Consider the following 230,686-nt stretch of genomic DNA (forward strand, 5'->3'; position numbering starts at 1 on the left):
ATTTCATGGTCACCGCACCGGGCTACCGGCGGGTGATCACCCATCTTTTCGTTTCAGGTGATCCCTATCTGGAAAGCGATGCCGTGTTCGGCGTCAAGGCCTCGCTCATCACGCCTTTCGAACGGGTCGACCGGGACAGCGAGACATGGCACGCAACCTATGACTTCGTGCTGCAGGCGGAGTGAGGCGGGGAAGAGCATCCCCCAAAAAGCTGAAGCCCCGGCGGTGACCGGGGCTTCAACTCGTACTGCAGGTGCCGGAAGGAGCAGCCCGCTCAGGGCCGCATCAGCACGGACTTTGACGGATAGTCCGAGGCCCAGGTGGACGGAAGCGGGGCAACGAAGACGTTTTCCGTGCGGGTGCGGGTGATCTTCCAGACCCCGTCCGGCTCCTTGCGGAAGGTGTTGTTGAGGCGCGAGGAGCGCAGGAGCGCCTTGCCGTCGGAGAACAGCCACGGCTGCATGTGCACCCACTGCCCGTCTGCCGTTGTCCCACCCTCATGCACGTGGATCTGCTCCGAGGTGAGATAGTGGCAGTTGAGGATCAGCGCCGGATCGGTCTTGCCGCCCCAGAACCCCTCGAAATGCTTGCGGATGGCCCCCGCCCCGACAGCGCGGCCGAACTGGTTGTCGTAATATTCGCCAACGCCTTCCCACACCGCATCTTCCGTGTAGAGCGCCATGATCAGGTCGATGCGCTCCGCATCGCTGGTCACGCCGAACTCCGGCATGGGTGTGTCGCACAGGAACATGTAACGGGCCTGAAGGCGCCGGATATCGGCTTCCGCTTCCAGCACCTCGATCCGCCGCACCAGTGCGTCCAGCCTTGTGGTCTCAGTCATGACTTCCCCTCTTTTCGTTGCAGATGAACAGGTGCATGAGCCGTCAGATGAACCGGCACACGCCTGCGCGCTGGCGCAAGGCTTGCGCCGTCCGCCCTCAGGGTCAAGCGGTAATATTCACGTAATACGGTACAAAAGATGAGTTTCCAATACAGGATTACTGACTACCGCGTGCAAAACACCTTCAAAACCAAGAACCCTTGCAAAGGCCGCAAGGGCAAGCGGTGCAGCAGACATCACCGGCGCAAAACAGACTTTCAGAATACGCAACAATTCACGTGATTTTACATGTTACGCTCTGGCCGTCTGTATTTCGTTTGACATTGCGCCGAGTGTTGATTCCGCGCCTGAAGGGAACGGCACAGCCGATAGGGCTGGTGCCGCATTTTTCGTTCATCTAATTGATTTCAAGCAATTTTTTTGATCCTCATCAACGATTTTACGTTGACGGCTTTTCGATTTGCGGTAATTTTACCGTATCCAGAGGGAACGGAGCCGCAAGCGCTCCGCATAGAAAAAATGACAAATGACTCTTCAGCCCTGACCGGCGGCTCGCCGGTCTTTACGGCCACGCTTGCGCTTGGCCAGACGGGTCCGCGTGTTGCGGTCAAGGACTGCATCGACATCGCGGGCACCGTAACGCGCTGCGGCTCGGCGGCCTTCGACACGGCCCCTGCCGCCACAGTGCATGCCGATGTGGTAGCGGCCCTGCTTGATGCCGGATGCCGCATCACCGCCAAGACCAACATGCACGAGCTTGCCTACGGCATGACGGGCGTGAACGCCCGCTTCGGCACCCCGGTCAATCCGCGCTGGCCGGACATCATTCCCGGCGGCTCGTCCTCGGGCTCTGCCGCCGCCGTGGCTGGCGGGCTCGTCGACTTTGCCATCGGCACCGACACCGGCGGCTCCATCCGCCAGCCTGCGGTCTGCTGCGGCGTCATCGGCTTCAAGCCCACCTTCGGGCGGATCAGCCGCAAGGGCGCAAGCCCGGCGCAAAGCTCGCTCGACTGCATCGGCCCCTTTGCCAGAAGCATGGACCGGATCGAGCAGGCGATGGCCGCACTCGACGGCAGCTTCACGCCAACACGCCTGACGGCAGCGCCGAAACTTGCCATCACCGGCATGGATGCCGAGCCCGCCATCCTGGCAGCACTCGCCCCGGTGATCACACCCCAGGCAGGAGCGCTGACCGCTGTGAACCTGCCCTCACTGGAAGCCGCCTTCAAGGCGGGCATGACGGTGATCGGCCGTGAAACAGCAGCAGCCTTCGGCCATCTGGTCACGGAAGGCGCGCCGCTCGGCGCCGATGTCAGGGCGCGCATCGCAGCAGCCATGGCCATCACGGATGAGGATCTGGCCGCTGCCGAAGAGGTGCGCGCCCGGTTCACGGCCGAAGTGGATGCCGCCCTTGCCAGCCATGACGCGATCCTGACCCCGGCCCTGCCGGTGGTGCCGCCGCGCCTTTCGCAAGCGGATGATCCGCAGCGGGTTCTCCCCCTCACACGCTATCTGCGGCCGTTCAACCTGTCGGGTCATCCGGCGCTGGTTCTGCCGCTCCTCACGCCGGACGGGCTGCCCGCCGGACTTCAGATCATTGGCCGCAAGCAGGGAGATGAGCAGGTCTGCGCCATCGCCCGCTGGCTTTGCGAGACCTTCAAAGACTTCCAGGTGGAGGAATGACCATGGATGCCCTTTCCCAGTCCCCAGCGGACGTGACACTCGAAAGCCTGAAGGCGGAGATCCGGTCCCGCAGGCATGAATTTCATCAGCTGCGCCATATCCCGATCGATATCGTGCGCCAGTTTCAGGCCATCGGCATCTACCGTGCCTTCGTGCCGGAGCGTTTTGGCGGCGACGCCCTGTCTCCGGCGGCCTTCTGCCGGCTGATCGAGGACATCGCCAGCGCCGATGCCTCGGCCGGCTGGGTTGCCAGCTTTGGCGTCTCGGCCACCTATCTGGCGGCCCTGCCGAAGGAAACCTACGCCTCCATCTACAGCAAGGACCCCAACACAGTCTTTGCAGGCGGCTTGTTCCCGCCCCAGCTTGCCAAGCGCGTGCCCGGCGGGCTGGAAGTCACCGGCCGCTGGCCCTGGGGCTCCGGCGTCATGGGCGCCTCGCTGGTCGGTGCCGGCATCAGGATCGAGGGCGAGGACAGCCCGCTGCCCCGCACCGCCGTCATGCCCCGCCATGCCGTTACCGTGGACGAAACCTGGGACACGGTCGGCCTGCGTGCCACCGGCAGTCACGACATCGTCGCGAACAAGGTCGTGGTGCCGGAAGAATGGACCTTCATCCGGGGCGGCAAGCCGGAAATGGACGACCCGATCTTCCACTATCCGGCGATGGCGCTCGCAGCACAGGTGCTGGCCGTCGTCGCCCTTGGCACCGCACGTGCGGCTCTCGACTGGCTGAGCGAGGACGCCACCAAGCGCGCCTCCATCACCGGCGCACCGAGCCCTGCGGCACGCGGCTATATCCAGACCGGCTTTGCCCGTGCGGAGGGCCTCCTGTCCGGTGCAAGGGCCGGTTTCTACGACGCCATCGAGGAAGGCTGGCAGCAGATGCTCGAAAAGGGCGAGGTTGACCGCGCCACGCACATCCGCCTGCGCCACGCCGCCTCCAAGGCCGCTGAAGACGGGGCCGAGGCCGCCCGCCTTGCCTTCGTCATGGGCGGCTCGGACGCGATGATGAGCGGCCATCCGCTCGGCCGCTGCATGATCGATGCGGCCTGCGTTGCCCAGCACGCCTTCATCGGCGCAGGCAGCTGGCAGGCGGCGGGCGCCGCCCTGCTCGGTCAGCCCGTGCCCCCCGGATATCCGTGATCTCAAATTTCATTTCCAGCGAAAGGATGCCAGCATGGCTGAAGCCAAACAGATCCGCACCCTGCTCTGCATTGCCGTGCACCAGAACTTCTTCGATCTGCCCTTCGACAAGATCGGCAGCGTCTGGACGGGCTTTGCCACGTTCATGTCGAGCGTTGCCAAGATGGACGGCGTGACCGTCCTGGGCACCATCGATGACGACGAGACCATGGTCGGTACCTCGCCCACGGGCTTCCCGTGGACCTGCTACATGCTCTGCGACTTCCCGGACCGGGATGCCGTGGTCGCGGCCTGCAACCTGTTCCGCACCATTCAGGTCGGCGACGAGAACCACCGCCTGTGGCGCTACATGCGCATCGAGGCGCGCATGGGCCGTGCGCTGCAGATCCCGGATCTGTGAGACGCCGCCATCAGGGTCAAAGCAACAAACCAGAGGAAAGAGCTCAAATGACGATCGCCGCAACACAACCGCAACCCGGTGATCTGGTCGAATTCGACCGGGTCAAGACGCCGATGTACGAAGACGAGGCGCTTTTCGAGGAAGAGCTGGAGCGCATCTTCGGCCGCACCTGGGTGTGGGTCGCCCACACCTCCGAAATCCCGGACAAGGGCTCCTTCGTCCGCTCCTGGGTTGGCCGCCAGCCGGTCATCGTGGTGCGGGACCGCAAGAACGAGATCCACGTGATGGTCAACCGCTGCCGCCACCGGGCCGCAACGGTGTGCGAGGTGAAGAAGGGCAAGACCTCCTCCTTCCAGTGCCCCTATCACGGCTGGGGCTACGGCCTCGACGGCTCCCTGCGCGGGTTGCCCTATCCGGAGCAGTATGGCGAGGACTTCGACAAGGAAGCTCACGGCCTGAAGAAGCTGCGGGTGGAAAGCTATCAGGGCATGATCTTCGCCACCTTCAACGAGGAGATCGAGCCGCTGGAAAGCTTCCTTGCCGGAGCGAAGAAGTGGATCGACCTGTTCATGAAGCAGGGCGGCGGCTTCCCCATCAAGGTACTGGGCGAACATCAGTTCACCTTCCCGGGCAACTGGAAGATCCAGTTGGAGAACACCACCGACGCCTACCACTTCCCCGTGGTGCACAAGTCCTTCCTGCAGTCGCTGGACAAGGAAGCCGAAGCCACCTTCACCTTCCTTGAGGGCGAAGGCTTCGTGGAAGACCTCGGCAACGGCCATTCGGTGATGGTGATGATGCCGGAACTCGTCGACCTCGACGACAACCTCGACGCCGCCATTCCGCAGCGCTTTGAAGCGCTGGCGCAGGAACTGCGGGACGAAGGCTATCCGGAAGATCAGGTGCGCAAGATCGTGCGTGCGGTGGGCGGTGCAGGCTTCAACCTGAATCTCTTCCCGAACGTCTCCTTCTCCCTGTCCTTCTTCCGCGTGCTGCGCCCGATCAACGTGCGTGAAACCGGCATCCGCCACATCGCGCTCGGCATGGACGGCGGCCCGGTGGCGGCCAACCGCATGCGCCTGCGTCTGCACGAGCATTTCCAGGGACCGCTCGGCTTCGGCTCGCCCGATGATGCGGAAGTTTGGGAACGCGTCCAGCGCGGCACGCTGGGCGGTGAGGATCTGCCGATCCTCGTCAATCGCGGCCTTGTTGACGAAGTGCCCGGCGAACACGGCCCGCGCGGCCATGTGAGCGCGGAAACCGGCATGCGCGCCGCCTACAAGATGTGGAAGAGGATGATGGACCAATGAACTCGATGAGCACCATCACATCCGCAGTGACCCTGCAGGAAATCGCCGAATTCGTCTGGAACGAGGCCGAGCTGCTGGACCGCAAGGACTATGACGCCTGGCTCGCCCTGTGGGCTGGCGACGGCCATTACATCATGCCGATCAATCCGGACGGCAATTACGAGGACGAACTGAACCTGTGCTACGACGACGCCAAGATGCGCAAGATGCGGATCGAGCGTTTTCAGGCCGGTTTCTCCATCTCCTCCGCACCCCCGGCCCAGACCATCCGCACCGTCTCGCGCTTCGTCATAGAGGCACAGGACGGGGAGACGGTGACGCTGCGCTGCGCCCAGCACCTGATCGAGGACAAGTTCGGCCGCCAGCGCGTCTTTGGCGCGAACCTGCGCTATGTGCTGCTGCGCACCGAAAACGGCCTGCGCATCCGTGACAAGGTGGCAACGCTGCTCAACTCTGACGGGGAGCTGACTGCGCTCAGCTATCTGTTCTGATGGCAGCGCCGCTTCCTGAAAAGATCCAGACAGCCGTCGTGACGGGCGGGGCCACCGGTTTCGGTGCCCTGGCCGTCAGGGCCCTGCACAAGGCCGGTTTCCGCGTCGTCATCACCGACGTGGATCCCGGCCCCGCCGAAGCGCTGGCGCAGGAGCTTGACCTGGCCGGGGAGACGGCGGTCATCGGCACGCTGGATGTGACGAAGCCGGATGACTTCCAGACCATCCTCGACCGCAGCGTCGAGCGCTGGGGCTCGGTCGAGGTGCTGGTGAACAACGCCGCCCGCACCGCCGTCCAGCCCGTGCTGGAGATCGATCCGGCCGACTTCAACGCCATCATGGCGGTGAATGCGGGCGGCACCTTCACCGGCTGCCAGATCTTCGGCCGCCATTTCCGCGACCGCGGCTATGGCCGGATCATCAACATGGCCTCGCTCGCAGGCCAGAACGGCGGCACCGCCACCGGCGCGCATTATGCCGCCTCCAAGGGCGCGATTCTGACGCTGACGAAGATCTTCGCCCGTGATCTCGCCCCCTTCGGCGTCACCTGCAACGCCATCGCCCCCGGTCCCATGGACACGCCGATGGTGCGCTCGGTGATCACCCCGGAAAAGATGGCCGGTGCGCTGGCCAATATCCCGGTGGGGAAACTGGGGGATCCGGATTTCGTGGCCGGGCTGGTCGCCCTTCTGGCCGGACCTGAGGCAGCATTCGTCACCGGCGCCTGCTGGGACGTCAACGGCGGGATCTACATGCGATGAACGCGATCAGTCCGAAACAGACGCTTGAGCTGACCGTCACCGAGCGGATCGAGGAACCGGGCAACATCATCCGCCTGCGGCTGGCAAGTCCGGACGGTGCGCCCCTGCCCCCGTTCACCGCCGGTGCCCATCTCGACATCCACCTTCAGGACGGCGGCCTCGACCTGTGGCGGCAGTACTCGCTCTGCTCGGACCCTGCCACGAATACGGCTTACGAAATCGGCGTGCTGAAGGACCCGAAGAGCCGTGGCGGCTCGGAGGCGGTCCACCGGCTGGCAACACCCGGCGCACGCTTCCGGATCGAGGGCCCGCGCAATCACTTTCCGCTGGAGGAAAGCGCCACCCGCACGGTGCTTTTCGGCGGCGGCATCGGCATCACGCCGATGCTGGCCATGGCCCAGCGCCTCCATGCCCTCGGCCGGGACTTCACCCTGCATTACTGCACCCGTTCGGCCGGCATCACGGCGTTCCGCAGCATGATCGCGGCCTCTGCCTGGGCGGACCGGGTGGTCTTCCATCATGACGATGAAGACGAGGCCCAGCGCCTGCAGCTGCCGCGCGACCTGCCGGAGCCGGACGCAGGCACCCATCTTTATGTCTGCGGGCCGCAGGGCTTCATGGACTGGGTGATTTCCAGCGCCGAGGCGATGGGCCATGCCCCGTCGCACGTGCACCGGGAGTATTTCTCCGCCGATGTGGACACCACCGGCGAAAGCTTCGAGGTGGAGGCGCGCCTGTCCGGCGTCACGGTGACGGTTGGCCCGGAGGACACCATCGCCAAGGCACTGGCCCGTGCGGGCGTGAAAATCGAGGTAAAGTGCGAGGAAGGTGTCTGCGGCACCTGCGTGACGGATGTGCTGGAGGGCACGCCCGATCACCGCGACCAGTTCCTGACGGACGGCGAGAAGGAAGAAGGCTTGATGATCTGCGCTTGCTGCTCACGCGCCTGCACCTCCCGCCTCGTGCTCGACATCTGAGGAGGAGAGCCATGACCGAGACCCCAATTCCCCCGGAAATCACAGCCTTCCGCGAAGGCATGAGCCGCCTGGGGGCCGCCGTCAATCTGGTGACGACCGATGGCCCCGCCGGGCGCCATGGCATGATCGTCTCGGCTGTCTGTTCGGTGACCGATAGCCCGCCGATGCTGCTGGCCTGCATCAACCAGAACGCCTATGCCCATGACGCCTTTCTGGCCAATGGCACGCTCTGCGTGAATGTGCTGCGGCCCGGGCACCGGGATCTGTCACGCACCTTTACCAAATGGACGGGCGAAGACCGCTTCTCGCAGGCCGGCTGGGACACGCTGGAGACGGGCGCCCCCGTTCTTCAGGGCGCAGCCGCCGCCTTCGACTGCCGGATCATCGACCGTCAGCAGAAGGGCACCCATTCCGTGCTCTTCTGTGAGGTGGCCGCAACCCGGCTGTGGTCCGGCACGCCGGAAGGGCTGATCTGGTTCAGCCGCGCCTTCCACCAGCTTGAAGCAGCGGCGGGGTAAGCGATGGCAGGACCGGCAGCGCGCTCAGATCTCTCCCAGACGGTCGAAGACCTTCTCCAGAAGGCCGTTGAGTGCTGCCAGCTCCTCGCTGGAGATATTGATGAAGGACGCGGCGAGGATCTTGTCCGCTTCCATCAGGGCGCGGCGGCGCATCTCGTCGCCCCTGGGTGTCAGGGTCACTTCGGTGACGCGGCCATCCGTCGGACGGACACGGGTGGTGACCAGACCATCGGCCAGCATACGCTGCACGATCTTCGTGGCGGTGTTGAGCTTGAGCACGCTGTAGTCGGCAATCTCGGAGACACTGAGGTAGCCGTCCTCGTGCAGCGACATCAGCACGCGCCAGCGCGGCATGTCGAGATCGATGGGCTTCAGGCGGCGCTCCAGCACCTGCACGTAACGCCCGTTCACACGGGAAATCCAATAAAACGGCCAGTTCCGCTTCATCCGCTTCACAGCCTGCTCGCCCTCGTCGAGGGCGGCCTCTGCGGCCTGAGAGACGTGAGCGGTGTCGGATGCAGTCATGGCCAGTCTTTCCAAGGTTTCGAGGGGCGCAAAGCCTCCGAACAGCGGCGGTCGCAATGAGCCGATTGCCGGTTGCATGCACAACAATACACCAGAGGGGAATTAGATGAAAATGAACGTGATCACAAGTTTTGCTCTTGCCGGCGCTACGGCACTTGGCCTGATGACGGGCGCAGCTTCTGCCCAGACCGTGCTGACCCTGAACAGCTGGCTGCCGCCCAGCCACCCGCAGGTCACCCAGCTCATGCAGCCGATGGCAGAAGACATCGAGCGCGTCACGGAAGGCCGCGTCAAGGTACAGATCCTGCCGGCTCCGCTCGCTCCCCCGCCTGCCTCCTTCGACCTTGCCAAGAATGGCATTGCCGACATCACCTACGCCGTCAACGGCTACACCCCGGGCCGCTTCAAGACCGCCGTTCTGGGCGAGATGCCGTTCCTGGGCGACAGCGCGGAAGCCGTGTCGATCGGCTACTGGCGCACCTACGAGAAGATGCTGAAGGACGCCAACGAGTACGAGGGCGTCAAGGTTCTTGCTTTGTTCACGCATGGTCCCGGCGCCATCTTCATGAAGGGCGGCGAACTCACCACGCCGGAAGCCATTGCAGGCAAGAAGGTGCGCGTCGGCAGCACGCTGGCCCATGACCTTGCCACCGGCCTTGGCGCCGTACCCGTGGAAGGCCCCTCCTCCAAGGCCTATGAGCTTCTGTCCCAGGGCATTGCCGACGGCATTCTCTTCCCCTTCGAATCCGTCAGCTTCTTCAACCTGATCCCGCTGCTGGATCAGGGTCTGGAGTTCCCCGGCGGGCTCTACAACACCACCATGTTCATCGTCATGAACCAGGCGAAGTTCGACAGCCTGGACCCGAAGGACCGTGAAGCCATCGAAACCGTCATCGGCGAGCCGCTGGTCCGCCGCGCCGGCAAGATGTGGGATACCGTCGACGCCGCCGGCCGCAGCGCCATGGAAGGCAAGATCACCCTGCACAAGGCAACGGCGGAAGAAGTCGAGGCCCTCAAGGTCAAGTTCCAGCCGCTGATCGACAAGCGCATCGCGGAAGTCTCCACCAGCGGCGTCGATGGCGCTGCTGCCTATGAGATGCTGCAGGCGGAAATCGCCAAGGCCGCCGCTGAATGAGCACCTGCGTCCAGAAGACGCCCATCATCGGGGAAAGGCCTGCGCGCAGCGCGGGCCTGACCTGGTTCCGGATGGGCCTTGCCGGCATCTGTGCGGTCATGCTGACCGCCATGATGCTGCTCACCGTGGCCGATGTGGTCGGCCGCTATTTTCTCGCATCCCCGGTTCAGGGCGCCACCGAACTGACCGAAATGCTGCTTGCGGCGGTGATCTTCATCGGCCTGCCCGCCGCAACGCTGGATGATGACCATGTGACCGTGGACATGCTGACCGCCCGCCTGCCCTGGGCGGTGGAGAGACTGCGCAGGCCCGTGGTTGCCTTTGCCTCCGCCGCCATCCTGTGTGTCATCGGCTGGCGCCTTTGGGCCGCGGCCGCGCAGGTCGGCTCCTATGGCGGCACCACCATCAGCCTGCAGATCCCGCTGGCCCCGCTCGGCTACCTCGTTTCGATCTTCACCGGGCTTGCCGCCCTCATCCTTGTCGCCAAAGCCATTGCCTGCCTCCTTCCGGTGCAGGCTGGGAGGCCCGAATGAACCATTGGGAAGTCGGCATCCTCATCCTCTTCGCCCTTCTGGCCGCCGGACTCCCGATCAGCTTTGCGCTGGCCGCCGTCGGCACCGCCGGAACGGTCGCCATCATCGGCCTCAACCCGGCCCTGTCCCTGCTGGGCCAGACCTTCTTTGACAACAGCCGCAGCTACTCTCTGTCGATCCTTCCCCTCTTCCTGATGATGGGCAACTTCGTCGTGCAGTCGGGCATCGCGCAGGATCTCTACAACGCCGCCTATGCCTGGCTGAGGCACCGGCGCGGCGGACTGGCGGTGGCGACCGTCTTTGCCTGCGGCGGCTTCTCTTCCGTCTGCGGCTCGTCCCTTGCCACAGCCTCGACCATGGCCAAGATCGCCCTGCCCTCCATGCGCAAGTATGGTTATCCGGACGGGCTCTCCACCGCCTCCATCGCGGCGGGCGGCACGCTGGGCATCCTCATCCCGCCGTCGGTGATCCTCGTCTTCTACGGGATCATGACCCAGCAGGACATCGGCAAGCTGTTCCTGGCCGGCATCGTTCCGGGCATCATCGGCATTCTCGGCTATGCGCTTGCGGTGATCATCTCCGTGCGCATCGGCAAGCTGGATCTGCCGGTGGAACCGAAGCTGCCGCTGATGGACCGCATCCGGGCGCTGAAGGGCATCAGCGGCGCCATGCTGCTCTTCGTCTTCGTCATGGGCGGTATTTACCTCGGCGTCTTCACCCCCACCGAAAGCGCCGGCATGGGCGCGGCAGGCGCCTTCCTGCTCGTCATCATCCAGCGGCGGCTCAACCTGCGCCAGACGATCATGACGCTTTACGAGACCGCCAAGACCACGGCCGTGATGTTCTTCATCCTGTTCGGTGCCCTCACCTTCACCAACTACGTCAACCTCTCCGGCATGACGCAGGACATTCAGACGATGCTCAATTCGGTGGGCAACCATCCGATGCTGATCATCCTGATGATCACGGCCATCTACCTGCTGCTTGGCTGCGTGCTGGAAGGCCTGTCCATGATCACGCTGACCATTCCGGTGTTTTACCCGATTGTCGCGGCCTCCGGCTTCGACCTCATCTGGTTCGGCATCTATGTGGTGATCGTGACCGAGGTCAGCTACATCACCCCGCCCGTCGGCCTCAATGCCTTCGTGCTGCGGTCGGTGGTGCGCGATGTCAGCCTTGGCACCATCTTCCGGGGCCTTGGCGTCTTCGTTGCGGTGGATGTGGGCCGCATCGCCCTGATCCTCGCCTTCCCGGCCATAGTTCTCTTCGTGCCGCGGATGATGTGAGACCAACTCCCGATGAGACTTACTCATCGGGAGTTGGTTAAGCCCGTGCGGCGCCTGAGCCATTTCAAGGCGTGATGCGTCAGCATCGTAAGCCTTGGCATGACAGGCCGCAGGTGTGAAGAAAAGGCCCCGCCGGATTGATCCGGCGGGGCCTTTCCATTTGCAGGATCAGAGTTCCGTCTCGACCTTGGCAAAGGCCTTGCCGAGCGCCGCGACGAGGATGGAGATTTCCTCCTCGCCGATGACCAGCGGGGGCGAGAGGATGATGGTGGAGCCGGCCGGGCGGACAATTGCGCCTTCCTGACGGGCGTAGAAGGCCACCTTCTCGGCAATGCCGTTGGACGGATCAAGCGGTGCACGGGTCTTCTTGTCGCCGACGAGATCGATGCCGACCATCAGGCCCTTGCCGCGCACTTCGCCGATGATCGAGGAGACGCCTTCCAGCGGCTTCAAGCCATCGAGCAGCACCTTGCCCATGCGGGCGGCGTTGCCCGGCAGGTCTTCCCGCTCCACGATGTCGAGCGCCGCCAGAGCTGCGGCACAGGCGAGCGGGTGGCCGGTGGAGGTGTAACCGTGCATCAGGAAGCCACCGGGCGTCACGTCCTTGTACCAGGCCGAGGCCACGCGGCGGTTCAGCACGGTGGCGCCCAGCGGCACATAACCGGCAGAGATTCCCTTGGCGAGGCACATGATATCCGGCTTCACGCCCCAGCCGCGCGAGCCGAACATGGAGCCCGACCGGCCGAAGCCGGTGACGACCTCGTCGGCGATCAAGAGCACGCCGTAGCGGTCGCAGATCTCGCGCACCTTCGGCCAGAAGGAGGCCGGCGGCACGATCACCCCGCCCGCGCCCTGCACCGGCTCGGCGATGAAGGCAGCCACCGTCTGCGGCCCCTGATGATAGATCTCGCGCTCCAGCAGGCGGGCGATGATTTCGGAGAGCTCTTCCGGGTCTTCCGTATAGGGGTTGCGGTAGGTCCAGGGCGTGTCGATCTGGGTGCAGCCCGGCAGCAGCGGTTCGTAGGCGCCGCGGTAATAGGGCGAGCCGTTGACGGAAACACCACCGAAATGCACGCCGTGATAGCCGTTCTTCATGGAGATGAACTTGTAGCGGCCCGGCTCTCCGGCAAGCTGCCAGTACTGGCGCGCGAGCTTCAGCGCGGTCTCCACCGCATCCGACCCGTTGGCGCTGAAGAACACCTTGTCCATGTCCTCTTCGGCGGCCATCTCACAGACTTTGGCCGAGAGTTCGATGGAGGGCGGTGTGGTGGTGCCGGCGAAGGACGAGTAATAGGAAATGCGGTCCATCTGGGCGATGATCGCTTCCTTCACCTCACGCCGGTTGTGACCGACATTGACATTCCACAGGCCGCCGAAGCCGTCCACATAGCGCTTGCCGTCAATGTCGGTGACATAGCAGCCGTCACCGGAGACGATGATCTGCGGCGGATTGGCCTGCGAGATCAGCGGATGGATCATCGGGTGGAACTGATGCCGCGTGTTGTTCTCGCGGATGAAGTTGGACGTTTTGTCGAGCATTGACTGCTCCTCCTTTGGATGGATTTCGTGTTCTTGCTTGTTGGAATGATGCTGCCGGGCGGACAGGCTCTGTGGCAGAACCGCCCGGCAGGAAGGGATCACTCGAAGACAGCGCCGAGGTTTTTGTAGAGGTCCGGCTGGCGGCTCTTGATCCGCATGGCGAAGAGGAACCCGGCGAGGCCGCAAAGGGCGATGAGAACCGGGAAGGACTGCACCAGCGCACTGTCACTGCCCGACAGAAGCTCCAGATTGCTGCTGACCAGCAGGATGGCGCCGCCAAGACCCACGACCGACAGGGCCGGCAGGATGAGCGTCACAAGGATGCTGTGCTCATGGCCATGCTGGCGGCGGAAGTAGGCGATGATGGCCAGCGACACGAGGAACTGCACCATCAGGATGCCAAGCACGGCAAGGGCCGACATCCAGGAGAACACCACCGCATAGGCATCCGCGCCGCCGATGATGAAGGCGATGAGAATGCTTGCGGCAATCGCCGACTGAAGCCAGCCGGCGGCGGCCGGAGACCCATGCGCGGCACTGACCTTGCCAAAGATCTTCGCAATCAGCCCCTCACGGCCAAGGGCGAAGAAATAGCGGTTCAGCGTGTTGTGGAAGGACAGGACGCAGGCAAACAGCGACACGATCAGCAGGATCTCCATGGCCGTGACCGACCAGGGGCCCAGCACATCAGCGGCGGCATTGAAATACAGCGTCTCAAGGCCGGCTTCTGCCGTCTGCTGGATCACGGACGAGCCATAATGCTGCGCGATGGCCCAGGTGGAGAAGGCATAGAAACCGGTGATCAGCAGCACCGCAGCATAGGTTGCACGCGGAATGGTCCGGTCCGGATCGCGGGCTTCCTCACCGAAGATGGCGGTTGATTCAAATCCAATGAAAGAACCGATCACGAAGACCAGCGCCACGCCCAGCCCCGGCGAAAACACGACGGACGGCGCGAAATTCTCAAGGCTGAGGCCCTCCGGGCCGCCGCCGCGCAGCAGGATGCCGACATCCAGCATCAGGAGGATGGCGATTTCCAGCACCATGGCGACGCCAAGGATCTTGCCGGAGAAGGAAATGTTGCGCTGGCCGCAGAGATGGACCACCGCAAGGGCCGCCAGCGACCATGCCCACCAGGGCGCTTCCAGCCCGAGCCCGGCCATGGCGCCTGCCGTGAAGACGCCGAAGAGCGCGTAGACGGCAATCTGCACCGAACTGTAGGTCACCAGCGCCATGACGGCCCCGGCGACGCCCATCGGCTTTCCAAGTCCTTGCGAGATATAGGTGTAGAAGGCACCGGCACCGCCGACATGGCGGCTCATGGCCGTGAACCCGGCCGAGAAGATGATGTAGAGAAGGCCCGCTAGCACGAAGGCACCGGGAACACCGGCCCCGTTGCCGAAGGCGAAAGCCACAGGCGAAGCCCCCGCCACAGCCGTCAAAGGCGCGGCTGCTGCAACCACAAAGAAGACAATATGCGCCAGCCCGACCGAGTTGCGGGCAAGCCGCACCTCTCCGCCGGCGCGAGTATTCGCGTCGATCGTCATGTTTTTACCCCTGGAAGTTCATTTTTATTCTTTGAGTATGACCGCGCGCGGCGCCAGTCCCATTGCACTATGCGTCAAACTTCCGATAATATGCGCCACATTCCCGTAATTCTGCGTAAGGGAAATTCCTGCATGGGACGAACGCCTAAAATAAAGTCAGTGCGTGCCTCTGTCTTGACCCCACTGCTGAAGCACATCGCAGATCAGGGCAGCAATATACAGGAGTTCATCGCCAAATATGGCATCACCCGGACGCAGCTTTCCGACCCCTATTCGGTGCTGCCGCTGGGCCGCTATGTGACCCTGTTCGAGGCGGCTGCCGTCCATCTAAAGGATCCGGATCTGGGGCTGAAACTGGCCATGCGGGTGCAGCCGGCGGACATGGGGCCGATGGGCGTCCTGTTTTCCCTGTCACCCAGCATTGCGGCCGGATTCCAGCGGCTGGCGAGCCACGTGATGGCCCTGCAGAGCGGCACCCAGTCCAACATGTTCGAGGTCAATGGCGATCTGGTCTGGACCTACCGGCTGCAGGATCCGGTCATGTGGCCGCGGCGGCAGGATGCGGAATACACGCTGGCCGCCTGCGCCCAGCTGGTGCGCTCCTGCTTCTCGCCGGAGTGGAAGCCGCTGGAAGTGCATTTCGAGCATGCTGAGAGCGCCAATCCGCAGCTTTTACAGCGGATTTTCCGCGCGCCCGTGCTCTACCGCCAGGCCAGCAACCGGATCATCATGGGCCGGGATGATGCGACGCGGATCTACCGCAGCGAGGACCGGGAGCTTGTCACCATTCTGGAGCATCACCTTGCCGACCTGATCGGCGACGAAAGCGATGAAAGCCAGACGATGACGGACCGCATCCGCAACCGGATCAGCCTCTATCTTGGCCAGAAGCCGGTGACGCTGACCGCCCTTGCGGCCGAGCTCAACATGTCAGCGCGCAGCCTGCAGCGGCGTCTGGCAGAAGAAGGCACCTCGCTGCGCGATCTCGTCAGGGAGCACCGCATCCAGCTGGCAGCCAATCAGCTGACCCAGAAGGATGCCCGCGTCACCCAGATCGCCCATAGTCTGGGCTATGCCGACGGCACGGTCTTCTGGCGCGCCTACCGGGGCTGGAAAGGCGAACCGCCCAGCGCGGCCAAGGGGCAGCGCCGGGCGGCACAGGACGCAAGCGGCGATGACGGGGAGGAGTGGATCACCGGCGGCGCGTAGGCTTATACCAAGGCTTTCGATGCTGACGCATCACGCCTTGAATTTGCTCATGCGCCGCACGGGCTTGACCAACTCTCGATGAGACAAGCTCATCGAGAGTTGGTATCAGCCCCCTCCCGGTGTCACTTCATGCCCGCAAGCCCCAGCACCAGTTGCGGCCAGATGAGGCAGGCGGCAAGCACCGCCATCTGCAGCAGCACGAAAGGCACCGCCGCCCGGTAGATGGTGCCGATGGCGGCATCGGGAACCGTGTTCTTGAGATAGAACAGTGCCATGCCGACCGGCGGCGTCAGGAAGGACGTCTGCAGGCAGACAGCCATCAGGATCGCCACCCAGGCCGGATTGTGGCCCATGGCCGTCAGCACCGGCATCACCAGCGGCGCGATGATGAGGATGATCTCCATCCAGTCGAGGAAGAAACCCAGCAGGAACAGGATGAAGAGGATCAGCAGCAGCGTGCCTTCCGGCGGCAGCGGAATGGCATGAAGGGCATCGGCAATCACCTCGTCCCCGCCATAGCCGCGCAGCACCACCGAAAAGCAGGAGGCACCGAAGATCAGCGCGAAGAGAAAGGCCGTCGTCAGCCCGCTTGCCTCGCAGACTTCGACGAACCCCTTCCAGCCCAGCCGTCCGGAAGCGATGGCGAGCAGCGTTGCCCCCGCCGCACCGATACCGGAGGCTTCCGTCGGCGAGGCAATGCCGAAGACGATAGACCCAAGCACGGCCACAACCAGCAGCAGCGGCGCCACAAGAACCCGGGCCAGCTCGCCAAAGGTCACCTTTGCCGCATCACCGGTATGACCTTTGGGGGCCCTGTCCGGCCAGATCAGAGCCACGGTGACGATATAGACCACATAGGCACCGGCGAGCAGCAGGCCCGGTACGATGGCGCCCTTGAACAGGTCCCCCACCGGGATCTGCAGCTGATCGCCCATGACCACCAGCATGATCGACGGCGGAATGAGAATGCCGAGGCATCCGGTCGCACCAATGGTGCCAAGGCTCAACCGGTCGTCATAGCCTGCCGCCCGCATGGCCGGCATGGCGATGGTGGCGAGCAGCACCACGGAAGCACCAATGATGCCGGTCGAGGCCGCCAGCACGACGCCGATCAGCACGACCGACACCGCCAGCCCGCCCGGCACCTGCCGCAACAGCCCGTGCATGGAAGTGAGTAGCTTTTCGGCAATGCCCGAGCGGTCGAGCATCAGGCCCATGAAGATGAACATGCTCATGGGAATGAGCGAATAGCTGGACAGCGTGTCGAAGGTCCGGTTGGCGACAAAGCCCAGCATGCGGATGGAGGCCATGTCCGCATCAAAGGCAAAGGCATCCAGCACACTGCCGAGCACGGCAAAGAGCACGCCGACCCCGCCCAGCACGAATGCAACCGGATAGCCGGAGAACATCACCACCATGAAGGTGGAGAACAGCAGGAAGACGAAAACCGCATCAACGCCCATCGGCGGACCTCCCGGGGCGGATCAGGACGGCAAGGGATTTCAGGAGCACGGAAAGCCCCTGCAGGAAAAGAAGGGCAAAGCCTGCGGCCATGACGCCCTTGATGATGTAGCGGGCCGGCAGGCCGGAGGGCATGGGCGAGCCTTCCTTGAGGCGCCAGGAATATTCGAAGATCTTCCAGGAATTCAGGGTGAGGAACCCGGCGAAGGGCAGCAGCAGGAAGAGAACGCCGAGCACTTCGGCCAGCGCCCTGCCCCGCTCTCCCATGCGCCCGTGCAGCGCATCGACCCGCACATGCATGTCGCGCTGGTACGCCCAGGCAAGACAGCACATGACCACGACGGCATTCATGTGCCACTGCAGTTCCTCAAGCTCGATCATGCCGAGATTGAACACATAGCGCAGCAGCACATTGACCAGAATGGTGAGCATCAGCAGCGGCTGCACCAGCGCCCCTGCAAGCCCCACCGACCGGCTGAGCCGGTCCACCAGTTCGACGACATGCATGAGGACAGCCCCGTTGCAGTGAAGGCGGACGGGCGGCAGGCCGTCTCCAGCCCGCCACCCGCGCAATCCTCGTGTTACTGACGGGCTGCCCAGGCTTCGGTCGAGGCGCGATAGGCCGACACGGACTCCCAGACGCGCTTGAAGTCGGCGTCCTTTTCGCTCTGCTCCTTCATCACCTCATCCACCTTGGCCTTGATGGCCTCCAGCACCTCCGGCGGGAACTGGCGCACCTGCACGCCCTTGGCCTCAAAGCCCTTCACCGCTTCCGCATTGGCGGTCTGGGTGGACATGACGGAGCGCAGGTTCGTCGCCTTGCAGGCCTCCTCGATGGCCGTCTTCTGGGCCTCGTCCATGCTGTCCCACTTGGCCTGATTGATGATCAGCTCATTCATGGCCGCAGGCTGGTGCCAGCCCGGCAGGTAGTAGTTCTTGGCCACGTTATCGAGCCCGACGGTGACGTCGATGGCGGGCATGGACAGCTCCGCGCCGTCGATCACGCCCTTCTCCATGCCCGGATAGATCTCGCCGGTCGGCAGCAGCACGATGGAAGCGCCAAGTTTGACCATGGTCTCGCCCGCAAGCCCGGCAAAGCGCAGCTTCTTGCCGCTGAAATCAGCAACAGAATTGATCTCGAAAGAGTACCAGCCGCCCGCCTCCCGCTCCATCAGGCCGCAGGGAATGGTGACGACGCCCTGCTTGGCATAGATCTCCGACCAGATCTCCCGGCCGCCGCCGTTATAGATCCAGGCCGCGTGGGTCAGCACATCCGGACCGAAGGGGATGCCGCCGAACAGCTGCACGGCCGGGAAGCGCCCGGCCACATAGAGCGGCGAGGTGTAGCCCGCATCCAGCGAGCCCTGCTGCACGGCATCGAAAATCTGCAGCGGCGGCACCAGCTTGCCGGCCGAATAGACCTTCACCTTGAGGCTGCCACCCGACAGGGCATTCAGCTTCTCCGCCAGATATTCGGCATTCTGGCCGCTGGCCGGCATGGTCAGGGGCCAGGCGCTCTGCAGATCCAGAGAAACGGTATCCGCCTGCGCTGGCGCGGCTGCCACAAGTGCCGTTGTCAATGCGAGGGCCGCCAGACGCGGCAGAGAACGGGTGAATTTCATGATGAACCTCTGGGCATGGGCCAGCATCGGGAGAAAATTACTTTTTTCCCGCGTGGATCTTGTTGTTTATCGATGGGATCACCTGCCGGTGAAACATGCTGCAGGGTCAGGCTTGCACTTTGATCTTCCGGAATAAATCGCGCATTCCGGAAAACTCTGTTGCAGCCAGCGCAAGAAAGCAGCGCCAGCCCCGCATCCCGCGCGCAAAGATAAGCCGGACGGCGGAAGCGGACGCCCAAGCCAAACGCAGAAGGCCGCCTTCACGCGCATGAAGACGGCCTCAGGATTTCATCTCATATCCAACGAAATAAATGCTTCCTCACGCCATCCGCAGGACAGGCTTGATGGCGGAGCCCGTTTCGGAGGCATGGATGGCGGCGTTGATTTCGTCGAACTCATAGAAGGTGATGAGCTTGTCGAAGGGGAACAGCCCCTTCTTGTAGAGTTCGACCAGATGCGGAATGAACTCATCCGGATCGCTCTCGCCTTCCACGATGCCCATCAGCCGCCGGCCGCCGCTCATGAAATGCATCTCGTTGATCTGCAGCTCCGCCTCCGGCCCCGAGGCGCCGAGAATGCCGCAGGTTCCGGCATTGGCAAGCGCCATCACGGCCGAGCGGATGACCGGCGGCAGGCCCGTGGTGTCGAGCGCATAATGCACGCCCGTGCCCGTGAGGGCGAGGATCGCCGCCGTGGCATCTTCCGCCTTGGGGTTGATGACATGGGTCGCGCCCAGCTCCTTCGCCAGTTCCAACCTGTCCGGATTGAGATCCACGGCAATGATGGTCCGTGCTCCGGCCACCTTGGCTGCCATCACGGCGGACAGGCCAACGGACCCGGCACCGAAGACGGCAAAGCTCTTGCCCTCGCGCACCTTCAGTGCATTGAGCACCGCGCCTGCTCCGGTCTGGATGCCGCAGGCAAGCGGCCCCAGAAGCTCCAGCGGCGCGCCCTCCGGCACCTTCACCACATTTCTTTCATTGCAGATGGCATGGCTTGCAAAGGAGGACTGGCCAAAGAAATTGCCATGCACGCGCTCGCCGTCCTTCGACAGGGCCGTCGAGCCGTCGGGCCGCGTTGCAAAGAAGTTGCGGGGGAAGAACTCGTAGCAATAGGACGGCTGATGCTCCTTGCAGGTTTCGCAATGGCCGCAGGAGTTGAACGTCATAACCACCCGGTCGCCCGGCTTCACCTTGGTGACGGCACTGCCCGTGCTGCGCACGATGCCTGCCCCCTCGTGCCCCAGAACCACCGGCAAGGGCGTCGGTAGCATGCCGTCCCGCACCACGACGTCGGTGTGGCACACGCCCGTGGCCACCACCTCCACCAGAATTTCATCTGCCCTCGGCTCTTCCAGATCCAGCGTTTCCAGAACGAGTTCCGCACGCGTCTCGCGCGCAACGGCTGCCTTGATTTTCATGATTGCCTCCAGCAACGGAAAGGGCCGGATGCTGGCGGGCACAAGGCCAGCCAGCGTCCGGCGGAAGGGATGTCAGAACGGATAAGGCTGGGCCTGATCGCGGACAGTCACCCATTGCCACTGGGTGAATTCCTCGATGTCGGCAGGCCCGCCGATGCGGGTGCCGTTGCCCGACTTGCCGAAGCCGCCGAAGGGCGCAAAGGGCCCGCCGTTCACCGTCTGGTCGTTGATATGCAGCATGCCGGTCCTGAGCTGATTGCCGATGGCCATGGCGCGCGAGGTGCTGGCCGAGAGAATGCCGGCGGACAGGCCGTAGTCATTGTCCTGCGCAATGCGGACAGCCTCCGCATCGCCGGCAAAGCTCATGATGCAGGCCACAGGCCCGAACAGCTCCTCGCGGAAGGCCAGCATGTCCGGCGTGATGCCCGCCAGAACGGTTGCCGGATAAAACAGGCCATCCGCCTTGCCGCCCGCCAGAAGCCTTGCGCCCTTGGCAACCGCATCATCGACGATGTGCTGGATCGTCTCCACCTGATTGGGGGAAATGACCGGCCCCAGCGCCACACGGCCGGAGGCTGGATCGCCCACCGGAAGATGCTGCGCCTTGGCCGCGATCTTTTCCGCCAGCGCCTCCACAATGCTTTCATGTGCAAGGACAAGACCTGTCGCCATGCAGATCTGCCCCTGATGCAGGAAGGCACCCCAGGCGCAGTTGGAGGCAGCCACATCCACATCCGCATCATCCAGAACGATCAGCACGTTCTTGCCGCCAAGCTCCAGCTGCACCTTCTTGAGGTGGCGGCCGCAGACTTCGCCCACCTTCGAGCCGCCTGCCGCCGAGCCGGTGAAGGAGATCATGGCAATGTTCGGGTCCTTGCACATGGCCTCGCCCGCATCCGCACCGCCCGGCAGCACATGCAGGACACCGGCGGGAAGGCCAGCTTCCTCGAACAGCCGGGCGATGATGATGCCGCCGGAAATGGGCGTGCGCGGATCGGGCTTGTGCACCACTGCATTGCCCACCGCCAGCGCCGCGGCGATGGCACGCACCGACAGAACGAGCGGGAAATTGTAGGGCGAGATGACACCCACAACCCCATGCGGCAGGCGCCGGGCGTGGCTGGTGCGGCCATCCATCGTCGGCAGAACCAGCCCCATCGGCATGGTGGCCAGCGAGGCCGCATGGCGCAGGAACTGGGCGCCGTGCTCGATCTCGATCCCGGCCTTGGCCTCGATCGAGCCGCTTTCGCGCATGATCCAGGGGATCAGCTCCTGCCCGTTCTGCTCCAGAAGATCCGCCGCCCGGTTCAGGATCGCGGCACGCGCCTGCGGCAGCACGGCGGCCCAGGCCTTCTGGGCCGCAGCGGCGGCCTTTGCTGCGGCGGCAACCTCCTGCGGCCCGGCAAGGCCCGTTTCGGCAAGCACGTCTCCGGTCGCAGGTTCGCGCACGGTCAGCGTACCGGCGGCAGATGCCGACCAGCTGCCGTCAAAGATGCGCCCGCTCCAGCTTCCCGGCTTCAGAAATCCGGCATGCAGCATGTTCATGATCAGGTCCTCCCTTTGGCCGGAGGCGCCGCAGTTTGCCCTGCCGCACCGCCCGTGCCGTCCTCCTCTTGGCAGCTTCCGCCGCCAGACCATCTCCTCAAATGGCCGTAGTTTCCCTTAGGCAAGCGCCGTGCCACAACGGGCCTGCGCCGGACATGTGGGGCAAGCCACTGAAGAACATGGACTTTTCCGCGAGGAACAACGGACGGGCAGCCATGCCGCATTCCGCAGGGTTTCAGAATTTCATTGAACAGCTCATCAGTTTCATGAAAACATGAAATTCATGAACACACCCGGCACCCCTGACCATCTGATTTCCCTGGCCGAAGCCTCGGCCCGCACGGGCCGGATGATCCGGCGCGGGGCCTTCAGCGAACTGCCCACCGCCGCCCCGCCAACGCTGGATGATCTGGCGCATTCGCTGCTCTTTGCCCTCGGCGACGGACGCATCTGGCTCAACGACCAGCGCATGGTGCTGATCCAGTCGCAGGTGCTGGGCGCGCTTCGCGCCGAGCTGATCGACACGCTGGGCATGGAGCGGGCCAAGGCGCTGCTGATGCGCATCGGCTATCTGCAGGGCGTAAGGGCGGCGGAACTGGTGCTGGACCGCTTTGCCGGAGCCAGCATCACCCAGCTTCTGGCCGCAGGTCCGCGCGTTCACACGCTGGAGGGCTTCGTCAAGGTGACGACCCGCCACTTCGAGTTTGATGCGGACAAGGGCACCTATCACGGCGAATTCGTCTGGGAGGACTCCTCGGAAGCCGCAGAGCATCACGCCAGCCATGGCCTTGCGCAGGAGCCCGTATGCTGGATGCAGACCGGCGTGCCCTCCGGCTACACCAGCCGCATTCTCGGCCATCCGGTGTTCTTCCGCGAGATCGAATGCGCCGGCATGGGCGCACCGCACTGCCTTGTGGTGGGACGCGATGCTGCGGCCTGGGGCAAGGACGCGCCGGAGCAGGAATATTTCGGCCTGTCCTGGCGCGGGCGCAGCGCCGCCGCCAGCACCAAAGGCCCGTCAGCGGAAACGGCCGCAGCAGAGCCTGCTGCCCAGGGCCCGAGCGGCATGGTCGGCGTCTCCGCCAGCTTTCAGCGCGCCAGCCACCTTCTGGAGAAGGTCGCCGCAACCGATGCGACCGTGCTGTTCATCGGCGAATCCGGTGTGGGCAAGGAGCTGTTTTCCAGCCAGTTGCACCAGCTGGGCCGGCGCAGCAAGGCGCCCTTCATCGCCATCAACTGCGCCGCCATTCCGGACAATCTGGTGGAATCAGAACTCTTCGGCGTCGAAAAAGGCGCCTACACCGGGGCAGTTGCGGCCCGTCCCGGCTATTTCGAGCGGGCTGAGGGCGGCACGCTGTTTCTGGACGAGATCGCCTCCCTCACCTTCTCCGCACAGGGCAAGCTGCTGCGCGCCATTCAGGAGCGCACCATCGAGCGGCTGGGCGGCACCCGTTCCATTCCGGTGAATGTGCGCATCGTTGCGGCCAGCAATGTGGATCTGGCGCAGGAAGTCTCTGCCGGGCGCTTCCGGCGCGACCTTTATTACCGCCTCAACGTCTGCCCCATCCACATTCCCCCGCTGCGGGAGCGGCGCGATGACATCCCCCTGCTCTGCGCCCATTTTCTGGCCCAGTTCCGGGAGAAGCACGGCAAGGCCATCACTGGCTTCAGCCGCAGCACCATGGACGCGCTGCTGGCCTATGACTTTCCCGGCAACATCCGCGAATTGCAGAACCTTGTGGAGCGCGGCGTGGTCTTTGCCGATGACAACGGCCTGATCGGCCTGCACCACGTGTTTCAGGGCAGCGAACGGCCGACAGGCCCTGTGCCGGTGCTGCGCACGACGCCCGGCACCGCCCCGCTTCCAGCCCGCAGCGAAGGGCTTGGACAGATCGAGGCACAGGAACAGGCGCTCTACCGCGATGCGCTGGCGCAGGAAAAAGGCAACATCTCCGCCGCCGCCCGCCGCCTCGGCCTGACGCGGGCACGGCTGGAATACCGTCTGCGCAAGCACGGGCTGATCTGAGGGCACTTAATACCAAGACTTTAAGAGATGCCTTGAAAAGGCCCGGATGCCGCTCGGGGTCTGGAGTTACAGGCTCGGCATCAGGTCAAGCAGGTGCCGGGCATAGGGGCTGGCGGGGGCGGTAAAGAGCTGTTCGGTCTCAGCTTCCTCGACAATCAGCCCCTCCTTCATCACGATCACCCGGTCGCACATCTGGCGCACCACCGGCAGATCGTGGCTGATGAAAAGCACAGTGAGATCCAGCGCATCGCGCAAATCCTTCAGGAGGTTGAGGATCTGCGCCTGAATGGACACGTCCAGCGCCGAGGTCGGCTCGTCACAGATGAGGAACCGTGGCCGCGTCGCCAGCGCCCGGGCAATGGCGATGCGCTGGCGCTGGCCGCCGGAAAACTCATGCGGATACTTGTCCGCCGCCGCTGCTCCCAGCCCGACCGCCTCCAAGAGGTTCGCCACGATCCTGCGCCGCTCGGCCGATGAGGTGGCAAGGCCGTGATGGGTCAGCGGCTCGGCAATGATCCGGCCCGTGCTCATGCGCGGATTGAGCGAGGAATACGGGTCCTGGAAGATCATCTGCACCTGCTGGCGCAGAGCCCTGTCTTCCGCCCGGCTCGCCGCCCCGCCCACGGTCTTGCCATCAAAGGTGATGCTCCCGGAGGTAGGCCGGTAGATCTGCACAAGCATGCGGGCAAGCGAGGACTTGCCGCAGCCGGATTCGCCCACAAGCCCCAGCACCTCGCCCTGCCGGATATCAAGGCTGACGCCGCGCACGGCTTCGAAGTAACGGCGGTTGGACGGCAGCAGCGCCGCCTTCGTCTGGAAACGCAGGCGCACATCGCGCACTTCGATGAGGGGCCTGGCGTCAGCCGCCTTCACGCCGGTCTCCCGCCCTTCGGTGAGCCACTGCAGCGCCGGGCTGCGGTCTGTGCTGAGCGGAGCGTCCTCCGCCTGCGGCGGATAGGTCAGGCGCGGAAAGCGGTCCAGCTTGCGGTCGCCGCGCGGCACCGCGCCGATGAGGCTGCGGGTGTAGGGATGGGTGGGCGCATCGATGATCTGCCGCACCGGACCGCTCTCCACCACCTCGCCCCGGTACATCACCACCACCCGGTCTGCCGTGCCGGAGATGACGCCCATGTCGTGGGTGACGAGAATGACGCCGATGCCCCGCTCCTTCACCAGCTTGCGGATGAGATCGAGGATCTGCGCCTGAACGGACACGTCCAACGCCGTCGTCGGTTCATCTGCGATGATCAGGTCAGGGTCTGAACACAGCGCCAGCGCAATCACCACACGCTGGCGCATGCCGCCGGAAAACTGATGCGGATAGGCCGCAATGCGCTCTGCCGGACTGGCAATGCCAACCTGCGCCAAGAGGCCGATGGCCTTCTCCCGCGCTTCTGCCTCGCTCATGGGCTGGTGAATGCGGATGGTCTCGATCAGCTGCGCCCCCACCGTCATCAGCGGATTGAGGCTGGTCAGCGGGTCCTGAAAGATCATCGAGATACGCTTGCCGCGCAGGCGGCGCATGGTCTTTTCGCTGGCCGGATCGATGGCCTCGCCGTCAAAGCGGATTTCACCCGCCGTCACCCGGCCCGGCGCTTCCAGCAGGCCCATCACGGCGCTGCCGATGGTGGACTTGCCCGCACCGGACTCGCCGACGATGCCGACGATCTCGCCGCGCCCAACCTCAAGGCTGACATTCTGCACGGCCACAAACGTGCCGAGGGGCTGCGGGTATTCCACCCTCATGCCGGAAATGGAAAGCAGGGACATGGCAGGCCTCCGGTCAGCGCAGCTTGGGGTCGAGGACATCGCGCAGCCAGTCCCCCACGAGGTTCACCGACAGCACCAGCAGCGCCAGCGTCATGCCCGGAAACACCACCAGCCAGCGCTCGCCGGAGAACAGGAAGTTGTTGCCGATGCGGATCAGCGTGCCGAGCGAGGGTTCTGAGGCCGGAATGCCAACGCCGAGGAAGCTCAGCGTCGCCTCACCCAGCACGGCAACGCCGAGGTTGATGGTGGCAATCACCAGCACCGGCCCCATGACATTGGGCAGGATGTGGCGGACAAGGATCAGCGGCGCGGAAATGCCGGTCACCTGCGCGGCCAGCACATAGTCCTTGTTGCGCTGAACCAGCGTCGAGGCCCGCACAGTGCGGGCCACCTGCGGCCAGATCGACAGGCTGAGCGCGAAGATGATGACGAAGACGGCGAGCCGGTCATGCTGATCCGGCGGCAGGATGCCCCGGCTGACGCCATCCACCAGCAGCGCCACCATGATGGCCGGAAAGGTCATCTGGATATCGACGACGCGCATGACGATGGCATCCGTCAGCCCGCCAAAATAGCCGGCGAGCAGCCCGAATACGAGACCGAAGAGAACAGCCGCCAGAACCGACACCCCGCCCACCATCAGCGAGGTGCGGGTGCCGTAAAGCAGCGCGGAAAAGAGGTCGCGGCCCTGATCATCGGTTCCCAGCAGAAACTCCGGCGAACCGCCCTCATGCCAGACCGGCGGCAGCAGCGAGTTGAGGAGATCGAGCGAGGCAATATCGAAGGGATTGTGCGGGGCAATTAGCGGCGCGGCGATGGCCGCAAGGATCATCACCCCGCCAATCAGCGCAGCCAGAACCGTCAGCGGCGACGCGAGGAACCGGTAGAGCACCGGGCGCCGGGCGATCCACAGGCGCAGACCGGATGGCGTGGCAGAAGCAGGCATCCGTTCCCCCTCAGGTGGCGCTGGCGCGCAGGCGCGGATCAACCGCGTAGTAAAGCAGGTCCACCACCAGGTTGACCGTCACGAAAATCACCGCCACCAGCAGCAGGTAGGTGGAGATGACCGGGATATCGACGCTCGAAATCGCCTGCAGGAACAGAAGGCCGATGCCCGGCCACTGGAACACGCTTTCGGTGATGATGCCGAAGGCGATGATCGAACCGAACTGCAGCCCGGCAATGGTCATCACGGGCACCAGCGTGTTCTTCAGCGCATGGCGGAAGTGGATGCGCCGCGCCGGCAGGCCGCGCGCCTTGGCAAAGCGGATGAAATCCATGCGCATCACCTCCAGCATTTCCGCCCGCACGAGGCGCATGATGAAGGTGAGCTGGAACAGGCCCAGCGTGAAGGCCGGAAGGATGATGGAGAGCCAGCCGGAGCGGGTCACAAGCCCCGTTGTCCAGAACCCGAGATCCACCGTTTCGCCCCGGCCAAAGGTCGGCAACAGGTTCAGCTCCACGCCGAAATAGACCATCAGCATCAACCCGACAAAGAACGTGGGCATGGAAATCCCGGCGAGCGAGAAGATCATGATCGCCCGCGCAAGCCAGCTGTCCGGCTTCAGCCCTGCCAGCACGCCGAGCGGAATGCCCAGCGCCAGCGCCAGCGAGAAGGCAATGACGCTGAGTTCGATGGAGGCCGGAAGCCGGTCGGCAATGAGCCGGCCCACCGGCTGGCCCATCTGATAGGACAGGCCGAACTCGCCCTGCACCACCCGGCCAATGAAATGGCCGAACTGCACCAGCACCGGATCATTCAGCCCCAGCGCCTCGCGCAGCGCCGCCCGGTCGGCAAGGCTCGTTTCCTCACTGACCAGCTGCGACACCGGATCGCCCAGATAGCGGAACATGAAGAAGGCCACCAGCGCCACCACCAGCAGCACGATACCCGCCTGAAACAGGCGGCGGAGCATGTAGAAGATCATTGCGCTGAGGATCCCGGTTGCGCCACGGCATCCGGAGCCCGGATGCCGCAGCTTTTAACGGCAAGCTTACTGCCCGATGGTCACGTGGCGCCAGTCAAAGACGTTGTCGGCGCGGCGTTCCAGCTTCACGGTCTTGCCCGTGCCCCACGCGGCCCAGGTCTGGTGCAGCGGCACATAGGCCACGTCATTGGTGGTGATGGTCCAGGCCTCGCGGATCAGTGCGTTGCGCTTGTCCTGATCGGCTTCCTTCAGGATCTCGCCCGCCAGCCGGTCCACTTCCGGATTGCAGTAGCCCGCAAAATTGGACTTGCCCGCGACGATCTTCGTCAGATCATCCTTGTCCCACAGCGGCCGGTCTTCTGCCGCGCGCGGGCACATGTGCAGGGAATAAAGCGCGATGTGGCTGTCCAGGCTGGACGGCGTGGTGCCCAGCATCGCAAGGCCGAAGTCCATGTTCGGCGCAGTGATGGATTCCAGATACTTGGCCCGCGGCTGCACGTTCGGCTTGGCCTTGATGCCCACCTTCGCCAGCATGGAGGAAATGGCAAGGCAGGTCGCCTCGTCATTCACATACATGTCGTTGGAGCACTGGTAGGTCATGGTGAAGCCGTCCGGGTAACCGGCTTCCGCCAGCAGCGCCTTGGCCTTTTCCGGATCATAGTCGAGCCGCTTGATCTCGTCCGTGTAGCCGTTGACGCCCGGCGCCACCATCAGGGCGGCAGGCGTGGTCTGGCCGCGCATGATCTTGTCGCGGATGGTGTTGACGTCGATGGCCCGGTAGATGGCCTCGCGCACGCGCACATCCTTCAGCGGATTGACGCCCTCAAGGCCGGAGCCCGGCAGCGTGTCCTTCCACTGGTTCATGGACAGGTACATGGTGCGCACCTCCGGCCCGGCAGCCACATCCGTATTCGGTGCAGCCTCAAGGCGCGGGATGTCCTGCACGGGAATGGGGAACACCACATCCAACTGACCGGCCAGAAGCCCGGCCACACGGGTCGCCGGGTTCGGCACTGGTGTATAGGTCACCTTGTCGACGTTGCCCGTCTTCGCGGCAGCACCCCACCACTGCGGATAAGCTTCAAGCACGGTGCGCACGCCCGGCTCGCGCGCTGCCAGCTTGTAGGGGCCGGTGCCGTTCTCGTGCAGGGTCGCGTAGTTTTCCGTGTCACCGCCCTTCTGCGGCGGTGCCACCTTGTTCGCCTCGGACCAGGACTTGGACATGATGTACCAGTTGGCCCAGGTGTAGTTCAGGATCGGGTTCGGTTCCTTTGTCAGAAAATCAACCGTGTGATCATCCACCTTGACGATCTCGACACCCGCCGGAAGCCGGTTCTTGAAGTCGGAGGAACCGGAGCGCACGCGCTCGGCGGAGTAGATCACGTCATCTGCGGTAAAGGGGCTGCCGTCATGGAAGGTCACGCCCTTGCGCAGATGGAAGCGCCACTGGGTGGGCGACAGCATTTCCCAGCTTTCGGCCAGCGCCGGTTCAAGCTTCAGGTCCGGCGTGCGGCGCACGAGACCTTCATAGACGTTGCCGAGAAAGCCGGAGGTGAAGACCTCTTCGACCGCATAGGGGTCCATGGACACCAGATCGCCCTGCGAGGCAAAGCGAAGCTCCGTCGCCTGCGCGTTCGCCACAAAGGCAAATAAAACGGAAGAGGAAAGCAGCAGTGCTGCGCGTTTCGCCTGTATCATGGCCGAACCCGTATGATTGAGATGCCCTGAGGCAACAAAGGAAGGAGCGCTATCAGTCCCAGAGGCTCCAAGGCCTGTCAAGGCAACCGGCCACCGGAAATGTCCGCAATCCGGACAAGGCAGTGAACTTGGCTCATGCTTCAAGCTGGCCCAGCAGCCGCTGTGCGGTCAGTTCATCCGTGATGACAACGTCCATGTCCAGCGCCTTCAGGGTGGCGCGCATCATCTGGGTCTTCTCGCGCCCGCCGGAAATCAGCACCTTGGACTTCACCCGGTCGAGCCGGTCGAGCGGGATGGAGATGGAGCGCTCGTTCACCGGATGCGGCACGGTGCGCCCTTCTGCGTCGAGGAAATGGTAGAGCACGTCACCCACAGCTCCCGCCGCCACAAGGGACTGGCGCTCGGCTTCAGACACCTGCCCCAGCCTGTAGGAGGTGGTGAGCGTCGAGATGCCACCGCAGGAGAGCAGCGCCACATCGCAGGTCTCGGCCATCTGCAGCACCTGATCAAGGCCGCAATGCTCCAGCAGCGCGTGGCGGGTCTGGACGGAATCCACCAGCGCCGGCGCGGGCACGAGGAAACCTTCGGCGTCAAAGAGTTCGGCAAACTGCCAGGCGAATTCCGCCGGGTTGAAGCGCTTGGCCTGCGAAATACCGCCCAGAAGCGAGATGACGCGCACGCCTTCCAGCTGCCGCCCCTCGATGAAGGGCAGCATCTGATGCAGCGTGCGGCCCCAGCCCACGCCCACGGTCATGCGATTGGCCATGATGCCGGAGACATAGGTGCCTGCCGCCGAGGCAATCGCCCGGGTCGGATCGCCGTCAGGATCGGAGAAAGGCGCGACGATGGCTTGGCGCAGGCCGAAGCGCTCTTCCAGCTGGCGCTGCAGCTCCACCAGTGGGGCAATGTCCGACTTGATGCGGATGATCACCTCGCCCCGCTTGCGGGCATCGGACAGGAGCCGCGTGATGAGAATGCGGTTCACGTCCAGCTTCTTGGCAACTTCCGACTGGGTCAGCCCCTCGACATAATAGAGCCAGGCAGCCCGGATGCGGAGCTGGCCGTGCTGGTCGGCAGGGCCGCGCTCCCGCGCTCCGTTCGTCTGGCTGCTCTGGCTGTCGGACATGGGCATTTCCTGTTATCGATGAGGAATCCGTGATCCCTCATCATAGGTGCTGCCGCAGGATTTTGCCAATCTGATCCGGGACTTCCACCTGCGGCATATGCCCGGCGCCCTCGATGAGGTGCAAGGCCACCTGACCGCTGGCGCGCAGGGCATGCTGCCAGGGGATGATCCCGTCCTGCCGGCCCCAGATGATCCGCGCCGGAACATCGAGACGGCCCAGCGCCGCGCGCAGATCGAAACCCTGCGTGCCATCGGGGAACAGCACATCGGCCAGCGCCGTTTGTGCCGCCCTGAGGGCCGCATCCTTGCGCCCGGCCATAGCGGCCTTGGCGTAGCCATCGGTGATCATGTCCGGATCGGCAACGAGGCAGCGCAACCAGGGCGCAAGGCTTTCGGGCCGCTGCGCCCGGCAGATACCGGAGAGAACCTGACCGTTGATGTCCGGCCCGAGGCCAGCAGGCGCGATCAGCGTCAGGCTTTCCACCTGCCGGGGCCGCGTATCGGCCAGCGCCAGCGCCAGAGCGCCGCCGAGGCTGTGGCCGATCAGATGCACCTTCTCCTCGCCCGTCTGCTCCAGCGCCCGGCGCAGCTCAGCTGCAAGCGAAGCAAAGTCGGGAATGCGCAGGCGCGGCGACTTGCCATGCGAGGGCAGTTCGATGCGGATCAGCGGACGGTGCTTGAGATAGGCCTCCAGCGGCGCCCAGCTTGCCCCGTCGCTGGCAAAGCCATGGATGAGCACAACGGGAAGCCCGGTGCCGCCCTTGCTGCGGGTGATGGAGAGCGGGCCCGTCTGCCATTCGGGAGACAACGGCAATGCAGAAGCCGGAAGGACCGCTTCCGCTGTCACATCCGCCCTGCCCGCCTCAAGCGCCTTGCGCACATCCTCCCCCTGCACGCGGCCCTGAGGGCCGGTGCCGGAGATGGCACCAAGATCAACGCCGCCCTCACGGGCAAGGCTTCGGGCCAGCGGCGTGGCACGCAGGCCCTTGCCCACGCCTGCTGTTTCACCTGCAGGCACGGCAACGGGTGCAGCGGCGGGAGCAACCGCTGCAGGTTCCGGCAAGGCTTCAGGCGTTTCAACAGCAGGCGCGGCGGATTGATTAGGCGGCTCACCAACGGCTTCGTCCGTGCCATAGAGCCAGGCCACCGTTGCACCAATCGGCACATCCGTTCCTTCTGCAATGACATGATGCAGGAAGCCGGAAGCCGGCGCCTCCACCTCCATGGCGGCCTTGTCGGTTTCGATGTCGAAGAGCGGCGCGCCCTTCTCCACCCAGTCACCGGGTGCAACATGCCAGGTGGCGAGCTTGCCGCTCGCCATGTCCATGTCCACCTTCGGCATGATCACTTCATTGGGCATCACACACGCCCCTTCGCCAGCTTGCGGGCCGCATCCAGAATGTCCGGCACCTGCGGCACAACGGCCTTTTCCAGCTCGGGATTATAGGGGATCGGGCTTTCGGCCCCGCCCAGGCGGATGATCGGCGCGTCGAGGAAGTCGAACGCATCGCTTTCGGCCACCATGGCGCTGACTTCAGCGCCAACGCCCAGCGTCTTCACGCCCTCATAGACGCAGACAAGCCGGCCCGTCTTGCGCACGGAAGCCAGAACGGTCTCCCGGTCCATCGGCCGCACGGTGCGCAGGTCGATCACTTCAGCGCTGATGCCTTCGGCTTCCAGCGTGGCCGCAGCCTCCAGCGCCTTGTGCACCATGATGGCGGTGGCGACGATGGTGAGGTCCTTGCCCGGACGGCGGATCGCGGCCTTGCCGATCGGCGTGGTGTAATGGCCCTCCGGCACATGCCCCTTCATCTTGTAGAGGATCTTGTGCTCGAAGATCATCACCGGGTCCGGATCTTCCAGCGCCGCCAGCAGCAGGCCCTTGGCATCTTCCGGCGTCGAGGGCTGCACCACCTTCAGGCCCGGCACGTGCCCCAGCCAGGCTTCAAGGCTCTGGGAGTGCTGCGCGGCTGCGCCCGTGCCGGAGCCAGCCGGAAAGCGCATGACCAGCGGCACGGAAACGGCGCCGCCCAGCATGTAGCGCAGCTTGGCCGCCTGATTGACGATCTGCTCCATGGCAAGGGCGGCAAAGTCGGAGAACTGGAACTCGAAGATGGGCCGCAGGCCGGTCAGCGCCGCGCCAACGGCGACACCGGCACCGCCCAGTTCCGAGATGGGCGTGTCCATCACCCGGTCGGTGCCGTATTTGTGCACGAGATCGCCGGTCACCTGAAAGGCGCCGCCATAGACGCCGATGTCCTCGCCCATGAGAACGACGCGGGGATCTGAGCCCAGCGCCAGATCCATGGCCTCGCGGATGGCCTCGGCATAGGAGAGTTCGCGGAGGGGGCTCGCCGGATGCGCGTTCATGCTGCGGTCTCTTCAGTGTAAACGAAACGGGTGGCCTCGGAGGACTGCGGCGAGGGGCTCGCGGCGGCAAAGGCGATGGCATCGGCAATCTGCTGTGCCACACTGGCCTCCAGTGCCTCGATGCCTTCTTGGTTCAGGATGCCGTGATCAACCAGCATCGCGGCCATGCGCTTGATCGGGTCGCGGTCCATCCACTCGGCGATTTCTTCCTTGGTGCGGTAGCGGTTGCGGTCGGACTTGGAATGGCCGCGCCAGCGGTAGGTGACGTTCTCGACCAGGCTCGGCCCCTCGCCTGCCCGCGCACGGGCCACCGCCGCATCCACGGCTTCGGCAACGGCGGAGAAGTCGTTCCCGTCCACGGTCACGCCCGGCATGCTGTAGGCGGCGGCGCGCTCGGAAATGTGCTTCACCGCCGTGGAGCGCTCCACCGAAGTGGACATGCCGTATTTGTTGTTCTCGCAGACGAACACCACCGGCAGCTTCCAGACGGCGGCCATGTTCAGCGCCTCATGGAAAGCACCCTCATTGTTGGCGCCGTCGCCGAAGAAGCAGACCGTCACAGCGCCCGTGCCCAGCCGCTTGGCGGCAAGGGCGGCCCCCACGGCAATCGGCAGGCCGCCGCCGACGATGCCATTGGCGCCGAGGTTGCCCTTGGCCACATCGGCGATGTGCATGGAGCCGCCCCGGCCCCGGCAGTAGCCGGTTTCCTTGCCGAAGAACTCGGCAAACATCCGCCCCAGATCCGCGCCCTTGGCAACACAGTGGCCGTGGCCGCGGTGGTTGGAGGTGATCTTGTCCTCATCCGTAAGCGACATGGACGAGCCCACGGCAGAGGCTTCCTGGCCGATGGACAGGTGCATGGTGCCGTGGATGAGGCCCCGCATGTAGCTGTCTTCCGCACCTTCCTCAAACTTGCGGATCAGCATCATCTTGCGCAGCGCTTCCGTCAGCGCCTCGGGCGAGTAGGTGCGCAGCGCATAGGGGAGATTGGCGTCGGCTGCGGGCGCAGCGCCCTTTGCCTTTTCAGCGGTGTTGGCCATGGCTTTGTCCTCAGGCATGCGCCAGCTCTTGCCCGTACACCATCGCATCCTGGCGGCGGCGCAGTTCGGCAATGCGGGAGTTGGCGGGAAGCGCGGTGTTGTCGCTGGTGATCAGTTCGCCCTTGCGGATCGGCTGGGTGACCTTGGCCCCCGTCAGCAGACCGGCTGGAATGCCCTTGGCGGCACGGGCGCGGGAGACTTCCATGATCCAGGCGCGGTAGGTGTATTCGCCGATCTGGTCCAGCGTCTCGCCCGGCTGCAGGTCTCGCTTGGCCACCGCGCAGACTTCCGCCACCGGCTTGTCGAGCGGGATCATGTCGGCCTTGCCGTAAAGCACGGCGCGGGCGCAGGTCAGCGGCACTTCCAGCGAGGTCAGGTGATAGGGCCGGATGAAGCTGAAATACGGGCCGTCGCCCATCTTCAGGTCCTTCATCCGCTCCCAGACGCGCGGATGCTCGGCTTCGGCAACAACGAAAACGCCCGGCGCCAGCCCCTTGCCGACGGAAAAGTCCACACGGCCAATGCCGGACAGCACGCCGCCATCCTTCTGCGGAATGAGGGTGGTTGCCAGTTCCTTCGGCCCGGCAGCGGGCCCATGCATGCCGTCACAGTCCGGGATCAGGCCCGTGGCATTGGCGATGGCGGCCATTTCCACCATGGTCTTGGAGCCATCGACGAATTCCACAAGCATGCGCGCATTCATGTGGCGCGCCCTGGCTTCCGCCGCATAGGCATCCGGCGTTGCGTCGATGTTGAGCGGGTTGTTCTTGCCCTTGCCCGCACAGACGATGCGGTGGCCCATGGCGGAGACGAACTCGATCAGTTCCATGCAGGAAGACGGCTCATCGCCCGCCCCGAGGCTGTAGACGACGCCCAGCCGGTCCGCCTCGCGCCGCAGATAGGCGCCGATGGTCACGTCTGCCTCGACATTCATCATGATGAGATGCTTGCCGCGCTCCATGGCGTTGAGGCCGATTTCCGCGCCGACAGCCGGAACGCCCGTGGCGTCGATCACCACGTCGATGAGGCCCGATTCGAGAATGATGTCCGAAGACGCGGCAATCGCCGTGCGGCCGGATTCGATGGCGGCATTCAGCTTGTCCACCGTGCCAGCATCCTGGCTGTGGCCCTGCTCCTGACGGGCAATCTCCACGGCCTTGTGCGCGGCCGCCGGGTTGATATCGGCAATCGCAGCCACTTCGACGCCATCCATCATGGAGGCGCGGGTAACGATATCCGTGCCCATTTCGCCGGACCCGATCAGTCCGATGCGGACCGGACGGCCCGCCTGCGCCCTGGCGGCCAGATCGCGGGCGAGACCTGTAAGCGCGACGTTTGAAGCCATTTCATATGCCTTGGTGGGGTTGAGTTGCCGCAAGCATTGTGAACTTTCGTTCTTGTGTCAACTAACTTGTTCAATCATTCGTCACTGCAATCGCTCACAGACCCCATCGCACCGCACAACGCCTCAGATCCAACTTTGCATCAAATCCGATTGACAAGTGCGAAATTGCGAACAATTGTTTTATAGAACATTCAAATGTTCCGGCCCATCTCCGCAGGCAACGAACCGCCTGCCCGGCGCAACCTCTGCGCAACCGGGGCCGCGGAAATGCCATCGGCAAATCATGGCCATCGTCATCTGGGAGGAGACTTGATGGGTATCACCGGAAAACTTTCGCGCCGTTCGTTCCTGAAGGCAGGCACTGCCGCCGCCGGCGCATCACTGATCGGCACCACATGGAGCGGCCGCCTTCTGGCGCAGGGCGCCCTGCCCGATCCGCAGAGCGTGCTGGACGATATTTCCATCTCGAAATACGTCCGCGCCGACTATCAGAAGCTCTATGGCCTGTCCGACAGCAAGCCACTGTGGGACCCGGCAAAGGACTGGATCCGAACCTGCGACTGGGAGGCGGTGCGCAAGGAATTCGCCGGCACGACCGTGCGCTTTGCCATTGGCGCTGCCGATCAGGAATCAGCCGCCGAGGGGCTCGACCCGTTCGAGGCCCTTTCCGGCATCAAGGTGGAGCTGGTGCCGATCCCCGATGACAGCTTCTATGACAAGGCCGTCGCCGAGTTCATCTCCGGCAATGCGTCCTTCGATGCGCTGCAGTTCTTCTCGCCCTGGCTGGGCGATTTCGCAGCTCCCGGCTTCCTCGCCCCGCTTGGCGACTATGCCGAGAAGTGGAAACTGCCGCTCGACGACTTCTACGACACCTACCGCCTGAACTACGGCTATTTCAACGGGACCATGTACGGCATCCCGTTCGACTGCGACATCCAGATGGTGCATCTGCGCAAGAAGATGGTCGAGGAGGTTCTGGGTGGCCCGATCGACAGATGGACCTCCGTCCCGACCTATGACGAGCTGATCCGCCTGTCGGCAGAACTGAACAACAAGACCCGGGGCGTTGCCGGTATCGGCATGCTGGGCGCGCGCGGTTTCTGGTCCACCTACACATGGGAGCATGTGGCGGCGCAGGCCGGCATGATGCTCTTTGACGACAAGTGGGAACCCATCTTCAACGGCGACGCGGGCAACAAGGGTATGGATATCATCCTTGCGCTGTCCAAGAACGCCATCGAAGGCTTTGCCGGTGCAGGCTGGGGCGAAAACCGCGCCGCATGGCTCGGCGGACAGGTCGCCACCAACATCAGCTGGCAGGATTCGGGCACGCAGGCCATGCGCCCCGACCAGTCGCAGATCGTCGATGATTTCGTCACCATCTACGAGCCGCGCATTGCCGGCGGTCATTTCGCACCGCCCAATATCGCAGGCTCGACCTCCTGCGTGGCGGCAAACAGCCAGAATGCGGAAGGCGCATTCCTGATGCTCGCCTTCCTCACCACCGCCTCGATCATGGCCATGAACGAGGCCAACGCCAATGGCGTGGCGCCGGGCTACCGGTCGGTTCTCACCAACCCGAACCTTCAGGTGGCCTCACAGCCGGCGGAAGTGTGGAGCAAGTCGCTCGACTATGCCTGGTGCGCCCCGCGCCTGCCCGGCATGTTCGAGATGGAACAGGCCATGGGCAACGAGATCAACCGCGCCCTGACCGGCCAGATCTCCGGCAAACAGGCTCTGGACAATGCGGCGGCCGCCGTCCGCAAGATCATGGACCGCAACGGCTTCTATGGCAGCAAGCCGCCGGTCGACTATGCCGCCGCCGCACCCGGCCTCTGGGTGGGCAAGGACAAGGCTCTGCCCTTCTGAGGACCTGCAATGACCGGCACCCACCTGCCGGCAGCCGGGGCGGCTTCTGCCGCTCCGGCTCTGCCCGGCCGTACCTTCAGGCGCCGCAATCCGCGCATGCGCCAGCTTTTCCCCTACCTGCTGGTGGCTCCGGCCGTCTGCTTCCTGCTGACGATCACGCTCTATCCGGGCGCCTATGCGATCTATCAGTCTCTCTTCTATGTGAAGTTCAACACCTGGAATTTCGTCGGGCTGGAGAACTATCAGGATCTCCTGAGCGACCGGGAGTTCTGGGCAGCGCTCGCCAATACCGCGATCATCGGCGGCATCGCCCTCATCGCCGAATGCCTGCTGGCGCTGCTGCTGGCCTTCCACGCCTACCGTGACCCGTGGATCAAGGGCTGGCGCATCATCTTCCTGGTGCCGATGCTGTTCATGCCCTCGGCCGTCGCCTTCATCTGGAAGCTCGCCTTCATGGATGGCCGCGTCATTGCGGACCTCCTCATGCGCATCGGCCTCATCGACGGGCACATCGCCTGGACATCCTCGATCTGGTTGTCCCGCCTGACGCTGATCGTCGCCGATATCTGGCAGTGGACACCATTCCTCTTCATCATCTTCGTGGCCGCGCTTCAGGGGCAGGACGAGGAAGTGGAAGAGGCCGCCCGCCTCGATGGCGCAAGCTGGGGCGCGATCTTCTGGAACATTTCACTGCCAATGATGCGGCCCGTGATCGCCGTGGCGGTGATCCTGCGCGGCATCGACATCACCACCATGTTCGCCAACGTCTTCATCATGACGCAAGGCACGCCCGGCGGCGCGACGGAGACGATCAGCTATTTCATCTACCGGATCGGCTTCAAGACCTTCAACTTCGGCTACGCCTCGGCAGCCTCGGTGGTCATGCTGGTTCTCACCGTCATCATCGCGCAGCTTGCCGTCAAGCGCGCCTTCCGCTCCGGGAGGGACTAGGCCATGGCCTCGCAGCGCCGCAACAAGGGCGAAAAGCTCTTCCTGCGTTATCTCATCCTCGGGGCCTGGGCTCTGTTCTGCCTCGCCCCCGTGCTCTGGTTCCTGTCCATCGGCTTCCGCCCGCGGACCGAGATCATCACGCCCCAGCCGATCTACCTGCCGAGCTTCAGCCTCGATGCCTGGCACATGATCTGGCGCGACTGGCCGATGGGCCATTACCTGCGCAACTCGCTGCTGGCGATTGCCGGGTCCGTCGTCATCGATCTGGTGCTGGCCGTGCCGGCCGCCTTCTCCCTCGCCCGCTACCGCTACAAGGGCCGGGAGGACATCGGCTTCTATATCCTCTCCACCCGCATGATGGCTCCGGCCATCGTGGCGATCCCGATCTTCTTCCTCTTCAAGACGATGGGCCTGCTCAACACGGTCTGGGCGCTGATGCTGATCTATGCGGCGGTCAACCTGTCGGTCGTCACCTGGATCATCCGCTCCTACATGCTCGACATCCCGAAAGAGCTGGAGGATGCGGCGCGCACGGACGGAGCCTCGGACCTGCGCATCCTGTGGGAGATCATCATCCCGGCCATCCTGCCAGGCATCATCACCGCAGGCGTCATCGCGGCCATTTTCGCGATCAACGAATTCCTCTTCACCCTTCTTATCGCCTCCACCAAGGATGCCTATACGCTCTCGGTGGCGCTCGCCAACTTCACCGGCGGATCAGACGGGGTCATCTACAACGCAATTGCCCTCGTCGCCTTCCTCGCGTTCGTTCCGGTGTTCCTGGTGGTCGCAGCCATCCAGAAGCATCTCTCGCGCGGGCTGACGATGGGCGCGGTCAAGGGATAAGCACCATGGCACGTATCGAACTCTCCGGTATCCAGAAGTCCTGGGGCAGCTTCTGGGGCGTGCGCGATGTGAACATCGACATCGCCGACAAGGAATTCATCGTCTTCCTCGGCCCCTCGGGCTGCGGCAAGACCACCACCATGCGCATGATCGCCGGGCTGGAGGACCCCAGCGAAGGCGAGATCCGCATGGATGGCGAGGTGATGAATGCCGTGGACGCCCGCGACCGGGACGTGGCCATGGTGTTCCAGGGCTATGCGCTCTACCCCAACATGAGCATCTACGAGAACATCCGCTTTCCCTTGCGCATGCGCGGCGTGCCGAAGGCCGAACATGACCGGCGCGTGCGGGAAGCCGCCGCCCTCGTGGAGCTGTCGGACTATCTCGACCGCAAGCCGGGCGCGCTCTCCGGCGGCCAGCGCCAGCGCGCAGCTCTTGCCCGTGCCATCGTGCGCCAGCCGCAAGTGTTCCTGATGGATGAGCCGCTGTCGAACCTCGACGCCAAGCTGCGGCAGGCGATGCGCGTGCAGATCAAGCACATCCAGAGCCAGCTGGCCATCACCACCGTCTACGTCACCCATGACCAGATCGAAGCCATGACGCTGGCCGACCGGATCGTCATCATGCAGAACGGCGCAATCCAGCAGACCGGCACGCCGGACGAGATCTACAACGACCCGGCCAACACCTTCGTTGCAGGGTTCATCGGCTCTCCCCCGATGAACCTGGTGCCGGGGCGGCTGGAGAACGGAACGTTCTCCGCCCCCGGCATCTCCATCCCGGACGTGCGCCTTGCCCACAGCGGGGACGTCACCCTCGGCGTGCGCCCGGAAGACTGCCACGTCACCGACAGCGGCGGCCACATGAGCGCGCCGGTCTATGGCGTGGAGCCGACCGGCGACCTCACCTATCTGACGCTGAAGCCCGGCAGCCTGCTGTTCGAGGTGAAGGCCGACCGCAGCTACCGCTCGGATCTCGACCGGACACAGGCTATCGCCTTCGATCTGTCGCGGCTGTATTTCTTTGACACGGCCAGCGGTCAGCGGCTGCGGTGAGGTGGGCCATGCGGGCAGATTACACATCCATGGGCTTCTACACATTTGACGCCCTCTGCCGCCCGGTGAACGAGCTTCCGGCGGGCGGCGGCACCCTGTTTGTCGAGGACTTCACGCTGGCCGTTTCCGGCGCGGCCGGCAGCGCCGCCATCGTTGCGGCCAAGCACGGGCTGAAGGTGCGGGCCGTGGGCGGTGTCGGCCAGGACGACATGGGCGACTGGGTGCTGATGAAACTCGGCCGCTTCGGCGTCGACACCAGCCTGATGCAGCGCTGCGAGGGCTTTTCCACCTCAGCCTCCATCGTCACCACGAGGCCAGATGGCGCCCGCCCCGCCCTGCACAAGCGCGGGGCCACGGCGGGCTTCTATGTGGACGACGCGCAGGCGGAAACCGTGCTCGACACGAAGATCCTGCATGTGGGCGGCGTCGGCCTGATGGACCGGATGGACAAGGGCCGCAATGCGGAGCTGATGGCGGAAGCCAGGCGCCGCGGCGTCACCACCACGCTCGACGTTTTCGCCTCCACCCGCGACGACCTGCCGCTGGTCAGGCCGCTGCTGGAGCACACGGATTATTTCATGCCCTCCGAAGAGGAGGCCCGCGCCCTGTCCGGACTGGAGGATTTCGAGGACATTGCCAAGTTCCTGCTCGATCAGGGCACCGGGGCCGTCATCCTGACCCTCGGCGCGCTGGGCGCCATGTACCGGGACCGCAAGGGCCTCGCCTTCGATCTTCCGGCCTACGCGATCGACGTTGTGTGCACCTGCGGCTGCGGCGACTGTTTCAATGCCGGCTTTGCCACCGGACTGCATCTCGGCCTGCCCATCGAGGACTGCGTGCGCATGGGACAGGCAAGCTCGGCCCAGAATGCCATGGGCCTCGGCTCGCAGGCTGTTGTGAAAGATCTCGATGCGACCTTGAGGTTTATGGCAAACACGGCGCTGCGCCCCTATACTTGGGCGGAAGATCAGGAGTTGCGCCATGAAGCACCCGCCCGTTCCGGGGCCTGAGGAACTTGCCCTGCCGCTCAGGGACATCCTGCGCGGCCTGCGCCAGAAGGCACCGGTGCCGAAGTCGCTCATCGAACCGGCCCTCAGCCTGCTGCCGCGCGAGATCCGCGCCTCGCTGAACCGCATTGTCGAGGACGTTGCCGGTGAAAAGATCGGCCGCCTGCGTGTGCGCACGCCGGATGCTGTTTCCCTGCAGCGGGCCAGCCTTGCGCTGCAAGGCGGCCCTGCCGCTCCCGCCGATGTGGCCGGCGCGCTCGCCTGGGGTGGCGCGGTCTTCCTCGCCGAGGCCGGTCTTTCCACCCTTCTCGTCAGCGAGACGGTGGCCGCGCTCTGCTGGCACGAGGCGCTGGATGAAAGTTTCGACAGCCCGGCCCGTGCCGCAGCGCTTGTGCAGGGGCTCGACCGGCACAGTTTCATCAGCCCCGCTCCCGGCATCGTCTCCGCGGCCGTGCCGGACAGCGGCATGGAACCGGCGCGCCTGCGCCTTGCCATGACCGCGCTTGTGGTCTGGCTGCTGGCAGAGCGCTCCGGAACGCCGGGCAGTCTCTCGGGCGAGCATGAACTGCTGCGCATCGCCCTGCTGCTCTGCGACAGCAGCAAGGACGCAATTGCGGGCGCCTTCCGCGACCGCGAGGCGCTGGGCAGCCTGCTGCAACAACTGGCCGAGAGGATCTGACATGAGCGGCCCGCTTGCCAGCTTCGAGAACTCCCGCATGCCGGTGCGCAAGGCAATCCGCCGCCTGCGCTGGTTCATCGCTTCCTTCCACGAGCATGCCTCCGGCCTGACGGTCGAGACCGGCCAGCCCTTCACCGTGGATGACGGCAAGCTGACCACCGCCTTCATGAGCTGGTACCGCGCCTTTGAAGCGCAGAAGCACAAGGCAGATGCAGACCGGCGCGGTTATGTCACCTTCGCCGCCGGCCTGATGCTGCGCGAGCTTCTGCATTTTGGCCCGCTGACGGCCCGGCGCGGCGGGACGGCACCGGACGCACCTGCCCCGTCGGGCGGCGGTGCCCCGGCCGTCTTCTGGCCGGAAGGCCACGCCTATGTCACCTATTGCCTAGCCGTGCGGGCTGCCGTTCTGGCGCAGGAGTTCCACACCGAGCCGCATGAAGTGCCGGAGCTTTCGGACCTGCGCACCTGGTGGTCCTTCCGGGAAAACATCCTCGAAGACCCGGATCTTGCCATCAGCTTCCTGGAGCTTTTCAGCGGCGAGCAGCCGCACTGGACCGCCTCCGCCATCTTCTCCCCGCACGCGGACAAAGCCGCTCTGCCCCGGCAGCAGTGAGGCCAGCCCACTTGCTTTCCTCTCCATCGTCATCCCGGGCCGAAGCGAAGCGGAAGTCTGGGGTACGCTCATTCGCAGAGCTTTGGGACTGAAGCCGCACAGAGGCTGGCGAAAGAGAAAACCCTGCCTCACGGCTCAAGACAAAGCACCTCTCTGCGAGCGAGTAGGCCCCGGCTCGCGCTGCGCTTGGCCGGGGTGACACGGTACCTGACGACAAAGCCGTCATCAGCGGCTGCGGCCTTCACGAGGCCGAGGCAAAAGCACAGATCTGCTACACGCTCCGCGTCGTCCCGGACGCAGCAAAGCGGAGATCCGGGAACCACTCGCTTGCAGAGCGTTGAGATTGAAGCGCAGTGCTGAAGCTGGCCACTGTCCCGGATCCTCTCTTCGTTCGTCCCAGGATGAAGCTTGAGAGAAAAGCACGTGGACGCTCCCCCCTCACGGCACCCCGTGCCACGGGCGGGTGCGGACGGGGCGGGCCCATTGCAGGTGCGTGATCACCACCCTGCCCTCCACCACTTCCAGCCAGAGGGCGAGCGCGCCTTTCTCCGTGCGCTCCGGCCCGCCGATGGCCAGCGCCTTTGCGCAAGGACTCGGCAGGGTGAAGCTGCTGATGACCATATCCGCAAGACGGCAATCCTCCTCCAGCGCTTCCAAGCTGCGGCTGAGAGCCACGCGAAGTGGAGCCACCCCAGCCCCTTCTTCCGAAGGCAGCGGATAGGCCTCGACCACGCAGCCGGACGGATCACAGGCCATGTCCCGCGGCAGCAGGCGGCGGGCCTCGAAGGCCATCGGCGGCACCCCATCGCCCCGCAGCCAGGTCTCCGCAACAAAGCCGACCTTGGAGGCCGTGACACGCAAATCTCCTGAGGCATCGCGCAGGGCCACCAGCATGCCCCGGTCAGCGACAAGCACATCCGGCGGGCGGAAGAGCATCAGTGAGACAATGCCAATCCCGAGCGGCACCGCCGCAAGGACCCGCCAGCGCCCGCTCGCCAGCAGCAGCATGAAGACAGAGGCCGTGAGCATCACTGCCGCAAGGGCTGGCATCTGCCCGGTCACCCCGTCCGTATCACTGAGCGAGGCGGTGAAACTGGCCGAGGCCAGCATCAGGTCGATACCCCAGGCCATCACCGCCAGCGGCAGATCCGCAAGGCCAAAGGGCAGCAGCAGGAAGGCCAGCACTCCGGCAGGCATGACGATGAAGGAGACGGCAGGCATGGCCAGCAGGTTGCCGAGCAGCCCGTAGGGCGAGACCCGGTCAAAGTGATAGGCACCAATCACACCCGTCGCCACACCAGCCACAAGCGAGGTCACCGCCAGCCCGCCAGCCCATAACGCTACAGATGAAAGGATGCGGCGGAAGGGCGAGAGGCCCGCCCGCCGTGCCGCATTCATCTTCGTGGCCGGACGGCGGGACCAGTCGTCATAGACGGCGACAAGACACAGCACGGCGGCAAAGGACATCTGGAAACCGGGGTTATAGAGGTCCTCCGGCGCGATGATCAGCAGTGCCAGCGCCACCAGCGACAGGCTGCGCAGGCTGAGGCCGCGCCGCCCGGTCAGAAGCCCCAGAAACACCAGCGCGATCATCAGATAGGAGCGCTGCGTCGGCACACTGGCGCCCGACAGCAGCAGATAGGCCGTGGCCGTGGCCAGCGCCACACAGGCGGCGATCTTGTGGATGGGCAGGCGCAGGGCAACCGGCGGAAAAGCGGCCAGCAGCGCCAGCGCCGCCGCATAGACGCCGCCTGCAAAGAGCGCCATGTGCAGGCCGGAAATCGACAGCACATGCGCCAGCCCGGCCTCGCGCAGATCCTCAACCGTTTCATCGGGAATAAGGCTTCGATCACCCACCAGCAGTGCCGCCGCCAATGCTGCACGGTCACCCTCGCCAAGGGCGGTGCGAATGCCTTCGACAAGGCCCGCCCGCACGGCCTCGATCTGCCGAAGCGCCATGAGCCGGAGCCCCGGCGGCGGCAGGCCGATCATCTCCGGCGCGCCCAGCACAAAGCCGGTGGCGCCGATCCGGTCATAATAGGCGCGGAAGGCAAAGTCATAGCCGCCCGGCCTCACCGGGCCCGAGGGCGGCACCAGCCGGGCCCTCACCTTGATGGCATCGCCGATGGCAAGCTTCTGCGCCTGCCGCAGCACCAGCCGAACCCGCGCAGGCGGTTCACCCCGGCGCGACCAGTGCGCCACATCAACCGTCACCTGCCGGGATGCGCCTGCTCCGGCGATGCCTGAAACGTGGCCGGAAATCTCTGCTGAAACCGGCCCCATCAGCACGGGCGCAGCAATGCTGACCGTGCGCATGGCCCCTGCCGCTGCCCCAGCCAGCGCCAAGGCCAGAACCAGCGCTACGGCATGAAGCCGCCCGCGCCAATGCGCCCAGAGGGCGAAGCCCAGGGAGACAACCGCAAGCGCCATCAGCACCCAGGCATTGGGCTCACGCGGGAGGGAAAAATAAAGTGCAACGCCACCGCAGAAGGCAAAGGCCTGCAGCACGGGGGCAAGATCACGCGGGGCCTTGCGGCTGACCGCTGCAGCCGGTTTCAGCAGTCCGGCATCCGGCGTATGCGGCCGCTTGCGCCACAGGCGCTCACCATGCCGGTAAAACCAGTCAGGAATGGAAAACGAGCGGCGCGGCGGCGGCGCCCTGTCATCTGTTGCAGAGCCTGTCAGCCCTGCATCGGCCATGGCCCTGCGGCCCCTGCTTCATACGCCAAACGCCAACCCGCCCCACACTGCCGGTGCGCCTCACCGGCCTTGCTCATACCCTTTGTCCATTCGCTGCACCCCGGACATTTGCCGGGCCGCGCGCCTGTGCTAAAGAGCCAGCAACCGGATTCCGGTTCTGACCGGCATCATCTCACTCTGACAGAGAAACAACATCCTGACCATGGCTGACCAGATCGTCACGCGCTTTGCGCCTTCCCCGACCGGCTACCTTCATATTGGCGGCGCCCGCACGGCTCTCTTCAACTGGCTCTTTGCCAAGCGCCACGGCGGCAAGATGCTGCTGCGCATCGAGGACACCGACCGCGCCCGTTCCACCAAGGAAGCCGTGGACGCGCTGCTCGACGGCCTGACCTGGCTCGGCCTCGACTGGGACGGCGAGCCCGTGTCCCAGTTCGGCCGCGTCAAGCGCCATCAGGAAGTGGTGGAAGAAATGCTGGCCCGCGGCACCGCCTACCGCTGCTATTGCTCGCCGCAGGAACTGGAAGAGATGCGCGAGAAGGCCCGCGCCGAAGGCCGCCCGCCGCGCTATGACGGCACATGGCGCGACCGCGACGCCTCAGAGGCACCGGCTGGCGTTGCCCCGGCCATCCGCCTGCGCGCACCGCTTGAGGGCGAGACCATCGTCGACGATCAGGTGCAGGGCCGCATCACCTTCCCGAACAAGGATCTCGATGATCTCGTGCTGATGCGCTCGGACGGCGTGCCGACCTACATGCTGGCCGTGGTGGTGGACGACCACGACATGGGCATCACCCATATCATTCGTGGTGACGACCACCTCACCAATGCCGCCCGCCAGACCCTGATCTATCAGGCCATGGGCTGGGACGTGCCCAGCATGTCGCATATCCCGCTGATTCATGGTCCGGATGGCGCCAAGCTCTCCAAGCGCCACGGCGCGCTGGGGGCGGAAGCCTACCGCGCCATGGGCTATCTGCCCGCCGCCATGCGCAACTATCTCGCCCGCCTCGGCTGGAGCCATGGCGACGACGAGATCATGTCCACCGAAGACATGATTTCCTGGTTCGGCCTTGAGTCCATCGGCCGTTCGCCGGCCCGCTTCGACTTCAAGAAGCTGGAAAACCTCAACGGCCATTACATGCGCGCCACCGCCGATGCGGACCTGCTGGTGCACTGGAAGGCCTGCATTGCCCATAACGAGGGCGGCGCTGCCATTCTCGACTGGATGGCCGCTCCCGGCAACGAAGCCAAGGTGCTGGCGGCCCTGCCCGGCCTCAAGGAACGCGCCAAAACGCTGGTGGAACTCACCGAAAGCGCATCATACCTTTGGCGGGTGCGGCCAATTGACCTCGACGAGAAAGCCGGCACCATTCTGGACGCTGAAGGCAAGTCGATCCTCGCCCGCCTTCTGCCGCAGCTCGAGGCCGACGGCACCTGGTCACTGGAGAGCACGGAGGCCATCGTCAAGGCCTTTGCGGAAGCCGAAAACCTCAAGCTTGGCAAGGTGGCGCAGCCCTTGCGCGCCGCTCTGACGGGCCGTGGCACCTCGCCCGGCATCTATGATGTGCTGGTGGTTCTGGGCAAGGACGAATCCCTTGGCCGCATCGCCGACCAGGCTGCTTGATGCCTGATCAGGCAGGTATTTAAAGAATAACGTTCAGCGTTATTCAGTGGAACAAGGCTCATGGCGCAGGCGTTTTCGCGCCATGGGCAGCGCAGCATGCAGCTTGCGGCCCCCGCTCAAATGGGCTACGCAATCCGGGGCTATTTCAACCGCCGCGCAAGCATCAGGCAGACCGGTCAAGGTCTGCGGCGCTCCCAACGCCAGAATGCACCGGCAGTTCCAGACGAAGGGGTTACCTGAATGGGCGACACGAAAGCCAACCTGACTGTTGACGGCAAGGCCAGCGATTTCAAGATTCTCGATGGCTCCATCGGACCGTCGGTCGTGGACATCTCCACTCTCTACAAAGAGACGGGCATGTTCACCTACGATCCGGGTTTCACTTCGACCGCATCGTGCGAATCCAAGATTACCTACATCGATGGCGACGAAGGTGTGCTTCTGCACCGCGGTTACCCGATCGAGCAGCTGGCCGAGAAGGGTGACTTCCTGGAAGTCTGCTACCTGCTTCTCTATGGCGAGCTGCCGACAGCCGCCCAGAAGAAGGACTTCGACTACCGCGTCACGCACCACACCATGGTGCATGAGCAGATGAACCGGTTCTTCACCGGCTACCGCCGCGACGCCCATCCGATGGCCGTCATGGTCGGCACCGTGGGTGCCCTCTCCGCCTTCTATCACGACTCGACCGACATCACCGATCCGCACCAGCGCATGGTCGCTTCGCTGCGCATGATCGCCAAAATGCCGACGATCGCCGCGATGGCCTACAAGTACCACGTCGGCCAGCCCTTCGTTTACCCGAAGAACGACCTCGACTACGCCTCCAACTTCCTGCGCATGTGCTTTGCCGTGCCTTGTGAGGAGTACAAGGTCAACCCGGTCCTGTCCCGCGCCATGGACCGCATCTTCATCCTGCACGCCGACCACGAGCAGAACGCCTCGACCTCGACCGTGCGTCTTGCCGGTTCGTCGGGCGCCAACCCCTTCGCCTGCATCGCGGCCGGCATTGCCTGCCTCTGGGGCCCGGCACACGGCGGCGCCAACGAGGCCGCGCTCAACATGCTGATGGAAATCGGCTCGGTTGACCGCATCCCCGAATATATCGAGCGCGCCAAGGACAAGAACGATCCGTTCCGTCTGATGGGCTTCGGCCACCGGGTCTACAAGAACTACGACCCGCGCGCCAAGATCATGCAGAAGACCATGTACGAAGTGCTGGAGGCCACCGGCCATGCGGATGACCCGCTGATGCAGGTTGCCCTCGAGCTGGAAAAGATCGCCCTCAACGATCCGTACTTCATCGAGAAGAAGCTCTACCCGAACGTCGACTTCTACTCGGGCATCACGCTGCGTGCGCTCGGCTTCCCGACCACCATGTTCACCGTGCTCTTCGCCCTCGCCCGCACCGTGGGCTGGATCGCACAGTGGAACGAGATGATCGAAGATCCGTCCCAGCGCATCGGCCGTCCGCGCCAGCTCTACACCGGCGCTCCGCAGCGCGACTACGTGCCGCTCGGCAACCGCAGCTGAGATCTTCTGATCTGATAAATACGGAAAGGGCGCCAGACGGCGCCCTTTTTACTATGTGCCTCAAGATCGGGAGAAGGCAGGCTTGAGCATTCTCAAGGCGTGATGCGTCAGCATCGAAAGCCTTGGTGTTACGACTTGAGGAGATCCAGCACGATCCGGGCCGCGGCCTCGCTCTGGGAGCGGCCATCCGGCAGGCGCATCATGCCATCGAGCGCCGTGAAAGCGTCCACCTGCGTGCGCCGCTCGGGCGTATCGCTCAACAGCTTCGAGATGACGGGCACAAGGCGCTCCGGATTGACCTCCTCATCGAGGAATTCCGGCACCACGTTGCGCTCCAGAATGATGTTGGGCAGCACCATGGAAGAGACGCTGGCAATCGGCATGATCTTGTGCAGCTGCTTCAGGCGGCGGTAGAACCAGTCGAGCCGGTAGCAGATCGCCATGGGAACGCCGGAGGCTGCCAGTTCCAGCGACACGGTGCCGGAGGCTGCCAGTGCCGCATGCGCACGCCGGAAGGCTGCAAATTTCTCAGCTTCGCCCCGGATGATCTGCGGCGGCAACGGCCAGCCGGCAACCCGCTCCGTGATGCGGTCCGCCAGATGCGGCACCGCCGGCAGCAGCACTTCCAGCCCCGGGTGAAGCGGGGCAAGCTGCAACAGGATCTGGCCGAAGTCATCCAGCAGTGCGTCCACCTCGCTGCGGCGGCTGCCGGGCAGCAGCAGCAGCACGGGAGCGCCCTCGCCCACCGGCTTGCGCTCACCTGCAGCCGGACGCAGCAGAGCCGCCTTCTCGATCAGCGGATGACCGACGTAGAAGGTGGGCGGCCCGCCGAGGCGCTTGTGGGCCGCCGGTTCGAACGGCAGCAGCGCCAGAAGCCGGTCCACATAGACGCTCATCTTCTTCGCCCGGCCCGGACGCCAGGCCCAGACGGAGGGCGACACATAATCGACAATGGGAATATGCGGCGCGCGCTTGCGCACCCGCTTGGCGACATTATGCGTGAAATCCGGGCTGTCGATGATGATCAGCACATCCGGATTGGCCGCAATCGCCGCATCGACAGCCTGATAGACGCGCCGGACGATGGTGGGCAGACGCTTCAAGACCGCCGTCAGTCCCATCACTGCAATGTCGGACAGCGGAAAGAGGCTCTCCAGCCCCTGATGCGCCATCCGCTCGCCGCCGACGCCCTCAAAGACAATTGCGCCGCCGTGCAGCTGCTTCAGCGAGGCCATGAGATTGGCACCAAGAGAATCGCCCGATTCCTCGCCAGCCACCAGAAACACCTTCAGCGGACGCGCCGGATTGCCGGCCATCACCTCAGTGTTCATGCTGCATCGCTCCCGTTTCGCGTCAGGCCGAAGAGGAACAGTCCGCCCGCTTTGGCGGCCGCTGCGGTCTCAGCTTCATCGGCCACCAGCGCATGGCCCGCTTCCACCGCAATGCCGGCAAGCCCTGCCGCCTTGGCAAGCTCGACCGTGCGCGGGCCTATTGTGGGAAGATCCACGCGCAGATCCTGCCCGGGCTTTGCCGCCTTCACCAAGACGCCTGCCGCGCCTTTGGTCTTGACCCGGCCGATGCGCCGCAGCTCGGCGCAGCGCGCCAGCATGGCATCGGTGCCCTCGGCCCCTTCCAGCGCGATCACACGCCCGCCAATGGCGACAGCGGCCTGGCCGATATCCAGTTCACCCAGCCTTTGCACCGCCTTGTAGGCCAGTGCCATATCGACCTGAGCTTCGCTTTCAGGCATCCTGCCTGCCAGCAGCCCTTCCCGCGCCAGCAGCGCAGGGGCCACATCGCGCACGCCGACAGCCTTGAGGCCTTCCGCTTCAAAGATGCCGATCACACGGGTCAGAAGACTGTCATCGCCGCCAATCATCGCCTTCAGGATGGCCGGCAGGCGGCGCATGGTGCCAAGATCGCCCATGACGGAGGTGAAATCCGGCCTCTTGGTGATGCCGCCAATCAGCAGCACCCGGTCGCAGTGTGCCTGTTTGAGGCTCTTGAACAGCTGTCCGATCTGGCCCCAGCCCAGCTCGATATCGGCCTGGGCAGCAAGCTCCGGCTCGGCCTCGCCTTTGATGGCGACAAGATGCACGGGCTCGCCCCGGGCCTGCAGGTCGGCCAGAATAAGCCCCGGCAGACGGCCGCCACCCGCGATGATGCCGAGACATCCTGTGGAGGCCCCGGTCTTTCCGGCATCGCTGGCGGCAGTCATGTCAGGCATCGCCCGCAGGGCCACGCGGCGTGCAGAACCGGCGCTCACCCTCGACGAGGATGAAATCCGTCACCTGCTTCACCAGCGGCTGGTCCGTCATACTGGCGGCAATCTTCTGCGCCCGGTCACGCAGCGTGCCTTCCTCGCTCTCGAACAGCTCGCGGTAGGCGGCTCGCAGGGCGTGGATCTGCTCACGCGGGAAGTTGCGCCGCTTCAGGCCGACAAGATTGAGACCGCCAAGCCGCGCCCGGTTGCCGGTGACCATGCCATAGGGAATGAGATCATTCTCGAGGCCCGCCAAGCCACCGACAAAGGCGTGGTCGCCAATGCGGGTGAACTGGATGACGGCCGATCCACCGCCGAAAATGACGTGGCTGCCCACTTCGACGTGGCCGGCAATCATCACATTGTTGGACAGCACGCAGCCATCCCCCAGATGGCTGTCATGGCCGACGTGAGAGTTCGCAAGGAAAGCGCAACGGTTGCCGATGGTGGTGGAAGAACCGCCCCCTTCCGTTCCGGCGTTCATCGTCACGCCTTCCCGGATGATGCAGTCCTCACCGACGCTCAGCGTCGCGTGTTCGCCCTTGAACTTGAGATCCTGGGCCTGATGGCCGATGGAGGCAAAGGGGAAGATGACCGTGCGCGCACCGATCCGGGTGGATCCGGCAACGGCCACATGCGACTTCAGCTCGACACCATCGCCCAGCACCACATCCTTGCCCACGTGGCAGAAAGGCCCGATGCGAACCCCGTCACCGAGAGACGCACCGTCTTCAATGATTGCGGAGGGATGAATGTGGGACATGATTTCCTCAGGCGTCGACGATCATGGCGCTGATTTCAGCTTCAGCGACCTTAGCGCCATCCACCTTGGCAATCGCCTCAAATTTCCAGATGTTCAGGCGGTTACGGATCTTCTTCACATGGAATTCGACCTGATCGCCCGGCATCACCGGCTTGCGGAACTTGGCCTTGTCGACGGTCATGAGATAGACGAGCTGCGGCGTGTCGTCGGTGCTCAGGGAGTTGACGCACAGGGCACCGGCCGTCTGCGCCATCGCCTCGATCAGCAGAACGCCCGGCATCACCGGATGAGCCGGAAAATGCCCCTGGAAATGCGGCTCGTTGATCGTGACATTCTTGATGCCGATGCAGGATTCATCACCGTTCATCTCGATGATCCTGTCGATCATCAGGAACGGATAGCGGTGCGGCAGGAGCTCCATCACGCGCATGATGTCGGCAGCGTTGAGCGTTGTCTTCTGTTCTTCCATATCCATCGCCCTCTTGCAGGGAAACTGTCATTTGCTGCTGTTTATCGCAGTAGAACGCGCCTGTCAGGCGTCAGATCCACGTTCTGCCAGTTTTTTCAGTGCCGTGATTTCACGGAACCACTGTTTCACCGGTTTGGCGGGCACGCCGCCATAGCGCCCGCCTGCCGGAACCGCGTCATTGACGACGCTGACCGCAGCGATCTGCGCGCCCATGCCGATTTCCACGTGGCCGGCCACACCGGACTGTCCGCCAATGGCCACATAGTCGGCCAGGGTCGAACTTCCGGAAAGCCCGACCTGCGAAACGATCACGCAGTGGCGGCCGATAACGACGTTGTGGCCAACCTGGACCTGATTGTCGATCTTGGTGCCCTCACCAATCACCGTGTCACGGTTGGCACCGCGGTCAATTGTGGTGTTTGCCCCGATCTCCACGTCGTCCTGAATGATGACACGGCCGATCTGCGGCACCTTCAGATGCCCGCCAAGACCCATGGCATAACCGAAACCATCCTGCCCGACACAGACGCCGGGATGAAGGATGACCCGGTTGCCAAGCAGGGCGTGCTGCAGCACGGCATTGGCACCGATACGGCAATCGCGGCCGACACGCACATTGCAGCCGATGACGGCATTGGGGCCAATATGGGAGCCCGCACCAACTTCGGCGCCTTCTCCGATGACGGCGCCCGGCTCGATGACGGCGCCCTCTTCAATGACGGCTGCCGGATGCACGGTCGCCCGCTCTGAAATGCGTGTCTCGCCGTAAAAGGGCTCAGGCTTCATGGCCGCAGGAAACAGGCCCGCCAGCACAAGCGCCCAGGCTCTGTACGGATCCTTGCAGACGATGACAGCCACCTCCTCCGGCACTTTGGCGACATGCTTCGGCGCAACGATGCAGGCACTTGCCCGTGTGCTGCCGAGCTCAGCGAGGTACTTCACATTGTCGAAGAAAACCAGCGCACCCGGCTCCGCATCCTCAAGCGGTGCCACCTTGCTGATCAGAAGAGCCGGGTCACCGCGCTGAAGCTCGCCGCCGGACAGGGCCACGATCCGCTCAAGCGGCAGCTCGGCCATGGGCGGGAAGAAGATGGGATCGGACATGAACTGTCTCCCGCAAGATGTTCTGACTACAAAAGAAAACGGCCGCCGTTTGATGCGGCGGCCGTTGAATTCCTGCTTCTCCGGCTCAGAACCGGGTGCCGCCACCGAGACGGAACACCTGGGTCTTGTCGCCTGTTTCCTTGACGACCGGCACGGCAAAGTCCATGCGCAGCGGGCCGAACGGCGACTGCCAGCGGATACCGGCACCCACCGAAGCGCGCACCTTGAAGCTGTTGCTGTTCACACCGTTGGTGCCCACAGCCTGAACCAGCTTGTTGTCCGCATCCCACAGCGAACCGGCGTCGGCAAAGACGGCACCGCTCAAGCCGAACTCTTCCGGAATGACCGGGAACGGGAAGGTCGCTTCCACAGTACCAGCCACGTAGAAGCGGCCACCGATGGCATCGCCCGTCGTCGCATCACGCGGACCGATGCCCTGGCTTTCGAAGCCGCGCACCAGCTCACCACCCATCATGAACTGATCGGAGATACGCAGACGCTTGCTGCCGAAGCCCTGGATATGACCGGCACGCAGCGTGACGTTACCGACGATCCCGGCATCCGGGAAGATCTCCCGGTAAGCGCGGCCTTCAACGGTCGAGCGCATGAACTGCGTGTCACCGCCGATACCTGCGAATTCCTGCTGGAACTTGCCGTAAAGGCCGTTCGACGGGTTCAGGTTGTTATCGAGCGTGTTGTAGATCAGCGCGTAACCAGCCAGCGACGTCAGATAAGTACCAAGGGCATCGCAAACCGCAGGAGACAGGTTCGAGTTGTTCGAACAGGTCGCCAGATTGGTGGCAAGGTTCTTCGGATCCTTAATCTTGGTCTGGTAAATGTTGTAGAACAGCTTCAGAGAAAGCTCATCCTCACGCAGCGGCAGGGTGAAGCCAAAACCACCACCGGTGATCTCTTCATCATAGCTGCGGTAGTCATTGTTCTTCGAAACACGGCGATAGGCTTCGAGATCCAGAGCAATACGGCGGCCCAGGAAGAACGGCTCCTGGAAAGCAAACTCGTAGGACTGGGTGCTCTCACCACCGCCAACGCCAAGCTTGATATACTGACCGCGGCCGAGGAAGTTCTTTTCGCTGATGGAGATATCGCCGATCACGCCATCGGTGGTCGAGTAACCAACACCGAACGACACTTCACCGGTTGCCTGCTCTTCCACATCCACGTTGATGACAACGCGGTCGGGCGAGCTGCCACGCTCGGTGGTGATGCGCACTTCCTTGAAGAAACCAAGGTTCTTCAGGCGGCGCTCGGCCTTGTCCATGAGAACACGGTTGAAGGCATCGCCTTCCGCCAGATCGAATTCGCGGCGGATGACATATTCACGCGTCCGGTCGTTGCCGCGGATGTTGATCCGCTCGACATAGGCGCGCGGGCCTTCCTCGATGTTGTAGACGAGATCAATCGTCTTGGTCTCGTAGTTGCGCAGGGCGCGCGGACGCACCTCGGCAAAGGCATAGCCTTCCCTGGACACCTGCATCGTCAGGTCTTCCAGAGACTGCTCGACACGGCGGGAGTTATAGGTGTCGCCAGAGCTTGTACGCACGTAGGACTTCAGGCTCTCGGGGTCGATCGACGACAGGGAGCTCTGAACTTCCACATTCCCGATCTGGTACTTCTCGCCTTCATCAATCGTGAAGGTCACATAGAAGACGTTCTGCTCGCGATCGAGATCGGCACTGGCAGCAATGATCCGGAAATCGGCATAACCATTCTGATAATAGTACTGACGCAGCAGCTCCTGATCCGCGGCAAGACGGTCCGGATCATAGGTGTCGGAGCTGCGCAGCCAGCTCAGCAGACCGCTTTCGCGCGTGCGGATCACATCGCGCAGGCGGCGGTCACTGAAGTTCTTGTTACCAACGAAGCTGATGCGCTCGACGCCGGTCTTTTCGCCTTCATTGATCTCGAACACCAGATCGACGCGGCCATTGCCACGGTCGATGGTCTTGGGATCAACCGAGGCGCGGTAACGGCCCGAGCGGCGGTATGCTTCCAGAATGTTCTGAACGTCGCTCTGCACCCTGCTGCGGCTCAGCATGGAGCGCTCGGTGGTGCGCACGACGCCCTTGAGGGTCTCCGCGCTCAGACGCTTGTTGCCCTCGAAGGACACACGCGAGATGACCGGGTTTTCCACAACCGTGACGACCACAGTGCCGCCCTGCTGCGTGATGCGGACATCTTCGAACAGCCCCGTCGCAAACAGCGCCTTGAGCGATTCGTCGATATCGGCCGCAGAATACTGCTGCCCCCGCTTGATGGTCATGTAGCTCGCGACGGTTTCGGCCTCGATGCGCGTGTTGCCACGCACGACGATGGAACCCGCAACGGCTGCCTCCGCAGTGGAAACGAACGACCCGAACGGGTCAGGCAGCATCCCGCCGGTGACAAGGAGCGGCGCCGACAAAATCACGGCGCGGGAGATTTTCCGCAGTCGCTGCATATTCGAGCTATGCCTTTTTTACAAAACTGATCCCGAAGGATCATAGTCAGATTCTCAGCATCCGGCCTTGGTTTTACATCCTTTTGCCGAATACGCAACCGCACGATTCACACGAAACAGATTTCATTTGAATGCGTTGCGGGCATGTCACGCAGGCAGCCAGCGGCCAACAAGACGTGACAGGTCATTCCAGGTCGCAAAAACCATGAGCATCAGCACCAGCGTGAGGCCGATGCGGAAGCCGAATTCCTGCGCTTTCTCACTGAGCGGCCGCCCTCTGACAGCTTCCGCAGCATAATAAACCAGATGTCCCCCATCCAGCATCGGCACCGGCATCAGATTGAGCAGGCCAATGCTGACCGAAAGCACTGCGGCAAGCTGCAGCAGCGGAATGAAGCCAAGCGTCGCCACCTGACCGGCCACTTCCGCGATGCGGATCGGGCCGCCAAGCTGGTCAGCCGGTTCGCGTCCGCGCACGACCTTGCCGATATACTCCACGGTCCGCACCATAACGAACCATGTTTCGTTAACACCCTCTTTCACTGCAGCTGCAGGACCATAAGTTTTCTGGATCCGGTCGCCTTCCTGCACGGTCCGCGACACCCCCAGAAGGCCGATACGCTGCACATTGCCGAAGTCGTCCTTCAGCTCGCGCAACTGCGGCGTCACGGTCAGGTCCGTCAATTGCCCCTGCCGCTCGACCTCCAGCCGCAGCGGCACACCGGCACTGACGCTGACGATGCGCTGCAACTCGGCAAAGGTCTCGATCGGAGTGCCGTTGACCGCGGTGATCAGATCTCCGGGCTGAAGCCCTGCCTCCGCAGCCGCACTTTCCGGCTGCACTTCGCCAACCAGCGGCGTTGAAACCACACGGCCAAAAGCGCCGAAAATGAAGGCGAAGATGACGATGGCGAGGATGAAATTGGCGACCGGGCCGGCGGCAACCACGGCCGCACGCTGCCAGACAGGCTTGGCCATGAAAGCCCCTACCCGCTGCTCCTCGCTCATGGCCGCCACCTTTTCGTGATCAGGCACACTGGCCGCATTCTCATCGCCGGAGAATTTCACATAACCGCCCAGCGGTATGAGGCAGAGTTTCCAGCGTGTGCCCTTGCGGTCATTGAAGCCGATCAGCTCACGGCCAAAGCCGATGGAGAAGGCCTCCACGTCCACGCCACACCAGCGGGCCACCGCAAAATGGCCAAGCTCATGAAAGAAAACGACAACCGTCAGCACGAACAGGAAGGCTGGCAGGGTGAGCACCGGCTGGGACGACAGGGCTGCGAGAAGATCCATTCACCTATCCTGAACTTGCGCAAGACGCGGGTAGCGGGGCGGTCATGTTTCGCCCCTTTCCTGCCCGGAAGATAGCCATCCAGCCAAGGTGATGCCAGATGTATGGCGGAAATTAGTCCCGAGCGCCAAATGCGGCGGGGAAAACCTCCCTCCTGGCGGCGGTCAGGTCAATGCAAAGCGGTTCAGCAATTCGTGAGCCACCGCCCGCGCCTGCATATCAAGCGCCAGGATGGAATCGATGTCTGCGGCCGGAGCCAGATCCTGCCCAGCCGCCAGCCTGTCGAGCACCGCCCCAACCAGCCCGGCAATGCCCGTAAAGCCGATCTGCCCGGACAGGAATGCGGCAACCGCCACTTCGTCCGCCGCGTTCAGCGCAGCCGGTGCGCAGCCCCCTGCCCGCATGGCATCCAGTGCAAGACCGAGCGCCGGAAACCGCTTGATATCCGGAGCTTCGAAGGTCAGCGAGCCGAGCTTTGCAAGGTCGAGCCGTGCCCCCGGCACGGGCATGCGAGCGGGCCAGGCAAGGCAGTGAGCGATGGGCGTGCGCATGTCGGCCGGTCCCAGCTGCGCCAGCAGCGAGCCATCGGTATATTGAACCATTCCGTGGATAGCCGATTGCGGATGCACCAGAACCTCGATCTGATCGTGGCGCAGCGGGAAGAGATGTGAGGCCTCGATAACCTCCAGTCCCTTGTTCATCAGGGTGGCGCTATCGATAGTGATGCGGCTGCCCATGCTCCAGTTGGGATGTTTCAATGCCTGTTGAGGCGAAACATGCGCCATTTCGGAGAGGGAGAGGGTGCGGAACGGCCCGCCCGAAGCGGTGAGGATGATCTTTTCCACTTCCGCCAGATTGCGGCTCTCCAGCACCTGGAAGATGGCATTATGCTCCGAATCGACCGGCAGCACCGTTGCCCCTGCCCGCCCTGCGGCGGCCATGAAGAGGTCCCCGGCGCAAACGAGGCATTCCTTGTTGGCCAGCGCGATGGTGCGGCCCGCTTCAAGCGCTGCAAAGGTAGGCCGCAAGCCGGCAGCACCGACGATGGCCGCCATCACCATGTCTGCGGGCCGAAGCGCCGCCTCAATGACCCCAGCTTCACCGGCACCGCAGGCAATCCCAGTTCCCGCAAGATACGCGGCCAGCTCTTCGCCTTTTGAAGGATCGGCCAGAGCGGCAAAACCGGCTCCGGTCTGACGGGCGAGTTCCGCAAGCCCGGCCGCATCCTGACCGGCCACGAGTGCCGCCACTTCAAAATGCTGCGGATAGCGGGCAACGAGATCGAGCGTGTTGCGGCCGATGGAGCCGGTGGCCCCGAGAATGACCAGCCGCAGCGGCGCAGTCCGCCCTGCCAGCATTGCCTCAAGCCCTGCCGAAGCGTCTCGGCCCTTCTCTGCCTCACTCACCACAGCCAACCACCCAGGCTCTTGAACTTACTGAAAACCGATGCCGGACATCGGATCGGCCAGACTGCCGCCGAAGAGCAGCCCGCACAGCACGGCGAAGATGGCAGCCGCCACCAGCCCGTCGATCCGGTCCATGATACCGCCATGGCCGGGAATGAGACGCCCGGAATCCTTGACACCAAAGCGCCGCTTGATCGCCGATTCCAGCAGGTCGCCTCCCTGCGATACGGCCGAAACCGCAAGACCGAAGGCAAACCAGGAAAGCGTGCCGCCCTGCCCCAGAACCGCAATAACGCCGAGGCCGCCAAGCGCACCGAAGACAAGGCCGCCGATGGCGCCTGACCAGGTCTTCTTCGGCGAAACGCGCGGCCAGAGCTTCGGGCCCCCCAGCTTGCGCCCGGTGAAATAGGCCGCAACATCGGTCACCCAGACAACCGCCAGCAGGAAGAAGATGTGCAGCTCGCCCTCGCTGCCGCGGCGCAGCAGCATCAGCGCCCCGAGAGCGAGACTGGAATAGAGAATGCCCTCAGCCGTCCAGAAACCAGTCTTCCCGGCCCGGGCCGACAAGATGCTAAGCCCCGCACCAGCGGCCAGCGCAGCAAGGGCCCACAGCTCATGCCCTGTGTAGATCAGCCCCGCGACGGCCAGAAGCGTAGCAAAGCCCGCCAGTGCAGGCAGTCCGGCCGGCCGCGCCCCGACAATCGCCAGCCACTCCTTCAGGAACAGCGCGCAGCCAAGCAGCGCCAGCGCAAAGAATGCCTCGCCGCCCCGCCAGGCAATGAGAAGCACAAGCGGCCCCAGAATCAGCGCGGAAATGAACCGCAGCTTCAGGTCCGCCATCGGCCCGGCCGGACCGCCGGTTCCGCTGTTGCCATTTGCCCCCCCGGCCATGATCAGGATCCCGTAGCGGTCACGCCGCCAAAGCGCCGCTCACGCTCGCAGAAGGAAGCAAGCGCCGCGTCAAACTCCTCAGGCCCGAAATCGGGCCACAGAACCGGCGTGAAATAGAACTCGGCATAGGCCGCCTGCCACATCAGGAAGTTGGACAGGCGCAGCTCGCCGCTGGTGCGGATGATGAGATCAGGGTCAGGGATACCGGCCGTATCGAGATTGGCCGAAATATCCGCATCGGTAATGGCCGAAGGATCACGCCCCTCCGCCAGATATCGCTGCGTGAGCTTGCGCACCGCACGGGTGATTTCATCGCGCGAGCCATAATTGAAGGCGATGACAACGGTCATGCCGGTGTTGGCTGCCGTCACCCGCTCGCTCTCTTCAAGCAGGCTGCGGATGCCCGGATCCAGCCCTTCACGCTCGCCGATGATGCGCACCCGGCAATTGGCCTTGTGCAGTTCGCTCAGATCGCGCTGTACGAAACGGCGCAGCAGCGACATGAGAAAGCTGACTTCGGTGGGTGGACGGCGCCAGTTTTCGGAGGAGAAACTGTAGAGCGTGATGAAATCGACGCCGCGCGACGACGCATGGCGGATGATCTTGCGCAGCGCTTCCAGCCCATGGCGGTGCCCTTCGGTGCGGGGCAGCCCGCGTGCCTGAGCCCAGCGGCCATTGCCATCCATGATGATGGCGACATGGCGCGGCGCGGCGGCACCGCCGGGAGCGGGGCCTGTCACGCTGGAGCCAGTTTCAGGTCGGCTGGTCATCAAGTCCCCCGGGGCACACTTCCAGGCTGGCGGGGGCAGGCACAGAACCAGCCCCCTTTCAGATCCTCAGACCTGGGAGATTTCCTGCTGCTTCTTTTCCAGCATGCTGTCGGCCTCGGCAATGCGGGCGTCGGTCAGCTTCTGCACGTCATCGGAAGCAACACGGGCGTCATCCTGGCTGATGCCGCCATCCTTCTCCAGCTTCTTGATGATGTCCATGCCGTCGCGGCGCACGTGACGGATGGCGACCTTGGCGGCCTCGGCATATTTGTGCGCGACCTTGATCAGCTCCTGGCGGCGCTCGGCGTTCAGCTCCGGGATCGGCAGGCGCAGCAGCTGGCCATCGATCACCGGGTTGAGGCCAAGGCTCGACTCGCGAATCGCCTTTTCGACGGCGCTGACCATGCCCTTGTCCCAGACCTGGATCGCGACCATGCGCGGCTCCGGCACGGAGACGGTGCCAACCTGGTTGATCGGCATGGACTGGCCATAGGCGTTGACGACGATGGCATCGAGCATGCTGGAGGAAGCACGGCCGGTGCGAAGGCCCGCAAGTTCGGTCTTCAGAACACCAAGTGCGCCCTGCATACGACGCTCGAGATCTTTGAGATCGACACCTTCAACCGGCATAACTTCCTCGCTTTGTTTTTCGTTGGCTCACGCTTTGCTGGCGCGGCGCAAACATGGCACAGTCTCGCCGAAAGACAAGACCAACTCAGGCAGAGCCCCTGAATAAGCAGGAGACAGGCGGATGCGCAAGCCGCATTCCGCCACTCTGCTTTTCCTGATACCGGGAAGGCCGGAAAAGCCCCCCGTCCTTCGGAAAATCAGCTGACGACCGTGTAGAGGCCGCGCTCTTCCAGAACGCTCACCAGAGCGCCGGGGGTGTGGATCGAGAACACGATCACGGGGATCTTGTTGTCACGGGCGAGCGCAATGGCCGTCGTGTCCATGACCTTGAGGTTGCGGGTGATCACGTCCTCATAGGTCAGTTCGGTGTAGCGCTCCGCATCCGGATTGATCTTCGGATCTTCCGAATAGATGCCGTTCACCTGCGTGCCCTTCAGGAAGGCATCGCACTTCATTTCGGCAGCACGCAGCGCCGCGCCGGAATCGGTGGTGAAGAACGGGTTGCCCGTGCCGCCGGCGAAGACGATCACGTCGCCGTCTTCCATGTAGCGCTCGGCACCGCGCTGGGTGAAGGTTTCGCAGATGGAGGGCACCGGCACGGCCGAAAGCACGCGGGCCGGAATGTCGTGGCGGCGCAGGGCGTCGGCCACGGTCAGGCTGTTCATGACCGTCGCCAGCATGCCCATGTGGTCGCCCGTGACGCGGTTGCCGCCCTTGGCCGCAACAGCAACGCCGCGGAAGATGTTGCCGCCGCCGATCACCACACCCACCTGCGCACCCAGCTTCACCGCACTGGCAATCTCAAGCGCGATCCGCTCGACCACTGCCGGATCGATGCCGAAGGACTGGCTGCCCATCAGGGCCTCGCCCGAGAGTTTCAGAAGCACACGGCGCCAGCGCAGCGGTTTGGACATGGGCATACCTTCCGGTTCAATGATCGTGAAAAAAAGGGCTGTCAAAAAAAAGGCGCCGGTTTGATCCGGCGCCCTCTGGGCTTAGTGGCCGGCCGCCGCGGCGACCTCTGCCGCGAAGTCCGTCTCTTCCTTCTCGATCCCCTCGCCGAGAGCGAAGCGGACGAAGCCGGAGAGCGTGACTGCGGTGCCAAGTTCCTTGCCGAGAGCCTCAACAGCCTGCTCGACGGTCTTGTCCGGGTCGATGACGAAAGCCTGCTTCACGAGGGTGACTTCCTCGTAGAACTTGCGGATACGGCCTTCGACCATCTTCTCGATGATGTTGTCCGGCTTGCCGGATTCGCGGGCCTGCTCGATGAACACGGCGCGCTCACGCTCCACAACGGCCGGGTCCAGCTGGTCGACGTTCAGCGACAGCGGGCTGGTGGCGGCAATGTGCATGGCGATCTGGCGGCCCAGAGCGTTCAGCTTGTCCTTGTCGCCGGCCGACTCGAGCGCGACGAGCACGCCGATCTTGCCGAGGCCATCGGAAATGGCGCTGTGGACATAGGTGGAGACAACGCCGTCGTTGACGGACAGGACGGCTGCGCGGCGCAGGGTCATGTTCTCGCCGATGGTGGCGATGGCATCCTTGATGGACGCGTCAACGGACTTGTCGGAGCCCGGGTAGCCGGCAGCGGAAATCGCCTCGACATCACCGCCTGCGGTCAGGGCAACGGCGGCGACATCGCGCACCAGAGCCTGGAAGCCGTCGTTACGGGCCACGAAGTCGGTTTCGGAGTTCAGCTCGATGACGGCAGCGGTCGTGCCCTTGGATGCAACACCAACCAGGCCTTCAGCAGCCACGCGGCCGGCCTTCTTGGCAGCCTTGGCGAGACCCTTGGCACGCAGCCAGTCGATCGCTGCTTCCATGTCACCGTTGGTTTCGGTCAGAGCAGCCTTGCAGTCCATCATGCCTGCGCCGGTCTTCTCGCGCAGATCCTTCACCATTCCTGCGGTAATGCTCATGGTAGCCTCGTGAATCGGAGTTAAAGCTTCGCACGGTTTAGCCCATGGCCAACCGCGCCTTTATGACGGTTCCCGCAAGAGGGGCCTCCGTCAGCGGCATTGCCGCGCCTGACCTCAAAACGGCGCAGCCATGCGGCCGCTGCCAGGGTCAGAACAGGTGCGGCGCCGGGCGCCGCACCTGCAACAGAATCAGGCGTCAGCCGATTCTTCTTCAGCGTCGAGAGCCGGCTCGACCGGAGCGGACTCGGAAGCACCGACGTCGATGCCCATGCCACCCTGGGCGCGGGAGATGCCGTCGAGAGCTGCACGGGCGATCAGGTCGCAGTAAAGCGCAATCGCACGGCCGGCGTCGTCGTTGCCCGGAACCGGATAGGTGATGCCTTCCGGCGAGCAGTTCGAGTCGAGGATAGCGGCGACCGGGATGCCCAGACGGCGGGCTTCCTGGATGGCGATGGCTTCACGGTTGGTGTCGATCACGAAAATCAGATCCGGCAGGCCGCCCATGTCCTTGATGCCGCCCAGGTTCCGCTCGAGCTTCTCGCGCTCGCGGTCCATGAACAGCTTTTCCTTCTTGGTCAGGCCCGAGGTGTCCGTGGACAGGGTCTCTTCGAGCTTGCGCAGGCGCTGGATCGAACCGGAAATGGTCTTCCAGTTGGTCAGCATGCCGCCGAGCCAGCGGGCGTTGACGAAGTACTGCGCGCAGTTGCGTGCGGATTCGGCAACAGCTTCCTGAGCCTGACGCTTTGTGCCGACGATCAGCACGCGGCCGCCCTTGGCAACGGTGTCGCTGACGGCCTTGAGAGCCTGGTGCAGCAGCGGAACGGTCTGGCCGAGATCCATGATGTGGATGTCGTTGCGAACGCCGAAGATGTACGGCGCCATGCGCGGGTTCCAGCGGTGCTTCTGGTGACCAAAGTGAACACCAGCTTCGAGCAGCTGACGCATGGTGAAATCGGGCAATGCCATGGCCCTGAACTCCATATTTTTCCGGTTGAACCTCCACGGGGAGCGTGCAGCAGCAGCCTGAGGCTGAAGCAGACACCGGAACGGCAAATGGACAAGCCAAAGCCTTCCCCCGTGTGTGGAATGGGCGCCTTATATGCGCGCATCCGCGCCATGACAAGCGTAAATGACAGGATTTAACAGCCTCGCCCGCCGTTTTCCGGTGCAGGATCAGGCCAGTTGCACGTCCGTGACGCCCGGCACGGCCTTCAGCGCACCGGCGATTTCCGGCGACAGGCGGTAGCGGCCCGGAAGACGGACTTCCACCTCGCGCTTGCCCTCGTCCAGCAGCACGACCACGTTCACCTCCCCCTCGCCCTTGACGCCGAGGTGGCGCGACAGGCTCTTGAGCGGGCGCGGGTCGCGCAGGAAGACGCGCAGGCTCTTCTGCACGCGGGCAGCCATCACCTCCACCGGATCCACCTGCTCGATGCGGATGGAGGGCTCGTCGTCGCGCATGTCGGCGTTGACCAGCACCACCATCGACTTGCCGACTTCCAGCACATCGCGGAACTGGGCGAGCTTTTCGGAGAAGAGCAGTGCCTCGAACTGGCCGGTGGGATCAGAGAAGCGCACGATGCCCATGCGATTGCCGGACTTGGTCTTGCGCTCCTGCTTGGAGATCACGGTTCCGGCAAGGCGCCCCGCCGACGCACCGCGCTTCACGGCCTCGGAGAACTGCGCCCACATCTGCACCCGCATGCGCTCCAGCAGCGGCGCATATTCATCGAGCGGATGAGACGACAGATAGAAGCCGATGGCCGCATGCTCGCGCTGCAGCCGCTCGCCCGGCAGCCAGCCGTTCACCTCCGGCAGCTGCAACTCCTCCTCCACCCCTGCCCCGCCGAACATGTCGTTCTGGCCAAGGGTTGCGTTGGACTCGGTGCGCTGCGCCAGCCCCATGATGCGGTCGAGGCCCTCGAACACGCGGGCGCGGTTCGGCTCGATACAGTCAAACGCCCCTGCGTTGACAAGGCTTTCCAGCGTTCTCTTGTTGAGGAACTTCGGCGAAATGCGGCTGGCAAAGTCGCTGAGATTGCGGAATGGCCGGTCGCCGCGTGCGTCCACGATATGCTGCACCGCCTGCTCACCCACCCCCTTGATGGCGCCCATGGCATAGACGATGCGGCCCTCGTCCACGTCGAAATGCACCATGGAGCGGTTGATCGACGGCGGCATCACCTCGATCCGCATGCGCCGGGCTTCCTGCCGGAAGTCGCCCAGCTTGTCCGTGTTGCCCAGATCCAGCGTCATGGACGCGGCCATGAACTCCACCGGGTGGTTCGCCTTGAGCCAGGCCGTATGATAGGAGACGAGCGCATAGGCTGCCGCGTGCGACTTGTTGAAGCCGTAGTTGGCGAACTTGGCCACAAGGTCGAAGATCGTGCCGGCCTGATCCTTGTCGACGCCGCGCTCCACCGCACCATCGACGAAGCGGGCGCGCTGCACCTCCATCTCGGCAGCAATCTTCTTGCCCATGGCGCGGCGCAGAAGGTCAGCTTCGCCGAGCGAGTAGCCGGAGAGCACCTGGGCGATCTGCATCACCTGCTCCTGATAGACGATGATGCCGTTCGTCTCTTTCAGGATGGGTTCCAGCAGCGGATGCAGGTAATCGGGCTCCAGCTCGCCGTGCTTGACCGAGTTATAGACCGGGATGTTCTCCATCGGGCCTGGACGGTACAGCGCCACCAGCGCAATGATGTCCTCGAAACGGTCCGGCTTCATGCCCGCAATGGCGCGGCGCATGCCCTGGCTTTCCAGCTGGAACACGCCCACCGTTTCGCCGGCGGCCAGAAGACGGTAGGTCTTCTCGTCATCCAGCGGCACTTCCTCGATCTTGATATGGATGCCCTTGCGCGCGATCAGTTTCAGCGCCGTGTCGATGACGGTCAGCGTCTTGAGGCCGAGGAAGTCGAACTTCACCAGCCCGGCTTCTTCCACCATCTTCATGTTGAACTGCGCCACCGGCATGTCGGAGCGCGGATCGCGGTAGAGCGGGACGAGCTGTTCCAGCGGACGGTCGCCGATCACCACACCGGCGGCGTGGGTGGAGGCGTGGCGGTACAGCCCTTCCAGCTTCTGCGCCATTTCCAGAAGGCGCTCGACCACCTCTTCCTCGCGCGCCGCTTCGCGCAGGCGCGGCTCGTCGGCGATGGCCTGCGCCAGCGTTACCGGGTTCGCCGGATTGGCAGGCACCAGCTTGCACAGCCGGTCCACCTGGCCATAGGGCATCTGCAAGACGCGCCCGACGTCACGCAGCACGGCGCGGGCCTGCAGCGAACCGAAGGTGATGATCTGCGCCACCTGGCTGCGGCCATATTTCTCCTGCACATAGCGGATCACTTCTTCGCGCCGGTTCTGGCAGAAGTCGATGTCGAAGTCCGGCATCGACACACGTTCCGGGTTGAGGAAGCGCTCGAACAGCAGCGAGAAGCGCATGGGGTCGAGGTCGGTGATGGTCAGCGCCCAGGCCACCAGCGAGCCTGCACCCGAACCACGGCCCGGCCCCACCGGAATGTCATGCGCCTTGGCCCATTTGATGAAGTCGGCCACGATGAGGAAGTAGCCGGGGAACTTCATCCGCTCGATGATCGACAGCTCGAATTCGAGCCGGTCCCAGTAGTCCTTTTCCGTCAGCCCATCAGCAAGGCCATGGACGCGCAGGCGCTCGGCAAGGCCTTCGCGGGACTGGCGCTTCAATTCGGCCGACTCGGCCTGTTCGGCCTCCTCCGGGTCTGCATCAGCCCCGGCAAAGCGTGGCAGGATGGGGTTGCGCTTCAGCGGCCGGTAATGGCAGCGCAGCGCAATCTCGACGGTGTTCTCCACCGCCTCCGGCAGATCGGCAAACAGCTCGATCATCTCCTGCCGGGACTTGAAATAATGCTCCGGCGTCAGGCGGCGGCGTTCCTCGTCCGAGATCACCCGGCCTTCGGAAATGGCGATCAGCGCGTCATGGGCTTCATAGTCCTCGCGCTTGGGGAAGAATGCCTCGTTGGTGGCGACCAGCGGCAGGCCCATGTCATAGGCCAGATCGATGAAGCCGGCTTCCGTGCGCCGTTCGTCGGCCATGCCGTGGCGCTGAAGCTCCACGTAGCAGCGCCCGTCGAAGGATTTCGCCAGCCGGGAAAGCCGCGCCTGCGCCAGCGTGCGGTTGCCGGTCAGCAGCGCCTTGCCGATGGGGCCTCTCGCGCCGCCGGTCAGGAGAATGATCCCTTCCGCATGCGATTCGAGATAGGCCTGCGGCACATGCGGCAGCTGGCCCGTGGGCGTGTCGAGGAAGGCCCGGCTCGTCAGCTCCATCAGGTTGCCGTAGCCGCGTTCGCTCATCGCCAGCAGAACGACGTCAAACAGCGCCGGATCACCCCGGCGGTCATCGCCGCCCTCCTCGTCAAAGGCGACGGAAATCTGGCAGCCGATGATGGGCTGAATACCGGAGCCCCAGGCCTTGCCGGCGAACTCCTGCGCACCGAACAGGTTGCCCGTGTCGGTGATCGCCAGCGCCGGCTGCGCGTCGGCCTTGGCCAGGTCGAGCAGCTTCTTGATCGGCAGCGCGCCTTCCAGCAGCGACAGGGCCGAATGGACGCGCAGGTGAACGAAACCGGGATTTACAGACATGGGACTTCACTTTCAGGCAACCGGAAACCGGCCTGCCGGCAGCCGGCACCCGCAAGCGCCAGCCCTTGAAACTGTGTCCCCTACCATGAACGCTCAGCCCTTGCCCTGTCGAGCCCTGCTGGCTGCAGGAAGCGGCAAATGCGCCATGGCAGCGCCTGTTTTCTTTGGATGACCGCAGAAGTCCGCGGCCATGTCTTTCCCTCACTGCCGATGCCGGAGCAACGCTTTGCCAGCATCAGATGGCAGGATCAGTGCACGGCGAACAGCACCTCGCCCCAGACGGCGATGGTGGCAACGAAAATGACCAGCGAACCGAAGGCTGCGACGTCTCTTGCGAAAAAGGTCATGGATACCTCCTCTTGGATCAAGTCATCTGAGCGGGAAGCTCAATATGTATCTATTTTGTTCTCTTCCCGTTCACCTTTCAAGACCAAAAAAGCCCGCTCCGGAGGGAGCGGGCGAAAAGCATCAGCCATAGTGAACAGACTGTGAACAGGGATCTCTTAGGGAGCCAGGCATGCAGATGCTGGTACAGGAGGGGCACTACACTCTGCAACGGGTGGTGTTTGAAACCGACAGCCAGTCAGGCTGCAGTTCCTCTCCCCCCTTGAGGGGGAGAGGGGGAGGAAACGCCGTGCCGAAGTGATTAAGCTGCCGGCACTCCCCTTGAGCGAGTGTCAGAGATCCACCACCTTGCCGTCGCGCAAGGTGATGACCCGGTCCATGCGCCCGGCCAGTTCCATGTTGTGGGTGGCAAAGAGCGCGGCGACGCCGGAAGCCCGGACCAGCGCATAGAGCGCATCGAACACATAGGCAGCCGTTTCCGGATCGAGGTTGCCGGTCGGCTCGTCCAGCAGCAGCAGACGCGGCGCGTTGGCGACCGCACGGGCGATGGCAACACGCTGCTGCTCACCGCCGGAAAGCTCGGACGGGTGATGGCTGCCGCGCTCGCCAAGGCGCATGTAGTCGAGCAGCTGCGCCGCCCGCTCCGCCGCAACCTTCTTCGGCAGCGTGCGGATCATCTGCGGCATCATCACATTCTCCAGCGCCGTGAACTCGGGCAGGAGATGGTGGAACTGGTAGACGAAGCCGATGTCATTGCGCCGGATCGCCGTGCGCTCATCATCGCTCATGGCGCTGCAGGCCTTGCCGCCCACATAGACCTCGCCCTCATCGGGACGCTCCAGCAGGCCGGCCAGATGCAGCAGCGTGGACTTGCCGGTGCCGGAGGGCGCGACAAGCGCCACCATCTGCCCGCCATCCAGCGTCAGGTCGGCGCCTTTCAGGATTTCAAGCTTGCGGTCGGCTTCGTGGAAGACACGGGAGACACCGGAAAGGCGCAGCGCCGGAACGGACATGGGCGGGCTCTTGGCTGGTCTTGCGGAGGGTGCGGGGGCAGTGCCGGTCGTGCTGCTCATTCGTAACGCAGCGCCTCCACCGGGTCGAGCCGCGCTGCCCGCCAGGCGGGATAGAGCGTTGCCAGCAGCGACAGCACCAGCGCCATGATGAGGATCATGATGGTTTCGCCCGTATCCATTTCCGCCGGCATCTTGGACAGGAAATAGAGCGTCGGGTCGAAGAGCTGGGTTTGGGTCAGCCAGGAAATGCCCTGACGGATGCTCTCGATGTTGAGGCACACGAGCAGGCCCAGCAGGAAGCCGGAGATGGTGCCGACCACGCCGATGCTGGCCCCCGTGATGACGAAGATGCGCAGGATCGAGCCGCGCGTCGCCCCCATGGTGCGCAGGATGGCGATATCCTTGCCCTTGTCCTTCACCAGCATGGTGAGACCGGAAATGATGTTGAGCGCGGCCACGACAACAATCAGCGTCAGGATCAGGAACATCACGTTCCGCTCCACCTCAAGCGCGGAGAAGAAGGTGATGTTGCGCTGGCGCCAGTCGGTGACGAAAGCCGGGCGCCCTGCCCCGTCCTCGACGGCAGCACGCATGCGGCCGACGCTGTCCGGGTCCTTCACGTAGACTTCAACGCCCGTCGCCCGGTCATCCATATTGAAGTAGCTCTGCGCTTCCTTCAGCGGCATGAAGACGATGGTGCCGTCATATTCCGACATGCCGATCTCGAAGATCGCCGTGATCGGATAGGACTTGCGCCGCGGAGTCACGCCCATCGGGGTCACCGTTCCGCGCGGCGAGATGATGGCAAGATTGTCGCCGATGGTGAGGCCGAGCTGCGCGGCGAGCCGTGTGCCGATGGCAACGCCCTCGCCCGTGTCAAAGCCTTCCAGCGTACCCATGCGGATGTTGCCGGCCACCAGCGGCAGGCGCTTCAGATCCTGCTCATAAAGACCGCGCACCAGGGCGCCGAGGCTGTTGGCGGGCCCGGTGACCAGCGCCTGGCCTTCGACGAAAGGCACGGCCGCCACCACGCCCTCCACGCCCTGCAGACGTGAAGCGACCGCATCGAAATCCGTCAGCGGCTGATCGATGGGCTGCACCAGCATGTGGCCGTTGATGCCAAGGATCTTCGACAGAAGCTCGGAGCGGAAGCCGTTCATCACCGCCATGACGATCACCAGCGTGGCAACGCCAAGGGTGATTCCGGCAAAGGAAAAGCCGGCGATGACGGAAATGAAGGAATCACGCCGCCGCGAACGCAGATAGCGCCCGGCCAGCATCCACTCGAAAGGGGCAAAGGCCTTGCCCGGCGCGCGGGAATCCTGCGCTGCCTTGGTGTTCTTGCCCTTGCCGGAAACGTCCTTGGGTCCGCTCATGCTCTGCCTTGCGTCCGGAGCCGCTGGCCAAAAGGCCACAAGCGGCAGATCGGTGGTCACTGCGGATAGTACAAGACCGGGCGGAGGAAATCCTGTGCGCCCGGTCCCTTATCCCCCAGATGCGGGAGCCGGAAAGCGGCCGGCTCAGAGAGCCAGTGCTTCCCGGACCTTGTTGAAGGCCGCGTCGATGGTGAGTGTTTCGCGGGCTCCCGTGGCCCGCTCCTTCACTTCAATCACGCCATCCTTGAGGCCGCGCGGTCCGGCGATCAGCTGGAACGGCAGGCCAATGAGATCCATGGTGGCGAACTTGGCACCGGCGCGGGTGTCGACATCGTCATACAGGACTTCGATCCCGGCATTTTCAAGACGCTGATACAGCGCCTCACAGGCCGCATCGGTGTCAGCGTCACCCGGCTTGAGGTTGACGAGGCCCACATGGAACGGCGCGACGGAGGCCGGCCAGATGATGCCTTCCTCGTCGTGGCTCGCTTCGATGAGCGCGCCCATCAGGCGCGACACGCCAACGCCGTAGGAGCCCATGTGCACCGGCACTTCCGTGCCTTCCTTGGTCATGACCTTCGCGCCCATGGCTTCGGAATACTTGGTGCCGAAATAGAAGATGTGCCCCACTTCGATGCCGCGGGCCGACACCTGCGCATCGGCAGGCAGCGCGGCGAAGGCGGCTTCGTCGTGCATCTCTTCCGTCGCCGCATAAGGCGTCGTCCACTGGTCCACCAGCGGCGTCAGATCCGAGGCAAAGTCCGTGTTGGCGGCGGGAGTCGGCATGTCCAGCAGGCTCTTGTCGCAGAACACGGCGCTTTCGCCGGTCGAGGCCAGGATGATGAACTCGTGGCTCATGTCGCCGCCGATCGGGCCGGTGTCGGCGCGCATCGGAATGGCCTTCAGCCCCATGCGGGCGAAGGTGCGCAGATAGGCAACGAACATGCGGTTATAGGCGTGGCGCGCGGCTTCCTTGTCGATGTCGAAGGAATAGGCATCCTTCATCAGGAACTCACGGCCGCGCATGATGCCGAAGCGCGGGCGCACTTCGTCACGGAACTTCCACTGGATGTGGTAGAGGTTCAGCGGCAGATCCTTGTAGGAGCGCACATAGCCGCGGAAGATGTCGGTGATCATCTCCTCGTTGGTCGGGCCGAACAGCATCTCGCGCTCGTGGCGGTCCTCGATGCGCAGCATCTCCTTGCCATAGGCATCATAACGCCCGCTTTCGCGCCACAGGTCGGCGGACTGAATCGTCGGCATCAAGAGCTGGATGGCGCCGGCGCGATTCTGTTCTTCCTCGACGATCTTCTCGATCTTGCGCAGCACGCGGAAACCAAGCGGCAGCCAGGAATAGATGCCTGCAGACTGCTGGCGGATCATGCCGGCACGCAACATCAGGCGGTGCGAAACGATTTCCGCTTCCTTGGGGGTTTCCTTCAGGATCGGCAGAAAAAAGCGGGACAGGCGCATGGTCTCTCTCTGGTCTTGCTTGGCCCGCAAGCCGGGCCCATATGCGGGACGGCCTGAGAGAAACCGCAGGTGCGGCAAAAACTCAAGCCCCTTGCCGCCAAATGCGCGGTTATCCGCCGTTTCCCGCACTCCGGCGCCGCTCAGGCCGCCATTTTCCGAAGCCGGCAAACCGCATCATAAAGCGGCATGCAAAAAGTTTGTGCTTATGCGCTCAAAATAGTGACAAGTTTGTGTCGATGCGCTAGTTTCCACTTTCATAAGAACAGGACGTTGATTTTCAACGTTCGGAGCCACTGAAAAGAGGCATCGCGGTCTGAGTCTTGGGAGGAAGATCCCCCAGGCGCACCTTCGGGTTCGCAGCCGGCACCAGAAGCTTAAAAGAGCACTGGTGTAAAACGGGGGAGTTTAGACGCGGAACTTAAAGAGGCAGGACGCAAGTCCTGCTTTTTTTTCGTCCGGATTTTGGGGCGGGATTTTTGGATATGAGCGGTTGCGGCTTTTTTAGCAGCCCCCGCCTTCAGCCAAGCAAAACCCTACTCCGTCATGCCATGACTTGATCATGGCATCCATACCCTTGCGTATAACGGAAAAGGAAGAAGAAAATACCCCTCCTGAAAACACTGAAAGATCACGGGGTGGATGCCATAATCAAGTCATGGCATGACGAATACGGAAGAGTTGATGCGCTATACCTACCGCCATTTCGATCAATGAGGCAGGAATAGTCTTCCTGACCAGACAAGACAGAAACAGGCAGTCAAGCCGGTTCCCGCCTCAATCACCACGACGCAAAGCCGTCCCGCATAACTGACTCTGCGGCAGCCACCTCAACCGGCATATCATCCCACTTCACAGGAAGTTCAGGACTCCATTCCAAGGGATTCCAGACGCTGCGTCAGATTACACAATCCGGCAGGACAGGTGTCTTCACCTCGGACCCGGCAGCGGAATGTCGTCCAGCGAGAGGCCGGACTGGCGCAGCCAGAGGAAGCCGGCGAAGACGATGGTCGTCACCACCGTGTTCCACATGGCCACCCGCCACATGCGGTGGCGCGCCGGGGCACTCTCCACCGTGCCGGGGACGACCTTGCCCTCCTCCTCCTGCGTGCGCACGCCGAAGGGCAGCGCAGCGAAGAGGAGGATCCACCACATCATGAAATAGACAGCCAGGCCGTAGGCAATCGACATTGCAGATCCTTCAGGCTTGTTCGAGTTCGGTCAGGGTGCCGAGAAAATCCTTCGGGTGGAGGAACAGCACCGGCTTGCCATGGGCGCCGATCTTCGGCTCGCCATCGCCCAGCACGCGCGCGCCTTTGGCCAGAAGCTGGTCACGGGCGGCCAGAATGTCATCAACCTCGTAGCAGACATGATGAATGCCACCGGACGGATTCTTTTCAAGAAACTTCAGGATGGGCGAGTTTTCACCTAGCGGCTCCAGCAGCTCGATCTTGGTGTTGGGCAGGTTGATGAAAACCGTCGACACCCCATGGTCCGGCTGCGGCACCTTGGCCGAGACATCCGCCCCCAGCGTGTCGCGGTAGACGGCGGCGGCCGCGTCAATGTCACTGACGGCAATGGCCACGTGGTTCAGTCGTCCGATCATCTTTCCTCCTCGCCCGGCGGGCCTGTTGTCACATGGCCCGCCACGCGCCAGCGCGTGCCTGCGGCCCCTCTCCCAAGGGGCCGTTCCGGATCATCATACCCGGGAGACGAGCACCTTGCAGAGCGTCTTCTTGCCCCAGACGTCGTTGACGCTGGAGCGCACGGAACGGCGCACCGCCTCGCTCACCAGATCAGGGTCCTTGCGGCGGGCCTTCGGAATGCTGCCGAAGGCACCGTGCACGGCCTTGATGACGATCTCCTCCATCTCGTCGCCTTCGCCATCCACTTCCGGGATGCCGAAGAGCGCGACGGCCGGATCATCCAGAAGATCGCCGGTCTTGTTGATCACGAGCGACACCACCAGAGCCCCTGCGAAGGACAGCTTGCGCCGCTCCTTCACGCCGGTCTCCTCCGGATCCCCCATGATCCTGCCATCCACCACCGTGATGCCGAACGGCGCTTCATCGATGACTTCGGCACGGCCCGGCGCCAGGCGGATGATGTCGCCGTTGCCAGCCACCACCACTGACTTGATCTTCTGCGAGCGGGCGAACTCGCCGTGAGCAGCAAGATGGAACGGTTCGCCGTGGACGGGAACCACCACCTTTGGCTGAAGCAGCTTGTAGAGTTCGGCGAGTTCTCCCTGACGGGGATGGCCGGAGACATGCACAAGCCCGTCCCGGTCGGTGACGATCTCGACGCCGGACTTGGCCAGATTATTGACGATGGCGCCCACTTCCTTTTCGTTGCCCGGAATGGTGCGGGCCGAGAAGATCACCACATCACCCTTCGACAGGGCAATGTTGCGGTGCTCCCCTGCCGCGATGCGGGCAAGGGCGGCGCGGACTTCGCCTTGCGATCCGGTGCAAAGCAGCACCGTCTTCTCGCGCGGCAGGAAGCCGTAGCTGTCCTCATCAAGGAACGGCGGCAGATCATCGAGATAGCCCAGTTCCCCGGCCACCTCGATCACTCGGCGCATGGAGCGGCCGACGACGACAAGGTTGCGGTCCGAAGCAGCTGCGGCTTCGGCAATGGCGCGGATGCGGGCGACGTTGGACGAGAAGGTGGTCACGGCGACACGATGCTTCGACCGCTTCATGATCTTCGTCAGTTCACCGGCCACATCGCCTTCGGAGGGGCTGAAGCCTTCCCGGTAGGCGTTGGTGCTGTCGCAGATGAGGGCGGTCACCCCTTCCCGGCCAAGCTCGGCCAGGCGGTCAAGGTCGATCGGCTTGCCGACGCCGGGCGTGCGGTCGATCTTCCAGTCGCCCGTATGCACCACCATGCCTTCCGGAAAGCGCAGTGCCAGGGCGCAGGGCTCGGGGATGGAGTGAGACATGGCGACGAATTCGACGTCGAAGGCGCCGATCTTCAGCCGGTCGCCCTGCTTCACAAGCGTCACCGGAACCTCTTCGGCACCCGGCTCGCTCTCGATCTTTGCTTCCAGCAGACCGGCGGTGAAGGCAGTGGCATAGACCGGCACCCGCAGATGCGGCCACAGGTGCATGATGCCGCCGTAGTGATCTTCATGCGCGTGGGTGATCACCATGCCGGCAATGCGGTTGCGTTCGCTTTCCAGAAAGCGGATGTCCGGCAGCACCAGATCGATGCCCGGCAGGTCGGGGCCTGCAAAAGTGACGCCGCAATCCACGATCAGCCACGTACGGTCGCCGTCCGGGCCATAGCCATAGAGGCCCAGGTTCATTCCGATTTCGCCAACGCCGCCAAGCGGCAGGAAGACGATTTCGTTGGCATCCGCCATACGGTGTGCTCCTTGCATATTCATGTCCGCACAGTCTGTTGCGTGCGGTCAGCCTGTGGTTCCGAAGAAAACATCTCCGGCCGAAATTGTTTTTTTGCTGCCGTTGTCAAGCACGAGAACCATCTGCCCGCGCGTATCGATTTCGGCAAAGCGGCCTTCTATCAGCTCTTCCCCCATGCGCACGGCAATCTTCTCGCCCAGCCGCAGCGCCCGTTTCATCCAGGCGTCCCGCACCGGATCAAAACCATCGCGCTGCCAATGGCCGAGCCAGAGGGCGAACTGTTCTGCCAGCCGCTCGAACATCACTTGCGCCGAAACGCGGAAGCCAAGCGCGGTCAGATCCGTCGTGGCATAGGCCTCGATCTGCGGATGAGCCGCCACATTGACACCGAAACCGCAGACGACCCCGGTGCGGCCGCCACTGAGCGGCTGAGCCTCCAGAAGGATGCCGGAAAGTTTGCCGCCATCCACCAGAAGGTCATTCGGCCACTTCAGCCGTGCAAGGCCGATGGAGCCGACCGCCCGGTCCACGGCCTCGGCCAGTGCAACGGCGGCCACCATGGGCAGCTCACCCAGCCGGTCACGCGGGCCCGGATCAATCAGCAGCACCGAGGCGAAGAGGTTGCCCTTCGGCGACACCCAGGCCCGGCCGCGCCGGCCGCGTCCGCCGGTCTGCACATCCGCCAGCACCCACAGGCCGCCCACCTCCCCTGCCCGGCCCAGTTCCATGGCACGGGTGTTGGTCGACTCCAGCGCGGAGTGCCTTTCAAAACGGAAGCCCGGTGCGCAAGGCACCGGGCCAAATTCTTGCAATGTCCTGCTCATAAGGCTCAGAACAGGCTCTTGGCCGCCGCCGTGGCGATCGGAATGAAGCTGGACGCACCGGCGAAGAAGAACAGCACGCCGATGCTGGACAGGCCCAGCACGACCCGCAGTTCCACCGGCATCGGCTCGAACTTCTCGGCCGGCTCATCAAAGAACATCACCTTGATGACACGCAGGTAGTAGTAGGCCCCCACCACCGAAGCGACAACACCGATGATCGCCAGCGGATAGAGCCCTGCCTCGACAGCGGCCGAGAACACGTACCACTTGGCGAAGAAGCCGATGAAGGGCGGCAGACCGGCCAGCGACCACATGATGCAGGCGAGCAGGATCGCCATCGGCAGGTTGGACTTCCACAGGCCGGACAACTCGCTGATCTCTTCCACCATGCCCGACTTGCGGCGCATGGAGAGGATGCAGGCGAAGGCGCCGAGGGTCATGACCAGATAGGCGGTCATGTAGACGATGACGCCCATCACACCCTGTTCCGTGCCGGAGGCAAGACCGACGAGCGCATAGCCCATGTGGCCGATGGAGGAATAGGCCATCAGGCGCTTGATGTTGGTCTGGCCGATGGCGGCAAAGGCACCCAGCACCATGGAGGCGATGGAGACGAAGACCACGATCTGCTGCCAGTCATGGGCAACCGGCTGGAACACGTCGATGACGACGCGCACCAGAAGGCCCATGGCCGCGATCTTGGGAGCGGCCGCAAAGAAGGCGGTGACCGGCGTCGGCGCGCCTTCATAGACGTCCGGCGTCCACATGTGGAACGGCACGGCCGAAATCTTGAAGGCAAGGCCAGCAAGCATGAAGACGAGGCCGAAGACGAGACCGATGGACGCGCCCTCCTTCGTCAGCACGGCTGCAATTTCCGGGAAGCCGACATGGCCGGTGAAGCCATAGACCAGCGAGATACCGTAGAGCAGCATGCCCGAGGACAGGGCACCCAGCACGAAGTACTTGAGGCCGGCTTCCGTGGAGCGCACGGAGTCCCGGTTGATCGCAGCCACCACGTAGAGCGACAGGCTCTGCAGCTCGAGGCCAAGGTAAAGGGCGATCATGTCATTGGCCGAGAGCATCAGCATCATGCCGACGGTGGCCAGGAGGATCAGCACCGGATACTCGAAGCGGTCGAAGGACTGGCTCTTGGCATAGGCCCAGGACATGGCGATGGCGAAGAACGAGCCGATCAGCACCAGCTGCTTCATGTAGAAGGCAAAGCCGTCCAGAATGAAGGCGCCGTGGAAGGTCGTCCCGAGCTGGGCGCCGTAGGGCAGCACGAAGAGCGCTGCCGCCGCGACGAGGCCCATGGCCATACCATTGACGAGGAAGCTGATCTTCTTGCCGCCAAAGGCGCCAATCATCAGCAGCACGAGGGCACCCGCAGAGAGGAAGATCTCCGGCAGTACGGGCAGAAGGTCGGGCAATTGAGTGGTTTCAGACATTGCGCGCGTCTTTCGTCCAGTCGGGATCAGTGGCTGGCATGGGCGGCAGCGGGAACATGTGCCTGCTGCGCCGGGCCAGCCGCCTCGATGGCTGCATTGTAATTGGTGATCAGGGCTTCCACCGAGGCCGCCGTCACATCAAGTACCGGCGACGGATAGAAGCCGAAGAAGATGGTCAGCACGACGAGCGGCACCAGAAGCACCTTCTCGCGGAGGTCGAGATCGAGGATCGACTTCAGGCTCTCCTTGTCCAGCGCGCCGAAGACAACGCGGCGGTAGAGGTAGAGCGCATAGGCCGCCGAGAGGATCACGCCGGTGGCTGCGAAGAAGGCAACCCAGGTGTTGGCCTCGAAGGCACCCATCAGCGTCAGGATTTCACCGACGAAGCCGCTGGTGCCCGGCAGGCCGACATTGGCCATGGTCAGGATCAGGAAGATCACCGCATAGACCGGCATCCGGTTGACGAGGCCGCCATAGGCCGAGATCTCACGGGTGTGCATCCGGTCATAGATCACGCCGACGCAGAGGAAGAGCGCGCCGGAGACGATACCATGCGACAGCATCTGGAAGATCGCGCCCTGCAGTCCCTGCATGTTCATCGCGAAGATGCCCATGGTGACGTAGCCCATGTGGGCGACGGAGGAATAGGCGATGAGCTTCTTGATGTCCTCCTGCGCCAGCGCCACCAGCGAGGTGTAGATGATGGCGACGACAGAGAGGGTGAACACGAGCGGGGCGAACATTTCGCTCGCCAGCGGGAACATCGGCAGCGAGAAGCGCAGGAAGCCGTAGCCGCCCATCTTCAGCAGCACGCCGGCCAGGATCACGGAACCGGCGGTCGGCGCTTCCACGTGGGCGTCCGGCAGCCAGGTATGCACCGGCCACATCGGCATCTTTACCGCGAAGCTGGCGAAGAAGGCGAGCCATAGCCACGTCTGCGCATTCTCCGCGAAGGGATGGCGCATCAGGGCTGCGATGTCTGTGGTGCCGGCCGTCCAGTACATGGACATGATGGCCACCAGCATCAGCACGGAGCCGAGCAGCGTGTAGAGGAAGAACTTGTAGCTGGCATAGACGCGGCGCTTGCCGCCCCACACGCCGATGATGAGGAACATCGGCAGCAGGCTCGCCTCGAAGAAGACGTAGAAGAGCACCAGATCCAGCGCGCAGAACACGCCGATCATCATCGTTTCCAGAATGAGGAACGCGATCATGTACTCCTTCACGCGCTTCTGCACGCTCTCCCAGGAGGCAAGGATGCAGAAGGGCATGAGGAACGTCGTCAGGATGACGAAGAGCATCGAGATGCCATCGACGCCCATGCGGTAGCCGATGTTGTCGCCGAGCCATTCCTTGCTTTCGACAAGCTGGAAGCCCGGGTTGGCGTAGTCGAAGGCGCCCCAGATGAACAGCGACAGGATGAAGGTGAAGATGGTGGTGACCAGCGCAACCATGCGGATGTTGCGCTTTGCCCCGTCATCGTCTCCCGGCACCAGGAGAATGGCCAGCACACCTGCCAGCGGCAGGAATGTGGTCAGTGTCAGGATCGGCCAATCGATCATCAGTGCGCTCCCCCGCCGGTCGAAACGCCGGTGAACATCGACCAGGTGACGAGCGCCGCCACACCGATCAGCATCGCAAAAGCATAGTGGTAGAGATATCCGGTCTGCAGGCGCACGACCCAGGACGTGACATTCTGGACACGGGCGGCAACGCCATCGGGGCCGTAGCCATCGATGATCTTGCCATCACCCTTCTTCCAGAGCTGGCGGCCGATCCACATGGCCGGACGCACGAAGATGAGGTTGTAGAGCTCGTCGAAGTACCACTTGTTCAGCAGGAACTTGTAGAGGCCCTCATGCTCGGCAGCCAGGCGCTTGGGCGTCTCGGGCGAGCGGATGTAGAAGTACCAGGCGGTCGCGAGGCCAAGCACCATCATGACGAAGGGCGAAACCTTGACCCACTTCGGCACGTCATGGATGGCGTGCAGGATGTGATTCTCGGTACTGGTGAACAGCGCCCCCTTCCAGAAGGCATCGTAGCCCTCGCCGGCAAACTGGCTGTAGAACAGCATGCCCGCCAGAACGGCACCGATGGACAGGATGAACAGCGGCGCCAGCATCACCATCGGGGATTCATGCACGTGCTTCATCACATCCACCGGAGCGCGCGGCTTGCCGTGGAAGGTCATGAAGGTCAGGCGCCAGGAGTAGAAGGAGGTCAGGCCTGCGGCCACCACCGTCATCCAGAAGCCGTAGAGCGCGAAGGCATTGGCATGCGCACCCGACGAAGCGGCATAAGCGGCTTCGATCACCAGATCCTTGGACAGGAAACCGGCCAGACCAATGTGCGTGAGCGGAATGCCGACACCCGTGAGGGCGAGCGTGCCGATGAACATGGTCCAGTAGGTGAACGGGATATGCTTGCGCAGGCCGCCCATCTTGCGCATGTCCTGCTCGTCCGAGACGGCATGGATGACCGAACCGGCGCAGAGGAACAGCAGCGCCTTGAAGAAGGCGTGCGTGAACAGGTGGAATACGGCGATCGAATAGGCTCCGACGCCGAGCGCCACGAACATGTAGCCGAGCTGCGAACAGGTCGAATAGGCGATCACGCGCTTGATGTCGTTCTGCACGAGGCCGACCGTTGCCGCGAAGAAGGCGGTCGTGGCACCGAAGAAGGTCACAACCATCAGCGCCGTATGGGACAGCTCGAACAGCGGCGACAGACGGGCGACCATGAACACACCCGCGGTCACCATCGTGGCGGCGTGGATGAGGGCCGACACCGGGGTCGGGCCTTCCATCGCGTCCGGCAGCCAGGTGTGCAGCAGGAACTGCGCCGACTTGCCCATGGCACCCATGAACAGCAGCAGGCAGACAACCGTCATCGCCGTATGGGCATCGAGCGGATGGCCGAGGAAGTTCAGCACGGCCGCGCCGTGGTCAGCGCCCTCTGCCCCGTGGCCGCCAACGACGGCCTGTGCGTTGGCGAAGATCTCCGGCAGGTTGATGGTGCCGAACATCATGAAGACGCCGAAGATGCCAAGGGCAAAGCCGAAGTCACCGACGCGGTTGACGACGAAGGCCTTCATGGCCGCCGCATTGGCCGAGGGCTTCTTGTACCAGAAGCCGATGAGCAGATAGGAGGCAACGCCCACGCCTTCCCAGCCGAAGAACATCTGCAGCAGGTTGTTCGACGTCACCAGCGACAGCATGGCGAAGGTGAAGAGCGACAGATAGGCAAAGAAGCGCGAGCGGTGCGGGTCGTGGTGCATATAGCCGATGGAATAGACATGCACGAGAGCCGACACCGTGTTCACCACCACCAGCATCACCACGGTGAGCGTGTCGATGCGCAGCGACCAGGCGACATCAAGCGCGCCGGAGGAGATCCAGCGCAGGATCTCCACTTCGACAAGCGCGGTTTCGCCGTAGCCGATGGTGAAGAAGGCAATCCAGGACAGCACGGCCGAGACGATCACCAGACCGCTGGTGATGTACTCGCTGGCCGTATGCCCGATCACACGCCCGAAGAGACCGGCAATCAGGAAGCCAATCAGGGGCAGGAAGACGATCGCTGAATACAACATCCGTCCGTTACCCCTTCATCGCATTGATGTCTTCCACGGCAATGGAGCCGCGGTTGCGGTGGAACACGACCAGAATGGCGAGGCCGATGGCAGCCTCGGCGGCCGCCACGGTCAGAACCAGCATGGTGAAAATCTGGCCCATGAGATCGCCCAAGTGTGTGGAGAAGGCGACAAAGTTGATGTTGACGGCGAGGAGCAGCAGCTCCACCGACATCAGGATGACAATCACGTTTTTCCTGTTCAGAAAGATCCCGAAGATCCCGATCGTGAACAGGATGGCCGCGACCGACAGATAGTGCGACAGACCGATTTCCATGGGCGCCTCGCAGTGCTCCCTCGTTTACCCCGATCCGGGCAGAAGAGCATCAGATGCCCCTGCCCGGGTTTAAAACCGCGGTTTCCCGCGTCAAATGCCCTTGCCCGGCTCGACCTTGCGGATCTCGATGGCCGTTTCCTTGTTGCGCGCAACCTGAGCCGGAACGCTCTGGCGCTTGATGCCCTCACGGTGGCGCAGCGTCAGGACGATGGCCCCGATCATCGCCACCAGCAGCACAAGCCCGGCAACCTGGAAGAAGAAGATGTACTTGGTGTAGAGCACCTGGCCGATGGCCTCGATGTTGGACACCTGATCCAGCGGCGGGATCGGCTGTGAGCCATGGCCCAGCAGGTCCGGCGCGATCACCCAGGCGCCAACGCCCATCAGCAGTTCGACCAGCAGGATGAGCCCGACCAGCGCACCGACCGGCATGTACTGCAGGAAGCCCTGCCGCAGCTCGACGAAGTCGACGTCCAGCATCATCACCACGAAGAGGAAGAGCACCGCCACCGCGCCGACATAGACGACGATCAGCAGCATGGCGAGATACTCGGCCCCCAGAAGGATGAACAGACCAGCCGAGTTGACGAAGGCCAGAATGAGGAACAGCACCGAGTGCACCGGATTGCGCGACGAGATGACCATGAAGGCAGATGCCACGGTCACTCCGGCAAACAGATAGAAGAAGAGGGCTTTCAGGATCATGTCAGGACCTGCCTGTCTCGGGCTCTTGCCTTAATGGCTCATTCTTGCGTCCCCTGCCGGCCGGCCGGTTCCGCGCATCCCCTGCCCGCTTCATGCAGCGGCCAGGGGTCTTGTTTCTTGTGCCTGCCGCATCAGCGGTAGGGCGCATCCATTGCGATGTTGCGGGCAATTTCCCGCTCCCACCGGTCGCCATTCGCGAGCAGCTTTTCCTTGGAATAGTAAAGCTCTTCGCGCGTCTCGGTGGCGAACTCGAAGTTCGGGCCCTCGACGATGGCATCCACCGGGCAGGCTTCCTGGCAGAAGCCGCAATAGATGCACTTGACCATGTCAATGTCATAACGGGTGGTGCGGCGGGTGCCATCGTTGCGGCGCGGGCCGGCCTCGATGGTAATTGCCTGCGCCGGGCAGATGGCTTCGCACAGCTTGCAGGCGATGCAGCGCTCTTCCCCGTTGGGATAGCGCCGCAGGGCATGCTCGCCGCGGAAACGCGGGCTCACCGGCCCCTTCTCGAAGGGGTAGTTCACAGTCGGCTTCGGCTTGAAGAAATAGCGCATGGCGAGAAAGAACGCCGATACGAACTCCTTCAAGAACAGCGACTTTATGGCCTGATCAAGTCCCATCGCCAGAGCCTCTTTGCCTTCCTGCCGCTCAGCCTACAAGCTGAAACGCGGCCAGATACCCGATCACCGGAAAGAGGGTGACCGGAAGGATGAAAACCAGTTTGCGCAGGACTGGCTCGAACCGTACGGCCCATCCGCCGCCCTTGCGCTTGTTCTTTTCGACCATCGCCGACAGCAGCCCGTTCAGGATGCCGTAGTCGAGCCAGCCGATGTACAACCCGATGGCTGCGCCAATCAACCCGGCGACGGAAATATCCATGGCCTTACGGGGCCCAGCCCATCACCTGCAGAACGCCGGCGACAACCACAACCATGATCAGCGACAGCGGCAGGAAGATCTTCCAGCCCAGACGCATCAGCTGGTCGTAGCGGTAGCGCGGGACCATTGCCTTCACCATGGCGAACATGAAGAAGACAAGCAGCGACTTCAGCAGGAACCAGACGAAGCCCGGCACCCAGGTGAAGGGAGCCGCATCCACCGGCGGCAGCCAGCCGCCCATGAACAGGATGGTCATCATCGCGCACATCAGCGCAATCGACACATACTCGCCGAGCATGAACATCATGTATGGGGTGGAGCCATATTCCACCATGAAGCCGGCCACGAGTTCCGACTCTGCTTCCGCCAGATCGAAGGGCGGGCGGTTCGTCTCGGCCAGGGCCGAAATGAAGAACACCACGAACATCGGCAGCAGCGGCAGCCAGTACCAGTTCAGGATCGACAGCCAGGGCAGACCAACGGCCGTCGCCAGACCCGTCTTCTGAGAATTGACGATCTCGGTCAGGTTCAGCGAACCGGCGCAGAGCAGGACGGTGACGATGACGAGGCCGATGGAGACTTCATAGGACACCATCTGCGCGGCAGAGCGCAGGGCCGACAGGAAGGGATACTTCGAGTTGGAGGCCCAGCCGCCGATGATGATGCCGTAGACGCCGAGCGAGGAGATGGCGAAGATATAAAGAATGCCCACATTGATGTCGGCAATCACCCAGCCATCGGCCACCGGCACCACGGCCCAGGCGCTGAGCGCCAGAAGCACGGTGAGGAGCGGTGCCAGCAGGAACAGGCCCTTGTTGGAGCCCGCCGGAATGACCGGCTCCTTCAGCACGAACTTCAGAAGGTCGGCGAAGGACTGCAGCAGGCCCCAGGGGCCGACCACGTTCGGGCCCCGGCGGATCTGCACGGCAGCCCAGATCTTGCGGTCGGCATAGAGGATGTAGGCGATGATCACGAGGAGCACCACCATCAGCAGCACGCTCTGGAACGCCATCCAGAGGAACGGCCAGCCGTAGGTCGTCATAAACTCCGACATCGTTGTCCCCTGCCCCTTATTCCGCAGCCGCCGCCAGGCGCGACTTGGCCAGTGCGGAACATTCCGCCATGACCTTCGACGCGCGGGCGATCGGGTTCGTCAGATAGAAGTCGCTGATCACGTTGGTGAAGGCGACGGAGTTGGTCTTGCCGCCAAGGCCGGCCAGAGCCTCCACGTCAGCCGGGCTGCCGGCTGCGATGGTGTCGATGGCCGCCATGTGCGGGAATGCCTCGAAGAGCTTGGCGCGCAGCTGCGCCAGGCTGTCGAACGGCAGAGCCTTGCCGAGAACCGCAGACAGGGCACGCAGGATGGCCCAGTCTTCACGCGCTTCACCCGGGGGGAAGCCGGCACGGTCGCCCAGCTGGACGCGGCCTTCAAGGTTCACGTAAAGGCCGGACTTCTCGGTATAGGCAGCGCCCGGCAGGATGACGTCGGCGCGGTGGGCACCCTTGTCCCCATGGGTGCCCTGATAGACCACGAAAGCCCCGGCCGGGATCTCGATCTCGTCGACGCCCAGCAGGAACAGCACGTCGAGGCTGTTTTCAGCCAGGATCTGGCCGGTCGACAGGCCGCCCTCGCCCGGCACGAAGCCGATGTCGAGCGCGCCGACCTGAGCGGCTTCCGTGTGCAGGACGCTGAAGCCGTTCCAGTCTTCCCGGACCGCGCCGCGCGACTGGGCCAGCTTGGCCGCCAGCGACAGAACAGCGGCCCCGTCCGGACGGTTGATCGCGCCCTGACCCACGATGATGAGCGGCTTCTTTGCACCGGCAAGGAAGGACGCATCGTCGATGAGCGAAGCCAGCGTGTCGGGGCCAGCACCCTTGTAGGTGGCCGGATAGGTGAGATCGGCGTTCTGGCCGATCACGGAAATCTCGACATTGCCCTTGACCCAGCGCTTGCGCAGACGGGCGTTGAGCACCGGAGCTTCGAGGCGCGGGTTGGTGCCGATCAGAACGATGGCATCGGCCTCGTCGATCCCGGCAACCGTGGCGTTGAACAGATAGCTGGCGCGGCCATTCTTGGGATGCAGCGGCGAGCCGGGGAAGCGGCTGTCGATGTTCTTCACACCGAGGCTGTCCATCAGGCTCTTCAGCGCAAACAGCTCTTCGACGCTGGACAGCTGGCCGGCGAGCGCGCCGGTCTTGTCAGCAGTGGTGGCCTTCACCTTGTCCGCGATGACCTGGAAGGCTTCGCTCCAGCTCACCGGAACCAGCTTGCCGTCCTTGCGGGCGTAGGGCCGGTCGAGGCGCTGGGTCTTGAGGCCGTCCCAGATGTAGCGGGACTTGTCCGAGATCCACTCCTCGTTCACCTCGTCGTTGAGGCGCGGCATGATGCGCATCACTTCGCGGCCACGGGTGTCGACGCGGATGGCAGAGCCGAGCGCGTCCATGACGTCGACGCTTTCCGTCTTCACCAGTTCCCAGGGACGGGCATTGAATTCGTAAGGCTTGTGCGTCAGCGCGCCCACCGGGCACAGGTCGGCCACGTTGCCCTGCATTTCGGAGGACAGCGCGGCTTCCAGATAGGTGGTGATCTCCGCATCCTCGCCGCGGCCGATCAGGCCCATGTCGGCAACGCCGCAGACTTCCGTGGTGAAACGGACGCAGCGCGTGCAGTGGATGCAGCGGGTCATGATGGTCTTGACCAGCGGGCCGAGGTGCTTGTTCTCGACAGCGCGCTTGTTTTCGGCAAAGCGCGAGCTGTCCACACCATAGGCCATGGCCTGGTCCTGAAGGTCGCACTCGCCGCCCTGGTCACAGATCGGGCAGTCCAGCGGGTGGTTGATGAGCAGGAACTCCATCACCCCTTCGCGGGCCTTCTTGACCATCGGGCTCTTGGTCAGCACCACCGGCGGCTCGCCGTTCGGGCCGGGCCTGAGGTCCCGCACGCCCATGGCGCAGGAGGCGGTCGGCTTCGGGGGCCCGCCCTTCACTTCCACAAGGCACATGCGGCAGTTGCCGGCAATCGACAGCCGGTCGTGGTAGCAGAAACGCGGCACTTCCGCGCCTGCTTCCTCGCAGGCCTGCAGCAGCGTGTAATCCGCCGGGACGTCAACTTCCTTGCCGTCGATGATCAGCTTTGTCATCGCCTGTCTCCGAATTCCGTTCCCGGTTACTCTGCCGCAGCCAAGGCCTTGGGAGCCTTGGTCTTGGCCACGTAGTCGTCAATGCGGGCCTCGATCACAGGCCGGAAGTTCTTGATCAGGCCCTGGATCGGCCAGGCTGCCGCATCGCCAAGGGCGCAGATCGTGTGACCTTCCACCTGCTTGGTGACGTTGAACAGCATGTCGATTTCCTCACGCGAGGACTGGCCCTTGACCATGCGCTCCATGACGCGCCACATCCAGCCGGTGCCTTCACGGCACGGCGTGCACTGGCCGCAGCTCTCGTGCTTGTAGAAGTAGCTGAGGCGCGCAATCGCCTTGATGATGTCGGTGGACTTGTCCATGACGATCACCGCCGCCGTGCCGAGGCCGGAGCCGAGGCCGCGCAGGGTGTCGAAGTCCATGGCCGTGTCCTTGATTTGCTCGCCGGTGAGGCAGGGAACGGACGAGCCGCCCGGGATCACCGCCAGCAGATTGTCCCAGCCACCGCGAATGCCGCCGCAGTGCTTCTCGATGAGTTCGCTGAACGGAATGCCCAGCTCCTCCTCGACCGTGCAGGGACGGTTGACGTGGCCGGACACGCAGAACAGCTTCGTGCCCGCATTGTTCGGTTTGCCGAGACCGGAGAACCAGACCGCGCCACGGCGCAGGATCGTCGGGGAAACGGCGATCGATTCCACGTTGTTCACGGTGGTCGGGCAGCCATAGAGGCCGACGTTCGCCGGGAACGGCGGCTTCAGGCGCGGCTGGCCCTTCTTGCCCTCAAGGCTTTCGAGCAGCGCGGTCTCTTCACCGCAGATATAGGCACCTGCGCCGTGATGGACGTAGATGTCGAAGTCGTAGCCGTTCTTGTTGTTCTTGCCGATCAGCCCGGCGTCATAGGCCTGATCGATGGCAGCCTGCAGGCGCTCGCGCTCACGGATGAACTCGCCGCGCACATAGATGTAGGCGGCAATGGCGCCCATGGCGAAACCGGCGATCAGGCAGCCCTCGACCAGCGTGTGCGGGTCGTGGCGCAGGATCTCGCGGTCCTTGCAGGTACCCGGCTCGGACTCGTCCGCATTGACCACCAGATAGGACGGGCGGCCGTCGCTGGCCTTGGGCATGAAGGACCACTTGAGGCCGGTCGGGAAGCCGGCGCCACCGCGCCCGCGCAGACCCGAACTCTTCATCTCCTCGATGATCCAGTCGCGGCCCTTTTCGATCAGCCCCTTGGTGTTGTCCCAATGGCCACGCTTGCGGGCGCCCTCAAGGCCCCAGTCGTGCAAGCCGTAGATATTGGTGAAGATCCGATCCTGATCCTTCAGCATCTTGCCTCTCTCACCCCTCGTTCTTGGCTGCGGCTTCAGCAGCCTTGCGGGCGGCCACTTCGGCCTTCACACGTGCAACTGACACTTCAGCCGAATCCGGTACGCCGTTGAAATCCTTGCCGCCACCGTTGATCGACGGACCGGCGAAGGCGTGCGAAGCCTTCTCGGCGCCATCCACCACATGCGGTACGGGAAGAACGCCCTGCGTGTCGTCGGCAATGTCCGTCAGCGACGTCGGGCCGCCTTCGGGAGCACCGAAACGGCGGTCGATCTGCGGGCCGGGCGTCACTTCGCGGCCGGCGGAAATGTCGTCGATGAGCTTTTCAAGGCTCTCGGGCGTCAGGTCCTCGTAGGTGTCCTTGAAGATCTGCACCATGGGCGCGTTCACGCAGGCACCAAGGCACTCGACCTCTTCCCAGGAGAAATTGCCGTCAGCCGACAGATCATGCGCATGAGCGGCGATCTTCGACTTGCACACGCGGATCAGGTCTTCCGCGCCGCGCAGCTGGCAGGGCGTGGTGCCGCACACCTGGATATGCGCCTTCTTGCCCACCGGCTGCAGCTGGAACATGGTGTAGAACGTCGCCACTTCCAGCACGCGGATGTGCGGCATGCCCAGCATTTCCGCGATGTAGCGGATCGCCGGCTCGCTCACCCAGCCTTCGTTCTGTTCCTGCGCGCGCCACAAAAGCGGGATCACGGCCGAGGCCTGACGGCCAGCCGGGTAACGGTCGATCACCTTCTTCGCCCAAGCGAGATTTTCCGCCGTGAAAGCAAAGCTTTCAGGTTGTTCAGCGGCAAGTCTGCGAACCGCCATGGTCCTTTTCCCCGTTCCGTGCCCTGTGGGCCGCTGCCACTCCGGTCCTGCCCGGCGCCCCTACCCTCTTGCGAGGGATTCGAGACGGTCGAGCCAGAAGCGGCTGCGTGTGGCGAAGAAGTCGTAACCTCTGCGCCGGTTGGTCTTGATACGGTCCAGCTCACCGAGCGGGCCGAGTTCAAAAAAGTCGTGTCCGGCATGGCCGAACAACCGCATTCCGCAGTCCTCGCGCAAGTAGCGCGAAACGGCATGGCTGCGGTCGCTGCCATGCTCCTCGTAGATCACGAGCACATCGCGCATCAGAAGCGCCACACCACCGCGCAGCGCCTCGATCTCGATGCCCTCCACATCCAGCTTCAGGACCAGCGGCCCCTCCTGCGGAATGTGTCCATCGTCCACGAGGCGGTCCAGCGTGACCGAAAGAACCTCGCCCTTCGGCTCCACACCAGCCTGAGGCACAACGGATCGCGCCTCATGCTTGGCCCCGTAGAAACGGAGCACATCGTCATCCCGTCCGGCCACCGCCCGGTTGAGGCAGGTGACCCTGCCGCCGTTCGCCGCCACATTCGCCTCAAGCAGCGCGAAACTGGCGGGATCCAGCTCGATTGCGGCCGCCTTGTGCCGGCCAAACCGCTCACTGGTCACCTTCAGCGACCAGTATCCGTAATTGGCACCGCAATCGATGAAGGCGTACTCACAATCCTTCACCGCCAGCAGCAGCGCCTCCACCTCTTCCTCGTAGGTATCGCGAGGATCCAGCAGAAGCCCCCAATAGCCGTCGCCATAAGGGAAGCAGAACGTCATGTCCTGCGTGAACCTGACAGCCACCTTGCGGCGGCTTGGCAGCAGGCAGCGGATCAGCCGCGCCGCATGCGAGAACCCCAGATCGTCCAGCGGCCGCAGCGCCTTGGCTGCCATCCGTGTCAGAACCAGTCCCGCGTGCTCCACCGGCGTCGCATCCGAGATGGCGCCGCTGGCCTTGTCCACGCAGATCGGGGCTCCTGTCAGATCCATTCCCTAGCGGTCGACCTCCCCGAACACGATATCGAGCGAGCCGAGCACTGCGGAAATGTCGGCCAGCTGATGCCCGCGGCAGAGGAAATCCATCGCCTGGAGATGGCTGTAACCCGGCGCCTTGATCTTGCAGCGGTACGGTTTGTTGGTGCCATCCGCCACGAGATAGACGCCGAACTCACCCTTCGGCGCTTCCACGGCGGCGTAAACTTCGCCAGCCGGCACGTGGTAGCCTTCCGTGTAGAGCTTGAAGTGGTGGATGAGCGCTTCCATCGACCGCTTCATCTCGCCCCGCTTCGGCGGCACGATCTTGCCATCGGTGGACGAGACCGGACCGGTCTCCTTGGTCAGGCGCTCAAGGCACTGCTTCATGATGCGGATCGACTGGCGCATCTCTTCCATGCGGATGAGATAACGGTCGTAGCAGTCACCGTTCTTGCCGATCGGAATGTCGAAGTCGAGGTCGCCGTAGCACTCATAGGGCTGCGACTTGCGCAGGTCCCAGGCAGCGCCCGAGCCGCGCACCATGACGCCCGAGAAGCCCCAGGCCCAGGCCTCTTCCAGCGTCACAACGCCGATATCGACGTTACGCTGCTTGAAGATGCGGTTGTCGGTGAGAAGGCCGTCGATATCGTCCAGCGTCTGCAGGAACGGATCGCAGAAGTCCCAGATATCATCCAGCAGCTGGCGCGGCAGATCCTGATGGATGCCGCCCGGCCGGACGAAGGCAGCGTGCATGCGCGCGCCGCAGGCCCGCTCATAGAACACCATCAGCTCTTCACGCGGCTCGAAACCCCAGAGCGGCGGCGTCAGCGCGCCAACGTCCATGGCCTGCGTCGTCACGTTGAGCAGATGCGACAGGATACGGCCGATTTCCGAGTAGAGCACACGGATCAGCTGCCCGCGCATCGGCACGGTGATGCCGAGCAGACGCTCCACCGCCAGGGCAAAGGCATGCTCCTGGTTCATCGGCGCCACGTAGTCGAGGCGGTCGAAATAGGGAACCGCCTGCAGATAGGTCTTCTGCTCGATCAGCTTCTCGGTGCCGCGGTGCAGCAGGCCGATATGCGGATCAACGCGCGTCACCACTTCGCCGTCCAGTTCCAGCACAAGACGCAGCACGCCATGCGCCGCCGGATGCTGCGGACCGAAGTTGATGTTGAAATTGCGAACCTGAGCCTCAGCCATGCCGCCCGCCCTTAATTCGTCGTTGCCTTCTCATCGCCGGGAAGCACGTAGTCCGTGCCTTCCCAGGGCGAGAGAAAGTCGAAGTTGCGGAATTCCTGTGTCAGCCGGACCGGCTCATAGACGACGCGCTTCTTGTCGTCGTCATAGCGCACTTCCACGTAACCGGTTACGGGGAAGTCCTTGCGCAGCGGATGGCCGTCGAAGCCGTAGTCCGTCAGGATGCGGCGCAGATCCGGGTGGCCGGAGAAGAGAATGCCGTACATGTCGTAGGCTTCGCGCTCGAACCACTCGGCACCGGGGAAGACCGGCGTCAGCGACGGAACCGGCGTGTCCTCGTCGGTCGCCACCTTCACGCGGATGCGCTGGTTCTGCACCGGCGACAGGAAGTGGTAGACGACATCGAAGCGCTTGTCGCGGAAGGGATAATCCACACCGCAAATGTCCGTCAGATTGACGAACTTGCAGCTCGCGTCATCACGCAGGAAACGCACCACATCGATGATGTCCTGGGCCGGAACGGTCAGCGTCAGCTCGCCATAGGCAACCTGCCACGACAACAACCGGTCCTTCAGCGCCAGCCCGATATGCTCGCCGAGTTCCTTCAGCGTCTCGTCCATCGTTTTGTTCCCGACCCTTCCGGACCTGACGGCGCGGATCCCTCAACCCGCACCCTTGCATTCTACACGGTGCTGCCCGGGCCTTGCGCCCGGACGGCTTTAGCGTTCGATCGTGCCTGTGCGGCGGATCTTCTTCTGCAGCATCAGCACGCCGTAAAGCAGCGCCTCTGCTGTCGGCGGGCAGCCCGGGACATAAATGTCAACCGGCACGATGCGGTCGCAACCGCGCACCACCGAATAGGAATAGTGATAATAGCCGCCGCCATTGGCGCAGGAGCCCATGGAGATGACGTAGCGCGGCTCCGGCATCTGGTCGTAGACCTTGCGAAGCGCGGGCGCCATCTTGTTGGTCAGCGTGCCGGCGACGATCATCACGTCGGACTGGCGCGGGCTGGCGCGCGGAGCAAAGCCGAAACGCTCCGCGTCATAGCGCGGCATCGACATCTGCATCATTTCCACGGCGCAGCAGGCCAGACCGAAGGTCATCCACATCAGCGAGCCGGTGCGGGCCCACTGGATGAGGCTCTCGGTCGAGGTGACCAGAAAGCCCTTGTCGGCCAGTTCGTCATTGACCTGCATGAAGAAGGCATCGGAAGCCCCGGCGGGCTTGCCGGTGGCCGGATCGATCACACCCTTCGGAGCGGGTGCGACCAGCGTGCCCGAAGACGTGGTCAGTCCCATTCCAGAGCCCCCTTCTTCCATTCATAGATAAAGCCGATGGTCAGCACACCAAGGAAGGTCATCATCGACCAGAAGCCGAGCCAGCCCAGATCCCCGAACACAACCGCCCAGGGGAAGAGGAAAGCAACTTCCAGATCAAAGATGATGAACAGGATGGACACCAGATAGAAGCGCACATCAAACTTCATGCGCGCATCGTCAAAGGCGTTGAATCCGCACTCGTAGGCCGACAGTTTTTCAGGATCCGGCTTGGAATAGGCCAGCAAAAACGGCGACACCAGCAGCGCCAGGCCAATGACCAGCGCAATACCGATGAAGACGGCAATCGGGAGATAATCCCGCAACAGATCTTCCATGTCTTTCGCGTCCTTGCACTTGGCGGGCCGGATCGGGAGGAGATCCGGTGGTTCCGGCACGTGCCCCACTCATAGGAGTACGACTCGAGCCTGTCAAACGCCCCGATTTTACCAACATGCGAGCGCACGCTTAGCTCACGCGCATGGGCAACGCAAGAGCCGAAAGCAGACAGCGCAATCGCCTGCAGAAGCCAGCTGCCGCCGCCATCACCGGAAAACCATGCCTCCGCTACGGCAGAAGAGCACTACGCATATCCTCTTACAGACAAGCTAGAGCGCAAACCGCATTGGGAAAGCCCCTGCGAGCCTCCGAAACGCCCCAGTCCACCATCCGGGCCAGCCTCCAGCGCCGCGGCCAACCGCCGCAGCCCCTGTCCGCCGCCCCGCCCCGCCGGGCGGACATTTCATAAACGTGGAAAGTTTTTACCGGACATGAAAAAAGCCCCGCAAAGGGGGCTTCATCAAGTTCCGTAAGTGGCGCGAGTGACGGGGCTCGAACCCGCGACCTCCGGCGTGACAGGCCGGCACTCTAACCAACTGAGCTACACCCGCTTCGTTTCCCCCGCAGCAACCTTCCGGCGCCGCGAAGTGGTGCCGATGTACGGCGGCCCCGGACGGAAGTCAAGCACCCCTGAACCGGCGAATGACCTGTTTTTCAAAAAAGGCAGAAAACCGCCATCCCGCATCGGCGGATCGGCTGCAGCTCTGTGGATAAATTCTCACCGCGCGCAAAAAGCTGCAGACTTATCCAGAAAACCATCAGCCACCACACATCCGGAGATTCACATTCGCAGACGAATGCAACCAGGACAATACATAAAACTAACGTAGCGTTTTTCTGAATTATTAAGCGATAGACCGCATAGTTCCGCTGGGACGGACCCTGCATCTGAGGAATTTTAAAAATGAAATTCGGAACACCCAAGACTGTCAGCGGCAAACTCTATGCCCTGGTCGGATTGTTCAGTCTGTGTTTCGCGGCTGCCTTTGCGTACCAGCTCTATGCACTTGGCGAAAACCTGAACGCCTTCAAGCGTACGGAAATCAAGAGTGTTGTTGAGGCGGCGCAGAATGTGGCTCTCACCTATCAGGCCCGCGCGGCCAAGGGCGAGATGAGCGAATCCGACGCACAGCTTGCTGCCCGCAACGCCCTGCGCGGCATGCTCTATAATTCCGGCAAGGATTATGTCTTCGTCTATGACGCTGCCGGCACCAGCCTCGTCCATCCGGCCAAGCCTGACAATGAAGGCAAGAACCTGATCAACTCCACCGATGGAGATGGCAAGCAGCACATCCGCGAGTTCGTGACGGAGGCGAAGGCGAAGGGCAGTGCCTATGTCGCCTATTCCTGGAAGGATCCGAACAACGTGGTGCTGCCGAAGGTGAGCTATGTCTCCTATTTCCAGCCCTGGGACTGGGTGCTGGGCTCCGGCGTGCTTCTGGAAGACATCAACGCGGCCTACTGGCGCACGGCCATCAGCAGCGCCGGCCTCATGGCTGTGCTGGTTCTGGCCTGTGTGACGCTCGCCGTTCTCGTCGCCCGCTCCATCGCCCGCCCGCTGCGCAGCCTGTCGCTGCGCATGCTGGAGATCGCTGACGGCAACTTCGGCTCGCAGATTGATGGCACGGGCCGCGAGGATGAAATCGGTGACATGATCCGGTCCGTCAACGTGTTCCGCGACAATGGCCTTACCCGGCAGCAGCTGGAAAGCCAGAGCGAAGCCGACCGTCTGCGCGAGCATCAGCGCCAGGAGGCGATTGCCCGCCTGATCGAGAATTTCCAGGTCGAGTCGCAGCAGGCACTCAGTGTCGTCGCCGAAAACACCGGCCGCCTCAATGAGGCAGCTGTTGCCCTGAAGCAGATCGCAACACGCACGGAAGAAACCTCCGGCAGCGCAGCGGCCGCCTCCGAACAGGCCACCGCCAATGTGCAGACCGTCGCCTCGGCCGCAGAGGAGCTCTCCGCCTCCATCGGCGAGATCAACCGTCAGGTCAGCCAGAGCAGCATCATCGTCGGCAAAGCCACCACCAGTGCCGCCCAGTCGAACCAGAAGGTCGCCAGCCTTGACGCTGCCGCTCAGAAGATCGGCGAGGTCGTCAGCCTTATCCAGGCGATTGCCGAACAGACCAACCTGCTCGCCCTCAACGCCACGATCGAGGCGGCCCGCGCCGGTGAGGCCGGCAAGGGCTTTGCTGTCGTCGCCGCGGAAGTGAAGGAACTGGCCAACCAGACCTCAAAGGCAACGGAAGAAATCTCCTCGCAGATCTCCGCCATCCAGGCCTCGACCCGTGAAACGGTTGCCGTGATCGAAGAGATCACCGACATCATGGAAGAGGTGAATGGCTACACCGGCGCCATTGCCGGGGCCGTGGACGAGCAGGGCAAGGCGACGCGGGAAATCTCCGCCAACGTTCAGGAAGCCGCTCAGGGAACCCGTATGGCCACGGAAAACATGCATCACGTCGCCGACGGGGCAACCCGCACCGCGCAGACAGCGGAAGACGTGCTGCAGAACTCCGGCCAGACCGCCAAGAGCACCGAGGACCTGCGCAACCGCATCGAAACCTTCCTGCGCGCTGTCGCTGCCGCTTGACATCAGACCCGGCGGGTAGTCCCCTGCCCTCCACATACAGAAACCGGCGGATCACTCCGCCGGTTTTTTGCTGGGCAGGCGTCTGCTGCAGTCCCTGGCCGGACCGTCAGATGTCCGCTCCCGCCTCAAGACGGAACATGGCGAACTGATTCTTGCCGTTTTTCTTGGCCGCATACATTGCGCAATCAGCCGCGTGCAGAAGCAGATCGCTTTCGCATCCGTCGGACGGATAGTGCGCAATGCCGATGGATGCGCTCACGCAGACCGCCTCCTTCCCGATATCGATCGGACGGGCGATATCCGTCAGCAGATGCTGGGCCAGCGCTCTCACCGCATCAACTCCGGAGTTGGCGTCAACAATCAGCGCGAATTCATCGCCGCCAAGACGAAAGCTGCCTGCGCTGGCACACAGGCTGATGCGGCGGCTTACTTCCTTGAGAACATCGTCCCCGGCGCGGTGGCCATAGGTGTCATTGACGGCCTTGAAGCCATCAAGATCAATGATCAGCAGAAAGAACTCAGCCGCTTTGCCCTTGGGCTCCGTCCGGCCCGACAGTTCTGCATTGAAATGATAGCGGTTGCCCAGGCTGGTGATCTGGTCGAAATGGGCTGCGCGCCACAGGTCGAGCTGACTGTTATAGGCGTCCGTGATGTCCTGCAGAACGCCCTGAATCACCGGCTCGCCGAGCTGGTTGACGCTGCCATGGCCTGCAATCTTGAAACGGCGGACCAGACCTGACGGATGGCTGAACTCCACTTCATGGGACACGGGCGCCAGGCTCGGCAGATCCGGCTGCGCCAGCATATCCTCGATCATCCTGCGGACGGCCGGTGCAAAGGGCCGCAGAGCCGTTTCAAGATCGATATCCGTGCCGCTGCTGATTCCGTAAAGTTCATAGGTCCGGCCGGACCAGAGCATCCGTCCCGTCCGGATCTCGTAGGTCCATGCTCCGATGCCTGAAAGAGCCTCAAGCTGGGCAAGCCAGGCGGCGCGCCGCTCGGCATCGCTCTTGAGGCTGAGCAGTTGCTCTTCAAAGGAGCGCCGCTCCGGCGCCGGAAAAACGGCAACATCGTAGAGCCGCGGCGAGACCCCGGTCCGGACCGTCATGTTGACCAGAACGGGCGTGGACGAAGACGCAGCCTGCAGGCTGAGCGCGACTTCAAAACAGGCGCCTTCGATGTGCAGCAGCGGCGCCAGAACACTTTCGAAATAGATCTGGCTTGGCCTGCTCAGGAAGCTGCTGAAGCGCTTGCCTTCAGCTTCACTTTCGCCGGTTCCGGCAAGGCGGCAGAACAGCCTGTTGGCACGGGTGACGCGGAAGGAGGCATCCGTGACCGCAAGCGCGCAAGGAGCATCATACCATGCGTCAAGAAGCCCGGAGACGTCAGCTGAGGGGGATGGGGAGCCCGGCATAGCACCTGATCTCTTCAATGACTTCGGCAGGATGGCTCACATGCGGGCAATGGCCCGTAACCTTGAGCTCGACGAACTGCGCATTGGGCATCTGCGTGGCCACATAGCGGCCGGCACTCTGCGGCGCGATGACATCATCGGAGCACTGGATGACCAGAGCCGGCGTGGTGACAGACGCCAGATCGTTGCGGTTGTCACTCCAGAACGTCAGGGCTGCAAAATGCTGTGCGACATCAGGATCCGTCCGGCAGAAGCTCTCCTCCAGAACCGCCGTCAGTTCCGGGCGTTCCGGATTGCCCATGATCAGCGGCGCAATCCCTTTCGTCCAGCCGAGATAGTTCGACCGCATTGCCTCGATCAGGCCTTCAATATCCGCCGCATTGAAGCCTCCCTGATACGCGCCATCATTCACATAACACGGGGACGGACCGATCAGCACCAGCTGCCTGAACAGATCCGGCCGCTTCCCGGCCGCCAGAACACCAATCATGGCGCTGACGGAATGGCCAACGAATATGACCGGCTCGGAACAGACATGCTCAATCAGCTCGATACAGTCATCCGCATAATCGGCAAGCGACTGATACCGTTCATAGCTGAAACAGCTGTGATCCGAATTGCCGAACCCGATCAGGTCAAACAGAATCACCTGGCTGGACGCTTCAAAGGCGGGAGCCACATCCTTCCACATGGTCTGATCACACCCGAGGCCATGGGCAAAGACGATCGGAACGCCGCCCTTGCCGCGCAGCGTCACCGCATATTTCCTTGAAACGTCCTGCACGCTCATACAGCAATCCTCACAGCCCACACCCTGCAGTTTAAGGACTTGCAATTAGGCAGGAGTAAAAATTTATCTGCAAACTGCACAATGTTCTACAATAAGGTTATAAAACAAGGGCTTGGCAGGCAAGGCAACCCAATAACACTGACACGCCGAAGCCGCACGGAAACAGCACGCCTTGACGCTATGAAGCCGCTGCACCAACGCAGCAAAGGCCAGATCGGCTGATTGTCAGGGATTTGCTCAAGCCCGTGCGTCGCTTGAGCCTTTTCAAGGCGTGATGCGTCAGCAGCTCGGCGGCTTGGTACAAGATGGTGGGCGGTGAGAGACTCGAACTCCCGACATCCTCGGTGTAAACGAGGCGCTCTACCAACTGAGCTAACCGCCCGGCACTGATGGCCAGCCGGATCAGGGCGATCCGGAAGCCCGTCTTTTAGGGGCAATGATCCGGCTTGGCAAGGGCCAAGCGGCCTTCATGCGCTTTTCCTGAGGGCTCTGGATAACCTGTTGATGGCGGTGCGGCAGACGCGCTGCCGGTGGCGGAAAACCGCGGTTTCTCACCTTCCCGCAATCAACTTCCCTCATTGCACCCAGCTCAAGCCCTTGCGGCGTTGGAGCATTTTCAGGGCGGGATACGCCGGCATCGCAAGACCTGGCTTTACAGCCACCGGTGCCAGCCGCAGGTGCCCGCCTCTCCCCTGCCCGCCTCCCTCTTGCCCGCCTCCCTCTTGCCCGCCTCCCTCTTGCCCGGCGGAACGGAAAAACCCGCGCATGGAGACCATACGCGGGTTTTCGGGCGGGTTGAGCACCAGGCTCCGGATGCAGATGCTGCCGGGACGCGGCGGCTCAGCGCCGCACGGGCTTTACCGTGCCGCCCGAAGGCGGCCCGGTAAAGGCTCCGGAACTGCCTCAGGCGTTCACGGCGTCCTTGAGGCCCTTGCCGGCCTTGAACTTCGGCGTCTTGGAAGCCGGGATCTGGATCGTTTCGCCAGTGCGCGGGTTGCGGCCTTCGGTGGCTGCACGCTCGGAAACCGAGAAGTTGCCAAAGCCGATGATGCGGACTTCGTCACCGCCCTTGAGCGCCTGGGTCACGGCGTCGAACGTGGCGTCGACGGCTTCACCGGCCTGAGCCTTGGTCAGGCCAGTCTTCTCAGCCACGGCCGCGATCAGATCGTTCTTGTTCATAGCAGTCCCTTTCTACAAAACGGCGGAAAGCAGGCGATTCTCGCCAAAGCCGCTGGCCGGAAATTCGTGCGAAACAGACGGCAAAGCAAGCCATTTTTTCGCAGAAAACCGCCGTTTTCACCCGATTCTCCAAGAAAAAAGCCCCGGCACAGGCCGGGGCTCCCATTATTTCATGCATTGACGCTTCAATGGGCAATCAAACCGGATGCATCATCGTCGCTGGAACGCTGATCAGAAGTTGCAGCCGCCTGGGCCGCCTCATCCCATTCGATCGCCTCCGGCATGCGCAACAGGGCCGTCTTCAGGACCTGCTCCATGCTGGAAACCGGGATGATTTCCATCCCGTTCTTCACGCTGTCCGGAATATCCGCCAGATCCTTGGCGTTGTCTTCCGGGATCATCACGGTCTTGATGCCGCCGCGAAGCGCGGCCAGCAGCTTCTCCTTCAGCCCGCCAATCGGCAGAATGCGGCCACGCAGGGTGATCTCGCCCGTCATCGCCACATCCCGGTGGACCGGAATGCCGGTCATGACCGAGATGACGGCGGTGGCCATGGCGATGCCCGCAGACGGGCCATCCTTCGGCGTCGCGCCTTCCGGCACGTGCACGTGGATGTCGCGCTTGTCGAACAGCGGCGGCTGAATGCCGAAGTCGACGGCACGCGAGCGCACATAGGACGCAGCGGCGGAGATGGATTCCTTCATCACGTCGCGCAGGTTGCCCGTCACCGTCATCTTGCCCTTGCCGGGCATCATGACGCCTTCGATGGTGAGCAGTTCGCCGCCGACTTCCGTCCAGGCAAGACCGGTGACGACGCCGACCTGATCCTCGAGCTCTGCCTGGCCATAGCGGTAGCGCGGCACGCCGAGATACTTCTCGACCAGTTCCTCATCCACGGCGACCGTCTTCACGCCGGTCATGAGGATGTCCTTCACCGCCTTACGGGCCAGCGTTGCCAGTTCGCGCTCAAGATTACGCACGCCCGCCTCACGGGTGTAGCGGCGAATCACGAAACGCAGGGCCTCTTCGCTGACGGAGAACTCGCCGTCCTTCAGGCCGTGGTCCTTTTCGGACTTCGGCAGCAGGTGGCGGCGGGCGATCTCCAGCTTCTCATCTTCCGTGTAACCGGCGATGCGGATGATCTCCATACGGTCCATCAGCGGGCCGGGGATGTTCAGCGTGTTGGCCGTCGTCACGAACATCACGTCCGAAAGGTCATATTCGACCTCCAGATAGTGGTCCATGAAGGTGCTGTTCTGCTCCGGATCCAGCACTTCCAGCAGCGCCGAAGACGGGTCGCCACGGAAGTCCATGCCCATCTTGTCGATCTCGTCGAGCAGGAAGAGCGGGTTGGAGCGCTTGGCCTTCTTCATCGACTGGATGACCTTGCCGGGCATCGAGCCGATGTAGGTGCGGCGGTGGCCGCGAATCTCGGCTTCGTCACGCACGCCGCCCAGCGAGATGCGCACGAATTCGCGTCCCGTTGCTTTGGCGATGGACTTGCCAAGCGAGGTCTTGCCGACGCCCGGAGGGCCGACGAGGCAGAGGATCGGCCCCTTCAGCTTGTTGGCGCGGGCCTGCACGGCGAGATACTCGACGATGCGCTCCTTGACTTTGTCGAGGCCGAAGTGATCGGTGTCCAGCACCTTTTCAGCCAGTGACAGGTCGTGCTTGACCTTGCTCTTCTTGCCCCAGGGAATGCCGAGAATCCAGTCCAGATAGTTGCGCACCACGGTGGCTTCCGCCGACATGGGGCTCATCTGCTTCAGCTTCTTGACTTCGGCCTGGGCGCGCTCGCGCGCTTCCTTGCTGAGCTTGGTCTTCTTGATGCGCTCTTCCAGTTCGGCCAGCTCGTCACGGCCATCCTCGCCGTCGCCAAGCTCCTTCTGGATCGCCTTCATCTGCTCGTTGAGATAGTACTCGCGCTGGGTTTTTTCCATCTGGCGCTTGACGCGCGAGCGAATGCGCTTTTCCACCTGCAGGACGGAGATTTCGCTCTCCATCAGCCCCAGAACGCGCTCCAGACGCTCGGCCACCGAAACGATGGCGAGAATGTCCTGCTTCTCCGGGATCTTGATGGCCAGATGCGAGGCAATGGTATCAGCCAGCTTCGAGTAGTCCTCGATCTGGTTGATGGTACCCAGAACCTCCGGCGAGACCTTCTTGTTCAGCTTCACATAGTTCTCGAACTCGGCAACAACGGAGCGCGCCAGAGCTTCGATCTCGATGTTCTCGCCGTCCTTCTCGGGCAGCACGACAGCCTCGGCCTCGTAGAAGTCCTCGCGGCCGGTGTAATTGGTGATCTTGGCGCGGGCACCGCCTTCGACCAGCACCTTGACGGTGTTGTCGGGCAGCTTCAGCAGCTGCAGCACCGTCGCCAGCGTGCCGACCTCATAGATCTGGTCCGTGGCCGGATCATCATCCGCCGCGTTGATCTGGGTGGCCAGAAGAATGTGCTTGTCGGACGTCATGACCTCTTCGAGGGCGCGGATCGATTTTTCCCGGCCGACAAACAGGGGCACGATCATGTGCGGAAACACGACAATGTCGCGCAGCGGCAGCACGGGATAAACCGTCTTTTCCGCCTCGTTGAGGGAGCGCGTTTCAGATTCGCTCATGTCCATTCCTTTCTTGCCGCACGCCTGTGTCCCGGGAGGGGGGACCGCATGCAGCGCTTTTGGGATGGCCCTCCGGTCCCGGGGTGGTCCGGATGAGGGCCGGCTGATCCCGCCTCACATGAGCACGAATGTCAGCCGCCAAACCATCGTCATGGTCTATTAGGTGGACACCCGCACCATGGGTGTCAAGGCAAGGCAGCAATATCCCTTCAGCTTGCCTGTTGACGACCGGGCCGCAATCCGCCCTCCCCCGCCAGACGCCGGGAAAAACCGTCATTCTGCGCCCCTGGTGAAACAGAAATGCCGCCCGGAGGCGGCATTTCAGAACTGCGTGAACGCAAGGCCGGAAGGTTCAGGCGCTCGTTGCCGTGGTCTCGGCGCGGTCCTCGTAGATGTAGAGCGGACGGGCCTTGCCATCCACCACTTCCGGCGAGATGACAACTTCCTTGACGCCCTTGAGGCCGGGCAGCTCGTACATGGTGTCGAGCAGGATGGCCTCCAGGATGGAGCGCAGGCCGCGGGCACCCGTCTTGCGCTCGATGGCGCGGCGGGAAATCGCCTTGAGGGCCTCGTCGTGGAAGGTCAGTTCCACGTTCTCCATCTCGAACAGGCGCTGGTACTGCTTGACCAGAGCGTTCTTCGGCTCGGTCAGGATCGTCACCAGCGCTTCCTCATCGAGGTCTTCCAGCGTGGCGATGACCGGCAGACGGCCGACGAATTCCGGGATCAGGCCGAACTTCAGCAGATCCTCGGGCTCCAGCTCGGAGAACAGCTCGCCGATGCGGCGGTCTTCCGGGCCCACCACATTGGCCTTGAAGCCGATGGTGGACTTGCGGCCCCGGTCGGAGATGATCTTGTCGAGACCGGCGAAGGCGCCGCCGCAGATGAACAGGATGTTGGTCGTGTCCACCTGCAGGAATTCCTGCTGCGGATGCTTGCGCCCGCCCTGCGGCGGAACAGAAGCCACGGTGCCTTCCATGATCTTCAGCAGGGCCTGCTGCACGCCTTCGCCCGACACGTCGCGGGTGATGGACGGGTTGTCGGCCTTGCGGCTGATCTTGTCCACCTCGTCGATGTAGACGATGCCGCGCTGCGCCCGCTCGACATTGTAGTCGGCGGCCTGAAGCAGCTTGAGGATAATGTTCTCCACGTCCTCGCCCACGTAGCCGGCTTCCGTCAGCGTGGTGGCATCGGCCATGGTGAAGGGCACATCCAGGATGCGCGCGAGCGTCTGGGCCAGCAGCGTCTTGCCGCAGCCGGTGGGGCCGCAAAGCAGGATGTTGGACTTGGCCAGTTCGACGTCGTTGTTCTTGCTGGCGTGATTCAGGCGCTTGTAGTGGTTGTGAACCGCCACGGACAGCACCTTCTTGGCGCTGTTCTGCCCGATCACGTAGTCATCGAGGACACGGCGAATCTCTTGCGGCGTCGGAATCCCGTCGCGCGATTTCACCAGCGAGGACTTGTTCTCCTCGCGTATGATGTCCATGCACAGCTCGACACATTCATCGCAGATGAAAACAGTCGGACCGGCGATCAGCTTGCGAACTTCATGCTGGCTCTTGCCGCAGAACGAGCAGTAGAGCGTATTCTTGGAGTCGCTGCCGCTGGCCTTCGTCATCTATTCAACCCCGCAGGTTCCGGAAGGGGCACGCCCCTTCCTTTCTGTCTCCCGAAGCTGGCCCGTCCAGCCGCTCCGGTTCCGGTCCGAGACCGCATTTCCGGCCTTTACGAACAAACATGCTCCATGCTTCGCCCGTAAAGATCAACATTCGTTTAAGCCGGTCATCCAAACAATGACCTGTTGAAGGAAGAGGAGCCGGCAAAGCTCCCTTCCCTCATACCCCTCAGGCGCTTTCGCCGCCAGAGAGGCTGTTGCGGTCGGCAATCACATTGTCGATGATGCCGAATTCCTTTGCCGTTTCCGCCGTCATGAAGTTGTCGCGCTCAAGAGCCTCTTCCACCTGGTCGAGGGTCTGGCCCGTGTGCTTCACGTAGATTTCATTCAGGCGGCGCTTCAGGCTCAGGATTTCCTTCGCATGCAGCATGATGTCGGACGCCTGGCCACGGAACCCGCCGGACGGCTGGTGCACCATGACGCGCGCGTTCGGCAGCGCAAAGCGGGAACCCTTGTGGCCGGCTGCCAGCAGCAGCGAGCCCATCGAGGCGGCCTGGCCGATGCAGAGCGTCGACACTTCCGGCCGGATGAACTGCATGGTGTCATAGATCGCAAGGCCGGCCGTCACGAGGCCGCCGGGCGAATTGATGTAGATCGAGATTTCCTTCGTCGGGTTTTCCGACTCAAGGAACAGCAGCTGCGCGCAGATCAGCGTCGCCATATGATCCTCGACCGGGCCGGTGAGGAAAATGATGCGTTCCTTCAGGAGGCGCGAGTAGATGTCGAAGGCCCGTTCGCCGCGGCTGGTCTGCTCGACGACCATCGGCACGAGCGTGTTCGTGTAGAATTCGACAGGATCCTGCATACCTCATCCATCTTCTGGCTTTGCCGCCCGCAGGCCACCGGGGCGCGGGCAGACAGCGTTGAAACGCATCTTCGTCAGTCAGGCACCGCACCGTTGCGCGGCCCTTTGAGTCGAAAAAAGCGACACCCATACATAGGGGATGCCGCCAGCAACTCAAGACTGTTGCAGATGCGGCGTGAAGGCAAGGTTAAAGCCCCCACGCCGCATCGCCAAGTCCCTATGGGATCAGTTCGAGGCAGCCTCGTCCTCGTCCTCGGCGACGAGCTTCTCCAGCTCTTCCTTGGTGACGGTCTTGTCGGTCACCTTGGCGAGGGAGAGGATGAAGTCGACGACCTTTTCCTCATAGATCGGAGCGCGCAGCGAGGCGAGAGCCTGCGGATTGCTCTTGTAGAACTCGAACACCTGACGCTCCTGGCCGGGGAACTGGCGCACGCGGTCATAGAGCGCGCGCTGGACTTCCTCGTCCGTCACTTCGATCTTGTTCTTCTCGCCGATCTCGGAGAGCACCAGACCCAGGCGCACGCGGCGCTCGGCAATCTTGCGGTAGTCAGCCTTGGCGGCCTCTTCCGTGGTGCCTTCCTCTTCGAAGGTCTTGCCGTTGCGCTTCATGTCGGCCTCGACCTGATTCCAGATGTTCTGGAATTCGGTCTCGAGCAGCTTGGACGGCAGTTCGAACGAATAGGCTTCGTCCATCTTGTCCAGCAGCTGGCGCTTGATGCGCTGACGGGTCATGGCGCCGAACTGGCTCTCGATCTGGCCGCGGATGATGCCCTTCAGGCTGTCCAGCGACTCAAGGCCGAGGCTCTTGGCGAAGTCTTCGTCGATCTTCACGTCACCGGGAGCGGCAACGTCCTTCAGGACGATGTCGAAGGTGACTTCCTTGCCGGCGAGCTGCGCGGCCGGGTAGTCTTCCGGGAAGGTCACGGAGATGACCTTTTCCTCACCCTGCTTCATGCCGAGGACGCCTTCCTCGAAGCCGGGGATGAACTGGCCGGAGCCAAGCACCAGCTGGCCGTTCTCGTCAGCGCCGCCGTCGAAGGGAACGCCGTCGAGCTTGCCGAGGTAGGACATGGTGACGCGGTCGCCGTTTTCGGCAACGGCGCCTTCGCCCTTGCTTTCGAACGGACGGTTGCTCTCGGCGATCGAGGAGACCTGCTCCATCACGCCTTCTTCGGAGATCTCGACGACCGGACGCTCGATCTCGATGCCGGAGAAGTCGATGATGTCGAACTGCGGCAGCAGGTCGTAGCTCATCTTGAAGGCGAGGTCGGCATTGCCTTCCAGGATCGCCTCTGCCTCGTTGTCCGGCAGATCGATCTCGGGCTGCAGGGCCGGGCGCTCGTTGCGCTCTTCAATGGCCTTCTGGCTGGTTTCCTGAATCGTGTTGCTCAGGATCTCTGCCATGGCCTGACGGCCGTACATGCGCTTCAGATGCGCGGCCGGGACCTTGCCCGGACGGAAGCCGTTGATGCGCACCTTGGACTTCAGTTCGTCGAGGTACGTGTCAAGCTTGGCCGCCAGTTCGGTCGCCGGAATAACGACTTTCAGTTCGCGCTTGAGGCCCTCGGAAAGGGTTTCGGTCACCTGCATGGTAGTATGCTTCGTCCTCGGTATGGAACCAGCGTTCCATCTTCGTGTTTTCGATCAGCCCATGACGGGCCTCTTTGAAAGGGGGGCCGCTACGCTCTGGACCAGTTCATCTCTGGACCGGTTGCCCAGATCGGCTGCCTGCGGCCGGCACTCCTCAAGACCCATGACTTGGTGCGGGCGGAGGGACTTGAACCCCCACGGCTTACGCCACCAGAACCTAAATCTGGCGTGTCTACCAGTTCCACCACGCCCGCGACGGCCCTGAACATGATGCAGTCAGGCCTTGCGAGCCGGAACGGCAGGATCATGCCCGGGGCATTGAGTCTGGAACGCTTTCCGGACGGCAGGTCACTTCCCGCCGCAAAAAAACGCTCAACAGCGCCCGTAGCCAAGGCGGGGCCTCTATAGCACCCGTCCCTGCCGCATCAAAGCAAAAATGGCGGCAGCGGCCATTTCTACGCGGAAAGCTCCTGCACCACATCCTTCAGAGCCGGCAAAAGGTCGTCGGCGATCAGCCCGGCCCCGGCAATCTCCGCCGCGCGGCCGTGCATCCACACCCCCATGGCAGCCGCCTCGAAGGCAGGCAGGCCTTGCGCCAGGAGCCCGGTCACGATCCCGGCCAGCACATCGCCGGAGCCCGCCGTCGCCAGCCAGGGCGTGCCGTTGGCATTGATGACCGCCCGCCCGTCCGGCGCGGCAATCACCGTATCGGCACCCTTGTATATAATGACAGAGCGGCTGCGCTGCGCCGCGGCACGGGCCGCATCCAGCTTGCCGAGGCCGGACACGGGCGGCGGCAAATCCGGGAAAAGCCGTCCGAATTCGCCCGCATGCGGCGTCAGCACCGGGGGCTGCGCACCGCCGCGCACCCTTTTTTCAATGGTAACGAAAAGAGGCGTTTCCGTTCCTGCAAAACTCGAAAGCGCATCGGCATCCAGCACCAGCCCCTTGCCGGAGGCCACAAGATCCAGCACCAGCGCCTGCGTCTCCGCCCCCAGCCCTGCGCCGGGACCATAGACAAGCGCCGTGATGCGGCTGTCCGACAGAAGTCCGGTCAGCGCCTCTTCCCCGCGCAAGGGGTGCAGCATGACGGTGGTCAGATGGTTCGCCAGAACCATCGTGGCGGAAGGCTCGCAAGCAACCGTCACCAGCCCCGCCCCGCTGCGCAGCGCCGCCATGGCCGACAGGCGTATGGCGCCGGTGGCATGAGCCGGACCGGAGAGGGCCACCGCATGGCCACGGGAGAACTTGTGCCCATCCACCCGCGGCCTTGGCACAAGAGCACCCCACACCTGCGGCCCGTTGCGCCAGCACCCCGGCCCGCCTGCCGTCAGAACCGTTTCATTGGCAATGCCGATATCGCAAACCTCGACCTCACCACACAGAACACGGCCCGGCAGCAGCAGATGCCCGGGCTTCATCCGGCAGAAGGTGACAGTGCGCGCGGCCTTGACGGCAACGCCCCTCACCTCCCCCGTCGCGCCATCAAGTCCGCTCGGCACATCAACGCTCAGCACCGGCAGACCCGAGGCATTGAGGCCGTTGACCAGTTCCAGTTCATATCCACTGACAGGACGGGAAAGCCCTGCGCCAAAGAGCGCATCGATCACCAGCGGAGCGCCTGTTCCTGCACTCTCATGAAAGGGATTGGCACCTGCCTCCAGAAACCGGATGCCATCGGCCGCCTCTTCGCCCATGCGGCGCCATGCACTCCAGGCATCGCCCGAAAGCTGCTCCGGCTGCCCGCACAGAAGCAGCATCACCGGCACACCCTCAAGCGCCAGAAGCCGGGCGGCAACGAAGCCGTCGCCGCCATTGTTGCCAGGCCCGCAGAGCACCAGCACGCCCTGCCCCGGTGCCAGCATGGCCCGTGCCGCATCGGCCACACCGCGCCCGGCGCGCTCCATCAGTTCGATCCCCGGCGTTCCCGCCTCGATCGTCAGCGCGTCTGCGCGGCGCATTTCCTGCGGAGTGAGCAATTCAACACCCGGCACCATGACATATCCCCATCCGCCTTCCCTGACGGGCGCCAGAGTTGCCAATAGAAGCCGCACACGCAAGCCCCTTTGCCACGCACCAATCCGCCCTTTCCAGCCCGGCACCAGCACAAGAAATGGCTGACTGCACAATAAGGCATCAACTTGAGCAAAAAACGGGCAGCAAATCCGCTTGGCGGAACCATCAGGATCGGCCACAGTGTCCGCAATGCCCCTTTTTTTGGCGCTTTCGGGTGGTGAGAAAAGTTGGCACGCGTCGTGCAAGAGAGGGGGCAACAACGGGCCTCCCCGATCGCGCGATCCGGACCCCGCCGCAGAAACGTGCCAGCCAATGGCCACCGAAACGGAGAGAGACGCAAGACGATGAAAAAGATCGAGGCGATCATCAAACCCTTCAAGCTCGACGAGGTGAAGGAAGCGCTGCAGGAAGTGGGTCTTCAGGGCATCACCGTGACCGAGGCCAAGGGCTTCGGCCGCCAGAAGGGCCACACCGAACTGTACCGCGGCGCAGAATATGTCGTCGACTTCCTGCCGAAGGTGAAGGTCGAAATCGTCCTCGCCGACGAGATGGTGGAAAAGGCCGTTGACGCGATTCGCAATGCAGCCCAGACCGGGCGCATCGGCGACGGCAAGATCTTCGTCTCCAACATCGAGGAAGCCGTCCGCATCCGCACCGGCGAGTCCGGCGTGGACGCCATCTGAAGCCTCTCAATCCGTTTCGCGGGGATACCCCGCTCCCGAGTTTCGCATCCGCAAAGCCGCTGCGCCCGTGGCGCAGGCCCTCAGGTTGCGAGAATAGCCCACGTGAAAACAGAACACATAGGGAAGTGAATAATGACCACCGCTGCTGATATCCTTAAGGAAATCAAGGACAAGGACATCAAGTTCGTCGACCTGCGCTTCACCGACCCGCGCGGCAAGCTGCAGCACGTCACCATGGACGTTGGCCTCGTTGACGAAGACATGTTCGCTGAAGGCGTTGCCTTCGACGGCTCTTCCATCGCCGGCTGGAAGGCGATCGACGCCTCCGACATGACCCTGGTGCTGGACCCGTCCTCGGCGCACATCGACCCGTTCTTCGCGCAGCCGACCCTTGTCATCCTGTGTGACATCGTCGACCCGCGCACCGGCGAGACCTACAACCGCGATCCGCGCTCCATCGCCAAGAAGGCAGAAGCCTACGTCAAGACCGGCGGCTTCGGCGACACCATCTTCTTTGGCCCGGAAGCTGAATTCTTCATCTTCGACGACGTGCGTTTCGCCTCCGAGCCGTACAACACGGGCTTCAAGCTGGACAGCAACGAGCTGCCGAGCAACCTCGACACCGAATATGAAGCCGGCAACCTCGGCCACCGTCCGCGCGTCAAGGGCGGCTACTTCCCGGTCCCGCCGATCGACAGCTGCCAGGACATGCGTTCCGAGATGCTGACCGTCATGGCCGAGATGGGCGTGTCCGTTGAAAAGCACCACCACGAAGTGGCTGCTGCACAGCACGAGCTGGGCGTGAAGTTCAACACCATGACCACCTGCGCCGACCACATGCAGATCTACAAGTATGTGGTTCACCAGGTCGCCAACGCTTACGGCAAGACCGCAACCTTCATGCCGAAGCCGATCTTCGGTGACAACGGTTCGGGCATGCACTGCCACCAGTCCATCTGGCGCGATGGCAAGCCGCTGTTCGCCGGCAACCTCTATGCCGACCTCAGCGAAATGTGCCTGTACTACATCGGCGGCATCCTGAAGCACGCCAAGGCCCTGAACGCCTTCACCAACCCGTCGACCAACTCCTACAAGCGTCTGGTCCCGGGCTACGAAGCGCCGGTTCTGCTCGCCTATTCCTCGGGCAACCGTTCGGCCTCCTGCCGCATCCCGTACACCTCTTCGCCGAAGGCAAAGCGCATCGAAGTCCGCTTCCCGGACCCGACCGCGAACCCCTACCTCGCCTTCGCTGCGCAGCTGATGGCCGGTCTCGATGGCATCAAGAACAAGATCCATCCGGGCGACGCCATGGACAAGAACCTGTACGATCTGCCGCCGGAAGAGCTGGCCGAGATCCCGACCGTCTGCGGCTCGCTGCGTGAAGCCCTGCAGTCGCTGGATGCCGACCGTGAGTTCCTCAAGGCGGGCGGCGTGTTCGACGACGACTTCATCGACAGCTACATCGAGCTGAAGATGGAAGAGAACATGCGCTACGAAATGACCCCGCATCCGGTCGAGTTCGACATGTACTACTCTGCATAAGCCTTTCAGGCAGCAGATGCGGAAAGCCGGGCCTCGCGCCCGGCTTTCTCGTTTCAGGCCCTTCGGCACCCGTCAGGCCGCGCCCGGCAACCTGATACGATTTACAACGGCTGCCTGCCGGTATAGAGCCAGACACACCAAGTCACCTCCCGAACATCCAGCGCGTGGAAACGTTACATGAGCGAGTACAAGTCCGGTTTTCTGAAGGTCCTCAACGAGCGCGGCTTCATTCACCAGATGTCCGACGCAGAGGGCCTCGACAAGCTGCTCTCGACCGAGACCGTGACCGCCTATATCGGCTTTGACTGCACGGCGCCGAGCCTCCATGCCGGTTCGCTCGTCACCATCATGATGCTCTACTGGCTGCAGCAGACCGGTCACCGGCCGATCGCGCTGATGGGGTCTGGCACCACCCGCGTCGGTGACCCGACCGGCAAGGACGAAAGCCGCAAGATCCTGTCCGACGACGACATCGAGACCAACAAGGCCGGCATCCGCAAGATCTTCGACAAGCTGCTCACCTTCGGTGACGGCCCGAAGGATGCCATCATGCTGGACAATGCCGACTGGCTGATGAAACTGAACTATGTGGAGTTCCTGCGCGATATCGGGCGCCATTTCTCGGTCAACCAGATGATCCAGCGCGACAGCGTGCGCCTGCGGCTGGAGCGCGAGCAGCACCTGTCCTTCCTGGAATTCAACTACATGCTGCTGCAGGGCTACGACTATCTGGAGATCTACCAGCAGACTGGCTGCCGCCTGCAGATGGGCGGTTCCGACCAGTGGTCCAACATCCTCTCCGGCGTGGACCTGGTGCGCCGCAAGGCAGGCGTGGAGGCCTTCGCCCTCACCGCCCCGCTGCTGACCACCGCCTCCGGCGCCAAGATGGGCAAGACCGCCGCAGGCGCTGTCTGGCTCAATGCCGACCAACTGTCGCCCTATGATTACTGGCAGTACTGGCGCAACACCGAGGACGCGGATGTGGAGCGCTTCATGAAGCTCTTCACCGTGCTGCCGCTTGACGAAATCGCCCGTCTTGCAGCGCTGCAGGGTGCGGAGATCAACGAAGCCAAGAAGATCCTCGCCACCGAAGCCACCGCCATGATCCATGGCCGCGAAGCTGCAGAGGCCGCTGCCGAAACCGCCCGCCGCGCCTTTGAGGAAGGCCAGACGGCCGAGGGCCTGCCGACCGTCGAACTGCCGCAGGCCGAGCTGGAGGCCGGCCTCGGTGTTCTTGCCGCCTTCGTGCGTGCAGGCCTTTGTGCCTCCAACGGCGAAGCCCGCCGCAACATCACCGGCGGCGCGCTGAAGGTGAATGACGAGGCCGTCACCGACGACAAGCGCAGCTTGTCCATGGCCGACATCACCGGCGAAGGCGTGATCAAGCTCTCCATGGGCAAGAAGAAGCACGTGCTGCTGCGCCCGGCCTGATCTGCTACCGCATGGCAATCCAGCAAGGCCCGGCCCGCAAGGTCCGGGCCTTCTGTTTATGCGCAGCCGCTGTGCCGGAACCTGCCTGGCGTCTGGCTCTCATACCAAGGCTTTCGATGCTGACGCATCACGCCTTGAAAATGCTCAAGCGCCGCACGGGCTTAACCAATGCTCGAGAAGTCAAGCTCATCGAGCATTGGTATCAGCGGAACTCGAACATCTTGCGGAAGATGCCCGGCGCAATGGCCGAGACCGGATTGACTGACAGCTGGGGCGCGCTGATGGGGCCGGCAAGGCGGTAGGTCACTCCGAAGAGCCCTTCGTCCGAACCGCCACCGAGGGCGAAGCCGAGCAGCGGGATCTTGCTGAACAGGTTGTTGAGCGCAAAGACCGGCACATAGGTTCCCGTCAGCGCCAGTGTCCGCTGGCCGAGATCGACCTCGCCCGTCACCGTGCCGCCGACGACTGCGCCCTGCATCAGGCCTTCCTCGACTGTGATGATTTCACCCTTACGCGAAAACCGCAGGTCCAGCCGGTCAAACGAGGCTTCTCCGGCACGCACCGACTGGGTGACCACCACAGCCCCGGAGTCACTGCGCGCGGCGACGGGCAGTTCGGCCAGTTTCCGGATCGCCGGATCTTCCGTGATCGACAGGTTGCGCACGCCGAATGTGCCGAACCACTGGGTCTCCTCCGGCATGGAAATCAGCAAGGTACCGGTTCCCCCGCGCATGCGCGGATAAACGTCGAGGAAGCGCAGAATGGCGCCCGTATCGGCGAAGTCGCCGCTGGCGGCGCGCGTGTCGCCCTTGCCGCTGATCTCGAAACGAAAGGCACCGCGGTTGTTGGTGGCGCCCTTCAGCGCCAGGGTTCCGATGCCCTCCGGGCCGCCGGTCACCTTGCCGTCCACATCCGTCGCCACAACGCCATTGAAGCCCTGCAGCCGGCCGGCCTTGATGGCTATGTCATAGACGGTCTTGTCCTTGGCCCCCGCCCCGCCCTTCTTGTCGAGCAAGGTCTTGATCAGTCCGCGCGCGTCGAACTGGGCTCCGTTGAAAACCACCTTGTACTGGTTGCGTCGCTGCTGGGTGATCTTGAGCGAGGCAGAATCACCGGGCCTGATCTGGAAGCCGGCGAAATCAGCCTCACGGAAGCCGCCATCCTTGCCAAGAACCACCTCGCCGCCGATAGCCACACCGTCGGAGGTCAGCTGAAACTCCTTCAGCCGCCGGGTGTCGCCCTGTTCACTCAAGATGAACCTGGCTTTGGCCGGCACACCCGGTCCCTTCTCCCAGCCAATCTGCTCCAGCTTGACCGAGGTATCCGTCAGGTCGATGTCAAAGGACTGGCCACCCGGTGTTTCGGCCAGCTTCAGCACCATCTGCCCGCTGACCAGAGAGCCCAGATCAATGCCGCGTTTGCCGAGTTCTTCCGCGGAGACTTTCAGCTCCACGTCCTGACGGCGCTCGCCCTGGCCTTCCTCCACCGGAACCAGCAGATCAATGTTGGCTTCCAGCCCGTCGATACGGCCCTTGCCCTTGACCGCCACCTCCCTTGGATCGGCTTCAATGGCAACGTCCGCGCCGGAAATCTTGTGCCCGCGCACCGGCTGGGTGGAGGAAAATCCGCTCAGCCGGGCCGCAGCCGTCCAGTCCACATCGGCAACCGCAATGGACAGGCGCAGCGGGAAACGGGCCATCACATCAAGCTCTCCGGTGCCCCCGAATGTTCCGCCGCCCATCTGCGCCTTGTCGAGCGCGCGGAACGGCGGCCGGTTGATCAGGGTTCCGAGATCCTGCGCCTCACCAGCAAATTTCAGCGAAATATCTGCCGGTTTGATGCCACGCAGCGCCAGTTGACGGATCGTGAAAGTCCCTTCCTGCACGGCAACAGGCTTGGTGACGCCCTCGACAATCCTGCCATTCCGGCCGGAGACGGTCAGGACCTCGTTCTCGATGGTGATCTTCCCATCAAGCCCGGTGATCGGCGGCAAGGTGTCGAGCGGGGCCACATCCACGTCTTCGAACGTCAGGTCGAGCCGCACATCGTCAGCCCCCCAACCCGGATCCGGATGGTGCTCGTCAAAGGCAGGGGGACGAATCGAAACGTCGATGCTGGCCTCGCGGATGAGGCCAGACAGCATGTGCTTGCTGATCCAGGCCCGCGCAGGGGGCGTCAGGGTGATCGGCCAGATCTGTTTCAGCAGGGCAACCGGCATGGCGTTGACCTCGACCGCCAGCGCCAGATAGGGGCCATCATCCTTCAGGTCCACAGTGCCAACCGCGCTGAGGCTTGCCGGTCCGGATTGCACCTGCGCCCTGTCGATATAGAGGCTCTGTGCGGACGGATCATAATGCGCCTTCAGGTGCACCCGCTCGGCCATGATCGGGTCTTCCTGCACATCGGCAGAACCGAACACCGGATTGTCCGCGCCGATCAGGATCTTCCAGTCAGGCTGCCCGGCAGCAGGCGGTGTCACCACGCCGTCAAAGCTGATGCGTGTATTGCCCCGCACCACATGGGACGGCATCACCTGAATGCGCGGGTCCTCGCCCTCCCAGGCAAGGCCAACCGCCACTTCATCATAGCGGATCGTCGTCGTGCCGATCTGGAACCACCCGTCCACGGCACGGCCCACAAGGGTTGCCCGGTCAAACACCCCGTCCTTGTCCAGCCTTGCCGCGAACTGCAACTCCAGCGGCAGGCCAAGGCCACGGCCGGAGCGCACCTGCTCGTTCAGCGGAAAGAGTTCGGCCAGCGACACATCCTTGATGTAGAGCCCGAGTTCCCGGGCGCCGGTTGCCGCATCCGTGCCGCGCCGCAGGGCCAGCTGCCAGGTGCCCATACGCCCCTCGACCGTGCTTTCGGCATAGACGGCACCCGTTGCATCCCGTCCCAGCGAAGCGTCGATGTTGTCGATAAGGCGCGGGGTCGGCCCGGAAATCTCCAGACGACCGTCGCGGACGCGGATCACGTCAAGATTGCGGCGGCTCAGTTCCTCGTCGACCAGAAGCGCAATCCGGTCAACGGCTTCCATCAGGCTGTTCATTTCCGGCATCAAGGCGGGCCCGTCTCCGCCTTCCAGCGTGATACGCGGGCGCTCGATATCGAGGCTGCGGAATTTCACCTCGCCGGTGAGCAGCGGCGCAAACTGCAGAACGGCTTCGGTGCGCGGCAGGAGAATGCGGCTTTCGACATCCCCTCCGACCGTAACACCGGCATCATCAATGACCACCTGCGGGCCGCTGGCTGCAAACAGGTCCAGCCGCACCGAGCCCACGGACACATCGGCATTGACCACCCGGACGCGGGCTTCCACCAGTTCCCGGGCAAAAGGAATTGTAACGGGCCCCCAATAGAGCCGCCCGGTCAGCCCGGCAACGGCCACCAGCACCAGAATGCAGAGGAAGCCGCAGACGCGCGTGAGCTTCCGGCCCAATCCAGACCGGCGCTCTTTCCGTATGACAGGAGCTTTCTGCGGTTCTTGCGGCGGAGACAGCGTTCAGAGCCTTTTCATTTTTTCGTCCCGGGACTGCGAATCCCCCGATCCGCTGTGATACTTCATTATGCAACAAAGCCAGCCGCGAGGCGCGCCTCAAGCACGGACAACTGAATACCGTTCCGGATAAATCCACCGACTATGACAAGAGGAAGGCAGCATGACCGATTTGACAATTTCAGCCCCCGCACCGGACGTGGACCTGCTGCTCGGCGATGATGAGAAAGTGAAGCTTTCCAGCCTGCAGGGCAGCCCCGTGGTGATCTATTTCTACCCCAAGGCCGACACGCCCGCCTGCACCGAAGAGTGCATCGCCTTCAGCCAGGCCAAAGCTCAGTTCGAAGCGCTTGGCGCAAAGGTCATCGGAATTTCGCCGGACCCGGTTGCCAAGAACGCCAGGTTCAAGGGCAAGCACGGCCTCACCGTCGACATCGCCTCCGATCCGGACACAGCCGTCTGCCAGGCCTTTGGCGTGTGGGTGGAAAAGTCCATGTATGGCAAGACCTACATGGGTGTGGAGCGCAGCACCTTCCTTGTTGCAGCCGACGGCAAGATCGCCCAGATCTGGCGCAAGGTGAAGGTCAAGGGCCACGTCGACGCCGTGCTTGAGGCAGTGCGCGGGCTCTGAACGCAAGGCGCGGGGGCGGCACGTCCGGCGCCCCCGCCTCTTGCGGATGCTGAAAGGGCTTTTTCGGGCATGAGCGGCATATTTCCATCCTCCGCGCTGGACACGCTGGCCGGGCGCGCCAATGCCATCGTGCGCACGCCGGATCTTTCCGAAAAGGTCCGCCTTGCCTATGAGACCGCCAAGCTCTGGTATGCGCGCAGCCTTGCCCTCGGCTCGCCATCTGCGTCCGCCCAGATGCCGGACCGGCCCGGCCGGCCGGAGCGTCCGGTGCTTCTGGCCCCGCGCGACATGCCCAAGCGCAGCATTGGCGGCGAAGCAGGCAGGATCGCCCTGCTTCACTCGCTGGCCCATATCGAACTCAATGCGGTGGACCTGACCTGGGACATCATCGGCCGCTTCGTGCATGTGCCGATGCCGCGCTCCTACTATGACGACTGGGTGCGCGTCGGGCTTGAGGAGGCCAAGCACTTCAACATGCTGGAGGAGCGGCTGCAGGAACTCGGCGCTGCCTATGGCAGCCTGCCCGCCCATGACGGGCTGTGGCAGGCCGCACAGGCCACCGGGCACGACCTGACCGCACGGCTTGCCGTCATTCCGCTGGTGCTGGAGGCGCGCGGCCTCGACATCACCCCACCGATGATCGAGAAGGCTGCCGCCCTTGGCGATCATGCAACCGCCCGCATCCTCGGAATCATCTACCGGGATGAAAAGAATCACGTGGCCTTCGGTGCCAAGTGGTTCCGCTTCCTGTGCGACCGCCACGGCGAACGGCCCGAACCCCGTTTCCATGAACTGGTGCGCACCCATTTCAGAGGCCCGCTGAAGCCGCCTTTCAACGACCGGGCCCGCTCCGAAGCTGGCCTGACGCCGGGCTTTTACCGCCCTCTCGTCAAGCTCGCGCCTTGAGGAAAACTGTCCTGACGGCAAAGTATGAACGGCAGGAAAGGTGTTTGTTAACCTTAACCGTTTCTAATGATTCCTGACCGGGGCAGAACTCGCCCCTTCCGGATGCATGGAAAACGGCATGTCAGACTTTCCTTCAAGAGCCCGTCAGGGGTTCGGCAAGCGCAAGGCACTGCATCACGTCACCATCAGCAATGGCGAGCGCACCAGGACTTTCACCATCCGCCCCTGGCTCGCCGCAGGCACCTGCCTGACCCTCGGCCTATTCATCACCGGCTATATGGCCGCCGCCGCCTATTTCGTAATGCGCGACGACCTGATCGAAAGCCGCCTGACCCAGCGCACCCAGGAAGCTGCCGTCTACGAGAACCGCATCGCCTATCTCCGTGCCGAAATCGACCGCCTGACCAGCAGCCAGATGTATGAGCGCCGCTCCGTCGAAGGCATGATCGACACATTGCTGCAGCGGCAGAACGAGCTTCTGGATCAGCATGGCAAGGTCGCTGCCATTCTCGACAAGGCCGCCCGCAGCGGGCTTGATGTGGTTTCCGGCCCGGCCATTCCTGCGGCCAAGCCGGAGCAGTTCTCGGATGCCGGCGCCTCCAGCAGCCTCCTGGCCATCGGCGGCCCGGAAGCCCCGCTGGACAATCCCTTCGCGGCTCTCGGCCTGCGCGGCAGCAGCGAAAACGTCCTGATGGACAGCCCTCTTTCCGCCTTTGCCCCCCTGCCCGCAACACAGGACAGCCTGACGGCCAAGCCTCTGCCGGAGCCGGAAGCCCCGCGTGACGACCTGCTGGGCATCGGCGCCGCATTGGACAAGATCAGCGAAGAAAGCAATGCCGCGCTGGATGCCGTGACGCTTGCGGCCGAACATGAAACCAGCCAGCTGGCCTCTGCCGTCCGCCCTTTGGGCTACCGCGTCAGCGATCTTGCAGGCAGCATGGAAGCCACCGGTGGCCCCTATGTGCCGCTTGCCACGGCCACCCTGGACGACAAGATCGAGCGCGCCGAAGCAGCTCTTGATCTGCGCAACAAGGTCCGCAAGTCTGTCGGCGCCATCCCCCTCGCCCGCCCGATCGCCGCAGCGCAGATCACCAGTGATTTCGGCCCCCGCATCGATCCGTTCCTGGGCGGCCTTGCCATGCACACCGGCATCGATTTCCGCGCCCCTTACGGCACGCCCGTGCGCGCCACGGCGCCGGGCACGGTGATCACCGCCTCCTATCAGGGCGGCTATGGCCGTCTGGTGGAAATCGAGCATCCGGACGGGCACCTGACCCGCTACGCCCACATGAGTGCCATCACCGTCGCCGTGGGGGATGAGGTGCGCGCCGGCGATCAGGTCGGCCGCCTCGGCAACACCGGCCGCTCCACCGGTCCGCATCTCCATTACGAAGTGCGGCGGGACGATGAGGCACTGGACCCCATGACCTTCGTCCGCACCGGAGACAGGGTCTCCAAGCTGCTGAAGCGTTAGTCTCCACCTCCTCGCGATATCAACAAAAACCCCGCCGGGACCATTCCGGCGGGGTTTTGCAGTCTTGCAGTCCGCACGGATCGGCTCAGTCGATGTCCGAGACCTCGGCATCCTTGCCGCCGAAGACGCGCTGCGCGAGAGCGGCTTCGATGAAGTCATCGATCTTGCCGTCGAGCACGTCCTGCGGCGAGGAGCTTTCCACGCCCGTGCGCAGGTCCTTGACCATCTGGTAGGGCTGCAGAACGTAGGAGCGGATCTGGTGGCCCCAGCCAATCGAGGTCTTGGAAGACGCCTCGGCGTTGGCCGCCTCTTCGCGCTTCTGCAACTCGGCCTCATAGAGGCGCGCCTTCAGCATCGACCAGGCGGTTGCGCGGTTCTTGTGCTGAGAGCGGTCGTTCTGGCACTGCACGACGATGCCGGTCGGGATATGCGTGATGCGCACGGCCGAGTCGGTGGTGTTGACGTGCTGGCCACCGGCACCGGAGGCGCGGTAGGTGTCGATGCGGCAGTCGCTTTCGTTGACCTCGATATCGATCGAGTCATCGATCACCGGATAGACCCAGGCGCTGGCAAAGCTGGTGTGGCGGCGCGCCTGACTGTCATAGGGCGAAATGCGCACCAGACGGTGCACGCCCGATTCGGTCTTCAGCTTGCCATAGGCATTCTCGCCCTTGATGAGCAGCGTCGCTGACTTGATGCCGGCTTCTTCGCCATCATGGTATTCGAGAAGCTCGACCTTGAAGCCGCTGCGTTCCGCCCAGCGGCGGTACATGCGCAGGAGCATGCTGGCCCAGTCCTGGCTTTCCGTGCCGCCCGCGCCCGAGTTGATTTCCATGTAGGTGTCGTTGCCATCGGCTTCACCGGACAGCAGCGATGCCATCTGCAGCTTCATCACCTCGGCCTTGAGGCCGCGCATTGCCGCTTCGGCTTCCTCGACCACGTCCTTGTCGCCATCGGCACTGCCAAGCTCGATCAGCTCGATGTTGTCGGCAAGTTCCGATTCGAGGCGGCGCACGCCGGTAATGCCATCTTCCAGCTGCTGACGCTCACGCATGAGCTTCTGCGCCTTGGACGGATCATTCCACATCGCGGGGTCTTCAGACAGGGCGTTCAGTTCATCCAGACGGACCAGAGCGTGATCCCAGTCAAAGATGCCTCCTCAGCAGGCTTATGGCCTGCTTGATTTCGTCGACGATGCCTTCCATCTCGGCGCGCATCGGATACCTCTCAAAGCTGGTTCAGGAATGTCGCGGCCACCGCCTCGTTGCCGGGGCAGTGGCCGCAAATCGGGGCGGAGACTAACGGCGCAGGCAGGCCATGTAAACAGCTAGCCGCGCAGGCAGATCTCCGGAAGGGTCAATAAAGCCCGCCAGTGCCGGTCATCACGGCAGCACCTGCCTCCGGCGAAACGGTGCGCGGCACGCCCATCTCGTCCTCGAAGCCGATGACCGAGTAAGTGTCCGGCGGGGCGGTGCCCGGCTTGAAGGACTCCAGAATGGTGCCTTCAGCCCCGGCAACCGCACGCATGCCGGTGTGCCGGTTGATCGGGATCAGCTGCAGACCCTTCGGAACACGGAATTCGACCGGCGGGCTGCCCGCCAGCGCTTCCTTCATGAACTCGGTGAAGATCGGCGCAGCGACAAGGCCGCCCGTCGCACCGCGTCCCATCGGCCGCGGCTGGTCGTAGCCGATGAAGACGCCGACCGCGAGATCCGGCGTATAGCCAACGAACCAGGCGTCCTTCTCCTCGTTGGTGGTACCGGTCTTGCCGGCAACCGGGCGGCCGACCGCACGCACGCTGGTGGCGGTGCCGCGCTGAACCACGCCTTCCATCATCGAGGTGATCTGATAGGCCGTCATCGGGTCGAGCACCTGCTCGCGCTCGTCGATCAGTTCAGGCTCGGCCTGACCGGTCCAGTCATTGGCATCACAGGTTTCGCAAATGCGGCTGTCATGCTTGTAGATGGTGCGGCCGTAACGGTCCTGGATGCGGTCGATCAGCGTCGGCGTCACCTTGCGGCCGCCATTGGCGAGGATCGAATAGGCCGTGACCATGCGCAGCACGGTGGTCTCGCCAGCACCCAGCGACATGGAGAGAACCGGCATCATGTTGTCGTAGATGCCGAAACGCTTGGCATATTCGGCCACCAGCGGCATGCCCATGTCCTGCGCAAGGCGGATGGTCATGAGGTTACGCGACAGCTCGATACCCGTGCGCAGGGTCGAGGGGCCATAGAACTTGCCGCCATAGTTCTGCGGGCGCCAGGTTGCCTGCCCGGCCTGCGCCAGCTCGATGGGCGCATCCAGAACCACGCTGGATGGGGTGTAGCCATTGTCGAGTGCGGCGGCATAGACGAAGGGCTTGAAGGACGAGCCGGGCTGGCGCCAGGCCTGTGTCGCGCGGTTGAACTCGCTCTGGGCAAAGCTGAAGCCGCCAACCAGCGCCAGCACGCGGCCCGTGAACGGGTCCATCGCGACCAGCGCCCCCGAAACGCGCGGAACCTGACGCAGTTGATAGCGGCCGCCGTTCTTCGGGGCCTCGACATAGACCACGTCACCCGGGTTGAGCACGTCATTGGCCGAGTTGGGGGCACGGCCGGACACGCGTGCCCATTTCATGTCGTCCAGCTGCAGCGTTGCCGTCTCGCGCTCCGGCTCAAGGGCGCCGCTGACAAGCCTGCGCGGCTGCAGGCCAACCTGCGCCGTGTTCTGACCAGCCTCCAGCACAACAGCAAGACGCCACTCCGGCAGATCCGAAAGGGCTTCCACCTTGCCAAGCTCAACGCCCCAGTCGCCTGCGACGGGGATCGTCGTCACCGGCCCGCGCCAGCCGCCGCCGCGCTTCTGGTCGAAATCCAGAAGGCCGTTCATCAGCACCTTGCGGGCTGTCGCCTGCATCTTCGGGTCCAGCGAGGAGCGGACCGAGAGACCGCCTTCGTAGAGGCTGTTCTCGCCGTAGATCGATGCGACCTGGCGCCGGACCTCTTCCGTGAAGTATTCGGCAGCAAACAGCTGGGAACCGGTTTCACGCGGCTTCACCGTCAGGGGCTTTGCCTTGGCAGCCTCGGCATCGGCCGCGCTCACATAGCCGTTCTCGACCATACGGTCGATCACCCAGTTGCGGCGCTCGATGGCGCGCTCGCGGCCACGGAAGGGATGGTAATTGTTCGGCGCCTTCGGCAGCGCCGCCAGATAGGCGACTTCCTCAAGGCTCAGTTCATGCACCGACTTGTCGAAATAGACGAGCGAAGCCGCCGCCACACCATAAGCGCCGAGGCCAAGGTAGATCTCGTTGAGATAGAGCTCAAGGATCTCGTCCTTGGTGTAGGCCTGCTCGATGCGCAGCGACAGGATCGCTTCCTTGATCTTGCGGTCGACCGACAGTTCGTTGGTCAGCAGGAAGTTCTTGGCAACCTGCTGCGTGATCGTCGAGGCGCCTTCAGGGCGGCGGCCGGAGCCGAAATTCTGCACGAAACGCACCACGGCACGGGCTATGCCCTCCGGGTCGATACCCACGTGGCTGTAGAAATTCTTGTCTTCCGCCGAGATGTAGGCTTCCTTCAGGATGTCCGGCATGGCTTGGATCGGCAGGAAGAGGCGCCTCTGCTTGGCATATTCGGCCATCAGGCTGCCGTCGGCGGCATGCACGCGGGTCATCACCGGCGGCTCATAGTTCTTCAGCGCCGTATAGTCCGGCAGGTCTTCGCCCAGCTTCTCCAGATAGATCCAGACGCCGGCCGCGACCAGCAGTCCCAGCACCGTACCGATGCCGAACAGATAACCGAAGAACTTGATCAGAAATTTCATGCCTTGGGCTCGCTTCTTCCCGGCCAGAGTGCTGCTGCCGGTCCCCTACCACATTCCGGGCGGGCTGGACACAGGAGCAGACAGAAATCCGGGTTTACCTCGGGACCTTAGTCGTCGAGCAATATGGCGATGCTGAGGCACCGGCAAGCGCAGGCAGGCCCTGCGGCGCAATTACTTGACCTTTGTCCCCGCCGCAGTCTCTCCAGCCGCCCCCTTGTCCATCGCAAAGCGCGGCTGGAAGAAGGCCTCGATCGCGTCCGCAACAGCGGTTGCCGTGCGCTCACGCCACTCCGGCGAAATCAGCAGCTTCTCGTCCTGCTCGTTGGAGAGATAGCCAAGCTCCACCAGCACGGACGGCACGTCATGGGCCCTGAGCACCATGAAACCGGCGGAACGCTGCGGATTGTTGATCAGCTTCACCGCGCTTCTCAGCTCTTCCACGAGGATCTTCGAGAAATGGCTTGAAAAGATCTTGGTCTCCCGCCGGGCGAGATCGACCAGAATATCGGCGACTTCAGCGGGCTCCTCGCTCAGTTCCACCCCGGCCAGTACATCCGAATGGTTTTCCGAGGCGGCAATCTGGGCAGCGAGCGTATCCGACGCCTTTTCGGAGAGCGTGTAGACCGTGGCGCCGCGCACCTCTTCCTTGTAACTGCGCACCGAGTCCGCATGGATCGAGACGAAGAGGTCGGCGTTGTGGCCGCGGGCAAACTGCACCCGCTTGCGCAGCGGCACGAAAGTGTCGTCCTCACGGGTCATGAAGACCGTGTAATGGCCCGTGTCTTCCAGTTTCTTTTTCAGAACCTGCGCAAAACTCAGAACCACTGCCTTTTCCAGCGTGCCATGCACGCCGATGGCGCCCGTATCAATGCCGCCATGGCCAGGGTCCAGCACAACGACAGGCTTGGTCTTGCCCGCCGACGAAGTCAGCTTGTTTGCCTTGGGCGCGGCCTGCTGGCCATCCGTCACCAGGGCGCTGAGCGGCTGATGGGTGCGCTCGGCCTCGGCGAGAAATTCCTCACGGCTGGTCTTCACAAGGTCGACAACAAGCCGGGCCGGCTGGTCTTCGATGGCTTCCAGAACGAAGCTCTTGTCCACCTTGGCCGGCTCGGTGAGGTCCAGCACGATCCGTGCGTTTCCCCTGGCGAACAACAGGCCATAGCGCCAGCTCCGGATCAGACCGCGCCCATCCGTGCCCGAACCTTCGGGCAGCTTGAACTCCATGGAAGGCAGATCAATGATGACCCGGTAGGGATCGGCGAGATTTGAAACGATGAAAGGCACCTGCCCCTGCAGGTCCAGAACGAATCGTGTCCGTGTTTCGTCCCCGGCAATCCGGGCATCCGTGGCAGCAGAAGACAGGTCCGAGGCAACCGGCAAGGTTTCCGCCCGAACCGGAGCGCTTGCGGCCACGGCAGGCACCGCCAGAGCGGCCGCAAGCATCACCCTCGCCACGACACGGCGCAGCGCAGGCAATACAAAATCGCGCAAACCTATGCGGGCCACGGGCGCGTTCCGCTCGCGGCCTGGCAGAAATACAGACAAACTCTGCTGCAATCTGACTGGCAATCCTCTACTCCGGTCCTGTTTGCGGGCTCGGATGCGGCACCTGCCGCGCTCTTTAATCCCTCCGGTGGCGTGCCGTCAAAGGACGGATCCTGATGCAATGACCCTGCCGGTGGATGGTTAACTCCGTGCTAACGGGCCTTGCCGCCGCTTGCAAGCTGGCAGAGATGATTTCCATTGCTTGCCAAGGCGCTTGCTGACCCGTAAAAGAAGAATACGGATTTCGGTTTGCAGCCGATACTGCCTCAGATGATGGGAAGAACAGTCTTTCCACATGTCTTGGCGGCTTTGCCGGACGCGCGGAGCGGAGTGGAGGCCATTTGCCCCGGCCGCGGCGCCCGGCGTTAAGAGACGGCGAAGCATTGGGCGGTATTAGGTGTGACGGGTGCGGGCTGTCCCTGGACAGTCTGGAATTGGCCGGACCAGAAGGCAGTGAGCAGGCTTCAATCCTGCGCGCTCCGCCCGAAGGGTGACCAGAGTGACCTGTCATGGTGTCAGGCCCCAAGGCCGGGCTGCATGCCCCATCCGTGAAAACAGAAGCGCCTCGCAGGCGGCCATCGGGCCTCTTGCGGCAGCACTTCGCGGTGACAACAGTTTAATCAAGGGCAGGCGTTGCCTTGAAGCACAGCGCGATGCAGGCGGAAATGACACAAACGGTGTCCCCGATTTTGCGGGACAGCCGGTCCGCAGGCATAGACGCGCGCACGCCAGCTCTTTCGTCTTTCCATCCAAGTGACAAGAAAACGGTCTGCCGGACCTTCAGCCACGGAGCGCGTCAGCCGCGCCCCGGGCGTCCGGCTGCCGTGGAGACCTTCATCAATGGCAAACAAGATGCTGATCGACGCGGCGCACCCGGAGGAAACCCGGGTCGTCGTGGTGCGCGGCAATCGAGTTGAAGAATTCGACTTCGAGGCAGCTAACCGGAAGCAACTGCGCGGCAATATCTATCTGGCGAAGGTGACGCGGGTCGAACCCTCCCTCCAGGCCGCATTCGTGGAATACGGCGGAAACCGGCATGGTTTCCTCGCTTTCAGCGAAATCCATCCTGACTATTACCAGATCCCCGCCGCTGACAGGCTGGCGCTGATCGAAGACGAGCGTCACGAGGAAGAGCGGCGCGAAGCTGCTGAAAACGCCCGTCATGCCGCCCGCGAGGCTGCGGCCTCCGAAGCGGCCAAGGACGGAGACGACAGCGACGACGACGACGACGATCACGAGGATTCGGACAAGTCGTCCTCCGACGGCGACGATGATGCCGACCACGTTGAATCGGTCGGCGCCGAAGATGCCATGGAAGAGGTGCCGGAACGCCGCACCCGCCAGCGCAAGCAGTACAAGATCCAGGAAGTCATCAAGCGCCGCCAGGTGCTGCTGGTTCAGGTCGTCAAGGAAGAGCGCGGCAACAAGGGCGCAGCCCTGACCACCTATCTGTCGCTCGCCGGCCGTTACTCGGTGCTGATGCCGAACACGGGCCGTGGCGGCGGCATTTCCCGCAAGATCACCCAGCCTGCCGACCGCAAGCGCCTGAAGAAGATCGCCTCCGAGCTGGAGGTGCCGGAGGGCATGGGCGTCATCCTGCGCACCGCAGGTGCCAGCCGCACCAAGGCCGAGATCAAGCGCGATTTCGAATATCTGATGCGCCTGTGGGAGAACGTGCGTGACCTGACGCTGAAGTCCAGCGCGCCCTGCCTCGTCTATGAGGAAGGCAGCCTGATCAAGCGTTCGATCCGCGATCTCTACAACAAGGACATCGACGAGGTTCTCGTCGCTGGCGAAGACGGCTACCGCGAGGCCAAGGACTTCATGCGCATGCTCATGCCGAGCCATGCCAAGAACGTCCAGCCCTACCGCGAGGCCTCGCCGATCTTCACCCGCTTCGGGGTGGAGCCGCAGCTCGATGCCATGTTCTCCCCGCAGGTCACCCTGCGCTCGGGTGGCTACATCGTCATCAACCAGACGGAAGCTCTGGTCTCCATCGACGTGAACTCGGGCAAATCCACCCGCGAGCACAATATCGAGGACACCGCCCTCCAGACGAACCTTGAAGCCGCCGAGGAAGTTTCGCGCCAGCTGCGCCTGCGCGATCTGGCCGGCCTCATCGTCATCGACTTCATCGATATGGAGGAGAACAAGAACAACCGGACGGTGGAGCGCAAGCTCAAGGATTGCCTGAAGAACGACCGCGCACGCATCCAGGTTGGCCGGATCTCGCATTTCGGCCTCATGGAAATGTCGCGCCAGCGCATCCGCACCGGTGTTCTGGAAAGCTCCACCACGCCCTGCCCGCATTGCCATGGCTCGGGCATGATCCGCTCGGTCGAATCGGTTGCCCTGCATGTGCTGCGCTCGCTGGAGGACTTCCTGCTGAAGGGCGTCACCCACAATCTGATCGTGCGCACGAACACGTCAGTGGCGCTTTACATCCTCAACCAGAAGCGCCGCAACCTGGGTGACCTTGAGGCCCGTTTCGGCCTCGAGATTGCCGTGGTGGCAGATGAGGTGGGCCATGGCCAGCATTACGTGCTGGAGCGCTCGTCCCTGATTGACCGCGACAAGATCCCCCTCCCCGCCCCGCCGCAGATCCAGCCGCATATGGTCGAGATCGAAGAGATCGACGATATCGTCGAGCCGGAGGAAGAGGACGAGGATGACGTCGAGGAGGAACTGGAAGCAGCCTCGGCACGACCCTCTGCCCGCGAGCAGTCCGAAGACAGCGACCGCCGCAAGCGCCGCCGCCGCAAGCGCCGCCGCAGCCCGGAAGCAGGTGGTGACCGTCAGGCCGGCCCGCGCCAGAACGAAGACGGCTCGGACGCTGATGCTGGCGATGACGCGGAAGGCAGCGAAGGCGAAGACGGTGAAGCGTCTCAGGGTGAAGGCGCCCAGGGCGATGGTTCCGACGAGCCCAAGCGCAAGCGCCGCCGTGGCCGCCGTGGCGGCCGCCGCGGCCGCCGCAATGGCGAGCGCGAGGACGGTGAAGAGGGCAGCGACGGCGATGAAGATGCGTCCGGTGAGGATGCAGACGCAGCTGCTGCTTCGGAAGATCTGACCGGCGCCGTTGAAGGGGACGAAGCCGCAAATGGCGGCTCCTTTCCCGAAGCAGCCGAAGCCCCCGCTGCTGCAGAGGCTGACGCAGACGCTCCTGCCCGGGTGGAAGCAGCTCCGGCAGTGGCCGAAACGGCTGAGGAAGCCGTAACGGCCGCTCCCGAGGCACCGCAGGAAGCCCCGGCGGCTGAAACTCCGGCAGCAGAGGCCCCGGTTCTGGAAACCGTTGCCGCTGAAGCTCCGGCCGAAGCCGCCGCAGAGGTTGCCCCGGCGGCTGAAGTCGAAGCGCCCGCAGAACCGGCAGCCCCGGCCCGCCCGAAGGCACCGGCAACGCCGGTCGTCACCAGCCAGACCGCCGGTGACGGCGAAGGCCCGGATGACGAAGGCAAGCCCAAGCGCTCCGGCTGGTGGCAGCGCCGCTCCTTCTTCTGATCCCCTGATCAGAGACTAAAAAAGAACCCCTCCGGAAGGATGCTTCCGGAGGGGTTTTGTTTTCTCTCTCTTCGGCGAAGCCCTGCGCCCTCAGCGCCCTTTCAGCCATCCGTCCAGACGGCGCACGGCCTCTGCAATATCCTCACCGGCCCCGGCGAAAGAAAAGCGGGTGTAGCTGGCGCCATGCACCGGATCGAAGTCTGCGCCCGGCGTCGCCGCAACACCGGCTTCATTCAGCATGGCGCGGGTGAAATCGAGGGAGCTTTCGGCGAAACGGCTGGTGTCGGCATAGACGTAGAAGGCACCATCCACCGGCAGCAGCCGGTCGAAACCGATCTTCGGCAGGGCCTCCAGCAGCAGCGCCCGGTTGGCGGCATATCCGGCCTTGATCCCTTCCAGCTCTTCTGTGGCGTCAAAAGCAGCGGCAGCGGCGATCTGTGACAGTTCCGGCGCGGAAATGTAGAGGCTCTGGGCGATGCGCTCGGCCGGACGCACAAGGCTTTCCGGCAGCACCATCCATCCGATGCGCCAGCCGGTCATGCAATAATATTTGGAGAAGCTGTTGATGATGATGGCGTTGTGGGAGGTCTCCAGCGCGCAGGCCTGCTGCCCGTCATAAACGAGCCCGTGATAGATCTCGTCGGAGATAAACCAGATGCCGGCATCGTCACAAAAACGGGCAAGATCCGCGAGGGCTGCGGGCGTCATCATCGTGCCGGTCGGGTTGGCGGGGCTCGCCACCAGAACGCCCTTGACCGGGCCATCCTTCAGCGCCGCTGCAATGTGATCCGGCGTCAGGCTCCAGCGGGTGTCCGGCCCCACCTCGATTTCCACCGGCACCAGCCCCAGCGCCTTGATGATGTTGCGGTAGGCCGGATAACCGGGCGCCGTCAGAACGATCCGGTCACCCGGATCGAAGGCGGCAAGGAACGACAGGTTGAAGCCAGCCGAAGACCCGGTCGTCACCATGATCCGGCTTTCGGGCACCTCGACGCCATAGGCATCGCGGTAGTGGCGGGCGATGCGCTGGCGCAAGGGCGCGATGCCGCGCGCCTCCGTATAACCGAGGCGCCCGCCCTCCAGCGCCTGCCGGGCGGCGGCAAGAACGGTGGATGGGGCCGGTGCGCCGGGCTGGCCCACTTCCATGTGGATGAGATGCCGCCCCTCCGCTTCCAGCGCACGCGCCGCCGACAGAACATCCATGGCCAGGAACGGGTCCACGGCACTGCGGGCGGAAGGGATGGTCTTCTGGCTGGTCACGGCGCAAATCCTCACGATGGCTGTTGCCACGCGGTTTACAGCGTTGCCCTGTCATATGCCAGCCGCCGCTTTGGCGGGCTAAGAACGCACAGCACACCAGAGCGTGACCGGATGCGGCGGCCGGGCCTGTTGACCTGCCCCGGATGCCTCCCCTACTTTCTCCAGCAACACGCAGAAGAGGAAGCACCCGTGCGACACATTTCCACCGTTCAGGAACCCGGCGGCGGCAAGGCAGCCGCCCCTGTCCTTGGCCGGATTCTGCGCAAGGCCGGCACCCTGTTCATGGCAGCGGCGATTGCCCTGCCCTCGCTGACCGCACCATCGGCGGCCCAGGGGCGGAAGATTCCGGTCGTGCGCGATGCAGAGACCGAAGAGCTCTTGCGCGATTATGCGGCACCGATCTTCAAGGCTGCCGGGCTGCCGCAGGGACAGGTGGAAATCATCCTCGTCAACGAGAACACCTTCAACGCTTTCGTTCCCGATGCGCGCCGCATGTTCATCAATGTGGGCGTGCTGATGGAAGCCGAGACACCGGGCGAGGTCATCGGCGTGATCGCCCATGAGGCCGGCCATATCGCGGGCCGCCATCTGGTGCGCCTGCGCACCGCCCTTGCCAATGCGCAGATCATGACCGTTGTCGGCATGGTGCTGGGTGCAGGTGCCATGGCGGCAGGCGTCTCCAGCAATTCCTCCGGAGCCACAGGGGGCGGTGCGGCCATTGCCATGGGCGCGCCGGGCATCGGCCAGCGCTCGCTGCTGGCCTATCAGCGCGGCGAAGAGGCCGCTGCCGACAAGGCGGCCCTGCGCTATCTGGAAATGACCGGCCAGAGCGCCAAAGGCATGCTGCGCACCTTCGAGCGCTTTGCCGACCAGCAGCTGTTCTCGGCCAAATACACCGATCCTTATGCCCAGAGCCATCCGATGGCGCGCGAGCGTTACAATGCGCTTGAGGAGCAGGCCCGCAAGAGCAAGTATTTCGACAAGCCCGCCCCGCCTGCCCTTCAGGCACGCCATGACATGGTGCGGGCCAAGCTGACCGCCTTCACCAGTCATCCCAACGCGGTCGCCCGGCTCTATCCGCGCTCCGACACCAGCATGCCGGCTCAATATGCCCGCGCGGTTGCGGCCATGCGCAGCAGCGGCCGGGCTGCTGTGAAGGACATTGACGCGCTGATCGCCAAGCAGCCGGACAATCCGCATTTCCATGAGCTGAAGGGCCAGGCCCTGCTGGAATCAGGAAACCCGAAGGCAGCCATCCCCTCCTTCCAGCGCGCCGTGCAGTTGCGGCCCAATGAGGGCCAGTTCCTGATCTGGCTTGGTTATGCCATGGTCGGCGCCAATGAGCCCTCGCTCCTGGCTGAGGCGGAACGCATCCTGAAGAACGGCATCCAGCGCGACCCGAATTCCGGCATCGCCTTCAGCCAGCTGGCCATTGCGCAGGGGCGCCAGGGCAAGCAGGCAGAGGCGGATGTCTCCACAGCCCAGGGCATGATGATGGCGGGTGACTTCCAGGCGGCGAAACGATATGCCGCACGTGCTCAAAAGAATTTGAAGCCCGGAACGCCTGCATGGATCCTGGCAGATGATATCCTGACCTACACGCCGCCGGCCCTGAATCGCTGAGCTGCAGCAATCCGTTTCCGCACCACGCGCGGCATGCGCGCAGGAGTTCTATGAATGAACCGCTTTTTCCGCTGTCTCGCTGCGCCCGTGCTGGCGCTTGCCCTTGGTACCCTGGCTCCCGTGACGGCTTCGGCCCAGTCCCCCGCCCTCGACAAGGCGCAGGTCGAGCAGATTGTGCGGGACTATCTGCTGCAGAACCCCGAAGTCATCCGCGACGCTCTTGTCGAACTGGACCGCCGCGACAAGGAAGCCGAAGCCACCCGCGTCAGCGCAATGCTGGCGGACAAGGACGGCGCCCTGCTCAATTCCCGCCATCAGGTGGTGCTGGGCAATCCGGATGGCGATGTCACCATGGTCGAATTCTTCGACTACAACTGCGGCTACTGCAAGCGCGCCATGGCCGACATGGAACGCCTGCTGGATGAGGATCCGAACCTGCGCGTCGTGCTGAAGGAATATCCGGTTCTGGGCCAGCCCTCCTTCGAAGCCGCACAGATTGCCATCGCCGTGAATGCGCTGGCGCCGGACAGATACCGCGAATTCCACGTCGCCATGCTGACCATGCGCGGCAAGGCCGATCAGGCCAGCACGCTGAAGGTCGCAGAGGCGATGGGCCTTGCCCGTGACGATCTCGCCCGCGCGGTCACCAAGGACGATGTGCGCGCCAATGTGGAAGAAGTATATGATCTGGCCGACCAGCTCGGCATTTCCGGCACGCCGTCCTATGTGATCGGCGATGCGGTGATCAAGGGCGCCTATGGCTACGACACGCTGAAAGCCGCCATTCAATCCGTGCGCAAATGCGGCAAGGCGAACTGCTGACCGGATCCGGCATGCCACGGGCATTTCCGTAAATTTCACAAAGACCCTGGGGGCGGCCACGGCGCTGCCCCAATCAGGGCTTTTCCTCCCGCGCGCAAATCCCTATAAGGATGCGGAAATCGCGGCGACGGAGAAGGAATGCCCGCCACCTTTTTCATTTTGAACGGCCCCAATCTCAACCGGCTCGGCAAGCGCGAGCCGGAGACCTATGGCCGTACGACCCTCGCCGATATCGAGGCCCAGGCACGCGCAACTGCCGCGCGGCTCGGCTACGACATCGTCTTCCGCCAGTCCAACAGCGAAGGGACGCTGGTGGACTGGATTCACGAAGCCGCCGACACCGGCGCTGTGGGGATCATCATCAATCCTGCCGCCTACACGCACACATCCGTCGCCATTCATGACGCGATCCGTGCCGTGGCGCTCCCTACGGTGGAAGTCCATCTGTCCAACGTCCATGCACGTGAGGCCTTCCGCCACCACTCCTATGTCTCACCGGTTGCGGCCGGCGTGATCTGCGGCTTCGGCGCCAAGGGCTATGACCTGGCGATCGAGGCCCTGGCCCACAAGCTCGGCGCCTGAACGACTACAGAAAGCACTTTGAGATGACCAAAGAAAACAACGGTTTCGACAAAAACCTGATCCGTGAGCTGGCGCTCCTGCTCGATGAGACCAACCTGTCCGAGATCGAGCTGGAGCAGAAGGATTTCCGCATCCGCGTTGCCCGCGAGCTGACGATCCAGGCTTCCGTTGCCTCTCATTATGCTCCGGCTCCGGCCGCCGCCCCCGTGGCAGCAGCTGCCCCTGCCGCAGCACCGGCAGAGCCCGCAAAGCATCCGGGCATGGTGCCCTCGCCGATGGTCGGCACGGCCTACCTCTCGCCCGAGCCGGGTGCCCGCGCCTTCGTAGAAGTCGGCGCCGCCGTGAAGGAAGGCCAGACGGTTCTGATCGTCGAGGCCATGAAGACCATGAACCAGATCCCCGCTCCGCGCAGCGGCGTGCTGAAGCAGGTGCTGGTCACCGACGCGCAGCCGGTGGAATACGGCGAACCGCTCTTCATCATCGAATAAGGGGCGCCCCCATGTTCACCAAGATCCTGATCGCAAACCGCGGCGAAATTGCCCTCCGGGTGCTGCGGGCCTGCAAGGAGCTCGGCATTTCCACCGTGGCGGTGCATTCCACCGCCGACGCGGATGCCATGCACGTGCGCCTTGCCGATGAAAGCGTCTGCATCGGCCCGGCTCCGGCCCGTGACAGCTACCTCAACATCCCGGCCCTCATGGCTGCCTGTGAAATCACCGGCGCCGATGCAGTGCATCCGGGCTACGGCTTCCTGTCCGAGAACGCCCGCTTTGCGGAAATTCTCGAGGCTCACAACATCACCTTCATCGGCCCCACGTCGGAACATATCCGCATCATGGGTGACAAGATCGAGGCCAAGCAGACGGCCAAGCGCCTCGGCATTCCGGTGGTGCCGGGTTCTGACGGTGCCGTGACACCGAAGGACGATGCCCACGCCATTGCCCGCGAGATCGGTTATCCGGTGCTCGTCAAGGCGGCAGCGGGCGGCGGCGGACGCGGCATGAAGGTGGCGCTGACCGAGGCTGACCTCGACAACGCACTCTCAACGGCCCGTTCCGAAGCCAAGGCCGCCTTCGGGGATGATGCTCTCTACATGGAGAAGTATCTCGCCAAGCCGCGCCACATCGAAATCCAGGTTCTGGGTGACGGTCAGGGCAACGCCATCCATCTGGGCGAGCGCGACTGCTCGCTGCAGCGCCGTCACCAGAAGGTGCTGGAAGAGGCTCCCTCCCCGGCGCTCAACGCCAGCCAGCGTGCGGAAATCGGCGAGATCGTTGCCGATGCCATGCGCAAGCTGAAGTACCGCGGCGTCGGCACGGTCGAGTTCCTGTATGAAGACGGCCAGTTCTATTTCATCGAAATGAACACCCGCCTGCAGGTGGAGCATCCGGTGACGGAAATGGTCACCGGCATCGACCTCGTGAACGAGCAGATCCGCATTGCGGCGGGCGGCACGCTCGGCCTCAAGCAGGAAGACGTGCTGTTCGAAGGCCATGCCATCGAGTGCCGCATCAACGCGGAAAACCCGCGTAGCTTTGCGCCTTCGCCCGGCACGATCACCTATTACCACCCGCCCGGTGGCCTTGGTGTGCGCGTCGATTCCGGTGTGTATCAAGGCTACAAGATCCCGCCGCACTACGACAGCCTCATCGGCAAGCTCATCGTCCATGGCCGCAACCGCGTGGAATGCATGATGCGCCTGCGCCGTTGCCTGGACGAATTCGTCGTCGACGGCATCCAGTCCACCATTCCGCTGTTCCGCGATCTGGTGGACAATCAGGACATTGCCAACGGCCAGTATGACATTCACTGGCTGGAGAAGTATCTGGCTGCAAAAGATCAGTAAGATACGGGACAAGGCGTCTCCGCCCGCATGGCCGGGCGGAGACTGCATCTGATCAGATCCGGCGCAAGACCGGACGGTACAGGCCTCGGGATGGCACGCAAGAACAACGACGACGCCGTTCTGGAAATCACGCCGCAGCTTCTGCTGAAGGCCTATGCCTGCGGCATCTTCCCCATGTCGGAATCAGCGGACGACCCGCATCTGTTCTGGATCGAGCCGGAACAGCGCGGCATCCTGCCCCTCGACGGCTTCCACCTGCCCCGCCGCCTTGCCCGCACCGTGCGCTCGGACCATTTCGAAATCCGCGTGGACAGCGACTTTGAAGGCGTCATCAGCGGCTGCGCCGAGCCGGCACCGGGCCGGGACAACACCTGGATCAACACGGAAATCCGCCGCCTCTACGGCGAACTCTTCGAGCTTGGCCACTGCCACACGGTAGAAGCCTGGCGCGAGGGCAAGCTGGTGGGCGGGCTCTACGGGGTGAGCATTGGCGGCGCCTTCTTCGGCGAAAGCATGTTCGCCCGCGAGCGCGACGCCTCCAAAGTGTGCCTCACCCATCTGGTCGCCCGGCTGGTTGCGGGCGGCTACCGCCTGCTCGACACCCAGTTCACCACCAGCCATCTGGAACGCTTCGGCACCATCGAAGTGCCCAAGGCGGACTACAGCCTGCTTCTCGAAGACGCCATGCGCTGCGACGCCAGCTACTTCACCCTCCCCCCCGATGCCACCGGCGAAATGGCGCTGGCGGTGCTGGACGGGCCGGAAGGGCCAGAGAAGCAGAAGGCGTGAGGCGGCGCGGCTTTGCGAGCGCTCGGGCGCCGGGATTGCGAAAGACTATCCACCTTCGTAAAGACGTTCTACCGTCGCAAAGTCTCTCCACCTTCGTCATGCCATGACTTGATCATGGCATCCATGCCGATCCTGCACAAAGCTTGAGGCGGTTAATATCACTCAAGCAAATCAACGCCCTGAGCGAACGGAGAAGCAATGGAGTGGATGCCATGATCAAGTCATGGCATGACGGAGATTAGATGTTTTCGTAGAAATAATCAGCTCAACAACGCTTTCGCAGTTTCACGAAATGAAAAAGCCGGAAACTGATCCTCAGTTCCCGGCTTCTTTCTTTCAACGCTCCAGACCCCTCACCCGCGCAGGGCGCGGTCGAGGTGGGTGTAGCCGCCGTCAGGGAAGACCCACTGGCCGGTCGTGTGGGACGAGCGGGCTGACAGCAGGAAGACCACCGTGTCCGCCAGCTCCCGCGGCGTCGTCATGCGGGCGCCGAAGGGAATGCGCCCCTCGATCTCCGCAAGCCGCTCCTCCGGATCCGGGAAGGACTTGAGCCAGTTTTCGTAGAGCGGTGTCATCACCTCGGCCGGCAGCACGGCATTGACCCGCACCCCGTCCTTGGCAAGCTCCGCCGCCCATTCCCGCGTCAGGCCCAGCTGCGCCGCCTTGGCCGCCACATAGGCCGAGGTGTTGCCCTGCCCCGTCACCGCCGTCTTGGACGAGACATTGACCACGGCCCCTTTCGAGGCCTTCAGGTCGGCCAGCGCATGATGCATCAGCGCATAGTAATGCATCAGATTGCGGTCGAGCGAGGCGCGGAAGGCTTCCGGCCCGGCATCAAGGCCGACGCTGTCATTGGCGCCGGCATTGTTGACCAGCCCGTCGATGCGGCCATAGCGCGCCCGGCAGGTGGAGATCACCGCCGCGCAATCCTCATCGCGCGACAGTTCCGCCTGAATGAAGGAGGCTTCAGGCGACAGGGCGGTGATCCGCGCCATGAACGCCGCCTCCGGTTCCCGCCGCGTGGCGATGACCGGAATGGCCCCCTCTTCGGCGAGAATTTCGGTGACGGCAGCCCCGATGCCCGAAGCGCCGCCCGTGACGATGATGACCTTGCCCTTGAGCCCCAGATCCATCAGTTTGCTCCGAACCGGTAGGCCGCGATGGACGCCGGTTTCATCTCGATGGAGAAGCCCGGCAGCTGCGGCGGCATGTAGGCTGCATCACGGATGAGGCAGGGCTCGACGAAGTGCTCATGCAGGTGATCCACATATTCGATCACCCGGCCCTCATAGGTGCCTGCGATGCACAGATAGTCGATCATCGACAGATGCTGCACATATTCGCAGAGCCCGACGCCGCCCGCATGCGGGCAGACCTTGAGGCCGTGCTTGGCCGCCATCAGCATCACGGCGAGGATCTCGTTGACGCCGCCAAGGCGGCAGCTGTCGATCTGCACCACGTCGATGGCACCGCGCATGATCAGCTGCTTGAAGATGATGCGGTTCTGGCACATCTCGCCCGTGGCCACCTGAATGGGGGCGACGGCTTCGCGGATCTTGCGGTGGCCCTCGATATCATCGGGGCTGGTCGGCTCCTCGATGAACCACGGACGGGCAAAGGCAAGCTGCTTCACCCAGCCGATCGCCTGATCGACTTCCCACACCTGATTGGCATCGATCATCAGATTGATGTCCGGGCCGACCGTTTCGCGGGCAATCGTCAGACGGCGGATGTCGTCGGCCAGATCGCGGCCCACCTTCATCTTGATGTGGCGGAATCCGGCATCGACCGCCTCGCGGCACAGGCGCCGCAGCTTGTCGTCGTCATAGCCGAGCCAGCCGGCCGAGGTGGTGTAGCAGGGATAGCCAGTGGCTTCGAGCTTCGCCCGCCGCTCCGCCTTGCCTTCCGCCTGTTTCGTCAGGAACTCCAGCGCCCATTCCGGTGTGATGCAATCCGTGAGGTAGCGGAAGTCGATGCAGCGCACCAGCTCTTCCGGGCTCATGTCAGCGACGAGCGCCCAGACCGGCTTGCCCTCGATCTTGGCCCACAGGTCCCAGACCGCGTTGACGATGGCACCGGTTGCCAGATGGATGGCGCCCTTATCGGGGCCGATCCAGCGCAGCTGGCTGTCGGAGGTGATGTGCCGCCAGAAGCGGCCCATGTCTTCGGCAACCCAGGCCATGTCGAGGCCCACGACCAGCGGACGCAGGGCCTCGATGGCGGCAACGCAGATCTCGTTGCCGCGCCCGATGGTGAAGGTCAGACCGTGGCCCTCGTGAGGGCCATCGGTCTCCAGCACCACATAGGCTGCCGAGTAGTCCGGATCCGGGTTCATCGCATCCGAACCATCGAGATGCTGGCTCGTGGGGAAACGCAGGTCCGCCGTGCGCAGACCGGTGATCCTGGTCATGCCCGCACCACCTTCTGGGTCTGCTCGCCGAGGCCCGCGATGCCGAGGCGGATGGTCTCGCCGCCCTTGAGGAACACCGGCGGCTTCTGGCCGAGGCCAACGCCCGGAGGCGTGCCGGTGGAGATGACGTCACCCGGCTGCAGCGACATGAAGCGGCTGAGGTAGGACACGATATGGGCGACGCCGAAGATCATCGTTGCGGTGGAGCCGTCCTGATAGCGCTTGCCATCGACTTCCAGCCACATGTGCAGGTTGCCCGTATCGGCGATCTCGTCGCGGGTCACCAGCCAGGGGCCGATCGGGCCGAAGGTATCGCAGCCCTTGCCCTTATCCCAGGTGCCGCCGCGCTCGATCTGGAATTCGCGTTCGGACACATCGTTGATGACGCAATAGCCGGCCACATGGTCCAGCGCGTCCTTTTCCTCGATGTACTTGCCGCCCTTGCCGATGACGATGCCGAGTTCGACTTCCCAGTCGGTCTTCTGCGAGCCGCGCGGGATTTCGATGGCATCATCCGGGCCGCAGATGGCCGAGGTCCACTTGTTGAAGACGATCGGCTCTTTCGGGATGTCGGCCCCGGTTTCAGCCGCATGGTCGGCGTAGTTGAGACCGATGCAGATGAATTTGCCGACGCGGCCCACGCAGGCGCCAAGGCGCAGGTCCTGCTGCGGGGTGCCCGGCACCACCGGCAGCGAAGCCGGATCGATGGCGGCAAGACGCGCCAGGCCTTCCGGCGTCAGGTGGCTGCCGGCAACGTCATCAATGACGCCGGACAGATCACGCACCTTGCCATCCTTGTCAAGAAGGCCCGGCTTTTCCTGGCCATTCGGGCCGTAACGCAGCAACTTCATGTCAGTCTCCGTGGGTAAGAACGGGACCGGGCAATCCGCCCGGCCCCAGATTGTCAAAGCTGAGCCTCAAACCAGATCCTGACGAGCTTGCCTCATCAGGTTCTTCTCAAGCCCGTGCGGCGCTTGAGAGCTTCCAAGGCGTGATGCGCAAGCATCTCAGCGCCTTGAAATCAGTCGTAGAGAACGGCAGTGATTTCCGGCGCATCGATGTTCGACTTGTCGTAGTAGTAGAAGCCGGTGTCGATGTTCGGCACCACCGGCTCGCCCTTGGCAGCGGCAACAGCGGCCTTGACGGTTTCATAGCCGATGCCGACCGGGTTCTGGGTGATGGCACCCGCCATCAGGCCGTCGCGGATCGCCTGCTTCTGGGCAGTGCCCGAGTCATAACCGATGATGACCACCTGACGGCCCATCTCGCGCGCGCCGTTGACGACACCGATGGCCGAGCCTTCATTGGCCCCGAAGATGCCCTTGAGGTTCGGATTGCCCTGCAGGATGGCCTTGGTGATTTCGGTCGACTTGAGCTGGTCACCGCCGCCGTATTCGATGGCAACGACCTGGATCTTCGGCTTGTTCATGGCCAGCCACTCAACGAAGCCGTCGCGGCGGTCGATGCCGGTACGGCTCGTCTGGTCATGCACGACCAGGGCCACGTCGCCTTCATCGCCGATCAGTTCGGCCATCTTCTCGGCCGCCAGTGCGGCTGCGGCCTTGTTGTCGGTGGCAGCGGTGGTCACCGGAATGGAGCTGTCCACGCCGCTGTCGAAGGCGATAACCGGGATACCGGCTCCTTCTGCCTGCTTCAACAGCGGAATGGCGGCCTGGCTGTCCAGCGCAGCAAAACCGATTGCAGAGGGCTTCTTGGCAAGGGCTGCGGAAAGCATGTCGATCTGCCGGTCGACCATGGTCTCGTTGTCCGGGCCTTCGAAGGTCACTTCCACGTTGAACTCGGCGGCCGCCTTGTCGGCGCCTGCCTTCACGGCCTGCCAGAACTGGTGCTGGAAGCCCTTGGAAATCAGCGGGATATACATCTTCTCCTGTGCCATCGGCATGGAAGCCGAGGCAACGAGGACGGCGGCACTGAGCGTGCCCAGCAGCATACGGCGTGTAATCATTTCCATTCCTCCACTTTCAAGGTTTCAAAGATACCGGGGCATTTGCGCCCTCTTCTTTCCTGACCTCAGCTGCGCTCCCTCCGCAGTTGATCGGCATAGACGGCAAGGATGATGATCCCGCCGGTCACAACGGTCTGCCACTCGGGCGCGACCGAAAGAATGCGCAAGCCATTGGTGAGCACGGCCATGATCAGCGCGCCGATCAGCGTGCCAAGCACCGTGCCTCTACCTCCGGCCAGCGACGTGCCGCCAATGACAACGGCGGCAATGGCGTCCAGCTCATAGCCGAGGCCGAGGGCCGGCTGGGCCGAGTTGAGACGCGAGGAAATGAGAATGCCCGCGATGCCGCAGATGCCGCCGGCCAGCGCATAGACGGCCATCTTCCAGGCGCGGGTGTTGACACCGGACAGGCGCACCGCTTCCTCATTGGAGCCGAGCGCATAGGTGTAGCGGCCGAGCACGGTGCGCGACAGCACCCAGGCCATGCCGCCGGCCACGGCAAAGAGCACGAGCACGCCGTTGGGGATCGGCAATCCGGGGATCACCATGCCGATCAGCGAGCCCTGCGAAATGTCGGTATAGCCCGGCGTATCGTTGAAATAGATCGGGCGGGCACCGGTGATGATCAGCGACAGGCCCTTGAGCATCAGCATCATGCCCAGAGTGGCAATGAAGGGCGGGATCTTCATCTGCGCCACGAAGGTGCCCGAGGCGAGGCCGCAGAGCGCGCCCGTGCCGATGGCCGCCAGAATGCCCAGCGGCAGCGGCATGCCGCCCCATGTCAGCACCACGCCGGTGATCACGGCGCAGAAGGTCATCAGCATGCCGATGGACAGGTCGATCCCCCCCGTCAGGATGATGATCGTCGCCGCCACGGCCAGCACGCCATTGACGGACGTGGCCTGCAGGATGGCCATGATGTTGCTCACCTGAAAGAAATTCGGTGAGGCAAGGCTGAAGCCGATGACGAGAATGATCAGACTGGCAAAGGCCAGAAGCTTCTGCTGGGCAGATGCGGATTGCTGCACGAAGCTTGCGCCCGCTGCGGCCTTGGACTTGTCTTGTGCTGTCACGCGGGTTCCTCCTGACGCGTGGCTTGCCGGGCTGTGGCAAGGTGCATGATGTCTTCCTGGGTGGTGCCGGCCCCGCCGGGCAGCGTGCCGGTCAGCCGGCCTTCGCACATGACGGCGATGCGGTGTGACACACGCAGGATTTCCGGCAGTTCCGAACTGATGACGATGATGGCCTTGCCCTCCGCAGCAAGGTCCGCCAGCAGCTTGTAGATTTCCGACTTGGCGCCAATGTCGATGCCGCGCGTCGGCTCATCGAAGATGAGAATATCGCAGTTGCGCAACAGCCATTTGGCAATGACGACCTTCTGCTGGTTGCCGCCGGACAGAAGCCGCACTTCCTGCCGCTCGGACGGGGTGCGGATGCCGAGGCTCCTGATGAAATCCCGCGCCGTCTTGCGCATGGCTTCATCCCTGACCTGCCCGAGACCGCCGGTGAAGCGGTGCATGCTGGCCAGCGCCACGTTGTCGGCCACGTCCATGCCGAGGGCGAGGCCGAAATGCTTGCGGTCCTCCGACAGATAGCCGATCCCGGCCCGCACCGCGTCCACCGGCGAGCGGATCTCCACCTTGCGGCCATGCACGGTGATCTCGCCGCTGTCACGCGGATCGGCACCGAAGATGGCCCGGGCGACTTCCGTGCGCCCGGCCCCCATCAGACCGGCAAAGCCAAGCACTTCGCCCTTCTTCAGCGAGAAGCTGACATCACGGATTTCGCGCCCCCGGTTCAGGCCCTTCACTTCGAGGGCAACTTCTGCGCCGGTCAGATCGGGGATCGAGACCACCTCATCCGTCAGCGTGCGCCCGACCATCATGGAGATGATCTGCGAGATTGGCGTTTCCTTCGCCCCCACCGTGCCGACATATTCGCCGTCACGCATCACGGTCACCCGGTCGGAAATGCGGCGGATCTCGTCCATCTTGTGGCTGATGTAGACGATGCCCACGCCATCGGCCTTCAGCCGGGCGATCATGGCAAAAAGCTCGTTGATCTCGCTGTCGGTGAGCGCCGCCGTCGGTTCGTCCATGATCAGCACGTGCGAGCGCGCCGACAGGGCCTTGGCGATTTCCACCATCTGCTGGCGGGCGATGGACAGGCCATCCACCTTGCGGCGCGGATCGATGTTGATGTTGAGGACACGGAACAGCGCCTCCGCATCGCGGATCATCTTTGCATCATCGACGCGGCCGAAGGACAGGCGCGGCTCGCGGCCGATGAAGATGTTCTGCGCGACCGTCAGATCCTTCATCAGGGCGAGTTCCTGATGGATGATGCCGATGCCCTGATCCTGTGCGGCGCGCGGGCTGGGCAGGGTCACTTCCCGGCCCTCCACCAGAATACGGCCCGAATCCGGCTGATAGACGCCGGAGAGGATCTTCATGAGGGTCGATTTGCCTGCGCCATTCTCCCCCATCAGCGCATGAACCTCGCCCTCCTGAAGGTCGAAGCTCACGGCCTTCAGCGCATGGACGCCGGGAAAGCGCTTGTCGATGCGGTGCATTTCCACGAGGATCCTCATGCGCCAGCCTCCTCCAGACCGTAGAAGCGGATGGCGGTGCCACCCAAAAGGGCCGCGCGGTCATCAGCCGAAAGGCCGCCGGTCAGCCGCTCCGTCACCTCTTCCCAGAAGCCGTGCGAGCCCGCCAGCGTCAGCACCGGCCAGTCCGATCCCCACATCAGCCGCTCAGGACCGAACCACTCAAGCAGATGATCCATCACCGGCTGCACCAGGGCGGCGGCAGCCTCCACATCCTGCGGGCAGGACGGGCGGATCTCGGTCAGCAGGCCGGACAGCTTGCAGACGATGCGCGTATCCGCCGCCAGCGCCTTCATGTAGTGCTTCCAGTGGGCGCTCAGGCCTTCCGCCACCGCCGGCTTGGCGGCATGGTCGATCACCAGCGGCAGGTCCGGGTAGGCTGCGGCGAAGCGGGTGATGGCGGCAAGCTGCGGTTCCTTCACCAGCGCATCGAAGCGCAGGCCAAGGCGCACCATGGCTGCGATCACGCAAGTCTCGGGCGCGGTGAGGATCCAGTCCGGATCGGCAATATCCTGCAGCATCGGGCGGATGCCCTTGAGACGCTTGTCCGCCGCCAAGCGCGCAAGCCGGTCTTCCGCCAGCGGATCGGTCAGATCCACCCAGCCGATCACACCGGCGATCTGCGGCGCGTCTTTGGCAAGCTCCAGCAGGAACAGGGTTTCCGCCTCGGACGGGGCAGCCTGCACCACGACAACGCGGCGGTTGCCGTTGAGGCTGGCGAGATCGGCAGGCAGGAAGTCACGGCGCAGCGGATCAAGGGCGGGACCGCCCTCCTCCAGCCAGCCATAATCTCCGCGCGCCGGGCGCCAGAAATGGCAATGAGCATCAATTCGTTCCATCCGGCGGCCTCCCGTCCGCGTGTGATGGCTGCGGGCCTCGACCGGCCCGCAAGGCTCAGATCGTGACGCCGCCGTCCACCAGAACGGCTTGGCCGGTCATGAAGCGGCTTTCGTCGCTCAGAAGATAGAGCACCAGCGGCGTGATATCGTCCACGGTTGCCAGACGGCCCATGGGCTGGCGGGCAATGAAGTCCTTCTCCGCCTGCACAGGATCAGCAGCAGAGGCGATACGGCCGCGCAGCGAGGGCGTATCCACCGTGCCGGGGCACAGGGCGTTGCAGCGGATGCCCTGCTTCACATAATCGGCCGCCACGGCCTTGGTCAGGCCGATCACCGCCGCCTTGGTGGTGCCATAGGCGGTGCGGTTGACAAATCCCTTGATGGAAGAGGCCATCGAAGCCATGTTGAGAATGGATGCAGAGCCGGTCTTGCCGGCCCGTTCCAGCATCCCCGGCAGGAAAGCCCGGATCATGCGCATCATGGAGGTTACATTGACCGCCAGTGCCTGTTCCCAGTCCTCGTCAGTGATGTTGAGCACCGCGCCGTTGTGCACCATGCCCGCGCAGTTGAACAGACCATCCAGCGGCCCAACCTCCCGCGCCAGCGCATCGATGGCGGCCCGGTCCGTCACATCCAGCTTCAGCGTTTCAAGGCCAGTGAGACCGGCCAGCAGAGTGGCATCCCGGTCCGTTGCAATCACACGCGCGCCTTCTGCGGCCAGTGCCAGAGCTGAAGCGCGGCCCATGCCCTGACCGGCTGCCGTCACGAGAATAGTCTTGCCTGCAAGGCGCATCGCAGTCCTCCCAGATACCGGCTCCGCCTGACGGCCGCCAGCTTTTCCTCCACCAGCCGCTCTTTGTGGCGACCGTTCATATACGAACACCCTATTCACAAATGAACTGATATGCAAGACTGTAGATCAAGAGAACAGAATATCCCTGCGTCAGATACCGCGCAGGACCGGGAGGACTGAAAGATGAGCGACACGGAGACTGGCTCTGAGCGCTACCGCGCCCCTGCGCTGGACAAGGGACTCGATATTCTCGAATTGCTGTCGGAGCAGTCCGCCGGCATGACGCGGGCGGAAATCGTCAAGGCCATGGGCCGCAGCCCCTCGGAAATCTACCGCATGCTGGAGCGGCTGGTGGCGCGCGACTATGTGGTGCGCTCCTTTGGCGGCGACCGCTACGCCCTGTCGATGAAGCTGTTCGTGCTGGCCAACCGGCACCCGCCGGTGCGCCGCCTTGTGGCACAGGCGACGCCAAAGCTGGATCTGTTCGCCCGCGACAGCCGCCAGTCCTGCCATCTCGCCGTGCCGGAACGGGCTGCCGCCGTGGTCGTGGCGCAGGCAAGCCCGATGGACAGCTGGGAATTCCGTGTGCGCATCGGCGCAAGGCTGGATCTTCTGGACACCGGCTCAGGCATCGCCCTGCTTGCCTTCCAGAACCCGGAGCGGCGTGCCGAAACGCTCGCCACCTGGGGCAGCAGCACCCAGACCGCCCGCCTGCATGAGGTGGAAGAGGAACTCGAACGGGTGCGGTCTGCCGGTTACCGCATTGCCGAAAGCGGCCAGCTTCTCGGCGTGCAGGATATTTCCGTGCCCGTGCTGGCCCCGGACGGCGACGCCATCGCCGTCCTCACCTGCCCTTACCTCGGCCGCCCCGCCAGCGACCCTTGCGCCAGCATCAGCGAGGTTCTGGACCGGTTGAAGGTTCTGGCGGGGGAACTCTCCCTCGCCTGATCCTCACTTCACATCACCCGAAGATCACGCCCTTGCGGATGATGAAGTTGCCATAGGCGCGCAGTTCGGTGGTGAGGACCACGGCATAGCATTCCTTGGCACGGGCGTAGAAATCATAACGCTCCAGCGAGGCCATGGACGCTTTTTCCGCGTCGAACAGGGGCTTGGCCTCGGCCACGACCGGCGGAATGGCCGCAGCATCGCCCACCACCTGCATGGTGAAGACCGGATCGCCGTCGAATGTATCGACCGGCAGCAGGGTGAGAATGGCTTCCACCGCTTTCACTGCCGGGCAATCCATGCGCAGCGGCACGCCATGCACCGTATGGCGGGCGGTCGATTCGGCCGGAAAATTGGCATCGACGATGGCAATCTCGTCGCCATGCCCCATGGCGGCCAGAACCATCAGCAGTTCCGGGCTGATGAGCGGATGAATGCCCTTGAGCATGACGAAAACCCTCCCTGCCCGCAGAATTGGAATCTCTGAACAGCTGCGCGGGCGCGCGGCAGATTAGCGGGATGCGGGATGAGGTCAACGGGGGAGCGGATTGGATCGCGCCGGTGGGGCAGAACGCTGCCCCACTCACAGCCGTCACCCCGGGCGAAGCGTAGCGCAGACCCGGGGGCCACTCACTTGCAGAGAGAGAAATTACTGTCCGGAGCGGCGCGGCAAATTCTGGGCGGCATGCCTGACCAATGTACATCAACCTTACTGCTCTACAAACGAGTAGGCCCCGGCGCGAAGGCCGGGGCGACCACCGGGAAAACCGCAAGACCCTGCGTCCCTCACAGGTCCCCGCACGAGGCGGGGACGGCGCGGTGTGAGTGTCTTCCTACCGGGCAGCGCTGTATCGTCTCTGCATTCCAGAAACAAAGCACCGCACACCCTCTCACCCCGGCGTATAGGCCAGGCTTGCAATGTCCACGGCCTTGCCGGTCATGGCGGATTGCTGGGCGGCGAGGCCCATGGCGACCGCCCACCAGCCATCCTTCAGCGCCACTTCAACCGGCGCACCGGCGGTGACGGCCCTCTGGAAGCGCTGGTGCTGGTAGAAGGTGGAGCCGTTGTGGTCGCCCGCATCCAGCAGCTGCGGATCGACCGGCACTTCCAGCACCACGGGCCCCTGCGGCTGGCGCGGCGAGACGATGACCTGCGGCACCGGCGGCTCGCCCAGATGCTCCGGCCAGAAGCGGCCCGGCCCGGGAACGAGGCATTCGATCTTGCCCTTCGGCCCGACAGCGGAAATCTCCTCCTGATAGCGCGAGCCTTCTGCAAACATGCAAAGCTCCAGCATGGCGCGGGCACCGGAGGCGAAATCCACGATCACATAGGCATGGTCCCAGATGTCGGACCGCTCGCCCGCATAGATCTCGTCCAGATGGTTAACCGCCTGCCCACCGGAGGCCATCACCCGCACCGGATCGGACTTCAGGATGTGCCGCATGAGATCGAAGAAGTGGCAGCACTTTTCCACCAGCGTGCCGCCGGTGTTGCGGTTGAAGCGGTTCCAGTCGCCGACCTTTTCAAGGAACGGAAAGCGGTGCTCGCGGATCGTCAGCATGCGGATGCCGCCGGTCACCTTGTCCGCTTCCTCGATCATCCTGGCGACCGGGGGCATGTAGCGGTACTCCATCGCCACCCAGATGGGCGCGGGATAGGCAGCGCGCAGGGCGGCAAGACGCGGGGCATCTTCCGGTGCGGTGAACAGCGGCTTTTCCACGATCACCGGCAGTGGCCGCACGGAGGCGATTTCCTCGAGCTGGCTGAGATGCAGGAAATTGGGGCTGGCGATCAGCAGGCAGTTGATCTGCGGCACCTCCAGAAGATCGGCGACCGAGTCCACCATCCGGGCGCCGGGCACAGCTGCGGCGGCACGGGCGCGCATGTCTGCATCGGGCTCGTAGATTGCGGCAACAGACGCCCCCTCCAGCAGGGCAATGTTGCGCAGATGCTCCTGCCCCATCATGCCGCAGCCGATGATTCCATACGTCAGGCTCAAGGTATTTCCCCCTATTTCAGACGCGCCACGTAGCGCGCCACGTTATGATCGAACCAGGTGCGGGAAACCTCCGCCCGCTGCCCGTCCTGTCCATGACTGATGCGAAGGATGTGCGGCACCGGCGCACCCGGCGCATGGCCGAAATTGGCAGGCGCCCAGTCCGGCACATGATCCAGCCCCACCTGATCCTCGGCCTTGACGATCCACAGGCCGAGCCGGGTGCGATAGAAGAGATAGAGCGACTCCGACAGCTCTTCTGCCGTCACGTGCTGCACATAGGAGCCGTCGAGCCAGATCTCCTCGACAGCTGCAATCTGCCCCGAAAGGCGGCGCAGGCGGCGGATGCGGTGGCCTTCACTGCCCTGCCCGAAAGGCGGCAGGTAATCCGGCTTGGCCTGCCGGGTGACGGACAACACCTCCGCCGTCGGCAGGCCGCCGCCCTTGATCAGTTCCAGCCGGAACATGGCGTAAAGGCTCTTCGGGTCACTCACCGCCCGGATGTAGTTTCCCGAGCCCTGAACGCGCTCCAGCAGCCCACGATTCTGCAATTCTGCCAAGGCCTTGCGCAGGGTTCCGACAGCAATGCCCATCTCTGCTGCCATGTCCCGTTCCGGCGGCAGGCGCATGCCGTCGATCAGCCGTCCGGCAGCAATATCGCGCACCAGCAATTCGGCGATCTGCATGTAGATCGGAAGGCTGCCCTTGCTCTGTGTCATCACGCTCCGGCCGTGGAATGAGGTGTTCGAGGAGTGGTCACAAGAAAATTGATACACTATTGATTTACATCAATGCAGGTGTTACGCAAGTGGAAACTGCGGCTCAAAAGGGGAGTATGATGACCGTTGTTCCCGTGACCTCCGCCGATCTCGACGCATCCGAAGTGTCCTGGTTTGCGGCTCTGTGCTCCGATGATTACGCCTATCTCGGCGTGCCGGACGGCAGCCTGCGCTCCAGCTGGGAGCACTGCTCCTCCATCGTGCAGAAGGCGGAAAGCCTCGGCTTCCGCAACATCCTGTGCCCCTCGTCCTATCAGGTGGGGCAGGACACGCTGAGCTTCGTGGCCGGCTGCGCACCCATCACGGAGCGCATCAACATGCTGGCGGCCATCCGCTGCGGCGAGATGCAGCCCATCATGCTGGCGCGCACGGTGGCAACGCTCGACCACATGCTGAAGGGCCGCCTGACGCTCAACGTCATCAGCTCCGACTTCCCCGGCGAAGTCGCCGACAGCGCCTACCGCTACAAGCGCAGCCACGAGGTGGTTCAGATCCTGCGGCAGGCCTGGACGCGCGAGACCATCGATCATGAGGGCGAGGTCTATCAGTTCAAGGGCGTTTCGACGGAACCGGCGCGGCCCTATCAGCAGAACGGCGGCCCCCTGCTCTATTTCGGCGGTTACTCGCCGGATGCGCTGGAACTGTGCGGCGCCCAGTGCGACGTCTATCTGATGTGGCCCGAGACGAAGGACCAGTTGGCGGAGCGGATGAAGGCCGTGCATGAACGCGCCGCCGCCCATGGCCGCACGCTCGACTATGGCCTGCGCGTCCACATGATCGTCCGCGACACGGAAGCCGAAGCGCGCGAATACGCCGAGCATCTTGTCTCGAAGCTCGATGATGAATACGGCAAGCTGATCCGCGACCGCGCCCACGATTCCATCTCGCTGGGCGTTGCCCATCAGGCCCGCGCCCGCGAACTGGCGGACAAGTTCGGCTACATCGAGCCGCATCTGTGGACCGGCATTGGCCGGGCCCGCTCCGGCTGCGGTGCGGCACTCGTCGGCTCCACCGATCAGGTGCTGTCGGAAATTGAATCCTACCGGAAGATGGGCATCCGTGCCTTTATCTTCTCCGGCTATCCGCATCTCGAGGAAGCCGGTCACTTCGGAACCAAGGTCCTGCCGCAGCTCAAGACCTGTTCCCTGCCCCATGAATATGGCCGTGTGCCAAGCGAAACGCCCGCCACTCCGCTGGGCGCCGGAGAACGCCGCTGATGAACCGCATTGACCTCACAAAGGAACTGAGCCTCAGCCGCATCGTCTATGGCATGTGGCGCATCGGCGACGACAGCAACACCAGCCCGGCGCATGTGCAGGCCAAGATCGAAAGCTGCCTGGCGCAGGGCATCACCACGCTGGATCAGGCCGACATTTACGGCGGCTACACCGCCGAGGCGATCCTGGGCGGTGCGCTGAAGGCGTCCCCGCAGCTGCGCGACAAGGTGGAACTCGTCAGCAAATGCGGCATTGTCGCGCCGGTTGGCCGCTATGCAGACCGCCGGGTGAAGTACTACGACACCACCGAAGGCCACATCACCGCCTCGGTCGAAGCCTCCTTGCGCGACATGGGCACGGACTGGATCGACCTCCTGCTGATCCACCGCCCCGACCCGCTGATCGATCACGAGGAAACCGGCAAGGCGCTGGATGGCCTTATCGCATCAGGCAAGGTGCGCAGCGTCGGCGTCTCCAACTTCCGCCCCTGGGATTTCTCGCTGCTGCAGTCGGCGATGAGCAGCAAGCTCGTCACCAACCAGATCGAGATCAGCCTTGTGGCGCCTGAGTGTTTCATCAACGGCGATCTGGCCTATCTGCAGGAACGCTCGATTGCGCCCATGGCCTGGTCACCGCTGGGCGGCGGCTCGCTCTTCGGCGAGGACAACCGCCAGCTTCTGGCAGCACTGGAGCGGATCGGCGCGGCGCAGGGCGTTGATGCCACCGCCGTTGCGGTCGCCTGGCTGCTGCGCCATCCGGCGCGGATCATCCCGGTGATGGGCACCAACAACATCGAGCGGATCAGCAAGATCGGCGAGGCAGCCAAGGTGGAGATGGACCGGCAGACCTGGTTCGAGCTCTACACCCTCGCCATCGGCAGGAATGTTCCGTGATGATGGCGGCAAACGGACACCTCTCCGGACGGGATGAGCGGCTGTTCGTGCCGGGCGCGGAGACATCGCGCGAGTTCCGCACTGCGCTGAGCACCTTTGCCACGGGCGTCACCGTGGTGACGGCGATGGGCGATCAGGGCCCCATGGGCATGACGGCCAACAGCTTCACCTCGCTGTCGCTGGACCCGCCGCTGGTGCTCTGGTCGCCGGCAAAAAGCTCATCCAAGCACGGCGGCTTCACCACCACCGCGCATTTCGCCATCCATGTGCTGGGTGAGGAGCAGGACGGGCTCAGCGCCAGCTTCACCCGGGGCGGCACCGCCTTCGACGGGCTGGCATGGCAGTTCAATGCGGAAGGCGCGCCGGTCATCCCCGGCACCCTCGCCCGCTTCGAGTGTGCCCTGCACGCCGTGCACGATGGCGGGGACCATTCAATTGTCATCGGGCGGGTGCTACGCGTGGCACAGCGCGATGGCGCACCGCTTTGCTTCTCGCAGGGCGCTTTCGGACGGTTTGCCAGAATAACCTGAGAGATCAGGCCATTCGGGTGCGGCAGCCGCGCCGGGAGACCGCGGCTGGTGGGAGGAAAATGATGGCGTTCATTCTGGCACTTGCCAGATACCTCAGCCTTGTCAACGGCGCGGCGCTGGCCGCAGGCCGCTGGATCGGGGCAGGCTGCGTCGGGCTGATGGTCATCATCATCCTGATCCAGGTGTTTTTCCGTTACGTGCTCAACGACGCCCCCGCATGGACGGAAGAGGCGGCACGTTTCCTTATGCTCTGGATGACCGGCCTGATGGTGCCCACGGCCTTCCGCCGGGGCGGCTTCGTCGGCATCGACATGCTGGTGATCCTGCTGCCGCGCCTCGTGGCCGGAGTGCTCAATCTCGTTCTGCTCCTCCTGATTGCCGGCCTCCTGTTCTACGCCACACGGCTGGGCTGGAAGGAAGTCACCGGCATCGGCGGACGCTTTGCAATGGCGGCGATTTCCGTGCCCGTGACGCTGGACCTCTCCGTGTGGATGAAGGTGCCCCGCGCGTGGATGATGGCCTCGCTCGCGGTTGGCTGCACAGCGATGCTTGCCGTCTGCATCGAGCTGATCCTGCGCAGCCTCATCACGCTCATGGGCGGTGAACGCCAGCTTGCACCGATTACCGAAACTCAGTCTCTGGGAGCGGAGTGATGCTCAGCCTTTTCCTGCCGCTCTTCCTCCTGCTGCTGTTCCTCGGCCTGCCCGTGGTCTTCGGCCTCATCATGGCGCCCGCCGCCCTGCTCTGGGCCAATGGCCAGGAGCGTGAGATCGCCCTGCTCTACCGCAATGTCTACAACGGCATGGACAGCTTCCCGCTGATGGCGATCCCCTTCTTCATGCTCGCGGGCGAGCTGATGAACCGGGCCGGCATCACCATGCGCCTCGTGGAATTTGCGCAGGCCATGATCGGCCATCTGCGCGGCGGGCTGGCGCATGTGAACATCATGTCCTCCATGCTCTTTTCCGGGCTTTCCGGCTCGGCGGTGGCGGATGTCTCGGCGCTGGGCTCCATGCTGATCCCGGCCATGGAAAAGCAGGGCTACACCCGGCGCTTTGCCGCCGCCGTCACAGCCGCCTCCTCCATCATAGGCCCGATCATTCCGCCCTCCGGCATCATGATCATCTATGCCTATGTGATGAACCAAAGCGTTGCCGCCCTGTTCCTTGCGGGCATCGTGCCGGGCATTCTCATTGGCCTCAGTCTGATGGTCATCGTCTGGCTGCAGGCGGACCGGGAAAACCTGCCCGCCGCCACCGCCCGCGCCTCATGGGGAGATAGAGGCAAAGCCAGTCTCGCGGCCTTCTGGCCGCTGCTGACGCCGGTGATCATCCTCGGCGGTATTCTGGGCGGCGTCTTCACGCCGACGGAAGCCTCGGCCGTAGCGGTGGGCTATGCCTTTTTCATCGGCCTCTTCGTCATGCGCACGCTGAAGCTGCGCGAGATCCCGGACGTGCTGACCCGCGCCGGCATGACCTCCGCCGTGGTATTGCTGCTGGTGGGCGCCGCCATGGCCTTCAAGACCGTGGCGAGCCTTGCCCACACGCCGGAACTGCTGGCCGATATCATCCTCGGCCTCAGCAACAACCCGCTGGTGCTGCTGTTCCTGATCAACGTGCTGCTGTTCATCGTCGGCATGTTCCTCGATGCGGGGCCCGCCATCATCATCCTCGGGCCGATCCTAGGACCCATCTTCACCTCGATGGGCGTGGACCCGATCCATTTTGCCATCATCATGGCGGTGAACCTCACCGTTGGCCTGCTCACCCCGCCCATGGGCCTCGTACTCTTCGTCACCTCGTCCGTCTCGGGCCTGAGGGTGGAGACCATTGCCCGGGCAACGCTGCCGTTCCTGGCGGCGGAAGTGGCCGTGATCTTCCTGATCACCTACTTCCCCGCCATCTGCCTCACCGTCCCCCGCCTTCTGGGGTTCGTGAACTGACTTGAGTGAAAGGGAGGAACTGAATGCTCAAGGCACTTCTGAAGACCGTGCTGCTGGCCAGCACGCTGTCCATGGCCACCATGGCGCAGGCCGCAGACATCACCCTGCGCGCCACCGCCAATTCCAACACGGATGACGAGGACTATGACGGCCTCGTCGTCTTCAAGAACTACGTCGAGAATGCCTCGAACGGCGCGATTGCCGTGGAGCTGTTCATCGGCACCCAGCTCTGCGCCACCGGCGAGGAATGCCTTCAGGGCGTCGCCGACGGCAACATCGACATCTACATCTCCACCTCCGGCGGTGCGGCGGGTCTCTTCCCCTATATCCAGGTGCTGGACCTGCCCTATCTGATGAGCGATGACCGGGTGGCCGAAACCGTGCTGACCGGCCCCTTCACCCGCGAGCTGCGCGCCAAGGCACTGGCCGACAGCGGCAACACCATCCGCCTGATGACCATCGGCAACACCGGCGGCTGGCGCAACTATGCCAACACCAGGGGCACGGTGAAGACCCCGGCAGACCTCAAGGGCCTGAAGATGCGCACCGTGCCGGCCGACCTGCCGCAGCAGGTGGCCACGGCCGTCGGCGCCTCTCCCACGCCCGTTCCGTGGCCGGAACTCTTCACCGCCCTGCAGACCGGCGTTGTCGAAGGCACGGCCAACGGCATCACCGACATCATGAACATGAAGTTCACCGATGCGGGCGTGAAATACATCACCCTGGATGGTCACTCCTACATGGGCGCCTTCTGGTGGATGTCGAACGAGCGCTTCCTGTCGCTGACACCGGAACAGCGCACGATTGTGGCCGATGGCTTCGCCGCCCTGCAGCAGGCCACCTTCGCCAGCCCGAAGCGCAAGGAAATCGCCGCCTATCAGGACTTCCTGAAAGCCGGCGGCGAGATCTACGTGCCGACGGCTGAAGAAAAGGCCGCTTTCAAGGAAGCCGTTGCCCCGGTGTTCGACTGGTTCAAGACCAAGGTCACGGGCGGCGAGGAAGTCTTCGCCATGTTCACCACCGCCGTGGCCGAGGCCGAAGAACAGGTCAACGCCGAGCGTGCCGCCGAAACGGCCGACTGATAGTGGATCCTGCAGGACGGGGTCCGCTCCGTCCTGCTTTTGGGGCCTCGGATATGGCCGGAGCGGCCTTTCTCTGAAATGCGCCGGTTTAAAATATCAGTTGCAGAGAGAACCCCACAGAGCTGCATCTGGTTTATGGCAGTGCGCGTCCGCCCCCCTCCCCCTCGTGGGGAGGGGGCCTGAAACGCCTTGCAGGAATGACCAGAACGCAGCCTTTCCTCAAACCGTAACCGGGGAGCCTGACTGGCTGTCCGTTGTAAACAGTGCCCCACAAGAGGGAGGGGTGCTGAAGGGTCGATCCGCAGAGACCAGTCCGCCACAAACCGCAACCGCAAACAGGCCCGGATAAGATATCCTTTCACCTGCCCTGAAACGAAATTTCTGCCCCGCAAAACGACGGCTCTCAAGACAGGCACCGGAACATCCGATGCGTCTCTTTTGCGCCCAATCCTGAAGGTTCACATCATGGCCACTCCAGATCAGGCCTTTCCAGCCGAAAAAGACGGAGAGACGTCGCTTGCGGCGCGCATGCGCCTGCGCTTCCCCGGCCTTTCCATCGCCGTGCTGATCGCGCTCGCCTCCGCCTTCCTGTCGGAGCATTACGGCGCACCGGCCATGCTGCTGGCGATCCTCATCGGCCTGGCGCTGCATTTCCTCTCCGATGACCCGCGCATGCTGCCGGGGCTGGAATTTGCAGCGAAAACCCTCCTGCGCGCCGGGATCACGCTGCTCGGCCTCAGGATCAGCCTCGGCATGTTTGCCGATCTCGGACTGCCCATGCTGCTGGTGCTGGCCGCAGCCGTTGCCCTGACCATCGGCTTCGGCATGACCGTCTCGCGCCTCTTCGGACAGGCAAGCCGCTTCGGCCTGCTCACGGGCGGTGCCGTCGCCATCTGCGGGGCGTCCGCCGCCATGGCCATCGCCGCCGTGCTGCCGCGCAAGTCTGCCAGCGACGCCGAGCGCGACATGGTGTTCGCCGTCTTCGGCGTCACCATGCTGTCCACACTCGCCATGATCGGCTACCCCATCCTGGCTGCGGCTCTCGGCATGAGCGATCCGGTCACCGGCGTCTTCCTCGGCGCAACGATCCACGATGTGGCGCAGGTGGTGGGTGCGGGCTTCTCCGTGTCCGACACGGCGGGTGACATGGCCGTGCTGGTGAAGCTGATCCGCGTCACCATGCTGGCGCCCGTGGTGCTGCTGATCGCCCTCGCCTTCCGCCGCTCCGTGCCCTCCGATGCCAAGCGCCCGCCGCTGGTGCCGCTGTTCGTCCTCGGCTTTCTGGCGCTGGCCATCCTCAATTCCCTCATCGAAATCCCGGCCTTCGTCGCAGAAGGCGCCAATGCGGCCTCCCGCTGGGCGCTGCTGGCGGCCATCGGCGCGGTCGGCGTCAAGACCTCCCTGCCCAACATCATGAGCGTCGGCCGCCGCGCCATTGCACTGCTGGTGGCCGAAACCGTGTTCCTCGCAGGCTTCATCCTGATCTGCGTCGAGTTCCTGCCGCTCGACCGGCTGCATTAAGGCTCTCCGCCCTTGCCCTTCCCTGCCAGTTTTGCGAGGGTCGGACACTGCTGCTTCATGGGGTGCGAACAAGACGCCGCAAGCAGGCAGCATGGGAGGGGAGAATGAACACCAGCACGGCACTGGCCAGCGCTGCGCCGAAGACGGGCTTTGATCAGGCGCTGAGGGAAGCCTCGATCCTCGTCATCGATGACGAGCCGGGCATGCGCAACTTCCTTGACCGGACCCTGCGCCCGCGCTGCCGCCATCTGGATCTGGCCGCCAGCGTCGAAGAGGCCACAGGCCTGCTGGATGCAGCGCATTTCGATATCGTCATCCTCGACAATATCATGGGTGGCCAGCGCGGCGTGGACTGGCTGGCCGAGCAGCGCGACACCGGCTTTCTGCCCGCCGCCATCCTGATCACCGCCTATGCCGACCTCGAGACGGCCATTCAGGCGCTGCAGGCGGGCGCGGCGGATTTCGTGCTGAAGCCTTTCCGCTCCAACCAGATCCTCAATGCGGTGGCCCGCTGCCTCGACCGGATGCAGCTGCAGCGGGAAAACACGGTGCTGCGCCATGAGCTGAAGGCCAGCTCCGACCTCATTCTCCTGCGCGACAAGCTGATCGGCGAATCTCCCGCCATCGAGGACATCTGCGCCACCATCGCCCGCGTTGCCCCGCTCCCCTCCTCCGTGCTGCTGACCGGCCAGTCCGGCACGGGCAAGGAAGTGGCGGCGCGCATGATCCATGAGCTGTCCGACCGGGCGGCCAAACCCTTCGTGCCGGTCAACTGCGCGGCCATGCCCTCCGACATGGTGGAAAGCGAGCTTTTCGGCCATGTGAAGGGCGCCTTCACGGGCGCGCAGAATGGCCGTGAGGGGCTGTTCCTGCATGCCCGCGGCGGCACGCTGTTTCTGGACGAGATCGGCGACCTGCCCCTTCAGACTCAGGGCAAGCTGCTGCGCGTTCTGGAAGACCGCAAGGTGCGCCCCGTCGGCGCCGAGCGCGAGCTGCCGGTCGATCTGCGTTTCGTCTTTGCCACCAATGTGGATCTGGAGAAAGCGGTGGCGGAAGGGCGCTTCCGGGCCGATCTCTTCTTCCGCATCAACATCGTCAGCCTGCATATGCCGCCGCTGAAGGAGCGCGGACGCGATGCGCTCGATCTGGCGGACTTGTTCATGCAGAAGCTGTCGCTGCAGCTTGGCACCCCGCCGCTGCCGCTCACCGAAGAGGTGCGCCGGGCGATTGCCGCCTATGACTGGCCGGGCAATGTGCGCGAGTTGCGCAATTTCATCGAGCGCAGCCTGATCCTTGGCCGCTTTCCGCCGGATTTCCTGCGCACAGCGCCAACGCCCGCTACTGGCGGGCAAGCCAATGCGGCACCGCAGGCCGATGGCACACTGACGCTGGCGGACATGGAGCGCAGCCACATTCTGGGCACGCTGGAGCGCTGCGGCGGCGACCGGGACGCGGCGGCAAGCCTTCTCGGCATTTCCCGCAAGACCATCGACCGGCGGCTCAGGGACTGGAATGTCTGAGCCAGCCGCGCCTCTGGAGCGCGTCCGCCCGTCCCGCTCCGTCCGCTTCCGCCTGCTGGCGATTGCGCTTCTGCCCATGCTGGTGATCGTGCCGCTGGTGGCCGGCGGCATCATGCTGCGCTGGAACACCAAGTTCAGCGAAGTCTTGATCAACAAGGTGAGCGCCGACCTCACCATCGCCCGGCAGTATCTCGCAAGGCTGATGGAAACCAACGGCGAGCGGCTGACCGCCATCGCCCAGTCCGCCCGCTTCCAGAGCGCCGCCTCTGGTCCTGCACTGGCGGATCTGCTGGCGCAGGAAAAGACCGCGCTCGGCCTCGACTATCTCTATCTCACCGACGCCTCGGGCGCGCTGATTGCCGCCAGCAGCCCGGAACTCCGGCTGCCGCAACAACCGTCCCCGGTCATCGCCAGCGCGCTGGAAGGCACCGCCCGCACCGGCATCACCATCCTCTCCGGCCCTGATCTTGAACGGCTGTCGCCGGAGCTTGCGGCGCGTGCCAGGCTCGACATCGTGCCCACCGCCAACGCCGCCCCCAGCCCGCGCAAGACCGAAGACCGGGGCATGGTCATTCTGGCGGCCACCCCGGTCACGCTTGCCGATGGCCGCAAGGCTGCGCTCACCGGAGGCCTGCTCCTCAACCAGAACCTCGTCTTCATCGACACGATCAACGATCTCGTCTACCGGCAGGGCAGCCTGCCGGAGGGCAGCGAGGGCACGGCGACGCTGTTTCTCGATGATGTGCGCATCAGCACCAATGTGCGCCTGTTCGAGGGCAAGCGCGCGCTGGGCACGCGGGTGTCCGATGCCGTGCGCAAGACTGTGCTGGATGACGGCATCACCTGGCGGGCCAGCGCCTTCGTCGTCAACGACTGGTACATCTCCGCCTATGAGCCGATCCTCGACAGCGAGGGCCAGCGCGCCGGCATGCTCTATGTCGGCTTTCTGGAGACGCCCTTCACGCAGGCCCGTCAGCAGACGGTGCTGCTGGTCGTCCTTGCGCTTCTGGCCATCGGCACCATCACCGTGCCCATCTTCCTGCGCTGGGCGCGGGCGATCTTTCGGCCGCTGGAGAAGATGGCCGGCACCATTTCCCGTGTCGAGGCAGGCGACATGGGCGCCCGCACCCACGCCCCCCAGCCGCAGGGCGGCGGGGCCGGTCAGGACGAGATCACCCGCGTGGCGCATCTGCTCGACCACCTGCTGGATCTCGTGCAGGAGCGGGACGCGGCCCTGCGCCAATGGAACGAACAGCTCAACGCCCGCGTCGCCGAGCGCACCCGCGAGCTGGAACAGTCCAACCTGCAGCTGGAAGCCGCCACCCGCCAGCTCATCGTTTCGGAAAAACTCGCCGCCATCGGCGAGATCACCGCAGGCGTCGCCCATGAGATCAACAATCCTGTAGCCGTCATCCAGGGCAATCTCGATGTGCTGCGCCAGGTGATGGGTGACCGGGCGGTGGAAGCTGCCACCGAGTTCCGCCTGCTGGACGAGCAGGTCCACCGCATCCACCTCATCGTCACCCGCCTCCTGCAGTTTGCACGGCCGGAGGAATTCGCCGGCTGGACCGAGCGCACCGACCCCGCCGAAGCCCTCGAAGGCTGCCTGCCGCTGGTGCAGCACCTTCTGAAAAAGGCAGATGTCAGCGTCACGCTGGAGCCCTTCTCCACCCGGCAGGTGCTGATCAACCGCACCGAGCTTCAGCAGGTGCTGATCAATCTCATCGTCAATGCCGTGCACGCCATGCCAGATGGCGGACGTCTGCGGCTCGCCTGCGAGGACGCGGAAGAAACCGGCCACTCCGGCGTGCGCTTCACGGTGGCAGATACAGGCACCGGCATGAGCGCCGAAGTGCAGGCCCGCATCTTCGAACCCTTCTTCACCACCCGCCCCGCTCCCGGCACTGCCCCCGGCAGCAGTTCCGGCTCCAGTGCCACCGGCTCCGGCCTTGGCCTGTCCATCTGCCAGAAACTGGTCGAACGCCAGAACGGCCGCATCACCGTCCAGAGCACCCCCGGTGAAGGAACGACGTTCACGATCTTCTTGCCGGAGGCGGTGTGAGGGGAGAAAGATGGGAAGGTAAAGGTAGGAATGCGCCCTCCTTTTGCCGCAGCGCCCCTCTCCCCCCTTGAGGGGGAGATGTCAGCGCCAGCAGACAGAGGGGGGTAACAGCGCTTCGGCACAGCACTACTTCTCTCACAAACGGACAGTCCGTTACCCCCCTCTGCCCCCTGCCGGGGGCATCTCCCCCTCAAGGGGGGAGAGGAGTTGGCGCCTGCCTGGCGGCCTGTTGTAAACACTGCCCCAAAAAAGCGAAAAGGGGTTTGTAAGCTCTCCCCAAGACCCTCTGTCCGGACAAGCTGTCCTTGGGCCTCCCAAGTTGTCCGGCATGACGGGCGGAAGCTGGAGGTAGACGCTGCGGCAGGGGCTGGAGAGCAAGGTGCGCGCCCCCCGTACCGGCACATTCTGACGAATAGCTCCCCAACATCACCCGATGCCAATTAGTCATATTTTTTCAGATGGATAGCCGGAATTCCCTGTGTCCCGCCGGCGCAGCCGCGCCTGATGCACGCCCCGCCTGCCCTTCAATTCCCTCCCGGCTCCGGCAACTGGCACGCTTCTGGCTAAGTACTTCTGCGGGGAGAGGCGGCCTTCGGGGAGGAACCGGGGCTGGGGTCCGGAAAACGGCTTGCAAAAGCTGCCGGTCCGCCATGCGAAGGCGCCCTCCAAGGTCCCCCTGTGCAAGGGGCTCTCGGGAGGAGACAGGAATGACCACAACCACCGGCGTCGAGGGCGGATACTCCGAAGGAGGACTGCTCGACCGGGAACGCATCATTGCAAAACCCGGCTTCAACCGCTGGCTCGTGCCGCCAGCAGCCCTTGCCATCCATCTGTGCATCGGCATGGCCTATGGCTTCAGCGTGTTCTGGCTGCCGCTGTCGCGCGCCATCGGCATCCAGCAATCCGTCACCTGCGAGGGCATGAGCCTCGTCACCGCGCTCTTCACCGCCTCCTGCGACTGGCGCGTGGCGGATCTGGGCTGGATCTACACCCTCTTCTTCGTCTTCCTCGGCTGCTCGGCGGCCATCTGGGGCGGCTGGCTGGAAAAGGCCGGGCCGCGCAAGGCGGGCGTCGTCTCCACCTTCTGCTGGTGCGGCGGCATTGCCGTGGCGGCGGTGGGCGTGATGACCCATCAGCTCTGGCTGATGTGGCTGGGCGCGGGCGTCATCGGCGGCATCGGCCTTGGGCTTGGCTATATTTCGCCCGTCTCCACCCTCATCAAGTGGTTCCCGGACCGGCGCGGCATGGCGACCGGCATGGCCATCATGGGCTTTGGCGGCGGCGCCATGATCGGCGCACCGCTGGCAGACCGGCTGATGAGCTACTTCGCAACGCCCACCAGCGTCGGCGTGTGGGAGACCTTCCTCGTCATGGCGGCGATCTACTTCGTCTTCATGCTGGGCGGCGCCTTCGGCTACCGTCTGCCGCCGGCCGGCTGGCGTCCGGAGGGCTGGACTCCGCCGCAGTCGAAGGCCACCACCATGATCACCCAGCACCATGTGCACCTGAACAATGCGCACAAGACGCCGCAGTTCTGGATGATCTGGATCGTGCTCTGCATGAACGTCTCTGCCGGCATCGGCGTGATCGGCATGGCCTCGCCCATGCTGCAGGAAATCTTCTCCGGCAAGCTGATCGGCCTGCCCGAACTCACCTTCAACGACCTGTCGGGCGAACAGAAGGCCGCCATCGCGGCGATTGCCGCAGGCTTCACCGGGCTCCTGTCCCTGTTCAACATCGCGGGCCGCTTCTTCTGGGCCTCCCTGTCGGACCGGATCGGGCGGAAGAACACCTATTACACCTTCTTCCTGCTCGGCATCGTGCTCTATGCCCTGGCCCCGACGGCGGCGCAGCTTGGCAACCAGCTGCTGTTCGTCGCCATCTTCGCGGTGATCCTGTCCATGTATGGCGGCGGCTTTGCCACTGTGCCGGCCTATCTCGCCGACATCTTCGGCACCCAGTTCGTCGGGGCGATCCATGGCCGCCTGCTGACGGCCTGGGCAACCGCCGGCATCCTCGGCCCCGTGGTGGTGAACTACATCCGTGAAGCGCAGATCAGCGCGGGCATCCCCCGCGCGCAGGTCTATGACTTCACCATGTACATCCTCTGCGGCATGCTGCTCATCGGCCTCATTGCCAATGCGCTCGTCCGGCCGCTGGACAAGAAATGGTACATGTCCGAGGCGGAAGTTGCGGCCCTGCAGGCCAAGGCCCGCACGGCGGATTCCAGCATTACCCATGGCTCCTTCGGCATCGGCAAGGGCGGGCTGGACGCCAAGGCGGCGCTCGCCTGGGCCGTGATGATCATCCCGATCCTCTGGGGTGTCTGGATCACGCTGGAAAAGACCGCCGCCCTCTTCGGTTGAGGCTTTTTCCTGCTAGAACAGGCTGGCCGGGCGTTCTCTGCCCGGCCGGTTCCCGGAAATGGAACTGCAGTGACCCTGCCGGTAGCGGACCCATGATCGACAAGCTGGAAATGTTCATCGCCCTTGCCAACGAGCAGCACTTTGGCCGCGCCGCCGAAGTGATCGGCGTGACGCAGCCAACCCTTTCATCTGCCATGAAGCAGCTGGAAGATCAGCTGGGCGTTCAGCTTATCCATCGTGGTTCCCGGTATCAGGGACTGACGCCGGAAGGCGAAAAGGCGCTGGAATGGGCGCTGCGCATCGTCGCCGATGCCAGGGCGCTGAAGGCGGACATGCGGCAGGCGCGATCGGTCCTGTCGGGCAATCTGCGCATCGGCGTCATCCCCACGGCCCTGCCGATGGTGACGGACCTGTCCGTGCCCTTCACCGAGCGCCATCCCAATGTGCGCGTCTCCATCCTGTCGCGCACCTCTGCCGAAATCCTCGAACAGCTGGAGCGGCTGGAACTGGATGCCGGCATCACCTATCTCGACCCGCCGCCCGCCCGCCGCCTGACGGTGACGCCGCTCTACCGGGAGACTTACCGGCTGTTGTGCCGCGCCAGTTCGCAGGTTGCGCGCCGGGGCTCGCTGACCTGGGCGGAGGTCGGCACCCTGCCCCTCTGCCTTCTGTCCGGCGACATGCAGAACCGGCGCATCGTGGACCGTTACCTGCAGGAGGCCGGTATCAGCTCCATGCCGATGGTGGAATCCAATTCCATTATCGTGCTCGCCTCGCATGTGATGACCGGACGCTGGGTTTCCGTGGTGCCGGAAAAGCTGGCGGTGCATTTTCTGGACCGCAAGGACCTTGCCGCCGTGCCCATCACGGGAGACCTGCCGGAAGACACGATGCCGGGGCAGGATGTGGGTCTCGTCATCGCGCACCGCGAGCCGCTGACGCCGATGCTGGCGGCTCTGCTCGATCTTGCCCGCAAGTACAACGCGGCCCTGGGAGAAGGCCGCAACGATAGAAGGTTTCAATCAGCTGACGAATAGCCGGAATTGAAGTGGGAGAAATTCCGCCTAACATGCGGAATTGAGAGGAAAAACACATGACGGCACATCTGTCTGCCGCCACGATTCGCTCCCTGACGCAGGAGATCGTGACGGCCCATTCGGCTCTTGAAGGGCCGCTTTTACCCATTCTCCATGCTGTGCAGGAGGCCTTCGGCTACGTGCCGCAGGACGCCCTGCCCGTGATTGCAGACGGTCTCAACCTGTCGCGCGCGGAAGTTCACGGCGTGATGAGCTTCTATCACGACTTCCGCCCGGAACCTGCGGGCCGCCACGTGCTGAAGGTCTGCCGGGCCGAAGCCTGCCAGTCCATGGGCACCGATGCGCTGGCCGAAAAGCTGAAACAAAGGCTCGGTATCGACTGGCACGGCACCACGAAGGACGGCGATGTGACGCTGGAGCCGGTCTACTGCCTCGGCCTTTGCGCCCAGAGCCCGGCAGCCATGCTAGACGGCGAGCTGTTTGCCCGGCTCGATGACGAAAGCATCGACGAAATGCTGGGAGGGATCGGCAAATGAGCGTGACCGTTTTCGTCCCCCGCGATGCGGCAGCACTGGCTGTTGGCGCGGACAAGGTCGCCACCGCCATTGAACGGGAAGCCGCTGCCCGCAATCTCGATGTGACCATCATCCGCAACGGCTCGCGCGGCATGCTGTGGCTGGAAGTGCTGGTCGAGGTGCGAACAGAAAAGGGCCGTGTGGCCTATGGTCCGGTGAAGGCCTCGGATGTGCCGTCCCTGTTCGATGCCGGGTTCCTGACCGGCGGCGCGCACCGGTTCGCCCATGGCCTCACCTCGGAAATCCCCTTCCTCAAGGGCCAGACACGCCTCACCTTCGCCCGCTGCGGCGTCACCGATCCGCTGTCGCTGGAGGACTACCGCCACTACAAGGGCCTCAAGGGCCTTGAAGCGGCCGTTGCCATGTCGCCAGCCGATATCGTGAAGCAGGTCACCGATAGCGGCCTGCGCGGACGCGGCGGCGCAGGCTTTCCGACCGGCATCAAGTGGAAGACCGTTGCGGACGCAAGGGCAGACCAGAAATACATCGTCTGCAACGCCGACGAAGGCGACAGCGGCACGTTCGCTGACCGGATGATCATGGAGGGGGATCCCTTCGTGCTGATCGAGGGCATGGCCATCGCTGCCATCGCCGTGGGCGCCACCAAGGGCTATATCTACACCCGCTCGGAATATCCGCATGCCATCGCGGTGATGCAGGAGGCGATCGAAATTGCCCGGCGCGAGGGCATTCTCGGCGGATCTGTGCTGGGCTCGCCGCATGCCTTCGACATGGAAGTGCGCGTTGGTGCGGGCGCCTATGTCTGCGGCGAGGAAACCTCGCTCCTCAACAGCCTCGAAGGCAAGCGCGGCATCGTCCGCGCCAAGCCGCCGCTGCCTGCGCTGGAAGGGTTGTTCGGCAAGCCGACGGTCGTCAACAACGTCATGTCGCTCGCCTCCATCCCGGTCATCATGGACCGCGGCGCCCAGTTCTACCGCGACTTCGGCGTCGGCCGCTCCCATGGCACCATCCCGATCCAGCTCGCCGGCAACCTGAAGCATGGCGGCCTTTACGAGACCGCCTTCGGCCTGACGCTGGGCGAGCTGGTGAATGACATCGGCGGCGGCACGATCTCCGGCCGCCCGGTGAAGGCGGTGCAGGTGGGCGGCCCGCTTGGCGCCTATTTCCCGCAGGATCTCTTCGACACCATCTTCGACTACGAGGCCTTTGCCGCTGCCGGCGGGCTCATCGGCCATGCGGGCATCGTCGTCTTCGATGACACGGTGGACATGCTGGCGCAGGCGCGCTTTGCCATGGAATTCTGCGCCATCGAATCCTGCGGCAAATGCACCCCCTGCCGCATCGGCGCGGTGCGCGGCGTGGAGACGGTGGACCGGATCGCCCGGGGCGATGCCGCCGCCATTCCGCTGCTCGAAAGCCTGTGCAGCACCATGAAGGCCGGATCGCTCTGCGCCCTGGGCGGCTTCACGCCCTACCCCGTCATGAGCGCCCTGACCCATTTCCCCGCAGATTTTGACAGGATGAAGGAGGCCGCGGAATGAGCCACCCCTCCTTTGAGATAGCTGTCGCAGATTCCGCATCTTCCTTTGTGAAGATGGCTCAGGCTGGCCTGTACCAATTGGTGACTGGTCCAGGATCTGAAGAAATTCTTCAGAGTCTGGAAAAGCAAGACATCAACGCAGCGCTCAGGAACTGTGTGCTGTCGTCTTCGATTGGACAAAATGCAAGGGCCCTAGAAGACATGCTGGATGATCTCATCGTTGACAGTGGTGAGGTCTTTTTCCCGACGGTTTCTGATGTAGCCCTGGATGAGATCACACCAATCATCTGGTCCTATCAAGACACCACCAAACGATTGATCATTTTGAGCCAACATGAAGCTCTTGGCCTCGAGATCAATGGCTTGCTGGCATCGCACCAGACGAAAGAAACGCCCCTGTCCCCCGGAGATCAAATCAGGTGAAAGGCGCGGCACACGGCTGCGACATTCAATCACTGAAAATGATACGTCCGTAAGTGGTGGAGAAACGACAATGTTTCAGATCAAGGAAATCGACTTCGGCACCCCCGCCGCCCGGTCCGAAAAGATGATCACCCTGACCGTCGATGGCTTCGAGGTCAGCGTGCCGGAAGGCACCTCCGTCATGCGCGCCGCATCCGAAGCGGGCATTTCCGTGCCCAAGCTCTGCGCCACCGACATGCTGGATGCCTTTGGCTCCTGCCGCCTCTGCCTTGTCGAGATCGAGGGCCGCGCCGGAACGCCGGCCTCCTGCACCACGCCGGTGGCGCCGGGCATGGTGGTCCACACACAGACCGGCAAGCTCAAGGACCTGCGCAAGGGGGTGATGGAGCTTTACATCTCCGACCACCCGCTCGACTGCCTGACCTGCGCTGCCAATGGCGACTGCGAGCTGCAGGACATGGCCGGTGCCGTGGGCCTGCGCGATGTGCGCTATGAGGCCGTAGACACCCATTTCCGCGCCCGCAATGCCGGGGGCGATGTCAATCCGCAGTGGCTGGCCAAGGACGAGAGCAACCCCTATTTCACCTATGATCCGTCCAAATGCATCGTCTGCTCCCGCTGCGTGCGGGCCTGCGAGGAAGTTCAGGGCACTTTCGCGCTGACCATCGAGGGCCGTGGCTTTGACAGCCGCGTCTCGGCCGGCATGATGAGCGACACGTTCCTCTCTTCCGACTGCGTCTCCTGCGGTGCCTGCGTGCAGGCCTGCCCGACGGCGACGCTGCAGGAAAAGAGCGTGATCGAGATCGGCACGCCCGAGCGGGCCGTGGTCACCACCTGCGCCTATTGCGGCGTCGGCTGCTCCTTCAAGGCGGAAATGCGCGGCGACGAGCTGGTGCGCATGGTGCCCTACAAGGACGGCAAGGCCAACCGGGGCCACAGCTGCGTCAAGGGCCGCTTCGCCTGGGGCTATGCCCAGCATCAGGACCGCATCCTGAAGCCGATGATCCGCGAGGCAATCACCGATCCCTGGCGCGAAGTCTCCTGGGACGAGGCGCTGAACTTTGCCGCCACCCGCATGAAGGCGATCCAGGCCAAGCATGGCCGCCAGTCGGTCGGCGTCATCACCTCCTCCCGCTGCACCAATGAGGAAACCTATCTGGTGCAGAAGCTGACGCGCGCGGTGTTCCTCAACAACAACACGGACACCTGCGCCCGCGTCTGCCATTCGCCGACCGGCTATGGCCTCGGCCAGACGTTCGGAACCTCGGCCGGCACGCAGGACTTCGACAGCGTCGAGGACACGGATGTGGTCATCGTCATGGGAGCCAACCCGACGGATGGACACCCGGTCTTCGCCAGCCGCCTGAAGAAGCGCCTGCGCAAAGGGGCAAAGCTGATCGTCATCGATCCGCGCCGCATCGATCTGGTGAAGTCGCCGCATATCAAGGCCGCGCATCACCTGCAGCTGAAGCCCGGCACCAATGTGGCCGTGGTTTCGGCCATCGCCCACACCATCGTCACCGAAGGCCTGTTCGACGAGGCCTTCATCCGCGAGCGCTGCGACTGGGACGAGTTCCAGGACTATGCCGAGTTCATCTCCGATCCGCGCCACAGCCCGGAGGCGACAGCGGCCCTGACCGGCGTTCCGGCGGAAGAGCTGCGCGCTGCCGCAAGGCTTTATGCCCGCGGCGGCAACGGGGCGATCTATTATGGCCTCGGCGTCACCGAACACTCGCAGGGCTCCACCACGGTCATCGGCATCGCCAACCTTGCGATGATGACCGGCAACATCGGCCGCAAAGGCGTGGGCGTGAACCCGCTGCGCGGGCAGAACAATGTGCAGGGCTCCTGCGACATGGGCTCCTTCCCGCATGAGCTGCCCGGCTACCGCCATGTGAAGAACGACCATGTGCGCGAAATCTTCGAAAGCCTGTGGGGCGTGGAGCTGGACAAGGAACCGGGCCTGCGCATTCCCAACATGCTGGATGCCGCCGTCGACGGCACCTTCAAGGGCCTCTACTGCCAGGGCGAGGACATTCTCCAGTCCGATCCAGACACCAAACACGTGGCCGCCGGCCTTGCCGCCATGGACTGCGTCATCGTGCATGACCTGTTCCTCAACGAAACGGCCAATTACGCCCACGTGTTCCTGCCCGGCTCGACCTTCCTGGAAAAGGACGGCACCTTCACCAATGCCGAGCGCCGCATCAACCGCGTGCGCAAGGTGATGGCCCCGAAGAACGGCTACGCCGACTGGGAGATCACCCAGATGCTGGCCAATGCCATGGGCGCCAACTGGACCTACACCCACCCCTCGCAGATCATGGCGGAAATCTCGCTGACGACGCCGTCCTTCGCAGGCGTCACCTACGAGAAGCTGGAGGAACTTGGCTCGGTGCAGTGGCCCTGCAACGAGAAGGCCCCGGAAGGCACGCCCTTGATGCATATCGACGGCTTCGTGCGCGGCAAGGGCAAGTTCATCCGCACCGAATATGTGGCAACGGACGAGCGCACCGGTCCGCGCTTCCCGCTGCTGCTGACCACGGGCCGCATTCTCAGCCAGTATAACGTGGGTGCCCAGACCCGCCGCACCGCCAACACGGTCTGGCATGCGGAGGATCTCCTGGAGATCCACCCGCATGATGCGGAAAACCGGGGCCTCAAGGATGGCGACTGGGTGCGCCTTGCCAGCCGCTCGGGCGAGACGACCCTGCGCGCCAAGGTGACGGACCGGGTGTCGCCGGGTGTGGTCTACACCACGTTCCACCATCCGGACACGCAGGCCAACGTCATCACCACCGACTTCTCGGACTGGGCGACAAACTGCCCCGAGTACAAGGTGACGGCGGTGCAGATCAGCCCGTCCAACGGCCCCTCCACCTGGCAGGAGGACTATGCCGCGCAGGCTGCCCAGTCCCGCCGCATTCTTCCGGCGGCCGAATGAGCAGGACCAGTGCCAGCATCCCGCGGCTGCGCATTTCGCGCGGCCGCAGCGGCCAGGGGGAGCGCAGGCTGCCGGCGGAAGTGCCGGTGGCCCTGTCCTACAATGGCTCCACCCATGCCGTGATGATGGCAACCCCGGCGGATCTGGAAGACTTCGCCTACGGCTTTTCGCTGAATGAAGGCATCGCGGAACCGGACGAAATCCGCGAGCTTGAGATTGCGGAAACGGAAGACGGCATCGACCTGCGCATCTGGCTGAGCGAAAGCGCAGGCACCCGCCACAATGACCGGCGGCGCACGGTCACCGGGCCGGTGGGTTGCGGGCTCTGCGGGCTCGACAGCCTGAAGGCCGCCCGCCGCCCCCTGCCCCCGGTGCCAGACACCGGCTTTGCCATGAGCGAAGCGGAGGTGCTTGCCGCCGCCGCCGGCCTCACCGCCCATCAGCCGCTGCAGGACGAGACCCGCGCCGTCCACGCGGCCGCCTTCTGGCAGGGTGGACAGATCATCGCTGCGCGTGAGGACGTTGGCCGCCACAATGCCCTCGACAAGCTGACCGGCGCGCTGCTGCGGCAGGACCCCGGCCAGAGCCGCGCCGGAGCCTTCATCATCACCTCGCGCATTTCCATCGACATGGTGCAGAAATGCGCGAGCTTCGGCGCGCCCGTGCTCATCGCCGTCTCCGCCCCGACGCTGGCCGCCGTGGACCTCGCGGAAGGCTGCGGCATCACGCTGGTGGGGCTGGTGCGGGCGGACAGTTTCGAGATTTTCACCCATCCCGACCGGATCAAGCTGCAAGAGGACGCCCATGTCGCCTGACAAGCTCGTCTACATGGCCAACCAGATCGCCAAATTCATGGAAACCAAGCCCCACGCCGAAGGCGTCGAGGGCGTTGCGTCGCATATCAATGACTTCTGGGAACCGCGCATGCGCCGCCAGTTCTTCGAAATCATCGACACCGGCGGCGAAGGCCTGCGCCCGCTGGTGCTGGAAGCTTCAGAAAAGATCAAAAGGCCGCAGTAACACCAACTCCCGATGAGCCTGACTGCGGGAGCTGGTCAAGTCCGCGCGGCGCACGAGCAATGTCGAGGCATGATGCGTCAGCATCGAAAGCCTTGGTATAAGGAAACTGCAGTTCCTGACGAGGCAGGCTGACCGGGAGATCAACTGCCTGATCCCCCTTCCATCGTCATACCGGACGAAGCGAAGCGGAGATCCGGTACCGGTGAGTCACAGTCTATAAGTTGGAATTCATTAAACCAACACCCAACCCGGCTCACCGGTCCCGGCTCGCGCTGCGCTTGGCCGGGATGACGAGAGTGAGGTTACCGGTTGGTCACCAGTTCGCTCCGGTACCACGCCCAGCTAAAGGAGGCTGATGCGCTCCGCCGAAAGACAGCAAGACATCAACCTCCGCCCCTCTCACCTCACCCGCGACGATACATCAATCTCCCGCTGCCATTCGCGCCACATGGCGACCAGCAGGGCCATGAGCACCGGGCCGACGAAAAGGCCGACGATGCCCATGGTCTTCACCCCGCCGATGAGGCCGAAGAAGGTGGGCAGGAAGGGCAGTTTCACCGGACCGCCGACGAGCAGCGGGCGGATGGTCTTGTCGACGATGAAAAGCTCCGTCGTGCCCCAGATGAACAGGGCAACGCCGGCAACCGTGGATCCGCTGGCCACCAGATAGACGGAGACCAGTGAGAAGGCCAAAGGCGCGCCGCCGGGAATAAGCGCCATGAAGCCGGTGATGACGCCAAGCGTCACCGGTGACGGCACCCCGGCGATGGCATAGGCAATGCCGAGAACGATGCCCTCGCCGATGGCGATCAGCGTCATGCCGGTGACGGTGGAACTGATGGTGGCGGGCACAACGCGGGACAGCCGGTCCCAGCGCTCCGGCAGGATGCGCTGGCCCACCCGGTCGATCTGCGCGGCGATCTTCTCCCCGTCCCGGTAGAGAATGAAGAGGGCGATCAGCATGAAAACCAGCGTCAGCGCCAGATGAAACGCCATGGTGCCGGCAGTCAGAATGCCCCGGTAGATGGTGCCGATATTGGCGCCGCTGACGAGCTGGATGAGTTCACCGATGGCGCCCGGATGACCGATATACTTGTCCCACTGGATGGTGAGCCAGGGCCCCACCTGCGGCAGGTTGGCAATCCAGCCCGGCACCGCCTCCCCCTGCTGGTTCACCGCGATGGCCCAGCTGATCCAGGACTGGGATTCGCCCACCGCATAGACCATGGCATAGGTGACCGGCGCGACGATGAAGCCGATGATCATCAGCACCATCAGGCTGGCGGCCAGTATGCGCCCGCAGGCCAGGCGCCGCTCGATCAGCCGCAGCAGCGGCCAGCTGGCAAAGGCAATCACGGTCGCCGCCAGCACCGGCACGATGAAGCCGTGGAAGAACCAGATGGAGGCCCCGAGCACGAACAGCAGCAGCCACCGTGCGGCGGCCATGTCTGTAATCAACGGGCGGCGCACACGGACAGTCACATCCTGTGTGACTGGCACGTTTTCCTTCACTGAATGATCCATGACGGAATCGGGTCCGATCTCTTCCTGCTCCGGCGTCCCGGCCGCCCATTGCGGGCCTCGCTGCGGGCCGTTTTCCCCGCCTGCGCAATCTGCCGCCGCCTCGTGCCGGAAAGATGGCAAATCGCGGTGCCGATTGCCACCGCCATCACCCGATCGGGCCAAAAAAATCCATGGAGTGCAAATGACTGGTCAACGTGCCGCAGACAGACCCGCCGCATAGGCCGCTCCAGCCCGTCCTTCCGCTGGGCAGCCTGCCGCCTTTTTGCGCTGAACCAGCCTTTGAATGAGGCGCCGGGGGCTCGCCAGCCTTCAGCTTTCCGGTCTAAGGTGGCGCGAAAGGCCCGCCAGGGGCCCGCCTGTCTTCACACAGAGTTTTCAAACGGACTGGACAATCGCATGCTCACACAGGATCGAATGAAGAACCCCGAGTATTGCCGCAGCGTCCCTCTCCCCCCTTGAGGGGGAGATGTCTGCGCTAGCAGACAGAGGGGGTGGCAGCGCTTCGGAGCAGAGCCACCTCTCTTATGGCCGGACAGGCCGCATACCCCCCCTCTGCCGCCTGCCGGGGGCATCTCCCCCTCAAGGGGGGAGAGGGTTTTGCGCCCCACCGGTAACCCGTAAAGAACAGTGCTTCACCTTCGAGAGACATCATGTCCGGTTATCATGTGCCCCAGGGCGGTCTTCCGTCCCAGACGACCCTTCACACGGGCCGCGCCCTTTTCACGCCTGCCTATGCCGTCATTCCCAAAGGCGTATTTTCCGACATCGTCACGTCCTATCTGCCCGGCTGGACGGGCTTGCGCTGCTGGATCATTGCCCGGCCGATGAGCGGCTTTTCCGAAACCTTCAGCCAGTATGTGATGGAACTGCAGCCCACCGGCGGCTCTTCCGCGCCGGAGCCGGACGCGCAGGCGCAAGGCGTGCTGTTCGTCACCGAAGGCACGCTCAGCCTCACCGTCGATGGCACCACCCACATCATGGAGCCGGGCGGCTTTGCCTATCTGCCACCGGAAAGCGGCTGGACACTGACCAACCCCGGCAGCACGGCGGCCCATTTCCACTGGGTGCGCAAGGCCTATGAGGATGCCCCCGGCATTGCCCGGCCCAGGGCTTTCGTCACCAATGAAAAGCTGATCGAGCCCGTCGCCATGCCCGGCACCAATGGCGCCTGGGCGACCACCCGCTTTGTCGATCCGTCAGACCTTTCCCACGACATGCATGTCAATGTGGTCACCTTCCAGCCGGGCGGGCTGATCCCCTTTGAAGAGACCCATGTCATGGAACACGGGCTCTACGTGCTGGAGGGCAAGGCCGTCTACAAGCTCAATCAGGACTGGGTGGAGGTGGAAGCGGGCGACTTCATGTGGCTGCGCGCCTTCTGCCCGCAGGCCTGCTATGCGGGCGGACCCGGCCGCTTCCGCTATCTGCTCTACAAGGACGTGAACCGCCACGCCAAGCTCTCCGGAGTGCTTGGCCGATGACACGGGCCATGGAAACGGCATCCGGGGCCACCCTGCCCCGGATCGTCACCGAGCCGCTGACGGCAGAATCCTTCCGCCCCTTCGGCGATGTGCTGGAGGCAGAGGGCGCGCCGGACCGGCTGATCAATCAGGGCCTGTGCGGCCGCTTTCACGACCGGGCGCGGCTAGATTTCGGACCGGACGGGCGGGCGGGACTTTCCCTCTTCAAGGCCGAGCCGCGCACCCTGCCCTACCGGCTGGAGATGCTGGAGCGCCATCCGGACGGCAGCCAGGCCTTTGTGCCGATGAGCCTCACGTCCTTCCTCGTCATCACCGCAGAGGACGAGAATGGCCGCCCCGGTACGCCCCGTGCCTTCCTCACCCGGCCCGGTCAGGCCATCAACCTTTTGCGCGGCACATGGCACGGGGTGCTGACACCGCTGGAGGCCCCGGGCCTCTTTGCCGTCATCGACCGCATCGGCAGCAGCGCCAATCTGGAGGAGCACTGGCTCGACACGCCTTTCGAGGTCACGCGCGGCTGAGCGGATACCGTCCGGCCGCATATCTGCCCCAAGCGTTTTCCAGTCTTTTCATGTCTTTCCCCGCTGCCTTCTTCCACCGTGGTGAATAAAGCGTCACCACGGTTCGGAGAAGTGCAAGCAATGGAAGCTGATTCCAAACTGCTTTCAGCCGATTCCTGCTTAAGCGGATGTAAATTTTACATCTGGTTAGAGTCTTGTTTGAATTGCATTAAGTTAAAGTTTTAACGGCCCTTTCAGCCCGCCCGGGCAGTATTTCCCTCAAGGACGCAGGCAATCTCCGCAAAGACGGAGCCGCTTCCAGACCAAGGCACACAGAAGCCTCAAAGAGCGCCGGGCCGAAGTCATCAACAGGAACGACGACAAAACACTGCAAGGGCAGGACCTCCGCAAGACGGGGCTTGAAGACAGGGACCGCAAATGGCACGTTTTGAAATGCATCAGGCCGACATGGCCATCATGGGCGGCACCGCCGCCTGCACCCCGGCCAGCATCCTCTTCCAGATGGGCCTTGATTGCGCCGCCGGCCGCACCGGCACCGCTGATCTCGTCAGCGCCCACAAGTGGTTCAATCTCGCCGCCATGAAAGGCAACACGGAAGCTGCCCGCTACCGCAAGGAAATCTCCGGCGAAATGACGGCCGCAGACATCGCCACGGCCCAGCGCCTCGCCCGCGAATGGCTGCGCCTGCAGTGACACAGCGCACCGGACAGCACCCTCCGGCCAAAGCGACCGGCGCACCGGCAAAGCATGATCACTCAGGTTCAAGGTGACGGGCTGACCGCCAGTTCCGCGTCAGCCCGCCCTTTTCCGCCGCTCTTGCCCCCGCAAGACACGAGTTTTCCCCAACCCGCTGAACCGCCTTCCAGAATCCACAGCCCCTTGCGCAAATCACTTGCATTCAGCGCAAGATCCTTTATCAGGGTCTCCACCGGAGAGGTGGCCGAGTGGTCGAAGGCGCTCCCCTGCTAAGGGAGTAGGCGTCAAAAGCGTCTCGTGGGTTCGAATCCCATCCTCTCCGCCACTCCCCCTATTTTGCAATCCAATCTTACTGTTCGCCGAGGCCCGGTTTCTCCACTCAGCAGCGAATGGCCTATGCCGGCTTCTGAAGCTCACGGTCGGGTCTGCATTTTCATGTCCAACGGCGGGAGCTTTCCCGGATGGCTCAACACGGTCTGATCTTGAGAGGCTGGCGCGGCAGCGTTCATGATCAGGCCTGCGATCCGCATCGCATCACCCGGCTTGCCGAAGCGGTTCAGATTGCGGGCCATGGAGGTGTGACAGAAGGCTGTCTGCCACTTGCCCCCGGGATTATTGCGCCGGTTCGAACATGGGCAGACCGGAGGCGGTCTCCAGCACTTCTTCCTGGCCAACATCCCAGTGTTCGGCAATCTTGCCATTCTCCACGCGATAGATGTCGACCACGATCAGCGGCTTCGGCCCCCAGCCGGTGTAACGGCCATGAATGGCCACCAAGTCGCCTTCGGCAATCACCATGCCGATCTCATAGGTCATGCTGGCGGGCATATCCTTCAACGCTTCCTTCAGAACGGCGCTGGTCGAGGCCAAACCAGGGTTGCGCTGCATGTAGCTTTCGGCCCAGTAGCGGTCGATCGCCGTCAGATCCTTGTTTGAAAACAGTTCCGTGACCGCCTTCACGACGAAGTCCTTGTTGGACTCTTGCGCCATGGCCGGGGCGGCGAAAGGCGAAAGGGTCAACGCAACTGTCAAGGCAGTGATCCTGAGAATTGACATGAGAAATTCCTATCGATTTCGGGTTTGACGAGAGGGATCGGTTCGAGAGGTTGCTGGGCGCAGGAGCAAAGTCTCATCGCCAATCAGGTTTCCTTTCGATACCAAACACCTAATCAGAGTTTTACGGTTTCGAAAGGAGGCACTTTTTGGTAACCATCGGGCAACCCATCATAAACTTGTGAGGCCGCCGTGATTTTGAAAGACCTGTCCGGGACACCCGGAATCTCGCTTGATCCCGAGACCTGCCCCGTGCGCCATGTGCTGGACGGGATCAGCGACAAATGGTCGATCCTCGTGATGGCGGCCCTGCATCAGTCGTCGCGGCGTTTTTCGGAATTGCGCCGCGACATTCCAGATGTGTCGCAGAAGGTGATGACCCAGACCCTGCGCAAGCTGGAGCGGAACGGGCTGGTCGAACGGATCGTCACGCCGACTGCGCCGCCGCGCGTGGACTACCGGCTACGCCCGTTGGGACAAAGCCTGTTCATGCGGTTTTCCCACCTGGCCTCGTGGGCTTTGGAGCACCGGGCAGAGATCGAGGCCGCCCGCCTGGAATTCGATGCGCGGAAATAACCGGTCAGTTGTACCGTTTGGGCTGCCATGCCCCTCTTTCAGAATCGATCATATCCATCTGTTAGATCTAAACACAGACATGAGATCTTGAACTCATCCTTCTGATGACAATGGCCTTTTGGTTCTGTAGCCTGGCATCATGGCTGGCGCAAACTGGACAGATGACGAGAACAGGCTGATCGTCGCGGACTATTTCGCGATGCTGGCCGACGATTGTGCCGGGCGCCCCTACAGCAAGGCTGAACACCGGCGTGGGCTGCTGCCGTTTTTGAACGGACGCACCGAAGGCTCAGTCGAATTCAAGCATCAAAACATCAGCGCCGTCCTGAAGGGATTCGGAGAAACCTGGATCTCAGGCTACAAACCGGCGTTCAACTTTCAGGCCTCGCTTGAAGACGCTGTGGCCGAGTGGCTTGCCAGAAATCCACACTGGACAGAGCGCAGGCAAGACGGTTCAGTTGCAACCAGCGGCCTGCATGAGCCCTCCGCGCTCTGGATCGGCCCCGCCCCGACCCGGAGCAATCAGCCGCCCCCGCAGGAACTGGAACAGATGCTGCGCATCGCCCGCAAGTTTGACGTGGCCGGACGGGACGAGCGGAACCGGGCACTCGGCAAGGCAGGGGAAGAATTCGTTCTGGACTACGAACGCTTCACGCTGCGCGCCGCCGGGCGTAACGATCTGGCACGGAAAGTACGCTGGACCTCTCAGGAGGATGGCGACGGCGCAGGCTATGATATCGGCAGTTTCCAGCCGGATGGCCGCCTGCGGCTGATCGAGGTGAAGACCACCAACGGCTGGGAGCGCACGCCCTTCCACATCTCCCGCAACGAACTGGACGTTGCCAATGAGCGGCGGGACGAGTGGTGCCTGATGCGGCTTTGGAATTTCTCACGCGAGCCGAAAGCCTTTGAACTCCATCCGCCCCTTGAGGCCCATGTCTCTCTGACCGCAACCGCCTTTCAGGCGAGCTTTCAGTGAGACTGCAGACAGGCTTACGGAGCCTCACCGCCGCGACCGTCCCTCACAAATCCCGATTTCAGGAGCCTGCGCAAATCAGGTGACAGCCTCTCCTTTGCTCTGGATCAACGTCCGGTCAGACAACATGGGCTATCTTGTTCGAACCAGAGCCGGATCGTCCCGCGCAGAAGCGAAACCTGAACGTCACTGCAGAGCGGGAGGGCGGATTGCTCATTGTCCCCGTGGATGGCTTCCTGATGACCGATAGGCCTGTACCAACACCACCGGCATCCCTGGCACCGATGCCGCCATACCCTGCCCCGGCAGCCCATGTTGCTGCCCCTGCCGTTGCCCGTGCCGCTGCCCCTGCCCTGCGGCATGGCGCCGGGACGCCAGAGCACCCGCATCAGAACCTGGACCGGGGGGTGCGGGCCGCACTTGCCCGGTTGAGCGCAGGCGTTTCACTGCATGCCTTCATCGAGGCCAGCACCGACTGGGCGTTTCACATGAGCGAGTCGCCGGGCCGGCAGCTGGAACTGGCCGAACGTGCCATGCAGAACGCCATGAAGCTCATGACCCTTGCATCCAAGGCGGGTCTTGGCAGCCCGCACCCCTTTGTGCCGAAACCTTACGATCACCGCTTCAGGCATCCCGGATGGCAGGCTCCGCCGTTCCTTCTCTGGCAGCAGGGTTTCCTTGCCATTCAGGACTGGTGGGACCACGCGACGGATCATCTGCGCGGCCTCCGGCCCGAAAATGCCGACCGCACCCGGTTCATGGCGCGTCAGATACTGGACACAATGTCCCCGTCGAATTTTCCGGCCCTGAACCCGGAGATCATCGAGGCCTTTCTGGCCAGCGGAGGACGCAACCTGACCGATGGCGCCGGGCATTTCTTGCGGGACATGGTGAAGACCCTGACACAAACACATGATCCAGCGCCGGAAGGTTTCCGGATCGGAGAGGATCTGGCCTGCACCCCGGGCAAGGTGGTGTTCCGCAATGATCTGTTCGAACTGATCCAGTATGACGCGCAGACGGCAGAAACAATGGCCGAGCCTATCCTGATCGTGCCGGCCTGGATCATGAAATATTACATCCTCGATCTGTCGCCCCACAATTCGATGGTAAACTATCTTGTCCGGCAGGGCTTTACCGTCTTCATCATCTCGTGGTGCAACCCGACCGCAGAACAGGCCGGTCTTTCGCTTGAGGATTACCGGACGGCGGGTGTCATGGCGGCGCTGGATGCCGTGGGCCGGATCGTGCCCGGCAGCAGGATCCATGCAGCCGGCTACTGCCTGGGCGGAACGATGCTGGCCATCGCCGCAGCAACGATGGCCCGCAATGGCGATGACCGGCTGGCAAGCATCACACTGATGGCCGCACAGGTCGACTTCGCCGAGGCAGGCGAGCTGCTGCTTTTCGCGGATGAAAGTCAGGTGGCTTTCCTTGAGGACATGATGTGGGATCAGGGCTATCTCGACCGGCCGCAGATGGCCCGGACCTTTTCCACCATCCGCTCCGAGGACCTGATCTGGTCGAGAGCCGTGCGGCGCTACTTCCTGGGTCAGGAGGAACTGCCCACCGACATGGGCGTCTGGGTGGCCGACACGACAAGGATGCCTGCGAAAATGCACGGGCAGTATCTGCGTGGCCTGTTTCTGGAGAACCGGCTGACGGCCGGGCGCTTTGCTGTCGAGGGCCGGGTGATCGCCCTGAAGGACATTTCCACCCCGATGTTTGCCGTCGCGACAGAGACCGACCACATCGCCCCCTGGAAGTCCGTTTACAAGACGAAGCTGTTCACCGATTGCGACCTGGTCTTCGTACTGGCCAGCGGCGGCCACAACAGCGGCATTGTCAACGAGCCCAGTGACCGCCGCAGCCACTACCGCCTGACCCACCGCCCGGCCGGGGGCCTTTACACCGGGCCTGACGACTGGATCGCCGATGCCTCCCCTGAGGATGGCTCATGGTGGCCGGCATGGAAGGACTGGCTGCGGGAAAAGAGCAGCGGTTCACGGCAGGCGCCTGCCACCGGCGCACCGGCACATGGCCTGCCACCGCTTGACCCGGCACCGGGCCGGTATGTCTTGCAGATGTGACAGTGCCCGCAGGAGCAGGAAAGGAACGTCCGATGAACCCTCCCCGCCTGACCTTCCACGGTGCCGCCGGGAGTGTCACCGGATCGTGCTTCCGGCTTGAAACGGACCACGGCCAGATCCTGATCGACTGTGGCATGTTTCAGGGATCGAAAACGGAAAAGGAGCTCAACTACCGCCCCTTCCCCTTCGCTCCGGACCGCATTGCAGCCGTGATCCTCAGCCATGCCCATATCGACCATTCGGGCCTGCTGCCGAAACTGGTGCGCCATGGCTTCACCGGTTCCATCCACGCAACACCTGCAACGATCGGCCTCGCCGGTGTCATGCTGCCTGACAGTGCGCATATCCAGGAGATGGAGGTCGAGCAGTTCAATCGCAGGGCCGCACGCCGGAACCGGGGCCGGATCAAGCCGATTTACGACAACAGTGATGCCGAGGCATGCCTCCGCCTGTTTCAGCCGCATCGATTGAACGAATGGTTCCCGGTCATCTCCGGCCTGCGTGCGAGACTATGGAATGCGGGGCATCTTCTCGGCTCGGCATCGGTGGAGGTCGAAATCGGCGGGGACAATGGCAGTCCGCCGCTGAAAATTCTGATCTCGGGCGATATCGGGCCGGATTGCAAGCTGATGCATGCCGACCCGGAGGGACCAGCTGGCGTGGATTACCTGATCTGCGAATCCACCTATGGCGATGAAGACCGGCCCGAAGCCACACCTGCGTCCCGGCGCCTCCTGCTGCGGGACGAGGTGCGTGCCGCAATGCATCCGGATGGGGTACTGCTGATCCCCTCCTTCGCCGTGGAGCGCACGCAGGAACTCATCAGCGACATCGGGCGGCTGATCGCCGAAGGCGAGCTTCCGGACATTCCGGTCTTTGTGGACAGCCCTCTTGCAAGCAAGGCAACACGGATATTTGCCAATCATCACCGGGAGCTCGAAGAGGGAGCGGACCTGATGCGCGGCCTGAGGGCCGCCAACCTGCATTTCACGGAAACCCGCGAAGAAAGCATGGCGCTGGATGGTGTCCGGGGCTTTCACATCATCATCGCCGCCTCCGGCATGTGCGAGGCCGGGCGCATCCGCCACCGGCTGAAGAACTGGCTCTGGCGAAGCACCGCAACAGTCCTGTTTACCGGCTATCAGGCGGAAGGCACGCTGGGGCGCATTCTCCAGAGCGGGGCACAGGTGGTTCGCATCCAGGGCGAGGAATTCAGTGTACATGCCCGCATCCGGTCGCTCGACCTCTACTCCGGGCACGCAGACCGCACGGAACTGGTGGACTGGATCAAGGCGCGGCTGCCGCTGACCCATGACCTGTTTCTTGTCCATGGCGAGCCGGAGGCCCGCGAAAGCCTCGCAGCGGGCCTGAGCGGGATCGTCAGCCCCGGCAGAATCCTGCAGCCCGAACTGGACGAAGCCTTCGACCTGACGGGCACGGGCGCACACCGGGCCGCAAGCCCCGGCCATCCGCGGCTGCCGGCCGGAAAGGTGGCAAGGCTGGACTGGCACAATGATGTCTCGCGCCTGATCCTTGATATCAACGATGCATTGGCCGCAAGCCCGAGCGAGAAGCAGAGAGCCGTCATGATCCGGCGGCTGCGCTCCGCACTCGAGGGCCCGGACGAAAAACCGCACACCGGAGCGTGAAGGCGCATCATGTCCGGGCGGCGGACGGAAGTACGGCCCCATCGTTCGCTCCGGAAAACGTGCCATCCGGCTCGGGCCTGGCTTCGACAGGCGCATCCTGCGTCATGGCCAGCGCATTCCCGGGAAGAGTGCGGAACAGGATCACAAAAGCGTCTCGCGGGTTCGAATCCCATCCCTTCCGCCAAACACCGCCGTTTGCCGCACAAACTGGCCATCTATCTCTTTAATTATCAAATGGATAGCGTCTTCCGTGCCGTTGCCCTGCGCGCAGGGGTTCTCACATGCCCTACCAGTTAGCATAGCCCCTCGCTACAACCGCCGATTACACGCTATGGCGCGAACGGCGGCGCGTTCATCCGATTCTGGTCCAGCACGATAACCATGCAATGCTTCTGCGCGCGCGTGATGCCGCTGTAGAGCAGCCTGCGCAGAGGTTCTGCGCCGCCTGTGACTGCCCTTGACTCCGGCGCGCCAATCACTCATATCTCACGTAGCACACGTGAGGAGTATGACATTGCGAATTGACTTTCAGAAGTTGGGCGGCGGCACGGTATTGGCGGGCGCGCTTCACGGTCGGAAGGTTCTGAATGAATTGCTATCCGCCACGGCTACCGATCCGGTGGTTCCGGAGCCGGTATTTCTCGATTTCGGAAAAGTAGTTGTCGCAACGGCAAGTTTCTTGCGGGAAAGCGCAGTTGTTTTCCGAGAGCATGTGCGGCAACGTCGATCCACCCTTTATCCCGTGATTGCCAACGTCAACGACGATATCCGCGATGAGCTGTTAGAATTGGCGAAAAATCGGGGCGAGGCTTTTCTCGTGTGTACGCTTGACGATAACAATTGCGTGGAAGGATCGACGCTGCTCGGCGAATTGAATCCGAAGCAAAAAGTCACGTTTGATCTCGTTCGCGCGCATAATGAAACTGATGCCGCTGAACTAATGCGCATTTATGGGGACCGCGAAGGCGTTACCCAGACAACAGCTTGGAACAATCGCCTCGCCGCCTTGGCCGCTCTCGGTCTGATTGTCGAGGTCAGTCAAGGCCGCAACAAGCGGTATCGCCCCCTTTTATAAGAAGGAACACGGCCATGGGCGCGGATTTCATTCGGAAGGCCGCGAAGAGTTTTGAGAAAAGCTGGGACCGACGCCGCGTTGAGCTTGCGACGGCCGACCTCTTCACTCGACAACCGAGTTGTGCGGCGCGGACCGCAGAAGCCGATATCCTCAATAATGCCCACCTCCAGCCCGGCGAGGCCGTCACCGTCCAAGCCGCAGACAATGGCTTGATAGCCATGCGCGGCCTGAGTGTCGTAGCGCGTTTTCATAATCCTTCGACCGATCTTGTGGCGGCGGTGCGTTCCTCCTGCGGGGTCGCTAAGGGCACGGTCGAGCAGGTGTATTCCCTCTCGGGAGTCGCGGAAATCGCAATATGCTGACGCCCCCCTCCTCTACAATCGACCCGCAATCGCCGCGCAATCCACGCCGCGAGCGCCGTCTCTGGCACGATAGCGAACGGTACGCTCCCTCTCTCGGGTGTCATGGTTGCCCCGAAAAGACCCTCTGCGGGGGCCTTTCGATCCGGCGCAACATGTTCTCATGCTTGGACTTCTGCTGCGGGAAACCGGAGCAGTGCGATGTGGTCTGCCGCCAGCATCCCGATTTTGCCCTGCGTGTACGGGAAGTCGGCGGCTTCGATCTGAATACGGTTCCACGGACCGTCCCCATATCATCGTCCGACTTGCCCGCGGTCGTTCCGATGGTCTTCCACCGCACGTCCCGGGCCTGCGCTTTCGATTCGCCGGCGACCGCTCTCTCGCTCTATCAGTTATTCCATCGCCGAACCGGCCAACTCCGGTTCAGCAGCCGGAATGAGCTTATTGAAACGTTCGGACTGGCGCCCAACACTCGCCTTGTGCTGACGGGCACGGCCCAGGACCCGCCTATCGAGGGATGGTGGAAGCTCAGTGAGGGACGCCGCCGGATCATCCGCGTGTTGCGTGAGCTTGGCATCGAGCTCGCGACGACGCCCAACTACAGTCTCTTTATCGACCAACCCCGCTGGGATGACCTTCATGCGATGAAGCGTATCGGCTTGGTCCACGAGGAGTTTCAGTCGGAAGGCCTTTCCACTGCGCTCCACGTGAACGCCCGGACAGAAACGGACATGCAGCGCTGGACCGAATATATCGGCAGTCGGCCGGAAATCACTCACATCGCCTATGAATTCGCCACCGGTACCGGCTGGGCGGGGCGTCAAGGAATCCATGCGCGATGGCTGGCTGGGATGGCGGGTGCGATCGGGCGGCCGCTTCATCTCGTCATTCGAGGGGGCATTGATGTTCTCCCAATGCTGGCCAACGCCTTTACCGGGGTGAGCCTGGTCGAGACGTCCATCTTCATGAAGACCATGAAGCGACGACGCGCGGTCTTAGACGAAACGGGTACATTGAGGTGGGAACCGGCGTTGACACCAGCCGGTGCACTGCTCGATGCGCTGCTTGCCGAAAATTATGTAACCGTCGAGAGATGGCTGCGCCCAATCGCTACCCTCTCAAGTATCGAGAGGCGCGAGGCTTTCGGATGACAGCGTCTTCGTCTGCTCTTCTTACCTTTGCCCAAGTTGACGATCTTGCCTTCGCGGCGGAGCGAGGGCGACTGGAGGGAGGCGTGCCTGACGGCATCTGCTGGACGACCAGCGATCTTGGCCCTCTCATGGAGCTCAGTCACTTGGCTGCGGCTGGCTTTCTACCAACTCCCGAGTCGGGGAGTTGGCTGAACCTTGATGGCATGGCTGATTTCTATCGCGCTATGATCGATGGTAAGCAGCAGTGGCTACGTGCGGAAAGCCGCGATTTTGGTTTTCTTCGGACTGAGGCTCGACCACCAGCCGAGACCACCACATGGACCGCCTTTGGCGTGGCCGCCCAGAAGGCCGCTATGGCAGCGGGCTTTGAGAACAAGGTCGCAGGACAGTTGGTTGGCGCGATCCTGGAAATGCAGAGCAACATTTACGAGCATTCCGAGGCGTCGCAGACCGGGATGCTGATCTTCCGTTCCGCGCCCGGCGTGTTTGAATTCGTTGCGGCTGATCGAGGGATTGGGGTGCTGGAAAGCCTTCGCAGCGGCACCGCGCACGCGAGCCTCGCGGACAACGGAACAGCCCTGCAAATGACGCTGACGGAAGGCTGCTCACGCTTTGGCGATGGTATCGGCCGAGGCATGGGCTTCCGGCCCTTATTCATCGGGCTGGCAAATCTTCGCGGTTCCCTTCGGTTCCGCTCGGGAGACCACGCCCTGATCATCGACGGTGACCATCCCACCTTGGTCATGGCACGCCTCGCCCAGAAGCCGTCCCTACGCGGATTCCTCACCTCGATCCGCTGCACCATTGACGCAGAATCTCAGCGATTGCGCGAGGCTTCCCAAAGGATAAGCGCCTAATATGACTGCGGAACCACTCAAATCAGCCGTACGCGAGGAAGATATCTCACTTTCCCTCGACGCTTTCGTCCGATCTATTGGCGTCAGGCGAGCGACTCCACATGCGCTCTTTCTAGGGGCAGGCGCATCGGTCAGTTCCGGCATCCCATCGGCGCAAGCCTGCATATGGGAGTGGAAACGAGACCTGTTCCTCACCAACAACCCCGGTCTTGAAGAGCAGTTAGCCGAGCTATCGCTGCCCAGCGTGCAGCGCCGCATCCAGCGTTGGTTGGACGCGCAGGGCATGTATCCACAGCACGGGGCGGCCGAGGAGTACGGCTTCTATATCCGCGCCTGCTTTCCCATCGCCGACGACCGCCGCGCCTTCTTTCAAGAAAAAGTGCGCGGTGCGCAGCCGCATATCGGCTACCGGCTTTTGTGCCATCTCGCGAAGGCCGATCTTGTCCGCTCCGTCTGGTCTACGAATTTCGATGGGCTGCCGGCGCGCGCCGCCGCGAATTTCAGCCTCACGCCTTTCGAGGTCGGGATAGACACGCAGGGTCGCGTCGCTCGTCCAGCGAACGCAGGCGAGTTGCTGTGCGTCTCGCTGCATGGCGACTACCGATACGATGAACTCAAGAACACGCCCGAGGAACTCCAGCGCCAGGAAAAGGCCTTGCGCCGCGCTCTGATTGACGAGTTGCGCCAGCGCACCCTGATCGTCTGCGGTTATAGTGGGCGCGACGACTCCATCATGGAGGCCCTTCATGCTGCCTGCGCAGAGCAGGGTACAGGCGCACTGTATTGGTGCGGCTACGGCGACGGTGATGTCCCAGAGCCGATTGCCCGCCTGATCGCTCACGCCAGAGCACACGGCAGGCAGTCCTTCTACGTTCCCGCGCTCGGCTTCGACAATTTAATGGCCCGCGTTGCACTGCATTGCCTTGAGGGCGAGCGGCGCGAGGCGGCGCGCAAGGACATTGCCGCGCTTGCCCCAGCCGACCTTCTCGCGCGAGCACCGTTTCAGGTGGCGGAGCATCGCGCGAACACCCTCATCAAGAGCAACGCCTTCGAGATCGATTGTCCGGCGGAGGTGCTTTCCTTCAATCTCATCTCCTGGCCATCAGAGAAGGTCTGGTCATGGGTGCGGGAGCAGACCGGAGCGCGCCCGGTCGTCGCAGTACCTTTCAAGGGGAAGATTCTCGCGCTCGGCACGGTGGACGAAATCAAGGACTGCTTCGGCGAGAACATCAAAGGACCGATCGAGAGAACACCGGTTAGTCCCGACGAGTTGCGCTACGAGGATGGCGCGATTGTCAATCTAATGCGCGAAGCGTTCGTGCGCTCAATGGCGCAGGCCGTCGAGGTCGAGACAGACGGCCAGTCTGAGCTTTGGCTGAAAACGCCGCTCAAGAAAGTGCGGCAGGACAATGTGCAGTACCATGCGCATGAATCGGTCATCGTGTTTCTGCGCCGCGTTGGTGGCACGCAGTACGTTGTCCTCAAGCCGTCAATCAAGGTGCTGGACCAGAACGGAGCGGAAGTGCCTCACGAGGTCGCCGGACCGGTCAAGCTCGGCATTCTCGGCTACCAGCACAACAAGCCGTTCAACAGTGCCATGAACAAGTGGCGCGGTCTGCTCTTCCCGAGGGAAAAGCCATCCTCTTTCGAGTTTCCGAGCGGCGTGGGATCGAGCTTCAAGTTTCGCGTCCGCCGCTCCCCGGTCTTCGCACAGATCGGCCTGCCGTACGGCGGGCGGGCCACCAATATCACGCAAAACCTTCACCCCCTCATCAAATACAAGGGCCTTGAACTGACCGAGCCGACCCTTTTGTTCTGTGACAAGCGTGGAACTGGTACAAATACTGACACGCATCCGGTACGGGGTCTCGCAGCGAACCGCCCCTTCGATTATCCGCTCACGCTCAAGGGGCTTGTGCCGTCGCTGCGCATCGGCGTGATCTGCCCGCGCTCCGAAGCGCCGCACGTACGCGGCTATCTTCAAAAGGCCAATCAGGGACACCGTCCCGCCGACTCGGAGCGTGACTACCTCGTCGACTATCCCGGCTTCCAGCAGGCCTATGGCCTGCCCATCGAGATTCCCGAGCCTGGCGCGCCAGGCTGGGCTTATTGCGCGGAGCCTTCGAGCACCGGCGCGCAGACGGGCGCGCTATCGGTCGCACAGCAGATCACGGGCGCTCTTGAGACGCTGCGCTCCTCCTATGCGCCACACGTCGTGCTTATTTTCTTCCCGCGCCGTTGGGATCACTTGCGCGGCTACCGCAACGAGCACGAGCGATTCGACGTGCACGATTTCGTTAAGGCCTACGCCGTCCAGCGCGGAGTCGCGACGCAGTTCCTGACCGAGGATACGCTCTCGGATACCCAGCAGTGCCGCGTGTGGTGGTGGCTGTCGCTCGCGCTCTATGTCAAGGGGATGCGCACGCCGTGGGTACTTGGTGGCCTTGACGAAGACGCGGCCTATGTTGGGCTCGGGTTCAGTATTGATCGGAACGCCGCGAAGGGCAGTCACATCGTTCTAGGGTGCAGCCACATCTACAGCGCGCGGGGCGAGGGTCTGCAATACCGGCTGAGTAAGGTTGAGAACCCCATCGTAAGGGGTAAGAACCCCTTTATGTCGCGGGACGACGCCCGCCGCACCGGGGAAACCATTCGTCAACTTTTCTTCGACGCTCGCATGAAGCTCCCCCGGCGCATCGTGTTGCACAAGCGCACACCGTTTCTGAAGGAGGAGCGCGAAGGGTTGCTCGACGGGCTCAGCGGCATCGCCGCCATCGACATGCTGGAAATCGTCGAAGATCTCGCCCTTCGTTACGTCGCGTCGATGCCGCGCCGTGACGGCACCATCGATGAGGATAATTACCCGGTACGGCGGGGCACAGTCATGAAGCTCGACAACTTTACAGCCTTGCTGTGGGTCCATGGGGCGACCGCCTCGGTCAATCCGAACCTGAAGTACTTTCAAGGCAAGAGGCGTATTCCCGCACCGCTTACGGTCCGGCGTCATGCAGGCATTACACCTCTCGACCAATTATCTGCGGAGATACTCGGGCTTTCCAAGATGAACTGGAACACGTTCGACCTTTACACCAAATTGCCGGCGACGCTTCAGTCCTCCAGTGAAATTGCCCGTATCGGCTCGCTACTCCAGCGGTTTGGCGCGGCGTCATACGATTATCGCCTCTTCATCTAATAATCAGGAGCATCGAACGTTTTCCCCATCTCCACCTAAAAGTTATTCAGCGAGCCAATCGTTCAGCATCTCTATCCGGATAGCGAAGTCCCGACCTTCACCAGGGCCACCTTTATGAATGATTCCCGCGACCGCATCGTTATCGTCGAGGAGAGGGCCGCCGGACATTCCTTGCGACAGCTTCTGTGTGACCTCGATCAGCTTGACACCATGTTTGACAGGTAGCGAACTCACCTTCCCATCCCGGACATTTAGCCTGTCGCCTGGGCCAAAGCTTGGATAGCCGACAGCAACCAGCCCTTCACCGACCACAACGGAATGGTTCGACTGCTCAAGTTCGAAATACTCGGTAGCCGGGATTGCATGTTCGAGAATAGCAAGGTCACGAGGCTCGTCGCGCTTGAGTACTTTCGCCTTGAAGGCGTTAGACGGCTTGGTCGGATGGTAGACCTCGACTTCTTCCACGCCCGCGACACAATGGGCAGCAGTGACCAAGCCGACGTCCCTGAGGAAAAAGGCGCTGCCCTGCGCCATTTCGCCCTCGAAATGCTCGACAACCCATACAGCCCTGTCGCGAACCTCAGCCGCGGTCGGTGTCACCTCGATCTTACGCTCCGGGAAACTAGCGTTGAATCGAACCGCAATCGATCGAAATACGGGGTCAGATTGGCCCCGGATGTGTCTGAGCCAAGTGATTTTTCCCTCAAGATGTTTACCTAGATCGGATGCACCGCCGTGACTGCTCTCAAATTTCTCCTGCGCAGCTTTCTTTCCCAGAGTCTCCACTGAATAAATTGCTGCACGAATATTCCTGACATAGCGGCGATCAACATTTAGCAGCTCGTTAATCTTGAGCCCCGTAACTGTTCGACGTGAGTGCCGGTCGGCATAGTGTGCTTTGTCCGGGTTTATCGCAAATCCGTTGCTAACGATGATATTGCGGAAGGCTGGCGCAAGCAGATCGGGGGCGAAATGCCCCGAGGGTGGGACCGCCTCGAACAGCGTCGTCATTGGCTGGTGACTCGAAAGGGTGATGTCGTCCGCGTAGCGCGTATAGATACACCGTGAAACCTTCGCGAAGGCAAGTAGCTCCTTATCTAAGCGAAAGCAGATCATGTTGGAGAGGACGGGACTCGTCGGCGCACCTTGCGGTAGGTGAGCGTTGTGACAGCACAGTCGGCCAATGATGCTCGCCACTCGACTGTCGATGCCAAGTGACTCGAGGACGCCGGTGATCCGATTTTCGGTGATCGAGGGAAAGAAATCCTTCAGGTCGATGTTGAGCACAAAGCGCTTACGCAGATGCGCTAAAGCATTGGTTTTTACGGACTTTCCAGCGACAAAACCATGGACTGGATTCCGGGCGCGATAGAGCTGGTCAAGCAACGGCGCGATCTTCCGTTGAAGGTATTTCAGGCGCTTGTCGGGCGCGTTGATGATTCTGGACTTGCCGTTCCCCTTGGCGATCTCGAACCGGTGGTACATGCGACCGCGAAACCACCAGATCTTTTTCAGTTCTTTGGCCGATACGCCCAGATAGATAAGAAGCGCCGCCTCACTAGCCAATTCGGGAGGTATTGCGACCCGGACAACGGGAATACCAAAAAAGGACGGCGGCACGAGGTCTCCCTTCCAATCACGCCATGTGTCGCATTGTCGATATGGCGCGCACGATATGTGCAGACGTTAGCTCTTACGCCGCAGTTACTACAGCGCGTATGCGAGGGGAGACCCCGTGAAGGAAATCTATCAACTCGCGGAGGAGTCATCTAGACTATATGTTCGTGTCGATTGACGATTTCCGCGCGTTAGATTCCGTTCCTAGATGTCGTTTTGGAGGGCTATAGCGTAGACGTAGTTCTCTGTTTCATCGGCTTCGGCCCGCCATAACCGCCGATTGCCCTCTATAGTGCGATATTTCCGCCGATTGCCGCACGTTCACCAGGCGGCATGCGAGACCGCCGATTCTATGCTACAGCCCGCTCATAATGCTCGAGTCCCCTGCGAACTTTTCGCGAATCAATGCGTGGAGATATGATGCCTCCTTCTGAGGATAAGGGCACTCTGTGAGTACGGAGTGCCCTCAGTGCATTGTCGATCAGATTGTCTGGCCACCCGAGACTTCTATCCGCTGAGCCGTGATCCAGCGGTTGCCGTCGTCCAGAAGATTGGCGACCATCATCCCGATATCGTCGGGGAGCCCGACGCGGCCAAGCGCGGTCATTTGAGCGAACTGGGCGTTCACGTCTGAGTTGTCGCGCACCAGCCCGCCACCGAAATCAGTCTCGATCGCGCCGGGGGCAACGGTGTTGACGGTGATGGCACGACCACCAAATTCCCGTGCCATGTAGACCGACAGCATTTCAACGGCAGCCTTTGCAGCAGAATAGGCCGCGAAACCCGGATATGAGATCCGCGTCAGTCCCGAGGAAAAGTTCACGATCCGCCCACCATCCGCCAACAGCGGCAGAAGGGCCTGCACCAAAAAGAATACACCCTTCACATGGACGTCGAACAGACCATCGAACTGGGCCTCGGTGGTTTCGGCGATCATCGCAAATTCGCCGTGACCGGCATTGTTGATCAGATGATCGAAGCTGCCGCGGTCCCAGACATCGCGAAGTGCCGACTTCAAGGTTTCGGCGAAGGCGGGAAAGCTTGTAGGCTGCGCCATGTCGAGACGCAGGGCCACGGCCTTGCGACCCAGAGCCTTTATTTCGGAAACCACTTCTTCAGCCTGCGCCTCATTGCCACGATAGGCGACGATGACATCACCGCCCCGGCGCGCGATGGACAATGCGGTATTGCGACCGAGACCGCGGTTGGCGCCGGTCACGAGGGAAATCTTGCTCATATCGAACCCTTTCTGTTTTGCATGAGCATTAGATAGGGCAAGCCACGCCCGCTCAGTTGCCAATTTCTCGCTTGGTTTTGCTCATTTCTCTCGGATCGCTCCGCTGATCCCGCTTTTGTGGTAAAGAAGCCGGTGCTACTTCTTGCTGGAAACCATCATATGATCTCTTCATTGCTGGCCTTGTGCCGTCGATACGCAGACGCCCATGCCGATGCCAGCGGTGCTGCGATGCCCCCCGTGCCGGGGCTGGTGATCATTCGCTCCTTGCATGCAGGAGAGCTGCAGGTTGCTGTCAACAAACCGCTGATCGCGCTTCTGCTGCAGGGTCGCAAGAGAGTTTCCTCAGGCGCAGACAGCCATGAGTATGGTCCGGGAGAGGCCCTTGTGATCTCTGCGGATGTGCCGACGGTCAGCGTGATCACGAAAGCCAGCCCCGCCGCTCCCTATTATGCGCTGATCCTTGAACTCGATCCGGTTATTTTGCGAGATCTGATGATCGGTACGTCGAGGGCGAAAAGCACGGCCTCTCCTGTCCGCATTGAGCCGGTGGATGAACATGTTGCCGATGCTGCACTCCGGCTGGTGCGGTTGCTCGACGATCCCGAAGCACTGACTGTCCTTGGAGGAGGGTTGCTCCGTGAGATGCATTATTGGCTTCTCAAAGGCAGACACGGCGACACGATCCGGCGCCTCGGTCTCGTTGACAGCCATGCAGAACGCGTTGGCCGCGCCATCGCGCTATTGCGCAGGGATTTCGCCAAGACGATCCGCGTCGCACAGCTTGCACAGGAAGCCGGCATGAGTGAGCCCGCCTTTCATCTGCATTTCCGGCAAATCACGACCCTGTCCCCTTTGCAGTTCCAGAAACAACTCCGCCTGATTGAAGCACGGCGGTTGATGCTTGCGGACGGCACGAGGATTTCGCAGGCCGCACACGAAGTCGGATATCAGAGTATTTCCCAATTCACCCGCGACTATGGCCGACTGTTCGGCGCGTCGCCCGGACGAGATATACAACGAACGAAAGAACAAGCGTGACAGGGAATGTCTTCAATTGTGCATTCCAAGTCGCCAAAGGTGGTGACCAGGACGCTAACGTCGCAAGCCTCTTAATTTTGTAGGGCTATAGCGCAGGCGTAGTTCTCTGTTTCGTCAGCTTCGTCCCGCCACTCTTCTCTTTTCAGTGACATCAGTTTCCCCGGCCAGCACCCTCTTTGGGCAGTTTTTGTCTGGCGTCATCCTCGCACAGCCACAACAAATGCAGGCATGATGTGGGCACCGGTGCTGATCTTCGCGTGCTCTCAAGTTCCGCCGCTCGTTGTTCCCGATGCATCACGCCATCGCCGAACGGATGGCCGATGACCATCTTCCATCCTGCTTGCGGTGCAGGACTGCGACCGGCATCTGGCCGCTGGCCGGATTCATCCGCGCCAACGGCCGCCGCCGCCCGGTGCATCTGTTCTTCCGCATGCGGAATCCGGACAGCGATTTCCTCTATGGTGACGATCTGGCAGGGTGGCAGGCCGAGGGGCGGCTGTCACGCCTCTCCACGGCCATCTCGCGCGGAGCACAGCCGCGCCATGTGCAGGATGCGCTGCGGGCCGAGGCGGCGCAGGTGGCGGATGCGATCCGGCAGGGCGCAAAGGTCATGGTCTGTGGCGGGCGTGACATGGCGCAAGGCGTTAACGGTGCTTTGGAGGACATCCTTGCGCCGATGGGCCTGACGCCCGCGATGCTGAAGGCAGGAGGGCGCTATGTCGAAGATGTCTACTGACCTGATCCGCCACGCGCTGAACGGCCCGGTCATGGGCACAAGGTGGAGCGCGCTGTTCTTTGCAGAGCCGGACTTCGATCCCGCCCCGGTGCGGGCCGCTCTTCAGGCGGCGGTGGAGGTAGTCGATGCGCAAATGTCCACCTGGAAGCCCGGCAGCGATCTGATGCGTCTGAACGCAGCACCCGTTGGGAAATGGCAGGACATCCCTTCCGACCTGGCGCAGGTGCTGGATCTGGGCCTGGCGATTGGCCGCGCCTCGGGCGGGGCCTTCGACATCGGGATGAGGGACGCGGTGCGGGCCTGGGGCTTCGGCCCCGCTACCGCCGATCCGCAGGCGATCCGCACCGCCATGCAGGCGCCCCGCCGCCCGGCCCATGAGGTGCTGGACCTCGACGGCAACAGGCTGCGGAAGAATGCACCCATCGTGCTGGACCTGAACGGCATCGCCAAGGGCTATGGCGTCGACCGGCTGGCCGAGGTTCTGTATGACCACGGCATCCGCAATGCGCTGGCCGGCATCGACGGTGAGATGCGCGCCATGGGTCTGCGCCCCGGCGGTACCCCCTGGACCATCGCGGTCGAGGCGCCGGACCGCGACCGCCGTGCGCCTCATTCCATCCTGACGCTTCAGAATGCGGCAGTGGCCACTTCCGGCGACTATCGCCACTGGGTCACGGTCGAGGGCCGAAATCTGTCACACACCATGGACCCACGGCGCGGCACACCGCTTCTCGCCTCCCCCGCATCGGTGAGCGTGATCGCGCCCACCTGTGCCATGGCCGATGCCTGGGCGACGGCGCTGATGGTGAGGGGGGCGGATGCGGGTGCGGATCTCGCCCGGACGTTCAGCCTCGGCGCCCTGTTCCTCATGCGCGATGACGCAGGCGGCGTGCAAAGTCTTGGCTTTGGATGCCTTTTTTCGGACGAGGCTGCGGCCACTGCCCCGGCCCTTGGAGATTGACCCCTTGGATCACGCACGATCAGACCGGCTGAAGAGCCTTCTCCTTGGCATCGCCCTTGCGGGTCTCCTGGCCGGGCTGGGGTTGCACTTCGGCAAACGCGCAGACCTTGCGCAGGCCCTCTGGTTAGCAGGCGTGGTGCCGGTTCTGGCGGCTCTTGTGCTGGAAATCCTGCGCAGCCTTGCGCGCGGCGAGGTGGGCCTCGATATCGTGGCCGCCCTGTCGATGTCGGCGGCGCTAACCTTTGGCGAGACGCTGGCGGCTGCCGTCGTCGCCGTCATGTACTCGGGCGGCACCTTCCTTGAAAGCTTTGCAGAGGGGCGCGCCCGCCGCGAGATGCGCGACCTCTTGTCCCGCGTGCCACGCACCGCGGCGCGCCACCGCAATGGCGGGCTGGAGGAGGTGCCGCTCACCGGTATCGTCCCCGGCGACCGGCTGCTGATCCGTCAGGGCGATGTCGTGCCGGTGGACGGGCGGATCGCGTCTGCCTCGGCCTTCCTCGACACATCGGCGCTGACGGGGGAGTCCCTGCCCGTCCGGCTGGACCGCGGCGCCGAGGCGATGAGCGGATCGACCAACGCGGGCGACGCCTTCGACCTCGAGGCCACGCACGAGGCGAAGGACAGCACCTATGCCGGGATCGTCCGGCTGGTCGAGGAAGCGCAAGCATCCAAGGCGCCGATGGCGCGGCTCGCCGACCGCTGGTCGCTGGGATTTCTGGCTGTCACCATCGCCATCGCCTTCGCCGCCTGGTGGTTCACGGGCGACCCGATCCGCGCCGTTGCGGTACTGGTGGTGGCCACGCCCTGCCCGCTGATCCTCGCCGTGCCGGTGGCGCTGGTGGCGGGCCTGTCGCGCGCCGCGCATTTCGGGGTGCTGGTGAAGGGCGCAAAACCGCTGGAGGCGATGGCCCGCATCCGCACCCTGATCCTGGACAAGACCGGGACCCTGACCGACGGGCGCCCGCATATCGTTAGCATCGACAGTCATGGCGGGATGGGCGCGGATGATATCCTGCGCTTTGCCGCAGCACTCGATCAGGCGTCGAAGCATCCCGTCGCGCAAGCCATCGTGGCGGCGGCAAAGGATAGGGGCATGCCCCTGCCAATCCCCGAGGACGTGGCCGAAATACCGGGCGAAGGCGTCATCGGCTTTATCGATGGCCGCCAGGTGATTGTGGGGGGGGAGGGCTTTGTCGCAGGCCGCGTGGGCCGGATATCGGGTGACCACCCGGAACTGGCGGCTGGATCGGTCATGGTGGCCGTGGCCGTCGATGGCCGCATGGCCGGACATCTGGTGATGTCCGACCCCTTGCGCGAAGGTACCGCCGCAATGCTGGCGGGCCTGCGGCGGCAGGGTGTGGCGCGCATCCTGCTCGCCACCGGCGACCGAGCCGAGGTCGCGCTACGGGTGACGGATGGACTTGGCCTTGACGGCATCCGCGCGGGCCTGACACCCGATGAAAAAGTGCTCCTGGTCCTGAGCGAGCGCAAGAACGGCCCCGTGATGATGGTGGGAGACGGCGTGAACGATGCTCCCGCGCTTGCCGCCGCTGATGTCGGTATCGCCATGGGCGCGCGTGGCGCAGCAGCCAGCGCCGAGGCGGCCGATGCCGTCCTGCTGGTGGACCGCGTGGACCGCATCGCCCCCGGGATCGAGATTGCCCGCCGGTCGCGCCGCATTGCACTGGAAAGCGTTGTCGCGGGCATCGGCCTGTCGGTCCTTGGCATGGTTGCGGCCGCCTGCGGCTATCTCACTCCGGTGCAAGGAGCACTGCTGCAGGAGGCGATAGACGTCGCCGTCATCCTGAACGCGCTCCGCGCCTTGCGTATCTCACCCGCAGGCCTCGCCGCACAGCAAACCCGACCTGAAGGTGCACCTGCATGAGCCGCCTGTCCCACTGCGAAATCCACATGGTGGATCGCACCGGCTGGCTGCGCGCGGCGGTGCAGGGAGCGAATGACGGGATCGTCTCAACCTCCAGGTAACCGCGTGACGCCACCCGGCACCACCGGGATGTCATGCAGGTCCTGCGGACGATTGGCCCAGCCTGAAAGGCTGAGGGACGAAGCATCTGCCACAACAGTGCTTCCCTCATGCCTCTCCGTCAGAAACTGCCGAACACCGTGCCAATGGCCACCAGCACCACAAGGGCCAGCACGGGGATGGCGACCGCGACCATGAAAATGTCCCGGTAGGCTTCCCGGTGCGTCAGCCCGCAGATGGTCAGCAGGGAGATGACGGCGCCGTTGTGCGGCAGCGCATCCAGTCCGCCTGTCGCCACCGCCGTCACCCGGTGCAGAAGATCGGGAGATATTCCAGCCGCCTGCCCCATGGCCAGATAGGTCTCCCCAAGTGTCGAAAGCGCAATCGACATGCCGCCCGAGGCTGACCCCGTTATCCCCGCCAGAAGGCTTGTACCGGCCGCCAGCGAGATCAGCGGATTGTCCCCGCCAAGCGTGACCACCCAGTCACGGATCAGCCCGAACGCCGGAAGGGAGGCGATCACGGCGCCAAAGCCGACGAGGCTTGCCGTGTTGAAGATCGGCATCAGCGCATCCTTGGCGCCTTCGTCCAGCGTCCCGGACAGGCCCTTGACGAGCCGCCGCCAGTTCATGGCCACCAGTGCCAGAGACGCAAGGGTCAGTGCCGCAATGATCGACCAGACCCCGCGCAGGGCGCCCACATCGGTTGCGCCAAATTCGGGCTGCGCCAGATAGCCCGTGTCCATCGCCGGGATCACGAAGAAGGTGAATCCGAGATTGAGCGCCAGCACGAGCACCAGCGGCGCGGCGGCCACCAGCAGCGCGGGCGAGGCACCCGCATCTGGCCCGCCCGCCTCGCTGTCCGGCTCTCCGTAGCCCGGGCCAAGGGCGCGTGTGCGGTATTCCAGCCAGGCCCAGCCCAGCCCCAGCATCAGCGCCCCGCAGATCAGCCCCAGTCCGGGCGCTGCAAAGGGCGTAGTGCCGAAATAGGGCATCGGGATCGCATTCTGGATGGCGGGCGTGCCGGGCAGCGCCGTCATGGTGAAGGTGAAGGCCCCGAGGGCGATGGTCGCCGGGATCAGCACCTTGGGCAGGTTCGCCTCCCGGAACAGCGCGGAGGCAATGGGCCACACGGCAAAGGCCACGACAAACAGCGACACCCCGCCATAGGTCATCGCGGCGCAGGACAGGATCACTGCCAGGATCGCCCGGCTTGGCCCCAGCCCGCGAATGATGCCATCGGCCAGAACCCGCGCCGAGCCGGAGGCCTCCATCAGCTTGCCGAACACCGCCCCCAGCAGGAACAGCGGGAAATACTGGATGATGAAACGGCCGGTGGCCTGCATGAAGACCTGCGTGTAACTGGCCAGGAGCGGACCGCCCTCGGCAAGGAACACCGCCAGCACCGCCATGGCCGGGGCCAGCAGCAGCAGGCTCACCCCGCGATAGGCCAGAAAGATCAGGACAGCGAGGGTCAGCAGGATGACAAGGATACCCGTCATGGCCTAAAGCCCCCTCACCCGGCAGCACCCGCATGCGAACAGCAGCCCGCTGCCCTGAAGCGCCAGTTTCATCTTCTTGCAAGTCTCGGCGTTGCCCATGTCATCCTCATGCTGCATCGCAGCAACATATCCGGACGGGCACGGCGGCAATACCCGGAGTTTTACCGATCCAGGCCTGTAACACCAAGGCTTTCGATGCTGGCGCATCACGCCTTGAAAAGGCTCTGGCAGCACAAGGGTCTCACCCGGTTCCTGCCGAAGACCGGAAAGGGCCGGAGTTTCCCCGGCCCTGCCTGTTCATTCATTTTGCCCGGTGCCTCAAGGCGGCAGCGTCAGATGGCATAGCGCAGGATTGCGGCCAGTTCCCCCCCTTCCGGGATATCCTCCCGGCGGGCGGCCAGCACGCGGCCGCCATTGGCAAGCACGCGTCCGGCAATTTCGTCGATCACATCATAGCTGGCGGCGCTGTCCGTCTTTTCGAGCGAGATGGCTCCGGTTGTCTCGTCGACAAGGCCCGGAACCACGCTGTCCATGTCCACAAGAAGGGTATCAACCGCCCCAAAGGTTGCGGCACGCGCGGCGCGGCCCACATCCGAGACAGCCCGGTTCTCCGCCCCTCTTTCCCTGAAGAGCGCGCCGAACCCGGCGATGGCCGCCGCATTCAGTTCATCCATGATGGCGCGCGCCTGGCTTCCAAGCTCATGGGCCGGCAGATTGACCGGGCTCGTCTCGATCGCCGGGCCGGCGAGATGGCCATAGCTGTTGACCGAACGGTACATCGACAGCAGCGGCTGTGTCGCGGCAAGGATCAGAGGCTCGGACCGTCCGGACAGCAAGCCCCTGAGGGCGGCATCAATCTGGCGGCAATACTGGCGCAGATGGTGCTTCTGGCCCTCGCCTCCCCCCAGGCGGCCTGAATAGCTGCGGGAATTCACATTGGCGGTACCGGCAACCGAAGCGGCATCCTTCGGGAGATTGGGCACACGGATCTCCTGCGCGGGCTGGTCACCCAGCAGCTCGATCACGCGCACCTCGTTCTCGGCCAGCGCCAGAATGAACGCATGCTGCGGCAGCGAGACGGCGCGCAGAAGGGGCTTCAGATGAAAGCGGTCAGCCACCTGAACGGTTTCGCTCAAGTGGTTCGGCAGCCGGTAGCTGCGCAACCAGTCCGGGGTCACAAACACCGCGAGGCTGTTGGCCTGAAGGCGCCAGAATTCGTCATCATCCATCAGATCATGCAGCTGTTCTTCGATGGGCCAGATTGTCCGCTTGGCAACGCCTGCCGCCTCAAGCTGGGCAACCGCATCTGCGGCCAGCTGCTTGAGACGTGTCCGTGCCGCGTCAATGTGCTGGGTCTCAGCTGTGGTTTTTACGTATATACTGACCAGAGCCTCCCCGCGCTCGGCAACAAGTTTGGTGATCTCGGAGTGCGTTGGAATATCGACATAGAGCATATGGACGTTCTCTTTTGCGAGTTGCAGTGACTTTACGCTCGAGCCTCTGGCTCACGCGCCCGGAATACATTTCGCGCAACCGCTCCGCCGCATGGATGTCATACCGCAAGCAATCACGCTCCTTTTGTATCTATGCACTGCGGCGGGAAATATAAGAGTTGAAGGGCGAAAAAGAGGTCGCAGATGCAGTGCCGTTCATCGCAAAGCCTGCATGCCAGTCAGGGCTGCACGATGTGCCTCGCCGGAGCTTGCCGCGTCTTCCCGCACCGCAAGAGTGATCTGCAAAAAAAAGACCTGAGCGGGGTAGTTCTGCCTCCTCCCGGTGAAACCTGACGTTCACCTTGAGACGCTCCGTTATCAGCGGCTTCAGCCGAGGAGACCGAGGCGCTGGTTTGTTCCTCTCCCGGCCATCTTCCTCCTATCCAAGCAGAACCCGCATCCTGCAGAATGCGGCTGTAGTCCTACAATCCAGTTCTGCCGCAGCAAGTGCCCAGACGTAGGACAGGAGAGCAATCCTAGCAAAAGCGGGAAGCGGTTTTACGTCCGGAACTGCGTGAAAACCAATAGATGGAGCACTTCCGGCGGCCCCGTCTTGATTGCAAGTGCTCTGAGGCCGCGGCGGAAAGAACGCGTCAAGGCCATGCCGCGTGACTTGTCAATGAATGCAAGATGTCGGATGGTGGAACTGCAAGCCCATGAGCCAGCTTTCCCAGACCAGTTGAGACAGCCAGATGGACTGCGCGCGGCCGGAACCGGCTGGCGCTGCCGCCAGGGGATACTTGCATGAGCCTGATCGAGCCACATCGTTTCATCCCCCATGAAAACGGCCGCACCACCAGCGTCACCTTGCCGGGCCTGCATCGTGACACCCATGTAGATGTCTTGCGGATCGGCCGCGGGCTGGTGCTGGCACATAGCCATTTCTCCCCGGCACAGCGGCACGAAGATGAGATCCGGCGGCCCGAAGACCAATTGATCCTTGCCTTCAATCTCAGCGGCCGCATGGTGCTTACAGGTCCCGACGGCGCACGCCATGAAATCAGCGGGGGTGAAGGCTGGATCATCCGGTCGGGCGGCCGCCGCCTGCACCGGGTTGTGGAAAAGGATGTTGGCTGCTCGAACCTCGTGATTTCACAATCGGTCCATATGCTTGCCCCGGAACTGCTGCATCTGCTGGATCTGACCCTGCCACCGAGCGCACCGTTCCGCCGCCTGCGCCTGCCAGTGCCGGGCGGATCGGCACTCGAGCACCTTCTGGATGGCCGCACGACTCCGGCCGCGATGCTGCGCAAGGAGGGACAGTGTCTCGCCTTGATCGGCCATGCCATCGAGGAACTGACCGCGTGCCCACGGCCAGGCTGCGTGACAGGCGATACAGCGTTGCTGGTACAACGCCTGACGGCCCTTCTTGCCGAACGGCTGGCAGAGACCATCTCCATGGCAGACATCGAACGCGAAGCCGGGCTGAGCCATGTCACGCTGAACCAGATCTTCCGCAAGGCAACGGGGATGACCGTTTTCGAACGGCTGCGCGCGTTGCGCCTGGAGGCTGCAGAACGCATGGTCCGTCTCACGGACCGCAGCCTGACGGAGATTGCGGGCGACTGCGGCTTTTCCGATGCCAGTCATTTATCCAATGCCTTCCGCAAGCGCTTCGGCTCAACGGCAAGCGCCTGGCGGCAAAATATGAGGCAAAAACTCTGAAACTTTCGCCCGATGCAAGTTCTTTTTCGCCAGCTACAAGCCTTGATGCTGAACGCATGACAGGTTCCCTCCGAAAAGGAGGCCGACCATGTCCCTTGATACCCGCTTTCGCTCGCGGCTGCGTCCAGCTGCCATCCTCACATTGACAACAGTGCTTGCCAGCAGCGCACTACCGGCAAGCCCGCAAGCAGAGGAAGCTGTCACAGACTTGCAGGCCATCACGATCTTTGCCAACTACTGGGAAGAGATGGCGTCAAAATCGGCAACCACCGCCACAATTCTGACAGGCAGAGACCTCGACCGGCCGGCAACACCCGATCTTGATGCCGTGGCAGAGCGGTCGGCCAACACGGTGTTCCAGCGGGCCAATTCGCAGGCGCGCCTTGTCGTGCGGGGTGTCTCCGCCTTCGACAATGCCTTGTCGGACCCGGTCGGATATCTTGTCAATGGCGTGCCTCTCCCCATGGGTACGATCCAGCTGCCGCATTTCTTTGGTGCCGAAACAGTCACATTGCTCAAAGGGCCTCAGGGAACGGCCTTCGGCCGCAACTCTGAAGCCGGGCTTCTCTCTTTCGATACGATCAGACCGGGCACACGGGAAGGTGTCACGGTGCGCATCGGGGCCGAGGGTTCGGATGCCGGCGCAGCGCCTGTGGGCGGCAACGGATCAGCCATCTGGTCAGGCCGTATCGAGGACGGCCCGGGACTGGCCTTTGGCTTGGAAGCAGCACACGATCCGGGCGTCATGAGCAACCCCGTTACCGGCAGCAAGAATGGAGGAAAGTCCCGACGTGCCACCGGTTTCGGCGGGCTTGAGTGGGAACTGAATGACGGCGGCCATTTGCGCCTCACAACCATGGCCGAAGACCAGAAGTTTAACAAGGAACAGTTCCGCTATGTTGCCGGACCGCTGGCGACGGAGCGGTTTCAAAGCGCCTATTCCGACCCCTCCTCGGAGAACCGGCGCAGCACCGTTTCGGCCCTGCAGTTTCAGACCGTCTTCGACACTTTTGATCTCACTGCGATCACCGGTCTTGCCACTTTCGACCGGGACTTTCAGCTCGATTTCGACGGTTCGCCGCTGCGGCTGGGTGTAACCAGTCTGGACCTGCGCGACAGAACAGTGTCGCAGGAAATCCGCCTCACCTCAGCGGGCGCTGAGCCCTTGAAATGGACTCTCGGTGTGAGCGGCTTCCGCCAATGGACCAGGGCTGACTTCAATCTCGGCTCCATGAGCACAGACCGGCACACGGAGATCGACCAGACGGGTGCCGCCCTGTTCGGTTTTGCCGAATATGCACTGAGCGACCGGTTCCGCCTGGGCTCAGGCCTGCGGATTGATCATGTATCCTCAAGGGCCTGGCAGCGTTTCACCTCGCCGCGGTCCAGGCTGCGCTACAGCGGCAGCGACCATTCGACCGCAGTCCTGCCGAAACTGACTGCTGCATATGACGTGACCGGAGCAACCACGGTGCATGCCAGTCTGACACGCGGATACATGCCGGCCGGCTACAATTACGGCTTCGCCAACAGCGAAGCGAGCTTTGGCTATAACGCCGAGCATAGCTGGACCACCGAGGCAGGCATCAAACATGAACTCGGCAACGGGGGCTCGCTGGCACTCGCGGCTTTCCACACCACGGTGAAAGACAAGCAGATCGCCGAAACGATCCCTGGTGCAGCACAGTTCATTTCAAATGCCGGCGAAGCCAGAATCTACGGCATCGAGGTAGAAGCCGTTGCACCGCTTGGCCACGGTTTCGAGCTGGTTGCGAATGCTGGCTGGCAACGGGCTCGCGCAACATCACTCCAAACCACGTCGGTCAATGTTGCCACCGGTACGCTGATGCCGGTCAACTGGTCGGGCAACGCCCTGCCCCTCGCCCCGGATGTGACCTGGGGTCTCGCCCTCTTTCACCGTGGCGAGGTGTGGAGTGGCCGCATCAGTCTGAGCGGATCGGGCAGTTACTGGTTCGATCCTGGCAATACCGTAAAGCAGAAGGGATACATGACCGTCGATGCAGAGGTTTCCCGCAAGATCGGCAACGGCGAACTGACCCTCTGGGCAAAGAACCTGTTCGATGAGGAATATTACAGCGCCGCCGCAAGCACACCGCGCGGCGTGGTGGCAGAAGATGGCAGTCCGCGCAAGATCGGCATGACCTGGCGGCTGACATGGTAAACCTGCAACGGGAAACAGGCGCCGGACGCCTGCTCGCCACCCTGGAAGGGCCTGTGCGGCACACGCTGCTGATGTGGGCGCTGGACACGGACCTCTTCAACCGCTGCTGCAACCCGGTCAGAGAAGAAGAACTCAGCCGTTCCATGAACCTGCCGGAGCGCCAGTTGGGTCTTGTCCTGCGGGCACTGGTGGCGGCCGGGCTTCTGGAACAGTGCGAGGAAGGGTTTTGCACCGCCGCGGACATTCTGCCCTTCGTTGCCAGCGGAAGCAGCCGCAACATGACCGAAACGTTGCGCTCCATGGCCCAGACACGGCTCACAGGTCTGGATCAGTTCGGAGCGCTTGTAGCCGGCCGCAGCGTAACCGGCCACAAGCGGCTGTTCGACGATGCACACTGGGATGCAAGCCATCGGGCGCTCAGTGCCTTCCATCAGGCGCTGGCGGCCGAATGCATGGTCGCATGCCTGACCGGACTGCCCGAATGGGCAACTGCCCGGGATATTCTCGAGGTCGGAGCAGGTTCCGCGGTTCTGGCACGCCGTTTACTGGCAAAACGACCGGACCTTGAAATCACGCTCTTCGACCTGCCGCCGGTGGCACAGCGGATCGAGGCCGAGGCAGCCGGTCTACCCCTTCGCGTTTGGCCGGGCAGTTACACACAGGCACTACCAGAGGGCACATTCGACATCATCTGGTGTTCGATGTCGCTCTACTTCCACAATCAGGGCATTGCCGAGTTGATCGGCAGGCTTGCACAGCGGCTGAAACCGGACGGTGTGCTCGTCAGTTTTCATGAGGCCCTCACCGGTGAGCGGACCGCCCCGCCAGAACATGTTCTGGGACGGCTGCTCCCGGCGCTGCGGCAAGGGGATGTGTCCTTTGCCGATGGCGAGATTGCCGGGGCGATGGCGGCGGCCGGACTTGTCCGCGCTAGCCATTCCATACACGACACTCCTTTCGGCCGGTTCCGGCTGGATGCAGCACGCAAGGACGACACTCATGCCTAGCCGCCGCCCATTCCTGACCGGCTGTCTGCTTGCCCTGGCCTTCCTGGTTCCGCTAAGATCCGAAGCTGAAGAGATCGTACTATCGGGCCCCCCGATCTGGGAAAGCGCGCCGCTCGTGGCCCTCGCGGAGACACAACCTGTTGCTGGTGTGACTTTCATCTTCCGCCCGTGGACAAGCCCCGAGGGTCTGCGCAAGCTGATGCTGGACGGCGTGCCGGCCATGGCGGTGATGCCAGCACCAACCGCTGCACTGTTCGAGGCCAATGGCATCCGCCTTACGCTTCTGTCAGCCACTGTGACGGAGGGCAGCTTGTCGGTGGTCGGCAGGGGCGCTCCAGTCAGCTCGCTCCCAGACCTCAAGGGAACGAGCCTGGCATTACCGTTCAAGGGTTATCTTCCGGACCTGCTGATGCGGCGGATTGCGGCGCCAGGGCCTGAAAGCTGGCAGCCATACTACACAGGCAGCCTGAATGCAGGCATGCAGCTGCTGCTCGCAGGCAAGGTGGAGACCGCACTGCTTGCCGAGCCCATGGCGTCCCTCGCCATCGCGCAGAACGCCGGGCTCATCCGTCTGGCCGATCTTTGCCAGCTGTGGCGGAACGCAACCGCGTTGCCCGATTGCCCACCTGCAGGCGTGGTCGCCATGAACCAGGCGCAGACCAGTCGGCCAATACTCAAGCGCGCCTATCAGAACGCTTTCAAACGTGTGGCTGATGATCCGGGCTCAGCCGCAGTGTTGCTGAGCCGCTTTTTCCCCGAACTTGCGCAGGCGCAGGAGGGTTACAGCCGCATCATCGCTCGGGATCTGCCCATGCCGGAACATGCGCCGGCGCTTGCGGCATTCTACGCCGAGCTAATGGCAGTTGAACCTGCTGCCATCGGCGCTGTGCTGCCAAAGCCGGACTTCTACGGCCAATGACACGTCAGCTAGGCTTTCTGGCAGGGCTGACGGCCCTGGTGCTGCTCTGGTCGCTTGCAGCGCGCGAAACCCTGCCTGCAGTTCTGCCTGGGCCGCTGGCAGTTCTCCAGGCGCTCTGCGGCCTCTTCTCCGACACCGGCTTCTGGCGGGACACCTTTTTGCCCAGTCTCACCCGCGCTGCTGCCGGGCTTGCACTGGCCCTGGCAGCGGGCGTGCCGCTCGGTCTTCTGGCATGGCGCAGGGGGCTTGTTTCCGCCTTCCTTGGGCCGTTGCGCCTGCTGCTGATGGGGATCCCTGCACCCATCCTCGCCATTCTCTGTATTCTCTGGTTTGACGGGGGCACTGTTACGGTTGTTCTGACCGTATCCGTCCTTCTGCTTCCGGTGTTCCAGATCGCAGTGGCCGAGGGAATGTCCGCCATCGACCCGGAGCTGGCCGAAATGGCGCGCGTGTTTCAGGTGCCACTGCTGCCCCGGCTGCGGCGGATCGTGCTGCCGGCCGTGTGGACAGCCTTCGGCCCCGCGCTCCGGGTTGCAGTGGCCAATGCCCTGCGCGTGACCCTGCTGACAGAACTCCTTTCCGGCGCCGAAGGGCTCGGCGCGGCTGTACAGCGGGCGCAAAGCTGGCTGCAGACCGACCGCCTGTTTGCACTGGTTATAGTTATCCTCCTGCTGATCGGGCTCGCCGAAACACTTCTCTCCTTGATCGTCAACAAACGGCACCAGTCATGAGCCTCTTTGCCTGCGACAAGATCGGACTGCAGTTTCCTGGCCGCCCTGCGCCAGCCTTCAACTGCATATCATTGTCGATTGAGACAGGAGACTGCCTGCATATCACCGGCCCGAGCGGCGCGGGTAAGACAAGCCTGATGCGGGTCATTGCCGGGCTCACCAGGCCGACATCCGGCCGCATCATGACCAGGCCCAAACGCATTGGCATGGCGTTCGCAGAGCCCCGGCTCATTGGTGGCCTGAGTGTGCTGGACAATCTGCGATTTGTTGCCCCCCGTGCCGCCTCGGAAGCTGAAGCTCTGCTGGAAGCGCTGGATATTGCTGCCTTGGCCAATACTCCGGCCAGCAGCCTGTCCAAAGGTCAGGCTCAGCGGGTTGCGCTCGCCCGGGCTCTGCTGGTCCATCCTGAAATCCTGCTCCTTGACGAGGCATTGAGCGGTCTTGACCAGTCCGCCTGGGCTCTGGCACGCAGCTTGATCGAAGCACAGCACCTCCGGGAGAACATGGCTATCGTCGAGATCTCTCACGATGTCTCCAGAACTGTATCGCGCGGCGGAAAGACCCTGCAGCTGACGTAAGCCCGGACCAGATGGGACCGCCGGCCCTGCGGGCACAAGATGACACACGCCAGCCAAGACGGGGCGAATGGGCCCGGGAAACGCACGCCGCTCCATACCGGCGCACATGTCCCACGGACGGCCTCCTCCTGTCAGACGGCCTTTTGAAACAAAATTGCCAAGCCAATGAAACAAGCATTTCAACCTCCCGAGGTTGCCGCTCTCAAGCCAGCGCTCCATCCAGCAAATCATGGATCAGCTGCGCCGTGATCAGATCGAGGTGGGCGCCGCCGCCGTTCTTGTAGAGGGTGATCTCGGTGTCTGCGCCCCGCCCGGCGCGCCCTGCCACGAGGTCGAAGAGGTCGCCCGCCACGTCACCGGCGGTGATGAGCCCGTTGCGGATCGGGATCAGCAGCTCGCCGATCTCGGCCACGGTCGTGTCGCGGCAATCGACAAAGAGGCGTGAGCGCTGAAGCGCGGTATCATCCGCCTCCCGCATGTCCGGGCGGTAGGCGCCAACGAGGTCAAGGTGGCAGCCTTCCGGCAGCGCATCACCCGGAATGAAGGGCGTCTGCGCCATCGTGGCGCTGCTGATCACATCCGCCTGCGCCATGGCCGCGCGCAGATCACTGCAGACCTTCACCTCCGCCGGCAGAGTGGCGAGCCTGCCGGCCAGCGCTTCCGCCCCTTCCCGGCTGCGGTTCCACACAAGAACGGTGCTGTAGGGCCGCACCGACAGATGCGCCCGGATCAGGGGCTCGGCCATGGCACCCGCCCCGATCATCAGCAGAACCCTTGCATCCTGCCGGGCGAGAAGATCCGCACCCAGAGCCGAATCTGCGGCGGTCTTCCATGCGGTAATGGCCGCGCCGTCGATGACGGCCACCGGCGCACCGCTGTCTCCGTCGAAGAGGATGAAGCTGCCCTGAACCGCCGGGCGCGGCGGCGTTGCGCGCGGGTTGCCGGCAAACACCGTGACAGCCTTGACGCCCAGCATCCTGCCCGGGAACCAGGCGGAACGGACCAGAAGATTGCCGGTGCCGGACGCAAGATGCATGTCCTTGACCGCAGGCTCCGCCAACCGGTGCGCCGCACGCATGGCCTCCACAAGCGCCGGCCATGTGAGCGCCTTGTTGACCTCTTCGGCCCCAATCAGCTTCATTTTCATCTCCCGGCCCTCTTGTCTTCAGGCTCCGGCTTGAACCTGCGTGGCACCCGGCGTGAGGCTGTTCACCTCATGTTGCCGCGGACTGGTTGACGCGCTTCATCAGAGCCTCGGCGCTTTCCTTGCGCTCGGAGTAACGGTCGACCAGATAGTCCGACCGGCCGCGCGTCAGCAGCGTGAACTTCATCAGTTCCTCCATCACATCGACAATCCGGTCGAAGAAGGGCGACGGGCGCATCCGTCCCTCGTCGTCGAATTCCTGGAAGGCTTTCGGAATGGAAGACTGGTTGGGGATCGTCAGCATCCGCATCCAGCGGCCGAGGATGCGCATCTGGTTGACCGCGTTGAAGCTCTGCGAGCCGCCGGAAACCTGCATCAGGGCGAGGGTCTTGCCCTGTGTCGGCCGCACGGCGCCATCCGACAGCGGGATCCAGTCGATCTGGGTCTTCATCAGGCCGGTCATGGCGCCATGGCGCTCCGGGCTCGACCAGACCATGCCCTCCGACCAGGCCACCAGATCGCGCAGCTCACGCACCTTCGGATGGCTGGCATCCACCCCATCATCCACCAGCGGCAGGCCCGAAGGGTTGAAGAACCGCACCTCGGCGCCAAACCGCGTCAGGATGCGCCCGGCCTCCTCGGCCGACAGCCGGCTGAAGGAGCGTGGCCTGAGCGACCCGTAGAGGATCAGGATCCGTGCCGGATGGGTGCTGACGGGCGCAGAGAACAGCCGGTCCTCGTCGATGGCTGCAAAGCACGTCTCATCGATCTGCGGAGTGGAATGGGGGGCAGCAGGGTCAGACACTCGAGTTTCCTTATCGCCTCGATGATTGTTCACGGTCAATGCCAGGGCCTGATAGCAAGGCTTTCGATGCTGACGCATCACGCCTTGAAATTTCCCAGGCGCCGCATCGCGCTTTACCAGTTTGCCCGTCAGGCAAGCCCATCTGGAGCCGGCATAAAACCCTGCCATAGAAAAAGCCGCCGGGCGCTTATTGGCCCGGCGGCTCTTGTCAGGATCAGCCGCCGAAATCGTCCAGCATGATGTCTTCGCGGTCGACGCCCAGGTCGAGCAGCATCTTGATCACCGACTGGTTCATGATCGGGGGACCGCACATGTAATATTCGCAGTCCTCAGGCGCGGGATGGTTCTTGAGGTACTGCTCGTACAGCACATTGTGGATGAAGCCGGTGTAGCCCTTCCAGTCATCCTCCGGCAGCGCATCGGACAGGGCGACATGCCATTCGAAGTTCGGGAATTCGGCAGCAAGGCCGTCGAAATCCTCGACATAGAACATTTCGCGCTTGGAGCGGGCGCCGTACCAGAAGGTGATCTTGCGGTCCCGGTTCTTCAGGCGCTTCAACTGGTCGAAGATGTGGCTGCGCATCGGCGCCATGCCCGCACCGCCGCCGATGAAGATCATTTCCTTCTTGGTGTCGCGGGCGAAGAATTCGCCAAACGGACCCGAAATGGTGACCTTGTCGCCCGGCTTCAGATTGAAGATGAAGGACGACATCTTGCCCGGAGGCACGCCTTCGGCGCGCGGCGGGGGCGAGGCAATGCGGACGTTGAGCATGATGATGCCCTTCTCGTCCGGATAGTTGGCCATCGAATAGGCGCGCTCAAGCCCCTCGTCCACGCGCGATTCATAGCGCCAGAGATTGAACTTGTCCCAATCCTCGCGGTACTCCTCGGCCACATCAAAGTCGCTGTACTTGACCACATGCGCCGGAGCCTCGATCTGGATGTAGCCGCCGGCGCGGAAGTTCACATCCTCGCCTTCGGGCAGTTCCAGAACCAGTTCCTTGATGAAGGTCGCAACATTGTTGTTGGAGCGGACGGTGCATTCCCATTTCTTGACGCCGAAGACCTCGTCATGGACCTCGATCTTCATGTCCTGCTTGACCGCGACCTGACAGGACAGGCGGTCGCCGCAGGCTGCTTCGCGCTTGGTGATGTGGGAGGTTTCGGTCGGCAGGATCGAGCCGCCGCCTTCCAGCACCCGCACGCGGCACTGCGCGCAGGTGCCGCCGCCGCCGCAGGCGGAGGGGACGAACAGCTTCTCAGCCGCAAGGGTCTGCAGAAGCTTTCCGCCTGCGGGAACCGAAATCGTCCGCTCCCCATTGATGGTGATGTTGACATTGCCTGAAGACACCAGCCGCGCACGCGCGAAGATGATGAGCGTGACCAGCGCCAGCACGATCAGGGTGAAGAAAAGAACGCCGAGGGTGAAAGTCTGCATCTGTCCAGCCTCAGAGGTTCACGCCCGAGAAGGACATGAATGCCAGAGCCATCAGCCCGGCTGTGATGAACGTGATCCCAAGGCCCTGCAGGCCATCGGGAACGTCGGAATATTTCAGCTTTTCACGCACGCCTGCCATGGCGGCAATGGCCAGTGCCCATCCAAAGCCGGAGGACACACCATAGACCATGGACTCGGGAAAACTGTAGTTGCGTTCGACCATGAACAGGGAGCCGCCGAGGATGGCGCAGTTCACCGTGATGAGCGGCAGGAAGATCCCCAGCGCGTTGTAGAGCGGCGGGAAATACTTATCGAGCGTCATTTCCAGGATCTGCACCATGGCCGCGATAACGCCAATATAGGCAATCAGGCCAAGGAAGCTGAGATCAACATCCGGGAACCCGGCCCATGCCAGGGCGCCGGGCCCCAGAATGTAGGTGAGCAGCAGGTTGTTGGCCGGGATCGTGATGGTCTGCACGACCATCACGGAAATGCCCAGGCCCAGAGCCGTGGCGATTTTCTTGGACACAGCCAGGAAGGTGCACATGCCGAGGAAGAACGACAGGGCAAGGTTCTCAACGAAAACCGCCTTCACCGCGAGGGATAAGAGTTGCTCCATCAGTGCTGCTCCACGACCTGAATGCGGTATTCGCGTTTCTCGACCTGCTTCGGCTTCCAGCTGCGGAAGGCCCAGATGATCAGTCCGATGACGAAGAAGGCGGAAGGCGGCAGAAGCAGCAGGCCGTTGGGCACATACCAGCCACCGTTGTTCACGGTCTGGAACACGGTCACGCCGAACAGCGTTCCTGACCCGAACAGTTCACGAATGAAGGCCACCATCATGAGGATCAGGCCGTAGCCCATGCCGTTGCCGACACCGTCGATGAAGGAAGCCACCGGCGGGTTCTTCATGGCAAAGGCCTCGGCCCGGCCCATGACGATGCAGTTGGTGATGATCAGGCCGACGAACACCGACAGCGTCTGTGAGATCTCGAAGGCATAGGCCTTGAGCACCTGATCCACCACGATCACCAGACTGGCGATCACGACCATCTGCACGATGATGCGGATCGATGTCGGGATCTGGTTGCGCATCACCGAAATGAACATCGAGGAAAACGATGTCACGAAGGTCACCGCCAGCGCCATCACCAGGGAAAGCTGCAGCGAGGTCGTCACCGCCAGTGCCGAACAGATGCCAAGAACCTGCAAGGTGATCGGATTGTTGTCGACCAGCGGGTCGACCAGCATGGACTTGCGTGATTGCGCCATCAGATTTCTCCTGCGCGAACATTGGCGAGGAAGGGAGCATAGCCCCTATCGCCCATCCAGAAGCGGACGAGATTCTCAACACCGCGGCCAGTCAGCGTGGCACCGGAAATCGCATCAATGTGATGCTCCTGCCCCCGGGGAGGAGCCATGCGCGAAATCGTGATCGCCACATCTCCGGCGTCATTGTAGATCGACTTGCCGCTCCACTGGGCACGCCAGCGCGGGTTGTCGACTTCGCCGCCAAGGCCCGGCGTTTCCGCGTGCTGATAGAACTGCAGGCCATAGATCGTGCTGCCATCCGCCTCGATGGCAACATAGCCGTACAGCGTGGACCACAGGCCATAGCCATGGATGGGCAGAATCACCTTATCCACGGCGCCATTGGCATCGCGAAGAATATAGACAGACACGAACCGGGCCTGACGCACGATCGAAGCCGGGTCATCGGTCAGGGCAACGGAGAGTTCCGGATCCTTCGCTGCAGCGCGGTTATCGAAGGTGGCCGGGTCAAACTTGTCAGTCAGCCGCCCGGTCTCCAGCTCAAGAACTCCGGGCTCGAACACGGCAAAGGCCTTGGCAACGTCCTGGCCGGGCTCATAAAGGCCGGCCACCTGCAGAATGTTGATCTGCTGGTTGCGCAGGGCATTCTGCTGCTGCAGCGGCCTCAGGCTGACAGCCGCCAGAGACACCACCATCGAGGCAACGAGGCAGAGGACGACCGCCACAAAGATCGTCTTCGGCGTTGAATCGGCAGGCAGGGCGAGGAAGCGGCCGATCGGCCCCTTCTGCGTTTTTGCCGTAAGCGTTTCGCGTTGGTCACTCATAGACGCCGCGCCCTCCGCTTGATGTTGGCCTTGACGACGAAATGATCGATCAAGGGCGCGAAAACATTTCCGAACAGGATCGCCAGCATCATGCCTTCGGGGAAAGCCGGATTGATCACGCGGATCATCACGACCATCACGCCGATCAGCGCCCCATAGACATAGCGGCCGGCGTTCGTATGGGATCCCGAAACGGGCTCCGTCACCATGAAGGCGAGGCCAAAGGCAAAGCCGCCCGTCACAAGGTGCCAGTACCAGGGCATGGCAAAGGCCGGGTTGCTGTCGGATCCGATGAAGTTGAGCAGGGCCGAGAAGCCGATCATCCCTGCCATGCAGCCCAGCACCATCCGGTAGTTGGCAATGCGGGTGACAAGCAGGAAGGCGAGGCCGATGAGGCAGGCGAGCGTCGACGTCTCGCCCAGGCTGCCCTGAATGGTGCCGATGAAGGCGTCCATCCACGTGATGCCATAGGTGACGAGCTGCTGATGGCCCTCGGCGGCAACGACGGCCAGCGCCGTGGCGCCGGAGAACCCGTCAACGGGCGTCCAGACCGAGTCTCCCGACATCTGTGCCGGGAAGGCGAAATACAGGAACGCACGGCCGACCAGCGCCGGATTGAGGAAATTCTTGCCCGTACCGCCGAACACTTCCTTGCCGATCACCACGCCAAACGAGATGCCGAGCGCAACCTGCCACAGCGGCGTCGAAGCCGGCAGGATAAGAGTATAAAGCATCGAGGTGACGAGGAAGCCCTCGTTCACTTCGTGACGGCGGACGGTGGCGAAGAGGACTTCCCAGACGCCGCCGACGGCGAGCGTGACGATATAGATCGGCAGGAAGTACAACAGGCCATGCAGCATGTTGGCCAGAGGGTTGGCGGCATCGAAGCCGATCCCCAGAGCCTCGATGATGGACGCGCGCCAGCCGCTCGCGCCATGGCTGGCAATGGCAAGATTGACCTGCAGCCCCGTGTTGTAAAGCGCCATCAGGATGCAAGGGATGGTCGCGATCACCACATAGGTCATGATCCGCTTCATGTCGATGTAGGACCGTGCATGCGGTGCCACAGTCGTCACTGTGCGGGGGGTGTAGAGGAAGCTTTCCACCATTTCATAAAGCGGGAAGAACCGCTCATAGCGGCCTCCCTTGGTGAAATGCGGCTCGATCCGGTCGAAGAAACTGCGCAAACCCACGCGATCAGCCCTCTCTTTCGATCTTCGTCAGGCAATCGCGCAGGGCAATGCCGTATTCATATTTGGCAGGACAGGCAAACCCGACCAGGCCGAGGTCCTCCTCGTCCAGCTCCAGCGCCCCGAGTGCCTGCGCCTCGTCGGTGTCCATCACCAGAAGGGCGCGCAACAGCTGCGTCGGCAGATAGTCCTGCGGCATCAGCTGCTCGAAGGTTCCGATCGGAACCATGGCGCGCCGGCCGCCGTTCAGATTGGTGGTCAGCGCATAAAGCTTCTTCGTGAAGGCCGAGCCCAGCACCGGCTGCACGGCGAATTTGGAAGCCATCGGCCGGATCCAGCCGAGCGGGATCTGCTTGTGATCCTCTTCGATCAGCGTGACCTGCCGCGCATAACGGCCGAGATAGGCCTCGGCGCCGGCACCGGCCCGGCCGCTCAGCACCGATCCGGAGATGAGGCGCACCGGCACGCCGGCCGGGTTCTCACCGGCCGTAAGTTCGGCCATCGACGCGCCGGCAATGGTGCGCACCAGACGCGGATTGGCCGCCAGCGGCCCGCAGATGGCCACAACGCGGGAGCTGTCCAGATAGCCGGTCAGCAGCAGCTGCCCGATGGCGATGACATCGGCATAGCCAATACTCCAGACGGTCCGTGCAGCACTTGGCGGCGCCAGAAAATGCATGTGGGTTCCGGCAAGGCCTGCAGGGTGCGGCCCGCTGAACTGCGCCACCTCGACACCGGGCACCGATGCGCCCGGCAAGCTTGCGCCGTCCTCGTGACACAGGAAAGTCTTTCCCTCCGTCAGCATGGCGACTGCCTGCAAGCCGCGCTCGAAGGCTTCGGCGCGAGCGGTAATCACAGGCACCGGATCTGCCGCAAGAGGCTCGGTGTCCATTGCCGTGACAAAAATCGCAGCAGGCCGGGATTCGGGCGAAGGCACCTTGGAATAGGGACGGGTGCGGAAAGATGTCCACAAGCCGCTGGCACAAAGCCGCTCCACCAAACCTTCCGGGGTGCTGATGTCTCCGGTCTGCCCGAAGTGCACAGGCTCGGCGGCCGCCGGATCAACCGTAATCTCGACGCTGATCAGCTTGCGCTGCGCGCCGCGGTTGATGGCTTTGATTCGCCCGCTCACAGGCGAGGTGACCATCACCTCGGGCGTATCTTTATGCGTGAGGATGGGGGCCCCTGCCCCGACTGCATCGCCCTCAGCGACCAGAAGCCGTGGCTTCAGACCAATGTAATCCGCGCCCAGGATGGCGACGGTGCTGACAGCCGGTCCGTCCTGCTCACCCGCGCTTGGGGCACCGAGGATCGGAAGCTGGAGACCTTTGCGAAGCGAAAATTTCTGCACCTGAATCTCTACCCAGTGATTTTATCCCCCTTATGCCTTCCCTTCTTCGAAAACGGAACCTTTTCCGGGACATGTCCTGTTTTTTTTTGCCCCATTACGGTTTCAGTTGCAGAGACTGGCATCACGACGTATTCACGACCAAACTCTTGGCGCTTTGCGCCCCCTGTTTTCATAAGATGGAGAAACTCCAGTGTCTGGTCTGACCTCGATTTCCCGGCGATCCTTCCTGATCATGACGGCCGCACTTGCTGCCTGCAAGCCGGGGTCTGAGCTGCTGAAGCTGTCCGGCCAGACCATGGGTACAACCTGGAACATCACGGCTGTCAGCAACGGGCAGAACGTGGACGCAAAGGATCTGAGTGCAAAAGTTCAGACCGCGCTGGCCGATGTGACCCGTGCCATGTCGAACTGGGACAAGACCTCCGATCTGTCGCGCATCAACGCCGCCGCAGCCGGCGAGCCGCTGAACCTGTCGCCCGGAATGAACACCGTGCTCAGCGCCGCGCAATCCGTGCATCAGGCCAGCGAAGGCCGGTTCGACATCACCTCCGGCCCGCTGATCGACCTCTGGGGCTTTGGCGCGGCACAGGTGCAGCAGCGCGCGCTGCAGGATGCCGAAATCGCCGCCGTGATGGATTCTGTGGGCCAGTCCCGCATGCTGACGCTGGCCAATGGCTCACTCGTCAAGTCGGCTTCCGGCACCAGCATCTATCTCTCGGCCATCGGCAAGGGATATGGCGCCGACCGGGTGGCAGAGGTGCTGCGCACGGCCGGCCTGACCGATTTCATGATCGAGATTGGCGGCGACCTTTACGCATCGGGCCACAATGGTGCCGGCATGCCGTGGCAGATCGGCATCGAGGTTCCGCTCGCCGGCGAAGCCGGGGTGCATCGCAAGATCGGCGTGTCCGGGCTTGGCATGGCCACGTCGGGCGACTACCGCAACTATTTCGAAGCTGACGGCAAGCGCTACTCGCATATCATCGACCCCACCACGGGCCGTCCGATCACCCACGCGACCGTGTCTGCGACCGTTCTGGCCGAAAACGCGATGCTGGCGGACGCCTGGGCGACAGCCATGCTGGTGCTGGGCCGTGAGCGCGGGCTGGAAATCGCCGAGACGCAGGGCCTTGCGGTCATGTTCATCGAGACGTCCGGCGCCAAGCTCATCACCAGGGAAAGCAGCCGTCTGGCATCCCTGACGGCCTGAACAGGCAAGGACAGCACCCATGGCAACCCTCACGATCGCTTTTGTTCTGTTCCTGATTGTGGTGCTGGGCATGGCGATCGGGGTGATCGTGTCGGGGCGCACCATCAAGGGAAGCTGCGGCGGACTGAACGCGATTTCCGGCGCCGATCATTGCCTTGTGTGCAAGCGCGAGATTGATCCGAACAGCCCGCTGCATGAGCGCATGGCCTGCCCGCGCAAGCGCCAGAAGATGGCGGAGGCCAATCAGGCCTCCTGACCTTCCTGCTGCGTCACCAGGCTTTGCCGGTGCCAAATACCTCAGCGCCCCGGCATCTCAGCACCCCATCACCTTAGCGGCCTGGCACCAGAGGCACGAAAGCCAGAACCAGCAGCGTTGTTGCGGCCAGCAATCCGTAGAGCCAGAGCTGCCACCTGGGGCCTTCTGCCTTCCACACACGCCTGTAGCTGTAGCCTGCAAGACAGGCCACGATGAACAGTACCGTTGCAACAGCTGGCGTGAGATGGATATCGGGCAAACTCGGGCACTCCTCGGGCGGCTGCAGGTTTCCGGACGTGAAGCTCTAAGCAAGTTTGTGCCGCTTGGCCACAGCCTTTGTCCATTGCGCAGAGTGCGGCCCGAAAATCCGGCCGGGAGCCCGCAAGCGCATCTGCGCTCGCAGGCACCGCTCTTCCTTTCACCACCCTCGCCATCACGGCTTCCAAAGCAGTATAATATCTTCCTGCAAAGCCATGAAATCACACAGGCGCCCGGACAATGGGCCGCCCGTCTCACACGGGCACAACAAGGCTCTGGGAGGTTCCGGCGGTTGCCAGTCTGCCCCTGTTCGGGGATGATGCCCTCGTCATCCCCGCGCCCTGCCCCCTGCCGCCAACGAGGTTCTGCCCATGTCTGCGCTTGCTCAGGTTCTTGCCCTCCTTGGCGCTGCGGTGATCATGTTTGCGATCAACCGGCCGCGCATGGATGTGGTGGCGGTGATCATGATGACGGCCTTGCCGCTGACAGGCGTGATCAGCATGCAGGAGGCGCTGGCCGGGCTGTCCGACCCGAATATCGTGCTGATTGCGGCGCTTTTCGTCATTGGCGAAGCGCTGGTGCGCACGGGCGTGGCGCAGCGGCTGGGCGACTGGCTCACCCTCAGGGCAGGCGCCAGCGAGGCGCGGCTGATTTTTCTGCTGATGCTGATCGTGGCCGGTGTCGGCTCCTTCATGTCCTCCACCGGGGTGGTGGCCATTTTCATTCCCATCGTGCTGCGCATCGCCCGCAAGGCCCGCATTCCGGCGGGCCGGCTGATGATGCCCCTGTCCATGGCGGCGCTGATCAGCGGCATGATGACCCTCGTCGCCACAGCGCCAAACCTTGTCATCCACGCCGAACTGATCCGGCAGGGGCATGAGGGCTTCAGCTTCTTTGCCTTCACCCCCTTTGGCGTGCCCGTGCTGCTGCTGGCAGTGCTCTACATGCTGGCGGCGCGGCGGTTTCTCTCTCCCGGCGAAACGGCGGAAGTCTCAGGCCGTGCAGCCCTCAGAAGCTGGGTGGAGGATTATGCCATCGGCGGCCGCGAGCACCGGCTGCAGGTGATGCCCGGCTCAGGGCTTACCGGCCGGCGGCTCGACACGCTGGACCTGCGTGCCAGTGCCGGCATCAACATCATCGCCATCGAACGGGGCAATCTGTTCCGCCGCAAGCTGATCTCGCCCCAGGCCGCCACCGTGCTGGAGGCCGGCGACATCCTGATGATCGACCAGCGGGTCAGCAGCGAAAAATCCGGCTTTGACTTTGCCAGTTTTGCCCGCACCCATGGCCTTGCGGAACTGCCGGTGACGGAGCAATGGCTTGCCGACACCACGCAGGAAATCGGCATGGCGCAGATCCTTGTGCCGCCGGGCTCCCGCCTGACCGGAAAGACGCTGATGAGCGCGAAGTTCCGTTCGGTCTATGGCCTGTCGGTCATTGGCATGAAGCACGGCACGGAACCGGTGCCCGAAGCTGTCACCGCCGAAGTCCTGCAGGCAGGCGACACGCTGCTGGCTGCCGGTCCCTGGCGGTCGATCCGCAATCTGGCGGACGAGCGGCGCGATCTGGTGCTGCTGGACCTGCCGGCCGAATCCGAAAATGCCGTCCATGCCCGCCACCGGGCCCCGCGGACGCTGGCCGTGCTGGCGCTGGTGATCGCGCTGATGGTGTCGGGCATCGTGCCGAATGTTCAGGCAGCGCTGTTCGGATGCCTGCTGCTCGGGCTGTTCCGCTGCATCGGCATGGCAGAAGCCTACCGCTCGATCCACTGGCAGAGCCTCATCCTGATCGTCGGCATGCTGCCCTTCTCGCTGGCGCTGCAGCGCACCGGCGGGGTCGATATTGCCGCCAGCCTGCTGCTGGACATTCTGGGAGAGGCAAGCCCGCATCTGGTGCTGGCCGCGCTCTTCGCCACAACCTCCGTTCTGGGCCTTTTCATCTCCAACACGGCAACTGCCGTGCTGATGGCGCCGGTGGCTCTGGCGGTGGCGCAGGAGATGAACACCTCGCCCTACCCTTTTGCCATGACCGTGGCCCTGGCCGCCTCCGCCGCCTTCATGACGCCCGTATCCTCGCCGGTGAACACGCTGGTCGTCGGACCAGGAAACTACCGCTTCGGCGACTTCATGAAGATCGGCGTGCCCTTCACGCTGATCACCCTTCTCACCAGCGTGCTGCTGGTGCCGCTGATCCTGCCGTTCTGACGCCATCTCTTCATGGGTTTACCCGTGCAGCACCCGGTTATGTCCTCCGGGGAACGTCCATGGGCATGATGTATCAGCCTCTCAAGTTCTGGCATCCGCACTGGATTCCTGACTATCCAGCATCTCGTTCAGAAGCGGCGGCATGATCGTGGCGAGGGACTTCTGGATTTCGTCCGGGTTGTGCCACACCTTGCCGGAATATTTCCGCATCACTTCTCCAGGCAGGGTTCTCGCCGTTTCACTCGGGGTTGCCAGCATCAGCAGGACCAGTTCGGCCGCCTGCGGGGCGATCGTCCGGTCATCGGGGAACTGAAGCCGGGCGCGAACGGCAGCGCCGACGACAGCCAGCAATCCGCTGAACAGAAAATCCGTCGGCCCGGTCCTGAAGTCACCACTACGGAAGCCGACCAGCACGTCCTTGCGGATCCCCCGTGAGATATGTTCGTAGAACACACCCATGTTCGTCAGCGCATCACTGACCAGCCGCCCCCAGTCCGGGATTGCCGAGGCCATCTCGATGAAGATCTGGGTGGCCAGCGCCACCCGCTCGGGCCCAGTCTCGACCTCGCGGATATCCTGATCGACGATGGTGACGAATGTGGCGGCAACTGCCCGGCCCACCGCCTCCATGATCTCGTCCATGTTGGCAAAGTGATAATAGAACGTGCCGCGCGAAACCTGAGCCTTGGTCACGACGTCATCGACCGAGGTCTGCGCCAGCCCCTTTGCGGCAAATTCCGCAATTGCACAGTCCATCAACAGCGCGCGGGTCCGCACCCGTTTCTCCCGGTCGCTCGCTGCGCTGCGGAAGCTGGCAGGATTGGGAATCGTCATGGCTTCACTCCCCGGTCACTCCCCCTTCATCACCTTACCGGGCGGTGAAGGCAAGCCGCCTCCATCACTCGGCATGAATTATTGACACAAGTGTCGAAAAATGAATAACTGACACATGTGTCAGAAATTGAAGAGGAGCGGTTCCTGACACCCGGACCTTACAGCCGGTCATCTGCCGGCCAGCCATCCAGGGCTGGCCTTCTGCCGGGAGGAGCAAAATGCTGTCTGAACTGATCATCGATAACCGCCCTACTGCCGCGAGCGGAGGGGCGACCGCCATACGGCATGATCCGGTGACGGGCGAGCCCGTGACCACCTTTGCCGCAGCAACGCCGAAAGATGCCATTGCGGCCGTCAAGTCCGCAGCAAGGGCCCTGCCTGCATGGGCGAAGACCGGCCCGTCCTACCGCCGCGATATCCTGCTCAAGGCGGCAGACCTGCTTCAGGAACGGGCCAGCCAGTTCGAGAAGATGATGATCAGCGAAACCGGGGCCTCGCTGCCCTGGGTGCGCTTCAACGTGCGCCTGGCCGCCGGGATGCTGCGCGAGGCAGCCTCGCTGACCACCCACATCAAGGGTGAGATCATTCCCGCCGACAAGCCGGGTGCCCATGCCTTTGCCTTCCGCCGGCCGGTGGGCGTCGTGCTGTCGATCGTGCCCTGGAACGCCCCCATCATCCTTGCCGTCCGCGCCTTTGGCACGGCGCTGACCTGCGGCAACACGGTGGTGCTCAAGGCCTCGGAGAACAGCCCAGGCACGCAATATCTGCTGGCGCAGGTGCTCATTGATGCCGGCCTGCCTGCCGGAGCGATGAACTTCATCACCCACACCCGTGAAGACGCGCCAAAGGTTGTCGAGGCGATGATCGCCTGTCACGAGGTGCGGCGGGTGAACTTCACCGGCTCGACGGCCACCGGGCGCATCATCGCCCAGATGGGGGCAAGGCATCTCAAGCCTGTGCTGCTGGAGCTGGGCGGCAAGGCCCCGCTGCTGGTGCTGGACGACGCAGACATTGATAACGCCGTACGCGCTGCTGCCTTCGGTGCCTACATGCATCAGGGACAGATCTGCATGTCAACGGAACGGGTCGTCCTCGACACCCGGATCGCCGATGAATTCGCCCGCAAGATGAAGGTCAAGGTCGAGAGCCTTGCTGCCGACAACCCTCATTCATCGAACGCTCCACTGGGCGGTCTGATCAGCCCGGATGCTGCCGCACGTGTGGAAGCCCTGATTGCCGATGCGGTTGACAAGGGCGCCGTGGCACTGGTGCGCGGCACCCATGACGGGGCGGTGATGCAGCCGAGCCTGCTCGATCACGTGACGCCGCAAATGCGGATCTACTACGAGGAATCCTTCGGTCCCGTCACCTGTCTCGTCCGGGTCAATGATGCCGAAGAGGCCATCGCCGTTGCCAACGATACGGAATACGGGCTGAAGGCCGCGATCTTCTCAAGCAACATTACCCGTGCGCTGGACATCGCCAACCAGCTGGAATTCGGCTGCTGCCACATCAATGGCCCCACCGTCTACGACGAGGCGCAGATGCCGCTCGGCGGCATGAAGGCATCCGGCTACGGCCGGTTCGGTGGTCATGCCGGGATCAACGAATTCACGGAAATCCACTGGGTCACCGTCGAAGACCCGAACCAGCACTATCCAATCTGAGTGCTGCGGCCAGCAAAGACGTAAAACCTGATACCTCAAGGAGTGACCACAGTGGCCTCGACCTATGACTTCATCGTCATCGGCTCCGGACATAACGGGCTGACGGCTGCATGTTACCTTGCCAAGGCTGGCAAGAAGATCCTCGTTCTGGAACGCAACGACTGGTACGGCGGTGGTGTCGTTACCAAGGAAATCATTGCGCCGGGCTTCAAATTCGACCTGCATTCTTCGCTGCACGTCAACATTCAGGCAAACCCGCTGATCATCAATGACGAGCTGAAACTGCAATCAAAATATGGGCTGAAGTACATCTATCCGGACGGCGTCTATTCGACGATGTTCGATGATGGCACCGCCCTTGTCACCTACAAGGACGTGGAGCGCACATGTGAATCCATCGCCCAGTTCAGCCAGCGGGATGCGGAAGCCTATCGCAAGTTCGCGGCGATGAGCATGAAGATCCTGCCGATGGTGACGCAGAGCCTCTTCGTGCCTGCACTGCCCCAGGGCCCATTCTACGCCCTGCTGGATCAAAGCCTTGAAGGGCAGGAGATGATGCGCGCGCTCCAGATGTCCAAGCTCGACATCTGCCGCGAGTTCTTCGAAAGCGACAAGCTGATTATCCATCTACTGAAATTTGCCGCTGAAACCCTGACCGCGCCGGAGGAAATGGGCACGGGCTTCGTCATCTACACGATGCCGGGCATGGTGCACCGGCACCCGATCGGCGTTCCGGTGGGCGGCTCGGGCGCGCTTGTCGATGCGCTGATCGCCTGCCTTGAGGACCACGGCGGTGAATTGCGCGGCCGCACACATGTGGAGAAGGTGATCACCGAGGGCGGCAAGGCCGTAGGCGTGCGGCTTGAGGGCGGAGAGGTGATCCGCGCCCGTGACGGCATCATCGGGCAGATCCACCCTCACCTGCTGGGAGAGATGGTAGACGGCCTCGATCCCGGTGTCGTGCAGCGGGCCAAACGGACCCAGAGCGGCGCCTTCTCGATCATGCCGCAGCATTACGCGCTGCACGAAACGCCGAAGTTCAAGGCCGGGGAAGAGGTCGGACGGGTCGTCCTGCAGAACTACACCCCCTCAACGCTGGAACGCTTCCTGCGGGTCTTCGACAACTACCGCTATGGCGACATGTGGGCGGAAGGCTCCAATGACACGATCCTGGCCTCGCACATGCAATGCCAGTTCGATCCTACCCAGGTGCCGGAAGGCAAATGCGCCATCACCGTCTATGGCTTCGGTCCGTTCGACCTGCGCGGGGGCGGCTCGTCCGAGTGGGACCGCCGCAATCAGGAGATGGCTGACTGGCTGCTGGAGCGCTTCCGCGACTACACCACCAACATGAGTGACAGCAACATCATCGGCCGGCGGTTCGACAGCCCGCTGGAGGTGTCGCGCCACTCGCCGATGTTTCAGCGCGGCGATGTGTCGGGCATCGGCGAGTACCTGCACCAGATCGGAGGGCAGCGCCCGACGCCGGAGCTTGCCAAGCTGAAGGTTCCGGGACTTTCGAACCTCTATCTCACCGGAACGGCTATCAACGTGTCCTCGGTCAGCGGCGCAGGCCGCGCAACCGCGATCAAGGTCTGTCAGGACATGAAGATCAACTTCGACAAGCTCTGCGGGTGAAGCCATGAAAATGCAAGGACCTGACGGGTCGGAACTGATTGAAGTTCTTGACGTTCAACCCCACGAAAACGGGCTTTTGCTCAGCGGCCAGATCATGGGCGCCATGCCGATGAAGGCCGTGCTGCGGCCCAGCCAGCTCCGTGCTGGCTTGAAGTTCGTATCGGTCAGGCTGGTGTTCCGCCTGATCGCAATGCTGTTCCGGCGGGATGGCTGAGATGGACTTCGCACTTTCCTTTCCCCGGATCGTCTTCGGTCCGGGGAGTGTCTCGCGCTTGCCGGAAGAACTGGCTGCGCTCGGCATCCGGCGCCCGCTGCTGGTCAGTGACCCCGGCCTTGTGCGGCTAGGCCATGTAAACCGCGTTGCGGACTTGCTGGGCACGCAATGCACGGTCTTCGCGGAGACCCCCGAAAATCCTACTTCAGCCGGCGTGATGGCTGCAGTGGCCAGGTACCGGGAGGGGCAATGCGATGCCGTGGTGGCACTGGGCGGAGGCTCGGCGATCGACACGGCAAAGCTCGCTGCCGTCATCGCAGGACAAGGCGGGGAGCCGGCCACCTATCTTGGCCATCCCGAGCGGGTGGAAATGACAATCCGGCCTGTCGCCGTGGTGCCAACCACCGCCGGAACGGGGTCGGACAGTTCACCCGATGCAGGCATTCATCCTGATGCACAGTCCATCTCCGCCGGCATCACCTCGCGTTTCGCCGTCCCGCGCCTTGCGCTGTGCGATCCGGAGCTGACCGTCACGCTGCCCGCCAGCCTGACGGCGGCAACCGGGCTCGATGCCATTTCCCATTGCGTGGAAGGCTATCTCGCCAAGGGGGATAACCCGCTGGCAGACACGCTGGCACTGGACGGGCTGGCCCGCGCCTGGCGCTGGGTGGAAGTGGCCACGGCGGACGGGCAGAACATCGAGGCCCGGGGCCAGATGTTGCTGGCGGCATGGGAAGGCGGCATCGCCATCGCCAAGGGACTGGGGCCGGCCCATGCCATCGCCATCAGCTGCGGCGATCAGGGGCTACACCATGGACGGCTGAGTGCATTGGGCGTGCTTGCCATGCTCGGCCTGATGCGGGAAAAGCTGCCGGAACGGGTCGCTGCGCTGAACCGGGCAGCAGGCTTTTCCCCCTCGGCTGATTTCGGCGCCGCCCTGAAAGCGCTGATGCAGCGGCTGTCCCTGCCGGTAACGCTGGCGCAAGCCGGCTACCGCATGGGAGACATGGATGCCCTCGCCCATGCCTGCGCGGCAAGCCATTTCAACGTCACCGCAGGCTACCGGCCCGGCGCTGCGGAATACCGGATGATGCTTGAGGTGATCAGCGGACAGTGACGCCAGAGCACAAGCGTCATTTCCCAGCCCTCCCTATCAGCACTGCCAGAAACGAAAGCCCCCAACGAAAGCCCCCAACAAAAGCCCCCGGTGAGCCGAACTCACCGGGGGCTGTTTCGTTTCCCCTGCCCTTACCCTGCCGAAGCTCAGAGCTTCAGCAGGGAGGCCGCATTGTCATGGCAGACGGCACGGCGCTCGATATCCGAGATTGGCGCTGCCTCGATCCATTCGCCCGCCTCGCCCGCGCTTTCAAACGGATAATCTGCCGAGAACAGCACCCGGTCTGCTCCCAGCATGTCCAGCGCACAGCGCAGCGGCGCATCGGAGCACATGCCTGAGGTGGTGACCCAGATATTGTTGCGGAAGTAGCGGGAGGGCGCATGCTCAAGCCGCATCGCTCCCCGGTTGGAGATTTCCCAGCGGCTGTCGAGACGCCACAGCAGATAGGGCAGCGTTTCGCCCAGATGCCCCAGGATCAGGCGGGCATTGGGAAAGCGGTCAAAGGTGCCCGAAAACACCAGCCGCAGCGCATGGGTGGCGGTTTCCACCGTCCACGACCAGACCGGGCCGAAAAGCTCCGGGTGGCCGCTGTACATATGTACCACTTCCGGCGGGTTGTTGGGATGGATATAGACCGGCACCGCCAGATCCGAGACCCTTTCCCAAAACACCGAATAGCGGTCATCATCCAGATAGGTGCCGCCAGTCTGGCCATTGATCATGGCCCCCTGCATGCCAAGGTCACGCACGCAGCGTTCCAGTTCATCGGCAGCCGCCGCCGGATCCTGCATGGCCAGATGGGCGAAGCCACCGTAACGGGCGGGCTGCTTCGCCATTTCTGCGGCCAGATGATCGTTCACCTGACGGGCGAGTTTCACCGCCGTATCCATGCGCTTTTCAGCCTGAACGCCGGGCCCTGCAAGGGAAAGGACCGCCTTGGTGATCCCGGCCTCATCCATCGCCGTCAGCCGCCGTTCGCCGAAATCCAGCAGGGCTTCACGTGCCTTGCCGAACAGGTCCGGGCTGATGTTGATGGCGGTCGTGCCGAAATAGTCGAAGAAGTCCGGATGCATGAAATGCTCTTCGAGAGCGATCTTCGCAGTATGGGTCATCATGGTTCTCACAGTTCAAAGATGCGCTTCTCGGTGCGGTGCAGGCACTCGCCGGGACCGTCAGCCTCGATCATGTAATTGTCGCAGATCACCGCAAAGACCCGGCCATCGTCATAGCCAGGATGAACGGCAAGGCACATCCCCTTGGCCAGCGGCATGGTCTCGTCGCGGCGGATCAGCGGGCGCTCCACCATCTCGCAGCCCTGTCCGTGGGCATAAAGCCGTGTCTCGGCTGGCAGGCCGCGTGAGGTCATCCAGACATCATGGGCGGCGGCAATGTCTGCCGGAGCAGTTCCCGGCTTCATCAGGGAAAGCGTATGGTCCTGCGCTTGCCTGACGTTCTCGAACGCCTGCAGGAGGTGGTCATCGGCACGGCCCAGAACCATGGTGCGGGCGATTTCCAGATAGAGGCCGCCGGGCCCGTTGATCTCGATCAGCAGCGACATGTGATCACCCGGCTGAAGGGTACGGGTCTGGAAGGGGCGGTTCATGAAGCGGGAGGGCTGCCCCATCGGCGCCGAAAGCCCCAGATAGATCCCCTGATCACTGCCAAGACGGCGGCCCACGGCTTCCGCATGGCTGGTCACGTCCCGGTCGCTCACGCCGGGGCGGATGAAATCGCAGACCTCGGCAAAAACCTTGTCCTGCAAGGCCGCACACTGCCGGATGAGAGAGATTTCCTCGGCACTCTTGATGGCCTTCACCCGGTCCAGCGCATCGGTTGCATCGGTCAGATCGAAGCGGGAAACCAATGCACTCATCATGCCATGCGGCAGTGCGGACGGCACCAGAACGCCCAACCGTTCCACGCCCTGCAACGCCTGGAGCAGGAGGTCCGTGTCATAATCAACCGTATAGCCGATCGAATGGAAGGACGGCGTACCCAGAATCCGGCCCACGCCGCGTGTGGCACCCGCAGCCGTATCCGTCAGCCGGTCGGTGCCGAATGCCCCCATTTCGACCACCACCATCGGACGGTCTGCAAAGAAGACCACGCTGCGCGGATAGCCGTTGTTGGCGGGCACATCGGTAAACCAGCGGACATAGCCGCCCATCCAGTCCTCACGCGCATGCATGACAAGGGCGTCCAGCCCCAGATTTGCCATGACGCCCCGTGCAACGGACCAGCGGCGCTCCATCTCGGACGCGGTAATGGGTGAGTTGGTCTGCATCAGTTGTCCCTCTTGTCCAGACGCCCGGTCAGCGCGGAAACGCCGCCGCGCAGCCAATCGGCCATGTTGCGCGCAACCACCGGCAGCGCCTGTTCGTGATAGGTGGCGGAAAACCCGCCGATATGCGGGGTGACGATGACATTGGGCATCGACCAGAACGGGCTTTCCGGCGGCAATGGTTCGGCGGCGAACACATCCAGCCCCGCCCCTGCAATCTTTCCGCTCCGCAGCACCTCAAGCAGCGCCTCCTCATCGACACAGCCGCCGCGGGCGATGTTGATCAGCCAGGCATCCGGACGCATCGCGCCAAGCACCTGGGCATTGATGATGTGATGGGTCTGCGGGCTATGAGGCACGAGGATGACGAGGAAATCGGCCTCATGGGCCGCCTGCGGCAATTCCTCCCGCCGGTAGATCCGGGCAAAGCCCGGCACCTCGGACCGCCCGCTGCTGACGCCGGTCACTGTCATGCCGAAGGCGCGGCAGATCCCCGCAAGGGTTTCCGCAATGGCGCCAAGCCCGACAATGCAGACGGTGCGCCCGCTCAGTAGCGGCTGTTTCCACCGCTCCCAGCGCCCTTGCCGCTGATTGTCCAGCATCGCCGGAAAGCGGCGGATGCCAGCCAGCATCATCAGGATGGCCAGCTCCGACATCTGCGGACCATGAATCCCGCCGCAGCTGGTCAGGGCAGCGCCTTTCATCTGCGGATTTCCCAGAAGATTGTCGACGCCGGTCGTCAGGGCCTGAACCCACTCCAGCCGGGGAGCCGCCGCCAGCAGCCGGTCCTGCAGATAGGGAGCAAGGCCGATCAGCACGCGCGCGTCCGCCGCCGCCGCGATGGCCTCCTCCAGATCGCCTGTGGCGGTGATGGACAGCGAGGGAAACTGTTCCGACAAGTGCCTCGCATAGTAGGCAGCCTCGGAGTCAAAGATCACGATACCGGTCATTGATGCCTCAATAGAGCAAGCGTGGCAGCCACAGCGTCAGCTGCGGGAAGGTGAGGATGAGCCCGACCAGAAGAACGGGAGCGATGAGGAACGGCGCGATGCCGCGGTATAGCCCCGACATCGGCATGTCCGGCACCTGCGCGCGGATGATGAAGAGATTCATGCCCACCGGCGGCGAGATCAGCCCCAGTTCCACCAGCACCACGACCAGGACCCCGAAGAGGATCGGGTCATAGCCGTAGCCCACGACGACCGGCAGGAAGACGGGCACGGTGATCAGGACCATGCCGAAGCCTTCGAGGAAGCAGCCCAGAAGAATATAGAGGAAGATGATGATGCCCATCACCGTGAACGGCGACAGCTGGGCTTCCAGAGCCAGTTGCAGCAGGGTATCGGGCAGATGGGTCTGGACGATGAACTGGCCGAAGAGCTTGGCCCCCATGATGATGAGGAACAGGGTGCAGGACATCAGGACTGAGGCCTGAACGGCCTTGAGCAGCCCCTCCAAGGACAGGCTGCGCCGGGCGAAACCGATAAGGATCGCGCCAAAGGCACCGATTGAAGCAGCTTCATTGGGGCTGAAAAGGCCCGTGTAGATGCCGCCGATGGTCACTGCGAACAGCAGCGCAAAGGCCCAGGCGTGACGGAGCGCTGCGATGCGCTCCTTGAACGTGGCTGAAACCTCGACCGGTGCGCCGCCCCGGTGAGCGACCCACAGAGCCACGATGCCGTAGAGCACGGCCAGCAGAACACCGGGCAGCAAAGCCGCAGCGAACAGCCGTGCAACCGACTGTTCGGCGATGGACCCGTAAATGACCAGAACGATTGACGGCGGGATCAGGATACCCAGCGTGCCGCCTGCCGCAATGGTGGCCGCCGAATACCCTTCCTCATAGCCTGCGCGTTTCATTTCCGGCAGGGCGATGCGCGTCATGCTGGCAGCCGTTGCCACCGACGAGCCGCAGATCGCCCCGAAGGCGCCCGACGCTGCCACGGTCGCAATGCCCAGTCCGCCGCGCAACCCTGACAGCATGACCTGCGCTGCCCGGAAAAGATCAGACGACATGCGCGAGCCGGACGCGATTTCACCCATCAAGATGAACAACGGGATCACCGACAGGCTGTAGCTGCCGGCCGTGTCGAAGAAGGTGGTGCTGGTGATGAACTTCGCCATGTTCAGATTGTTGAGGAAGATGTTGCCAACCACCCCGACAACCGCCATCGCCAGCCAGACCGGCTGCCGCAGGAAAAGCATCACGAACAGCAGCACGATGCCGGCAATGCCGAACTGAAATCCGGTCATTCGTGCCCCTCCGGCTGCTTGCGCAGATAGTGCAGGATCTGCACCAGCGCGCCCCACATGATCCCGGCCAGGCCAATCAGCGCGACAACCCAGAGGATCCATTGCGGCAGACCCAGTTCCAGTGATTTTTCTCCCCAGCGCAGGGCATCATTCAGCGGGGCGAGCGACGACCAGCCGATGAACAGAACCATAGCTCCCGTGCCAAGGGCTGCGATGGTGCCGAGAATGCGAACCCCGGTCTGGCCAATGACCGGATCGATCAGATCAATGATGATTTCTGCACGGCGCACGAGCACTGGCGCGGTGCCAAAGGCCACCATGACCAGCAGCGCAATCGAAACCAGATCGATGGCCCCGCGCAGCGGTTTGTTGAAGAGGGCCCGCTGCCCCACATCCACGATGACGAACAGCATCATGGCAATCAGCGCGGCGCTGGCAATCCAGAGCATGATCCTGGACAGAAGCGGCGGCGTTGGATCAGTATCCTGCATCAAGGAACTCCGGTTCAGGGAAGAGGCCCGCCCCGCAGGGAGCAGGCCGTTCCTGGATCACTTGCTATAGGCTGCGACGAACTCTGCCCCCGGCCCGCTGACGGCCGACACGGCACGCTCGACGATGCCCTCGAAGCTGGAATGGAGCGAGTTGAGCTGCTCGCTGGTCAATTCGACGATCTTCACGCCCTGATCGGTCATGTACTTGCGCGCCACCGCTTCGCCTTCATCCCAGCGCTTGCCGAATGCCTCGGCACGGTCCGGACCTGTGGTTTCCGTGATAAGGCTGCGCTGCTCCTCGGAGAGGCGGTTCCAGGCCTCATCGCTGATCACAACCGCAAAGGTGGCCGACACCAGCCCCGGCTCCAGCGAGTAGCGCGTGACCGGCCCCAGATCGAAGGACATCGCCGCCTCAAACGGGAATGCAGCCCCGTCCACCACACCGCGGCTCATGGCATCGGCGGTTTCGGCCGGCTGGACGGCTGCGGGCGATGCGCCCAGCGCCTCGATGACCTGCTGCCAGATGCTGCCCGCATAGCGGATGCGAAGTCCCTTGAGGCTGTTCAAATCCGACGGATCGGTCTTGGCGAAGTGCATCTTCAGCGGCGGTGTGACGGCCATCCAGAGAATGCGCGTTCCCTCATGTTCGGCGGCGAGGTACTGCGGTGCCAATTCGGTCAGGCGGCGCGAGGTGATCTGGCTGTCGCGGCCCGCCGACGGATAAGTCAGCGGCAGTCCGGCCAGTTCGCTCATCGGGAAGCGTCCCGGCGTCGCCCCATGCAGAACAACGGTGATATCCGCACCGCCTGCCCGGACCAGATCGAACTGGCGCGGAGCGGGGCCAAGCTGCCCGGCAGGATAAAGCTCAAGCTTCAGCGCGCCATTGGTGCGCTCCGAGAGTCCCTTGCCCCAGTCGGTAATTTCGTGATTCATCGAATGGTTGGGCGGCAGATAGGTCGACACGCGCAGCGTCTCGGCCAAGGCCGCGGTATTCATGCCGATCGCCAGCGCGGCTACGGCTGCAAAGCTCGTCAGTTTCATCCTCATTCCTCCCTTGATGATGAACTGTGGGTCGTTCAGCCTGCGCCCCGCAGGGTCAGCCGGCAGTCCATAGCGCGCGGTTTCGCGGCCACAGTGGGGTAGCTCCGGCGTGCTCCTCTTCCAGTCCGCCGGAGAAAACATGGGGTCTCGTGACGCTTGCACAGGAATGCCTGCCACTTGCAGGCCCGCGCCAGCCGGATGCGCCGGACAGAGCGGAGTTCCTCCTCAACCCCGCTGTGCCCGAAGCCTTTCCGGCGAAGACCTGTCCCGGTACGGCGTACGCCACCTGCAGCTCCTGCATGCGTGCACTTGCCGTGATGTGACAGGTCTTCAGCATCATTCTTTTCCTAGAACTGAACCTGATCGCCGCCCTTGAGGCCGAGGATTTCGCGGGCCTCATCGGGGCTTGCGACTTCCGAGCCAAGGCTTTCGACAAGCTGGCGGATCTTGATGACCTGTTGCGCATTGCTCTCGGCCAGCTTGCCGCGGGTGATGAACAGGCTGTCCTCCAGCCCGACACGCACATGCCCGCCCATCTGGCTGGCGGTGGTTGCCATCGGCATCTGGGCAGCGCCTGCCGCCAGGGTCGACCAGCGGTAGTCGTCTCCGAACAGCTTGTCGGCCGTGCGCTTCATGAACACGAGATTTTCCACATCCGCACCGATGCCGCCCAGAATGCCCATGACGAACTGGATGAAGACCGGAGCCTTGAACAGGCCGATATCCATACAGAACTTGAGATTATAGAGATGGCCCACGTCGTAGCATTCATGCTCGAACTTCACGCCATGGGGAGCAAGGCTGGTCGCAGCTTCCTTGATATCCTTGAAGGTATTGCGGAAGATGCTCGCTTCCGAGGCCTCGACATAGGCCTTCTCCCAGTCAAACTTCCAGTCCGTGTAGCGCGCAGCCAGCGGATGAAAGCTGAAGTTCATCGAACCCATGTTCATCGAGCACATCTCGGGCGAATAGGTCAGCGCCGGCTTGATCCGGTCCTGGATCGAAAGGCTGAGCGATCCGCCGGTCGAGATATTCACCACCGCATCCGAAGCCTGCTTGATCCGGCCAAGAAACGGCGCAAAGTCTGCCGGCTCAACGGAAGGTGCGCCATTTTCGGGATTGCGTGCATGCAGATGCAGGATCGCAGCCCCGGCTTCCGAGGCAGCAAGCGCCTGTTCCGCGATCTGGTCATAGGTATAGGGCAGCGCATCCGACATTGTCGGCGTATGGATCGCTCCGGTGATCGCACAGGTTATAATTGTGCGCGGCTTTTTGGCCATGGTGGTCTCCAATCAGAAGCGGCGCTTGAGCGCGGCTCAATCTTCCAGAATTGTGTCGAGTTTCTTCAGGTGGGTGGTCACGCGGTTGCGCACGGTCTGCGCCTCTTCCGGCGTCCATTTGCGGAAGCCCTCACCGCTCTTCATGCCGAGCTTGCCTTCCGCCACGAGCCCCTCCAGGTATGGCGACGGCCCCTTGCGGTCCTCTAGGTCAGCCAGAACCGTCCGGTGAATGTCCAGCGTCAGCTCAGTGCCGACGAGATCAGCATTCTCCAGCGGCCCCAGCACGGACAGCCTGCGGCCAAAACAGGATTTGACCACCGTATCGACCGCTTCCGCATCGCAGATGCCACGCTCCACGAGGCTGATGGCCTCACGCCAGAGCGCATGCTGCAGACGATTGCCGATGAAGCCAGGAACGTCCTTCTCCACCCGCACCGGCGTCTTGCCTGCGCCCGCCAGCAGGTCCGTCACGGCATCCATGGCCTCTGAGCTGGTCCATTCGGTGCGGATCACCTCGACCAGAGGGATCATGTGCGGCGGGTTCCACCAGTGGGTGCCCAGCGCCCTTTCCCGGCGCTTCAGCTTCGCCATGATCTGCGTGATCGGCATGACGCTGGTGTTCGACGCCAGAATGGCCGCTTCGGGCGCGTGAGCCTCGGCTTCGGCAAACAGCGCCTGTTTCAGCTCCAGCTTTTCCGGAGCCGCCTCAAACACGAAATCCGCGCCGGTGACGGCGGCAGGAACAGTGTCAAACAGATCGATCTGCTTCAGGATCTGCGCAATCCGCGCATCCCCCTCGCCCATCAGGCTCAGGCTGGCGGCGATGCGCTGATGCACGCTGGCAAGAGCATCTGCAACGGGATCGGTCAGGGCAACACGATGCCCGGCCCGCGCCAGTGTGAGGGCAATGCCATGCCCCATGAGCCCGGCACCAAGAACCGCCGTCTGAAAGGATCTTGTCATTGCGCAGCCCGCCATGCAGCCTTTGCCGCCCGGCAGCAGGGCGCATCTTCAGACAAGTTTGCAGAGAACCGTTTCATATCCATCGGGCAGGCCTCCCGTCCTGCTTGTTTGCGGACAAGCGTCCGCGATGAACCGGGGGACAAGCCTCCGGCGCCGCATTCAGAACACCGCCGGCACCTTCCGCGCAGGGAGTTGTGGGCTGAAAAAATAACCTGTTGCATGGTCGCAGGGACTAACACCCGGCAGCCGGACGCTGCTCAGGAAACTGCGTCCGCGAATGTTGAGCATCGGACTCCTCCCCTACACTCTACCCGCCGAAATTGCACCGCAATGTGGAATTTATATCCTGCATTACGATACAGTTTAGTTATAAGGAGGTCAACCCGGATTGCAGGCCGAATGTATTGCATTGCAGAACGCCCGCATCTCTCGTAAGGCTGAAAAATCAAAGAGGGAGGTTACGGCATGAGCGAGACAGAATCGGCACGCTCATCAGGCATTCAGGTTATCGCGAGGGCTGCAGCGATCCTGCGGGTCCTGCGCGACCACACCGAAGGGATGAGCCTTGGCCAGATCGCCGAAAAGGTCGATCTGCCGCGTTCGACAGTACAGCGAATCGTTGGCGCGCTACAGGCCGAGCGGCTGGTGATCGCTTCCAGTTCGGGCGGTTCGATCCGGCTGGGGCCCGAGATCACTGCTCTGAGTGAGGCCACACATTACAATGTTGTCGAGGAATGCCGTCTGCACCTGTCCGAACTGTCCAGAAAACTGGGCGAAACGGCAGATCTGTCCGTGCTGCGCGGCGCAGGGATGATCTTTCTCGATCAGGTTCCAGGCACGCACCGCCTGCGCACCGTTTCGGCGGTGGGCGATGTGTTCCCGCTCACGACCACGGCAAATGGCCGCGCCGCCCTGTCGCTCTTGCCAGAGGCACAGGCCCGCACCCTCGTCGAAGCCGAATGGGCCCGCCGCAAGCTGCCCGCTGACTGGCCAGCCTTTGCCGCCCTTCTGGCTCAGGTGCGGGAAACAGGCCTTGCCTATGACCGCGACGAGCACACGGGCGGCATCTCGGCCATCGGCTTTGCGTTCCGCGACCGCACCAACGAGGTGCTGGCAATTTCAGTTCCCGTTCCATCACAGCGGTTTGAAACGATCCTGCCGAACATCGAAGCCGCCTTACGGGACACATATGCCGTGATCGCACAAGAGTTTGCTCCGCTCGCCTAGATCACTTCCAGCAAATGCGGAAACCGGTTTTTAGCCGGCAATTGCGCCAAGCCAAGCAGGTGGAGCACTTTCGGTGGATCCGTTTTCATCGAATGTGCTCTGGCGGGCATCACCGTGAACCCGAAAGTCTCATACCGACGCTCGATGAGCTTGACTCTTCGAGCGTCGGTTAAGCCTTTGCGGCGCTTGAGCATTTTCAAGGCGTGATGCGTCAGCATCTCAGAGCCTTGGTATCAGGTGTCTTTCGGGTTCATGAGGAGAACAGATATGGCTGGTCCCGAGGACCAGCCGGGCATTGCGGAGCGGCGCGGTGCGCGGTGCAGCATCTGGCCGCAGGACAGATCAGGCCAGGATCATTTCCGGCACATGGTCTGGAATGACGAGCCTTGCGGCTGTGGCGGCAACGATCGTATCGACACTGACGCCGGGAGCCCTTTCGCGCAGGAACAGGCCCTCCTTCATCGGCTCGATCACCGCCAGATCCGTCACAACCAGGTCGACGCGGCGCAACGCCGTCAGCGGCAGGGTGAGTTCCGGCACGATCTTCGATTCCCCGCGGGCCGCATGCTGCATGGCGACGACGACGCGCGCCGCGCCCGTCACCAGATCCATGGCGCCGCCCATGCCCGGCACCATCTTGCCCGGCACCTTCCAGTTGGCCAGATGCCCGGCCTCGTCGACCTGCAGCCCGCCCAGAACCGTCATGTCCAGATGCCCGCCCCGGATCAGGCCGAAGCTCATGGCGCTGTCGATGCTGGCTGCCCCCGGCACAGCCGTGACAAAGCCGCCGCCCGCATCCGTCAGATGCCGGTCTTCCATGCCCTCCGGCGGACGGGCGCCAAGGCCGATCACGCCGTTTTCGGCCTGGAAGAACACACCGGCAGACGACGGCACGAAATTCGCCACCATCGAAGGCAGGCCAATACCGAGGTTCACCAGCGATCCCGGCCGGATTTCCCGCGCAACACGGCGGGCGATGAGTTCCTTGCTGTCCATGCTGGCCTCCCTCACGCTGCCCGGACCAGAAGATGGTCGACCAGCACACCCGGCGTCTTCACCCCGTCCGGCGGGATCACGCCAACGGGCACAATGCTCTCGGCCTCGGCGATGACCGTCTTTCCGGCGAGCGCCATCACCGGATTGAAGTTCTGCGCCGTCAGCAGATAGCTGAGATTGCCGACATAATCGGCCTGCCAGGCACCGATCAGGGAGAAATCCGCCCTGAGCGGAGTTTCCACCAGGTAGCGCTTTCCTTCGACCTCGATCACCTGCTTGCCGTCTTCCACCTCGGTCGCAAGGCCCGTGGGCGTCAGCACACCGCCAAGCCCCATGCCGCCGGCGCGGATGCGCTCCACCAGCGTGCCCTGCGGCACCAGCTCGCAGTCGATCTCGCCCGCGATCATCCGCGCCTGTGTTTCGGGGTTGAGGCCGATGTGGCTGACGATCAGGCGGGAGACCAGCCCGGCGGTAATCAGCTTGCCGATCCCCTTGCCCGGCATGGCCGTGTCATTGGCGATCACCGTCAGACCACCTGTCCCGCGCGCCACCATGGCGTCGATCAGGCGCTCCGGGCTGCCAACGGCCATGAAACCGCCGATCATCACGCTCGCCCCTTCCGGGATCAGTGCCGCTGCTGCGTCAGGGCTGAGTGCACCCTTCATGCCGTGTCCTCCCATGGCCCGCCGCATTCTTCAGTCCGGCGGGCGCCTTGTCCCTCATACCAGTTCCCGGCGTGCTTGGCTCATCGTCAGATGGTCGAGCCCGTCCAGCGCCCCGCGCCTTGTCATGGCGCAAGGCGTCTGCATCCCGCAGACCGGGTTCACGCCTAATGCGGCAGATTTCCTGCGGCCTGTTCGCCCGCGCCTTCGCTGGAGATCACCGCCAGCGGATCTTCGGCCACGTCGCCGGTCACCGGCGCCAGCTGCAGCACCTGACGGAACCGCTGCAACAGGGCGAGGGTGCGCGGTGACATTTCCTCGATGGCACCTGGGATATATTGCACCACCTTGAGGGCCAGTTCCCGCTCCGCCGGCTCACGCAGCAGCAGCGGCAGGGTCTCGATGGCCCGCTCGGTCTCGTAGGTGGCTATCAGGGTCTGCTGATGGATGATCATGGCGCGGTGTTCAGCCCCAAGCGAGCGGAAGGGCTCGTCCTTGGTCAGCACATGAGCCGAACGCTCCAGCCGGTCGCGGCGGACCTCTCCCCGGTTCTCGGCCAGCAGCACCAGCATGCGGATCACCGCCTCGGGGAAACCGCCCTGCTCGATCTGCATCAGCGCATTGGCGACTTCCGGAAGGCCCCGCAACTCGCCAAGGCTCTTCAGCGTGCGGCGGGTTTCATGCGTGCGGCCAAAGGCGCGGGCCCAGGGTGTGCCCCACATGGAATGGAACGTCAGTTCATAGGCCATGTCGCGGGTGTCACGCCAGAAGTCGATCGCCTGCTCGGTGGCCTGCACCCAGAAGGCTTCGGCAGCAAGAAACGGATTTCCGGGAGCGGCCTTGTTGCGCTCCGCCTGCACCTTTCCGGCCAGGGTTTCGACCGGCCGCATGAGGGGATTGCGGCTGGAGGCCAGCGCCCGGTTGAGGCGCATGGGGTGGAGCGCCCGGCTCATTTCGGCAGCCGTGCCGGAAACCATCTGCCGGACCACCGGCCGCACCGCCATGTCATAGGCCTGCGCCTGCATTTCGGCGGCGCGGGCAACGGCGGCGAAGGGGCGCTCGTCGGCCACGGTGTCGTCCAGCGCCCGGATGTCATCGAAACTGCGCTCGGCAAAGCCGACGGTAAAGTGCTTCCGCCCGTCCTTTTCCGTCACATCCTCGATGCGCATTTCATAAAGGCCCGGCGCCAGCGCCTCGATGGTCTTGAGCGTTGAGGCGACCTCGGAATGCTCCTTGCGGGCGATCTGCGAGGACACGAAAATGCCCAGGTGCCCGACCTGATCATGCACCATATAGACAATGCGCTGGCCACGGATGCGGATCTCGTTCACATCCGCATAGGTCTCGATGATCCAGTTGAGCGCCTGCTGCGGCGGCGTGATGTTGTCGCCGTGGCTGGCAAAGACGATGATGGGCGCCCGGATCTGCTTCAGGTCCACCGGGCGGCCCGGCTCGATGCGGGCCTCGTTCTTGACGAGGCGGTTGCCGACGAAAAGCTGCTCGACGATCCAGCGGATCTCGGGCTCGGTCATCAGGAAGAAGCCGCCCCACCACTTCTCAAACTCGAGGAAGGCCTTGTCGCCCTTGTCGATGTCGCGGAACAGGTCCGTATACTTGCGGAACAGCGTACGCCCCGGATTGAGCATCTCGAAATTCTGCACCAGATGCGCGCCGTCAAAGATGCCGCCGCCCAGATCCGACAGGAACATGGGTATCCAGGTGCCGCCCAGAACGCCTGCATTGTAGCGCATGGGGTTTTCACCCACCTTGCCCGCCCAGGCGGCAACAGGCGCGCCATTGATGACGACAGGCCCGGTCAGATCCGGATTGGTGGCCGCCAGCAGAAGCACCGCCCAGCCGCCCTGGCAGTTGCCCGTCACCACGGGCCGGGAAGCCTTCGGATGACGGCGCATCACCTCGCGCACGAACTCCGCCTCCGCCCGCACCACATAGGACAGGTACTGCCCCGGCTCCGGCATGTGGCGGAAGGCCACGAAATAGACCGGGTGGCCTGCGCGCAGGGCCACGCCCACCTGGCTGTCCGCCTTGAAGCCGCCGATGCCCGGACCATGGCCGGCACGCGGGTCGATGATGATATAGGGGCGGCGGTTCTCATTCACCGTCACGCCTTCCGGCGGCACGATGCGCAGCAGCATGTAGTTGGACGGATAAGGCAGATCCTTGCCGTCCATGACGACTTCATAGTCATACATCAGCACGGGCGGGCAGCCGGCCGCCTCATGCTCCAGAAAGATGTCGCCGCGCTTGCGCAGCGTATCGGCCGTCAGCACCAGGCGCTCCAGCGCATCACGGGCATATTCGGCAAGGTCACGGGCAAGGGCGCCGTCCCTCTGGCGCAGCAGCAGGCCATCCACCAGCGCATGGGCTGCGGCCACCGTTTCCTTGCCGCGCTGCGAATGCACTTCGGAAATCCTGCGGGAGTGG

Annotated in this window: 194 protein-coding genes, 4 tRNA genes and 2 pseudogenes (2 of these 200 cut by a window edge); 87 read left to right on the forward strand and 113 right to left on the reverse strand. The window is 63.3% G+C overall.

What is annotated here, in order from left to right; all coding sequences use genetic code 11:
- On the forward strand, positions 1–185 hold the final stretch of the coding sequence (locus ACVNHC_RS12325) for an intradiol ring-cleavage dioxygenase (protein WP_457167447.1). Its footprint begins 655 nt before the window's first position; 185 of the gene's 840 nt are visible here — the last part of the coding sequence; its start codon lies beyond the left edge, outside the window; it ends in the stop codon at positions 183–185.
- An 89-nt stretch (positions 186–274) separates the two neighbouring features.
- Here the strand turns inward: ACVNHC_RS12325 and ACVNHC_RS12330 are convergent, their stop codons facing one another.
- On the reverse strand, positions 275–841 hold the full coding sequence (locus ACVNHC_RS12330) for a nuclear transport factor 2 family protein (protein ID WP_457167448.1): 567 nt from the start codon (positions 839–841) through the stop codon (positions 275–277).
- A 519-nt stretch (positions 842–1,360) separates the two neighbouring features.
- On the opposite strand from ACVNHC_RS12330, the gene ACVNHC_RS12335 reads away from it, so the two are divergent.
- The 8 genes from ACVNHC_RS12335 to ACVNHC_RS12370 are packed head-to-tail and all read left to right on the forward strand — an operon-like array spanning position 1,361 to position 8,123.
- Positions 1,361–2,524, forward strand: a complete 1,164-nt coding sequence (locus ACVNHC_RS12335; protein WP_457167449.1) for an amidase — start codon at positions 1,361–1,363, stop codon at positions 2,522–2,524.
- Positions 2,525–2,526: 2 nt separating this feature from the next.
- Positions 2,527–3,666 (forward strand): acyl-CoA dehydrogenase family protein, encoded by a 1,140-nt coding sequence (locus ACVNHC_RS12340; protein WP_457167450.1) that lies wholly within the window; start codon positions 2,527–2,529, stop codon positions 3,664–3,666.
- Positions 3,667–3,700: 34 nt separating this feature from the next.
- Positions 3,701–4,066, forward strand: coding sequence for a hypothetical protein (locus ACVNHC_RS12345; protein ID WP_050473251.1), 366 nt, complete (start codon positions 3,701–3,703; stop codon positions 4,064–4,066).
- A 47-nt stretch (positions 4,067–4,113) separates the two neighbouring features.
- The gene (locus tag ACVNHC_RS12350; protein WP_058899732.1) at positions 4,114–5,376 is read left to right on the forward strand and encodes an aromatic ring-hydroxylating oxygenase subunit alpha; all 1,263 of its coding nucleotides are present in this window, start codon (positions 4,114–4,116) and stop codon (positions 5,374–5,376) included.
- Entirely contained in the window at positions 5,373–5,867 is a 495-nt protein-coding gene (locus ACVNHC_RS12355) for an aromatic-ring-hydroxylating dioxygenase subunit beta (protein WP_186393320.1), read from the forward strand. Before ACVNHC_RS12350 ends, ACVNHC_RS12355 begins: the two co-directional genes overlap by 4 nt.
- Positions 5,867–6,628 (forward strand): SDR family NAD(P)-dependent oxidoreductase, encoded by a 762-nt coding sequence (locus ACVNHC_RS12360; RefSeq protein WP_058899731.1) that lies wholly within the window; start codon positions 5,867–5,869, stop codon positions 6,626–6,628. The genes ACVNHC_RS12355 and ACVNHC_RS12360 overlap by 1 nt, the downstream gene beginning before the upstream one ends.
- On the forward strand, positions 6,625–7,605 hold the full coding sequence (locus ACVNHC_RS12365) for a PDR/VanB family oxidoreductase (RefSeq protein WP_050473247.1): 981 nt from the start codon (positions 6,625–6,627) through the stop codon (positions 7,603–7,605). Before ACVNHC_RS12360 ends, ACVNHC_RS12365 begins: the two co-directional genes overlap by 4 nt.
- 11 nt (positions 7,606–7,616) lie before the next feature.
- Positions 7,617–8,123 carry a flavin reductase gene (locus ACVNHC_RS12370; protein WP_457167451.1) on the forward strand — a complete coding sequence of 169 codons (507 nt, stop codon included), beginning with the start codon at positions 7,617–7,619 and terminating at the stop codon, positions 8,121–8,123.
- Positions 8,124–8,147: 24 nt separating this feature from the next.
- Here the strand turns inward: ACVNHC_RS12370 and ACVNHC_RS12375 are convergent, their stop codons facing one another.
- Positions 8,148–8,648, reverse strand: a complete 501-nt coding sequence (locus ACVNHC_RS12375) for a MarR family winged helix-turn-helix transcriptional regulator (RefSeq protein WP_208977659.1) — start codon at positions 8,646–8,648, stop codon at positions 8,148–8,150.
- A 112-nt stretch (positions 8,649–8,760) separates the two neighbouring features.
- Between ACVNHC_RS12375 and ACVNHC_RS12380 the strand changes: the two genes are divergently transcribed.
- Genes ACVNHC_RS12380 through ACVNHC_RS12390 form a run of 3 tightly spaced genes read left to right on the forward strand, consistent with a single transcriptional unit; the run spans position 8,761 to position 11,602 of the window.
- A complete protein-coding gene (locus ACVNHC_RS12380; RefSeq protein ID WP_457167452.1) occupies positions 8,761–9,783 on the forward strand; it encodes a TRAP transporter substrate-binding protein in 1,023 nt (340 codons plus the stop codon).
- A complete protein-coding gene (locus ACVNHC_RS12385) occupies positions 9,780–10,316 on the forward strand; it encodes a TRAP transporter small permease (protein WP_050473245.1) in 537 nt (178 codons plus the stop codon). Before ACVNHC_RS12380 ends, ACVNHC_RS12385 begins: the two co-directional genes overlap by 4 nt.
- The gene (locus ACVNHC_RS12390; protein WP_050473244.1) at positions 10,313–11,602 is read left to right on the forward strand and encodes a TRAP transporter large permease; all 1,290 of its coding nucleotides are present in this window, start codon (positions 10,313–10,315) and stop codon (positions 11,600–11,602) included. The genes ACVNHC_RS12385 and ACVNHC_RS12390 overlap by 4 nt, the downstream gene beginning before the upstream one ends.
- A gap of 168 nt (positions 11,603–11,770) precedes the next feature.
- Here ACVNHC_RS12390 and ACVNHC_RS12395 read toward each other — a convergent pair whose 3' ends face one another.
- Positions 11,771–13,141: an aminotransferase class III-fold pyridoxal phosphate-dependent enzyme gene (locus ACVNHC_RS12395; RefSeq protein ID WP_050473319.1), complete on the reverse strand. Its 1,371-nt coding sequence runs from the start codon at positions 13,139–13,141 to the stop codon at positions 11,771–11,773.
- Between the two features lie 98 nt (positions 13,142–13,239).
- The gene (locus tag ACVNHC_RS12400) at positions 13,240–14,688 is read right to left on the reverse strand and encodes an APC family permease (RefSeq protein ID WP_457167453.1); all 1,449 of its coding nucleotides are present in this window, start codon (positions 14,686–14,688) and stop codon (positions 13,240–13,242) included.
- A 132-nt stretch (positions 14,689–14,820) separates the two neighbouring features.
- On the opposite strand from ACVNHC_RS12400, the gene ACVNHC_RS12405 reads away from it, so the two are divergent.
- Positions 14,821–15,897 carry an AraC family transcriptional regulator gene (locus ACVNHC_RS12405; protein ID WP_050473242.1) on the forward strand — a complete coding sequence of 359 codons (1,077 nt, stop codon included), beginning with the start codon at positions 14,821–14,823 and terminating at the stop codon, positions 15,895–15,897.
- A gap of 122 nt (positions 15,898–16,019) precedes the next feature.
- Here the strand turns inward: ACVNHC_RS12405 and ACVNHC_RS12410 are convergent, their stop codons facing one another.
- The 5 genes from ACVNHC_RS12410 to ACVNHC_RS12430 form a co-directional block, all read right to left on the reverse strand.
- Entirely contained in the window at positions 16,020–17,360 is a 1,341-nt protein-coding gene (locus ACVNHC_RS12410) for a TRAP transporter large permease (RefSeq protein WP_457167454.1), read from the reverse strand.
- A complete protein-coding gene (locus ACVNHC_RS12415; protein ID WP_058899725.1) occupies positions 17,350–17,865 on the reverse strand; it encodes a TRAP transporter small permease subunit in 516 nt (171 codons plus the stop codon). Before ACVNHC_RS12415 ends, ACVNHC_RS12410 begins: the two co-directional genes overlap by 11 nt.
- Positions 17,866–17,939: 74 nt before the next feature.
- Positions 17,940–18,980 carry a TRAP transporter substrate-binding protein gene (locus ACVNHC_RS12420; protein WP_374629850.1) on the reverse strand — a complete coding sequence of 347 codons (1,041 nt, stop codon included), beginning with the start codon at positions 18,978–18,980 and terminating at the stop codon, positions 17,940–17,942.
- A gap of 319 nt (positions 18,981–19,299) precedes the next feature.
- Positions 19,300–20,400: an NAD(P)-dependent alcohol dehydrogenase gene (locus ACVNHC_RS12425; RefSeq protein WP_457167455.1), complete on the reverse strand. Its 1,101-nt coding sequence runs from the start codon at positions 20,398–20,400 to the stop codon at positions 19,300–19,302.
- Positions 20,401–20,472: 72 nt separating this feature from the next.
- On the reverse strand, positions 20,473–21,945 hold the full coding sequence (locus tag ACVNHC_RS12430; RefSeq protein WP_457167456.1) for a benzaldehyde dehydrogenase: 1,473 nt from the start codon (positions 21,943–21,945) through the stop codon (positions 20,473–20,475).
- Between the two features lie 274 nt (positions 21,946–22,219).
- On the opposite strand from ACVNHC_RS12430, the gene ACVNHC_RS12435 reads away from it, so the two are divergent.
- Positions 22,220–23,971 (forward strand): sigma 54-interacting transcriptional regulator, encoded by a 1,752-nt coding sequence (locus tag ACVNHC_RS12435; RefSeq protein WP_457167457.1) that lies wholly within the window; start codon positions 22,220–22,222, stop codon positions 23,969–23,971.
- 66 nt (positions 23,972–24,037) lie between these two features.
- On the opposite strand, the gene ACVNHC_RS12440 is transcribed toward ACVNHC_RS12435, so the two are convergent.
- The 9 genes from ACVNHC_RS12440 to ACVNHC_RS12480 all read right to left on the reverse strand — a co-directional run bounded on the left by ACVNHC_RS12440 (position 24,038) and on the right by ACVNHC_RS12480 (position 35,248).
- Positions 24,038–25,741 (reverse strand): ABC transporter ATP-binding protein, encoded by a 1,704-nt coding sequence (locus ACVNHC_RS12440; RefSeq protein WP_457167458.1) that lies wholly within the window; start codon positions 25,739–25,741, stop codon positions 24,038–24,040.
- 13 nt (positions 25,742–25,754) lie between these two features.
- Positions 25,755–26,687: an ABC transporter permease gene (locus tag ACVNHC_RS12445; RefSeq protein ID WP_457167459.1), complete on the reverse strand. Its 933-nt coding sequence runs from the start codon at positions 26,685–26,687 to the stop codon at positions 25,755–25,757.
- A 10-nt stretch (positions 26,688–26,697) separates the two neighbouring features.
- Entirely contained in the window at positions 26,698–27,669 is a 972-nt protein-coding gene (locus ACVNHC_RS12450; protein ID WP_457167460.1) for an ABC transporter permease, read from the reverse strand.
- Between the two features lie 66 nt (positions 27,670–27,735).
- Positions 27,736–29,367, reverse strand: a complete 1,632-nt coding sequence (locus tag ACVNHC_RS12455) for an ABC transporter substrate-binding protein (protein WP_457167461.1) — start codon at positions 29,365–29,367, stop codon at positions 27,736–27,738.
- A gap of 133 nt (positions 29,368–29,500) precedes the next feature.
- A complete protein-coding gene (locus ACVNHC_RS12460) occupies positions 29,501–30,493 on the reverse strand; it encodes a sugar-binding transcriptional regulator (RefSeq protein ID WP_208975621.1) in 993 nt (330 codons plus the stop codon).
- Positions 30,494–30,533: 40 nt separating this feature from the next.
- Positions 30,534–31,853, reverse strand: a complete 1,320-nt coding sequence (locus ACVNHC_RS12465) for an acetoin dehydrogenase dihydrolipoyllysine-residue acetyltransferase subunit (protein WP_457167462.1) — start codon at positions 31,851–31,853, stop codon at positions 30,534–30,536.
- Entirely contained in the window at positions 31,853–32,863 is a 1,011-nt protein-coding gene (locus ACVNHC_RS12470; protein WP_019966160.1) for an alpha-ketoacid dehydrogenase subunit beta, read from the reverse strand. Before ACVNHC_RS12470 ends, ACVNHC_RS12465 begins: the two co-directional genes overlap by 1 nt.
- Positions 32,860–33,903 carry a thiamine pyrophosphate-dependent dehydrogenase E1 component subunit alpha gene (locus ACVNHC_RS12475; protein ID WP_457167702.1) on the reverse strand — a complete coding sequence of 348 codons (1,044 nt, stop codon included), beginning with the start codon at positions 33,901–33,903 and terminating at the stop codon, positions 32,860–32,862. The genes ACVNHC_RS12470 and ACVNHC_RS12475 overlap by 4 nt, the downstream gene beginning before the upstream one ends.
- A gap of 10 nt (positions 33,904–33,913) precedes the next feature.
- The gene (locus ACVNHC_RS12480; RefSeq protein ID WP_457167463.1) at positions 33,914–35,248 is read right to left on the reverse strand and encodes an NAD(P)H-dependent oxidoreductase; all 1,335 of its coding nucleotides are present in this window, start codon (positions 35,246–35,248) and stop codon (positions 33,914–33,916) included.
- Positions 35,249–35,560: 312 nt separating this feature from the next.
- On the opposite strand from ACVNHC_RS12480, the gene ACVNHC_RS12485 reads away from it, so the two are divergent.
- The 7 genes from ACVNHC_RS12485 to ACVNHC_RS12515 are packed head-to-tail and all read left to right on the forward strand — an operon-like array spanning position 35,561 to position 42,268.
- Positions 35,561–37,117, forward strand: coding sequence for an extracellular solute-binding protein (locus ACVNHC_RS12485; RefSeq protein ID WP_457167464.1), 1,557 nt, complete (start codon positions 35,561–35,563; stop codon positions 37,115–37,117).
- A gap of 9 nt (positions 37,118–37,126) precedes the next feature.
- Positions 37,127–38,068, forward strand: coding sequence for a carbohydrate ABC transporter permease (locus tag ACVNHC_RS12490; RefSeq protein ID WP_050473230.1), 942 nt, complete (start codon positions 37,127–37,129; stop codon positions 38,066–38,068).
- Between the two features lie 3 nt (positions 38,069–38,071).
- Entirely contained in the window at positions 38,072–38,914 is an 843-nt protein-coding gene (locus ACVNHC_RS12495) for a carbohydrate ABC transporter permease (protein ID WP_058899717.1), read from the forward strand.
- Positions 38,915–38,919: 5 nt separating this feature from the next.
- Positions 38,920–39,969 carry an ABC transporter ATP-binding protein gene (locus tag ACVNHC_RS12500; protein WP_457167465.1) on the forward strand — a complete coding sequence of 350 codons (1,050 nt, stop codon included), beginning with the start codon at positions 38,920–38,922 and terminating at the stop codon, positions 39,967–39,969.
- Between the two features lie 8 nt (positions 39,970–39,977).
- Positions 39,978–40,979, forward strand: a complete 1,002-nt coding sequence (locus tag ACVNHC_RS12505) for a carbohydrate kinase family protein (protein WP_457167466.1) — start codon at positions 39,978–39,980, stop codon at positions 40,977–40,979.
- A complete protein-coding gene (locus tag ACVNHC_RS12510) occupies positions 40,951–41,655 on the forward strand; it encodes a hypothetical protein (RefSeq protein WP_119396637.1) in 705 nt (234 codons plus the stop codon). Before ACVNHC_RS12505 ends, ACVNHC_RS12510 begins: the two co-directional genes overlap by 29 nt.
- Position 41,656: 1 nt before the next feature.
- Complete coding sequence (locus tag ACVNHC_RS12515; RefSeq protein ID WP_457167467.1) at positions 41,657–42,268, forward strand: hypothetical protein; 612 nt, start codon at positions 41,657–41,659, stop codon at positions 42,266–42,268.
- Positions 42,269–42,706: 438 nt separating this feature from the next.
- Here the strand turns inward: ACVNHC_RS12515 and ACVNHC_RS12520 are convergent, their stop codons facing one another.
- Positions 42,707–44,968: a ComEC/Rec2 family competence protein gene (locus tag ACVNHC_RS12520; RefSeq protein ID WP_457167468.1), complete on the reverse strand. Its 2,262-nt coding sequence runs from the start codon at positions 44,966–44,968 to the stop codon at positions 42,707–42,709.
- A 202-nt stretch (positions 44,969–45,170) separates the two neighbouring features.
- Here ACVNHC_RS12520 and gltX point away from each other — a divergent pair, with 202 nt between their 5' ends.
- Entirely contained in the window at positions 45,171–46,595 is a 1,425-nt protein-coding gene (gene gltX, locus ACVNHC_RS12525) for a glutamate--tRNA ligase (protein WP_058899711.1), read from the forward strand.
- 240 nt (positions 46,596–46,835) lie between these two features.
- Entirely contained in the window at positions 46,836–48,128 is a 1,293-nt protein-coding gene (gltA, locus tag ACVNHC_RS12530) for a citrate synthase (protein WP_050473222.1), read from the forward strand.
- A 128-nt stretch (positions 48,129–48,256) separates the two neighbouring features.
- Here the strand turns inward: gltA and lpxB are convergent, their stop codons facing one another.
- The 39 genes from lpxB to ACVNHC_RS12725 all read right to left on the reverse strand — a co-directional run bounded on the left by lpxB (position 48,257) and on the right by ACVNHC_RS12725 (position 91,741).
- A complete protein-coding gene (gene lpxB, locus ACVNHC_RS12535) occupies positions 48,257–49,459 on the reverse strand; it encodes a lipid-A-disaccharide synthase (protein ID WP_019964642.1) in 1,203 nt (400 codons plus the stop codon).
- Positions 49,456–50,346, reverse strand: coding sequence for an LpxI family protein (locus ACVNHC_RS12540; protein ID WP_457167469.1), 891 nt, complete (start codon positions 50,344–50,346; stop codon positions 49,456–49,458). Before ACVNHC_RS12540 ends, lpxB begins: the two co-directional genes overlap by 4 nt.
- 1 nt (position 50,347) lies before the next feature.
- A complete protein-coding gene (gene lpxA, locus ACVNHC_RS12545; RefSeq protein WP_050473220.1) occupies positions 50,348–51,154 on the reverse strand; it encodes an acyl-ACP--UDP-N-acetylglucosamine O-acyltransferase in 807 nt (268 codons plus the stop codon).
- Between the two features lie 7 nt (positions 51,155–51,161).
- Positions 51,162–51,629 carry a 3-hydroxyacyl-ACP dehydratase FabZ gene (gene fabZ / locus ACVNHC_RS12550; protein ID WP_208977450.1) on the reverse strand — a complete coding sequence of 156 codons (468 nt, stop codon included), beginning with the start codon at positions 51,627–51,629 and terminating at the stop codon, positions 51,162–51,164.
- 57 nt (positions 51,630–51,686) lie between these two features.
- The gene (gene lpxD, locus ACVNHC_RS12555) at positions 51,687–52,727 is read right to left on the reverse strand and encodes a UDP-3-O-(3-hydroxymyristoyl)glucosamine N-acyltransferase (protein WP_050473219.1); all 1,041 of its coding nucleotides are present in this window, start codon (positions 52,725–52,727) and stop codon (positions 51,687–51,689) included.
- 85 nt (positions 52,728–52,812) lie between these two features.
- Complete coding sequence (bamA, locus tag ACVNHC_RS12560; protein WP_058899705.1) at positions 52,813–55,185, reverse strand: outer membrane protein assembly factor BamA; 2,373 nt, start codon at positions 55,183–55,185, stop codon at positions 52,813–52,815.
- A gap of 147 nt (positions 55,186–55,332) precedes the next feature.
- Positions 55,333–56,481: an RIP metalloprotease RseP gene (gene rseP / locus ACVNHC_RS12565; RefSeq protein WP_457167470.1), complete on the reverse strand. Its 1,149-nt coding sequence runs from the start codon at positions 56,479–56,481 to the stop codon at positions 55,333–55,335.
- 162 nt (positions 56,482–56,643) lie between these two features.
- Positions 56,644–57,837 (reverse strand): 1-deoxy-D-xylulose-5-phosphate reductoisomerase, encoded by a 1,194-nt coding sequence (dxr, locus tag ACVNHC_RS12570; RefSeq protein ID WP_374629882.1) that lies wholly within the window; start codon positions 57,835–57,837, stop codon positions 56,644–56,646.
- A gap of 75 nt (positions 57,838–57,912) precedes the next feature.
- Positions 57,913–58,776: a phosphatidate cytidylyltransferase gene (locus ACVNHC_RS12575; RefSeq protein WP_457167471.1), complete on the reverse strand. Its 864-nt coding sequence runs from the start codon at positions 58,774–58,776 to the stop codon at positions 57,913–57,915.
- A gap of 2 nt (positions 58,777–58,778) precedes the next feature.
- Positions 58,779–59,546, reverse strand: coding sequence for an isoprenyl transferase (locus tag ACVNHC_RS12580; protein ID WP_457167472.1), 768 nt, complete (start codon positions 59,544–59,546; stop codon positions 58,779–58,781).
- Positions 59,547–59,612: 66 nt separating this feature from the next.
- Positions 59,613–60,176, reverse strand: coding sequence for a ribosome recycling factor (gene frr / locus ACVNHC_RS12585; protein WP_050473215.1), 564 nt, complete (start codon positions 60,174–60,176; stop codon positions 59,613–59,615).
- Positions 60,177–60,373: 197 nt separating this feature from the next.
- Positions 60,374–61,090 carry a UMP kinase gene (gene pyrH / locus ACVNHC_RS12590; protein ID WP_050473310.1) on the reverse strand — a complete coding sequence of 239 codons (717 nt, stop codon included), beginning with the start codon at positions 61,088–61,090 and terminating at the stop codon, positions 60,374–60,376.
- An 81-nt stretch (positions 61,091–61,171) separates the two neighbouring features.
- Positions 61,172–62,095 (reverse strand): translation elongation factor Ts, encoded by a 924-nt coding sequence (gene tsf / locus ACVNHC_RS12595; protein WP_050473214.1) that lies wholly within the window; start codon positions 62,093–62,095, stop codon positions 61,172–61,174.
- A gap of 189 nt (positions 62,096–62,284) precedes the next feature.
- A complete protein-coding gene (gene rpsB / locus ACVNHC_RS12600) occupies positions 62,285–63,061 on the reverse strand; it encodes a 30S ribosomal protein S2 (RefSeq protein ID WP_026355731.1) in 777 nt (258 codons plus the stop codon).
- Positions 63,062–63,268: 207 nt separating this feature from the next.
- Positions 63,269–66,712, reverse strand: coding sequence for a DNA polymerase III subunit alpha (gene dnaE / locus ACVNHC_RS12605; RefSeq protein ID WP_457167473.1), 3,444 nt, complete (start codon positions 66,710–66,712; stop codon positions 63,269–63,271).
- Between the two features lie 677 nt (positions 66,713–67,389).
- A complete protein-coding gene (locus tag ACVNHC_RS12610) occupies positions 67,390–68,070 on the reverse strand; it encodes an ABC transporter ATP-binding protein (RefSeq protein WP_019964658.1) in 681 nt (226 codons plus the stop codon).
- 56 nt (positions 68,071–68,126) lie between these two features.
- Complete coding sequence (locus ACVNHC_RS12615; protein WP_050473309.1) at positions 68,127–69,350, reverse strand: lipoprotein-releasing ABC transporter permease subunit; 1,224 nt, start codon at positions 69,348–69,350, stop codon at positions 68,127–68,129.
- A gap of 240 nt (positions 69,351–69,590) precedes the next feature.
- On the reverse strand, positions 69,591–70,919 hold the full coding sequence (gene proS, locus ACVNHC_RS12620; protein ID WP_457167474.1) for a proline--tRNA ligase: 1,329 nt from the start codon (positions 70,917–70,919) through the stop codon (positions 69,591–69,593).
- A gap of 927 nt (positions 70,920–71,846) precedes the next feature.
- Entirely contained in the window at positions 71,847–72,107 is a 261-nt protein-coding gene (locus tag ACVNHC_RS12625) for a DUF1467 family protein (RefSeq protein WP_457167475.1), read from the reverse strand.
- Positions 72,108–72,117: 10 nt separating this feature from the next.
- A complete protein-coding gene (gene mce, locus ACVNHC_RS12630) occupies positions 72,118–72,522 on the reverse strand; it encodes a methylmalonyl-CoA epimerase (RefSeq protein WP_019964662.1) in 405 nt (134 codons plus the stop codon).
- 93 nt (positions 72,523–72,615) lie between these two features.
- The gene (locus ACVNHC_RS12635; protein ID WP_058899701.1) at positions 72,616–74,283 is read right to left on the reverse strand and encodes a ribonuclease J; all 1,668 of its coding nucleotides are present in this window, start codon (positions 74,281–74,283) and stop codon (positions 72,616–72,618) included.
- A 48-nt stretch (positions 74,284–74,331) separates the two neighbouring features.
- Positions 74,332–75,096, reverse strand: coding sequence for a biotin--[acetyl-CoA-carboxylase] ligase (locus tag ACVNHC_RS12640; protein ID WP_082205961.1), 765 nt, complete (start codon positions 75,094–75,096; stop codon positions 74,332–74,334).
- A gap of 17 nt (positions 75,097–75,113) precedes the next feature.
- Complete coding sequence (gene nuoN / locus ACVNHC_RS12645) at positions 75,114–76,556, reverse strand: NADH-quinone oxidoreductase subunit NuoN (RefSeq protein ID WP_094461846.1); 1,443 nt, start codon at positions 76,554–76,556, stop codon at positions 75,114–75,116.
- Between the two features lie 26 nt (positions 76,557–76,582).
- Positions 76,583–78,118, reverse strand: a complete 1,536-nt coding sequence (locus ACVNHC_RS12650) for an NADH-quinone oxidoreductase subunit M (RefSeq protein ID WP_457167476.1) — start codon at positions 78,116–78,118, stop codon at positions 76,583–76,585.
- A complete protein-coding gene (gene nuoL, locus ACVNHC_RS12655; protein WP_457167706.1) occupies positions 78,118–80,145 on the reverse strand; it encodes an NADH-quinone oxidoreductase subunit L in 2,028 nt (675 codons plus the stop codon). The genes ACVNHC_RS12650 and nuoL overlap by 1 nt, the downstream gene beginning before the upstream one ends.
- A gap of 10 nt (positions 80,146–80,155) precedes the next feature.
- Positions 80,156–80,464 (reverse strand): NADH-quinone oxidoreductase subunit NuoK, encoded by a 309-nt coding sequence (gene nuoK, locus ACVNHC_RS12660; protein ID WP_019964668.1) that lies wholly within the window; start codon positions 80,462–80,464, stop codon positions 80,156–80,158.
- A gap of 90 nt (positions 80,465–80,554) precedes the next feature.
- A complete protein-coding gene (locus ACVNHC_RS12665; protein ID WP_050473207.1) occupies positions 80,555–81,169 on the reverse strand; it encodes an NADH-quinone oxidoreductase subunit J in 615 nt (204 codons plus the stop codon).
- 131 nt (positions 81,170–81,300) lie between these two features.
- A complete protein-coding gene (gene nuoI / locus ACVNHC_RS12670) occupies positions 81,301–81,789 on the reverse strand; it encodes an NADH-quinone oxidoreductase subunit NuoI (RefSeq protein WP_019964670.1) in 489 nt (162 codons plus the stop codon).
- A gap of 28 nt (positions 81,790–81,817) precedes the next feature.
- Positions 81,818–82,048 (reverse strand): hypothetical protein, encoded by a 231-nt coding sequence (locus tag ACVNHC_RS12675; protein ID WP_019964671.1) that lies wholly within the window; start codon positions 82,046–82,048, stop codon positions 81,818–81,820.
- A 4-nt stretch (positions 82,049–82,052) separates the two neighbouring features.
- The gene (nuoH, locus tag ACVNHC_RS12680; protein ID WP_050473206.1) at positions 82,053–83,102 is read right to left on the reverse strand and encodes an NADH-quinone oxidoreductase subunit NuoH; all 1,050 of its coding nucleotides are present in this window, start codon (positions 83,100–83,102) and stop codon (positions 82,053–82,055) included.
- 16 nt (positions 83,103–83,118) lie between these two features.
- A complete protein-coding gene (gene nuoG, locus ACVNHC_RS12685) occupies positions 83,119–85,188 on the reverse strand; it encodes an NADH-quinone oxidoreductase subunit NuoG (protein ID WP_457167477.1) in 2,070 nt (689 codons plus the stop codon).
- A gap of 26 nt (positions 85,189–85,214) precedes the next feature.
- Positions 85,215–86,516: an NADH-quinone oxidoreductase subunit NuoF gene (gene nuoF / locus ACVNHC_RS12690; protein ID WP_050473203.1), complete on the reverse strand. Its 1,302-nt coding sequence runs from the start codon at positions 86,514–86,516 to the stop codon at positions 85,215–85,217.
- Between the two features lie 10 nt (positions 86,517–86,526).
- Positions 86,527–87,333, reverse strand: coding sequence for an NADH-quinone oxidoreductase subunit NuoE (gene nuoE, locus ACVNHC_RS12695; RefSeq protein ID WP_058899697.1), 807 nt, complete (start codon positions 87,331–87,333; stop codon positions 86,527–86,529).
- 60 nt (positions 87,334–87,393) lie between these two features.
- A complete protein-coding gene (locus ACVNHC_RS12700; protein ID WP_058899696.1) occupies positions 87,394–88,347 on the reverse strand; it encodes an FkbM family methyltransferase in 954 nt (317 codons plus the stop codon).
- A gap of 3 nt (positions 88,348–88,350) precedes the next feature.
- Positions 88,351–89,535, reverse strand: coding sequence for an NADH-quinone oxidoreductase subunit D (locus ACVNHC_RS12705; protein WP_058899695.1), 1,185 nt, complete (start codon positions 89,533–89,535; stop codon positions 88,351–88,353).
- Positions 89,536–89,546: 11 nt separating this feature from the next.
- On the reverse strand, positions 89,547–90,152 hold the full coding sequence (locus ACVNHC_RS12710) for an NADH-quinone oxidoreductase subunit C (protein ID WP_050473200.1): 606 nt from the start codon (positions 90,150–90,152) through the stop codon (positions 89,547–89,549).
- Between the two features lie 99 nt (positions 90,153–90,251).
- A complete protein-coding gene (locus tag ACVNHC_RS12715) occupies positions 90,252–90,833 on the reverse strand; it encodes a NuoB/complex I 20 kDa subunit family protein (protein WP_050473199.1) in 582 nt (193 codons plus the stop codon).
- On the reverse strand, positions 90,824–91,189 hold the full coding sequence (locus tag ACVNHC_RS12720) for an NADH-quinone oxidoreductase subunit A (RefSeq protein WP_026355734.1): 366 nt from the start codon (positions 91,187–91,189) through the stop codon (positions 90,824–90,826). Before ACVNHC_RS12720 ends, ACVNHC_RS12715 begins: the two co-directional genes overlap by 10 nt.
- A gap of 475 nt (positions 91,190–91,664) precedes the next feature.
- A tRNA-Asp gene (locus ACVNHC_RS12725) sits at positions 91,665–91,741 on the reverse strand.
- A 353-nt stretch (positions 91,742–92,094) separates the two neighbouring features.
- Here ACVNHC_RS12725 and ACVNHC_RS12730 point away from each other — a divergent pair.
- Complete coding sequence (locus ACVNHC_RS12730; protein WP_050473198.1) at positions 92,095–93,783, forward strand: methyl-accepting chemotaxis protein; 1,689 nt, start codon at positions 92,095–92,097, stop codon at positions 93,781–93,783.
- Between the two features lie 106 nt (positions 93,784–93,889).
- Here ACVNHC_RS12730 and ACVNHC_RS12735 read toward each other — a convergent pair whose 3' ends face one another.
- From ACVNHC_RS12735 to ACVNHC_RS12780, 10 genes are all read right to left on the reverse strand, one after another.
- Positions 93,890–95,197: a sensor domain-containing diguanylate cyclase gene (locus tag ACVNHC_RS12735; RefSeq protein ID WP_050473197.1), complete on the reverse strand. Its 1,308-nt coding sequence runs from the start codon at positions 95,195–95,197 to the stop codon at positions 93,890–93,892.
- Positions 95,169–95,987 carry an alpha/beta fold hydrolase gene (locus ACVNHC_RS12740; RefSeq protein ID WP_050473196.1) on the reverse strand — a complete coding sequence of 273 codons (819 nt, stop codon included), beginning with the start codon at positions 95,985–95,987 and terminating at the stop codon, positions 95,169–95,171. Before ACVNHC_RS12740 ends, ACVNHC_RS12735 begins: the two co-directional genes overlap by 29 nt.
- A gap of 306 nt (positions 95,988–96,293) precedes the next feature.
- Positions 96,294–96,369 (reverse strand) — tRNA-Val (locus ACVNHC_RS12745).
- Positions 96,370–96,890: 521 nt separating this feature from the next.
- Positions 96,891–97,166, reverse strand: coding sequence for an HU family DNA-binding protein (locus tag ACVNHC_RS12750; protein WP_019964686.1), 276 nt, complete (start codon positions 97,164–97,166; stop codon positions 96,891–96,893).
- 185 nt (positions 97,167–97,351) lie between these two features.
- Positions 97,352–99,790 (reverse strand): endopeptidase La, encoded by a 2,439-nt coding sequence (lon, locus tag ACVNHC_RS12755; protein WP_432643882.1) that lies wholly within the window; start codon positions 99,788–99,790, stop codon positions 97,352–97,354.
- 346 nt (positions 99,791–100,136) lie between these two features.
- Positions 100,137–101,402 carry an ATP-dependent Clp protease ATP-binding subunit ClpX gene (gene clpX / locus ACVNHC_RS12760; protein ID WP_019964688.1) on the reverse strand — a complete coding sequence of 422 codons (1,266 nt, stop codon included), beginning with the start codon at positions 101,400–101,402 and terminating at the stop codon, positions 100,137–100,139.
- Positions 101,403–101,628: 226 nt separating this feature from the next.
- Positions 101,629–102,264 (reverse strand): ATP-dependent Clp endopeptidase proteolytic subunit ClpP, encoded by a 636-nt coding sequence (gene clpP, locus ACVNHC_RS12765; RefSeq protein ID WP_122520236.1) that lies wholly within the window; start codon positions 102,262–102,264, stop codon positions 101,629–101,631.
- A 225-nt stretch (positions 102,265–102,489) separates the two neighbouring features.
- A complete protein-coding gene (gene tig / locus ACVNHC_RS12770; protein WP_050473193.1) occupies positions 102,490–103,854 on the reverse strand; it encodes a trigger factor in 1,365 nt (454 codons plus the stop codon).
- A 169-nt stretch (positions 103,855–104,023) separates the two neighbouring features.
- Positions 104,024–104,108 (reverse strand) — tRNA-Leu (locus tag ACVNHC_RS12775).
- A gap of 201 nt (positions 104,109–104,309) precedes the next feature.
- Complete coding sequence (locus ACVNHC_RS12780; RefSeq protein ID WP_457167478.1) at positions 104,310–105,851, reverse strand: NAD(P)H-hydrate dehydratase; 1,542 nt, start codon at positions 105,849–105,851, stop codon at positions 104,310–104,312.
- Positions 105,852–106,214: 363 nt separating this feature from the next.
- Here ACVNHC_RS12780 and ACVNHC_RS12785 point away from each other — a divergent pair, with 363 nt between their 5' ends.
- The 3 genes from ACVNHC_RS12785 (at position 106,215) to tyrS (ending at position 109,526) form a co-directional block, all read left to right on the forward strand.
- Positions 106,215–106,553, forward strand: coding sequence for a P-II family nitrogen regulator (locus ACVNHC_RS12785; protein ID WP_019964692.1), 339 nt, complete (start codon positions 106,215–106,217; stop codon positions 106,551–106,553).
- 132 nt (positions 106,554–106,685) lie between these two features.
- Positions 106,686–108,095, forward strand: coding sequence for a type I glutamate--ammonia ligase (gene glnA, locus ACVNHC_RS12790; protein ID WP_094461854.1), 1,410 nt, complete (start codon positions 106,686–106,688; stop codon positions 108,093–108,095).
- 177 nt (positions 108,096–108,272) lie between these two features.
- Positions 108,273–109,526: a tyrosine--tRNA ligase gene (gene tyrS, locus ACVNHC_RS12795; RefSeq protein ID WP_374630614.1), complete on the forward strand. Its 1,254-nt coding sequence runs from the start codon at positions 108,273–108,275 to the stop codon at positions 109,524–109,526.
- Between the two features lie 202 nt (positions 109,527–109,728).
- Here the strand turns inward: tyrS and ACVNHC_RS12800 are convergent, their stop codons facing one another.
- The gene (locus ACVNHC_RS12800; RefSeq protein WP_457167479.1) at positions 109,729–112,965 is read right to left on the reverse strand and encodes an AsmA-like C-terminal domain-containing protein; all 3,237 of its coding nucleotides are present in this window, start codon (positions 112,963–112,965) and stop codon (positions 109,729–109,731) included.
- Between the two features lie 220 nt (positions 112,966–113,185).
- Between ACVNHC_RS12800 and bcp the strand changes: the two genes are divergently transcribed.
- The 3 genes from bcp (at position 113,186) to ACVNHC_RS12815 (ending at position 116,033) form a co-directional block, all read left to right on the forward strand.
- A complete protein-coding gene (gene bcp / locus ACVNHC_RS12805; RefSeq protein ID WP_123194441.1) occupies positions 113,186–113,653 on the forward strand; it encodes a thioredoxin-dependent thiol peroxidase in 468 nt (155 codons plus the stop codon).
- 69 nt (positions 113,654–113,722) lie between these two features.
- Positions 113,723–114,559, forward strand: coding sequence for a ferritin-like domain-containing protein (locus ACVNHC_RS12810; protein WP_457167480.1), 837 nt, complete (start codon positions 113,723–113,725; stop codon positions 114,557–114,559).
- A gap of 118 nt (positions 114,560–114,677) precedes the next feature.
- On the forward strand, positions 114,678–116,033 hold the full coding sequence (locus tag ACVNHC_RS12815; RefSeq protein ID WP_457167481.1) for a M23 family metallopeptidase: 1,356 nt from the start codon (positions 114,678–114,680) through the stop codon (positions 116,031–116,033).
- Positions 116,034–116,118: 85 nt separating this feature from the next.
- Here the strand turns inward: ACVNHC_RS12815 and prfB are convergent.
- From prfB to ACVNHC_RS12830, 3 genes are all read right to left on the reverse strand, one after another.
- A protein-coding gene (gene prfB / locus ACVNHC_RS12820) for a peptide chain release factor 2 (protein ID WP_186393269.1) occupies positions 116,119–117,250 on the reverse strand; the annotation gives its coding sequence in 2 pieces (ribosomal slippage) (positions 116,119–117,180 and positions 117,182–117,250; 1,131 coding nt in all).
- A 139-nt stretch (positions 117,251–117,389) separates the two neighbouring features.
- On the reverse strand, positions 117,390–119,840 hold the full coding sequence (locus ACVNHC_RS12825) for a penicillin-binding protein 1A (protein ID WP_050473184.1): 2,451 nt from the start codon (positions 119,838–119,840) through the stop codon (positions 117,390–117,392).
- 171 nt (positions 119,841–120,011) lie between these two features.
- A complete protein-coding gene (locus ACVNHC_RS12830) occupies positions 120,012–121,346 on the reverse strand; it encodes an N-acetylmuramoyl-L-alanine amidase (RefSeq protein ID WP_247653265.1) in 1,335 nt (444 codons plus the stop codon).
- An 879-nt stretch (positions 121,347–122,225) separates the two neighbouring features.
- Between ACVNHC_RS12830 and ACVNHC_RS12835 the strand changes: the two genes are divergently transcribed.
- Complete coding sequence (locus tag ACVNHC_RS12835) at positions 122,226–124,880, forward strand: Rne/Rng family ribonuclease (RefSeq protein ID WP_457167482.1); 2,655 nt, start codon at positions 122,226–122,228, stop codon at positions 124,878–124,880.
- 90 nt (positions 124,881–124,970) lie between these two features.
- Here the strand turns inward: ACVNHC_RS12835 and ACVNHC_RS12840 are convergent, their stop codons facing one another.
- Positions 124,971–126,083, reverse strand: coding sequence for an aminotransferase class I/II-fold pyridoxal phosphate-dependent enzyme (locus tag ACVNHC_RS12840; protein WP_457167708.1), 1,113 nt, complete (start codon positions 126,081–126,083; stop codon positions 124,971–124,973).
- A 246-nt stretch (positions 126,084–126,329) separates the two neighbouring features.
- Here ACVNHC_RS12840 and ACVNHC_RS12845 point away from each other — a divergent pair, with 246 nt between their 5' ends.
- The 6 genes from ACVNHC_RS12845 (at position 126,330) to aat (ending at position 131,802) form a co-directional block, all read left to right on the forward strand.
- Positions 126,330–127,763, forward strand: a complete 1,434-nt coding sequence (locus tag ACVNHC_RS12845) for a M48 family metalloprotease (RefSeq protein WP_094461861.1) — start codon at positions 126,330–126,332, stop codon at positions 127,761–127,763.
- 54 nt (positions 127,764–127,817) lie between these two features.
- Entirely contained in the window at positions 127,818–128,585 is a 768-nt protein-coding gene (locus tag ACVNHC_RS12850; protein WP_050473180.1) for a DsbA family protein, read from the forward strand.
- A gap of 138 nt (positions 128,586–128,723) precedes the next feature.
- The gene (aroQ, locus tag ACVNHC_RS12855) at positions 128,724–129,167 is read left to right on the forward strand and encodes a type II 3-dehydroquinate dehydratase (RefSeq protein ID WP_186393263.1); all 444 of its coding nucleotides are present in this window, start codon (positions 128,724–128,726) and stop codon (positions 129,165–129,167) included.
- 23 nt (positions 129,168–129,190) lie between these two features.
- Positions 129,191–129,655: an acetyl-CoA carboxylase biotin carboxyl carrier protein gene (accB, locus tag ACVNHC_RS12860; protein WP_019964709.1), complete on the forward strand. Its 465-nt coding sequence runs from the start codon at positions 129,191–129,193 to the stop codon at positions 129,653–129,655.
- 11 nt (positions 129,656–129,666) lie between these two features.
- Positions 129,667–131,013 (forward strand): acetyl-CoA carboxylase biotin carboxylase subunit, encoded by a 1,347-nt coding sequence (gene accC / locus ACVNHC_RS12865; protein WP_457167483.1) that lies wholly within the window; start codon positions 129,667–129,669, stop codon positions 131,011–131,013.
- Positions 131,014–131,103: 90 nt separating this feature from the next.
- Positions 131,104–131,802: a leucyl/phenylalanyl-tRNA--protein transferase gene (gene aat, locus ACVNHC_RS12870; protein WP_457167484.1), complete on the forward strand. Its 699-nt coding sequence runs from the start codon at positions 131,104–131,106 to the stop codon at positions 131,800–131,802.
- Positions 131,803–132,155: 353 nt separating this feature from the next.
- Here the strand turns inward: aat and ACVNHC_RS12875 are convergent, their stop codons facing one another.
- The 8 genes from ACVNHC_RS12875 to ACVNHC_RS12910 form a co-directional block, all read right to left on the reverse strand.
- Positions 132,156–132,935 carry an L-fucose dehydrogenase gene (locus ACVNHC_RS12875; RefSeq protein WP_457167485.1) on the reverse strand — a complete coding sequence of 260 codons (780 nt, stop codon included), beginning with the start codon at positions 132,933–132,935 and terminating at the stop codon, positions 132,156–132,158.
- Positions 132,935–134,212, reverse strand: coding sequence for an L-fuconate dehydratase (locus ACVNHC_RS12880; protein ID WP_050473176.1), 1,278 nt, complete (start codon positions 134,210–134,212; stop codon positions 132,935–132,937). Before ACVNHC_RS12880 ends, ACVNHC_RS12875 begins: the two co-directional genes overlap by 1 nt.
- Positions 134,209–135,063 (reverse strand): fumarylacetoacetate hydrolase family protein, encoded by an 855-nt coding sequence (locus ACVNHC_RS12885; protein WP_050473175.1) that lies wholly within the window; start codon positions 135,061–135,063, stop codon positions 134,209–134,211. Before ACVNHC_RS12885 ends, ACVNHC_RS12880 begins: the two co-directional genes overlap by 4 nt.
- 170 nt (positions 135,064–135,233) lie before the next feature.
- Positions 135,234–136,178, reverse strand: a complete 945-nt coding sequence (locus ACVNHC_RS12890) for an ABC transporter substrate-binding protein (RefSeq protein WP_050473303.1) — start codon at positions 136,176–136,178, stop codon at positions 135,234–135,236.
- A 65-nt stretch (positions 136,179–136,243) separates the two neighbouring features.
- Entirely contained in the window at positions 136,244–137,251 is a 1,008-nt protein-coding gene (locus ACVNHC_RS12895; protein ID WP_050473174.1) for an ABC transporter permease, read from the reverse strand.
- Entirely contained in the window at positions 137,248–138,768 is a 1,521-nt protein-coding gene (locus ACVNHC_RS12900) for a sugar ABC transporter ATP-binding protein (RefSeq protein WP_457167486.1), read from the reverse strand. Before ACVNHC_RS12900 ends, ACVNHC_RS12895 begins: the two co-directional genes overlap by 4 nt.
- A complete protein-coding gene (locus tag ACVNHC_RS12905; RefSeq protein ID WP_050473172.1) occupies positions 138,765–139,625 on the reverse strand; it encodes an amidohydrolase family protein in 861 nt (286 codons plus the stop codon). The genes ACVNHC_RS12900 and ACVNHC_RS12905 overlap by 4 nt, the downstream gene beginning before the upstream one ends.
- 55 nt (positions 139,626–139,680) lie before the next feature.
- On the reverse strand, positions 139,681–140,418 hold the full coding sequence (locus tag ACVNHC_RS12910; RefSeq protein ID WP_050473171.1) for an SDR family oxidoreductase: 738 nt from the start codon (positions 140,416–140,418) through the stop codon (positions 139,681–139,683).
- Between the two features lie 183 nt (positions 140,419–140,601).
- Here ACVNHC_RS12910 and ACVNHC_RS12915 point away from each other — a divergent pair, with 183 nt between their 5' ends.
- A complete protein-coding gene (locus tag ACVNHC_RS12915) occupies positions 140,602–141,366 on the forward strand; it encodes an IclR family transcriptional regulator (protein WP_058899679.1) in 765 nt (254 codons plus the stop codon).
- 13 nt (positions 141,367–141,379) lie between these two features.
- Here ACVNHC_RS12915 and ACVNHC_RS12920 read toward each other — a convergent pair whose 3' ends face one another.
- The 3 genes from ACVNHC_RS12920 to ACVNHC_RS12930 all read right to left on the reverse strand — a co-directional run bounded on the left by ACVNHC_RS12920 (position 141,380) and on the right by ACVNHC_RS12930 (position 144,082).
- Positions 141,380–141,814, reverse strand: coding sequence for an RbsD/FucU family protein (locus tag ACVNHC_RS12920; RefSeq protein WP_019964721.1), 435 nt, complete (start codon positions 141,812–141,814; stop codon positions 141,380–141,382).
- Positions 141,815–142,256: 442 nt separating this feature from the next.
- Complete coding sequence (locus ACVNHC_RS12925) at positions 142,257–143,366, reverse strand: Gfo/Idh/MocA family protein (RefSeq protein WP_457167487.1); 1,110 nt, start codon at positions 143,364–143,366, stop codon at positions 142,257–142,259.
- 11 nt (positions 143,367–143,377) lie between these two features.
- A complete protein-coding gene (locus ACVNHC_RS12930) occupies positions 143,378–144,082 on the reverse strand; it encodes a GntR family transcriptional regulator (protein ID WP_058899677.1) in 705 nt (234 codons plus the stop codon).
- Positions 144,083–144,201: 119 nt separating this feature from the next.
- Between ACVNHC_RS12930 and ACVNHC_RS12935 the strand changes: the two genes are divergently transcribed.
- From ACVNHC_RS12935 to ACVNHC_RS13015, 17 genes are all read left to right on the forward strand, one after another.
- Positions 144,202–145,359, forward strand: a complete 1,158-nt coding sequence (locus ACVNHC_RS12935) for an LLM class flavin-dependent oxidoreductase (RefSeq protein ID WP_123195694.1) — start codon at positions 144,202–144,204, stop codon at positions 145,357–145,359.
- Positions 145,359–146,252, forward strand: a complete 894-nt coding sequence (locus ACVNHC_RS12940; protein WP_457167488.1) for an aldo/keto reductase — start codon at positions 145,359–145,361, stop codon at positions 146,250–146,252. Before ACVNHC_RS12935 ends, ACVNHC_RS12940 begins: the two co-directional genes overlap by 1 nt.
- Positions 146,252–146,782: a flavin reductase family protein gene (locus ACVNHC_RS12945; protein ID WP_058899675.1), complete on the forward strand. Its 531-nt coding sequence runs from the start codon at positions 146,252–146,254 to the stop codon at positions 146,780–146,782. The genes ACVNHC_RS12940 and ACVNHC_RS12945 overlap by 1 nt, the downstream gene beginning before the upstream one ends.
- Before the next feature lie 62 nt (positions 146,783–146,844).
- Positions 146,845–147,435, forward strand: coding sequence for a TRAP transporter small permease (locus tag ACVNHC_RS12950; protein WP_058900789.1), 591 nt, complete (start codon positions 146,845–146,847; stop codon positions 147,433–147,435).
- Positions 147,435–148,724 (forward strand): TRAP transporter large permease, encoded by a 1,290-nt coding sequence (locus tag ACVNHC_RS12955; protein ID WP_050473165.1) that lies wholly within the window; start codon positions 147,435–147,437, stop codon positions 148,722–148,724. Before ACVNHC_RS12950 ends, ACVNHC_RS12955 begins: the two co-directional genes overlap by 1 nt.
- A gap of 23 nt (positions 148,725–148,747) precedes the next feature.
- Positions 148,748–149,806, forward strand: coding sequence for a TRAP transporter substrate-binding protein (locus ACVNHC_RS12960; RefSeq protein ID WP_058899674.1), 1,059 nt, complete (start codon positions 148,748–148,750; stop codon positions 149,804–149,806).
- Positions 149,807–150,271: 465 nt separating this feature from the next.
- Positions 150,272–151,327: a YeiH family protein gene (locus ACVNHC_RS12965; RefSeq protein ID WP_058900788.1), complete on the forward strand. Its 1,056-nt coding sequence runs from the start codon at positions 150,272–150,274 to the stop codon at positions 151,325–151,327.
- Between the two features lie 104 nt (positions 151,328–151,431).
- Positions 151,432–152,847 (forward strand): sigma-54-dependent transcriptional regulator, encoded by a 1,416-nt coding sequence (locus tag ACVNHC_RS12970; protein ID WP_058899673.1) that lies wholly within the window; start codon positions 151,432–151,434, stop codon positions 152,845–152,847.
- Positions 152,840–154,909: a sensor histidine kinase gene (locus tag ACVNHC_RS12975; RefSeq protein ID WP_457167489.1), complete on the forward strand. Its 2,070-nt coding sequence runs from the start codon at positions 152,840–152,842 to the stop codon at positions 154,907–154,909. The genes ACVNHC_RS12970 and ACVNHC_RS12975 overlap by 8 nt, the downstream gene beginning before the upstream one ends.
- Positions 154,910–155,616: 707 nt before the next feature.
- Positions 155,617–157,275: an OFA family MFS transporter gene (locus ACVNHC_RS12980; RefSeq protein ID WP_457167490.1), complete on the forward strand. Its 1,659-nt coding sequence runs from the start codon at positions 155,617–155,619 to the stop codon at positions 157,273–157,275.
- Between the two features lie 92 nt (positions 157,276–157,367).
- Positions 157,368–158,312, forward strand: coding sequence for a LysR family transcriptional regulator (locus tag ACVNHC_RS12985; RefSeq protein ID WP_050473160.1), 945 nt, complete (start codon positions 157,368–157,370; stop codon positions 158,310–158,312).
- A 56-nt stretch (positions 158,313–158,368) separates the two neighbouring features.
- A complete protein-coding gene (locus ACVNHC_RS12990) occupies positions 158,369–158,848 on the forward strand; it encodes a formate dehydrogenase subunit gamma (protein ID WP_457167491.1) in 480 nt (159 codons plus the stop codon).
- On the forward strand, positions 158,845–160,389 hold the full coding sequence (locus ACVNHC_RS12995; RefSeq protein WP_457167492.1) for a formate dehydrogenase beta subunit: 1,545 nt from the start codon (positions 158,845–158,847) through the stop codon (positions 160,387–160,389). Before ACVNHC_RS12990 ends, ACVNHC_RS12995 begins: the two co-directional genes overlap by 4 nt.
- Positions 160,386–160,811: a hypothetical protein gene (locus ACVNHC_RS13000; protein WP_122520256.1), complete on the forward strand. Its 426-nt coding sequence runs from the start codon at positions 160,386–160,388 to the stop codon at positions 160,809–160,811. Before ACVNHC_RS12995 ends, ACVNHC_RS13000 begins: the two co-directional genes overlap by 4 nt.
- Before the next feature lie 70 nt (positions 160,812–160,881).
- Entirely contained in the window at positions 160,882–163,755 is a 2,874-nt protein-coding gene (gene fdhF, locus ACVNHC_RS13005) for a formate dehydrogenase subunit alpha (RefSeq protein WP_457167493.1), read from the forward strand.
- Positions 163,752–164,570, forward strand: a complete 819-nt coding sequence (gene fdhD, locus ACVNHC_RS13010) for a formate dehydrogenase accessory sulfurtransferase FdhD (protein ID WP_457167494.1) — start codon at positions 163,752–163,754, stop codon at positions 164,568–164,570. Before fdhF ends, fdhD begins: the two co-directional genes overlap by 4 nt.
- On the forward strand, positions 164,560–164,775 hold the full coding sequence (locus ACVNHC_RS13015) for a formate dehydrogenase subunit delta (protein ID WP_058899664.1): 216 nt from the start codon (positions 164,560–164,562) through the stop codon (positions 164,773–164,775). Before fdhD ends, ACVNHC_RS13015 begins: the two co-directional genes overlap by 11 nt.
- Positions 164,776–165,174: 399 nt before the next feature.
- Here the strand turns inward: ACVNHC_RS13015 and ACVNHC_RS13020 are convergent, their stop codons facing one another.
- Positions 165,175–166,299: an AI-2E family transporter gene (locus ACVNHC_RS13020; protein ID WP_050473155.1), complete on the reverse strand. Its 1,125-nt coding sequence runs from the start codon at positions 166,297–166,299 to the stop codon at positions 165,175–165,177.
- A gap of 650 nt (positions 166,300–166,949) precedes the next feature.
- On the opposite strand from ACVNHC_RS13020, the gene ACVNHC_RS13025 reads away from it, so the two are divergent.
- From ACVNHC_RS13025 to ACVNHC_RS13040, 4 genes are all read left to right on the forward strand, one after another.
- Positions 166,950–167,780, forward strand: a complete 831-nt coding sequence (locus tag ACVNHC_RS13025; RefSeq protein WP_457167495.1) for a bifunctional allantoicase/(S)-ureidoglycine aminohydrolase — start codon at positions 166,950–166,952, stop codon at positions 167,778–167,780.
- 8 nt (positions 167,781–167,788) lie between these two features.
- A complete protein-coding gene (locus tag ACVNHC_RS13030) occupies positions 167,789–168,301 on the forward strand; it encodes an ureidoglycolate lyase (RefSeq protein ID WP_457167496.1) in 513 nt (170 codons plus the stop codon).
- A 417-nt stretch (positions 168,302–168,718) separates the two neighbouring features.
- Entirely contained in the window at positions 168,719–168,994 is a 276-nt protein-coding gene (locus tag ACVNHC_RS13035; RefSeq protein WP_457167497.1) for a hypothetical protein, read from the forward strand.
- A 237-nt stretch (positions 168,995–169,231) separates the two neighbouring features.
- Positions 169,232–169,322, forward strand: a tRNA-Ser gene (locus tag ACVNHC_RS13040).
- Positions 169,323–169,410: 88 nt separating this feature from the next.
- Here the strand turns inward: ACVNHC_RS13040 and ACVNHC_RS13045 are convergent.
- Together ACVNHC_RS13045 and ACVNHC_RS13050 are read right to left on the reverse strand one after the other, a co-directional pair.
- Positions 169,411–169,569 (reverse strand): hypothetical protein, encoded by a 159-nt coding sequence (locus tag ACVNHC_RS13045; protein WP_457167498.1) that lies wholly within the window; start codon positions 169,567–169,569, stop codon positions 169,411–169,413.
- Between the two features lie 40 nt (positions 169,570–169,609).
- Positions 169,610–170,029, reverse strand: a complete 420-nt coding sequence (locus tag ACVNHC_RS13050; RefSeq protein WP_457167499.1) for a nuclear transport factor 2 family protein — start codon at positions 170,027–170,029, stop codon at positions 169,610–169,612.
- Positions 170,030–170,242: 213 nt separating this feature from the next.
- Here ACVNHC_RS13050 and ACVNHC_RS13055 point away from each other — a divergent pair, with 213 nt between their 5' ends.
- The 9 genes from ACVNHC_RS13055 (at position 170,243) to ACVNHC_RS13095 (ending at position 181,976) form a co-directional block, all read left to right on the forward strand.
- On the forward strand, positions 170,243–170,626 hold the full coding sequence (locus ACVNHC_RS13055; RefSeq protein WP_457167500.1) for a winged helix-turn-helix transcriptional regulator: 384 nt from the start codon (positions 170,243–170,245) through the stop codon (positions 170,624–170,626).
- Between the two features lie 139 nt (positions 170,627–170,765).
- Positions 170,766–171,605, forward strand: a complete 840-nt coding sequence (locus ACVNHC_RS13060; RefSeq protein WP_457167501.1) for a DUF3883 domain-containing protein — start codon at positions 170,766–170,768, stop codon at positions 171,603–171,605.
- A gap of 206 nt (positions 171,606–171,811) precedes the next feature.
- The gene (locus ACVNHC_RS13065; protein WP_457167502.1) at positions 171,812–173,692 is read left to right on the forward strand and encodes a PHA/PHB synthase family protein; all 1,881 of its coding nucleotides are present in this window, start codon (positions 171,812–171,814) and stop codon (positions 173,690–173,692) included.
- 32 nt (positions 173,693–173,724) lie between these two features.
- Positions 173,725–175,341, forward strand: coding sequence for an MBL fold metallo-hydrolase (locus ACVNHC_RS13070; protein WP_457167503.1), 1,617 nt, complete (start codon positions 173,725–173,727; stop codon positions 175,339–175,341).
- A gap of 514 nt (positions 175,342–175,855) precedes the next feature.
- A complete protein-coding gene (locus ACVNHC_RS13075) occupies positions 175,856–176,416 on the forward strand; it encodes a hypothetical protein (RefSeq protein ID WP_457167504.1) in 561 nt (186 codons plus the stop codon).
- Between the two features lie 14 nt (positions 176,417–176,430).
- Entirely contained in the window at positions 176,431–176,778 is a 348-nt protein-coding gene (locus ACVNHC_RS13080; protein WP_457167505.1) for a hypothetical protein, read from the forward strand.
- Positions 176,772–177,926: a hypothetical protein gene (locus ACVNHC_RS13085; RefSeq protein WP_457167506.1), complete on the forward strand. Its 1,155-nt coding sequence runs from the start codon at positions 176,772–176,774 to the stop codon at positions 177,924–177,926. Before ACVNHC_RS13080 ends, ACVNHC_RS13085 begins: the two co-directional genes overlap by 7 nt.
- Positions 177,927–178,009: 83 nt before the next feature.
- On the forward strand, positions 178,010–178,783 hold the full coding sequence (locus ACVNHC_RS13090; protein ID WP_457167507.1) for a hypothetical protein: 774 nt from the start codon (positions 178,010–178,012) through the stop codon (positions 178,781–178,783).
- Position 178,784: 1 nt separating this feature from the next.
- A complete protein-coding gene (locus ACVNHC_RS13095) occupies positions 178,785–181,976 on the forward strand; it encodes an SIR2 family protein (RefSeq protein ID WP_457167508.1) in 3,192 nt (1,063 codons plus the stop codon).
- Positions 181,977–182,018: 42 nt separating this feature from the next.
- On the opposite strand, the gene ACVNHC_RS13100 is transcribed toward ACVNHC_RS13095, so the two are convergent.
- Positions 182,019–183,596, reverse strand: a complete 1,578-nt coding sequence (locus ACVNHC_RS13100) for a reverse transcriptase domain-containing protein (protein ID WP_457167509.1) — start codon at positions 183,594–183,596, stop codon at positions 182,019–182,021.
- 478 nt (positions 183,597–184,074) lie between these two features.
- Positions 184,075–184,830 carry an SDR family NAD(P)-dependent oxidoreductase gene (locus ACVNHC_RS13105; RefSeq protein WP_457167510.1) on the reverse strand — a complete coding sequence of 252 codons (756 nt, stop codon included), beginning with the start codon at positions 184,828–184,830 and terminating at the stop codon, positions 184,075–184,077.
- A gap of 159 nt (positions 184,831–184,989) precedes the next feature.
- On the opposite strand from ACVNHC_RS13105, the gene ACVNHC_RS13110 reads away from it, so the two are divergent.
- The 5 genes and pseudogenes from ACVNHC_RS13110 to ACVNHC_RS13130 form a co-directional block, all read left to right on the forward strand.
- Complete coding sequence (locus ACVNHC_RS13110) at positions 184,990–185,868, forward strand: AraC family transcriptional regulator (protein ID WP_457167511.1); 879 nt, start codon at positions 184,990–184,992, stop codon at positions 185,866–185,868.
- Positions 185,869–186,226: 358 nt separating this feature from the next.
- Positions 186,227–186,604 (forward strand): annotated as a pseudogene (locus tag ACVNHC_RS13115) (PepSY domain-containing protein); the annotation flags it as partial.
- Positions 186,585–187,565 carry an FAD:protein FMN transferase gene (locus tag ACVNHC_RS13120; protein WP_457167512.1) on the forward strand — a complete coding sequence of 327 codons (981 nt, stop codon included), beginning with the start codon at positions 186,585–186,587 and terminating at the stop codon, positions 187,563–187,565. The pseudogene ACVNHC_RS13115 and the gene ACVNHC_RS13120, both read left to right, overlap by 20 nt.
- Before the next feature lie 4 nt (positions 187,566–187,569).
- A complete protein-coding gene (locus ACVNHC_RS13125; RefSeq protein ID WP_457167513.1) occupies positions 187,570–189,450 on the forward strand; it encodes a heavy metal translocating P-type ATPase in 1,881 nt (626 codons plus the stop codon).
- Positions 189,447–189,545 (forward strand): annotated as a pseudogene (locus tag ACVNHC_RS13130) (VIT1/CCC1 transporter family protein); the annotation flags it as partial. The gene ACVNHC_RS13125 and the pseudogene ACVNHC_RS13130, both read left to right, overlap by 4 nt.
- Before the next feature lie 125 nt (positions 189,546–189,670).
- Here the strand turns inward: ACVNHC_RS13130 and ACVNHC_RS13135 are convergent.
- Together ACVNHC_RS13135 and ACVNHC_RS13140 are read right to left on the reverse strand one after the other, a co-directional pair.
- A complete protein-coding gene (locus ACVNHC_RS13135; protein ID WP_457167514.1) occupies positions 189,671–191,050 on the reverse strand; it encodes a GntP family permease in 1,380 nt (459 codons plus the stop codon).
- A 332-nt stretch (positions 191,051–191,382) separates the two neighbouring features.
- Positions 191,383–192,504: a baeRF11 domain-containing protein gene (locus ACVNHC_RS13140; protein ID WP_123194524.1), complete on the reverse strand. Its 1,122-nt coding sequence runs from the start codon at positions 192,502–192,504 to the stop codon at positions 191,383–191,385.
- 783 nt (positions 192,505–193,287) lie between these two features.
- Here ACVNHC_RS13140 and ACVNHC_RS13145 point away from each other — a divergent pair.
- From ACVNHC_RS13145 to ACVNHC_RS13170, 6 genes are all read left to right on the forward strand, one after another.
- The gene (locus ACVNHC_RS13145) at positions 193,288–194,208 is read left to right on the forward strand and encodes a helix-turn-helix domain-containing protein (RefSeq protein WP_457167515.1); all 921 of its coding nucleotides are present in this window, start codon (positions 193,288–193,290) and stop codon (positions 194,206–194,208) included.
- 88 nt (positions 194,209–194,296) lie between these two features.
- Positions 194,297–196,390 (forward strand): TonB-dependent receptor, encoded by a 2,094-nt coding sequence (locus ACVNHC_RS13150; protein ID WP_457167516.1) that lies wholly within the window; start codon positions 194,297–194,299, stop codon positions 196,388–196,390.
- Complete coding sequence (locus ACVNHC_RS13155; RefSeq protein WP_457167517.1) at positions 196,384–197,397, forward strand: class I SAM-dependent methyltransferase; 1,014 nt, start codon at positions 196,384–196,386, stop codon at positions 197,395–197,397. Before ACVNHC_RS13150 ends, ACVNHC_RS13155 begins: the two co-directional genes overlap by 7 nt.
- Positions 197,390–198,316 carry an ABC transporter substrate-binding protein gene (locus tag ACVNHC_RS13160; RefSeq protein WP_457167518.1) on the forward strand — a complete coding sequence of 309 codons (927 nt, stop codon included), beginning with the start codon at positions 197,390–197,392 and terminating at the stop codon, positions 198,314–198,316. The genes ACVNHC_RS13155 and ACVNHC_RS13160 overlap by 8 nt, the downstream gene beginning before the upstream one ends.
- Positions 198,313–199,047: an ABC transporter permease gene (locus tag ACVNHC_RS13165; protein ID WP_457167519.1), complete on the forward strand. Its 735-nt coding sequence runs from the start codon at positions 198,313–198,315 to the stop codon at positions 199,045–199,047. Before ACVNHC_RS13160 ends, ACVNHC_RS13165 begins: the two co-directional genes overlap by 4 nt.
- Complete coding sequence (locus ACVNHC_RS13170; RefSeq protein ID WP_457167520.1) at positions 199,044–199,625, forward strand: ABC transporter ATP-binding protein; 582 nt, start codon at positions 199,044–199,046, stop codon at positions 199,623–199,625. Before ACVNHC_RS13165 ends, ACVNHC_RS13170 begins: the two co-directional genes overlap by 4 nt.
- Before the next feature lie 202 nt (positions 199,626–199,827).
- Here ACVNHC_RS13170 and ACVNHC_RS13175 read toward each other — a convergent pair whose 3' ends face one another.
- From ACVNHC_RS13175 to ACVNHC_RS13210, 8 genes are all read right to left on the reverse strand, one after another.
- Positions 199,828–200,766 (reverse strand): ornithine cyclodeaminase family protein, encoded by a 939-nt coding sequence (locus tag ACVNHC_RS13175; protein WP_457167521.1) that lies wholly within the window; start codon positions 200,764–200,766, stop codon positions 199,828–199,830.
- Between the two features lie 73 nt (positions 200,767–200,839).
- A complete protein-coding gene (gene arsH / locus ACVNHC_RS13180) occupies positions 200,840–201,574 on the reverse strand; it encodes an arsenical resistance protein ArsH (protein WP_457167522.1) in 735 nt (244 codons plus the stop codon).
- Between the two features lie 214 nt (positions 201,575–201,788).
- Positions 201,789–203,012 carry an NADH:ubiquinone reductase (Na(+)-transporting) subunit F gene (gene nqrF / locus ACVNHC_RS13185; RefSeq protein WP_050472833.1) on the reverse strand — a complete coding sequence of 408 codons (1,224 nt, stop codon included), beginning with the start codon at positions 203,010–203,012 and terminating at the stop codon, positions 201,789–201,791.
- Positions 203,013–203,022: 10 nt separating this feature from the next.
- The gene (gene nqrE / locus ACVNHC_RS13190; protein ID WP_050472832.1) at positions 203,023–203,631 is read right to left on the reverse strand and encodes an NADH:ubiquinone reductase (Na(+)-transporting) subunit E; all 609 of its coding nucleotides are present in this window, start codon (positions 203,629–203,631) and stop codon (positions 203,023–203,025) included.
- On the reverse strand, positions 203,631–204,284 hold the full coding sequence (locus tag ACVNHC_RS13195) for an NADH:ubiquinone reductase (Na(+)-transporting) subunit D (RefSeq protein ID WP_058899600.1): 654 nt from the start codon (positions 204,282–204,284) through the stop codon (positions 203,631–203,633). Before ACVNHC_RS13195 ends, nqrE begins: the two co-directional genes overlap by 1 nt.
- Positions 204,284–205,108, reverse strand: a complete 825-nt coding sequence (locus ACVNHC_RS13200; RefSeq protein WP_457167523.1) for a Na(+)-translocating NADH-quinone reductase subunit C — start codon at positions 205,106–205,108, stop codon at positions 204,284–204,286. The genes ACVNHC_RS13195 and ACVNHC_RS13200 overlap by 1 nt, the downstream gene beginning before the upstream one ends.
- Positions 205,105–206,301, reverse strand: a complete 1,197-nt coding sequence (locus ACVNHC_RS13205; RefSeq protein ID WP_050472829.1) for an NADH:ubiquinone reductase (Na(+)-transporting) subunit B — start codon at positions 206,299–206,301, stop codon at positions 205,105–205,107. Before ACVNHC_RS13205 ends, ACVNHC_RS13200 begins: the two co-directional genes overlap by 4 nt.
- A gap of 4 nt (positions 206,302–206,305) precedes the next feature.
- Positions 206,306–207,649 (reverse strand): Na(+)-translocating NADH-quinone reductase subunit A, encoded by a 1,344-nt coding sequence (locus ACVNHC_RS13210; protein WP_122520278.1) that lies wholly within the window; start codon positions 207,647–207,649, stop codon positions 206,306–206,308.
- Between the two features lie 190 nt (positions 207,650–207,839).
- On the opposite strand from ACVNHC_RS13210, the gene ACVNHC_RS13215 reads away from it, so the two are divergent.
- A complete protein-coding gene (locus ACVNHC_RS13215; protein WP_457167524.1) occupies positions 207,840–208,859 on the forward strand; it encodes an FAD:protein FMN transferase in 1,020 nt (339 codons plus the stop codon).
- A 19-nt stretch (positions 208,860–208,878) separates the two neighbouring features.
- Positions 208,879–209,115, forward strand: a complete 237-nt coding sequence (gene nqrM, locus ACVNHC_RS13220; RefSeq protein ID WP_457167525.1) for a (Na+)-NQR maturation NqrM — start codon at positions 208,879–208,881, stop codon at positions 209,113–209,115.
- 73 nt (positions 209,116–209,188) lie between these two features.
- On the opposite strand, the gene ACVNHC_RS13225 is transcribed toward nqrM, so the two are convergent.
- Positions 209,189–209,374, reverse strand: a complete 186-nt coding sequence (locus ACVNHC_RS13225) for a hypothetical protein (protein WP_019964767.1) — start codon at positions 209,372–209,374, stop codon at positions 209,189–209,191.
- A 370-nt stretch (positions 209,375–209,744) separates the two neighbouring features.
- Between ACVNHC_RS13225 and ACVNHC_RS13230 the strand changes: the two genes are divergently transcribed.
- Positions 209,745–211,577: an SLC13 family permease gene (locus tag ACVNHC_RS13230; protein WP_457167526.1), complete on the forward strand. Its 1,833-nt coding sequence runs from the start codon at positions 209,745–209,747 to the stop codon at positions 211,575–211,577.
- Between the two features lie 81 nt (positions 211,578–211,658).
- Here ACVNHC_RS13230 and ACVNHC_RS13235 read toward each other — a convergent pair whose 3' ends face one another.
- A complete protein-coding gene (locus tag ACVNHC_RS13235; RefSeq protein WP_050472824.1) occupies positions 211,659–212,411 on the reverse strand; it encodes a TetR/AcrR family transcriptional regulator in 753 nt (250 codons plus the stop codon).
- A 218-nt stretch (positions 212,412–212,629) separates the two neighbouring features.
- Here ACVNHC_RS13235 and ACVNHC_RS13240 point away from each other — a divergent pair, with 218 nt between their 5' ends.
- Genes ACVNHC_RS13240 through ACVNHC_RS13255 form a run of 4 tightly spaced genes read left to right on the forward strand, consistent with a single transcriptional unit; the run spans position 212,630 to position 217,047 of the window.
- Entirely contained in the window at positions 212,630–214,078 is a 1,449-nt protein-coding gene (locus tag ACVNHC_RS13240; protein WP_457167527.1) for an aldehyde dehydrogenase, read from the forward strand.
- Positions 214,079–214,129: 51 nt separating this feature from the next.
- Entirely contained in the window at positions 214,130–215,716 is a 1,587-nt protein-coding gene (locus ACVNHC_RS13245; protein WP_457167528.1) for a phytoene desaturase family protein, read from the forward strand.
- Positions 215,717–215,720: 4 nt separating this feature from the next.
- Entirely contained in the window at positions 215,721–215,930 is a 210-nt protein-coding gene (locus ACVNHC_RS13250; protein ID WP_123194530.1) for a hypothetical protein, read from the forward strand.
- A gap of 1 nt (position 215,931) precedes the next feature.
- Positions 215,932–217,047, forward strand: a complete 1,116-nt coding sequence (locus ACVNHC_RS13255) for an iron-containing alcohol dehydrogenase (RefSeq protein ID WP_457167529.1) — start codon at positions 215,932–215,934, stop codon at positions 217,045–217,047.
- Positions 217,048–217,193: 146 nt separating this feature from the next.
- Here ACVNHC_RS13255 and ACVNHC_RS13260 read toward each other — a convergent pair whose 3' ends face one another.
- From ACVNHC_RS13260 to ACVNHC_RS13295, 8 genes are all read right to left on the reverse strand, one after another.
- On the reverse strand, positions 217,194–218,159 hold the full coding sequence (locus tag ACVNHC_RS13260; protein WP_457167530.1) for an amidohydrolase family protein: 966 nt from the start codon (positions 218,157–218,159) through the stop codon (positions 217,194–217,196).
- 8 nt (positions 218,160–218,167) lie between these two features.
- A complete protein-coding gene (locus tag ACVNHC_RS13265) occupies positions 218,168–219,331 on the reverse strand; it encodes a M24 family metallopeptidase (RefSeq protein ID WP_457167531.1) in 1,164 nt (387 codons plus the stop codon).
- Entirely contained in the window at positions 219,331–220,278 is a 948-nt protein-coding gene (locus ACVNHC_RS13270) for a D-2-hydroxyacid dehydrogenase (protein ID WP_122520286.1), read from the reverse strand. The genes ACVNHC_RS13265 and ACVNHC_RS13270 overlap by 1 nt, the downstream gene beginning before the upstream one ends.
- Before the next feature lie 7 nt (positions 220,279–220,285).
- Entirely contained in the window at positions 220,286–221,581 is a 1,296-nt protein-coding gene (locus tag ACVNHC_RS13275; protein WP_122520287.1) for a TRAP transporter large permease, read from the reverse strand.
- Positions 221,578–222,072: a TRAP transporter small permease gene (locus tag ACVNHC_RS13280; protein ID WP_050472816.1), complete on the reverse strand. Its 495-nt coding sequence runs from the start codon at positions 222,070–222,072 to the stop codon at positions 221,578–221,580. The genes ACVNHC_RS13275 and ACVNHC_RS13280 overlap by 4 nt, the downstream gene beginning before the upstream one ends.
- Before the next feature lie 57 nt (positions 222,073–222,129).
- A complete protein-coding gene (locus ACVNHC_RS13285) occupies positions 222,130–223,113 on the reverse strand; it encodes a TRAP transporter substrate-binding protein (protein WP_457167532.1) in 984 nt (327 codons plus the stop codon).
- 347 nt (positions 223,114–223,460) lie between these two features.
- A complete protein-coding gene (locus ACVNHC_RS13290; RefSeq protein WP_457167533.1) occupies positions 223,461–224,393 on the reverse strand; it encodes a 3-keto-5-aminohexanoate cleavage protein in 933 nt (310 codons plus the stop codon).
- 36 nt (positions 224,394–224,429) lie between these two features.
- Positions 224,430–225,356, reverse strand: coding sequence for a 3-hydroxyacyl-CoA dehydrogenase family protein (locus ACVNHC_RS13295; protein WP_457167534.1), 927 nt, complete (start codon positions 225,354–225,356; stop codon positions 224,430–224,432).
- A 465-nt stretch (positions 225,357–225,821) separates the two neighbouring features.
- Between ACVNHC_RS13295 and ACVNHC_RS13300 the strand changes: the two genes are divergently transcribed.
- Positions 225,822–226,583: an IclR family transcriptional regulator gene (locus tag ACVNHC_RS13300; protein ID WP_058899587.1), complete on the forward strand. Its 762-nt coding sequence runs from the start codon at positions 225,822–225,824 to the stop codon at positions 226,581–226,583.
- On the opposite strand, the gene ACVNHC_RS13305 is transcribed toward ACVNHC_RS13300, so the two are convergent.
- The 4 genes from ACVNHC_RS13305 to ACVNHC_RS13320 form a co-directional block, all read right to left on the reverse strand.
- Positions 226,580–226,801 carry a hypothetical protein gene (locus ACVNHC_RS13305; RefSeq protein WP_050472813.1) on the reverse strand — a complete coding sequence of 74 codons (222 nt, stop codon included), beginning with the start codon at positions 226,799–226,801 and terminating at the stop codon, positions 226,580–226,582. The two genes, ACVNHC_RS13300 and ACVNHC_RS13305, sit on opposite strands and share 4 nt — an antisense overlap.
- Positions 226,802–226,925: 124 nt before the next feature.
- A complete protein-coding gene (locus ACVNHC_RS13310) occupies positions 226,926–227,579 on the reverse strand; it encodes a 3-oxoacid CoA-transferase subunit B (protein ID WP_094461887.1) in 654 nt (217 codons plus the stop codon).
- 11 nt (positions 227,580–227,590) lie between these two features.
- Complete coding sequence (locus tag ACVNHC_RS13315; RefSeq protein ID WP_457167535.1) at positions 227,591–228,244, reverse strand: CoA transferase subunit A; 654 nt, start codon at positions 228,242–228,244, stop codon at positions 227,591–227,593.
- 164 nt (positions 228,245–228,408) lie between these two features.
- Positions 228,409–230,686 carry the 3' portion of a DUF3141 domain-containing protein gene (locus tag ACVNHC_RS13320; RefSeq protein WP_457167536.1) on the reverse strand. The gene runs 161 nt beyond the window's last position, so 2,278 of the gene's 2,439 nt are visible here — the last part of the coding sequence; its start codon lies beyond the right edge, outside the window; its stop codon occupies positions 228,409–228,411.

Source organism: Pannonibacter sp. Q-1, assembly GCF_054073275.1.

Bases quoted from the DNA above. Each gene is read 5' to 3' on its own strand.
- ACVNHC_RS12330 (WP_457167448.1), bottom strand. From the start codon at position 841: ATGACTGAGACCACAAGGCTGGACGCACTGGTGCGGCGGATCGAGGTG.
- ACVNHC_RS12335 (WP_457167449.1), top strand. From the start codon at position 1,361: ATGACAAATGACTCTTCAGCCCTGACCGGCGGCTCGCCGGTCTTTACG.
- ACVNHC_RS12340 (WP_457167450.1), top strand. From the start codon at position 2,527: ATGGATGCCCTTTCCCAGTCCCCAGCGGACGTGACACTCGAAAGCCTG.
- ACVNHC_RS12345 (WP_050473251.1), top strand. From the start codon at position 3,701: ATGGCTGAAGCCAAACAGATCCGCACCCTGCTCTGCATTGCCGTGCAC.
- ACVNHC_RS12350 (WP_058899732.1), top strand. From the start codon at position 4,114: ATGACGATCGCCGCAACACAACCGCAACCCGGTGATCTGGTCGAATTC.
- ACVNHC_RS12355 (WP_186393320.1), top strand. From the start codon at position 5,373: ATGAACTCGATGAGCACCATCACATCCGCAGTGACCCTGCAGGAAATC.
- ACVNHC_RS12360 (WP_058899731.1), top strand. From the start codon at position 5,867: ATGGCAGCGCCGCTTCCTGAAAAGATCCAGACAGCCGTCGTGACGGGC.
- ACVNHC_RS12365 (WP_050473247.1), top strand. From the start codon at position 6,625: ATGAACGCGATCAGTCCGAAACAGACGCTTGAGCTGACCGTCACCGAG.
- ACVNHC_RS12370 (WP_457167451.1), top strand. From the start codon at position 7,617: ATGACCGAGACCCCAATTCCCCCGGAAATCACAGCCTTCCGCGAAGGC.
- ACVNHC_RS12375 (WP_208977659.1), bottom strand. From the start codon at position 8,648: ATGACTGCATCCGACACCGCTCACGTCTCTCAGGCCGCAGAGGCCGCC.
- ACVNHC_RS12380 (WP_457167452.1), top strand. From the start codon at position 8,761: ATGAACGTGATCACAAGTTTTGCTCTTGCCGGCGCTACGGCACTTGGC.
- ACVNHC_RS12385 (WP_050473245.1), top strand. From the start codon at position 9,780: ATGAGCACCTGCGTCCAGAAGACGCCCATCATCGGGGAAAGGCCTGCG.
- ACVNHC_RS12390 (WP_050473244.1), top strand. From the start codon at position 10,313: ATGAACCATTGGGAAGTCGGCATCCTCATCCTCTTCGCCCTTCTGGCC.
- ACVNHC_RS12395 (WP_050473319.1), bottom strand. From the start codon at position 13,141: ATGCTCGACAAAACGTCCAACTTCATCCGCGAGAACAACACGCGGCAT.
- ACVNHC_RS12400 (WP_457167453.1), bottom strand. From the start codon at position 14,688: ATGACGATCGACGCGAATACTCGCGCCGGCGGAGAGGTGCGGCTTGCC.
- ACVNHC_RS12405 (WP_050473242.1), top strand. From the start codon at position 14,821: ATGGGACGAACGCCTAAAATAAAGTCAGTGCGTGCCTCTGTCTTGACC.
- ACVNHC_RS12410 (WP_457167454.1), bottom strand. From the start codon at position 17,360: ATGGGCGTTGATGCGGTTTTCGTCTTCCTGCTGTTCTCCACCTTCATG.
- ACVNHC_RS12415 (WP_058899725.1), bottom strand. From the start codon at position 17,865: ATGCATGTCGTCGAACTGGTGGACCGGCTCAGCCGGTCGGTGGGGCTT.
- ACVNHC_RS12420 (WP_374629850.1), bottom strand. From the start codon at position 18,980: ATGAAATTCACCCGTTCTCTGCCGCGTCTGGCGGCCCTCGCATTGACA.
- ACVNHC_RS12425 (WP_457167455.1), bottom strand. From the start codon at position 20,400: ATGAAAATCAAGGCAGCCGTTGCGCGCGAGACGCGTGCGGAACTCGTT.
- ACVNHC_RS12430 (WP_457167456.1), bottom strand. From the start codon at position 21,945: ATGAACATGCTGCATGCCGGATTTCTGAAGCCGGGAAGCTGGAGCGGG.
- ACVNHC_RS12435 (WP_457167457.1), top strand. From the start codon at position 22,220: ATGAAATTCATGAACACACCCGGCACCCCTGACCATCTGATTTCCCTG.
- ACVNHC_RS12440 (WP_457167458.1), bottom strand. From the start codon at position 25,741: ATGTCCCTGCTTTCCATTTCCGGCATGAGGGTGGAATACCCGCAGCCC.
- ACVNHC_RS12445 (WP_457167459.1), bottom strand. From the start codon at position 26,687: ATGCCTGCTTCTGCCACGCCATCCGGTCTGCGCCTGTGGATCGCCCGG.
- ACVNHC_RS12450 (WP_457167460.1), bottom strand. From the start codon at position 27,669: ATGATCTTCTACATGCTCCGCCGCCTGTTTCAGGCGGGTATCGTGCTG.
- ACVNHC_RS12455 (WP_457167461.1), bottom strand. From the start codon at position 29,367: ATGATACAGGCGAAACGCGCAGCACTGCTGCTTTCCTCTTCCGTTTTA.
- ACVNHC_RS12460 (WP_208975621.1), bottom strand. From the start codon at position 30,493: ATGTCCGACAGCCAGAGCAGCCAGACGAACGGAGCGCGGGAGCGCGGC.
- ACVNHC_RS12465 (WP_457167462.1), bottom strand. From the start codon at position 31,853: ATGCCCAATGAAGTGATCATGCCGAAGGTGGACATGGACATGGCGAGC.
- ACVNHC_RS12470 (WP_019966160.1), bottom strand. From the start codon at position 32,863: ATGAACGCGCATCCGGCGAGCCCCCTCCGCGAACTCTCCTATGCCGAG.
- ACVNHC_RS12475 (WP_457167702.1), bottom strand. From the start codon at position 33,903: ATGGCCAACACCGCTGAAAAGGCAAAGGGCGCTGCGCCCGCAGCCGAC.
- ACVNHC_RS12480 (WP_457167463.1), bottom strand. From the start codon at position 35,248: ATGGCTTCAAACGTCGCGCTTACAGGTCTCGCCCGCGATCTGGCCGCC.
- ACVNHC_RS12485 (WP_457167464.1), top strand. From the start codon at position 35,561: ATGGGTATCACCGGAAAACTTTCGCGCCGTTCGTTCCTGAAGGCAGGC.
- ACVNHC_RS12490 (WP_050473230.1), top strand. From the start codon at position 37,127: ATGACCGGCACCCACCTGCCGGCAGCCGGGGCGGCTTCTGCCGCTCCG.
- ACVNHC_RS12495 (WP_058899717.1), top strand. From the start codon at position 38,072: ATGGCCTCGCAGCGCCGCAACAAGGGCGAAAAGCTCTTCCTGCGTTAT.
- ACVNHC_RS12500 (WP_457167465.1), top strand. From the start codon at position 38,920: ATGGCACGTATCGAACTCTCCGGTATCCAGAAGTCCTGGGGCAGCTTC.
- ACVNHC_RS12505 (WP_457167466.1), top strand. From the start codon at position 39,978: ATGCGGGCAGATTACACATCCATGGGCTTCTACACATTTGACGCCCTC.
- ACVNHC_RS12510 (WP_119396637.1), top strand. From the start codon at position 40,951: ATGAAGCACCCGCCCGTTCCGGGGCCTGAGGAACTTGCCCTGCCGCTC.
- ACVNHC_RS12515 (WP_457167467.1), top strand. From the start codon at position 41,657: ATGAGCGGCCCGCTTGCCAGCTTCGAGAACTCCCGCATGCCGGTGCGC.
- ACVNHC_RS12520 (WP_457167468.1), bottom strand. From the start codon at position 44,968: ATGGCCGATGCAGGGCTGACAGGCTCTGCAACAGATGACAGGGCGCCG.
- gltX (WP_058899711.1), top strand. From the start codon at position 45,171: ATGGCTGACCAGATCGTCACGCGCTTTGCGCCTTCCCCGACCGGCTAC.
- gltA (WP_050473222.1), top strand. From the start codon at position 46,836: ATGGGCGACACGAAAGCCAACCTGACTGTTGACGGCAAGGCCAGCGAT.
- lpxB (WP_019964642.1), bottom strand. From the start codon at position 49,459: ATGAACACTGAGGTGATGGCCGGCAATCCGGCGCGTCCGCTGAAGGTG.
- ACVNHC_RS12540 (WP_457167469.1), bottom strand. From the start codon at position 50,346: ATGACTGCCGCCAGCGATGCCGGAAAGACCGGGGCCTCCACAGGATGT.
- lpxA (WP_050473220.1), bottom strand. From the start codon at position 51,154: ATGTCCCACATTCATCCCTCCGCAATCATTGAAGACGGTGCGTCTCTC.
- fabZ (WP_208977450.1), bottom strand. From the start codon at position 51,629: ATGGATATGGAAGAACAGAAGACAACGCTCAACGCTGCCGACATCATG.
- lpxD (WP_050473219.1), bottom strand. From the start codon at position 52,727: ATGTCCGATCCCATCTTCTTCCCGCCCATGGCCGAGCTGCCGCTTGAG.
- bamA (WP_058899705.1), bottom strand. From the start codon at position 55,185: ATGCAGCGACTGCGGAAAATCTCCCGCGCCGTGATTTTGTCGGCGCCG.
- rseP (WP_457167470.1), bottom strand. From the start codon at position 56,481: ATGGATCTTCTCGCAGCCCTGTCGTCCCAGCCGGTGCTCACCCTGCCA.
- dxr (WP_374629882.1), bottom strand. From the start codon at position 57,837: ATGCTGGCAGGGCGGACTGCGCCGCTGCGGCTGGTCATTCTCGGGGCC.
- ACVNHC_RS12575 (WP_457167471.1), bottom strand. From the start codon at position 58,776: ATGGCCGGGGGGGCAAATGGCAACAGCGGAACCGGCGGTCCGGCCGGG.
- ACVNHC_RS12580 (WP_457167472.1), bottom strand. From the start codon at position 59,546: ATGACCAGCCGACCTGAAACTGGCTCCAGCGTGACAGGCCCCGCTCCC.
- frr (WP_050473215.1), bottom strand. From the start codon at position 60,176: ATGCCGGTTGAAGGTGTCGATCTCAAAGATCTCGAGCGTCGTATGCAG.
- pyrH (WP_050473310.1), bottom strand. From the start codon at position 61,090: ATGTCCAAACCGCTGCGCTGGCGCCGTGTGCTTCTGAAACTCTCGGGC.
- tsf (WP_050473214.1), bottom strand. From the start codon at position 62,095: ATGAGCATTACCGCAGGAATGGTGAAGGATCTGCGCGAGAAGACCGGC.
- rpsB (WP_026355731.1), bottom strand. From the start codon at position 63,061: ATGGCATTGCCCGATTTCACCATGCGTCAGCTGCTCGAAGCTGGTGTT.
- dnaE (WP_457167473.1), bottom strand. From the start codon at position 66,712: ATGTCTGTAAATCCCGGTTTCGTTCACCTGCGCGTCCATTCGGCCCTG.
- ACVNHC_RS12610 (WP_019964658.1), bottom strand. From the start codon at position 68,070: ATGTCCGTTCCGGCGCTGCGCCTTTCCGGTGTCTCCCGTGTCTTCCAC.
- ACVNHC_RS12615 (WP_050473309.1), bottom strand. From the start codon at position 69,350: ATGCTGGCCGGGCGCTATCTGCGTTCGCGGCGGCGTGATTCCTTCATT.
- proS (WP_457167474.1), bottom strand. From the start codon at position 70,919: ATGCGCCTGTCCCGCTTTTTTCTGCCGATCCTGAAGGAAACCCCCAAG.
- ACVNHC_RS12625 (WP_457167475.1), bottom strand. From the start codon at position 72,107: ATGTCGATTGCCTACGGCCTGGCTGTCTATTTCATGATGTGGTGGATC.
- mce (WP_019964662.1), bottom strand. From the start codon at position 72,522: ATGATCGGACGACTGAACCACGTGGCCATTGCCGTCAGTGACATTGAC.
- ACVNHC_RS12635 (WP_058899701.1), bottom strand. From the start codon at position 74,283: ATGGCGGATGCCAACGAAATCGTCTTCCTGCCGCTTGGCGGCGTTGGC.
- nuoN (WP_094461846.1), bottom strand. From the start codon at position 76,556: ATGTCTGAAACCACTCAATTGCCCGACCTTCTGCCCGTACTGCCGGAG.
- ACVNHC_RS12650 (WP_457167476.1), bottom strand. From the start codon at position 78,118: ATGATCGATTGGCCGATCCTGACACTGACCACATTCCTGCCGCTGGCA.
- nuoK (WP_019964668.1), bottom strand. From the start codon at position 80,464: ATGGAAATCGGTCTGTCGCACTATCTGTCGGTCGCGGCCATCCTGTTC.
- ACVNHC_RS12665 (WP_050473207.1), bottom strand. From the start codon at position 81,169: ATGATCCTGAAAGCCCTCTTCTTCTATCTGTTTGCCGGAGTGACCGTG.
- nuoI (WP_019964670.1), bottom strand. From the start codon at position 81,789: ATGGGACTTGATCAGGCCATAAAGTCGCTGTTCTTGAAGGAGTTCGTA.
- ACVNHC_RS12675 (WP_019964671.1), bottom strand. From the start codon at position 82,048: ATGGATATTTCCGTCGCCGGGTTGATTGGCGCAGCCATCGGGTTGTAC.
- nuoH (WP_050473206.1), bottom strand. From the start codon at position 83,102: ATGTCGGAGTTTATGACGACCTACGGCTGGCCGTTCCTCTGGATGGCG.
- nuoG (WP_457167477.1), bottom strand. From the start codon at position 85,188: ATGACAAAGCTGATCATCGACGGCAAGGAAGTTGACGTCCCGGCGGAT.
- nuoF (WP_050473203.1), bottom strand. From the start codon at position 86,516: ATGCTGAAGGATCAGGATCGGATCTTCACCAATATCTACGGCTTGCAC.
- nuoE (WP_058899697.1), bottom strand. From the start codon at position 87,333: ATGGCGGTTCGCAGACTTGCCGCTGAACAACCTGAAAGCTTTGCTTTC.
- ACVNHC_RS12700 (WP_058899696.1), bottom strand. From the start codon at position 88,347: ATGGATCTGACAGGAGCCCCGATCTGCGTGGACAAGGCCAGCGGCGCC.
- ACVNHC_RS12705 (WP_058899695.1), bottom strand. From the start codon at position 89,535: ATGGCTGAGGCTCAGGTTCGCAATTTCAACATCAACTTCGGTCCGCAG.
- ACVNHC_RS12710 (WP_050473200.1), bottom strand. From the start codon at position 90,152: ATGGACGAGACGCTGAAGGAACTCGGCGAGCATATCGGGCTGGCGCTG.
- ACVNHC_RS12715 (WP_050473199.1), bottom strand. From the start codon at position 90,833: ATGGGACTGACCACGTCTTCGGGCACGCTGGTCGCACCCGCTCCGAAG.
- ACVNHC_RS12720 (WP_026355734.1), bottom strand. From the start codon at position 91,189: ATGGAAGATCTGTTGCGGGATTATCTCCCGATTGCCGTCTTCATCGGT.
- ACVNHC_RS12730 (WP_050473198.1), top strand. From the start codon at position 92,095: ATGAAATTCGGAACACCCAAGACTGTCAGCGGCAAACTCTATGCCCTG.
- ACVNHC_RS12735 (WP_050473197.1), bottom strand. From the start codon at position 95,197: ATGCCGGGCTCCCCATCCCCCTCAGCTGACGTCTCCGGGCTTCTTGAC.
- ACVNHC_RS12740 (WP_050473196.1), bottom strand. From the start codon at position 95,987: ATGAGCGTGCAGGACGTTTCAAGGAAATATGCGGTGACGCTGCGCGGC.
- ACVNHC_RS12750 (WP_019964686.1), bottom strand. From the start codon at position 97,166: ATGAACAAGAACGATCTGATCGCGGCCGTGGCTGAGAAGACTGGCCTG.
- lon (WP_432643882.1), bottom strand. From the start codon at position 99,790: ATGGACATGAGCGAATCTGAAACGCGCTCCCTCAACGAGGCGGAAAAG.
- clpX (WP_019964688.1), bottom strand. From the start codon at position 101,402: ATGACGAAGGCCAGCGGCAGCGACTCCAAGAATACGCTCTACTGCTCG.
- clpP (WP_122520236.1), bottom strand. From the start codon at position 102,264: ATGCAGGATCCTGTCGAATTCTACACGAACACGCTCGTGCCGATGGTC.
- tig (WP_050473193.1), bottom strand. From the start codon at position 103,854: ATGCAGGTGACCGAAACCCTTTCCGAGGGCCTCAAGCGCGAACTGAAA.
- ACVNHC_RS12780 (WP_457167478.1), bottom strand. From the start codon at position 105,851: ATGGTGCCGGGTGTTGAATTGCTCACTCCGCAGGAAATGCGCCGCGCA.
- ACVNHC_RS12785 (WP_019964692.1), top strand. From the start codon at position 106,215: ATGAAAAAGATCGAGGCGATCATCAAACCCTTCAAGCTCGACGAGGTG.
- glnA (WP_094461854.1), top strand. From the start codon at position 106,686: ATGACCACCGCTGCTGATATCCTTAAGGAAATCAAGGACAAGGACATC.
- tyrS (WP_374630614.1), top strand. From the start codon at position 108,273: ATGAGCGAGTACAAGTCCGGTTTTCTGAAGGTCCTCAACGAGCGCGGC.
- bcp (WP_123194441.1), top strand. From the start codon at position 113,186: ATGACCGATTTGACAATTTCAGCCCCCGCACCGGACGTGGACCTGCTG.
- ACVNHC_RS12810 (WP_457167480.1), top strand. From the start codon at position 113,723: ATGAGCGGCATATTTCCATCCTCCGCGCTGGACACGCTGGCCGGGCGC.
- ACVNHC_RS12815 (WP_457167481.1), top strand. From the start codon at position 114,678: ATGTCAGACTTTCCTTCAAGAGCCCGTCAGGGGTTCGGCAAGCGCAAG.
- ACVNHC_RS12825 (WP_050473184.1), bottom strand. From the start codon at position 119,840: ATGAAATTTCTGATCAAGTTCTTCGGTTATCTGTTCGGCATCGGTACG.
- ACVNHC_RS12835 (WP_457167482.1), top strand. From the start codon at position 122,226: ATGGCAAACAAGATGCTGATCGACGCGGCGCACCCGGAGGAAACCCGG.
- ACVNHC_RS12840 (WP_457167708.1), bottom strand. From the start codon at position 126,083: ATGGATGTTCTGTCGGCGGCGCGTGCGCTGGAAGCGGAGGGGCGGCAT.
- ACVNHC_RS12850 (WP_050473180.1), top strand. From the start codon at position 127,818: ATGAACCGCTTTTTCCGCTGTCTCGCTGCGCCCGTGCTGGCGCTTGCC.
- aroQ (WP_186393263.1), top strand. From the start codon at position 128,724: ATGCCCGCCACCTTTTTCATTTTGAACGGCCCCAATCTCAACCGGCTC.
- accB (WP_019964709.1), top strand. From the start codon at position 129,191: ATGACCAAAGAAAACAACGGTTTCGACAAAAACCTGATCCGTGAGCTG.
- accC (WP_457167483.1), top strand. From the start codon at position 129,667: ATGTTCACCAAGATCCTGATCGCAAACCGCGGCGAAATTGCCCTCCGG.
- aat (WP_457167484.1), top strand. From the start codon at position 131,104: ATGGCACGCAAGAACAACGACGACGCCGTTCTGGAAATCACGCCGCAG.
- ACVNHC_RS12875 (WP_457167485.1), bottom strand. From the start codon at position 132,935: ATGGATCTGGGGCTCAAGGGCAAGGTCATCATCGTCACGGGCGGCGCT.
- ACVNHC_RS12880 (WP_050473176.1), bottom strand. From the start codon at position 134,212: ATGACCAGGATCACCGGTCTGCGCACGGCGGACCTGCGTTTCCCCACG.
- ACVNHC_RS12885 (WP_050473175.1), bottom strand. From the start codon at position 135,063: ATGAAGTTGCTGCGTTACGGCCCGAATGGCCAGGAAAAGCCGGGCCTT.
- ACVNHC_RS12890 (WP_050473303.1), bottom strand. From the start codon at position 136,178: ATGATTACACGCCGTATGCTGCTGGGCACGCTCAGTGCCGCCGTCCTC.
- ACVNHC_RS12900 (WP_457167486.1), bottom strand. From the start codon at position 138,768: ATGAGGATCCTCGTGGAAATGCACCGCATCGACAAGCGCTTTCCCGGC.
- ACVNHC_RS12905 (WP_050473172.1), bottom strand. From the start codon at position 139,625: ATGGAACGAATTGATGCTCATTGCCATTTCTGGCGCCCGGCGCGCGGA.
- ACVNHC_RS12910 (WP_050473171.1), bottom strand. From the start codon at position 140,418: ATGCGCCTTGCAGGCAAGACTATTCTCGTGACGGCAGCCGGTCAGGGC.
- ACVNHC_RS12915 (WP_058899679.1), top strand. From the start codon at position 140,602: ATGAGCGACACGGAGACTGGCTCTGAGCGCTACCGCGCCCCTGCGCTG.
- ACVNHC_RS12920 (WP_019964721.1), bottom strand. From the start codon at position 141,814: ATGCTCAAGGGCATTCATCCGCTCATCAGCCCGGAACTGCTGATGGTT.
- ACVNHC_RS12930 (WP_058899677.1), bottom strand. From the start codon at position 144,082: ATGACACAGAGCAAGGGCAGCCTTCCGATCTACATGCAGATCGCCGAA.
- ACVNHC_RS12935 (WP_123195694.1), top strand. From the start codon at position 144,202: ATGACCGTTGTTCCCGTGACCTCCGCCGATCTCGACGCATCCGAAGTG.
- ACVNHC_RS12940 (WP_457167488.1), top strand. From the start codon at position 145,359: ATGAACCGCATTGACCTCACAAAGGAACTGAGCCTCAGCCGCATCGTC.
- ACVNHC_RS12945 (WP_058899675.1), top strand. From the start codon at position 146,252: ATGATGGCGGCAAACGGACACCTCTCCGGACGGGATGAGCGGCTGTTC.
- ACVNHC_RS12950 (WP_058900789.1), top strand. From the start codon at position 146,845: ATGGCGTTCATTCTGGCACTTGCCAGATACCTCAGCCTTGTCAACGGC.
- ACVNHC_RS12955 (WP_050473165.1), top strand. From the start codon at position 147,435: ATGCTCAGCCTTTTCCTGCCGCTCTTCCTCCTGCTGCTGTTCCTCGGC.
- ACVNHC_RS12960 (WP_058899674.1), top strand. From the start codon at position 148,748: ATGCTCAAGGCACTTCTGAAGACCGTGCTGCTGGCCAGCACGCTGTCC.
- ACVNHC_RS12965 (WP_058900788.1), top strand. From the start codon at position 150,272: ATGGCCACTCCAGATCAGGCCTTTCCAGCCGAAAAAGACGGAGAGACG.
- ACVNHC_RS12970 (WP_058899673.1), top strand. From the start codon at position 151,432: ATGAACACCAGCACGGCACTGGCCAGCGCTGCGCCGAAGACGGGCTTT.
- ACVNHC_RS12975 (WP_457167489.1), top strand. From the start codon at position 152,840: ATGTCTGAGCCAGCCGCGCCTCTGGAGCGCGTCCGCCCGTCCCGCTCC.
- ACVNHC_RS12980 (WP_457167490.1), top strand. From the start codon at position 155,617: ATGACCACAACCACCGGCGTCGAGGGCGGATACTCCGAAGGAGGACTG.
- ACVNHC_RS12985 (WP_050473160.1), top strand. From the start codon at position 157,368: ATGATCGACAAGCTGGAAATGTTCATCGCCCTTGCCAACGAGCAGCAC.
- ACVNHC_RS12990 (WP_457167491.1), top strand. From the start codon at position 158,369: ATGACGGCACATCTGTCTGCCGCCACGATTCGCTCCCTGACGCAGGAG.
- ACVNHC_RS12995 (WP_457167492.1), top strand. From the start codon at position 158,845: ATGAGCGTGACCGTTTTCGTCCCCCGCGATGCGGCAGCACTGGCTGTT.
- ACVNHC_RS13000 (WP_122520256.1), top strand. From the start codon at position 160,386: ATGAGCCACCCCTCCTTTGAGATAGCTGTCGCAGATTCCGCATCTTCC.
- fdhF (WP_457167493.1), top strand. From the start codon at position 160,882: ATGTTTCAGATCAAGGAAATCGACTTCGGCACCCCCGCCGCCCGGTCC.
- fdhD (WP_457167494.1), top strand. From the start codon at position 163,752: ATGAGCAGGACCAGTGCCAGCATCCCGCGGCTGCGCATTTCGCGCGGC.
- ACVNHC_RS13015 (WP_058899664.1), top strand. From the start codon at position 164,560: ATGTCGCCTGACAAGCTCGTCTACATGGCCAACCAGATCGCCAAATTC.
- ACVNHC_RS13020 (WP_050473155.1), bottom strand. From the start codon at position 166,299: ATGGATCATTCAGTGAAGGAAAACGTGCCAGTCACACAGGATGTGACT.
- ACVNHC_RS13025 (WP_457167495.1), top strand. From the start codon at position 166,950: ATGTCCGGTTATCATGTGCCCCAGGGCGGTCTTCCGTCCCAGACGACC.
- ACVNHC_RS13030 (WP_457167496.1), top strand. From the start codon at position 167,789: ATGGAAACGGCATCCGGGGCCACCCTGCCCCGGATCGTCACCGAGCCG.
- ACVNHC_RS13035 (WP_457167497.1), top strand. From the start codon at position 168,719: ATGGCACGTTTTGAAATGCATCAGGCCGACATGGCCATCATGGGCGGC.
- ACVNHC_RS13045 (WP_457167498.1), bottom strand. From the start codon at position 169,569: ATGGCCCGCAATCTGAACCGCTTCGGCAAGCCGGGTGATGCGATGCGG.
- ACVNHC_RS13060 (WP_457167501.1), top strand. From the start codon at position 170,766: ATGGCTGGCGCAAACTGGACAGATGACGAGAACAGGCTGATCGTCGCG.
- ACVNHC_RS13070 (WP_457167503.1), top strand. From the start codon at position 173,725: ATGAACCCTCCCCGCCTGACCTTCCACGGTGCCGCCGGGAGTGTCACC.
- ACVNHC_RS13080 (WP_457167505.1), top strand. From the start codon at position 176,431: ATGGGCGCGGATTTCATTCGGAAGGCCGCGAAGAGTTTTGAGAAAAGC.
- ACVNHC_RS13085 (WP_457167506.1), top strand. From the start codon at position 176,772: ATGCTGACGCCCCCCTCCTCTACAATCGACCCGCAATCGCCGCGCAAT.
- ACVNHC_RS13095 (WP_457167508.1), top strand. From the start codon at position 178,785: ATGACTGCGGAACCACTCAAATCAGCCGTACGCGAGGAAGATATCTCA.
- ACVNHC_RS13105 (WP_457167510.1), bottom strand. From the start codon at position 184,830: ATGAGCAAGATTTCCCTCGTGACCGGCGCCAACCGCGGTCTCGGTCGC.
- ACVNHC_RS13110 (WP_457167511.1), top strand. From the start codon at position 184,990: ATGATCTCTTCATTGCTGGCCTTGTGCCGTCGATACGCAGACGCCCAT.
- ACVNHC_RS13120 (WP_457167512.1), top strand. From the start codon at position 186,585: ATGTCGAAGATGTCTACTGACCTGATCCGCCACGCGCTGAACGGCCCG.
- ACVNHC_RS13135 (WP_457167514.1), bottom strand. From the start codon at position 191,050: ATGACGGGTATCCTTGTCATCCTGCTGACCCTCGCTGTCCTGATCTTT.
- ACVNHC_RS13140 (WP_123194524.1), bottom strand. From the start codon at position 192,504: ATGCTCTATGTCGATATTCCAACGCACTCCGAGATCACCAAACTTGTT.
- ACVNHC_RS13145 (WP_457167515.1), top strand. From the start codon at position 193,288: ATGAGCCTGATCGAGCCACATCGTTTCATCCCCCATGAAAACGGCCGC.
- ACVNHC_RS13150 (WP_457167516.1), top strand. From the start codon at position 194,297: ATGTCCCTTGATACCCGCTTTCGCTCGCGGCTGCGTCCAGCTGCCATC.
- ACVNHC_RS13155 (WP_457167517.1), top strand. From the start codon at position 196,384: ATGGTAAACCTGCAACGGGAAACAGGCGCCGGACGCCTGCTCGCCACC.
- ACVNHC_RS13160 (WP_457167518.1), top strand. From the start codon at position 197,390: ATGCCTAGCCGCCGCCCATTCCTGACCGGCTGTCTGCTTGCCCTGGCC.
- ACVNHC_RS13165 (WP_457167519.1), top strand. From the start codon at position 198,313: ATGACACGTCAGCTAGGCTTTCTGGCAGGGCTGACGGCCCTGGTGCTG.
- ACVNHC_RS13170 (WP_457167520.1), top strand. From the start codon at position 199,044: ATGAGCCTCTTTGCCTGCGACAAGATCGGACTGCAGTTTCCTGGCCGC.
- ACVNHC_RS13175 (WP_457167521.1), bottom strand. From the start codon at position 200,766: ATGAAGCTGATTGGGGCCGAAGAGGTCAACAAGGCGCTCACATGGCCG.
- nqrF (WP_050472833.1), bottom strand. From the start codon at position 203,012: ATGCAGACTTTCACCCTCGGCGTTCTTTTCTTCACCCTGATCGTGCTG.
- nqrE (WP_050472832.1), bottom strand. From the start codon at position 203,631: ATGGAGCAACTCTTATCCCTCGCGGTGAAGGCGGTTTTCGTTGAGAAC.
- ACVNHC_RS13195 (WP_058899600.1), bottom strand. From the start codon at position 204,284: ATGGCGCAATCACGCAAGTCCATGCTGGTCGACCCGCTGGTCGACAAC.
- ACVNHC_RS13200 (WP_457167523.1), bottom strand. From the start codon at position 205,108: ATGAGTGACCAACGCGAAACGCTTACGGCAAAAACGCAGAAGGGGCCG.
- nqrM (WP_457167525.1), top strand. From the start codon at position 208,879: ATGGCAACCCTCACGATCGCTTTTGTTCTGTTCCTGATTGTGGTGCTG.
- ACVNHC_RS13230 (WP_457167526.1), top strand. From the start codon at position 209,745: ATGTCTGCGCTTGCTCAGGTTCTTGCCCTCCTTGGCGCTGCGGTGATC.
- ACVNHC_RS13235 (WP_050472824.1), bottom strand. From the start codon at position 212,411: ATGACGATTCCCAATCCTGCCAGCTTCCGCAGCGCAGCGAGCGACCGG.
- ACVNHC_RS13240 (WP_457167527.1), top strand. From the start codon at position 212,630: ATGCTGTCTGAACTGATCATCGATAACCGCCCTACTGCCGCGAGCGGA.
- ACVNHC_RS13250 (WP_123194530.1), top strand. From the start codon at position 215,721: ATGAAAATGCAAGGACCTGACGGGTCGGAACTGATTGAAGTTCTTGAC.
- ACVNHC_RS13255 (WP_457167529.1), top strand. From the start codon at position 215,932: ATGGACTTCGCACTTTCCTTTCCCCGGATCGTCTTCGGTCCGGGGAGT.
- ACVNHC_RS13260 (WP_457167530.1), bottom strand. From the start codon at position 218,159: ATGACCCATACTGCGAAGATCGCTCTCGAAGAGCATTTCATGCATCCG.
- ACVNHC_RS13265 (WP_457167531.1), bottom strand. From the start codon at position 219,331: ATGCAGACCAACTCACCCATTACCGCGTCCGAGATGGAGCGCCGCTGG.
- ACVNHC_RS13270 (WP_122520286.1), bottom strand. From the start codon at position 220,278: ATGACCGGTATCGTGATCTTTGACTCCGAGGCTGCCTACTATGCGAGG.
- ACVNHC_RS13275 (WP_122520287.1), bottom strand. From the start codon at position 221,581: ATGACCGGATTTCAGTTCGGCATTGCCGGCATCGTGCTGCTGTTCGTG.
- ACVNHC_RS13280 (WP_050472816.1), bottom strand. From the start codon at position 222,072: ATGCAGGATACTGATCCAACGCCGCCGCTTCTGTCCAGGATCATGCTC.
- ACVNHC_RS13285 (WP_457167532.1), bottom strand. From the start codon at position 223,113: ATGAAACTGACGAGCTTTGCAGCCGTAGCCGCGCTGGCGATCGGCATG.
- ACVNHC_RS13290 (WP_457167533.1), bottom strand. From the start codon at position 224,393: ATGGCCAAAAAGCCGCGCACAATTATAACCTGTGCGATCACCGGAGCG.
- ACVNHC_RS13295 (WP_457167534.1), bottom strand. From the start codon at position 225,356: ATGACAAGATCCTTTCAGACGGCGGTTCTTGGTGCCGGGCTCATGGGG.
- ACVNHC_RS13300 (WP_058899587.1), top strand. From the start codon at position 225,822: ATGAGCGAGACAGAATCGGCACGCTCATCAGGCATTCAGGTTATCGCG.
- ACVNHC_RS13305 (WP_050472813.1), bottom strand. From the start codon at position 226,801: ATGCTGACGCATCACGCCTTGAAAATGCTCAAGCGCCGCAAAGGCTTA.
- ACVNHC_RS13310 (WP_094461887.1), bottom strand. From the start codon at position 227,579: ATGGACAGCAAGGAACTCATCGCCCGCCGTGTTGCGCGGGAAATCCGG.
- ACVNHC_RS13315 (WP_457167535.1), bottom strand. From the start codon at position 228,244: ATGAAGGGTGCACTCAGCCCTGACGCAGCAGCGGCACTGATCCCGGAA.